205 protein-coding genes and 1 pseudogene (2 of these 206 cut by a window edge) are annotated in these 230,686 nt (G+C 61.3%); 94 read left to right on the forward strand and 112 right to left on the reverse strand.

Going from position 1 to position 230,686, the window contains the following annotated elements:
• From R8871_RS02540 to R8871_RS02555, 4 genes are all read right to left on the reverse strand, one after another.
• Positions 1-1,880 carry the 5' portion of a filamentous haemagglutinin family protein gene (locus tag R8871_RS02540; RefSeq protein ID WP_175049953.1) on the reverse strand. It extends 10,618 nt beyond the left edge of the window, so only the first 1,880 of its 12,498 coding nucleotides appear in the window; the start codon lies at positions 1,878-1,880; its stop codon lies off the left edge, out of view.
• A gap of 349 nt (positions 1,881-2,229) precedes the next feature.
• Entirely contained in the window at positions 2,230-4,455 is a 2,226-nt protein-coding gene (locus R8871_RS02545) for a tetratricopeptide repeat protein (protein WP_246287321.1), read from the reverse strand.
• 4 nt (positions 4,456-4,459) lie between these two features.
• A complete protein-coding gene (locus R8871_RS02550; RefSeq protein WP_175048900.1) occupies positions 4,460-6,685 on the reverse strand; it encodes a tetratricopeptide repeat protein in 2,226 nt (741 codons plus the stop codon).
• Positions 6,675-8,975, reverse strand: coding sequence for a tetratricopeptide repeat protein (locus tag R8871_RS02555; protein WP_175048901.1), 2,301 nt, complete (start codon positions 8,973-8,975; stop codon positions 6,675-6,677). The genes R8871_RS02550 and R8871_RS02555 overlap by 11 nt, the downstream gene beginning before the upstream one ends.
• Positions 8,976-9,387: 412 nt before the next feature.
• Here R8871_RS02555 and gspI point away from each other — a divergent pair, with 412 nt between their 5' ends.
• Together gspI and R8871_RS02565 are read left to right on the forward strand one after the other, a co-directional pair.
• Complete coding sequence (gene gspI, locus R8871_RS02560) at positions 9,388-9,771, forward strand: type II secretion system minor pseudopilin GspI (RefSeq protein ID WP_175048902.1); 384 nt, start codon at positions 9,388-9,390, stop codon at positions 9,769-9,771.
• Positions 9,758-10,444 carry a PulJ/GspJ family protein gene (locus R8871_RS02565; protein ID WP_246287322.1) on the forward strand — a complete coding sequence of 229 codons (687 nt, stop codon included), beginning with the start codon at positions 9,758-9,760 and terminating at the stop codon, positions 10,442-10,444. Before gspI ends, R8871_RS02565 begins: the two co-directional genes overlap by 14 nt.
• Before the next feature lie 95 nt (positions 10,445-10,539).
• Here R8871_RS02565 and R8871_RS02570 read toward each other — a convergent pair whose 3' ends face one another.
• Together R8871_RS02570 and R8871_RS02575 are read right to left on the reverse strand one after the other, a co-directional pair.
• Positions 10,540-11,145, reverse strand: coding sequence for a TetR/AcrR family transcriptional regulator (locus tag R8871_RS02570; RefSeq protein WP_175048903.1), 606 nt, complete (start codon positions 11,143-11,145; stop codon positions 10,540-10,542).
• 44 nt (positions 11,146-11,189) lie between these two features.
• Positions 11,190-11,492, reverse strand: a complete 303-nt coding sequence (locus R8871_RS02575; protein ID WP_175048904.1) for a type II toxin-antitoxin system Phd/YefM family antitoxin — start codon at positions 11,490-11,492, stop codon at positions 11,190-11,192.
• Between the two features lie 453 nt (positions 11,493-11,945).
• Here R8871_RS02575 and R8871_RS02580 point away from each other — a divergent pair, with 453 nt between their 5' ends.
• Entirely contained in the window at positions 11,946-14,435 is a 2,490-nt protein-coding gene (locus R8871_RS02580; protein WP_175048905.1) for a phospholipase D-like domain-containing protein, read from the forward strand.
• A 120-nt stretch (positions 14,436-14,555) separates the two neighbouring features.
• Here the strand turns inward: R8871_RS02580 and R8871_RS02585 are convergent, their stop codons facing one another.
• The 5 genes from R8871_RS02585 to R8871_RS02605 form a co-directional block, all read right to left on the reverse strand.
• Complete coding sequence (locus R8871_RS02585) at positions 14,556-15,662, reverse strand: iron-containing redox enzyme family protein (protein WP_175048906.1); 1,107 nt, start codon at positions 15,660-15,662, stop codon at positions 14,556-14,558.
• Positions 15,663-16,080: 418 nt separating this feature from the next.
• Positions 16,081-16,791 (reverse strand): hypothetical protein, encoded by a 711-nt coding sequence (locus R8871_RS02590; protein ID WP_175048907.1) that lies wholly within the window; start codon positions 16,789-16,791, stop codon positions 16,081-16,083.
• A gap of 173 nt (positions 16,792-16,964) precedes the next feature.
• Positions 16,965-17,993, reverse strand: coding sequence for an alpha/beta hydrolase (locus R8871_RS02595; protein ID WP_175048908.1), 1,029 nt, complete (start codon positions 17,991-17,993; stop codon positions 16,965-16,967).
• Positions 17,994-18,030: 37 nt separating this feature from the next.
• On the reverse strand, positions 18,031-18,456 hold the full coding sequence (locus R8871_RS02600; RefSeq protein ID WP_175048909.1) for an organic hydroperoxide resistance protein: 426 nt from the start codon (positions 18,454-18,456) through the stop codon (positions 18,031-18,033).
• A gap of 220 nt (positions 18,457-18,676) precedes the next feature.
• A complete protein-coding gene (locus R8871_RS02605; protein ID WP_175048910.1) occupies positions 18,677-19,243 on the reverse strand; it encodes a TetR/AcrR family transcriptional regulator in 567 nt (188 codons plus the stop codon).
• A 244-nt stretch (positions 19,244-19,487) separates the two neighbouring features.
• Between R8871_RS02605 and R8871_RS02610 the strand changes: the two genes are divergently transcribed.
• The 6 genes from R8871_RS02610 (at position 19,488) to R8871_RS02635 (ending at position 26,330) form a co-directional block, all read left to right on the forward strand.
• Positions 19,488-20,396, forward strand: a complete 909-nt coding sequence (locus R8871_RS02610) for a LysR family transcriptional regulator (RefSeq protein ID WP_175049956.1) — start codon at positions 19,488-19,490, stop codon at positions 20,394-20,396.
• Between the two features lie 256 nt (positions 20,397-20,652).
• On the forward strand, positions 20,653-21,087 hold the full coding sequence (locus R8871_RS02615) for a MarR family winged helix-turn-helix transcriptional regulator (protein ID WP_097395779.1): 435 nt from the start codon (positions 20,653-20,655) through the stop codon (positions 21,085-21,087).
• A 129-nt stretch (positions 21,088-21,216) separates the two neighbouring features.
• The gene (locus R8871_RS02620) at positions 21,217-22,725 is read left to right on the forward strand and encodes an efflux transporter outer membrane subunit (RefSeq protein ID WP_175048911.1); all 1,509 of its coding nucleotides are present in this window, start codon (positions 21,217-21,219) and stop codon (positions 22,723-22,725) included.
• Positions 22,726-22,791: 66 nt separating this feature from the next.
• Complete coding sequence (locus tag R8871_RS02625) at positions 22,792-23,952, forward strand: HlyD family secretion protein (protein WP_175048912.1); 1,161 nt, start codon at positions 22,792-22,794, stop codon at positions 23,950-23,952.
• A 73-nt stretch (positions 23,953-24,025) separates the two neighbouring features.
• Positions 24,026-25,582 carry a DHA2 family efflux MFS transporter permease subunit gene (locus R8871_RS02630; RefSeq protein WP_175048913.1) on the forward strand — a complete coding sequence of 519 codons (1,557 nt, stop codon included), beginning with the start codon at positions 24,026-24,028 and terminating at the stop codon, positions 25,580-25,582.
• A gap of 124 nt (positions 25,583-25,706) precedes the next feature.
• Positions 25,707-26,330, forward strand: coding sequence for a LysE family translocator (locus R8871_RS02635; RefSeq protein ID WP_175049957.1), 624 nt, complete (start codon positions 25,707-25,709; stop codon positions 26,328-26,330).
• Positions 26,331-26,341: 11 nt separating this feature from the next.
• On the opposite strand, the gene R8871_RS02640 is transcribed toward R8871_RS02635, so the two are convergent.
• Positions 26,342-27,757, reverse strand: coding sequence for an aminotransferase-like domain-containing protein (locus tag R8871_RS02640; protein WP_175048914.1), 1,416 nt, complete (start codon positions 27,755-27,757; stop codon positions 26,342-26,344).
• A 222-nt stretch (positions 27,758-27,979) separates the two neighbouring features.
• Between R8871_RS02640 and R8871_RS02645 the strand changes: the two genes are divergently transcribed.
• Positions 27,980-29,308 carry an aspartate aminotransferase family protein gene (locus tag R8871_RS02645; RefSeq protein WP_175048915.1) on the forward strand — a complete coding sequence of 443 codons (1,329 nt, stop codon included), beginning with the start codon at positions 27,980-27,982 and terminating at the stop codon, positions 29,306-29,308.
• Positions 29,309-29,386: 78 nt separating this feature from the next.
• Here R8871_RS02645 and R8871_RS02650 read toward each other — a convergent pair whose 3' ends face one another.
• Positions 29,387-29,911 carry a DUF6496 domain-containing protein gene (locus R8871_RS02650; RefSeq protein WP_175048916.1) on the reverse strand — a complete coding sequence of 175 codons (525 nt, stop codon included), beginning with the start codon at positions 29,909-29,911 and terminating at the stop codon, positions 29,387-29,389.
• Positions 29,912-30,201: 290 nt separating this feature from the next.
• Here R8871_RS02650 and R8871_RS02655 point away from each other — a divergent pair, with 290 nt between their 5' ends.
• Complete coding sequence (locus R8871_RS02655) at positions 30,202-30,453, forward strand: hypothetical protein (protein WP_175048917.1); 252 nt, start codon at positions 30,202-30,204, stop codon at positions 30,451-30,453.
• 874 nt (positions 30,454-31,327) lie between these two features.
• Here R8871_RS02655 and R8871_RS02660 read toward each other — a convergent pair.
• The 11 genes from R8871_RS02660 to R8871_RS02710 form a co-directional block, all read right to left on the reverse strand.
• Entirely contained in the window at positions 31,328-32,536 is a 1,209-nt protein-coding gene (locus R8871_RS02660) for an ABC transporter substrate-binding protein (protein WP_175048918.1), read from the reverse strand.
• A gap of 155 nt (positions 32,537-32,691) precedes the next feature.
• Positions 32,692-36,303, reverse strand: coding sequence for a molybdopterin cofactor-binding domain-containing protein (locus tag R8871_RS02665; RefSeq protein ID WP_175048919.1), 3,612 nt, complete (start codon positions 36,301-36,303; stop codon positions 32,692-32,694).
• Positions 36,300-36,806, reverse strand: coding sequence for a (2Fe-2S)-binding protein (locus R8871_RS02670; protein WP_175048920.1), 507 nt, complete (start codon positions 36,804-36,806; stop codon positions 36,300-36,302). Before R8871_RS02670 ends, R8871_RS02665 begins: the two co-directional genes overlap by 4 nt.
• 31 nt (positions 36,807-36,837) lie before the next feature.
• Positions 36,838-38,037, reverse strand: a complete 1,200-nt coding sequence (locus tag R8871_RS02675; RefSeq protein ID WP_175048921.1) for an amidohydrolase family protein — start codon at positions 38,035-38,037, stop codon at positions 36,838-36,840.
• Between the two features lie 73 nt (positions 38,038-38,110).
• Entirely contained in the window at positions 38,111-38,824 is a 714-nt protein-coding gene (locus tag R8871_RS02680; protein WP_054043304.1) for an ABC transporter ATP-binding protein, read from the reverse strand.
• A complete protein-coding gene (locus tag R8871_RS02685) occupies positions 38,821-39,630 on the reverse strand; it encodes an ABC transporter ATP-binding protein (protein WP_175048922.1) in 810 nt (269 codons plus the stop codon). The genes R8871_RS02680 and R8871_RS02685 overlap by 4 nt, the downstream gene beginning before the upstream one ends.
• Positions 39,627-41,567 carry an ABC transporter permease gene (locus tag R8871_RS02690; protein ID WP_175048923.1) on the reverse strand — a complete coding sequence of 647 codons (1,941 nt, stop codon included), beginning with the start codon at positions 41,565-41,567 and terminating at the stop codon, positions 39,627-39,629. The genes R8871_RS02685 and R8871_RS02690 overlap by 4 nt, the downstream gene beginning before the upstream one ends.
• An 18-nt stretch (positions 41,568-41,585) precedes the next feature.
• On the reverse strand, positions 41,586-42,170 hold the full coding sequence (locus tag R8871_RS02695; protein WP_175048924.1) for an amino acid synthesis family protein: 585 nt from the start codon (positions 42,168-42,170) through the stop codon (positions 41,586-41,588).
• 132 nt (positions 42,171-42,302) lie between these two features.
• Entirely contained in the window at positions 42,303-42,893 is a 591-nt protein-coding gene (locus R8871_RS02700; RefSeq protein ID WP_093647603.1) for an amino acid synthesis family protein, read from the reverse strand.
• Positions 42,869-43,810 carry a UPF0280 family protein gene (locus tag R8871_RS02705; RefSeq protein WP_175048925.1) on the reverse strand — a complete coding sequence of 314 codons (942 nt, stop codon included), beginning with the start codon at positions 43,808-43,810 and terminating at the stop codon, positions 42,869-42,871. The genes R8871_RS02700 and R8871_RS02705 overlap by 25 nt, the downstream gene beginning before the upstream one ends.
• Before the next feature lie 49 nt (positions 43,811-43,859).
• On the reverse strand, positions 43,860-45,467 hold the full coding sequence (locus R8871_RS02710) for a 6-hydroxynicotinate reductase (protein WP_175048926.1): 1,608 nt from the start codon (positions 45,465-45,467) through the stop codon (positions 43,860-43,862).
• Between the two features lie 392 nt (positions 45,468-45,859).
• On the opposite strand from R8871_RS02710, the gene R8871_RS02715 reads away from it, so the two are divergent.
• Positions 45,860-46,561, forward strand: a complete 702-nt coding sequence (locus tag R8871_RS02715; RefSeq protein WP_175048927.1) for a TetR family transcriptional regulator — start codon at positions 45,860-45,862, stop codon at positions 46,559-46,561.
• Positions 46,562-46,680: 119 nt separating this feature from the next.
• Here the strand turns inward: R8871_RS02715 and pcaC are convergent, their stop codons facing one another.
• From pcaC to R8871_RS02740, 5 genes are all read right to left on the reverse strand, one after another.
• Positions 46,681-47,076 carry a 4-carboxymuconolactone decarboxylase gene (pcaC, locus tag R8871_RS02720; protein WP_054043292.1) on the reverse strand — a complete coding sequence of 132 codons (396 nt, stop codon included), beginning with the start codon at positions 47,074-47,076 and terminating at the stop codon, positions 46,681-46,683.
• Positions 47,073-47,864 (reverse strand): 3-oxoadipate enol-lactonase, encoded by a 792-nt coding sequence (gene pcaD / locus R8871_RS02725; RefSeq protein ID WP_175048928.1) that lies wholly within the window; start codon positions 47,862-47,864, stop codon positions 47,073-47,075. The genes pcaC and pcaD overlap by 4 nt, the downstream gene beginning before the upstream one ends.
• A 5-nt stretch (positions 47,865-47,869) precedes the next feature.
• Complete coding sequence (locus R8871_RS02730) at positions 47,870-49,249, reverse strand: 3-carboxy-cis,cis-muconate cycloisomerase (protein WP_175048929.1); 1,380 nt, start codon at positions 49,247-49,249, stop codon at positions 47,870-47,872.
• A 404-nt stretch (positions 49,250-49,653) separates the two neighbouring features.
• Positions 49,654-50,313: a 3-oxoacid CoA-transferase subunit B gene (locus R8871_RS02735; protein ID WP_175048930.1), complete on the reverse strand. Its 660-nt coding sequence runs from the start codon at positions 50,311-50,313 to the stop codon at positions 49,654-49,656.
• A 10-nt stretch (positions 50,314-50,323) separates the two neighbouring features.
• Entirely contained in the window at positions 50,324-51,028 is a 705-nt protein-coding gene (locus R8871_RS02740; protein WP_154566933.1) for a 3-oxoacid CoA-transferase subunit A, read from the reverse strand.
• A 1,355-nt stretch (positions 51,029-52,383) separates the two neighbouring features.
• On the opposite strand from R8871_RS02740, the gene R8871_RS02745 reads away from it, so the two are divergent.
• Positions 52,384-53,313 carry a LysR family transcriptional regulator gene (locus tag R8871_RS02745; RefSeq protein ID WP_175048931.1) on the forward strand — a complete coding sequence of 310 codons (930 nt, stop codon included), beginning with the start codon at positions 52,384-52,386 and terminating at the stop codon, positions 53,311-53,313.
• Positions 53,314-53,437: 124 nt separating this feature from the next.
• Positions 53,438-54,076: a GTP cyclohydrolase I FolE gene (folE, locus tag R8871_RS02750; protein ID WP_054040621.1), complete on the forward strand. Its 639-nt coding sequence runs from the start codon at positions 53,438-53,440 to the stop codon at positions 54,074-54,076.
• A 50-nt stretch (positions 54,077-54,126) separates the two neighbouring features.
• Here the strand turns inward: folE and R8871_RS02755 are convergent, their stop codons facing one another.
• Positions 54,127-55,032: a DMT family transporter gene (locus tag R8871_RS02755; protein WP_175048932.1), complete on the reverse strand. Its 906-nt coding sequence runs from the start codon at positions 55,030-55,032 to the stop codon at positions 54,127-54,129.
• Positions 55,033-55,375: 343 nt separating this feature from the next.
• Here R8871_RS02755 and R8871_RS02760 point away from each other — a divergent pair, with 343 nt between their 5' ends.
• Positions 55,376-56,413 (forward strand): VTT domain-containing protein, encoded by a 1,038-nt coding sequence (locus tag R8871_RS02760; RefSeq protein ID WP_175048933.1) that lies wholly within the window; start codon positions 55,376-55,378, stop codon positions 56,411-56,413.
• Positions 56,414-56,482: 69 nt separating this feature from the next.
• Here R8871_RS02760 and R8871_RS02765 read toward each other — a convergent pair whose 3' ends face one another.
• Positions 56,483-58,057: a sensor domain-containing diguanylate cyclase gene (locus R8871_RS02765; protein WP_246287323.1), complete on the reverse strand. Its 1,575-nt coding sequence runs from the start codon at positions 58,055-58,057 to the stop codon at positions 56,483-56,485.
• A 112-nt stretch (positions 58,058-58,169) separates the two neighbouring features.
• Entirely contained in the window at positions 58,170-59,039 is an 870-nt protein-coding gene (locus R8871_RS02770; protein ID WP_175048934.1) for a CHAD domain-containing protein, read from the reverse strand.
• A gap of 412 nt (positions 59,040-59,451) precedes the next feature.
• On the opposite strand from R8871_RS02770, the gene R8871_RS02775 reads away from it, so the two are divergent.
• Complete coding sequence (locus R8871_RS02775) at positions 59,452-61,038, forward strand: inorganic phosphate transporter (protein WP_175048935.1); 1,587 nt, start codon at positions 59,452-59,454, stop codon at positions 61,036-61,038.
• Positions 61,039-61,142: 104 nt separating this feature from the next.
• Here R8871_RS02775 and ppk2 read toward each other — a convergent pair whose 3' ends face one another.
• Together ppk2 and R8871_RS02785 are read right to left on the reverse strand one after the other, a co-directional pair.
• Positions 61,143-62,069 (reverse strand): polyphosphate kinase 2, encoded by a 927-nt coding sequence (ppk2, locus tag R8871_RS02780; RefSeq protein ID WP_175048936.1) that lies wholly within the window; start codon positions 62,067-62,069, stop codon positions 61,143-61,145.
• 191 nt (positions 62,070-62,260) lie between these two features.
• Positions 62,261-62,713, reverse strand: a complete 453-nt coding sequence (locus R8871_RS02785) for a VOC family protein (protein ID WP_246287324.1) — start codon at positions 62,711-62,713, stop codon at positions 62,261-62,263.
• Positions 62,714-62,925: 212 nt separating this feature from the next.
• Between R8871_RS02785 and R8871_RS02790 the strand changes: the two genes are divergently transcribed.
• On the forward strand, positions 62,926-63,972 hold the full coding sequence (locus tag R8871_RS02790) for a S1C family serine protease (protein WP_175048937.1): 1,047 nt from the start codon (positions 62,926-62,928) through the stop codon (positions 63,970-63,972).
• Positions 63,973-64,103: 131 nt separating this feature from the next.
• On the opposite strand, the gene ggt is transcribed toward R8871_RS02790, so the two are convergent.
• From ggt to R8871_RS02820, 6 genes are all read right to left on the reverse strand, one after another.
• A complete protein-coding gene (ggt, locus tag R8871_RS02795; protein WP_175048938.1) occupies positions 64,104-65,837 on the reverse strand; it encodes a gamma-glutamyltransferase in 1,734 nt (577 codons plus the stop codon).
• A 233-nt stretch (positions 65,838-66,070) separates the two neighbouring features.
• Positions 66,071-67,474, reverse strand: a complete 1,404-nt coding sequence (locus tag R8871_RS02800; protein ID WP_175048939.1) for an MFS transporter — start codon at positions 67,472-67,474, stop codon at positions 66,071-66,073.
• Positions 67,475-67,752: 278 nt separating this feature from the next.
• Positions 67,753-68,517, reverse strand: a complete 765-nt coding sequence (locus R8871_RS02805) for a phosphocholine cytidylyltransferase family protein (protein ID WP_175048940.1) — start codon at positions 68,515-68,517, stop codon at positions 67,753-67,755.
• A 26-nt stretch (positions 68,518-68,543) separates the two neighbouring features.
• On the reverse strand, positions 68,544-69,563 hold the full coding sequence (locus R8871_RS02810) for a flippase-like domain-containing protein (protein ID WP_175048941.1): 1,020 nt from the start codon (positions 69,561-69,563) through the stop codon (positions 68,544-68,546).
• Entirely contained in the window at positions 69,560-70,396 is an 837-nt protein-coding gene (locus R8871_RS02815) for a HalD/BesD family halogenase (RefSeq protein ID WP_175048942.1), read from the reverse strand. Before R8871_RS02815 ends, R8871_RS02810 begins: the two co-directional genes overlap by 4 nt.
• Entirely contained in the window at positions 70,393-71,088 is a 696-nt protein-coding gene (locus tag R8871_RS02820) for a CDP-alcohol phosphatidyltransferase family protein (protein WP_175048943.1), read from the reverse strand. The genes R8871_RS02815 and R8871_RS02820 overlap by 4 nt, the downstream gene beginning before the upstream one ends.
• Before the next feature lie 241 nt (positions 71,089-71,329).
• Here R8871_RS02820 and R8871_RS02825 point away from each other — a divergent pair, with 241 nt between their 5' ends.
• Positions 71,330-71,764 (forward strand): hypothetical protein, encoded by a 435-nt coding sequence (locus R8871_RS02825; protein WP_175049960.1) that lies wholly within the window; start codon positions 71,330-71,332, stop codon positions 71,762-71,764.
• Between the two features lie 217 nt (positions 71,765-71,981).
• Here R8871_RS02825 and R8871_RS02830 read toward each other — a convergent pair whose 3' ends face one another.
• From R8871_RS02830 to R8871_RS02840, 3 genes are all read right to left on the reverse strand, one after another.
• Positions 71,982-72,572: a hypothetical protein gene (locus tag R8871_RS02830; protein WP_175048944.1), complete on the reverse strand. Its 591-nt coding sequence runs from the start codon at positions 72,570-72,572 to the stop codon at positions 71,982-71,984.
• A gap of 98 nt (positions 72,573-72,670) precedes the next feature.
• A complete protein-coding gene (locus R8871_RS02835; protein WP_175048945.1) occupies positions 72,671-74,629 on the reverse strand; it encodes a PhoX family protein in 1,959 nt (652 codons plus the stop codon).
• A gap of 190 nt (positions 74,630-74,819) precedes the next feature.
• Positions 74,820-75,392 carry a hypothetical protein gene (locus tag R8871_RS02840; RefSeq protein ID WP_175048946.1) on the reverse strand — a complete coding sequence of 191 codons (573 nt, stop codon included), beginning with the start codon at positions 75,390-75,392 and terminating at the stop codon, positions 74,820-74,822.
• Between the two features lie 626 nt (positions 75,393-76,018).
• Between R8871_RS02840 and R8871_RS02845 the strand changes: the two genes are divergently transcribed.
• The 3 genes from R8871_RS02845 (at position 76,019) to R8871_RS02855 (ending at position 78,489) form a co-directional block, all read left to right on the forward strand.
• Positions 76,019-77,170, forward strand: coding sequence for a porin (locus R8871_RS02845; RefSeq protein WP_175048947.1), 1,152 nt, complete (start codon positions 76,019-76,021; stop codon positions 77,168-77,170).
• A 295-nt stretch (positions 77,171-77,465) separates the two neighbouring features.
• Positions 77,466-77,816 (forward strand): sugar ABC transporter ATPase, encoded by a 351-nt coding sequence (locus R8871_RS02850; RefSeq protein ID WP_175048948.1) that lies wholly within the window; start codon positions 77,466-77,468, stop codon positions 77,814-77,816.
• A gap of 166 nt (positions 77,817-77,982) precedes the next feature.
• Positions 77,983-78,489: a metal-dependent hydrolase gene (locus R8871_RS02855; RefSeq protein WP_175048949.1), complete on the forward strand. Its 507-nt coding sequence runs from the start codon at positions 77,983-77,985 to the stop codon at positions 78,487-78,489.
• 315 nt (positions 78,490-78,804) lie between these two features.
• Here the strand turns inward: R8871_RS02855 and R8871_RS02860 are convergent, their stop codons facing one another.
• The 3 genes from R8871_RS02860 to R8871_RS02870 form a co-directional block, all read right to left on the reverse strand.
• Entirely contained in the window at positions 78,805-79,629 is an 825-nt protein-coding gene (locus R8871_RS02860) for a helix-turn-helix transcriptional regulator (protein WP_175048950.1), read from the reverse strand.
• Between the two features lie 153 nt (positions 79,630-79,782).
• Positions 79,783-80,718 (reverse strand): serine O-acetyltransferase EpsC, encoded by a 936-nt coding sequence (gene epsC, locus R8871_RS02865; protein WP_175048951.1) that lies wholly within the window; start codon positions 80,716-80,718, stop codon positions 79,783-79,785.
• A 127-nt stretch (positions 80,719-80,845) separates the two neighbouring features.
• Entirely contained in the window at positions 80,846-81,079 is a 234-nt protein-coding gene (locus tag R8871_RS02870) for a hypothetical protein (RefSeq protein ID WP_063498620.1), read from the reverse strand.
• A gap of 325 nt (positions 81,080-81,404) precedes the next feature.
• Between R8871_RS02870 and R8871_RS02875 the strand changes: the two genes are divergently transcribed.
• Together R8871_RS02875 and R8871_RS02880 are read left to right on the forward strand one after the other, a co-directional pair.
• Positions 81,405-81,857, forward strand: coding sequence for a DUF3005 domain-containing protein (locus tag R8871_RS02875; RefSeq protein WP_175049961.1), 453 nt, complete (start codon positions 81,405-81,407; stop codon positions 81,855-81,857).
• Positions 81,858-82,064: 207 nt separating this feature from the next.
• Positions 82,065-82,670 carry a short chain dehydrogenase gene (locus R8871_RS02880; protein ID WP_175048952.1) on the forward strand — a complete coding sequence of 202 codons (606 nt, stop codon included), beginning with the start codon at positions 82,065-82,067 and terminating at the stop codon, positions 82,668-82,670.
• 13 nt (positions 82,671-82,683) lie between these two features.
• Here R8871_RS02880 and araD read toward each other — a convergent pair whose 3' ends face one another.
• The 7 genes from araD to R8871_RS02915 form a co-directional block, all read right to left on the reverse strand.
• Entirely contained in the window at positions 82,684-84,423 is a 1,740-nt protein-coding gene (gene araD / locus R8871_RS02885) for an L-arabinonate dehydratase (RefSeq protein WP_175048953.1), read from the reverse strand.
• Positions 84,420-85,343: an ABC transporter permease gene (locus R8871_RS02890; RefSeq protein WP_175048954.1), complete on the reverse strand. Its 924-nt coding sequence runs from the start codon at positions 85,341-85,343 to the stop codon at positions 84,420-84,422. The genes araD and R8871_RS02890 overlap by 4 nt, the downstream gene beginning before the upstream one ends.
• Positions 85,343-86,221 (reverse strand): ABC transporter permease, encoded by an 879-nt coding sequence (locus tag R8871_RS02895; protein WP_175048955.1) that lies wholly within the window; start codon positions 86,219-86,221, stop codon positions 85,343-85,345. The genes R8871_RS02890 and R8871_RS02895 overlap by 1 nt, the downstream gene beginning before the upstream one ends.
• Positions 86,218-87,297 carry an ABC transporter ATP-binding protein gene (locus R8871_RS02900; protein ID WP_175048956.1) on the reverse strand — a complete coding sequence of 360 codons (1,080 nt, stop codon included), beginning with the start codon at positions 87,295-87,297 and terminating at the stop codon, positions 86,218-86,220. The genes R8871_RS02895 and R8871_RS02900 overlap by 4 nt, the downstream gene beginning before the upstream one ends.
• Positions 87,298-87,317: 20 nt before the next feature.
• On the reverse strand, positions 87,318-88,487 hold the full coding sequence (locus tag R8871_RS02905; protein WP_175048957.1) for an extracellular solute-binding protein: 1,170 nt from the start codon (positions 88,485-88,487) through the stop codon (positions 87,318-87,320).
• Between the two features lie 287 nt (positions 88,488-88,774).
• On the reverse strand, positions 88,775-89,719 hold the full coding sequence (locus R8871_RS02910; protein WP_175048958.1) for an SMP-30/gluconolactonase/LRE family protein: 945 nt from the start codon (positions 89,717-89,719) through the stop codon (positions 88,775-88,777).
• Positions 89,720-89,825: 106 nt separating this feature from the next.
• Positions 89,826-90,767, reverse strand: coding sequence for a dihydrodipicolinate synthase family protein (locus R8871_RS02915; protein WP_175048959.1), 942 nt, complete (start codon positions 90,765-90,767; stop codon positions 89,826-89,828).
• A 573-nt stretch (positions 90,768-91,340) separates the two neighbouring features.
• Here R8871_RS02915 and R8871_RS02920 point away from each other — a divergent pair.
• The gene (locus R8871_RS02920; RefSeq protein ID WP_175049962.1) at positions 91,341-92,045 is read left to right on the forward strand and encodes a helix-turn-helix transcriptional regulator; all 705 of its coding nucleotides are present in this window, start codon (positions 91,341-91,343) and stop codon (positions 92,043-92,045) included.
• On the opposite strand, the gene R8871_RS02925 is transcribed toward R8871_RS02920, so the two are convergent.
• A complete protein-coding gene (locus R8871_RS02925) occupies positions 92,029-92,346 on the reverse strand; it encodes a helix-turn-helix domain-containing protein (protein WP_175048960.1) in 318 nt (105 codons plus the stop codon). The genes R8871_RS02920 and R8871_RS02925 overlap by 17 nt on opposite strands.
• 154 nt (positions 92,347-92,500) lie before the next feature.
• On the opposite strand from R8871_RS02925, the gene R8871_RS02930 reads away from it, so the two are divergent.
• Positions 92,501-93,094, forward strand: coding sequence for an acyl-homoserine-lactone synthase (locus R8871_RS02930; protein ID WP_093637295.1), 594 nt, complete (start codon positions 92,501-92,503; stop codon positions 93,092-93,094).
• A gap of 195 nt (positions 93,095-93,289) precedes the next feature.
• Here R8871_RS02930 and R8871_RS02935 read toward each other — a convergent pair whose 3' ends face one another.
• A complete protein-coding gene (locus tag R8871_RS02935) occupies positions 93,290-93,979 on the reverse strand; it encodes a FadR/GntR family transcriptional regulator (RefSeq protein ID WP_175048961.1) in 690 nt (229 codons plus the stop codon).
• A 293-nt stretch (positions 93,980-94,272) separates the two neighbouring features.
• Here R8871_RS02935 and R8871_RS02940 point away from each other — a divergent pair, with 293 nt between their 5' ends.
• From R8871_RS02940 to R8871_RS02950, 3 genes are all read left to right on the forward strand, one after another.
• Positions 94,273-94,740, forward strand: a complete 468-nt coding sequence (locus tag R8871_RS02940) for a universal stress protein (protein WP_175048962.1) — start codon at positions 94,273-94,275, stop codon at positions 94,738-94,740.
• 384 nt (positions 94,741-95,124) lie between these two features.
• Positions 95,125-95,781: a helix-turn-helix domain-containing protein gene (locus R8871_RS02945; RefSeq protein WP_175048963.1), complete on the forward strand. Its 657-nt coding sequence runs from the start codon at positions 95,125-95,127 to the stop codon at positions 95,779-95,781.
• A gap of 131 nt (positions 95,782-95,912) precedes the next feature.
• The gene (locus tag R8871_RS02950) at positions 95,913-97,238 is read left to right on the forward strand and encodes an SUMF1/EgtB/PvdO family nonheme iron enzyme (protein WP_175048964.1); all 1,326 of its coding nucleotides are present in this window, start codon (positions 95,913-95,915) and stop codon (positions 97,236-97,238) included.
• A gap of 40 nt (positions 97,239-97,278) precedes the next feature.
• Here the strand turns inward: R8871_RS02950 and R8871_RS02955 are convergent, their stop codons facing one another.
• Both R8871_RS02955 and R8871_RS38795 read right to left on the reverse strand, forming a co-directional pair.
• The gene (locus R8871_RS02955) at positions 97,279-97,488 is read right to left on the reverse strand and encodes a hypothetical protein (RefSeq protein ID WP_175048965.1); all 210 of its coding nucleotides are present in this window, start codon (positions 97,486-97,488) and stop codon (positions 97,279-97,281) included.
• Entirely contained in the window at positions 97,481-97,648 is a 168-nt protein-coding gene (locus R8871_RS38795; protein ID WP_322789503.1) for a hypothetical protein, read from the reverse strand. Before R8871_RS38795 ends, R8871_RS02955 begins: the two co-directional genes overlap by 8 nt.
• A gap of 474 nt (positions 97,649-98,122) precedes the next feature.
• Between R8871_RS38795 and R8871_RS02965 the strand changes: the two genes are divergently transcribed.
• Positions 98,123-98,431 carry a hypothetical protein gene (locus R8871_RS02965; protein WP_175048967.1) on the forward strand — a complete coding sequence of 103 codons (309 nt, stop codon included), beginning with the start codon at positions 98,123-98,125 and terminating at the stop codon, positions 98,429-98,431.
• A gap of 57 nt (positions 98,432-98,488) precedes the next feature.
• On the forward strand, positions 98,489-99,331 hold the full coding sequence (locus R8871_RS02970) for a transposase (protein ID WP_175048968.1): 843 nt from the start codon (positions 98,489-98,491) through the stop codon (positions 99,329-99,331).
• 74 nt (positions 99,332-99,405) lie between these two features.
• On the opposite strand, the gene R8871_RS02975 is transcribed toward R8871_RS02970, so the two are convergent.
• The gene (locus R8871_RS02975) at positions 99,406-100,368 is read right to left on the reverse strand and encodes a substrate-binding domain-containing protein (RefSeq protein ID WP_175048969.1); all 963 of its coding nucleotides are present in this window, start codon (positions 100,366-100,368) and stop codon (positions 99,406-99,408) included.
• Between the two features lie 34 nt (positions 100,369-100,402).
• Positions 100,403-101,773 carry a leucine-rich repeat-containing protein kinase family protein gene (locus R8871_RS02980; RefSeq protein WP_175048970.1) on the reverse strand — a complete coding sequence of 457 codons (1,371 nt, stop codon included), beginning with the start codon at positions 101,771-101,773 and terminating at the stop codon, positions 100,403-100,405.
• A 212-nt stretch (positions 101,774-101,985) separates the two neighbouring features.
• Between R8871_RS02980 and R8871_RS02985 the strand changes: the two genes are divergently transcribed.
• The 6 genes from R8871_RS02985 (at position 101,986) to R8871_RS03010 (ending at position 105,785) form a co-directional block, all read left to right on the forward strand.
• Positions 101,986-102,624, forward strand: a complete 639-nt coding sequence (locus tag R8871_RS02985) for a methylated-DNA--[protein]-cysteine S-methyltransferase (protein WP_246287326.1) — start codon at positions 101,986-101,988, stop codon at positions 102,622-102,624.
• Between the two features lie 159 nt (positions 102,625-102,783).
• Positions 102,784-103,110 carry an ArsR/SmtB family transcription factor gene (locus tag R8871_RS02990; RefSeq protein WP_175048972.1) on the forward strand — a complete coding sequence of 109 codons (327 nt, stop codon included), beginning with the start codon at positions 102,784-102,786 and terminating at the stop codon, positions 103,108-103,110.
• Positions 103,107-104,177, forward strand: coding sequence for an ACR3 family arsenite efflux transporter (arsB, locus tag R8871_RS02995; protein ID WP_175048973.1), 1,071 nt, complete (start codon positions 103,107-103,109; stop codon positions 104,175-104,177). Before R8871_RS02990 ends, arsB begins: the two co-directional genes overlap by 4 nt.
• 12 nt (positions 104,178-104,189) lie before the next feature.
• Positions 104,190-104,612, forward strand: a complete 423-nt coding sequence (gene arsC / locus R8871_RS03000; RefSeq protein ID WP_175048974.1) for an arsenate reductase (glutaredoxin) — start codon at positions 104,190-104,192, stop codon at positions 104,610-104,612.
• The gene (gene arsH, locus R8871_RS03005) at positions 104,612-105,385 is read left to right on the forward strand and encodes an arsenical resistance protein ArsH (protein ID WP_175048975.1); all 774 of its coding nucleotides are present in this window, start codon (positions 104,612-104,614) and stop codon (positions 105,383-105,385) included. Before arsC ends, arsH begins: the two co-directional genes overlap by 1 nt.
• A gap of 94 nt (positions 105,386-105,479) precedes the next feature.
• Positions 105,480-105,785 (forward strand): panthothenate synthetase, encoded by a 306-nt coding sequence (locus R8871_RS03010; RefSeq protein ID WP_175048976.1) that lies wholly within the window; start codon positions 105,480-105,482, stop codon positions 105,783-105,785.
• A gap of 95 nt (positions 105,786-105,880) precedes the next feature.
• On the opposite strand, the gene R8871_RS03015 is transcribed toward R8871_RS03010, so the two are convergent.
• A complete protein-coding gene (locus R8871_RS03015; protein ID WP_175048977.1) occupies positions 105,881-106,756 on the reverse strand; it encodes a GNAT family N-acetyltransferase in 876 nt (291 codons plus the stop codon).
• A gap of 236 nt (positions 106,757-106,992) precedes the next feature.
• On the opposite strand from R8871_RS03015, the gene R8871_RS03020 reads away from it, so the two are divergent.
• Positions 106,993-107,595, forward strand: coding sequence for a phosphatase PAP2 family protein (locus tag R8871_RS03020; RefSeq protein WP_175048978.1), 603 nt, complete (start codon positions 106,993-106,995; stop codon positions 107,593-107,595).
• 63 nt (positions 107,596-107,658) lie between these two features.
• Here R8871_RS03020 and R8871_RS03025 read toward each other — a convergent pair whose 3' ends face one another.
• From R8871_RS03025 to R8871_RS03035, 3 genes are all read right to left on the reverse strand, one after another.
• Positions 107,659-108,651 carry a helix-turn-helix domain-containing protein gene (locus R8871_RS03025; RefSeq protein WP_175048979.1) on the reverse strand — a complete coding sequence of 331 codons (993 nt, stop codon included), beginning with the start codon at positions 108,649-108,651 and terminating at the stop codon, positions 107,659-107,661.
• Positions 108,652-108,706: 55 nt separating this feature from the next.
• Positions 108,707-110,293 carry an alpha/beta hydrolase family protein gene (locus R8871_RS03030; RefSeq protein ID WP_175048980.1) on the reverse strand — a complete coding sequence of 529 codons (1,587 nt, stop codon included), beginning with the start codon at positions 110,291-110,293 and terminating at the stop codon, positions 108,707-108,709.
• Between the two features lie 274 nt (positions 110,294-110,567).
• Positions 110,568-111,275 carry a dienelactone hydrolase family protein gene (locus tag R8871_RS03035; protein ID WP_175048981.1) on the reverse strand — a complete coding sequence of 236 codons (708 nt, stop codon included), beginning with the start codon at positions 111,273-111,275 and terminating at the stop codon, positions 110,568-110,570.
• 226 nt (positions 111,276-111,501) lie between these two features.
• Here R8871_RS03035 and R8871_RS03040 point away from each other — a divergent pair, with 226 nt between their 5' ends.
• The 5 genes from R8871_RS03040 (at position 111,502) to R8871_RS03060 (ending at position 117,867) form a co-directional block, all read left to right on the forward strand.
• Positions 111,502-112,467: an amino acid ABC transporter substrate-binding protein gene (locus R8871_RS03040; RefSeq protein WP_175048982.1), complete on the forward strand. Its 966-nt coding sequence runs from the start codon at positions 111,502-111,504 to the stop codon at positions 112,465-112,467.
• 137 nt (positions 112,468-112,604) lie between these two features.
• Positions 112,605-113,003, forward strand: coding sequence for a hypothetical protein (locus R8871_RS03045; protein ID WP_175048983.1), 399 nt, complete (start codon positions 112,605-112,607; stop codon positions 113,001-113,003).
• A gap of 118 nt (positions 113,004-113,121) precedes the next feature.
• A complete protein-coding gene (locus R8871_RS03050; protein WP_322789504.1) occupies positions 113,122-115,233 on the forward strand; it encodes a response regulator in 2,112 nt (703 codons plus the stop codon).
• A complete protein-coding gene (locus R8871_RS03055) occupies positions 115,226-117,238 on the forward strand; it encodes a hybrid sensor histidine kinase/response regulator (RefSeq protein ID WP_175048985.1) in 2,013 nt (670 codons plus the stop codon). Before R8871_RS03050 ends, R8871_RS03055 begins: the two co-directional genes overlap by 8 nt.
• Positions 117,235-117,867 (forward strand): response regulator, encoded by a 633-nt coding sequence (locus tag R8871_RS03060; RefSeq protein ID WP_054040705.1) that lies wholly within the window; start codon positions 117,235-117,237, stop codon positions 117,865-117,867. Before R8871_RS03055 ends, R8871_RS03060 begins: the two co-directional genes overlap by 4 nt.
• Positions 117,868-118,513: 646 nt before the next feature.
• Here R8871_RS03060 and R8871_RS03065 read toward each other — a convergent pair.
• The 3 genes and pseudogenes from R8871_RS03065 to R8871_RS03075 all read right to left on the reverse strand — a co-directional run bounded on the left by R8871_RS03065 (position 118,514) and on the right by R8871_RS03075 (position 123,678).
• Positions 118,514-119,959: a GGDEF domain-containing protein gene (locus R8871_RS03065; protein WP_175048986.1), complete on the reverse strand. Its 1,446-nt coding sequence runs from the start codon at positions 119,957-119,959 to the stop codon at positions 118,514-118,516.
• 291 nt (positions 119,960-120,250) lie between these two features.
• Positions 120,251-121,817: pseudogene (locus tag R8871_RS03070) on the reverse strand (amidase).
• A 139-nt stretch (positions 121,818-121,956) separates the two neighbouring features.
• Positions 121,957-123,678 (reverse strand): hypothetical protein, encoded by a 1,722-nt coding sequence (locus R8871_RS03075; RefSeq protein WP_246287327.1) that lies wholly within the window; start codon positions 123,676-123,678, stop codon positions 121,957-121,959.
• 62 nt (positions 123,679-123,740) lie between these two features.
• Between R8871_RS03075 and R8871_RS38375 the strand changes: the two genes are divergently transcribed.
• The 3 genes from R8871_RS38375 (at position 123,741) to R8871_RS03080 (ending at position 124,519) form a co-directional block, all read left to right on the forward strand.
• Positions 123,741-123,896: a hypothetical protein gene (locus R8871_RS38375; protein WP_246287328.1), complete on the forward strand. Its 156-nt coding sequence runs from the start codon at positions 123,741-123,743 to the stop codon at positions 123,894-123,896.
• 161 nt (positions 123,897-124,057) lie between these two features.
• Entirely contained in the window at positions 124,058-124,282 is a 225-nt protein-coding gene (locus R8871_RS38380) for a hypothetical protein (protein WP_246287330.1), read from the forward strand.
• 93 nt (positions 124,283-124,375) lie between these two features.
• Positions 124,376-124,519, forward strand: coding sequence for a hypothetical protein (locus R8871_RS03080; RefSeq protein ID WP_175048988.1), 144 nt, complete (start codon positions 124,376-124,378; stop codon positions 124,517-124,519).
• Positions 124,520-125,199: 680 nt separating this feature from the next.
• Here the strand turns inward: R8871_RS03080 and R8871_RS03085 are convergent.
• Both R8871_RS03085 and R8871_RS03090 read right to left on the reverse strand, forming a co-directional pair.
• A complete protein-coding gene (locus R8871_RS03085; RefSeq protein WP_175048989.1) occupies positions 125,200-127,116 on the reverse strand; it encodes an SMP-30/gluconolactonase/LRE family protein in 1,917 nt (638 codons plus the stop codon).
• Positions 127,117-127,365: 249 nt separating this feature from the next.
• Positions 127,366-128,247 carry a LysR family transcriptional regulator gene (locus R8871_RS03090; protein ID WP_175048990.1) on the reverse strand — a complete coding sequence of 294 codons (882 nt, stop codon included), beginning with the start codon at positions 128,245-128,247 and terminating at the stop codon, positions 127,366-127,368.
• A 115-nt stretch (positions 128,248-128,362) separates the two neighbouring features.
• Between R8871_RS03090 and R8871_RS03095 the strand changes: the two genes are divergently transcribed.
• Positions 128,363-129,241, forward strand: a complete 879-nt coding sequence (locus R8871_RS03095; protein WP_175048991.1) for an NmrA/HSCARG family protein — start codon at positions 128,363-128,365, stop codon at positions 129,239-129,241.
• Positions 129,242-129,275: 34 nt separating this feature from the next.
• Here R8871_RS03095 and R8871_RS03100 read toward each other — a convergent pair whose 3' ends face one another.
• Together R8871_RS03100 and R8871_RS03105 are read right to left on the reverse strand one after the other, a co-directional pair.
• Positions 129,276-129,422: a DUF3096 domain-containing protein gene (locus R8871_RS03100; protein WP_093637406.1), complete on the reverse strand. Its 147-nt coding sequence runs from the start codon at positions 129,420-129,422 to the stop codon at positions 129,276-129,278.
• 39 nt (positions 129,423-129,461) lie between these two features.
• Complete coding sequence (locus tag R8871_RS03105) at positions 129,462-129,887, reverse strand: hypothetical protein (RefSeq protein WP_246287332.1); 426 nt, start codon at positions 129,885-129,887, stop codon at positions 129,462-129,464.
• 459 nt (positions 129,888-130,346) lie between these two features.
• On the opposite strand from R8871_RS03105, the gene R8871_RS03110 reads away from it, so the two are divergent.
• From R8871_RS03110 to R8871_RS03135, 6 genes are all read left to right on the forward strand, one after another.
• Positions 130,347-131,261: a LysR family transcriptional regulator gene (locus R8871_RS03110; protein WP_175048992.1), complete on the forward strand. Its 915-nt coding sequence runs from the start codon at positions 130,347-130,349 to the stop codon at positions 131,259-131,261.
• A gap of 113 nt (positions 131,262-131,374) precedes the next feature.
• Positions 131,375-132,565, forward strand: coding sequence for a CaiB/BaiF CoA transferase family protein (locus R8871_RS03115; protein ID WP_175048993.1), 1,191 nt, complete (start codon positions 131,375-131,377; stop codon positions 132,563-132,565).
• A gap of 13 nt (positions 132,566-132,578) precedes the next feature.
• A complete protein-coding gene (locus R8871_RS03120) occupies positions 132,579-133,535 on the forward strand; it encodes a hydroxymethylglutaryl-CoA lyase (protein ID WP_175048994.1) in 957 nt (318 codons plus the stop codon).
• A gap of 10 nt (positions 133,536-133,545) precedes the next feature.
• Entirely contained in the window at positions 133,546-133,932 is a 387-nt protein-coding gene (locus R8871_RS03125; RefSeq protein WP_175048995.1) for a VOC family protein, read from the forward strand.
• A gap of 102 nt (positions 133,933-134,034) precedes the next feature.
• The gene (locus R8871_RS03130) at positions 134,035-134,982 is read left to right on the forward strand and encodes a D-2-hydroxyacid dehydrogenase (RefSeq protein ID WP_175048996.1); all 948 of its coding nucleotides are present in this window, start codon (positions 134,035-134,037) and stop codon (positions 134,980-134,982) included.
• A gap of 32 nt (positions 134,983-135,014) precedes the next feature.
• On the forward strand, positions 135,015-136,472 hold the full coding sequence (locus tag R8871_RS03135) for an MFS transporter (protein WP_175049964.1): 1,458 nt from the start codon (positions 135,015-135,017) through the stop codon (positions 136,470-136,472).
• Positions 136,473-136,642: 170 nt separating this feature from the next.
• On the opposite strand, the gene R8871_RS03140 is transcribed toward R8871_RS03135, so the two are convergent.
• Positions 136,643-138,445, reverse strand: coding sequence for an NAD(P)/FAD-dependent oxidoreductase (locus R8871_RS03140; protein WP_175048997.1), 1,803 nt, complete (start codon positions 138,443-138,445; stop codon positions 136,643-136,645).
• Between the two features lie 81 nt (positions 138,446-138,526).
• Positions 138,527-139,669 carry a sigma-54-dependent Fis family transcriptional regulator gene (locus R8871_RS03145; RefSeq protein WP_175048998.1) on the reverse strand — a complete coding sequence of 381 codons (1,143 nt, stop codon included), beginning with the start codon at positions 139,667-139,669 and terminating at the stop codon, positions 138,527-138,529.
• 233 nt (positions 139,670-139,902) lie between these two features.
• On the opposite strand from R8871_RS03145, the gene R8871_RS03150 reads away from it, so the two are divergent.
• Positions 139,903-140,217, forward strand: coding sequence for a helicase (locus tag R8871_RS03150; protein ID WP_175048999.1), 315 nt, complete (start codon positions 139,903-139,905; stop codon positions 140,215-140,217).
• A 31-nt stretch (positions 140,218-140,248) separates the two neighbouring features.
• Here the strand turns inward: R8871_RS03150 and R8871_RS03155 are convergent, their stop codons facing one another.
• Both R8871_RS03155 and R8871_RS03160 read right to left on the reverse strand, forming a co-directional pair.
• Positions 140,249-141,022 (reverse strand): MBL fold metallo-hydrolase, encoded by a 774-nt coding sequence (locus R8871_RS03155; RefSeq protein ID WP_175049000.1) that lies wholly within the window; start codon positions 141,020-141,022, stop codon positions 140,249-140,251.
• A gap of 46 nt (positions 141,023-141,068) precedes the next feature.
• Positions 141,069-141,476 carry a VOC family protein gene (locus R8871_RS03160; protein ID WP_175049001.1) on the reverse strand — a complete coding sequence of 136 codons (408 nt, stop codon included), beginning with the start codon at positions 141,474-141,476 and terminating at the stop codon, positions 141,069-141,071.
• Positions 141,477-141,597: 121 nt separating this feature from the next.
• Here R8871_RS03160 and R8871_RS03165 point away from each other — a divergent pair, with 121 nt between their 5' ends.
• From R8871_RS03165 to R8871_RS03185, 5 genes are all read left to right on the forward strand, one after another.
• A complete protein-coding gene (locus R8871_RS03165) occupies positions 141,598-142,080 on the forward strand; it encodes a MarR family winged helix-turn-helix transcriptional regulator (RefSeq protein ID WP_175049002.1) in 483 nt (160 codons plus the stop codon).
• A gap of 42 nt (positions 142,081-142,122) precedes the next feature.
• Complete coding sequence (locus tag R8871_RS03170; protein WP_175049965.1) at positions 142,123-143,355, forward strand: NAD(P)/FAD-dependent oxidoreductase; 1,233 nt, start codon at positions 142,123-142,125, stop codon at positions 143,353-143,355.
• Between the two features lie 124 nt (positions 143,356-143,479).
• Positions 143,480-144,055: an RNA polymerase sigma factor gene (locus R8871_RS03175; protein ID WP_175049003.1), complete on the forward strand. Its 576-nt coding sequence runs from the start codon at positions 143,480-143,482 to the stop codon at positions 144,053-144,055.
• Between the two features lie 12 nt (positions 144,056-144,067).
• A complete protein-coding gene (locus R8871_RS03180) occupies positions 144,068-144,382 on the forward strand; it encodes a hypothetical protein (protein WP_175049004.1) in 315 nt (104 codons plus the stop codon).
• Entirely contained in the window at positions 144,379-144,681 is a 303-nt protein-coding gene (locus tag R8871_RS03185) for a 4Fe-4S dicluster domain-containing protein (protein ID WP_175049005.1), read from the forward strand. Before R8871_RS03180 ends, R8871_RS03185 begins: the two co-directional genes overlap by 4 nt.
• 64 nt (positions 144,682-144,745) lie before the next feature.
• Here the strand turns inward: R8871_RS03185 and R8871_RS03190 are convergent, their stop codons facing one another.
• From R8871_RS03190 to R8871_RS03205, 4 genes are read right to left on the reverse strand one after another with little or no spacing between them, the layout of a single operon-like run.
• Positions 144,746-145,984, reverse strand: coding sequence for an MFS transporter (locus R8871_RS03190; RefSeq protein ID WP_175049006.1), 1,239 nt, complete (start codon positions 145,982-145,984; stop codon positions 144,746-144,748).
• A gap of 15 nt (positions 145,985-145,999) precedes the next feature.
• Positions 146,000-146,554, reverse strand: a complete 555-nt coding sequence (locus tag R8871_RS03195) for a GAF domain-containing protein (RefSeq protein ID WP_175049007.1) — start codon at positions 146,552-146,554, stop codon at positions 146,000-146,002.
• A gap of 33 nt (positions 146,555-146,587) precedes the next feature.
• On the reverse strand, positions 146,588-148,003 hold the full coding sequence (locus tag R8871_RS03200; RefSeq protein ID WP_175049008.1) for an MFS transporter: 1,416 nt from the start codon (positions 148,001-148,003) through the stop codon (positions 146,588-146,590).
• 47 nt (positions 148,004-148,050) lie between these two features.
• Positions 148,051-149,835 carry a gamma-glutamyltransferase family protein gene (locus R8871_RS03205; RefSeq protein ID WP_175049009.1) on the reverse strand — a complete coding sequence of 595 codons (1,785 nt, stop codon included), beginning with the start codon at positions 149,833-149,835 and terminating at the stop codon, positions 148,051-148,053.
• A gap of 237 nt (positions 149,836-150,072) precedes the next feature.
• Here R8871_RS03205 and R8871_RS03210 point away from each other — a divergent pair, with 237 nt between their 5' ends.
• On the forward strand, positions 150,073-150,750 hold the full coding sequence (locus R8871_RS03210; protein ID WP_175049010.1) for a FadR/GntR family transcriptional regulator: 678 nt from the start codon (positions 150,073-150,075) through the stop codon (positions 150,748-150,750).
• A 69-nt stretch (positions 150,751-150,819) separates the two neighbouring features.
• Here the strand turns inward: R8871_RS03210 and R8871_RS03215 are convergent, their stop codons facing one another.
• Together R8871_RS03215 and R8871_RS03220 are read right to left on the reverse strand one after the other, a co-directional pair.
• A complete protein-coding gene (locus R8871_RS03215) occupies positions 150,820-153,618 on the reverse strand; it encodes a bifunctional diguanylate cyclase/phosphodiesterase (protein WP_175049011.1) in 2,799 nt (932 codons plus the stop codon).
• Complete coding sequence (locus R8871_RS03220; protein WP_175049012.1) at positions 153,615-154,409, reverse strand: substrate-binding periplasmic protein; 795 nt, start codon at positions 154,407-154,409, stop codon at positions 153,615-153,617. The genes R8871_RS03215 and R8871_RS03220 overlap by 4 nt, the downstream gene beginning before the upstream one ends.
• 429 nt (positions 154,410-154,838) lie before the next feature.
• On the opposite strand from R8871_RS03220, the gene R8871_RS03225 reads away from it, so the two are divergent.
• Complete coding sequence (locus R8871_RS03225) at positions 154,839-156,347, forward strand: MFS transporter (protein WP_175049966.1); 1,509 nt, start codon at positions 154,839-154,841, stop codon at positions 156,345-156,347.
• A 93-nt stretch (positions 156,348-156,440) separates the two neighbouring features.
• Here R8871_RS03225 and kdgD read toward each other — a convergent pair whose 3' ends face one another.
• The 3 genes from kdgD to R8871_RS03240 form a co-directional block, all read right to left on the reverse strand.
• Positions 156,441-157,358: a 5-dehydro-4-deoxyglucarate dehydratase gene (gene kdgD, locus R8871_RS03230; RefSeq protein ID WP_175049013.1), complete on the reverse strand. Its 918-nt coding sequence runs from the start codon at positions 157,356-157,358 to the stop codon at positions 156,441-156,443.
• Positions 157,359-157,419: 61 nt separating this feature from the next.
• Positions 157,420-158,769, reverse strand: a complete 1,350-nt coding sequence (gene gudD / locus R8871_RS03235; protein WP_154559212.1) for a glucarate dehydratase — start codon at positions 158,767-158,769, stop codon at positions 157,420-157,422.
• A 53-nt stretch (positions 158,770-158,822) separates the two neighbouring features.
• The gene (locus tag R8871_RS03240; RefSeq protein WP_175049014.1) at positions 158,823-160,154 is read right to left on the reverse strand and encodes an MFS transporter; all 1,332 of its coding nucleotides are present in this window, start codon (positions 160,152-160,154) and stop codon (positions 158,823-158,825) included.
• 431 nt (positions 160,155-160,585) lie between these two features.
• Between R8871_RS03240 and R8871_RS03245 the strand changes: the two genes are divergently transcribed.
• Positions 160,586-161,296: a FadR/GntR family transcriptional regulator gene (locus R8871_RS03245; RefSeq protein ID WP_175049015.1), complete on the forward strand. Its 711-nt coding sequence runs from the start codon at positions 160,586-160,588 to the stop codon at positions 161,294-161,296.
• Between the two features lie 38 nt (positions 161,297-161,334).
• Here the strand turns inward: R8871_RS03245 and R8871_RS03250 are convergent, their stop codons facing one another.
• Genes R8871_RS03250 through R8871_RS03260 form a run of 3 tightly spaced genes read right to left on the reverse strand, consistent with a single transcriptional unit; the run spans position 161,335 to position 164,377 of the window.
• Positions 161,335-161,670: an AtuA-related protein gene (locus tag R8871_RS03250; RefSeq protein ID WP_175049016.1), complete on the reverse strand. Its 336-nt coding sequence runs from the start codon at positions 161,668-161,670 to the stop codon at positions 161,335-161,337.
• A 1-nt stretch (position 161,671) separates the two neighbouring features.
• Positions 161,672-163,039: an acyclic terpene utilization AtuA family protein gene (locus R8871_RS03255; RefSeq protein WP_175049017.1), complete on the reverse strand. Its 1,368-nt coding sequence runs from the start codon at positions 163,037-163,039 to the stop codon at positions 161,672-161,674.
• Between the two features lie 33 nt (positions 163,040-163,072).
• Positions 163,073-164,377, reverse strand: coding sequence for a CitMHS family transporter (locus tag R8871_RS03260; RefSeq protein WP_093637506.1), 1,305 nt, complete (start codon positions 164,375-164,377; stop codon positions 163,073-163,075).
• A 99-nt stretch (positions 164,378-164,476) separates the two neighbouring features.
• On the opposite strand from R8871_RS03260, the gene R8871_RS03265 reads away from it, so the two are divergent.
• From R8871_RS03265 to R8871_RS03290, 6 genes are all read left to right on the forward strand, one after another.
• The gene (locus R8871_RS03265; protein WP_175049018.1) at positions 164,477-165,388 is read left to right on the forward strand and encodes a LysR family transcriptional regulator; all 912 of its coding nucleotides are present in this window, start codon (positions 164,477-164,479) and stop codon (positions 165,386-165,388) included.
• A gap of 217 nt (positions 165,389-165,605) precedes the next feature.
• Positions 165,606-167,051, forward strand: a complete 1,446-nt coding sequence (locus tag R8871_RS03270; protein WP_246287334.1) for a sensor domain-containing diguanylate cyclase — start codon at positions 165,606-165,608, stop codon at positions 167,049-167,051.
• A gap of 202 nt (positions 167,052-167,253) precedes the next feature.
• Entirely contained in the window at positions 167,254-167,760 is a 507-nt protein-coding gene (locus R8871_RS03275) for a DUF2844 domain-containing protein (RefSeq protein ID WP_246287339.1), read from the forward strand.
• 29 nt (positions 167,761-167,789) lie between these two features.
• A complete protein-coding gene (locus R8871_RS03280; protein ID WP_175049020.1) occupies positions 167,790-169,091 on the forward strand; it encodes a DUF3443 family protein in 1,302 nt (433 codons plus the stop codon).
• A 222-nt stretch (positions 169,092-169,313) separates the two neighbouring features.
• Positions 169,314-170,120: an alpha/beta fold hydrolase gene (locus R8871_RS03285; RefSeq protein WP_175049021.1), complete on the forward strand. Its 807-nt coding sequence runs from the start codon at positions 169,314-169,316 to the stop codon at positions 170,118-170,120.
• Positions 170,121-170,516: 396 nt separating this feature from the next.
• Positions 170,517-170,744, forward strand: coding sequence for a hypothetical protein (locus R8871_RS03290; RefSeq protein WP_175049022.1), 228 nt, complete (start codon positions 170,517-170,519; stop codon positions 170,742-170,744).
• A gap of 152 nt (positions 170,745-170,896) precedes the next feature.
• On the opposite strand, the gene R8871_RS03295 is transcribed toward R8871_RS03290, so the two are convergent.
• Complete coding sequence (locus tag R8871_RS03295) at positions 170,897-173,125, reverse strand: NADP-dependent isocitrate dehydrogenase (protein WP_175049023.1); 2,229 nt, start codon at positions 173,123-173,125, stop codon at positions 170,897-170,899.
• Between the two features lie 408 nt (positions 173,126-173,533).
• On the opposite strand from R8871_RS03295, the gene R8871_RS03300 reads away from it, so the two are divergent.
• Positions 173,534-175,723 carry a TonB-dependent siderophore receptor gene (locus tag R8871_RS03300; protein ID WP_175049024.1) on the forward strand — a complete coding sequence of 730 codons (2,190 nt, stop codon included), beginning with the start codon at positions 173,534-173,536 and terminating at the stop codon, positions 175,721-175,723.
• Positions 175,724-175,778: 55 nt separating this feature from the next.
• Here the strand turns inward: R8871_RS03300 and R8871_RS03305 are convergent, their stop codons facing one another.
• Positions 175,779-176,696: a LysR family transcriptional regulator gene (locus R8871_RS03305; protein ID WP_175049025.1), complete on the reverse strand. Its 918-nt coding sequence runs from the start codon at positions 176,694-176,696 to the stop codon at positions 175,779-175,781.
• Between the two features lie 127 nt (positions 176,697-176,823).
• Here R8871_RS03305 and R8871_RS03310 point away from each other — a divergent pair, with 127 nt between their 5' ends.
• Positions 176,824-178,530, forward strand: a complete 1,707-nt coding sequence (locus tag R8871_RS03310; protein WP_175049026.1) for an MFS transporter — start codon at positions 176,824-176,826, stop codon at positions 178,528-178,530.
• Between the two features lie 35 nt (positions 178,531-178,565).
• Here the strand turns inward: R8871_RS03310 and R8871_RS03315 are convergent, their stop codons facing one another.
• From R8871_RS03315 to R8871_RS03330, 4 genes are all read right to left on the reverse strand, one after another.
• Positions 178,566-179,198, reverse strand: coding sequence for an RNA polymerase factor sigma-70 (locus tag R8871_RS03315; protein ID WP_246287343.1), 633 nt, complete (start codon positions 179,196-179,198; stop codon positions 178,566-178,568).
• Between the two features lie 134 nt (positions 179,199-179,332).
• On the reverse strand, positions 179,333-180,631 hold the full coding sequence (locus R8871_RS03320; RefSeq protein WP_175049028.1) for an MFS transporter: 1,299 nt from the start codon (positions 180,629-180,631) through the stop codon (positions 179,333-179,335).
• Positions 180,632-180,685: 54 nt separating this feature from the next.
• The gene (locus R8871_RS03325) at positions 180,686-181,135 is read right to left on the reverse strand and encodes a hypothetical protein (RefSeq protein WP_175049029.1); all 450 of its coding nucleotides are present in this window, start codon (positions 181,133-181,135) and stop codon (positions 180,686-180,688) included.
• Between the two features lie 288 nt (positions 181,136-181,423).
• Positions 181,424-183,004: a methyl-accepting chemotaxis protein gene (locus tag R8871_RS03330; RefSeq protein ID WP_175049030.1), complete on the reverse strand. Its 1,581-nt coding sequence runs from the start codon at positions 183,002-183,004 to the stop codon at positions 181,424-181,426.
• 324 nt (positions 183,005-183,328) lie between these two features.
• Between R8871_RS03330 and R8871_RS03335 the strand changes: the two genes are divergently transcribed.
• From R8871_RS03335 to R8871_RS03345, 3 genes are all read left to right on the forward strand, one after another.
• The gene (locus tag R8871_RS03335) at positions 183,329-184,489 is read left to right on the forward strand and encodes an iron-containing alcohol dehydrogenase (protein WP_175049968.1); all 1,161 of its coding nucleotides are present in this window, start codon (positions 183,329-183,331) and stop codon (positions 184,487-184,489) included.
• A gap of 269 nt (positions 184,490-184,758) precedes the next feature.
• Positions 184,759-186,729, forward strand: a complete 1,971-nt coding sequence (locus tag R8871_RS03340) for a collagen-like triple helix repeat-containing protein (protein ID WP_175049031.1) — start codon at positions 184,759-184,761, stop codon at positions 186,727-186,729.
• A gap of 77 nt (positions 186,730-186,806) precedes the next feature.
• On the forward strand, positions 186,807-188,075 hold the full coding sequence (locus R8871_RS03345) for an isoprenylcysteine carboxylmethyltransferase family protein (protein WP_175049032.1): 1,269 nt from the start codon (positions 186,807-186,809) through the stop codon (positions 188,073-188,075).
• A gap of 208 nt (positions 188,076-188,283) precedes the next feature.
• On the opposite strand, the gene R8871_RS03350 is transcribed toward R8871_RS03345, so the two are convergent.
• On the reverse strand, positions 188,284-189,165 hold the full coding sequence (locus R8871_RS03350; protein ID WP_175049033.1) for an EAL domain-containing protein: 882 nt from the start codon (positions 189,163-189,165) through the stop codon (positions 188,284-188,286).
• A gap of 435 nt (positions 189,166-189,600) precedes the next feature.
• On the opposite strand from R8871_RS03350, the gene R8871_RS38835 reads away from it, so the two are divergent.
• Positions 189,601-189,879 (forward strand): transposase, encoded by a 279-nt coding sequence (locus R8871_RS38835; RefSeq protein ID WP_175049034.1) that lies wholly within the window; start codon positions 189,601-189,603, stop codon positions 189,877-189,879.
• A gap of 95 nt (positions 189,880-189,974) precedes the next feature.
• Here R8871_RS38835 and R8871_RS03360 read toward each other — a convergent pair whose 3' ends face one another.
• The 7 genes from R8871_RS03360 to R8871_RS03390 all read right to left on the reverse strand — a co-directional run bounded on the left by R8871_RS03360 (position 189,975) and on the right by R8871_RS03390 (position 196,289).
• Complete coding sequence (locus tag R8871_RS03360) at positions 189,975-190,394, reverse strand: histidine kinase (protein WP_246287347.1); 420 nt, start codon at positions 190,392-190,394, stop codon at positions 189,975-189,977.
• Between the two features lie 73 nt (positions 190,395-190,467).
• Positions 190,468-191,223, reverse strand: a complete 756-nt coding sequence (locus tag R8871_RS03365) for a COG4705 family protein (RefSeq protein WP_175049969.1) — start codon at positions 191,221-191,223, stop codon at positions 190,468-190,470.
• A gap of 341 nt (positions 191,224-191,564) precedes the next feature.
• Positions 191,565-191,705 (reverse strand): hypothetical protein, encoded by a 141-nt coding sequence (locus tag R8871_RS03370; protein ID WP_175049035.1) that lies wholly within the window; start codon positions 191,703-191,705, stop codon positions 191,565-191,567.
• A gap of 230 nt (positions 191,706-191,935) precedes the next feature.
• The gene (locus tag R8871_RS03375; protein WP_175049036.1) at positions 191,936-192,634 is read right to left on the reverse strand and encodes a response regulator transcription factor; all 699 of its coding nucleotides are present in this window, start codon (positions 192,632-192,634) and stop codon (positions 191,936-191,938) included.
• Between the two features lie 25 nt (positions 192,635-192,659).
• Positions 192,660-194,042, reverse strand: coding sequence for a sensor histidine kinase (locus R8871_RS03380; protein WP_175049037.1), 1,383 nt, complete (start codon positions 194,040-194,042; stop codon positions 192,660-192,662).
• Positions 194,043-194,227: 185 nt separating this feature from the next.
• Positions 194,228-195,622, reverse strand: a complete 1,395-nt coding sequence (locus tag R8871_RS03385; RefSeq protein ID WP_175049038.1) for a sensor histidine kinase — start codon at positions 195,620-195,622, stop codon at positions 194,228-194,230.
• On the reverse strand, positions 195,612-196,289 hold the full coding sequence (locus R8871_RS03390) for a response regulator (protein WP_027778124.1): 678 nt from the start codon (positions 196,287-196,289) through the stop codon (positions 195,612-195,614). Before R8871_RS03390 ends, R8871_RS03385 begins: the two co-directional genes overlap by 11 nt.
• A gap of 284 nt (positions 196,290-196,573) precedes the next feature.
• Between R8871_RS03390 and R8871_RS03395 the strand changes: the two genes are divergently transcribed.
• From R8871_RS03395 to R8871_RS03415, 5 genes are all read left to right on the forward strand, one after another.
• Positions 196,574-197,593 carry an ABC transporter substrate-binding protein gene (locus R8871_RS03395; protein ID WP_175049039.1) on the forward strand — a complete coding sequence of 340 codons (1,020 nt, stop codon included), beginning with the start codon at positions 196,574-196,576 and terminating at the stop codon, positions 197,591-197,593.
• A 53-nt stretch (positions 197,594-197,646) separates the two neighbouring features.
• The gene (locus R8871_RS03400; protein WP_054035532.1) at positions 197,647-198,441 is read left to right on the forward strand and encodes an ABC transporter ATP-binding protein; all 795 of its coding nucleotides are present in this window, start codon (positions 197,647-197,649) and stop codon (positions 198,439-198,441) included.
• A gap of 17 nt (positions 198,442-198,458) precedes the next feature.
• Positions 198,459-199,322 carry an ABC transporter permease gene (locus R8871_RS03405; protein ID WP_175049040.1) on the forward strand — a complete coding sequence of 288 codons (864 nt, stop codon included), beginning with the start codon at positions 198,459-198,461 and terminating at the stop codon, positions 199,320-199,322.
• Positions 199,323-199,537: 215 nt separating this feature from the next.
• The gene (locus R8871_RS03410) at positions 199,538-201,100 is read left to right on the forward strand and encodes an alkaline phosphatase family protein (protein WP_175049041.1); all 1,563 of its coding nucleotides are present in this window, start codon (positions 199,538-199,540) and stop codon (positions 201,098-201,100) included.
• A gap of 176 nt (positions 201,101-201,276) precedes the next feature.
• Positions 201,277-201,585 carry a DUF4148 domain-containing protein gene (locus tag R8871_RS03415; RefSeq protein ID WP_175049042.1) on the forward strand — a complete coding sequence of 103 codons (309 nt, stop codon included), beginning with the start codon at positions 201,277-201,279 and terminating at the stop codon, positions 201,583-201,585.
• 287 nt (positions 201,586-201,872) lie between these two features.
• On the opposite strand, the gene R8871_RS03420 is transcribed toward R8871_RS03415, so the two are convergent.
• From R8871_RS03420 to R8871_RS03440, 5 genes are all read right to left on the reverse strand, one after another.
• Entirely contained in the window at positions 201,873-202,121 is a 249-nt protein-coding gene (locus R8871_RS03420; RefSeq protein WP_175049043.1) for a hypothetical protein, read from the reverse strand.
• A 168-nt stretch (positions 202,122-202,289) separates the two neighbouring features.
• Positions 202,290-203,336 (reverse strand): phytoene/squalene synthase family protein, encoded by a 1,047-nt coding sequence (locus tag R8871_RS03425; protein WP_175049044.1) that lies wholly within the window; start codon positions 203,334-203,336, stop codon positions 202,290-202,292.
• A gap of 109 nt (positions 203,337-203,445) precedes the next feature.
• Positions 203,446-205,359, reverse strand: coding sequence for a feruloyl-CoA synthase (locus tag R8871_RS03430; protein WP_407673082.1), 1,914 nt, complete (start codon positions 205,357-205,359; stop codon positions 203,446-203,448).
• 94 nt (positions 205,360-205,453) lie between these two features.
• Positions 205,454-206,905, reverse strand: coding sequence for an aldehyde dehydrogenase (locus R8871_RS03435; RefSeq protein ID WP_175049045.1), 1,452 nt, complete (start codon positions 206,903-206,905; stop codon positions 205,454-205,456).
• A gap of 86 nt (positions 206,906-206,991) precedes the next feature.
• Positions 206,992-207,819: a p-hydroxycinnamoyl CoA hydratase/lyase gene (locus R8871_RS03440; protein WP_175049046.1), complete on the reverse strand. Its 828-nt coding sequence runs from the start codon at positions 207,817-207,819 to the stop codon at positions 206,992-206,994.
• 166 nt (positions 207,820-207,985) lie between these two features.
• Here R8871_RS03440 and R8871_RS03445 point away from each other — a divergent pair, with 166 nt between their 5' ends.
• The 9 genes from R8871_RS03445 to R8871_RS03485 all read left to right on the forward strand — a co-directional run bounded on the left by R8871_RS03445 (position 207,986) and on the right by R8871_RS03485 (position 218,909).
• The gene (locus R8871_RS03445) at positions 207,986-208,456 is read left to right on the forward strand and encodes a MarR family winged helix-turn-helix transcriptional regulator (protein ID WP_175049047.1); all 471 of its coding nucleotides are present in this window, start codon (positions 207,986-207,988) and stop codon (positions 208,454-208,456) included.
• A 467-nt stretch (positions 208,457-208,923) separates the two neighbouring features.
• On the forward strand, positions 208,924-210,084 hold the full coding sequence (gene mhpT, locus R8871_RS03450) for a 3-(3-hydroxy-phenyl)propionate transporter MhpT (RefSeq protein ID WP_246287469.1): 1,161 nt from the start codon (positions 208,924-208,926) through the stop codon (positions 210,082-210,084).
• Positions 210,085-210,165: 81 nt separating this feature from the next.
• The gene (locus R8871_RS03455) at positions 210,166-211,305 is read left to right on the forward strand and encodes a porin (protein WP_175049049.1); all 1,140 of its coding nucleotides are present in this window, start codon (positions 210,166-210,168) and stop codon (positions 211,303-211,305) included.
• Positions 211,306-211,315: 10 nt separating this feature from the next.
• Positions 211,316-213,043, forward strand: a complete 1,728-nt coding sequence (locus R8871_RS03460) for a tannase/feruloyl esterase family alpha/beta hydrolase (protein ID WP_175049050.1) — start codon at positions 211,316-211,318, stop codon at positions 213,041-213,043.
• 417 nt (positions 213,044-213,460) lie between these two features.
• Positions 213,461-214,936 (forward strand): ATPase domain-containing protein, encoded by a 1,476-nt coding sequence (locus tag R8871_RS03465; RefSeq protein WP_175049051.1) that lies wholly within the window; start codon positions 213,461-213,463, stop codon positions 214,934-214,936.
• Positions 214,937-214,942: 6 nt separating this feature from the next.
• Entirely contained in the window at positions 214,943-215,293 is a 351-nt protein-coding gene (locus R8871_RS03470) for a response regulator (protein WP_175049052.1), read from the forward strand.
• Positions 215,294-215,414: 121 nt separating this feature from the next.
• Complete coding sequence (locus R8871_RS03475) at positions 215,415-216,848, forward strand: MFS transporter (RefSeq protein ID WP_175049053.1); 1,434 nt, start codon at positions 215,415-215,417, stop codon at positions 216,846-216,848.
• 34 nt (positions 216,849-216,882) lie between these two features.
• On the forward strand, positions 216,883-218,082 hold the full coding sequence (locus R8871_RS03480) for a CaiB/BaiF CoA transferase family protein (protein ID WP_175049054.1): 1,200 nt from the start codon (positions 216,883-216,885) through the stop codon (positions 218,080-218,082).
• Positions 218,083-218,084: 2 nt separating this feature from the next.
• Positions 218,085-218,909, forward strand: coding sequence for a citryl-CoA lyase (locus tag R8871_RS03485; RefSeq protein ID WP_175049055.1), 825 nt, complete (start codon positions 218,085-218,087; stop codon positions 218,907-218,909).
• Here the strand turns inward: R8871_RS03485 and R8871_RS03490 are convergent.
• Positions 218,897-219,661 carry an IclR family transcriptional regulator gene (locus R8871_RS03490; RefSeq protein ID WP_175049056.1) on the reverse strand — a complete coding sequence of 255 codons (765 nt, stop codon included), beginning with the start codon at positions 219,659-219,661 and terminating at the stop codon, positions 218,897-218,899. The genes R8871_RS03485 and R8871_RS03490 overlap by 13 nt on opposite strands.
• Before the next feature lie 303 nt (positions 219,662-219,964).
• On the opposite strand from R8871_RS03490, the gene tehA reads away from it, so the two are divergent.
• Positions 219,965-220,972, forward strand: coding sequence for a dicarboxylate transporter/tellurite-resistance protein TehA (tehA, locus tag R8871_RS03495; RefSeq protein WP_175049057.1), 1,008 nt, complete (start codon positions 219,965-219,967; stop codon positions 220,970-220,972).
• A 129-nt stretch (positions 220,973-221,101) separates the two neighbouring features.
• Here the strand turns inward: tehA and R8871_RS03500 are convergent, their stop codons facing one another.
• Both R8871_RS03500 and bla read right to left on the reverse strand, forming a co-directional pair.
• On the reverse strand, positions 221,102-221,566 hold the full coding sequence (locus tag R8871_RS03500; protein WP_175049058.1) for a DUF4126 family protein: 465 nt from the start codon (positions 221,564-221,566) through the stop codon (positions 221,102-221,104).
• A 177-nt stretch (positions 221,567-221,743) separates the two neighbouring features.
• Positions 221,744-222,679 (reverse strand): class A beta-lactamase, encoded by a 936-nt coding sequence (gene bla / locus R8871_RS03505; RefSeq protein WP_175049059.1) that lies wholly within the window; start codon positions 222,677-222,679, stop codon positions 221,744-221,746.
• A gap of 99 nt (positions 222,680-222,778) precedes the next feature.
• On the opposite strand from bla, the gene R8871_RS03510 reads away from it, so the two are divergent.
• Positions 222,779-223,657 (forward strand): LysR family transcriptional regulator, encoded by an 879-nt coding sequence (locus tag R8871_RS03510; RefSeq protein ID WP_175049060.1) that lies wholly within the window; start codon positions 222,779-222,781, stop codon positions 223,655-223,657.
• On the opposite strand, the gene R8871_RS03515 is transcribed toward R8871_RS03510, so the two are convergent.
• Complete coding sequence (locus R8871_RS03515) at positions 223,654-223,908, reverse strand: hypothetical protein (protein ID WP_175049061.1); 255 nt, start codon at positions 223,906-223,908, stop codon at positions 223,654-223,656. The two genes, R8871_RS03510 and R8871_RS03515, sit on opposite strands and share 4 nt — an antisense overlap.
• Before the next feature lie 79 nt (positions 223,909-223,987).
• Entirely contained in the window at positions 223,988-224,491 is a 504-nt protein-coding gene (locus tag R8871_RS03520; protein WP_175049062.1) for a lecithin retinol acyltransferase family protein, read from the reverse strand.
• A 459-nt stretch (positions 224,492-224,950) separates the two neighbouring features.
• Between R8871_RS03520 and R8871_RS03525 the strand changes: the two genes are divergently transcribed.
• The 4 genes from R8871_RS03525 to R8871_RS03540 all read left to right on the forward strand — a co-directional run bounded on the left by R8871_RS03525 (position 224,951) and on the right by R8871_RS03540 (position 227,290).
• Positions 224,951-225,247, forward strand: a complete 297-nt coding sequence (locus R8871_RS03525; protein ID WP_175049063.1) for a hypothetical protein — start codon at positions 224,951-224,953, stop codon at positions 225,245-225,247.
• Positions 225,244-226,014, forward strand: coding sequence for a PP2C family protein-serine/threonine phosphatase (locus R8871_RS03530; protein WP_175049064.1), 771 nt, complete (start codon positions 225,244-225,246; stop codon positions 226,012-226,014). The genes R8871_RS03525 and R8871_RS03530 overlap by 4 nt, the downstream gene beginning before the upstream one ends.
• A 119-nt stretch (positions 226,015-226,133) precedes the next feature.
• Positions 226,134-226,601 carry a GNAT family N-acetyltransferase gene (locus R8871_RS03535; protein ID WP_175049065.1) on the forward strand — a complete coding sequence of 156 codons (468 nt, stop codon included), beginning with the start codon at positions 226,134-226,136 and terminating at the stop codon, positions 226,599-226,601.
• Complete coding sequence (locus tag R8871_RS03540; protein WP_175049066.1) at positions 226,598-227,290, forward strand: FMN-dependent NADH-azoreductase; 693 nt, start codon at positions 226,598-226,600, stop codon at positions 227,288-227,290. The genes R8871_RS03535 and R8871_RS03540 overlap by 4 nt, the downstream gene beginning before the upstream one ends.
• A 6-nt stretch (positions 227,291-227,296) precedes the next feature.
• Here R8871_RS03540 and pdxR read toward each other — a convergent pair whose 3' ends face one another.
• Entirely contained in the window at positions 227,297-228,826 is a 1,530-nt protein-coding gene (gene pdxR / locus R8871_RS03545; RefSeq protein ID WP_175049067.1) for a MocR-like pyridoxine biosynthesis transcription factor PdxR, read from the reverse strand.
• 190 nt (positions 228,827-229,016) lie between these two features.
• Here pdxR and R8871_RS03550 point away from each other — a divergent pair, with 190 nt between their 5' ends.
• A complete protein-coding gene (locus R8871_RS03550) occupies positions 229,017-229,769 on the forward strand; it encodes an SDR family oxidoreductase (protein WP_175049068.1) in 753 nt (250 codons plus the stop codon).
• Positions 229,770-229,793: 24 nt separating this feature from the next.
• Here R8871_RS03550 and R8871_RS03555 read toward each other — a convergent pair whose 3' ends face one another.
• Positions 229,794-230,686 carry the 3' portion of a sigma-54 interaction domain-containing protein gene (locus R8871_RS03555; protein ID WP_175049069.1) on the reverse strand. The gene runs 466 nt beyond the window's last position, so only the last 893 of its 1,359 coding nucleotides appear in the window; its start codon lies off the right edge, out of view; the stop codon is at positions 229,794-229,796.

A 230,686-nucleotide genomic window follows, 5' to 3' on the forward strand; every position in this document is an offset into this window, starting at 1 on the left:
AGATTCAGGATCGGACTGCCGACCCATTGCAATCCGTCGGCATTGGTGCCGGACAGTGTGCTGTCGAACACTACGTTCTTTAAACCGAACAGGAAGCTGTTGCGCAGCAAGGGCGAATCAGCCAGCTCGTTCTGACCGATCCGCGGCACGGTGACCAGCGTGGACGAGATCGGCAATTCGACATTCGCGAGACCCGAGACGTCGATGATTGCGCCCGTGTCGAGATAGATGCGGCCCGGGACCGACGTATCTCCGGCAGGCTGTCTGTCTCCCGCCACTTTTGGCGTAAGCGCCGTGATCGACACTGTCGATCCGGGCGCTTCGATCAATGAACCGGACTGCAACCAGACCGACCCCGCCTTCATCGCGATGCTGCCCGGCGTGAAGGTCGTGCCCGGGCTGGAGGTAGCGGTCGCGCCATCGGTGTCGGGCAGGACCGTGGTGAGCGAGCCGTTACCGAATGTCAGTTGACCCGCGCGGTTCGTGGGGTCGCCATTGGGTCCCGTCTGCACCAGCAATACACCGGGACCGGTGTAAGCGGTCCCGGTGGGCGTGTTCGCACTGTATTCGTCGACGGTCGAAATGGTGATGCTGCCCGGCTGGCTGACGCTCGTCGTCGTTCCCACCACCCCGTTCTGCGCGACGCTGCTGCCAAGCAGCGTAACGTTGCCGCGCGCCGCCTGCACGATACCGGTGTTCACCAGGCTGCCTACCGGCGTGACGTCGACCGAGTTGCCGTTGGTGGTCGGTACTCGCAGCGCCCCGGTCAATTCAGGCAGCAGCACCTGGGGGTTAGTCGGGTTCGGCGTCAATCCCACGCCGACGCCTGCGGCAAGTATCACCTGCCCGCCCGTCGCCGTGATGCTGCCGGCGTTGGTCACACTGGGTGCCGCCACCAGCACGAAGCCGCCGTCGCTGGCCGTGCCGTTCGTGGCTGTTGAAATCGACGCGCCAGGCGCGATCATCACGGCGCCAGGCGTTTGATACTGACCCGCGGTGGGATCGGTAACTGTATTGCCAAGCCCCAGTACTTCGTTCGGGCTTCTAGAGCCGCTCGCCTGCGGGTTGGATTGCCCAGCCTCCAGTCCCGCCAGCCCGCCCGACTGCTGCAAAAACAACACGTTGCTCTGTGCGATATCGGCAGGCGTCTGAATCAGATGGTTGTTCGTGTTCAGAAAATCCAGCGACGACGCCATCAACGAATGCACGTTCACCTGCGAACCCGCGCCGAACAGAATGCCGTTACGGTTGATCACATACACCGAGCCTTGCGCCTTGACGTTGCCTAGAATCTGGCTCGGCAGGCCGCTCGGATCGTTAATGCGGTTCAGCACGACCCAGTTGTTCGCGCCATTGGTTTGCGCGCCACTCGACTGGTCGAAGTTGAGCGTGGTCTGTTTGCCCACGTTCATGGTCTGCCACGTCACCACCGCATTCTGGCCGGTCTGCTTCACATCGACATTGACATGACCGCTGCTGTCGACACTCTGCTGCGGCCCGTTCGCATTGATCCACAGCACCGGATTAGAGGTATCGGTGTTCTGACTGATCAGGTTGCCGTTGCCGTCCTTCACAAAGCTCACGCCCGGCGCAACCTGCAGGCCGCCGGCACCCAGACCGTTCGGCACATTGCCCGCAGCGCCAGCCGCCGCAGCCGCCTGTTGCGCGGCGACTTGCGCGGCAATCACGGACGCGGCGCGACCCAGATTCTGAATGGACGGCTTGCTTGCCTGCAGCGCCTGCTGCGGCGACACACCCAGGTTCGGCACACCCGCGCCGCCCGCCGCGGCGTTGCCGCCGGCGGCCATGCGCGCGCCCAGTTGTCCAAGATTCACCATCCCTGCCGCATGCGCATTTGCCGCCGCGCCGGTCGCGATCATGATCGCAATTGCCTGGCAGATTGGCCGCAGGGCAATACGCGATGCTTCGCGCGCGCGTGATGAACGTGAACGATGATTGGGCACGCTAGCTTTCATTGTCTATTCCTGAGCACTCTTGACTTGACGACCGTCAGTACAGCGCAACGCTCAGCGCTTGTCCCCGAAACGGCCCCCCCGCATGCGGCACGCACGGCCGCATTGATCCACGGGAGCATAGGGATGCTGCGTGGCAGCGATATTTACGATGATCAGGACAATTGACAATGGGTTAAATGTACGTACCTTCTGTCACTCTGCGTTAATCAGAGCGCGGTGCGTTCAACCCCATATCAGCGACGGGTTCCGCGCGTTACGACGCACATCGATTCGCAAGTTGGCGTGCAACACGCGCGACGACCTCTTCCCAATCACCTGGCTTCTGTTGACGAAAAAGCCGTGCCTGCGGATACCACGGACTATCTTCGCGTTCGAGCAACCAGCGCCAATCGGGCACACCGGGCAGTAAAACCCAGAACGGTTTGCCGAGCGCGCCAGCGAGATGGATGACCGATGTATCGACAGAAATCACCAGATCGAGCGCATTCACCAACGCAGCCGTATCCGAAAAGTCCTTCAACTCGGTGCCGAAATGAATCAGACCGCTGTCTTGCAGCGACTGTGCGTCGCGCTCGCGCACGAACTGATGCAGGCTGAAAAAACTCGCGTGCTGCGTATAAAGCGGCGCCAGCATCTCCAGCGGCACGGATCGGTTCTGGTCGTTGTTGTGCGCCGGGTTGCCCGACCACGCGAGTCCGATTCTGAGCGTTCCGGGTCGCGCTGCGGCATCGACCTTGTCGGCCCATATGCGGCTGTTTTCCGCATCCGCTTGCAGATAAGGCGTGGAAGAGGGAATCGTGTCGAGTTGTGTGCCGAACGCGAACGGCACGCTCAACAGCGGGCATTGCAGATCGAACGACGGCAGCGGGTCACCCATTGAAACCACTTCGCTCGGACCATGCAGCGATTCCATCAATTGCGTTAATGCGCTGGGCACCTCGAGAATGACGCGAGCACCGCGTGCGGCAACCAGGCTTGCGTAGCGGCAAAACTGCAGCGTATCGCCATAACCCTGTTCGGCATGCAGCAACACCGTCTTTCCATCCACTGACGCATCGCCGCTCCACGACGGCTGCCGCTCATGACGCCGATGACGGGCAATCGACGGATCGCGCCAGCGGTTTTCGTGCTGCCGCCACCCTTCAGCGAAATCGCCCGTCAGCAGGCGGCAGAATGCCTCGGCCGCTTGCGCCGTGAACAGCGCGGGATCCAGCTCCTGTGCGCGCTGAAAGCACGTGATCGCCTCCGCGTGCCGCTGCAACTGCTGCAACGAGAGACCGCGCATGTACCACGCATGCCCCGTGTCGGTCGGCGATACAAGCGCCTGTTCGTAGCTGTCGAGCGCGTCGTCATGGCGACCCAGTTGCTGCAGGACGTTGCCACGGCTCCAATAGAGTTCAGCGCTCGGCCCGGCAGCCAGCGCACGATCGTAGCTTTCGAGCGCGTCGGCGTGACGCGCCATCAGATGCAGCGCGACGCCACGGTTGTTGCTTGCGGCGTCGAGGCCCGGCGCGCGTGCCAGTGCGCTGTCGAAGGCAACGAGCGCATCGGCATGCCGTTTCATACCTTCAAGTGCATTGCCCCGGCCGAGCCACGCGAGCGCATGATCCGGTTCCAGCGCAAGCAAGCGATCGCAGCGCGCGAGCAATGCGTCGTAGCGGTGCAGATTGTCGAGCACCACGCAACCGTTGTAGAGCGCAGCGACGTCATGCGGATTCGCTTCAAGTATCTCGTCGTAGCATGCAAGCGCGTCTTCTTCCCGGCCCAGTAACTGCAGTACGCCGCCACACGCCAGCAATACGTCGACCGTCTTCGGGCGAATCACGAGCGCAGTGCGATAAGCCTGCAATGCGCGGTCGCATTGTCCGAGGTCGCGCCACGCGTGCGCACTGTTCAGATGCGTGGCGTATTCGTTGGGCGTCAACGCGAGCGCGCGGTCGTAGCTGATCAACGCGTCAGCCGGACGGTTCAGCGCGCGCAGCACGTTGCCGCGATTGCTCCACGCTTCCGGCAGCGCGCTCGACACGGCGAGCGCCGCGTCATACGCACTCAACGCTTCCAGATACTGCTGAAGCGCCAGTTTCACGTTGCCAAGCGCCACCAGCGCCGGCGCAAGCCGTGGTTCGAGTCGTAGCGCGCGATCGAGCACCGCCAGCGCCTCGTCATTGCGGCCGAGCCGCACCAGGACCGCGCCGTGGTTGGCCAAGGCCCATCCATAGCCCAGCCCGAGACTGAGCGAGCGCGCAATCAACGGCTCGGCCGCCTCCGCCTCGCCATTGTGTAAATGCGCGACGCCTAGCAGATGCAACGCGTAGGCGTTCGCGGGGTCGATGGCAAGCACGGCACGATACCCATGTTGCGCTTCCGCCAGTTTCCCGCGTTCGTGCTGGCCTCGTGCGAACTGCAGCATATGATCGATGACCGGTTGTCCCGGCATCGCAGCTTGCGGCGCTAGCGCTTCCGCGTGTTTGAATAGCATAGGCTCACCCGTGCGGTGATACGTTAGTCGACACCACAGATCGCAGCGCTTCGCTCACGCGCGGCAGCACGTTGCTCCAATCGCCCGGCCCCGGCTGCCGGAACAGCCGCATACGCGGATACCACGGACTGTCATCGCGATCGAACAGCCAGCGCCAATCCGGCCAGTGCGGCAGCAATACCCAGCAAGGCTTACCGAGCGCACCGGCCAGATGGGCAACCGACGTGTCGACGCTCAAAACCAAATCCGTGAGTTCGATCAGCGCCGCCGTATCGGAGAAGTCACGCACCTCGTCGCCGAAGTACGCAACGCCGAGTGAATCGAGCACTGCCCGATCATCGTCACTCAGCGGCTTTTGCAAACTGATCCATTCGTACGCATCCGTGAGTACGGGCCGCAACTGTTCCAGCGCGATCGAGCGGTTGTGGTCGTCGAGATGCTTGGGGTTGCCTGCCCAGACAATGCCGACCCGCGGACGGCTCGCGGTGCCGAGTCGTGCACGCCACTTGTCGACGAGCACCGGATCGGCCTGCAAATACGGCGGCCCCGACGGGATGGCGTCGAGCTCCGTGTGAAAGGCGCGCGGCAGACTGAGCAACGGACAGTGCAGATCGAAGATCGGCAACACGTCGCCTTGCGCGACCAGTTCGTCGACACCATCGAGCCCGCGAAGCAGCGACTTCAATGCCGGCTGAACTTCGAGAATGACATGCGCGCCCAGCGCTTTGACAAGCGGCGCATAGCGGCAAAACTGCATCGTGTCGCCGAAGCCCTGCTCCGCGTGGAGCAGGATCCGCTGACCAGCAAGCGATTGAGTACCGTCCCATGTGGGATGGGCGAAGTCGCGTTTTTGCGAGCCGACCTGCGGCTCGCGCCAGCGCCATTCATATTCCGGCCAGCCGCGTGCGAAATCACCGGTGATCAGATAAACGAAGGCCTGCGAAAAATGCGTATCGACATCGTCCGGATCGATTTCGAGTACCCGTTCGAACGCTTCCAATGCTTCGCGATGGCGCTTCATCACCCGCAGCGTATTGCCGCGCTGAAAGACCACCATCCGCTCTCGCGGCGCAAGCGCCACGGCACGATCATGCGCAACCAGCGAGTCTTCATATCGCAATAGCCGGTGCAGCACGATCGCGTAACTGGACCATGCCGGGCCATACTCCGAATCCAGTGCAAGCGCGCGTTCGCTGCTTTGCAACGCGTCCTCGATTCGACGAAGCTGACACAACACGCGCGTGCGGTTGCACAGCGTCTCGATCGAGTCCGGCTCGATCTGCAGCGCGGCGTCATAGCTCGCCAGCGCCGCATCGAACTGCAACAACTTCTGTTGCGCATTACCGCGGTTGGCGAGCGCCTTCGCGTGGTCCGGTTGCAGTGCAAGCACCCGCTCGCAGCGCACCGTCGCTTCGTCGTAGCGCCTCAGGCGCTCCAGCACGACTGAGCTGTTGTACAACGCGTCGATGTAATCGGGTTGCCACGCGATCGACTCGTTGAGGCCCGCCAGCGCCTCGGGCAATCTGCCGAGATCCGCCAGCGTCATGCCGCGCAGGAATAGCAAACGTGCGTTGCCAGGCGAGATCGCCAGCGCGCGCTCGCAGTGGTCGAGCGCTGCTTCGCTGCGTCCCATTTGCCTGAGCACATCGGCGCAATACCCCAATACCTCCAATGACGCCGGCTGCACCGCGCGCGCCCGCTCGAACGACGCCAGTGCCTCCGGCGCGCGTCCCAACGTGAGCGCGACTGCGCCGTGGCGGCATAGCGCGTCGACCAGCGTCGGCGCAACCTTCAGCACATGGTCCCACGCCGCTAGCGCCTCATCGAACCGTGTCATTTCTTCCAGCAGACTCGCGCGTTGGGCCAGTGCACGCAGATGCGCCGGGTTGAGCGTCACCGCTTCGGTCAGACAGTTCAACGCCTCGTCGCGACGTCCCAGGCTCGTCAGCACAGAAGCGCGATTGGCGAGCGCTAACGCAGTGGGAGCAAGGTCGATGGCGCGTTTCAACGACGCGTCGGCTTCTTCGGCCCTGCTCTGCTGGAACTGCAAGACGCCGAGGCCGTGCCATGCCTGTGCGTGATCGGGCGAGTCGGCTAGCACGACGCGGTAGCCGCTTTCCGCCTCCGCGAAACTCCCGCGTTCGTGAGCTGCATGTGCGGCGCTGAACAGGTCTTGTGTGGCCGCACGGTGCCCGCTGACCGGCGCGTTCGCTGCCACGTCAGCGTCCATGGCGAAGGCTCGCAGTGTCGTCAATCGTTCGCGACGTTGCTTCACGCAGCGCGTTTTTGACGGACTCGATTGCCGAAGCCCAGTCTCCCGGTTTGCCTTGGCGGAATAGACGCGCCGTTGGATACCACGGGCTGTCGGTTCTGTCGCTCAGCCAGCGCCAGTCGGAAGGCTCAGACAGCAGCAGCCATACCGGCCGGCCCAATGCACCCGCCAGATGCGCGACGCCGGTATCGACCGCAATGACGAGATCGAGAGCGCTCACCAGCGCGGCCGTGTCGGAGAAGTCACGGATTTCGTTGGCCAGGTTGCTCAACGGCAGCGTGGCAAGATCAGCCTTGTCTTCATCCCGCACCAGCTTTTGCAGACTGATCCAGTCGACGTCCGGCGCCGACTTCACGAGCGGCGCCAGACTCGCCAGACGGATCGAGCGATTCCGGTCGTTCAGATGCTGCGGATTGCCGGACCATACGACACCTACGCGCATCCGGCGATCATCGCCCAGTAGTTGTCGCCACTTTTCCACCATCTTGGGATCGGCGGCAAGATACGGCGTGTGTGCAGGCAGCGTCGTGAGATCAGTGCCGAGTGCTAGCGGCACGCTAAGCAGCGGGCAATGGAAATCGTACGGCGGCAAAGGCTCGCCTTTCGAGAAAATCTGTGAGGGACCCCGCAATGACGGCATCAGCAGCCGCAACGCAGGTTGCACCTCGAGCAATACCTTCGCTCCGCGCGCCACGATAGGCTCCACGAAACGGCAGAACTGCAACGTGTCGCCAAAACCTTGCTCCGCGTGCAGCAGGATGGTTTTTCCGTTCAGGTCCTCGGCACCCGACCAGCGCGGCGCAGTCAGGTCGTGGCGCGCGTCCTTCGAGGCTGGGTCGCGCCAGCGCCATTCGTATTCGCTCCAACCGCGCTCGAAGTCACCCTGACGCAAATAGACGAAAGCGCGCGCGCCGTGGGCATCGAAGTGTTCGGGTTCGAGCGCAAGCGCCCGCTCGTAGGCTTCTAATGCTTCGCCAGGTTTCGCTACGTTCAGCAATACGTTGCCCCGGTTCAACCACGCAATCGTCGAGCGCGGGTCGATTTCCAGCATGCGTTCATTAGCCGCCAATGCCTCGTCGAAACGCTGCAGATCCTGCAGCACGTTGCCGCGATTACCCCATGCCGCAGCGAATGAAGGCTCGATGGCGAGAACCTGGTCGAGGTTGGTGAGTGCTTCGTCGTAGCGCCCCAGGTGCCGCAGCGCTGTGCTGCGGTTGCATCGCATGCTTGTGGATTGCGGATCGAGCAAAAGTGCGGCGTCGTAGTCGGTCAGCGCCGACTTGTAGTCCTTCAATGCAAGCCGCGCGTTCGCCCGGGTTGCCAGCGCCCTCGCGTGTTGTGCTTGCAAGGCAAGCACACGGTCGCACCGCGCCACGACTTCCTGCACGTGGCCGAGATGCTCGAGCGCCACGGCGCTGTTGTAGAGCGCGTCGATGAGATCCGGCTGTCCGGCGATCGCTTCGTTGAAACTCGCCAACGCCTCCCGCGCACGCCCCATGTCGATCAGCAGCATGCCGCGCATGTTCAGAATGGCCGGGTGGTTGGGCGCGATCTCCAGCGCGCGATCATAAGCGCCCAGCGCTTCGGCATGCCGGCCCTGCAACTTGAGCACGTTGCCGCGATTGGCGTGCGATTCGAAGGAACGCGGATCGACTGTCAAGGCTGCCGCATAGGTATCCAGCGCCTCCTGATAGCGGCCAAGCACGCGCAACGCACTGCCGCGGTTGCATAAGGCATCGAGTGTCATCGGCGCGACGGCCAGGGTCTGGTCGTAGGCGGCAACGGCTTCCTCGTAACGCCCCGCTTCGATCAGCGTGTTGCCACGGCGCACCAGCGCGTGCAAATCGCGTGGATCAAGCTTGAGGGCCGCGTCGAAACATGCCAGTGCTTCGTCGATCTGTCCGCCGGCGGCGAGGATGGAGCCGAGATTGGCGAGTGCGAGCGGTTGCGGCATGAGCTGCGTCGAGCGGCGCAGCAGTGTCAGCGCGCGCTCAGGTTGTCCCTGCTGCGCGTGAAGCACGCCGTATAGATGTAAGGCTTCCGCGTCGTCCGGCTGGTCGGCGAGCAACGTTTCGTAGGCCCGTTTCGCTTCGTCGAGGCGACCGCCTTCGTGCAGAAGCGTCGCCTGCACGAGCGTCATGCGAGGTTCAGCATAACCGGTAGCCGCCGCTTCGCCCGCCGTCGTTTCGTGAATCCGCGCGTTTGCCGGCGCCGGCTGGATCGCCACGCCTTGCTGTGCGTTTTGCATTGTTTGCCTCGCTATCGCGGTGTGCCCGTGGCTGCCCTTGCGTAGCAGCTTTATACGGAGATCAGGGAGATCGGCCCACTCGACCCATTGGACCCGTTCGACCTGCAGGGCCATTGCTCGTCGACAGAGATTAGCCGAGCTCGCATAACGGGCGTGTGACGCAAGGTACGGACACCTGCGGTATTGCGGCTCAAAATGGGGCCGCACGTTGTTCAGTACATTTCGACATGCAGCAGGCACATCTCAGCGCTACATTCAAGGCGTCCTGGCGCGAGGAGGCCAATCCTTTGCGTTCACAGAAAGCAAACCGCCTCGACACGCGTCGAAACAAACGTGCTTTTTCGCACGACGTATTGCAGCAGCACGTATTGATCCAATATCACGGCCTATGTCCCTACTACGCGACGCGACAGTGAAACGAAGAGGCCGGCGCGCTTCTGGTTTTACGCTGATCGAAGTGCTGATCGCGTTGGCGATTGTGGCTATCGCGCTGGGTGCCACGCTGAGAGCGATCGGTTCGCTGAGCATCAACACCGAAGCCGCGCGCGCGCGGATGCTCGCGCTGTGGAGCGCGGACAATGCATTGAGTGAACTGGCGATCTCGCAGCAATGGCCCGACCCGGGCCGCCGCGTTTTTGCATGCCCGCAAGGCGGGCAGACGTTTATTTGCCGCGAGACGGTTGTGCAATCGGAAACGCCGTCCATTCGCGCGGTGACCGTTGCGGTGTATCGCGACACTTCGAGCAATGCGGAACTCGCCGCCATGGCGACGGCGCTTCAGCATGAATCACGTTAAGCCCATGAGCCACGCGAACCTTCGGAAGCATCGAAGCCGCCGCGCGCGGCAGTCGGCGTTCACGTTGATAGAAATGCTGGTGGCGATCGCGCTGCTCGCACTGGTCGCCGTCTTATGCTGGCGAGGTCTCGACGCCACGATTCGCACCCGCGAGGATGTCGTCGGGCACCTCGCTCGCACACGTAATCTCGCGCGTTATTTCTCCCAGCTTCAATTCGATACGCTGAACATGGCGACCCCGCAGGAAATCGGCGGCGCGCCGCTGCGAATCCGGCCGAACGAGCTGGTTATCGCGCGCCATCTCGGAGTCGGCGCCGGCCCAACACGATTGCAGATCGTGCGCTATCAACTCAAGAATCACCAGTTGATACGCAGCGCATCAGCGCCGCTCTCCACGCTTACTGAAGTGAAGGATGCGGCCCAGAACATGGACGGCTTCGCCGGGGTCGTCGCGATGGACGATGTGCGGTCAATGAACGTGTTCGTGTGGATGGCGCCAGTGTGGACCGATCAGCAGCAGGTCATCGCCAATGCTTATGCGCGATTTCTCACGCAATATGCGGTCGGGACGAACAGCACGGTCGGCATGCCGCTGCCGCGCGGCATACGATTTTCAATCTCGACGGGTAGCCCTGCGGCTGCGTTTGTCAGAACCATGCCGCTCGCGCAGTGACCGACTAGCGGAATCCATCGCGCCCGGAGCGGTGCATGCGACGCGTCATGACTGCCGCTGCCGCCGCTACCTCCGCCTGCACAATCCTGCGCGATTCAGGGCGCGACGTGCCCCGCAAGCGTGCTTTGCTGCGCGGCGATCAACTGCCGCGCGATGTCCCACGCGGTCATCGCCGAATCGGGATTCCCCGAAATCTGCGCGGTCACGGTGGCGCCGTCCACCAGGATCAGCAACTGCGCCGCGAGCCGCGCCGCCACTGCCGGCTCGAACATGTCCGCGAGCAACTCACCTAGCAACGCCGTCACGTGCTCCTTCTGGGCGGCGGACGCGCGATGGATCGCATCGCCATGATCCGGAAACTCCGAGGCGGCGTTAATGAACATGCAGCCGCAAAACGTCGCCTCCTTGAACCACGTTTCATGCCAGAGAAACACCGCCTTGATGCGTTCCAGCGGTTGTTCATAGCCGTTCACAAACGCGCGCAGGGAGTCGGCTGCACTTTCTTCACGCTGCTTGAGGACAGCCAGAACGAGTTCGGACTTCGACGCGAAGTGGTTATAGAGCGTCATCTTCGCGACGCCCGATTCCGTGATGATTCGATCGACGCCTACAGCGTGGTATCCCTCTTTCGAGAACAACTCGGTGGCTTTGTCGATCAACTGTTGCCGCTTGCCCGAAGGCGTCTTTTGCGTCAGTGACATTCTTCAATGAGTAGATACGGTGGGCCCGGGCGAGATACCTGAGTTCACTTGGCGCCCATTGCCTCAGCCATGGCCAGATGGGATTCGGACAGCAAATGTACCGCGCTGCCCATTTCACACGAGTGAATCTGTAAATCGACTTGCGCGATGCTGGTGTTCATTTCGATGTCTTTCAGCTTGCCGATCAACTCTGCCCATTGCTCGATAGATACGAGGCACGCAACGGGCCTTTGATGCCGCATCACGATCAACGGCCGCGCGCAGGCGTCGCGCAGGGCCTTCGACGGATTCTTGCTTAGATCACGTGTGGTGATGGACAGTGCACCGAGTGTCGCCAGATTTTCCATGTCAGCCCTCTCAGCAATTCACCGGCAGCAGCCAACGGATCTCGTCGCCTGCCGTGGCGTTTGCTTATGTGTGTTCTGATTTGTGCGCGGGGCGTTGCCGTCCGTTACCCGGTAAGGCGCGGTAATGAAATGGAACAACGCCGAGGCATTCTATACAGATGGGTCTGTTTAAGCGACAGGCAATGTTGAGATTTTCGTTGAATTATTTTTTGCAATTTGCTTTCTATATGCCTTCAGTTCTGGATGCCTCGTTAGAGAAAACACATAGTGGGAATCTGGCGTTCCGGCATCCCCCTGGCCTGCGTTCCAGTCCTCGGTTGTACGAACAATTTTTCATCCGGATGTCATGACAGTGGCGGCTTTGCTGGGGCTGCCACACTGCTGTCATGGCCGCGCCATAACAACGGGTCACCCTGAACATGAGCTGTTCCGTCCTCACCCAGGAGACATGCCATGTTGACCGCCCGCGTTGGAATCGTGTCGCAATCCGCCGCCGTACCTTACAGCGATGTCGTCCGTGTCGCGCAGGCCCTCAACCTGCAGATCAGCCGCGATCTCGCACCGATCTGGAATGTGTCGGGCACCGTTGTCGCGCTCGAGTCCACCGACCATCTCGATCCAGGCGTCTGGCCGGTTTACGTGGTGGACGAGGTTCAGGCGGGCGCCGCCGGATTTCACCTGACCGAGCACAACCAGCCGTTCGCGGTTGTCCTGGCCGGCAATACATGGTCGCTGTCGGCGAGTCACGAGATACTCGAAATGCTGGTCGATCCAGGCGGCAACCGCCTCACCGCGGCCAATGCGGTGACGATCATCGACAACGAAGTGCAGGACGGTGACGGCAAGGTCGAATATCTGGTCGAGATATGCGATCCGCCCGAAGACGCAACCTGCGCCTATCTGATCGACGACGTGCTGGTCTCGGACTTCTACACGCCTAACTATTTCGACCCTGCCGGCACGTCGGGCGCACGCTACAGTTTCAGCGGCAAGATCACGCGGCCTCGCCAGGTGCTGCCTAATGGCTACCTCACCTGGTTCAACCCGCAGAACAACAAGCTGCAGCAGGTCAGGCATTTCGGCGCGCCCGAAATTGTCGATCTCGCATCCGGGCAACCCGGTGGCGGATCGCTGACGGGCGGACGGTCGCTGCGCAGCTTCGTCGACGGCCTCACGCAGTTGCCTCAGCCGCTCTCGCAATTGAAAGCGAGCGCGCCGGCGGTGGAACGGCGAGACGCGCGCCGCATGATATTCGCCAGTGCGTTGCCAACCGGCGCGGCCCTTTTCTCGGCGGCGCTCGCTCGCCTCAAGACGGACCCTGCCGGCACCGCCGGTGCGAAACAGGAAACTGAGGAAACCCAGGCAATCAACATTCGGACCATGCTCGACACGCACGCCGACTCGTTCCGGCAAGCAGGTGTGCTGTCCGTGCGTAGCGGCTTGCAATGGCCGGCGCCTGGACGCGCTGTCATGCCAGCCATTGTCGTCACCGTGGCGGCGGACAAGCTCACAGCACTGCAAGCCGCGCTGCCGAAGCAGATCGACGGCGTACCCGTCGATGTACGCGCTGCCGACGCCATGGAATCGATGCAGGCGCTAGACCCCTCGCGATATTGCGCACTGGCTGAAGCTCGCCATGAACTGCGGCAACCCGATTTCGCGGACCAGGTGTTCTTCGACGGACAGGGCAACGCACTCGCAAGTCCGCCTGCGCCGCTCCAGGCGTTCGTCGCTGCCCGTGCGCGCAAGGAGCAGATTCCGTACGTACCGGCGCCGGACGCGAGTCTCGATGCAGTGACGGAACAGGTCTCGCTGGTGCTGCACGTCAGTCCCGATGCCGGATGGGCGGAGCTATCGAGTTTCATCGCCGGCGTTCGCAAAGAACTGGTGGTGGGCATGTACGACTTCACATCGGAGCACATTCTCGCTGCTGTCAAATCCGCGTTTGCCGGAGACCAGAAGCTGACGCTTACGCTCGACCATCCCGCGAAGAATCCCACGGCCGACCAGACCGATGAGCAAACCCAGGACGATCTCTCGGCCAAGCTCGGCGAGCGCTTCGCCGGCACCTGGGCGCTCACCAATGCCGATCCGAAAGCCCCTGTCTGGATCTATCCGAACGCGTATCACATCAAGGTCGCGGTGCGCGAAGACGATACCTTCTGGCTCTCTTCGGGCAACTGGAACAACAGCAATCAGCCGGAGATCGATCTGTCGGACGTGGCAGCCGCGCGCAAGCTCGCCGAGAAGAGCGATCGGGACTGGCATGTGATCGTCACGAGCAAGGCGTTGGCGAGCACGTTTCGCGCGTTCCTGGAGAATGACTATAAGGTCTCTCACGACGCGATAACTCAAGCCCGGGCAATGGGGATGGATATTCCCGGAGCCGGGACCGCCGCGCTCGACGTTCCAATCGAAGCGTTTGCAGCCGGCAAGGCCCCGCGCCAGTTCTTTGCGCCGAAGACGTTGAGCGATACCGTACAGATCCAGCCGCTACTCACGCCCGATAACTATCAACCGCATGTTCAGACGCTCATCGAGTCCACCCAGCAGCGCTTCTACATGCAGACCCAATATATCCATCCGAGCGGACGCCCGGACGATGCGCAACATGACGCGTTGATTGCGGCGGTGAAGGCGCTCATCGACCGCAAACTCGACGTGCGTCTCATCACCAGTCAGTTCCAGAACGACGCATGGGTCGAGAAGCTGGTCGCGGCGGGCGTGCCGTCGTCGGTGCTGCGCCGGCAGGCGAACGTTCACAACAAAGGAATCGTGGTCGACGGAAATGTCGTCATGGTCAGCAGTCAGAACTGGTCGGCGGACGGCACGCTGCGCAATCGCGATGCGGGCCTGATCATTCATAGCGCGGATGCCGCGGCTTACTTCGAGCAGATTTTCCTGCACGACTGGAATTATCTGGCTTCGCCGGTGGGCAGCTAAGGGGCCTTGCGAAGCGCGCGTGTGCGGTTGTGAAAACAGCATTGCAAAACGGAAGCGGCACAACGTGGCAGTAATCACGCCACGTTGTGCCGCATCGCGCGCTGAGTCCTAGCCGAGCTATCAGTCGAGCGCGAGCAGTCGCTCGTAAAGCGCGTCATAGTAAGCGGCACACGTATTCAGACGCCATTGCGCGCCCGCATAGATGTCGTCCATTTGCGAAGGGAACTTGGTGGCGAGCGGCACGATGACGTTCGACAGCCAGCCCTCCGCGTGCACCACGTCGATGGAGACGTGTTCGTCGTAGTACTCGAGCTCGCCCGCTCCACCCAGGCCGAGCCGCCGGCATCCGCGCGTGAGTTTTTCGTATTGCGTCGGATCGAGCAACTCAGTCACGGCCATCACGCCCAGCGACTTCAGACCCTGGCTGCGATTCAGGCCCGTCATCATGAACAGGTTGTAGCCGGCCAGCCCCTGCCAGCCGAGCAAAGACGCGTGATCGTCGTCGGCATGAGGAATGTCCACGGTCTGCAACAGGTGGCGGAACAGCGTGACGTGGCTTCGCTGAGGATCGCCCTTGCCCGCTTCGTCCCAGAAGTTCTGCGACAGCTCACCGCGCACGGAAGGGTCCGAGCCCAGCAATGCGAGAACGATCAGATCGAAGAAACGGATATTGAGCGCGCTGTCGCTGCGAAAGAACGCAGACAGTTGCGCTCGCGTGGCGTCTTTCTCAAGGAAATCGAATAGCGGATGCTTTGACGCGCGATGCTGCGCCGATACCGCGCGGATGGCGTCGGTCAGGTCATGTGCGGAGTGCACGTTGGCGTCGAGCCGCGTCGTGTGTAGCGCTTCGGACGCAAGCCAGCGTCGTTCGATCGCGCCACGCAGACGGGTCAGATAGGGATTGAACTGGTTCACGCACCGCTTGCTTCCGGCCGGTGCGACGTGGAGTTCATACAGCGCGAAAAGCGTGGCATGCACGTCCGCCAGCGCATCGTCCTCCCTACGCGCGAACGCGGCCTCGATCGCCTCATCGGCTCGTTGCAGCAGCGCGGCGAATTCCTGGGGATGTACGTCGAAATGCAACTCCAGCGCGGAATCTTCAAGCATCGCGCGAATTACGGACGAAAGATCTTCTGCTTCCGCCAGATGCATCGAGATGGGTAGTGACGACGAATCACGGAAAGGCGAACGGATCGCGTGTTCCGATTCGGCATGGACGCTAAACATGGGGATACCCCGGCTAGACTGTTATCTGTGCACCCGCGCGGTATCGCGATGGATGGCCTGACGCGATGTCAGGCTGACATTGGCGTGCAGTAAGCGTCAGTGCTTACAGATTGTGTCGTCGCCGCGTTGCGTTCGCGTGTCTAAATGTACTTACAACGGGATTGCGTTCCCTGTGCGCGTGCACCGGCCCGTGCGTCTCTCGTGCACGGCCCGGCCAACGTGCATGGCAGGTGCGCTGGGAAGCGGCTGGCAGGCCGGCGTAATTTGTCCGTCACCCGCCAGCAATATGGCGATGTCATGATGATGCTTCGTACCCGCCCCTGCGGCTCGAGAACTTGCAGCCGGATGCGCTGCAGTCCGACACCGCCCGGGCGGGCACGCCTCCCGCCAAAACTTGCATCGAACCACGATGCCGGGTTTAGCCCTTCGCGGGACGCCCCGTCTTTACCGTTTCAAGCGACGACACCGCGGCCAGCAGGCGCTGCGCCGAAGCCGACTCGAGCATCATCAGGCCTGCGCGCAACAGTTCGCTCTTCTTCACCGGCACGCCGGCGTCGAGGCACTTCTGCTTGAGCGACGCGATCATGTCGTAGTCCGACTTCGGCATCGTGAAGCTGTCGCGCACGACTTTTTCTTTCTTCGGCTGCTTGGCTTTCTTCGCTTCCGGAGCGCTGGCAGGCGCGGCTTCCGCAGTTGCGGAACGCTTCGGCTTGGCTGCTTTCTTCGTGGTTTGCGCCGCTTCGGCAGTGGCCGCGGGCTTGGTCTTGGGGGCTTTTTCGACGACAGGCTTGGCTTCCGCTGCTGCCGAGGACTTCGCTTTAGCGGCCTTCTTGACGACAGGGGCCGCTTCCGCAGTTGCCGAGCGCTTTGCTTTGGCTGGTTTCTTGACGGCGGCCTTCGCTTCCGCAGTCGCCGCGCGCTTCACTTTCTTGGCAGCTTTCTTGACGACAGGCTTTGCTTCCGCGGCGGCCGCGCGCTTCGCTTTGGACGCTTTTTCGACGGCAGGCGCCGCTTGCTCCGGCTGCTCCGCCGCGACTGCCGGCTCGGCGCCATCTACTGCGTGCTTCGACGAGCTCTTGGGGAAGTGGAACGCCTTCTTGGTGTGCTCTTTCGTAACGGGTGTTGTCATGTGGTCTCTCCGTGTTGATAACCGTATAAACAGTATATACCGTTTATTTTGCTATCGGACATGGAGCGCCATAGGCTGCCGTATCAGCAATCGACTTGCACATTGAAGGAAATAACGCTGATCGCCGCGGCGCGATGCTGCCATGCAACGCGCCGCGGTCAAGGCGGTACAGCTTACTTCAGACGCGCTTGCAACTCGTTGGCAAGCTGCCTCGTTGCAGCCTTGGTCGGCGCGTCGTTGGCGAGCGCGTTAAGCAAGCCAAAGTCGTGGATCGTGCCGTTGTAGCGAACTATCGTGACTTCGTCGCCCGCTGTATCGAGCTTGCGGCCATAGGCCTCGCCTTCATCGCGCAGTACGTCGAACTGCGCGACCTGAATGAGCGCCGGCGGCAGCCCCTTCAACTGCTCCACCGACGCGCGCAGCGGCGACGCGTAGATCTCATTACGCTGCTTCGGATCCTTGGTGTAGGCGTCCCAGAACCACTTCATCATCGGCCGGGTGAGGAAGTGGCCTTCCGGATAGGCGTTGTACGAGCCGTCGCTGAAATTGTTGTCCGTCACCGGCCACATCAGGCCTTGAAAGCGGATTGCGGGACCCTGCTTGTTCTTCGCCATCAGGGATACAACCGCGGCCATGTTGCCGCCGACGCTGTTGCCCACTACTGCGAGGCGGCTGCCGTCCACGCCGATTTCATTGCCGTGTTCCGCGACCCATCTGGTGGCCGCGTACGCCTGATTGATCGCCACCGGATAACGCGCTTCGGGCGACGGCGTGTAATTGACAAACACCGCCACGGCCCCGGATTGCACGACGAGGTCACGCACCAGCCGCTCGTGCGTCTGGAAATCGCCAAGGATCCAACCGCCGCCGTGGAAGAACATGAACACCGGCAACGTACCCGTTGCGCCTTGCGGCCGTACGATCGTGATCGGCACGCTGATGCCGTCCTGCTCGATGGTCTTGTTCGACACATCGATGCCGGACAGATCGACCTTCACGCTGTTCTGCGCGCTAACCAGCACCTGACGCGCCTGCGCCGGTGTCAATGTGTTGATTGCCGGTCCTGTGCCGCTGTTCAACGCATGCAGGAACTGGCTGGTCACCAGATCGGGCGAGGCGGACGTTGCCGGGCTTGCGGCGATGGCGAGGGTCGCGCTGGTTGCAAGTACGGCGGCCAGCAGCAAAGGCTTGAAGGTCTTCATGATTTTTTCCAGGTTTGTAACGGTGAGAGGCTGAGGCTTAGACGATCGTCAGGGTGACGTCGATGTTGCCGCGGGTCGCGTTCGAGTAAGGGCAAACGACGTGCGCCTTGTCGACCAGTGTTTGCGCCGCTTCGCGCGGCATGCCGGGCAGCGAGATCTTCAGTTCCACTTCAATGCCAAAACCATTCGGGATCGCGCCGATGCCGACGCTGCCGTCGATCGAGACGTCCGCGGGGATGGCGATCTTGTCGCGGGCGGCGACGAATTTCATCGCGCCGAGGAAACAGGCGCTATAGCCGGCCGCGAAGAGCTGTTCCGGATTGGCGCCCTCGCCGCCCGCGCCGCCCAGTTCTTTCGGCGTGGTCAGCTTGAAATCGAGGTTGCCTGCGGGCACCACGGCGCGGCCATCGCGGCCACCGGTGGCATGAGCTTGAGCGCGGTAGAGGACTTTTTCGAGTGACATGGTGAAGCTCCTTACAAGAGTGAGTGATCGAATTTGCTATCTACTACTAGATAGATTAATCCGTAAAATTAAACAGGCAATTCAGGCTTTTCCTGGCTACTTCCTCGCTACTTCCTATTCCCAGCTTTATTTCCCATCAATCTATCTACTCAAAGATAGATTGATGGGCCAAACAAAGAGGCGGCGCACCGCCTCTTAACTGACTACCGCGCTGCGAGCTTCACCGCGCAATCCGCACCGTCGCCTCGACGTCTTCGAGCCGGGCCTTGGTGTGGAACAGACGGCTTGCAAGCACACTGCCCTGAAAAGCCGCATACAACGCCCGCGCCGCGTTTTCCGGTTTCCCGTTCACCGCCAGCGTGCCTTCCTGCACACCTTGCGCGAGAACCTTGGCTAGCCAGTTTTCGTTCGCTTTGAAAAACGCCTGCACGGCTTGGCGGATGTTGTCAGGCAGCGATTCGATGTCTGCAGCCAGCATGCCGCACAGGCAGATCTGATTGCCGTCACCGAGTGTCCTGCCGAACAGCTTCGCGTACTTGCTCAGCTTTGTGTCCGCGGCCAATGAAGCGTTAATGCCATGGAGCGCGCCCAATACCTCATTGCTGTACGCATTCACCGCCTCCAGAACCAGATCGTCTTTCGACGGAAAGTAGTAGTGGATGCTCGAGGTTTTCACGCCGACCAGACTGGACAGATCACGGTAACTGAACCCGTTGTAACCACGCAGCATGATGAGCGTGATTGCGTGGTCGAGGATCTGTTCGCGGACTGTCGTTGTCGGTTCCATGGAGTGAACTTTATCTACTCATAGATAGACTGTCAAGCGACTTTGCAATTTTTCAGGCAACGCGACGTGGCTATCCGATATGAAGGCAGAGCCGCGGTGGCATAGACTGTTTTCTGTCGCCGGCTCGACCGTTGCCTATCCTGTGAGATACCGTGGGGAGCAGGGTTCGCAACCGGAACCTCCGGTGGCGCTAAAAACGGCATTCCGTCCATCCTTTGTTCCCGTTGGTCGACGAGATCTCATCATGGAATATATCGAAAGCCTGCGCATTTTCCGGTCGGTGGTCGAACTGAAGAGTTTCACCCGCGCGGCGGATATTCATGGCTTGGCCCGGCCGGCGGTGTCGCGGGCAATCGCGGGGTTGGAAGAGCGGATCGGATGCCGGCTGTTGAACCGGACGACCCGGCAGGTTTCACTCACCGAAGCCGCGGAACGATTCTATGAAGGCTGCGTGCGTATCCTGGACGATCTGGATGTACTCGAAGCGAACGTAGCAAACCAGACACGCGAAGCGGGTGGCGTCTTACGCCTTGTCGCCCATACGACGGCGACGGTAAGCCGGCTGGTTCCCCTGATCGCCGGATTCAAGCGGGCCCATCCGAAAGTCACGCTCGACGTGACGCTGACGGAGCGGCCCGTCGACCTCGTCGGCGACGGGTTCGACCTTGGCCTCATTCTTCCGTACATGCTGACGAGCGAAACGACGGTGGTGCGCCTGCTCGAACGCATTCCGGTTGTCATCGTCGCGACGCCGCAGTATCTGCAGGCGTCGTCAACGCCGGGAGACCCGTCGGAACTGGCCACGCATCTTTTTGTGCCGATGTCGCCGTCCATTCGGCGCCCTGTCATCGGCTTCCGGATTGGCGAGGAGGAGTTGAGCGTTCCGCTTCGCTTCGATGTTTCGTCGAACAGCCCCGCCTTCAACCTGGAAATGGTGCTGCAGGGTTTCGGAATCGGTGTCGTGCCGGCAGCGCTTGTAGAAAACGAATTGGCCTCGGGGAAGCTCGTCCAGCTGCTCAGCGGTTCGCAGCTTGTCGACGACAGCGTCGAAATCCAGCTCGCCTACAGCAACCGGACCCTGCTGCCGGCCAAGGTGCGCGCATTTATCGACTATGCGGCTGCCTTCTTCGAAACGCTGGCGACATCGCGCTAATCGGGCAAAGACAACCTGCGAAACGCGCCGGTGACAAAAAGGGCGGGATGAGTCGCCGCTTTCGGTGCTCGGTATTCGGTATTCGGTATTCGGTATTCGGTGATGAGCCCGACTGGATCCGGCCAACGCCACGCGCGCCCGGTCAGCGCCCAGCCCCATTCCTCGTTGCTCCCCGGACGATTGGTGCACGAAACGACAACAAACTGATAATCCGGCCAGCATCGCTTCCCGGCCGGGGCCGCACTACTCTGTGCGTATGCACTCAAACGATCTTCCGGACGACGACTGCTTTGCTCTCCGTCAAGCCTCCCGACATATTTCGAAGCTTTACGAGCGTCATTTGTCTGAAGCCGGCATCACGCCCACACAGTTCAGCGTCCTCAGAACACTGAGTCGTTGTACGAATCTGACGATGGCCGAGTTGGCCAAAGCCATGGTGATGGACAGAACGACCCTCGTTCGAGCGCTTAAACCCCTGCTCCGGCGTGGCCTCGTGGTTGCTCCCGCCGAACCGCAAAGCAATCGGCGGTTGCGAGTCGTGCTCACCCGCAGAGGGTTGACGAAGCTCGACGAAGCGGCCGCTCATTGGGCAACCGCGCAGGCCAGTTTCGAACGTAGTTTTGGCCAGCAACAGGCAGCGCATCTGCGAAGCGAACTGTTTCGCATGACGAGCTACCTGTCCGAAAGATAACCCCAACGCAACAGACTTATTCACCTCGTAGATCGATAAGCAAATATTTGAACGCTATTGTGTGCATATGCACTTTAAGCAATGCGAAGCCATACAACCCAGATCAGCCAAAGGAAAACGGAAACCATCATGAAGCACGATCGACCCCAGCTCCGAGCGAGCGCATGGGCTGCCACGATAGCCGCGGCGGTAGCGGCGCTTGGTCTCGCCGGATGCGTCAACTACGCCGGCATCAAGAGCGACAAGCAGATTGCCCCGCCCACCCAGTACGAGACGAAGGAGAGCTTGCCTGCCGAGGGTGGACAGTGGCCTGCCATGGATTGGTCTAAGCAATTCGGCGATCCGCAACTGTCTGCGCTGATCGACGAGGCGTTAAAGGGTAATCCAACGATCGACCAGGCACGCGCCCGGATTGAGAAAGCCTCTGCCTCTGTCGGCAACGCCCATTCCGCACTCTATCCAAACGTGACGGGAAGCTATTCATGGACGCGCGAGCGCTATAGCGAAAATGGGTCGACTCCACCGCCGGTCAACGGCACATGGCAGAGCGAGAACAACGTGCTCGCCGGTGCTTCGTTTGATCTCGACCTGTGGGGCAAGAATCGCGAGCGGCTTCGTCAGTCCGTCTCGCAGGAGAAGGTCGCTGAAGCCGAAGCCGAGGAGGTGCGCATCTCTTTGGCCGCTTCGGTGGCCAGCACCTACAACCATCTTGCGCAGCTCTATGCGTTGCGCGATATCGAAGCCCGCGAAGTGAAGAATCGCGAGGACATCGGGCGAATCACGGACGGGCGTGTGGGCGCGGGACTCGACACCAACGTGGAGCGGCAGACCGCATACGGCGAAACCGCGACGAGCCGTTCCAGCGTCAGCGACCTCGATGGACAGATCACGACCGTACGCTATCAGTTGGGCGCCCTGCTTGGTGAAGGACCGGACGGCGGCCTCAAGATCGCCAATCCATCGCTTGGAGAAGGTAACGACGTCGCGCTTCCCGACAACCTGCCCGCCGATCTGATCTCGCGCCGCCCGGACATCGTTGCGGCCTATTGGCAGGTCGATTCAGCAATCCACGATGTGAAGGAAAAGAAGGCCGAGTTCTTTCCGGACGTCAATCTTTCCGCATCAGCCGCGCTGGACGCGTTTGGCTGGGGGCGATTCCTGACAGCTGGAAGCGGCCAACTTCAGGCAGGACCCGCGATCCATCTGCCTATCTTCGACGCCGGCGCCCTGCGCTCACAACTGAAGGGCCGCTACGCGGACTTCGACTACGACGTCGCCACGTACAACCAGACGTTGATCAGCGCTTTATCCGATGTTGCCACGCAGGTCACGCAGATCCACTCGGCCGACCGTCAACTGGTCGACGCACAGCAGGCCCTGGATGCGCAGACCAAAGCCTATCAACTGGCGCTCGTTCGATACAAGGCGGGTTTGAACCAGCAACTGCAGGTGTTGAACGCGGATGACAACCGGCTCGCAGCCGAAACAGCCGTCGTGAACCTCGAAATGGATCGCCGCGGCATGCAGATCGGGCTGATCAAGGCACTCGGCGGCGGCTTCGACGCTTCGCACGCCGGCCTTGCTGCGAACACGGAGACGCCGATTCCCGCGCCGTCCGGCAGCACGGCAACTCACTGAACGACCCGATCTGCGCTCGGGCGTAACGCGCCTGAGCGCGACCATCAAACCTTATTGGAGCTACTCATGAACGCACCTCAGTCACAGTCAGATAAAGAGCCGGAAAAGAAACCCGGCAAACGCAAACTCCTGCTTTCGCTGCTTGCCGCTTCGCTCGCAATCGCAGGCGCTGCGTATGGCGCTTTCTATTTCGTCAACGCCCGTCACCACGTGGATACGGACGACGCATACGTCAACGGCAACGTCGTGCAAATTACGCCGCAGGTCACGGGAACCGTCATCGGTGTCAATGCGGATAACACGCAAATCGTCAGGAAGGGCGAACCGATCGTCCAGATCGATCCCGCGGACGCCAGGATTGCGCTGCAACAGGCCGAGGCGAATCTGGGCCAAACCGTTCGCAGAGTCCATGGCCTGTATGCCGACGACGACAGATACCGTGCAGATATCGCTGAACGCCAGTCGGATCTTTCGAAGGCACAGGACGATCTGAAGCGCCGGCTTGCCACTGGCATGACGGGGGCGGTGTCGGACGAGGAAATCTCACATGCACGTGACGCGGTCCGCTCGGCTCAGGCTTCGCTTGAGGCAGCCCGGCAACAGCTTGGCGCCAATCGCGCGTTGACGGCCAACACGTCGGTCGAGAAGCATCCGGACGTACTGGCAAGCGCCGCCCACGTTCGCGACGCCTACCTGGCTTACGCGCGCACCACGTTGCCGGCCCCCGTGACCGGATATATCGCACAGCGCTCGGTTCAGGTCGGGCAGCGCGTGTCACCCGGCGCAGCGCTGATGTCGGTGGTGCCGCTGGAGCAGGTCTGGGTCGATGCGAACTTCAAGGAGTGGCAGCTTCGTCACATCCGTGTTGGACAACCTGTTGAGCTGACAGCCGACGTCTACGGCGCCTCCGTCGTTTATCACGGCAAGGTGGTGGGCTTTACGCCGGGCACCGGATCGGCACTGGCGCTGTTGCCTGCGCAGAACGCGACCGGCAACTGGATCAAGGTGGTGCAGCGGCTCCCGGTGCGTATCGAGATTCCGCCTGCGGAACTGGAAAAGCATCCGTTGCGTGTGGGTCTGTCAATGAACGTGGATGTCAACGTCAAGGACCCTGCCGGCGCCCAGCTCGGTACGCAGTCTACGTCCGCCTATAAGACCGACGTTTTCGCAAAGTACGGCGACGAGGCCGATGCCGCGATCGCGCGAATCATCGCCGAAAACGAATGACCTCCGCTCATTGGACCGCGGCACTCGAAAGAAGCCGCGCCTTTCTTGCCAGACACAGGACAGCCGTATCACCATGAACTCCAACCATCCAAATCACCCGCCGCTTACCGGGGCGACGCTCGCCCTGGGCTCGCTGAGCGTGGGTCTCGCGGGCTTTATGACCGTGCTCGATTCGTCGATCGCCAACGTCGCCATTCCGACCATTTCCGGCAACCTCGGTGTATCGGTCGACGAAGGCACGTGGGTCATCACCGTCTTTGCCGCTGCGAATGCAATCGCGATTCCCTTGACTGGCTGGCTGACGCAGAGGCTGGGGCAGGTCCGGCTGTTCGTCGGCTCGATATTGTTGTTCGTGTTCGCATCCTGGCTGTGCGGCATCGCGCCGACGTTGCCGATCCTGTTGTTTGCGCGCGCGCTGCAGGGCGCCTTTGCCGGGCCGCTCATCCCGATGTCGCAGGCACTGCTGCTCAGTTCGTGGCCGAAGGCGAAATCCTCGCTGGCACTCGCGCTGTTCTCGATGATCGTGGTGACCGGGCCGATTGTCGGGCCGTCGCTCGGCGGCTGGGTAACGGACAGCTATAGCTGGTCGTGGATCTTCTATATCAACATCCCGGTCGGACTGTTCGCTGCCGCGATGGTCTGGCTTCTCTATCGCAAGCGCGATACGCCGGCCAGAAAGCTGCCCATCGACGTTGTCGGGCTGGTGCTGCTAATCGTCTGGGTCGCGTCGCTTCAGGTGATGCTGGACAAGGGTAAGGATCTCGACTGGTTCTCGTCGACCACGATCGTCGTGCTGGCTATCGTTGCGGCAGTGGGTCTCGCGGCATTCATTATCTGGGAGCTCACGGAAAAGAATCCGATCGTCGACCTGACGCTGTTCAAGCAGCGCAACTTTCTCGGCGGCACCGTTTCGATTGCCGTCGCGTATGGCATCTTCTTCGGAACGCTGGTGCTGCTTCCGCAGTGGATGCAGGAGTACCTGGGATATCGAGCCGTCGACGCAGGGCTTGCTACGGCGCCGCTGGGCATTTTCGCGGTGATCGGCGCGCCCCTCATGGGCAAGATTCTGCCGCGTTCCGATGCGCGCATTATCGGCACGTTCGCGTTCATCGGATTCGCGATTGTCTACTTCATGCGCACGTATTTCTATACCGACATCAGCGAGGGATACATCATCCTGCCGACCCTGTTGCAGGGTATTCCGATGGCGCTGTTCTTCGCTCCGCTCACCGTGATCATCCTCTCGGGGCAGCCGCCCGAAAAGGTGCCGGCCGCAGCCGGACTGTCCACCTTCGGACGCGTGTTCTTCGGCGGTATCGGTACGTCGCTGGCGAACGTCGTGTGGAATAACCGGACGATCATGCATCACGAGATTCTGACGCAGCAGTCGAGCCCGACCAACCCGATCTTCAATGCGCAGATGGAGTCCTACCATTCGGTGCTTGGTCTGGGACAAGGCGCTTCGTATGCGTTGTTCGACCATACAGTGCAGACGCAGGCCGCCATGTTAGGGCTGAACGACGTGTTCTACGGAGCCGCGATCATCATGATCATCATCATCCCGCTCATCTGGATCACGAAGCCAGGCAAGGCTGGCGGTTCGAGCGACGCGGCCGCGGCGGCGCATTGAAAGACGGCTGGGGATTGTCGTCCGTACCGGGCACCATCCCACAAACCGTATAGGTACTGTACCGGCGTGGTTCGCTAGAATGCTCCGAGGGTCTTATCGACCAACCTCGGAGCCACCCATGTCCATGTCCTACCTCAGTCTCAGCGCGCTCCCCGCCGGCATTCTGTTCGCGCTCGTCACCACGATCACGCCCGGTCCGAACAACACGATGTTGCTCGCCTCGGGCGTCAACTTCGGCTTTCGCCGCACGCTACCGCATCTCTCAGGGATCAGCGCCGGGGTCGTACTGTTGATGCTGTCGGTGGGGATTGGTCTGGGCGAAGCCTTCGTGCACTTCCCGGTGCTGTACACGGTGCTCGAAGTCGCGAGCGTCGCGTACCTGTTGTACCTCGCGTGGAAAATCGGCACGTCGGGTGAGTTGAAGGTGAAGAAAGGCGATCGCCGGCCCATGAAGTTTCATGAAGCCATTGCGTTTCAGTGGGTCAATCCGAAAGCGTGGATGATGGTGCTGACCGCCGCCACAACGATTCATCTCAGCGAGAGCGCCAGCGTGAATGCCATCGCGATGGCGGTGATCTTCTACGTGATCGGCTTTCCGTGTATCTGCCTGTGGGCGGGCTTCGGCACGGCGATACGCAAAGTGCTGTCGGACCCGAAGCGGCTGCGCATCTTCAACGTCGCCATGGCGCTGCTGCTGGTGCTCTCGCTGTATCCGATCGCGCTCAAACTGCTCGGCCAGTCCGTTTAGGATCGGGCCCGCTAGATCGCGCCCTGCCCGACTCGCTCGATGAAGCGCCACAACGCGTCGTCGGTCGAGTACGGCGCGTTGAAACGGAACCAGGCGCTCGGGGCGTCGTCGGGACGGAAATAGGAGCCAGGTGCGAGCCAGATGCCGTGCTGAAGCGCGGCCGTCGCGACCTCGCTCGCACGTTCTGCTTCGATCGGCAGGCGAGCCCACAGAAACAGGCCGGCTCGCGGCCGGTGAAACAGTTCCAGTCCGAGCGAATCGAGACGCTCTTCGACTGTCGCATGCGCGAGCTTGAGCCGCTCGTTCACGACTTCGACGTGACGCGCATAGCGCCCTTCGAGCAGGACCTTGTCGACGATCCGTTCGATCGCTTCCGACGAGGTCAATCCCACCGCCATCTTCGTGCGCGCCAGTTCGCGCAGGACTGCACGCTCGGCGACCACATAGCCGCAACGCAGCCCCGGCGTCACCGTCTTCGAAAAACCGCCCACGTAGAGCACGCGCTGCAAGCCTTCCATGGCGACAAACAAAGGCGCGCCGGACGGCGCCAGCTCGCGGCTGACGTCGTCTTCGATCACCCACATGCGCTGCCGCTCGGCGATCTGCAACAGACGAAACGCCGCCGACATGCCGAAGGTCGCGCCGGTCGGATTTTGCAGCGTGGTGTTGACGAAAATTGCCTTCGGCTTGTGCTGCGCGACCAGCGCTTCGAGCACGTCCGTATCGACGCCGGCCGGCGTGCGCGGCACGCCATGCACCACCAGACCCGCCAGCTTGAGAATCTGCAGCAGATTGCAGTAACCGGGATCTTCGACGATCACAGCGTCACCCGCGCGCAGCAGCGTGCGGACGATCAGATCCAGCCCTTGCGTCGCGCCCTGCGTGAGCAGCACGTTGGAAACGTCCACCGGCAAACCGCGCCGGTCGAGTTGCTCGGCGATCCGCTCGCGCAGCGGCGCGAAACCGTACGGATGCCCGTAGTCGCCGAGCCGCGCCGCCGGCACGCGGCTCATTGCACGCAGCGCATGCTGCAAACCCGTCTCGTTGATCCATTCGTTCGGCAGCCAGCCGCCGCCCGCCTTGATCGGCACCGAGTGGTCGGCGAACACGTCGGACAGCAGCCAGGTCGCGGTCAGGCTCGGCGGCTGCCAGTCGGTCGGGGCTGCGCGCGCGGACCGCGCGCGCGCAGCCACGCGATAACCGGAACCGCGCCGCGCCACCACGAGCCCCATCGAAACGAGACGGTTGTAGGCCTCCGTGACCGTGAAGGTGCTCAGTTCGTGGCTTTGCGCCAACTGCCGCACCGAGGGCAACAGCGCGCCGGCGCGCAGCGACTGCGCCTCGATGGCGCGCGCGAAGCCCTGCACGACCTGCTCAACGAGCGTGGGAGCGGCGCGTCGGTCACGCTCAAGTTGTAGTTCGATCATGGTTCGGACTGAAAGACCGGTTGCGACGGCCGGCTACGTTGCCAGAAAGATGGCGCGGAAGGCGCCAGATAAAGCGTCAAATGGAGTCACCGCGGCGTCATCGCGCGATCGACACAGTTACCGCAAATCCACCAATACAGTTAGCACCACACTGCGTCAACTGTTTATGCCGCCATTAAACCGCGGACGCTACAGTTTCGCTACCACTTCGAGGAGAAAACCATGACTTCGCGCCCCGTCATCGACGACCTGTCGTCTTTCTGGATGCCCTTCACCGCCAACCGTCAGTTCAAGGCCGCGCCGCGCCTGCTGGAATCGGCCAAGGGCATGTACTACCGCACCACGGACGGGCGTGAAGTGCTCGACGGCTGCGCGGGTCTCTGGTGCGTGAACGCCGGCCACGGCCGCGACGAAATCGTTGCCGCGATCACCGAACAACTGTCCACGCTCGACTTCGCGCCGACCTTCCAGATGGGCCACCCGCTGGCGTTCGAAGCGGCCACCAAAGTCGCCGAACTGATGCCGGACGGTCTCGACCGCATCTTCTTCACGAACTCCGGCTCGGAATCGGTCGACACCGCCCTGAAAATCGCGCTGGCGTACCACCGTTCGCGCGGCGAAGGCCAGCGCACGCGTCTGATCGGCCGCGAGCGGGGTTATCACGGCGTGGGCTTCGGCGGCATTTCGGTGGGCGGCATCGCGCCGAACCGCAAGACCTTCTCCGGCGCGCTGCTGCCGGCGGTCGATCATCTGCCGCACACGCATAACCTCGAACACAACGCGTTTTCGAAGGGCCAGCCGGCCTGGGGCGCGCATCTCGCCGACGAACTCGAGCGCATCGTCACGTTGCACGACGCATCGACGATCGCCGCAGTGATCGTCGAACCGGTGGCCGGCTCGACGGGCGTGCTGATTCCGCCGCAAGGCTATCTGCAGAAGCTGCGCGAGATCTGCACGAAGCACGGCATCCTGCTGATTTTCGACGAAGTGATTACCGCTTTCGGCCGCGTCGGCAAGGCGACGGCCAGCGAATATTTCGGCGTCACGCCCGATCTGATCACGATGGCCAAGGCAATCAACAACGCTGCGATCCCGATGGGCGCAGTGGCCGCGAGCCGCACGATCCACGACACGATCGTCAACGCCGGCGCACAGGGTGCGATCGAACTGTTCCACGGCTACACGTATTCGGCCCACCCGGCTGCGGCCGCTGCCGCCGTTGCGACACTCGACCTGTATCGCCGCGAAGGCCTGTTTGAGCGCGCCGCGACAATGGCGCCGAAGTTCGAAGCCGCCGCTCACTCGCTGCGCGGTGCCAAGCATGTGAAGGACGTTCGCAACCTCGGCTTGATCGCGGGCGTGGAACTCGAGTCGCGCGACGGCGCGCCGGGCGCGCGTGCTTACGAAGCGTTCGTGAAGTGCTTCGAGGCGGGCGTGCTGGTGCGCTTTACCGGCGATATCCTCGCGTTCTCGCCGCCGCTCATCATCGATGAAGAGCAGATCGCGCACATCTTCAAGACGGTGGGCGACGTGCTGGCGACAGTGCAGTAAGACCGAGCGATGTGGCGCGCGTGGGTGGCGCGCGCCCCGCTCACCCACGTCGCCGTCCTGGCGACGACACCAGTGATATCAGTGATGCGCGCGTGAAGCCCTCGTGTGCGCGGCCTTTTTGGCCGCCGCCGAGCGGCCTGAAGCGCCCTTGGTCGCTGCTGCCTTCTTCGCCGCGGCGGAGCGGCTGGCCGCCGGACGCCTGGCTGCTGCCGACTTCGCCTGCTTCGACATTGCGGTGTGCGACGCGCCGGCGGTGCTTTCACGCTTCAAAGCGTTGGTCGCGGCGCGTGAACGCTTAGCTGTCGACTCGCTGCTCGCGCGCTTCTTCGCCGTGCTCTTGTGCTGTCCTGCGGCATTGTCCTTTTGCGCTTTCTTGCGGGTCGCCTCGCTCGCGGCGCCCTTTTTCGGCGATTTCACGGCGACGCCTGCGCGCCGCGCTTCCGACAGGCCGATTGCAATCGCCTGCCTGGCCGACCTGACGCCGTGCTTGCCGGCGCGCACCTTATCGATCTGTTCCTTGACGAATTCCCCTGCCTGGGTACTCGGTGCCTTGCCGGCACGCTTGTCGGCTTGGGCACGCTTGATGGTTTTCTGTTCGGGCATGACAGTCCTCCGGTTCGCTGTTGGCTTTGTACGTGCAGCAACGCGTGTGCCGGGGGGCGTGCGCCGCGGCGGCCGATGCGGGTGGAGCGCTGCTTGACGGGGATGGGGGCGTTTTGCGGGGCGCGGGCGTTTTCAGAAGGAGTGCCGCTGCCGTGGTGAGACATCGGGAAAGCTCGTTGCGGCGCAGCGAAACTTCAGGAAATTGGGTGACAAGGCTCGCGCCTGGCAACTGGACGGCGTATGGTGAGAGCAAGGGTTGGCGCCGTGGTCCGACCTGCCGGGAGACGCCCATGAAGATACCTACCGTTCGCGCAGGTGCGCATATCGAAGGCGTGCATTGGGTTGCCGAGTACGCTGAGGACGTTCACGAGATTCGTGTGTTCCGCGAAGGCCAGGAAGTGGATGTGCATAATGCGCCGTCCTCGTTGTTCGGCGATGAGGAGAATGCGGGGTCGAGGAGCACCGCTGATCATCGAGCGGTGGAAGCCGCTGTGTTGGCTTATTTGCGGCGGTTTGTGATTGAGCATGATGCGGAGGAGTAGGGTTTTTTGCCTGCGCGGCGCTTGTTTTTCGGTGTTCCCGGGGCTTTGGGTTTTCGTTGTTCTGGCTTTCGTGCCTTTCCTTGCATTGTTAGTGGTCTATTAGCGTTGCCCCTGTGCGGGGCGGCACCTACTTTTCTTTGCCGGCTGCAAAGAAAAGTAGGCAAAAGAAAGCAGCTCAAACCGCTAATGCTAAGCGGGGGCCGTGGTCTGCTGCGGGTAGTGGTGCATCTGGAATCTGGGTTCGTGCCCCTGCATACGCCAGTGACAAAGGCGTCATACCTCCGGCGGCGCTGCGCGCGCCGAAGAGCTATTCATAAAACCGATCGCTGCGTTTTGGCGCTCGCGTCTCACCACCGGACCGTGGCTCGTCCTTGCACCGCCATCACCGCGATTGTGATTGGAACTGCAACTGCGACCGCCAGCCGTAGCCGTAGCCACCGCCGCAGCCGCGATTGCGATTGCGATTGCGGGGCACCGACAATTCATTTGAAGCGGGGGTTTCCGGGTGAATGCAGAAGCGCGTCGCCGAGGCGAAGCCGACGGCCCCCACAAACCCCAACCGAAGCCCGCGGTTTCCCCTGCAAACCCGTCCGCGACGCACGCAGTGCGGAGTGGGAGCTGATGAGTCCTTTGTCACTAGCGCTGAATGCGCGAGAGCACGGATTCCAGTCGCACCACTACCCGCAGCAGACCACGGTGCCCACTTAGCATTAGCGGTTTGAGCCGCTTTCTTTGCTTATCTTTCTTTGCGGCGGCAAAGAAAGTAAGTGCCGCCCCGCACAGGGGCAACGCTAATAGACCACTAACAAATCAAGGAAAGGCCAAAGCCCCAAGAACACGGCCAATGCCGCCGCAAAAGGCAAAAAAAGAACCTTCACTCCCCCGGCCGCAACTTCTTAACCTCAGCATCCGAAGGCTGCACACTCCCCCCATCGATATACCGATAAGAAGTCATCACCCCCTTACCGTCTTTAAGACCGGTAACCCCAACAAACGCCCCCATGGTCGACTGATTATCCTGCGCCCGATAAGTAATCGGCCCGAAGGGCGTCTCCACCCCCAGCCCCTTGAACGCGGCGGCGAGCTTATCCGGATCGGTAGAACCAGCCTTCTTGATCCCCGCCGCGATCGACATCAACGCCGAGTATCCAACCACCGACCCCAGTCGCGGATAATCGTGATATTTCGCCTGATACGCATCGACAAATTTCTTGTTCGCCGCCGTATCGATCGAATACCACGGATAGCCCGTCACAATCCATCCGGTCGGCGCCTCCGCTCCCAACGGATCGAGATAGTCCGGCTCGCCCGTCAGCAGCGACACCACGCTGCGATCCTTGAACAAGCCGCGCGTATTGCCCTCGCGCACAAACTTGCCGAGATCGGCGCCGAACAGCACGTTGAAAATTGCATCCGGCTTCGCGTCGGCAATTGCCTGCGACACCGCGCCCGCGTCGACATTGCCCAGCGGCGTCGCCTGTTCGGCGACGAACTCCACGTCCGGCTGCGCCGCTGTCATCAGCTTCTTGAACGTCGCCACCGCCGACTGTCCGTACTCGTAGTTCGGATACACAAGCGCCCAACGCTTCTTCTTCAGCTTCACCGCCTCGGGCACCAGCATCGCCACCTGCATATACGTCGACGGACGCAGACGGTACGTGTATTTGTTGCCGTCGGCCCAAACGATCTTGTCGGTCAACGGCTCGGCCGCGAGGAAGAAAATCTTCTTCTGCTTCGCGAAGTCGGTCAACGCAAGACCGGTGTTCGACAGGAACCCGCCGAACAACAATTGCACCTGCTCGCGTGCAATCAACTCCTGCGCGACGCGGATGGTGTCGCCCGGATTGCCGTTGTCGTCGCGCGACACCACTTCAAGCTGTTTGCCGAGTACGCCACCCGCCGCGTTCACCTGCTCGAGCGCGAGATTCCAGCCGTTCTTGTAAGGCCCGAGAAAGGCGGGCTGCGCCTTATAGCTGTTGATTTCACCAATCTTGATGGTCTGCTGTGCACTCGCGCCAACGGCCGCGAGCGATAGAACCGTTGAAACCGTGAGGCGAGAGATCCATCCTGCGCGCGTGGTCATGCGTTTCTCCGTTATCAAAAGGATTGCGGGAATGCGGTCGTTTTTATCAAGCGTTGAAGCGTTTGGCGATTCGTCCGGCGAACCGTATTGCGAATTGTGCTGCCAGTGGTGCTACGGGCGATGCTGCGAGTCATGCTGCAGTACGTTTGGCGATTTCACTCTGCCCGCGGCGTCGCGCGAATTCTCGCCACGCTCGCTGTGACGTCCTGCCATGCCGGCTTGCCGCCGGCAAATTGCTGACGCAGGTAAGTCACGAGTTCGGCGACCTGGGCGTCGTTGAAACTGTCGCGGTAAGCCGGCATCGTACCGAGTTCAGGCCGCGCAGGCGAGCCGATACCGTCGAGAATCACACGAATCAGATTATCAGGCGTCGTGCTGTGCAGATTCGTGTTAAGCGCAAGCGACGGATGCGCACCGAACAATTGCGGTCCACTGCCCGTGTGATGACAGGCTGCACACGCGCCGTCGAAGAGACGCGCACCGAGACCCGTTGCCGCGCCCGTGATCGTACTGGCCTGCTCGTATTGACGCGCCATCGCCACCGGATCCGCATTGGGCTCCAGCGGACTCAACGACGCCAGATACGTGGCCATCGCGCGAATATCGGTGTCGGGCAACACCGCCAGATCGTTGACGACCGGCGCCATCGGTCCGGCCGCGACACCATGCAGCGGCGCATGCCCGTAGCGCAGATAGCTGAACAGTTCGTCCTCGCTCCAGGGCACGGGCGCGTTGGAAAGCGTCGACAGCGCGGGTGCCTCCCACCCTTCCGCCACGCCGCCGCCCATGAAGGCGGCACCGGTTTTCTCGGCGCCGAATGCATTGCGCGGCGTATGGCATGCGCTGCAATGGCCGAGGCCGTTCACGAGATACGCCCCGCGATTCCATTGCGCACTCTGTGTCGCACTGGCGGTAAACGTATTGCGTCCGAGGAAAAGCCCGTTCCATACAGCCATCAAAGGACGCACGCTGAATGGATAGGCGAGCTTCGTTTCCGGCGGTCTGGAACGCACCGGCGTTTGCGCCATCAGATACGCGTAGAGCGCTTTCAGATCGTCGTCGGACGTGTTCCTGAACGACGTGTACGGGAACGCGGGATACAGATGATGGCCGTCTCGGCTGATGCCTTGCCGCATTGCCCGCATGAATGCGTCGAGCGACCATGTGCCGATCCCGGTTTGTCCGTCAGGCGTGATGTTGGTGCTGTAGATGGTGCCGAATGGCGTATCGAGCGGTTTGCCGCCGGCATTCGGCACGCCGTTGTGCGCGGTATGACAAACCGCGCAATTGCCCAGCGCCGCCAGCAGTTTGCCGCGCGCCACCAATTCGGGCGCAAACGCGCTCGCGAGCGGCGGCGTAATCGGCGCCATGGCTTGTGGCGTCAAAGCCAATGCACCGAGCCAGCCGGCCGCACCCGCGGCAATTGCGCCGAGAAAACCGAGCCGCCAGCGCTTCTTCTTGCGCGCCGCCGCATCTTCCGCTTGCGCATCGGCAAGTGCAGCGCGGATCGTCTCCGGGGTGAACGGCGGTCTGCGAAAACGCACACCTGTCGCGTCGTACAGCGCATTGGCGATCGCCGCGGCACCAGGCAGCGACGCTGATTCGCCTGTGCCCATCGGTGGCTCGCCGTGGCGCGGCATCATCACGACTTCGATCACCGGCACTTCGCGGAACGTCAGAATCGGATACGCGCCCCACTCCTGGCTCGTCACCGCGTTATCGCCGAACGTCACGCGTTCTTTCAACGCACGGCTGGTCGCCTGAATCACGTTGCCGTGTATCTGATGACGCACTCCGTCAGGATTCACCATAGTGCCGGTGTCCTGGCCGACCACCACGCGCGTCACTGCGAGTTCGCCGCTCTTGCGATTGACTTCGACGTCAGCGACCCACGCTGACCATGCCGCGCCAAAACCGGGGAATTTGCTGTGCACGTAGCGGGCGTAGGCGAAACCTCGGCCACGCGCAATGTCGCCCTCTTCCTGATCATCTTTCAAGGCGATGTTGCGAGGTTGCCAGCCAGCCTTCTCGGCCACGGCCTTCACGAGATCGATCGCGCGCGGATCGGTCAGATGCTTCAAACGAAACTCGACCGGGTCTGCGCCCGCCTCAGCCGCGAGTTCGTCGATAAAGGATTCATGCGCGAAGGTGTTCGGCAAGGCCGACACGCCCCGTAACCAGGACGCGCGCACAATCGGTGGCGTGTCGTCGCAGACAATGCGCATGGTCCGGTAGTCGTACGGCGGCACCGACGTGCGGTCGCCCATTTCGAATACTTGCGGCTGCGCGGAAATGGTTCCGGTGAGTAGCAACGCTAACGTGGGCGCATCGTTCGAGGGATAGCGCGTCGCGAAATCGTAGGCAGCGAGCTCGCCTTCCGCGCTCAAAGCGCCGCGCACGTCCATCAATTGCGCGGCGCCCTTCGGCTCCCATGCATGCTCGTCTTCGCGCGATAGTTGCACGCGCACCGGACTGCCGGTTGCGCGCGACAGCAGCGCGGCGTCGGCGGCGACATCGTCCGCACAATTGCGACCATAACAGCCCGCCGCGTCCATCCGCACGATTTCGATGTTCCCTTCATCCAGCGCCATCAGCAACGCGAGATCGGCGCGCAACGAATGAGGGTTCTGCGTGCCGGACCAGACTTTCAGCTTCGCATCGCGGTAGTCGGCCACCGCGCACGACGGTCCAATCGACGCATGCATCTGAAACGGCCATACGTAGGTGCGTTCCAGCGTTCGGGCAGGGTCTTGCGCGAGTGCTGCGTCAACGTCGCCTTCGATCACCAGATCGCGTCGCCTGGCCGGATTCGCTCTTAGCGCGGCTTCCACTTCCTCGCTGGTTTCGAGCGCAGGCAAACCCTCGACCGCTTTCCACTGCACATGCAGGCGCTTCACCGCCTGCTGCGCGACCTCTTCGCGCTCAGCCACGATGCCGACAAAATCGCGGATCACCACGACCTTGACGATGCCTGGCAAATCGCAGACCGAAGCTTCATCGACATGCAACAGACTGTTGCCCATGAAGTCGCCCTGCGCGACACCGGCATACGGTGGACGGACAACGCGCCCGTGCAGCATGCTAGGCACACGCACGTCATGCACGAAACTCAATTCCCCGGTCGCCTTCGCCGGAATATCGACACGTGGCGTGCTCTTGCCAACGATCTTGTACGCGTCCGGCGATTTCAAAGGCGCATCGGTGGCAAGGTCCAATTCGATGCGCCGCCCGGTGATCAATTCGCCGTAGGCAATGCTTTTTTCCGTCCCGCCATCGCGCGTGAAAACCACACCGTCTCGCACATCGAGTTGCTCTGTGCTGACATTCAGGCGCGCGGCCGCTTCCGCCAGAAGGAACTGACGTGCTTGTGCCGCTGCATGCCTGAGTGGCACCGCCGATATCTGGATCGTCGCGCTTGCAATCGTCGGCCCCTGATTCGGCGCCTCGCTGGTGTGGCCGAGTACGACCGACACACGCGTCAACGGCACATCCAGTTCTTCCGCAACGATCTGCGCGAGCGCGGTGCCGATGCCGGTACCGAGATCGACGTGACCGTTGAACGCCACCACGCTGCCGTCGTCGCGCACCACGAGAAACATGTCCGCCTCGGTCGGCACGAACGACGAGCGCGACCCCGGCTGACCGATCGCAGGCTTCACCGGCGCCTGTGGCGGCCGCGTGATGATGAGCACGCTCTGCGCGTCATAGAGCTGTCGTCGTGACAGCGGCGCGGAACGTCGATCGACGCTGAAATCCGGCCCTGTCATGCACGCACTCCTTCACGCACGGAGTTTTGCTCAGCGAGCAGTTCGGCCGCGCGCTGCACGGCGCGCACAATCTCGACATGCGTGCCGCAGCGGCAAAGGTTGCGCGACAGTTCCCGCCGGATCGTCTCGACGCTCGGATGCGGATCGCGATCGAGCAACGCTTTGGCGGTCATGATCATGCCGTTCAGGCAATAGCCGCACTGCGCGGCCTGTTCTTCGATAAACGCCTGCTGCACTGGATGCAGTGCGACACGCGTGCCCAGTCCTTCGAGCGTGGTGATCTCGCGCCCCAAGGCAACCTTCGCAGTCGTCACGCAGGAACGCGTCGGCATGCCGTCGAGCAGGACCGTACACGCGCCACACTCGCCAAGTCCGCAGCCGAATTTCGGACCGTTCAACGCGAGATCGTTACGCAGCAGATAAAGCAGCGGCGTGTCCACAGCGGCGCTGACGAGATGCGTCACGCCGTTGACGTGTAGCGCGAGAGGCGCCGGGCGGTTCATGACAATGCCGGCCACGCCGTGCGGCGCGCGTTCAAAGCACCACCGGCACTTCGGTCGCCGGTGGCGTATTACGGCTGCGCCGGCAGCGGATCAAGCCATCGATCATCACCATGCCGACACCAGGAATATCGCCGAGTTGCACACTCTCCAGCAGCGTATCGGCAGCCGTGTGCTGCGCGCGGTCCATGAAGACGAGGTCGGCGGGGCGGCCCACTTCGATCAACCCTTGCCGCAGATTGCGTTGCCGTGCGGTATTGCCGGTCGCGAAGCAGAAAGCGATTTCTGCGGGGACATCGGCGAGACTGGAGATCAGCGCGATCATCCGCAGAATGCCGAGCGGCTGCACGCCGGAACCCGCCGGACTATCGGTGCCGAGAATGATCCGATGCGGACACTTCAATTCGATCGCATGACGTGCGGTGAGCAAGGCGATCCGTTCGTTGCCGTTGTGAACGATCTCGAGCGCCCGGCTCGATTGCTCGCACAGATCGCATACGTGCCGATAGGAAAGCGACGTATGGCCGCCATTGATGTGGCCGATCACGTCCGCGTCAGCGGCGAGCACCACGTCCCGATCGATCAGACCCGAGCCCGGAATCGACGGACCGCCCGTGTGAATCGTGCTTTGGATGCCGTACTTGCGGGCCCAGGCGACCATCTGCGCCGCTTCTTCGCCGCCTTTCACGCTGCCGAGTCCCACTTCGCCGAGCAGCTTCACACCCGCTTCCGAGAGCTCCTTGAAGTCCTCCTCGACCATGCCCTTCTCGATCACCGGCGCACCAGCCATGACTTTCACGCCACCGCCGACACCTGCGCCACGCATTCCTTCGAACGAACGTTGAGCCGTAATGGCAAGTGCCTTTACGCCAATCACGTCTTTCGGACGGCCAGGCAAATGCACTTCGCCGGCGGAAATCATCGTCGTCACGCCGCCGTTCAGGTTCGATTCGATCCAGCCCATCTGATTCTGGCGCGGCGTCCAGTCGCCGAACACCGGATGCACGTGCGAATCGATCAGGCCTGGAGCGACAGTGGTGCCTTTACAGTCGACGGTGGTCCGCGCGCCTTCGAGGTCGCAATCTTTCTCTCGGCCGATGGCGACGATCACGCCGTCATCGATCACCAGCGTGTTCGCATCGAGAATCGGCTGGTCGATATCGCCGGATAACAGCAAGCCGATGTTCGTTACCGCGACCTTGCCCGACAAGCCTGTCAACGTCTCTGCTGCCATCTGCCTCTCCTTTCGCACCGACTGCCCGTCGTCGGATGCGTGCACAGCCTGCACGCATCCGACGCCAATGGAATCACACGCTCAGATAAGCGCGCCTGACTGTTTCGTTCTTTGCGAGTTCGCCGATCGTACCGCTGAAGCGGATCTGCCCTTTTTCGAGGACGTATGCGCGATCGCTGACCAGTTCGGCGAAGTGCAGATTCTGTTCCGACAATAGAATCGACAGCCCTTCGCGCTTGAGTTCGAGAATCATGTTGGCCATCTGCTCGACGATCACGGGCGCGACGCCCTCGGACGGTTCATCGAGCAGTACCAGATACGGATTGCCCATCAGCGTGCGCGAGACGGTGAGCATCTGCTGCTCGCCGCCGCTCATCTGGCCGCCGGGACGTTTCGGCATTTCGCCGAGATTGGGGAAGAGGCGGAACAGCTTTTCCGGCGTCCACTCAGGCGCACCTTCACGTGGCGGCTGACGGCCCGTATCGAGGTTCTCCATCACGGTCAGATCGGAGAACACCCGGCGATCTTCGGGGACGAATCCCATGCCCATGCGGGCGATCCGATACGGCGGCAACGCCGCGATGTTTTGCCCGCGAAAACGGACTTCTCCCTGACGCCGCGGCAGCAGACCCATCACGGCTTTCATCGTCGTCGATTTGCCGGCGCCGTTGCGACCCATTAGCGCGACGACTTCGCCGCGGCCGACTTCGAGGCCGACGTCGAACAGAATGTGCGCGCGGCCATAGAACGCGTTGAGGCCGGCGACTTTCAGCATCGGCTCGCTCATTGCAGCGCTCCTTGTCCTTGATGGCCGCCCGCCGCTTCATGCAGCGGCGCGCGTGGCTGGAAGGTCTTGCCGGTGCCGAAATAGACTTCCTGCACGCGTGCGTCGTTGCGGATCGTTTCGGCATCGCCCTCGGCGATCAACTTGCCGCGCGCGAGCACGATCATGCGATCGGCGTACGCGAATACAACGTCCATACTGTGCTCGGTAAACAGCACGCCGATTTTGTGCTCGGTGACGAGTCGCTTGGTCAACGCCATCAGCTCGTTGCGCTCCTTTGGCGCCATGCCGGCAGTAGGCTCGTCCATCAGTAATAGCTTTGGACGGTTCGCCAAAGCGATAGCGAGTTCAACGCGCTTGACGTCGCCGTATGCGAGCACACCGCAGGCGCGGCTCGCGTCGGCGCCCATGCCGACGTGTTCGAGCAGCGTCATGGCTTCATCCGCATAGCGCAAGCCTGCGGGTTTCCAGAGCCCGAATGTCTTTCGTTCACGCGAGACCAGCGCCATCTGCACATTTTCGAGCACGGTCATCGAATTGAAGGTCGCGGCAATCTGAAATGTGCGGCCGACGCCCAGGCGCCAGATATCGCGTGGCCGCATGCCGACCAGCTCATGATCGTTGAGACGAATCGAACCGGACGACGGCTGCAGTTGCCCGTTGACCATGTTGAAGCAGGTCGACTTGCCCGCTCCGTTCGGACCCAGCAGCGCCAGCAGTTGACCGGCTTCGAGATCGAAGGAAACATCGTCGACCGCTTTTAGCCCGCCGAACGATTTGGAGAGGCCGGAGACGCGCAGCAAGCTCATAGCCCCTCCTTGATCGCCGTACCCTGTGACGGCGATGGAGCACGCTCTTCCGCCTTATCCACCGTATCGTCGCCGAAACGCTCGCGAATGAAACCGACGATGCCCTGCGGAAACGCAATCACCAGCAGCAGGATCGCGAAACCCAACAACGCCTGCCAATAATCGGTTTGCCGCGCGACGGTGTCCTGCAACCACGTGAACACGGCTGCGCCGACGATCGGGCCAGTCAACGTCTGCAAGCCGCCGAGCAGCACCATCACAAGGCCATCCACTGAACGGCTGACGCTGATCACCTCCGGCGAAATCGTCCCCTTGGAGAAGGCATAAAGCGATCCGGCAAGCCCGCAAAACAGCGACGCGACAACGAACGCCGCCCACTGCACGCGTTTCACGTCGATGCCGATTGCCTCGGCGCGCAGCACCGAATCGCGCGACGCCCGCATCGCGTAGCCAAGCGGCGAGAACAGCATCTTGCGCAACAGCCACACGCCGATCACGGCACAAACGAGCGTCAGATAATAAAAAGCCACCGGCGACGACAACCAGTTCGACGGCCACAAGCCGAGAATGCCGTTACTGCCGCCCGTCACGTCGTCCCACTGAAACACGACCGACCAGACGATCTGCGCGAAAGCGAGTGTCAGCATCGCGAGGTAGACGCCTGAGAGGCGCACGCAAAACCAGCCGAACACAAGCGCGCCAGCCACGGCGAGCAAGGGGCCGAGCAGCAACGCGGCTTCCATCGGTAGATTCAACACTTTGAGAAACAGCGCGGCGCCGTATGCGCCCAAGCCGAAGTACGCGGCGTGGCCGAACGAATGCATGCCGCCAGGGCCCATGATGAAATGCAGACTCGTCGCGAACAACACGGCAATCAGGATCTCAACCAGCAGCACAGGCATGTAGGGAAACGCATTGGCTGCAAGCGGCGCGAGTACCAGCGCGAGCAACGCGATGGCCGCCAACCACTTCAGGCGCTTGCCCGCCGGCCGCAACGGCGCTTCAGGCGCGGCCATGCCACGCACTGCGGCGCTCGCCTTCCCTAGCAAGCCCCAAGGCCGCACCACCAGCACGACCGCCATCACGACGAATTCCGCAACGAGCGTAAAGCGGCTCAACGACAGATCGATGCCGAACACCGAAACATGGCCGATACCGATGCACAGCGCCTTGATCTCGGCGATCAGCAAGGCCGCGACAAACGCACCCGGAATCGACCCCATGCCCCCGACCACGACGACGACGAACGCATTGCCGATAGTCTCCAGATCCAGCGACAGATTCGCCGACATCCGCGGCCCTTGCAGCGCGCCGCCCAGGCCGGCGAGAAACGCGCCGACGAAAAACACGCCGGTAAACAGCCACGCCTGATTGATCCCTAGAGCACCAAGCATCTCGCGATCCTGCGTGGCGGCACGCACCAGCGTGCCCCAACGTGTGCGCGTCAACGCATACCAGAGCAGCAGCAACACCACCGGCCCGATCACGATCAGCGCGATATCGTAGGTCGGCAGCGGATGGCCGAGAAAATTGACTGCGCCAGCCAGATGCGGCGCACGCGGCCCGAACAGGTCTTCCGGGCCCCACAGCCAGAGCGCGGCGTCACGAAAGATCAGCACCAGCGCGAATGTCGCCAGTAGATGGAACAACTCGGGGGCCTGGTAGATGCGCCGTAACACGATCATTTCGACCAGCGCACCGAGCACCGCAACCACCAGCGCGGCCGCCAGTACCGACAACCAGAATCCACCCGCCGTATGGCCGAAGCGACTCGCGATGCTATACGCGACATAGATGCCGAACATATAGAACGAGCCGTGCGCGAAGTTGACGATACGCGTCACGCCGAAGATCAACGACAAACCGGCGGCGACGAGAAACAGCGTCGACGCGTCGGCGAGTCCGTTGACCAGCTGTACCAGCAAATTCGAAAGCATCGCGACCCTTGAAGTAACTCAGCGCAAACCGTCTTCGCCTTTGATCTCACTCACCTGCAAGCCGCCGATACGCGGTAACGGCCGGCCCGAAGCCGTCACTGCGACCGCCACGACAATTTCGTTGGCGCGCGGCGCGTCTGACACGCGCGCTTCGATTGCATCGAAATGGCTGCGCACGAAGGCCGCATCCTTGTGTCCCAGCGGCACGTCGATCGCGGTGCCAAGCGTACCCATTTTTTTCGCCGACGGCACCAGCGCCGCGCCCTTCTCGACTGCGACCCGCAGCGGAGCACCGAGCTTGGGGTGCAGAATCGCCGCCGCATGTTCGAGTTCCCCCGCTTCGCCGACGATCGCCGCCTTGCCATAGCTCTGCGCGTCGCCCGGTTTGATACCTAAGGCTTCGACGCACTTGTTGCCGAGCAAGGCACCCAGTTCCTCACCGGCTTCGATCAGCGCGTCAAGCCTGGCCTCATAGCGGCCCGCGTAAGGATTATCGATCACCGCAATCGCGACTGCACGGCGTGTCGGTGGCTCGATGGCCTGCCCCATTTCAATGCGTGTCTCATCGACCTGCACGACCAGCTTGCGAAGCTTGATTGCCATTTCGATCTCCGGGTTTCGATGCGTGTTCTGCTTAGTGTTCTACTTACTCGCCTCAGCGCATCGTTTCAGCTCAGCGCTTCGACTCATTGTTTCATTGCAATGCTTCAGCGCATTGCGTGGCTCGGGCGCCGCTCAACGCAAGCCGTCCTTGCCCACAATCGCCTCTTTCGCCAGGCCTCCAACGCGCGCATGCACGCGCTGGCCCGTGCTCATCACGAGGATATACACCAGCTCGTCCGCTGCGGGCGCGCCGGGCACACGCACTTCGATCGCATCGAAATGGCTGCGCACGTAGCTCGCGTTGACATGCGTCAGCGGCACGTCGAGCGCGGTGGAAGGCGCGCCGACTTTCTTCGTCGACGGCACGATCGCGTTGGTCGGCACGCCGTTTTTTTCCAGCAGTTCGCGCATCGCATAGCCGCCGGGGACGTGCCACAACGCGCCATGCTCGAGTTCGCCGCGCGAGCCGATGATTGCACCCTTGCCATAGCTTTCGATCGCCGCGTGCGGCACGGCCATCGCCGCCAGCAACCGTTGCGCCATGTCAAAGCCGATCGGCTTAAGCGCTTCCATGGCGTGTTCGATTCTGGCTTCGTAGCGGCCGGCGAACGGATTCGTCATCACCGCGGCAATCGCGCCGCGCCTGAGCGGCTGCGCAGGCGCGGGACCGAACTCGTGGAAAATGTCTTCGACGTGCGTCAGCACGCGGCGTATTTCGAACACGGAGCCTCCGTTGTTATCCGGGCGCGCTGCATAAATAACGCGCCATTCTGATAGGTACCACCGGTCACACGCGCCCGCCCTTGCAGGAACAGCACGGCGCCTTCGATCAAACCTTGTTCGTGCAAGCGCTGCGCCGCGTCGACACCGCGTGCCAGCGCGAAATCGATTAGTGGTTGCGGCAAGGACGGCACGTCGACAGTCACGAGCAGATCACCGAGATCGCTATCGTCCTTCAACGAGGAAGCCGGCCTGCGCACGATACCCGCATGCTCCAGATTGACGGCGTTGGCGATCATCGTGGCGGCGGCATCGGCGGTGGCGGCATTGCGGGCGAGCACCGTTACGCTGTCGGCGATCCCCAGGCTGAAGCTGCGGCCGCGCCAGCCGCTTGTCGCGACGCCGCGAATTGGCATGGCGGCGTCGAGCGTCAGGTTTGCGTCCAAAGCCCGATCGCCTGAGGCTTTCTCGCCTGAGAACGCCGCCAGATCGGCGAACACGCCCACGCGGTACTGCTGTCCTTCGGTCAAATGGAGTGCGATGTCGCCGCCGTTGTTGATGAAGGCGCGCGAGATGCCTTCGCGTGCAAACGCCGTGATCAATTCGTCCGCGACGCTGCCTGCAACGGCCGCCATCGGCGTGATATAGCGCGCGCGGTGCGGATGACATGCGTTCCACATGCGCCGCGCCACGGCGCCTTTCAACGTGCAATCCCTATGCGCCGCGTCGCCCGGCACAGGCTGCCGAAGCAGCTTCAACTCGCCGACCAACTCGGGCAATACGTCCACAAAGCGCGCCCAGCACGCCTCGTAAGCAGCCTGCACCGCGGAGGGCTCGCCGTCCGCGCTGAGGATCAGATCGATCGGGCCGTGCTGCCAATGCCAGCGGGCCGCGTCGAGCCGGGTTCGGGTGGGGTTCATCGTGTGCGTCGAGTTTGTCGTGTCGATTGTGCCGGCGGTGGCGCCGCCGTTAGCCTGGCATTGGCGGCATGGCCGGCGGCCACGGATTGTCGGGATGACGCGCGATAGTTCTGCGCGCGAGCGGCGCCCCTTCCGTATGCTCCGGTCCATTCGCCAGCACGCTTTCCAATGAACGCACTGCGTCGAGATGGCCGCCGAGATCGCGATACGCGTCATACGTCATGGTGAATTCGATCGGCGCGACGATCGCAGGCGTGGGCACAGTGCCGAACGATCGATCGGGCATGCGCGAGACATCCACCATCACGGTGATGCCGCCACCCGGCCACACGTAGGTTGGCGCGCCGCCACATGTTACGTTCACCAGCCTCTGTTTGATCGCGCGGGTGAGCAGGACCGGGTTCTCCGTTGCCCCCGCTCGCAGACTGCCGCCCGCGCCGCCGAGAAACAGCACCGTTGCAAGCGACGGCTCGCAGTTCTCGCCGATTCGTTCGACCGTGCCTCGCACGGCATCCGGCATGGCTGCGATGCGCGGCACGAGGTTCTGATCGAGTTCATACCACTGCGCGTGTTCGCCGGTGGTCGACACCATCAGCAAGCGCATACCGGGTTTCGCCACCGCCGGATCGAAGCTTTCGACAATCGCCAGCGGGTCCTGAATGTCGGTGCCGCCCCAACCAGTGCCGGGGTTCGCCACCTGGAAATAACGGCCAGGCGTCGATTTGCGTCCGCGAATCTTCAGACCTGAGGGCGTCATGCCGAGGCAACGGCCCGCCTGGTGCTCAGTCAGCACGCCGGTGATGTGATCGTCGACCACGACCACTTCGTCTGCGTGACCGAACCATTGCTTCGCAAAGATACCGATGGTGGCCGACCCACAACCCACCCGCATGCGCTGTTCTTCGACGCCATCGACAATCGGCGCCGCACCCGCGCGAATCACCAGACTCGCACCGCCGTCGATGGTCAACTCCACCGCTTCCTTGTTGCCGAGCGCGAGCATCATGTCGCACGTCACGCGGCCTTCTTTCTTGCTGCCGCCCGTCAGATGATGAACACCGCCGAGGCTCAGCATCTGCGAGCCGTACTCCGCCGTAGTCACATGGCCGACAATCTCGCCATGGCAACGTACGTTCGATTGCTCCGGCCCAAGAAAGCGGTCGGTATCGATCTTCACCTTGAAGCTGCAATAGCTGAAAATGCCCTCGGTGACGACCGTGACCATGTCGACGTCGTCGCGCTTCGAGGAAACGATGAAAGGTGCGGGCTTGTAGTCGGGATACGTGGACGATGCGCCAACGCCGGTAACAAACAGCGCCTGTTCCGCGACGGGATCGCGCACCTCCGACGATGCACCAAATTCGACCGTGGTATCCGCATTGCTTGTGATCGCTTCAGGCGAATCCGCGGCGCGTGAAAGAAACACCACAGGGTCGACCCGAATCAACCGTCCGTCCGCATTCGCATAACGATCGCACGCGCCGGTGCGGCCTTCCGAAATCTGGCACAACACCGGGCACGCATTGCATTCGATCTTGTTCGACGCCATCCGCTCGCTGCGCGGCGCCGCTTTTTCGAGCACGGTCGGACCCGGCGTCGAGGCGGTTTCGCCGTCGACGCGTTCCGCACCGAAATCGACCTTCGTATGTTCTGTCATGGTGGGGTTCCATACGACGACATTACAATCGGTCCTGCCCGGCTGACAAATAGTCCCTGTTTAAAGGCACTTTTGCGTGACCCGCACTTTTCCATGTTGCGGTCACTCACCGTTCGTGTAGCATCTACTACACCAAACTTGCTTGAAATCTACTCGATCAAAATAGACTGCGCAACGAGTTTCCCGGTAGTTTTCCAGTACCCGTCTGAATGCTGCGGCGCGGCATCCCCGCAGGGATTACGAATCAATCTACGCCGAAGCAGATGATATTGCAGGGCATTTCGTCACGCGTAATATGGGCTGTATGATGAAGGCGCGCCAAATCTGAGCGCACCAAGCGGCTACGGCGCATGCCGTTCAACCTGACGCTAACAAAGAGATCCGAGACCGCCATGAGTCCCACTGCTGCCCGCAAGCCGGGCGCTATCGGCATCCGAGCGAAGCAGGCGCAAGACACGCGCGCCAAGATTCTCAAAGCGGCAATCAAGGTCTTTGCAAAGCAAGGCTATGCAAGTGGCCGGGTCGAAAGTATTTCGAAGGCCGCGCGTTCGCACGACCGGATGATCTATTACTACTTCGGCAGCAAGGAACAATTGTTTGTCGAAGTGCTGGAGACGATCTACACGCAGTTCAACGAGGCCGAAAGCAAGCTCGCTCTCGATCTGGACGATCCCGTGCACGGCCTCGAACAGATGGTCGAATTCGTCTGGCAGTATTACCTCGATCACCCCGAGTTCGTCACCCTGCTGTCGAGCGAGAATCTGCATCAGGGCAAGCACGCGAAGAAATCGTCCAAGCTGAAAGAGATTTCGGGCTATGCGATTTCGGTCGTGCAGAAGTTGCTAGACGCGGGCAAGGCGCAAAACGTCTTTCGTGACGACGTCAAAGCGCGTGACGTGTATCTGATAATCGCGTCGCTCGGTTATTTTTATAACGCCAATCAGTACACGCTAGGGGCGTTTCTCGGTGAACCGCTGATGGACAAGGCCGCGCTCGCGCATTGGCGCGAGGTCATCAAGGATACGGTGTTGCGCACCGTGCGCGTGCAGTCGCCGGTGGACAAGATAGTGATGGATGTGAGCAGAACGGCCTGAAGCGCGTTTTGTCTGACGTGCGCTTCAGGCTCCGCATTGCGTTTTGAGCTGCTTCATTCCTGCAGAAGGCAGGACTCGCGGGACGGCTGGTTACACGCCGCCCCCGCGTTCGAACTTTGTTACGGCTTTGCCGCTGCGGCGTCGTCTTCGCGGAACAGTTTATCGGCCAGATGGAACGCCGAATTGGCCGCCGGCACGCCGCAATAGATTGCGGTTTGCAGCAGCACTTCCTTGATCTGCTCGCGCGTCACACCGTTGTTCTTCGCGGCGCGCAAGTGCAACGCGAGTTCCTCGCTGCGATTGAGCGCAACCATCATCGCGATGGTTAGCAGACTGCGCGTGTGACGCGGCAAGCCTTCACGCGTCCAGATTTCGCCCCACGCATAGCGGGTAATAAAGTTCTGGAACTCTTCCGTCAACTCGGTGCGGTTCGCGAGCGAACGGTCGACGTGCGCGCTGCCCAGCACCGCGCGGCGCACCCCCAGTCCGGCTTCGTAACGGTCTTCGTCGTTCATTTCTGCTCCGTCAGGAAGTCGAGCACAGTCTTCGTGAAGGCATCGGCCTTCTCGATGTTGGAGATATGGGAGGCGTCCAGTTCGACGTAACGCGCGCCCGGAATCGCTTGCGCCAGTTCGCGGCCTTGTGCCGGCGTTGCGGCCAGATCGTGCGTACCGCTGATCACCAGCGCGGGTACCTTGATGCCGGGTGCTTCAGGGCGCAGATCTGCTGCGTCGATCGCGTCGCAATTCGATGCGTAGCCTTCCTTATCGGTATGCACGAATACGTCGCGAATCATTGCCAGAACCACCGGCTCACGTTCGATGTAGTCGGCGGTGAACCAGCGCGGCAACACCGCGTCGGCCAGCGCGAGCATGCCTTCCGTACGGGCTTTCGCGGCGCGCGGCACCCACACTTCCGGTGAACCGATGCGTGCCGCCGTATTGCTCAGCACGACGCGTTCGAGACGATTCGCGTGACGCGCGGCCAGCGCGACGCCGGTGAGCCCGCCCATCGACACCCCGCAGAAATTCGCGCGCGCGATCTTCAGCGTATCCATCAGGCCGAGCACGTCGCCGGCCAGTTGTTCGATCGTGTACGGACCCTTCGGCGCTTCAGAGTGACCATGACCGCGCGTGTCGTAGCGCAGCACGCGGAAGTGTTTGGACAATGCCGCGACTTGCGGCGTCCACATCGACAGATCGCTGCCGAGCGAATTCGACAACACAATCCACGGTGCGTTGCCGTGACGGTCACCGTCGATTCGATAGTGCAGCTCGGTACCGTTGACTGCAGCGTAGGGCATGCCGGTTACTCCTTGGAAGTAGCGCGCCTCGCGCGCGCATGATGAAGGGCCAGCGCGGCGTCCACATAAGCGTGCGCCTGGCCGACGTATTGAGCAGGATCGAGCAGTTGCGTGAGGCGTTCGATCGAAAGATGTTCGGTCACGGCGGGGTCTGCCGAGAGCACGTCGAAGAGTGTCTTGCGTTCGGCGATGGCGGCTTTTGATGCGCGCTCAACCAGATGATGCGCATCGAGGCGGCCGATGCTGTCGCCAAGCGCAAGCATCACGGCTTCGCCGAGAATCAATCCGTGCGTGACGTTGAGATTGGCTACAAGGCGCGCGACATTAACGTTGAGACCCGTAGCGATCTGCTCGATGTTGGCGAGCGCGCCGCCTGCAAGGCGCGCGAGATCCGGCAACGCGTCCCACTCGGCTTGCCAGCCGCCGAGCGCGCGCTCGTGCTCCTGCACCATGCCGGCGAACACCGTGGCCACCAGTCCCGGCGCGCGTGTCGCTGCTGTCAGCACCGCGGCACAGCCGACCGGGTTGCGTTTGTGCGGCATCGTCGACGAACCGCCCTTGCCAGCCGCGGCGGGCTCGGCCAGTTCGTCGATTTCAGTTTGCATTTGCAGCGAGATATCGCGTGCGATTTTGCCGAGCGTGCCGATCAGCATGCCGAACAGTGCCGCTGTTTCAGCGATGCGATCGCGTTGCGTGTGCCACGGCAAGGTGGGCACCGCGAGCTTGAGCTCTTGCGCCAATGATTGCGTCACTTGCGGCGCCGCGTCACGCAGACTCGCCAGCGTGCCCGCCGCCCCGCCGAATTGCAGCACCAGCACGCGCGCGCGCAACGCATCGAGCCGCTCACGATGACGCAGCAACGCGTCGAGCCATTGCGCGAATTTCAGGCCGAGCGTAATGGGCAGCGCCTGCTGCAACCAGGTGCGGCCGATCATCGGCGTCGCGCGATGGGTGGCCGCGAGTTTCGCTACGGCATCACATGTGGCTTGCAAGCCGCTGTCGAGCAGATCGAAGGTGTCGCGCAGTTGCAGCACCGTTGCCGTATCGATGATGTCCTGGCTCGTCGCGCCCCAATGGACGTACTTCGACGCTTCAGCGTCCGCCGCTTTGACACGCGCGGTGAGCTGTTTGACGAGGGGAATCGCGAGGTTGCCGCCGAGCGCCGCGTCGCGCGCGAGGGCGTCGGCGTCAAGCTGATCGGCCTGGCAGGCGCCTTCGATCGCGGCCACCGCGCTGTGCGGAATCACGTTATGGGCAGCCGAAGCGCGCGCAAGCGCTGCTTCGACATCGAGCATCCGTTGCAGCGTGGCACGCGGCGCCCAGATGTCGTTCATCGGCTGTGTGCCGCAAAGAAGGCCGGTCAGACGGCCGCTGGAGTCGAGCATGATGGCGTCGATGAGGGTGTCGGAAGTGAAGGTTTCGCCGCGGCGATCCGGGAGTGCTGCGAGGCGCGCCCCTGGCGCTTTCTATCGAGAGCGTACCGCACACGGCGTTACGGCGCATTCTGTTCCGAATGCCGCCGCGTCGGCGCGCTGTAAGCAACGTGACGCCGTGACATCGGGTCACGCGCATGAAGCTTGCCTCATGCGTGCTCCCGACATTCGCCGCTGCACGATTTGCGCGGCGCGCGTATTGACGGTCGCGCGCTGCACGACGTGCGCAATCGGTGACAGCACGTTGCGTGCGCCCACATTGATGGCAGCACGCTGCGCGGCATACGCATTGCCATCGCCGGCCAGCGGTTTGACTTCGCCACAGGCCTTCGTGCGGACAGCGGCCTGGCCCGTGCTTAGGCCGCGCGAGCCGCCTGAGTGCCGTCGATCAGCGGCACGCCGGTCAGTTTGTGCAGCGCATCGAAGTCGATGTCCGAGAAGATCTCGCGCACCACCAGCCCCTCGTCGGTAACGTCGATCATCGCCAGGTCCGTATAGATGCGGTCGACGCAATTCACGCCCGTGACCGGATACGTGCATTCCGCCGCGATCTTGCTTTCGCCCTGTTTGGTCAGGTGTTCCATCATTACGTAGACCTGCTTCGCGCCGATTGCGAGGTCCATGGCGCCGCCGACTGCCGGAATCGCGTCGGGCGCGCCGGTGTGCCAGTTCGCCAGGTCGCCCTTCGCCGACACCTGGAACGCGCCGAGCACGCAGAAATCCAGATGGCCGCCGCGCATCATTGCGAACGAATCCGAGTGATGGAAGTAGGCGCCGCCCGTAAGCAGCGTGACGTGCTGCTTGCCGGCGTTGATCAGTTCGTCGTCTTCCTCGCCCTTCGCGGGTGCCGGGCCCATGCCGAGCAGGCCGTTTTCGCTGTGCAGGAAGATTTCCTTGTCGGCACCAAGGTGGTTGGCCACCAGCGTCGGCACGCCGATACCGAGGTTCACGTAAGCGCCTTCAGGGATATCCTGGGCAACGCGCTTGGCCATTTCATCGCGGGTCAGTTTTTTCATGTCGGTCTCCTCAGGCGGCGTTCGCGGATGCAAGTTCGGCTTGATGCGCAGCTTGCGGCACTTCGATTACGCGTTGCACGAAGATGCCCGGCGTGACGATGTTTTCCGGATCGAGCTCGCCAAGCGGCACCACTTTCGACACTTGCACGATGGCCGTTTTCGCCGCGCTCGCCATGATCGGACCGAAGTTACGCGCGGTCTTGCGATAGACCAGATTGCCCCAGCGGTCGCCCTTGAACGCCTTGATCAGCGCGAAGTCCGCGTGCAGCGGCGACTCCAGCACGTAGTGCTTGCCGTCGATCAGGCGGGTTTCCTTGCCTTCGGCGAGTTTGGTGCCGTAGCCGGTGGGCGTAAAGAACCCGCCGATGCCCGCGCCTGCTGCGCGAATACGTTCCGCGAGGTTGCCTTGCGGCACCAGTTCGAGTTCGATTTCACCGGCGCGATAGAGCGCGTCGAACACATACGAATCGCTCTGGCGCGGGAACGAGCAGATGATCTTGCGCACGCGTTTGGCGTTGAGCAGCGCCGCGAGACCGATGTCGCCGTTACCGGCGTTGTTGTTGACGATGGTGAGTTCGCGCGCGCCCTGTTCGATGAGCGCGTCGATCAGCTCGGACGGCATGCCGGCCGTGCCGAAGCCGCCGATCATGACGGTCGCGCCGTCGTGGACATCGGCGACCGCCGATTGAAGTGACTCGAAAATCTTGTTGATCATGTCGAATTTCCTTTTGGGGCGCTGCGTATCGCCAGGCTTTTTGCCTTTGCAGGCAGGGGCTTGTGCGGGACGGTCTCCGGGCCGAGGCTGACGCTTCTGGTTTGTTTGCTTCCGATTTTGTTCGATATATGAACATGGATTCGGTTAGCGAACGTTCAGGGCGATTATGGTTGCGGTTTGGGTTGGTTGTCAAGGCAGGGGATTCCCCCTTCACCCTAAGGATAGGATTTGGCCTGCCCCGGCGGGGTCGCTTTTGCTTTTTTTGGGGCTTTTTGGTGGTGTTGTTTGCCTGGTCGGCGCTTTTGGGTTGTGTTTTTAGGGTGTTGGTCCTTGTTCTGGCTTTTGTGCCTTTCCTTGTTCTGGCTTTGGTGCCTTTCCTTGTTCTGGCTTTGGTGCCTTTCCTTGCTTTGTTAGTGGTCTATTAGCGTTGCCCCTGTGCGGGGCGGCACCTACTTTTCTTTGCTTGCCGCAAAGAAAAGTAGGCAAAAGAAAGCGGCTCAAACCGCTAATGCTAAGTGGGCACCGTGGCTTGCTTGGGGTTGTGGTGCGACTAGAATCTGGGTTCGCGCACCGGCATACGCCAGTGACAAAGGCGTCATACTTCCGGCGGCGCTGCGCGCGCCGAAGAGCCGTTCATAAAACCGATCGCTGCGTTTTAACGTCCACGCCTCGCCAACGGGCCGTGGCCCGTCCTTGCACCGCTACCACCGCGATTGTGATTGGAGCTGCAACTGCAACCGCCAGTCGCCAGTCGCCAGTCGCAGTCGCAGTCGCAGTCGCAGTCGAGATTGCGATTGCGATTGCGATTGCGATTGCGATTGCGATTGCGATTGCGATTGCGATTGCGGGGCACCGACAGTTCATTTGAAGTGGGGGTTCCTGGGTAAATGCAGGAGCGCGTCGCCGAGGCGAAGCCGACGGCCCCCACAAACCCCAACCGAAGCCCGTGTTTTCCCCTGCATACCCGTCCGCGACGCACGCAGTGCGGAGTGGGAGCGGATGAGTCCTTTGTCACTAGCGCTGAATGCGCGAGAGCACGGATTCCAGTCGCACCACTACCCGCAGCAGACCACGGTGCCCACTTAGCATTAGCGGTTTGAGCCGCTTTCTTTGCTTATCTTTCTTTGCGGCGGCAAAGAAAGTAAGTGCCGCCCCGCACAGGGGCAACGCTAATAGACCACTAACAAAACAAGGAAAGGCACGAAAGCCAGAACAAGGACCAACACCCCCAAGAACACAAACAAAAAAACCCGCCGAACAGGCAAAAAACCACTATCCAAAACCAAGATTATTAAACTACCCTCTATCCACATTCCAAATACCCCCCCAAAGCGCCGCAGGCAAAAAACACCAGCATGTCCGACACAAACCTGGACCTAAACCTGATCCCCTACCTGGTAGCAATGGAAGACACCCGCAACGTCAGCCGCGCAGCGGAGCAACTAGGTGTCAGCCAACCCCGCGTCAGCACCGCGCTAGGCCGCCTGCGGGAATACTTCGACGACCCGCTCTTCGTGCGGACCTCGAAAGGCATGGAACCCACTCCCCGCGCGCTCGCCATCCTCCCCGCCGCCCGCGATGCGCTTCTACGCATCGAAAAGGGCATGCTCGACGTGCAAGACTTCGATCCAGCCACCAGCACCCACACCTTCTCCCTTGCGCTTTCCGACGTCGGCGAAATCGTCTTCCTGCCGCGGCTCCTGCAACTCTTCGCCGAACGCGCGCCGCATGCGAATCTGCGCTCGGTCTCGCTCTCGCCCTCCCACGTGGAACGTGGACTCGAATCGGGTGACGTCGATCTCGCGGTAGGCTATTTCCCCGATCTTTCAGGCAATAACTTCTTCCAGCAACGGCTCTTCACCCATCGGTTCATCTGCCTGATGCGCGCGGGGCATCCCCTTGCAAAGGCGCCCCTCACACTGGCTCAGTACGTGGCGTCGGGCCACGCCGTCGTGCGGGCCGAAGGGCGCAGCCAGGAAGTCCTCGAACATTACCTGGAAAAGAAGCGCATCAAGCGCCGCGCCGTACTCGAAACGCCGCACTTCATGAGTCTGCCGTTCATCCTCGCGCGCACCGATCTGCTCGCCACGGTGCCGCACGCTATCGGCTTCGCTTACGTGTCGGAGCATGCGTCGATCACGCTGGTCGAGCCGCCGCTGCCGTTGCCGCGCTTCGATCTGCGGCAGCATTGGCATCGCAAGTTTCATAACGATCCGCGGGCGAGCTGGCTGCGCGGTATCGTCGCCGAACTCTTCAACGACGACATGGACGAGTGGCCAAAGTAAGCACACGCCCCGACCGCGAGAGGGGGCATCGACACGATGCGACCTAAAACATGGAACAATGGCCGCACTCATTGAACCCGCGCGCTCCGTTTAGCGTCGACGCGCAATCCCAGAGGAGCGACGGATGGCCAGCAGCAAAGCGAAGAAAACCAAACCCGCGGCCGCGGTAGACCGCCCCAGCCGCGAAGAAGCTGAAGCAGCGGTCCGCGTGCTGCTGCGCTGGGCCGGCGATAATCCCGAGCGTGAAGGCCTGATCGATACGCCGTCTCGCGTAGTGCGCTCTTATGAGGAGTTCTACGCGGGTTATCAGATCGATCCGCGTGAGATCCTCGCGCGCACCTTTTCCGAAGTGGACGGCTACGACGAAATGATCGTGCTGAAAGATATCCGCTTCGAAAGCTATTGCGAGCACCACATGGTGCCGATCATCGGGCGAGCGCACGTTGCCTATCTGCCTGAGCATCGGGTGGTCGGCATTTCGAAGCTGGCGCGTCTCGTCGATGCATTCGCCAAGCGTCTGCAGATCCAGGAAAAGATGACGGTGCAGATCGCCGATACGTTGAACGAAGTGCTGCAACCGGCAGGCGTAGGCGTGATTCTCGAAGCCGCGCATCAATGCATGTCTACCCGGGGCGTGCACAAGGCCGGCGTCACGATGGTCACCTCGCGTATGCTGGGCACGTTCCGTACTGATCCGTCGACGCGTCGCGAGTTTCTGTCGATCGTGGGCAATCCAGGTGTAGTGGCCGTCGCCAATACCTGATCGCGCTTAGCTGACACACCGCGAATCAGGCTGCGGCATTGGCCGCGGCCTCACGCCGTGCCGTGCGCGGTACGCATCTGGCCGAAGGTGGCCAGCAACACCGCGCCAAGCACGCATGCAACGCCCGCCAGTTGCGCCGCACTCACCGGCTCCCGCAACACGACAGCGGCCAATGCCACCGCGCTCACCGGCACGAGCGCGGTCATGAGCCCAGCTTCCGCGCCGCTGATGCGCGCCGCCCCCGCATACCAGAGAACAAAACCAGCCACGGTCGGCACGAGCGCGTAATACAGCACACCGTTCAGGGCGCTCGCATTGAACGGCATACTCCAGGGCCGTTCGAAACATGCCGGCACGAGCGCCACCGCGAAACCGATGGCGCACATCAACGCCGACAGCGGCAGCGGCGCGACCGGCGTGTGCAACCTGCGATTGAGCAGGATAAAGAGGGCCTCGCAGACGATCGCCGCAAACACCAGCGCGTTACCTGTCAGCGAACTGGCGGCATGTGGCGTGGTGAAATCGTCGATACGCACGGTGCACACCAGCACGCCCAGGGTGGCGAGGCCAATCGCGCCGATCAACGCGGGCGCCGGGCGCTCACCCAGCGCGAGCATGGCGACCACGGCCGACACCGCCGGCAACGTGCCGGCAATCACGCCGGCATCGGCGGCCGAGGCGAGCTTCATGCCGCTGATGAGCAACACCGTATAACCGACGCTGCCCGCCCCTGCCTGGGCGATCACGAGCAACGTATCGTGTCGATCGAGACTCGGCCAGCGTACGCCACGCCAGCGCATCACCAGCACAAACAGGGGAAACGCGATGGCAAAGCGCAGTGCGGTCGCACTGAACGGCGGCAATCCGCTTGCAATCGATTTGCTGACGACCACCGTACTGCCGACGCCGATCATCGCCAGCGCGCAAAACAGGTATCCGACGTACCGTGAGCTCATGCTACTGTCCTGTTCCGTTGAACGAGCAGACACAGTAGCGGCGGCGGACATGCGCGGTCTTGAACGAAATTGCAGAGAAGGCACCCGCCAAAGAGATAAGGAGCGCGGCCAGGTCGAACAGGCGTCCAGCTCCACGACATACCTACACAAACCTGGCTTACGCTCAGGCAGAACAGCCCGGCGCTGCACCCAGTCTCATCGAGTATCCTGATCGAAATAGAATCCCGCCTGGACACGAACCGAACGCGCGCATAGACAAACGCTCTCAGGAACGCACTTTGCAACCCGGCAACACAAGCTCACGCCGCTGCGCGGCTCAACCGTCACAACAGGAGATCCGCAATTGCTAGAGTTTCCGTCGTCGGCGGTGTCAACCTGGGGCGGCGTGTTCGTTTTTGTGAACGTCCTGTTGACGCGGCTCGGCCTGCCGATCCCCGCGGTCCCCGTGCTGCTCTTCGCAGGCTCGGCGATTGCCGCCGGCACACTGTCTTTCTGGCCGATCCTGTTCGCCGCCGTGCTTGGCGCGCTCATCGGCGACGGTACGTGGTTCGCCGCCGGCCGCATCTACGGCCGCAGACTGATCGCCGCTCTGGGCCGGATTTCCCCGGCGATCGATTCCAGGGTCGACAAGGCCCGCCTACTATTCGAGCGCTTCGGCGTGGCGCTCGTGTCGATCTCGAAGTTCGTCCCCGGACTAGGACTCATCACTCCGCCGCTCATGGGCACGACCGCGGTGGACAGCCGCATTTATGCTTTGTGGGACCTCGCCGGCGCGCTGGTGTGGGCCACCTTCTGGCTACTCGGCGGCGCCGCGGCGGAAAGACAGTTGCATATGCTGCTCGCGTTCGTCAGAGCACGCGGGGGCACGGTACTCGACATCCTGCTGGCCGCAGCGTTGGCCTATCTGGTGTACCGCCTGCAGCAACGGCGCCGCGAACGACGCCGTCTCGCGGACGTGGCCTCCGCGGCTGCGTCGCAAGCGACACTCGCTGGATGGCGCCGCATCACGCCGCCCAAGGTTCTGGATGCCCGCCCAGCCGCCTCAACGGGTGAAGGGCTGCGCACCATCCCCGGCGTGCTGGCGCTCGACCCGCACTCGCCTGAGCAGATCGACGGCGCGCTGCTCGTCCATGACATGGTGATTTATTGCATTTGCCCGGACAGCGCGACCGCGGTCGAGATCACGCAACGAATGCGCCTGAACGGCTACACGCGGATCCGCGCACTGAGGGGCGGCCTCGACGCCTGGCAAAGGCGCGGGTTTCCCGTCGAACCTGTCCCGCTGACGGACGAACCGAGCGCCCGCAAACGCACGCCGGAGCCCTACGGTGAAGTTCGCGGCGCGATAACGCTGCGCGGGTTTGCCCCACGACGCGGCTGATGCGCCGGGGCGATTCACAAAGTGACAACCCGGCCGGGCGCCGGATCGGCGTCCATCACGCGCCACCTCTCACGACGACGCATCCTGCGCCACCGACTGCCCCACCCACGTCGCCGACCTGACCCGGTTGCGGCCCGCCGCCTTGGCAGCGTATAGCTGCCGGTCGGCAGCGGCCAGCAGGTCGAGCGCGCTCGCCCCTGCCGCCGGCACACTGGTCGCGCAACCGATGCTTACCGTGATAGTGATCGCTTCACCATCGCGATGCACAACGCGCAGGCTCTGCACCTTGCTACGAATCTTCTCCGCGAGGTTGAGCGCGCCCTCCGCCGTGGTGTCCGGCAAGATCACGGCAAACTCCTCACCACCGTATCGCGCCACCAGATCGACCGCGCGCAGCACCGTCGCGGAGATGCATTCGGCCACGGCGGTCAAGGCCTCGTCACCGCTCGCGTGGCCGTAGACGTCGTTGAATTGCTTGAAATGATCAATGTCGATGAACAGGGCCGACAGCGGTTGCCCGGAGCGCCGCGCGCGCCGCCACTCCTCGTCGAGCCGGTTATCGAGCACACGGCGATTGCTAAGCCCCGTAAGCGGGTCCGTCGCGGCGAGACGCATCAGTGCGGCTTGCGCGCGCAGCTTGTCGCGCAAGACGAAAGCCAGCATCCACGAGACCATGACGAATACCGCGCCGAAAGCGAGCGTCAGCGCGCCGGCAATCCTGCTGCGACGCCGCCACGGCGCGAGCACTTCATCCTCGGCAGGTGCAACCACCGCAATCAGCGGCGTACCCGGCACGCGTGCATAGGTGAACATCCGGCGCACGCCGTCGACCGCCGATCTGGCGACATACGAGCCCGAGGTGCGCGCGGCCATCACCTGAAAGGTTGGCGACTTCGCGATGCTCGTGCCGATATCTCGCGAGGAAAACGGCTTGCGGGCGAGCAAGGTGCCGTCGTCCATCACGATGAATACAGAGCCCAGTTCGCCCGTATTGATCCGATCCAGCAGATGCTGAAAGTATTCGATACGAATCGCCAGAAGCGCGACGCCGCCAAACGTGCCATCGGCTTCGTTGATGCGCCGCGTGAGGCCGATCGACAACTTCCCGTCACGCAGCCGCGAGCGGTACGGGTGGGAGAAATAAAGCCCGACAGCCGGACTGCGTTGATGCACCAGAAAGTAGTCACGGTCGGCGAGGCGAACTGCGGCATTGATCTCGCCGTTCTGCGAAGCGATCACCCGTCCGTCCGCAGCGATCACATAGGCGCCGCCCAGGTAGGCCGCCGTGGTTGCGCGATCGAATAGCACGGCTTGCTGCAAGTCCGCAGGCAGGGTCCACGTGGCGCGATCCCGCGCGCCGTCCACCATGGCCGCCAGAGACAAATCGTAGATCTCGACATTTCGTTCAAGATCGGAGGAAATGATCGAGACGAGGTTTTGCGCGGTTTCCCGCGCGTGGTTGAGCGCGTCGTCGCGGCCGCTGCTCAGCGTCAGCAGCGTCAAACCGGCCATCGCTACGGCAACCAGCGTTCCAGCGAGCCCGGCGAAGTACGGGTGGTTGCCCACATAACGCGACATGCCGATCCCACCGGCGCGCGACATGAATCGCAACCGTCGACGCAGCGAAAGCGTTTGATGTGCCACGTGCGCATCGCCTCCTTCGCAAATGCCCCGCCCGACCGATCAGGTGCGGATGCACAGCCAATGTCGTTTTCGGGCCGGTCCGCTCGAACGTGCGAGCGCCCTTCAAGCCGCCTCACAGTTTGCGCAAGAGTCCCGCCGCCGCGCGCATCCGGCGTTTGCGTTCCTTCTTCAGCCACTCAAGCGCTGCATCGGTGTCGCCGGACCCGGCCAGCAAATCCGTATTGTCGCGCAGCAGCATCTCGCTTGCGACGATATCGTTCAGCGTGCCGAAACGCTTCTGGATCTGCTTTAACCGCTTCAGGGTGCGTTTGTGGCTGCCGCTCAGAACCGGCTCGAAAAACTCGAGCAGATAGCGCACTTTCTTACCCGCCTTTCTGACGTCGTGAAACGCGGTGTAGTTGGAGCGCTTCGCTTGAGACGCGCGCTTTATGCGCTTTTTAAGCGAACGTTCGGAAGCGCTTACACGCTTGTCGGCGAATTTTTGCAGCGGCACGCGCTCACGGGCGGTGTTCAGTTCTTTATTGGCGCTGGTCAAGGCGTCTTGCAGCAAATGTTTGACGTCCGCGTTCGAAAGCGTTTCACGGCTCGTTGCCAACGCGCCGCCGCGCGCCGCCTCGAGCGTGGGCGCCATCTCATGCGCGACGCGCTCGTCCTGCGCAATCAGTTCGATCAGAATGTCCCAATCCCGCGTCTTGCCGGCGGCATTAGCCAGATACTTATACAGCGCCCGTTGGCGCGTATTTTCGCCTTTGTCCAGCAAGGGCTCGAACGCCCACCACAACGAGCGCAAGCGCCGCAGCGACACACGCAGTTTGTGCAGCGCTTCCGGCGAAGCGTCTTCGCGCACCGCATTGGCGAGTTCGATCGCGTCATCGACAAGGGGCGCCGCGTACGACGCAAAGGCTGCCTCCGCCGAAGGTTCCGCGCCGGCCGGCTTGCTGTTGGCAGCCTGTTTGTCGATTTTCCGGCTCGCCCGCTTCATCGGATGTCCTTCAAATGGCCCTTTGATGTCAGCCTAGCAAAAAAAGGTCCTGGTGGATATCCGCCAACGCGTCGCCTAAACTGCACGAGGATGGCCGCAAGACAATGCACGTTGCATGGACTGCAATCGCCGCATTTGTAGCGAACACTTAGGTCGCGCGAGTTCTTTTGCGGCCTTGGCGGAAGTTGAACCGGACAATCCGTTCCACTGCAGAGGTGCACTTCGCGCATAGTTCTTTTCGGACCGCTTATCGTTCTACCTCGCCGCGCAGGCGGCAGCCTTTCCTGTAACGCCAATCTGTATATACCTTTCCGCGAACGCCCGTCCCGCATAACGGTCACGCCATTGTCATCATTAGGACACACAGGCACCGCAGGATCGGCAGTTCCGCGACAACTTTAGGGCTCATGCCATGCCGGAACTTTCGTACCCGCAATCGGGCGCCGCAACTGGAAAAGGGCGTTATCTCAGCCTCATCGTTTTCCTGATCGTGATCGCGATCGGCGCTGCTTATTGCGCCGTGCATCTGGCAACCGATCTAGAACCGGTTCGCGAGGCCTCATTTCTGCCCTATCTCCTGCTCGGCTTCGCGCTTCTGATCGCGCTCGGCTTCGAATTCGTCAACGGCTTTCATGACACTGCCAACGCGGTCGCCACCGTGATTTACACGCATTCGCTCGCGCCGAACATTGCGGTGGTCTGGTCCGGCGGATGGAATTTCCTCGGCGTGCTGACTTCGTCGGGCGCGGTGGCATTCGGCATCCTGCAGTTGCTGCCCGTCGAACTGATTCTGCAAGTTGGCAGCAGCGCGGGCTTCGCGATGGTCTTCGCGCTGCTGATCGCGGCCATCATCTGGAATCTGGGCACGTGGTACTTCGGACTGCCGTCGTCGAGCTCGCACACGCTGATCGGCTCGATCATCGGCGTCGGTCTGATGAATCAGCTGATGCATGGCGCAAACGGCACGAGCGGCGTGGACTGGAATCAGGCGCTCGGCGTCGGCAAGTCGCTGCTGTTTTCGCCGCTGGTCGGCTTTCTCGCCGCTGGCTTGCTGCTGCTGATCCTGAAAGCGGTGGTGCGGGTCCCGGCGTTGTACACCGAACCTAAAGGCAAGGAACCGCCCCCGTTCTGGATTCGCAGCCTGCTGATTCTGACCTGCACGGGCGTTTCGTTCGCGCACGGTTCGAACGACGGGCAAAAAGGCATGGGCCTCATCATGCTGATCCTGATCGGCACGGTGCCGACGGCCTATGCACTGAACAAGGCAGTGACACCGGCGGAAACGCAAACCTATCTTGCCGTCGCACACCAGACCGCGGCCGTGCTCGGCAAGTACACCCAGGGCGCGGCGCCCTCCACCGATCCGCGTGGCGATGTCGAAGCGTATGTACGCACGCGCCAGTTGACGCCCGCCACGTTGCCCGCCTTGCAGCAACTGACCGAACTGATCGGCCAGCAGGTCAGCGAATCGGGATCGATGGCAGCGGTGCCGCAAAACATCGTCGATAACGTGCGCAACAACATGTATGTCGCGTCCGAAGCCATTCGTCTGATGGAGAAGAGCAAGCAGCCGGCTTTCTCACCGGCAGACGTCAAGGCGATCGACAACTTCAAGGCGCAAACCGATCACGCCACCAAGTTCATTCCGACGTGGGTGAAGGTCGCCGTGGCCATCGCACTGGGTCTCGGCACGATGGTCGGCTGGAAGCGCATCGTCGTCACGGTTGGCGAGAAGATCGGCAAGCAGCATCTGACCTATGGACAGGGCGCCTCGGCTGAAGTCGTGGCGATGCTGACGATTGGCGCTGCCGACATGTACGGCTTGCCGGTCTCGACGACGCACGTGCTGTCGTCAGGCGTGGCCGGCGCCATGGCTGCCAATGGTTCCGGCTTGCAATGGGGTACCGTGCGCAGCCTGATCCTCGCATGGGTACTGACGCTACCAGTCTCAATCGCGCTAGCCGGCGCCTTGTACTGGCTGTTCCGGATGGTGTTCTGAAGCTGCTGAAATCGCTGGCGCCGGGTGCAAATCCGGCACCGGCGAAGTATGAAAAAAGCGCGGTCATTGCCGCGCTTTTTTCATTTCACCGAGTCGAAGGTCGATCAATAAATTTCGGGCACGATTATCGACGAGGGCACCGGCTGGCGGCTGTATTCGTCGTGATAGACCCGCGCCGGCAATTCGATGAGCGGGTGCTCGATCTCGTGATACGGCACCTGGCTCAGCAGATGGTGAATGCAGTTCAGGCGCGCGCGTTTCTTGTCGACCGCCTGCACGACCCACCACGGCGCCTCGGGAATATTCGAGCGCTGCAGCATGACTTCTTTCGCCTGCGTATAGGCTTCCCAGCGGCGCCGGCTTTCCAGATCCATCGGACTCAGCTTCCACTGCTTCAGCGGGTCGTGGATGCGGTTCTGAAAGCGGATTTCCTGCTCTTCGTCCGTGATCGAAAACCAGTATTTGAGAATCTGCACGCCGCTGCGCGCCAGCATCTTTTCGAATTCCGGCACCGAGCGGAAAAACTCTTCGTACTCGTCGTCGGTACAGAAATTCATCACGCGTTCGACGCCTGCGCGGTTGTACCAGCTGCGGTCGAACAGCACCATCTCGCCGCCGGCCGGCAGATGCGACACGTAGCGCTGGAAATACCATTGGGTACGTTCGCGGTTGTTCGGCGCCGGCAACGCCGCCACTCGGCACACGCGCGGATTGAGCCGCTGCGTAATGCGTTTGATCGCGCCGCCCTTGCCGGCCGCGTCGCGCCCTTCGAATATCACCACCAGCCGATGGCCGGTCTGCACAATCCAGTCCTGCAGTTTGACAAGCTCGCCCTGCAACCGGAACAGCTCGCGGAAGTACACCTTGCGCGCCTCGCGATGCTCGGGCGTGAAGCCTTCCGCGCCGTCGATGATACGGTCGTCGACCTCCATTTCGAGTTCCTCGTCATAGGCATCGATGAGGTCCTCCTCGAAACGGCGTTGCCGTTCTGCCATGATTTCGGCCTCGGGTCTCGGATCCAGCTCTTTCATTGCGACTCTCCTGGCAACGGACATAGTTAGGCGCGCGGCGCATGCGCGTCGCGAACGGGTTCGATTATCGAAGCACGAAGTGTCAGCCGTGTTACCAGCGCGACCGCCGCGCTTCCGCGACCGGTGCTCACCGGCGGTTTGCGCACCCTATCGCTCAGTCATGATAGCGAGTTTAGCGCGGCCGCCCGGCGCTAACGCAACGGTTTCGCGAAGCTGAGTTCGTGGCCATCGGGATCGGTAATGTGGAAATAGCGCTCGCCCCATGGCGCATCGGACGGTTCGAGCGACGGTTTCAAACCCGCGGCCAGCGCTTTCCGGTACAAGGCGTCGACGTCCGAGACGTAAATGATCACGCGGCCCCACCAGTTGACCGGCGCGCGCGTATCGACAATCAGGTTCAGATATGAACCGCCGAATGCAAACGAGGTAAACGCTTCCTGTGAACCACCGAATTTGATCGGAAAACCGAGCGCTTCGTAAAACAGCACCGCGCGGGGCATATTGCCGGTGGCGAGCGTGATGGCACTGAGGGACTCGATGCGCGGCCCGGTTGGGTTTGTCGGGTCCGTTGAGTCTGACGGCGCGCTCGAGGCGCTCGACGCGGCAGACGCTGCGGCGGCTGCGGAACTGGCGGACGAACTCATGGTAGCTGTCTCCTTGGTGCAGCGACGCCTGACGGGCTTGCACCGCGTGTGCCTGAGCGTTGCAGGCATTCGCGTGGACATCGGCGTCGGCGCTGGCGTGGACTGACACTGGAAAGTGTCTCACACGCAGCCTCGAACGCGCCGCCTCGCCCGCACTTGAAAAACCCGCCCGCCGCCCCGCATCTGGATTCCCGTTTATCCGGAGCATCGCCATGGGAAGCCGTCCACGCTTCATCGATGACCTATCGCGCGCCGCATCCGACGCCCCCGGGTCCGATCCACTCACCGCTTTATCCGACGACGCCCTGCTCGACGCCTATTCCCGCACCGTGATCGGCGCGCTGGAACGCGTTCAGCAGGCGGTCGCCTTCATTTCCGTCGAACGCCGGCTGCCCGGCGCGCCGTCCGGGCGCGACAGCCGCGGCGCACGCGGCGGTACCGGTTCGGGTTTTCTGTTCACGCCGGACGGCTATCTGCTCACCAACAGCCACGTCGTACACGGCGCCACGCACATCACCGTAACGCTCGCGGACGGCGCGAAATTCGACGCCGATCTGGTCGGCGACGACCCCGGCAGCGATCTGGCCGTGCTGCGCATCGGCTCGCCGGAGCCATTGGCGCACGTTGAACTCGGCGAATCGTCAAAGCTGCGCGTCGGCCAGATCGCGATCGCGGTCGGCAATCCGCTTGGCCTGGCGCAAACCGTGACAACCGGCGTCGTCTCGGCGCTCGGGCGCTCGCTGCGTTCGAATTCGGGCCGCATGATCTACGACGTGATCCAGACAGACGCCGCGCTCAATCCCGGCAATTCGGGCGGCCCGCTGATCAATTCGGCCGGTCAGGTGATCGGCGTGAATACCGCGATCATTCCCGGCGCGCAGGCGATCTGCTTCGCCACCGCGATCGATACGGCCAAGTGGGTCATCATGCAGATCTTCGCGCACGGTCGCGTGCGGCGCGCGTACATCGGCGTGGCCGGCACCACGAGACCGCTGTCGCGTCGCGTGCAGCGCTATTTCGGCCTGAGCTCAGAGAGCGGCGTGCACGTCATGGAAATCGTCAAAAGCAGCCCGGCCGCGCTCGGCGGTCTGCGCACGGATGACACGATCGTCGCGATCGATGCGCTTGCGGTGCAAGACGTCGATAGCCTGCAACGCACGCTCGATGTGTCGCGTATCGACAAGCCGGTCAACGTGACGGTGTTACGTGGCGCGCAACGGCTCGAATTGACCTTGACGCCGGTTGAGCAGATAAGCTGATTCGCTCGACTGGCTGTGGTGGAAAATAGAAAAGGCCTCACGCTCAATTGAACGCGAGGCCTTTTTTCCGCCTGCGGCGCATCCACAAAGATGCGCCGCCCAGATGCCCTTAAACGACCGAAGTCGACCGCTTACTGGATCACCCGCGTCACGCCACGGCCACGCGGATCGGCTGCGGCTTCCGGCGTATCGCCATTGACCTTGATCGCCTGGATGTCGCCGCTGAAATCCTGCCCCTTCAGCACGTAGCCCTTGGCTTCGATCTGCTTGGCGAGTTCGCCGTCGATAGGCTTGTACGGCTCCCAGAAGATCGTGTTCGGCGGCAACAGTTGGTGATGGAAGCGCATCGCGCCAACGGCCTCCTGCAACGGCATGTTGAAGTCATAGACGTTGTTGATCACCTGGAAGATCGACGTGAAAATGCGCGAGCCACCCGGCGTGCCGATCACGAGCGATACCTTGCCGTCCTTCGTCAGAATCGTCGGGCTCATCGACGACAACGGGCGCTTCTTCGGATCAATCGAATTCGCGTCGCTGCCCACCACGCCAAACTGGTTCGCAACACCCGGCTTCGCGGAGAAGTCGTCCATCTCGTCGTTCAGCACGATGCCCGTGCGATCCGCCACCACGCCCGAGCCGAAATAGCCGTTGATGGTGTACGTGTTCGACACCGCGTTACCCCACTTGTCGATCACCGAGAAGTGCGTGGTTTCCGCTTTCTCCGGCATCGTCGTGCCGAGACCCGGCTGCACGCTCTTCGTATCCGACGGCGTATTCGGGTTCACTTCCGCGGCACGTTTCGCGATATACGCGTCGTCAATCAGTTGCGCGACCGGCACCTTGTAGAAGTCCGGATCGCCGAGATACTGCGCACGATCGGCAAATACGCGCTTCTCGATCTCAGCGATCAGGTGCACGTACTGCGCGGAGTTAAGCGTGACGTCCTTGAAGTCGGGCGCAATGTCGGCCTTCATCTTCAGCAACTGCACGAGACCGATACCGCCCGAGCTCGGGGGCGGCGCGGTAATCACGCGATAGCCGTTCCAGTCCGCCTGGATCGGCTGACGCCACACGGCTTTGTACTGTTGCAAATCCGCCTTCGTGATCAGACCGTGACCGCGCATGGACGCGGCGATCAGATCAGCGGTCTTGCCCGAATAGAAGTCTTTCGCACCCTGATCCGAAATGCGCTGCAGCACGGCGGCGAGATCCGGTTGCTTGAAGTTGACGCCCTGCTTCAGGTTGCCGAAGTAGGTATCGAAGTTGGTCTTGCCGGCGAAGTCTTTCGCGGCGTCGTCGCGGCGTTGCTGCAATTGCTCGCTGACTTCGAAGCCGTCGCGCGCGTAATGAATGGCCGGTGCGAGCACCTGCTTCCATTTGAGCTTGCCGAAGCGGCGCTGCGCCTGCCACATGCCGTCGACGGTGCCCGGCACGCCCACGGCCCGATAGCCGAACAGACTCATGCCCTTGATGACCTCGCCCTTGTCGTCGAGGTACATGGTCTTCGTCGCGGCCAGCGGGGCGCGCTCGCGATAGTCGAGGAAGTACGGCTTGCCGTCGACATACAGCGTCATGAAACCGCCGCCGCCGATATTGCCCGCTTCCGGATACGTCACGGCAAGCGTGAAGGCAATCGCGACTGCCGCGTCGACGGCGTTACCACCTTCCTTGAAGATCTGTTCCGCGGCGTCGGCGCTGTACTTGTCGGCGACCGCAATGGCGGACGCCGTGAGAATTGCCGGCTGCGCTTTCGCAGGCTCTTTGGCAAAGGCTGGAGTCGCTTCGAGAAAACCGCTTGAAACAGAGATCAGTGCGACCAGCGCAAGTCCGCTAACGGACGGCTTGGCGTTGTGAAACAACTTCATTGGATATATCCCCCAAGACGACTTCTTCATCTGACGATAACGAAAGCTGCCTTGGGCTTATAACACGCCGATCCGCCAATTGCGAAGCTGTTGCACGCATATGGTGCATGTTGCGGCACACAAAAAACGCCCTGTTTAACGACGCCGATTGACGCGAGTAACCGTGCTCCAATCGGCATCGAGCGCAGTCAGTGCGCCGCACCACGAAATGCAGCGCACCGTGAGTCGAACATTCAGGCGCTACCGCGGCTACCGCGCGCGATTTCGTCGCCGGCGCCTTGCGGCAAGCGCGCGGTCACCGGAATCGACAGGAACGAGAACAGACCGACCACGAGGAACGCCGGCCAGAAGTCGGAGAACACGATCGTCGAATGACCCTGCACGTTATGCGAGATTTGCAGCACGATGCCGGCAATCGTCACGCCGAGCCCCAACGAGATCTGCTGGATCACGCTCGCGACACTCGTCGCGCGGCCAACGTCGCGGCTCGGAATATCCGCATACGCCAAAGTATTCAACGAGGTGAATTGCAAGGACGGGAAGAAACCGCCGAACAGCACTACACACCAGATCAACCAATGCGGCGTACCGGGAAAGAACAGACCGTAGACGGCAATCGCGAGTCCCGCGCAACCGGCATTGAACATCAGCACCGTGCGAAAACCGAACCGTTCGAGAATGCGCGACGCAGCCGCTTTCATAAAGATCGAGCCGAATGCGGACGCGCAGGTAATCGACCCCGACTTGAACGCGGTCATGCCCAGACCTTCCTGCAACGCAAGCGGCAACAGAAACGGCACTGCGCCGAGGCCGATGCGAAACAGCGAGCCACCCACCACGCTCGCGTGAAAACTCGGAATGCGCAGCAGCCGCAAATCGAGCACCGGCAATTCGACCCGATTCGCGTACAGCACGTACACCACCAGCAGCAGCACGCCGATCACGCACATGCTGAGCGATACCGTGTTGGACACCAGTTCGCCGCCTACCAGCGAAAGCCCCAGCATGAACAGCGACGCCCCGCTCGCCGACAACACGAAACCGGTCCAGTCGAGCCGGCCGGGATGCGCTTCACGCACGTTGGCAATATGCTTGTTCGCAAGCCAGATACCCAGCAGGCCGATTGGAATGTTGATGAAGAAGATCAGGCGCCAGTGCAAATAGGTCGTGATAAACCCACCCAGCGGCGGCCCGACTACCGGCCCGAGCAACGCAGGCACTGTCAGATAGTTGACCGCGCGAATGAAGTCCGACTTCGGCACCGAACGGAAAATGATGATGCGCCCCACCGGCACCATCATCGCGCCGCCGATGCCTTGCACGAAGCGCGCAACCACGAAGGTGCCGAGTGACGTGGACGCCGCGCACATCAGCGAGCCGGCCATAAAGACGCCGATTGCCGTGCGAAAAACGGTGCGTGAACCGAAGCGGTCAGCGACCCAGCCGCAAATCGGAATGAAAACGCCGAGGCCGATGACATAAGCCGTCACGGCGAGCTTGAGGGTGATGGGATCGTGGCCGAGATCGCGCGCCAGAACGGGCAGCGACGTCACGATGACCGTGCCGTCTACGTTTTCCATGAACATCGCACACGCGACGATCAGCGGAACGATGAAAGTGCCTAAAGCGAGAGGCATTGGCATGACGACGGGTTGCAAGGCCGTCGGTGTAAAGCTGCGATTATGGCATCGCATCGACAACAGATGTTGTTAAGCGAAGGCTTTTCGTATTCTCGCGGATGACGCGTTGCTATGCGGCGCCCAATAGTTGAGCGCGCAACGAAGCTGAGTTGATTACGAAAAAACAGAAGTGGTAATGAAGAGAAAAACGACGCGATGGTGAGCCGGCATACAACCGGCTCACCATGCCATACAGCGGCAATTCAGGGGCGAGGCTTAACGGTACTTGACGAGACTTAGCGCGATGCACTGACCAGCGGTTGCAGCTGCGGCAGAATTTCGGTACTTGCACGAGCGACGTCGTTCGGGAAGTCGATCTCGATCCACGGCGCGCCGGTCACGTCGGCCGTGTCGAATACCTGGCTGCGCTCCAGCAGCAGGTCGCGTACCGCTTCTTCGTGCGGCATGTTGGCCCGGCCGCTATCCACGTAGCCCGCAACGATCTGCGCGAAACGTTGCGCGGTTTCCTGGCGGAAGCGGAAGAAGCCCACCGATTCGCCGATGGTGTCGTACTCGAGGTTGACGGCGAGCTGCTTGCGCAACTCGACCGGCACGCCGTCTTTCAGGCACAGCTTGACAGGCTCGTCGCCGGCTTCGAAATCGCGGTCGATCAACAGGCGGTTGACCGTCTCGCCCTTCACCAGCGCGCTCAGAATGCGCTCGTCGTAGAGCACGTCGGCGTCCATCAGCAGCACGTCGCCACCGCGCGTGAGCGCCTCGGCCACCGTATGCACCGTCAGCACGCTGCCCAGGTCGTAGCGCGGGTTCAGCACGGTTTCCACTTTATGCGGCCAGTTGATCCGCTCCAGTTCCGCCTGCACCGATTCCGGCTGAAAGCCGAGCGCCAGCACGACGTCGGTCACGCCGGCGGTCTCCAGCATTTGCAGATGCCGTTCGAGCAGGCTCATGCCGTCGAACTGCAACAGGCACTTCGGGAACTGTGCCTGCGGCGGTTGCTGGAGACGCAGGCCGAGGCCCGCTGCGAGGATGATGGCACGCATGCGCAGTCCTTTAAAAAATTCGGAGATTAATCGACAACCGGAACGCGCCCCGTGGCGCGCCGCCGTTGCCAGCTTCGTTCGCTGAAGTGCAAAACCAGTAGTCCAGGCAATGCGAGCAGGATTTCACGTGCGCGCTTGGCGAGCGACAGCGCCAGCGCCGCGTCCGGCGGCAAACCCACGAGCGGCGCGAGCAGCAGATAACCACCTTCCTGCACCCCGAGCGAGCCCGGGATCATGAATGCCGCGCCACGAATCGCCTGGCCGAGACTTTCGAGCAGGAGTGCGTCTACCCAGTCGACCGGATGACCGAGAAAGCGCAGCGCGAGCCACACCTCGACCGTGCCGACAATCCAGCCCACCAGACTCAGTGCGAAGCTTGCCGCGACGCGGCCACGCTCGCGGTAGATCGCCTGCACTGCGGCGTCGACGGCTTCGGCGCGCGTCATGAGCGACGACCAGTCGCGCTTGCCGAACAGCTTCGAGACCACGCCCAGCAAGCGGCCGAACAGGCCGCGCCGCTGCGCATAGTAGAAGCCCGCGATCATCACACCCAGCACGCCGGTGGCAATCAGCGTAGCGGTTCGCAAATCGTGAAGTGCACCGTGGGCGGCGTAAGCGCCGAACAGCAGCAGCCCGAGCAACGCGAAGACGATTTGCGCGACCGCCTGCGCCGTGGTGCTGACGGTGACAGCGGCGGCCGCGTCACGCATGCGCATGCCGCGCTGGGACAGTTGCCGCACCATCACCACCGGGCCGCCGATCTGCCCAGCCGGCAACAGGCTATTCACCGATTCGCCGATCCACCGTGCGAACAATGCGTCGCGCACGGTCGCGTCGTGATGCACGCCGTCACGCTGACGCTGAAACAGCACCGAAATTGCGCCGGCGTCGAGCACCAGCGGAACAAGGTGAAATGCCGCGACGAGCACAAGCCCCCAACCGGCCGCGGCCAGCGCCGAGGCCACGGAGCCGAAACCCTGCCACGCGAGCAGGCCGACAAAAAGCGCCGTCCCGATCGACAGCAGAATCAGGGCCGCGCGTGTCATGCGGGGTCCTTGCGGCGTTTCGTCATCTGACGGAAAACCTGGCGGAAACCGAAGTACGCGATCGCGTCCTTCATGTTCGAGATGAAACGGCGCCACGGCCGCATGTTCGGGTCGGTGACGTATTCGAAGGTGAGCGACACGCGCATTTCGTTTGCGCCGGCCGGCGTGATGCGATGACGCAGCTTGTCGCCATCGAAGAACACCAGGCCGCCCGGCGGAATCTGCACCGAGCCGGGTTGATCCGCCACATCAGGATTACGCGTATGCAATTCGTAATCGAGCCGGCATGACGATTCGTCGATCACGCCGAGCAGCAACGTATAGCGGCGGCCGTCATAGTACGAAGTATCGTAGTGCCAGCCGATGTGGTCGCCGGCCCGCGTGTAGTAGTACAGCGCATAGGCGTGCGGATCGTCCGCGGGCGACACTTGCAGCTTGTCGCCGCTGAGTTGCTCGAGCCAGCCGATCAGCTCCTTCGAGCGATACAGCTCGGCGATGAACGGCGCGAGACCGTCGATCGTATGACGGCTGACGCTGCCGCCCTGCTTGTGGCCCGGCAGATAGTTGCGGTTCACTTCGTCGAGGAGACCGCGCGCGCTCTGCACGAGCTGCGTGGTGACCTCGGGCGCGAGGAAATCTTCCAGATACAGGAACGCGCCCTGATCGGCGAAATCCTTTGAGAGACGGCGTGTGTCGAACGTGCGCGTGCGGCTCGCTACGGCGCGATCGGCATTCGGCGCGGGCGCCGGCACGGGCGCCGGCACGGCCGACGATGCCGGCGAGCGTTCAACTGAATTTGGTGCGATCACGTCGTCTTCGGCGTGCATACTCATTCACTGGCCCACATTTGACTGGTTTCAGACGCCTTGACGGGAGCAACCGCCGAGCGTGCGGCGCGGCGCGCGACGCGCCAGTAATCGACCACTACCCAGACGGCAAAAAGCGGCGCACCGATCGAGGCGACCACAACGAACGGCATCACGACGCTCGTCAGTGTGACGATGGGTAGCAGGTACAGCACGTCTTCGGTTTCAAAACCGCCGACTGCTGCCTGCCTGGTCCCCGCCTTGCCCGCCATCTCCTCGATGCGCATGCGCAGGAAGAAAATCAGCGCGACCGCAACGCCCGCCACGGCGCCCAGCCAGCCAGGCGAAACTTTCAATGAGCCGACATGCGTCGAACCGACACCCATGCCGACGAACAACATGACAGTCACGAGCGCGTCGCACGCCAGATCGTAAAAATGACCGATCCGGCTCGACTTTCCGCCGATGCGCGCAAGTTCGCCATCTGTGTGGTCGACAAAGTTCGACAGCACAATTAGAAAGGCGCCCGCATTGACCCAGGCAAATCCGCCGTGGGCGAGACAGAGCGCGCCGGCAAGCCCGATCAGCAGGCGCAGCGTGGTCAGATGGTTCGGCGTAACCCACGTGTTGACGAGCGGCGTGACTAGTCGGCGGGCAAGCCTCGCATCCCATGTTCTGGGGGCCGGAACGTTAATTGGAATTGATGGTCGCGAATTCATAACCCGGAAATATATACGGGATCGTAAAAGCTTGCTTCCTTCCTTAACGTTTTCTTAAGCGCTCATTGTTGCCGATACGTGTCAGGCGCCGGGCAAGATATGCCGAATCACGTTAAAGTGCGAATCCAGTTGCGCCTGTCACGCCCGATTAGTTCGATGCGCAATGTCTTTTCGAGGTCCGGCGCATGGCCGTCACCCGTTGCGAACTCACTACATCGAACGCGGGCCGCTATTCACGTATATGAAACGCTTCTTTTCGTCCGTACTCCTTGCGCTGGCCGCCGCCGCGCTGCCGCTCAGCAGTCATGCTGCCGCTCTCGACGCGCCGCTCACCTGCAATGAGAGCGGTCATCAGTTCATTGCCGATCTCGCCCAGCAGCAGTTGATCGATCCGAAGCCAATGCGGGTCGAAAGCAACTCCATCAATGCGTTTTCGCCGGCGCAGGGTGCCGACCTGACCGCATTTGGCTTTCACATTTTCGCGGTGGTTGGCTACGAAAAAGACGATCCGATGTTCCGCGTCGGCGACGGTGAACCCGTGGCCCGCTCTGCCTATGGCGTTGTCGTGTTCGGCGGCGAATCCAAGGTCCAGGCTGCGCTCACCGAGGCCGGCAGCACAGCGATCGTGCATCGGGTCGCGCCGCTCGTGACGGCGATTTTCTGCAAGCGGAGTTGAGGCGGCGGAAATGGCCGATCGGAAGGTGTGGGGCCGGCGTTTTACGCGTTATAATTTGTGCAGATGGATTTTTCGGGGCCCGCAAGGGCGTCTATCTGCCTCCTGGTCAAACAGGATCCAGCCGTGCTGGTTACGTCGGTCATACCGATCAAGCGCACCCGCGAAGTTATGAGGCCCCCACGTGGGGCCTCACCTGTTTCCGGCACGCGGTTTTCGGTTAAACCTGGCTGAGATTCGGATCGCGGATCGCCTCTCCTCTCAATATTTTTGCCGCCATCACGCGAAAGCGCACGATGCTCCGCCGGTTGCGCGGGATTCCTGCCTTTCCCTTGCTGATGTCGCGTATGTAGGCGCTCTCGATCACAAGCCGCAACGCGCTCGCCCCCGCCCGGCGCAGGCGAAAAAACACTTCATATTCGACCGGCTCGCCGTGATGCGTGATGTCTTCGATCACGAGCCAGTTCGAATGGCCCGTGAAGTAGCAATGCCGCTCACTCAACTGCGCGACGATCGCAGGTAGTCGAAGCGACCAATGGTGTCTGTCAAAGCAGAACGCACGGGCAACATGCCGATGGTCGAGAATCTTGCGTGCATTGCCGAGCGTATCGAAATCCAGCCGCTCACCAGGCACCGGCCCAAACGACACGCAATGGGACGTGTATTCGACATGAACGGTTGCCGTCGCCGCGGGAAACTTCGCAGAAGCGGGAATGGCAAGCGTGAAAGCGCTAGCGAGCAGATGCGACAAGCCATATCGGACGCTTGCCACGTCGATATAGCCTTGTCGCAAAATCGAAATCCACTTCATACGCCAGCCGAGGGGGAAACCGAAAATTATCGCGAGATTCCCCCTCTCCGGCGCCTCAGCCAGATGGCCAATGCCACCTCTTTTACCCCACTCGCCCCCTACAGCTTGATCCCTGCCGGGTCCGCCGTCAGATACCCCACGGTCGCGCCGAAGCGGTCCTTGTAGTTCGCCCGCACGAGCGGATCGAGCGTCGATTGGACCTTGTCGTGCAACGGACTTTCCCAATCGCCGACATGCTGGAAGTTGCTCATCACGTATGTCCAGCCGTTGATTTCATCGACCGCGTGCAGGCCCGTCGACTCCGCGCCCGCAGGACACGACAACACACGTGCGAGCGTCCTGGTATCGACGTTATAAGCCCACAGAAAATTGTTGACGTGCATGCCGCTGTCTTCGCCGATAAAGAGTGTGCGCAGCTTCTCCGAAAACTTGAGGTTGTCCGGATTGGCGATACGCTCCGGGTTCGCCGTGTTGCCAAGCACGTCGGCGGCCGGCAGATCCTCGCCGACCAGCGCAGCCGGTGCGGACATATCGACCGGCACCCAATCGCTGTTGATCGCGCCGCCGCTGCGGTCGCGCTGGCCGCCCTTCATGTTCAGCGCGTAGACCGCGCCGGCGTTGATGGCTTTGTCGACGGCGACATCGGTCGATGCGGCATGACCGCGCACCATCGATTTCTCGATGCGTGACATCGCCGAATACAGCACCTTGTCCTTGATATTGACTGTCGTACCTTCGAGCTTTGTGAAACCCATGCTGCCGCCCGCCAACGCTGCGTAGCGATGCGTTTCGAGGAAAGTTGCCGCCTTGGTCATGCCCGATTTGACACGCACCCAGTTGAAAGTGCCGTTGTAGTTGATCTTCGTGTAGGTCGAATCGACTGGGTCCCTGGTCGCAACGTCCATGATGTCGCTCGCGCTCAACTGGTTGGCGAGCGCCTCGATTTCGTCGCTGGTCGCGTGGCCCAGATTGATCCAGGAAAGCGTTGCCGTGCCCGCGCCGCTCGACGACACCTGCGTCCACTTTGCGACATACAGCGTGCCCGCCGACAGATCGGTCTCGCGATCGGCGATGAACATGAAGAGGCCGCCGTTGGTCGCGTCGTCGCCCATCAATACGGTGCGCTTATCCGGCATGACCTGAATCAGTTCGTGCGAGATGCGGCCGAGGCAGTAGTGTTTCCTGATCGTGCCGGTGCCGTCGGGATTGACGGTCACTTCCGGCAGATGGCCATAGTGATAGGGATTGGCGGTAGTTTCGTCACCGTAAAGGCTGCGGCTGAAGCCCTTGAACTGACTGTTGGTCGCGATCGTCGCGGCGTCCGGCTCGTACTCTTCGCTCGACAGATGCGTGTTCCACGGCGACAGGCTCGCTCCGCAGGTGATCCACAAGCCATGCGCCTTCGACGTATCGACATTGTGATAGCCCACCAGCGTGAGCTTACCGGTGGCCGGATCCTGATCGAGCGTGAGCACGGCGATCGGCGACGGCAACTGGCCATACATCGACTTCAGACTCTGATCGCGGGTCGTGTATTCGAACTGCACGACGGCGAATACCGCATTGCCCTTGAGGCCCTTCACCGTGGGCTTGTCGAGACGAATCAGCGAACTGCCGTCCGGGCAGTCCGAATAGAACTGGCGCTCTTTGCCCGCTACCGATTTATCGATGATCGGCTGATTGTTGATATCGAAGTAGCCGCCGGCCAGGATCGTGCCGCCCTTGATGTTCGGCACCATGTCGCCGGTCACGAAAAACGGCTGGTACGCGAGCTTGAACGTACGGCTGCTGCCGTCGCTCAGTTGCACCGAGAGCGTCGAGCCGACCGTGGTTTTCGCCATCGCGGCGGGGTCCGCCAGCGTCGGCGCGGCCATGCCGCTGAATGCCGCGGAGACGAAGTTGGCCACCGGCTTGACCGGCGTCGCCGCCAGCCCGTCGCCTCCGCCGCCGCACGCGGTCAGCATCGACGCCGTTGCCAGGCCGCCTAACGGCAACATCGGCGCACCGGCGAGGAGTTTCAGGGCCTTGCGGCGGGAAAGGTCGAACGGCTCTGCCATGTTGTCGTGATCCAGGGTTTGGGTAGTGTGGGTGAATGCACAGCCGGCACGCACTCAGACCCAAAACCGCATGGTTCACGCTCGCGCCGCTATGACGCGAGGATTCTATGAAGTGAATGTGAAAGTATATTGACAGGCTTTAGTAATGTTAAATTCAGCTGTTCGTTAGCTGAAACCTGTCGCCGCCGATCTAGCCCGGACGGCGAAATTCGTTTTCGACCCACGCAGCGGCGCTCGCCTTGCTCAGCTTGAAGTTCGGCGCGACCTGCACTTGCGCGAGCTGTTCGCCGAACGTATCGAGCGCCGTCAACAGCGCGTACGGTTCGTCTTCGTCGGGAACGATGTCGAGCGTGATGTCGAGTTCATCATTGCCATCCGCGCTGGCCACGCGCACTTCTTTGTGCAACTGAGCGCGCAACTGCTGCTCATGGCGGCGCAATACTTCAGATGCGGTTTTCACCAGCGTGTTGAACGCCGACGTGTCGAGCGGCTTCGGATCTTTCTTGTTGCGACCCATCGTCCACGGGCCGACGAGCGCCGGTTCCGCTTCGCCGTCTTTAATCATGGCGACGGCCCAGCCTTCGTCGTCTTCATTCTTGATTACGCGCGCGGTCCAGCCGTCATCGCGCCATAGACGCGCTTCGTGCTGGGTTTCGGGCAGCGCTTCTTCCAGATGATCGAGCGGGGTTTCGTGGATTTCGGACGCGCCTTCCGTCGGGGAGTCAGCAGCGGTGTCGGACGATGGAAGGGGGGAATTGGTCATTACAGGTTTACTCACGTTCGCGGGGCGGAAACACAACTCAAGCCTGCGATTCTACCCGCCCCACACCCGCCGAACGTGGCCCTCTGACGAACGGACAAGCCAGGCCACACTCTTCGTCAATCGAAATAGTGCATTTCGCTATTCGTGAGAACTTATAAACCGATTATAAAACGTTCGAAAAAAACGCGGCCCGAAAGCCGCGTATAAAGAGATGAAAAAGACACCCCTGGTCAGGGGGTGAAACGAATTGTAGAACTGTAATTCACCGGGATAGAACACACGAATTGGAAGAGTCCATTGCAGAAATCAGAATGATTCTAAAATCAGGCAACAACACGCTCAAATCCTTACTGAATATGACATGGCACGGCGTCGCGATCGAGCAACACCAATAATTTGACGAACAATTACAACGCCATCGCGCACGAATATTTTTTTCTTTATTTACCCGCACTTACACAACTCCTAATCCGCTATTTCGAATTAGAAAATGCATTGTTGCGCCATACACGTTTAAAGATATAAATAGCAGGCATACACTTCGCAGCGGATCGTCAGGCAGCCGGAGCAATCGGCTGCAGCACTGGAATGCGATTCTCTACGCACTGTCCCGGAGTTATCTAAACATGAAAAAAACCCTCATCGCAGCAGGCCTCATGGGCGCGTTCGCCATCACCGCTCACGCACAAAGCAGCGTTACGTTGTACGGCACGCTGGACGCCGGTCTCGTCTATTCGAACAACCAGGGCGGCCACAGCAACTGGCAACAAGGCAGCGGTTCGGTATCGAACACCTACTTCGGCCTGCGCGGCAGCGAAGACCTTGGCGGCGGTCTGCACGCCATCTTCACGTTGGAAAACGGCTTCAATCTGAACAACGGCCAGGATTCGGAAAACGGCACGATGTTCAATCGTCAGGCGTTCGTCGGTCTGAAGAGCGATCAATACGGTGCGTTGACGCTCGGCCGTCAGTACGACTCCGTGGTCGATTACCTCGCGCCGCTGTCCGAAGCGGGCGCGGGCTTCGGCAACAATCTCGCCGCTCACCCGTTCGATAACGATAACCTGGACAACTCGTTCTCTATCAAGAACGCCGTGAAGTACACGAGCGCGAACTACGCCGGCCTGAAGTTCGGCGGCCTGTACGGCTTCAGCAATTCGGCCGGCCAGTTCTCGAACAACCGCGCATGGAGCGCCGGTGCTTCGTACGACAACGGTCCGCTGAGCGTGGCTGCCGCTTACCTGCAACTGAACAACTCGGGTAGCTCGAACCTGAGCGGCGCAGTCTCGCAAGGCGACGGCACCGCCGCCGTCGCGGCGAACCTGCAACGCACGTTCGGTGCGGGCATCAACTACACGTACGGCCCGGCGACGGCTGGCTTCGTGTACACGCATACGCAACTGGACGGCATCACGGGCGTGGACGTCGGCGGCGCGACGCTGCCGGGTGTGGCAGGCACCAACCTGCATCTGGACAACTACGAGTTGAACGGCAAGTACGCACTGACGCCGGCACTGAGCCTCGCGGCTTCCTACACGTTCACCGACGGCAAGATGTCGGGTTCGAACGGCTCGGGCGATCCGAAGTGGCACACGGTATCGCTGCAAGGCGACTACTCGCTGAGCAAGCGTACCGACGTGTATGTTGAAGGCGTGTATCAGCACGCAACGGGCGAACTGGGCAACTTCGGTGCGAACGTGGCGGCGATCAACACGCTGGCGCCGTCGTCGACCGGCAACCAGGTTGCTGCGGCTGTCGGCCTGCGTCACCGCTTCTAAGTTTTCCCGCTGGCTCGTGCAGAACGGTGTACCAGGCCGCTCTGCAACTCAATCTGCGCGTGGCACGATCACGCGCAGGTTTTTTTCATAGTGCTTACGTTCTTACGTTTCGACGTAGCGATAGTGACGGCGCACGCATGCCGTGGGTATACTGAGGCCGGCTGCCTTCCTTGCCGTAACGTCGTTGCGGTTGAACGGCTGCTTCGTCGCGAAGCATGACGTTGCGTTCAATCGCGTTGCGCTTCGCCCGCGCCCCAAGTTCCCGTGCACGATCGGGGACGCCGACGATCGGACCATGAAAAGACTTCTCCTGCTTGCCCCCGCTGCTGCCCTCACTGCTTTTCTCGCTGCCTGCGGTTCCAGCGGCCCCACCCGCGACGCGTCCCAGCCGATGATTTACGTGTCTTCGCAACGCGCCCCTGCTTATATCGCCGATTGCCTCGAAAGCAAGCTGTCACGCGTGCGCATGTCGCGCGTCGGCGACGCGACCGAGATCGCTGTCGGCTCCGATTCGAACAACTCGTATTTCGTCACGCTGACGCCGAACAACGCGGGTTCGGTCATCAAGGTGATGCATCCTGCGAATGCGCCGGACGACCCGCCTGAACCGGAAATGCGCGTCGATATTGCGCGCTGTGCGACCTGAGTTTCGGGTCACCCGGCTGCGTTGTTAAGGAGCACGCTGAGGACCACACCGAAGGCCACGCCGATCCGCGATTTTTTATCTCGCGCGTCGGCTATTTTTTTATCTGCTCATCTGCGAACATAGCCGCCCCTTGGCTTTTATCCGGCGCGCTGCGCCGTGAGGTTCGATGGCATCCAACAAAGCACATCACGCGACTGGGTTTGCGGCTGGCGTTATCGCGGCGGCGGTTGTCGCGCGCGTCGGCGGCGGTGGTTCGTTTCATATCGGCGTGTTGTTGAGTTTCGTCGCCGGAGTGGCGGGGAGTACGGCGCCGGACTGGCTGGAGGTGGCGTGGTGGTCACGCGCGCGACGGCTGTGGATTACGCATCGTACGTTGACGCATTGGGGTGTGGGGTGGGTCGCGTTGCTCGTGGGTTCCTATCATTGGCTTGGGCATTCGATTTATGCGGGCGCGGTGTTTGGGTTTGCCTGCGGGGGGTTGATGCATTTGTTGGCCGATTGGCCGAATCCTTTGGGGGTGCCGTGGATCGCTGCTCGGCATTCCTTGAATCTTTGGAATAGTGGGCATTGTGATTTGATTGTTGTTGCGGCTTCGTGGGTCGCCGCGTGGTTTGTTAGTGAGCATGTCTGGTTGCATGGGGTTTCGGTTTTCAGGTTTTTTAGAGTTGGGTAGGGGGTTGGGTTTTTGTGCCTGCGCGGCGCTTTTTGTCTGTGTTCTTGGGGCTTTGGCCTTTCCTTGTTTTGTTAGTGGTCTATTAGCGTTGCCCCTGTGCGGGGCGGCACCTACTTTTCTTTGCCTGCCGCAAAGAAAAGTAGGCAAAAGAAAGCGGCTCAAACCACTCCTGCTAAGTGGGGGCCGTGGTCTGCTGCGGGTAGTGGTGCGACTGGAATCTGGGTCTGTGCACCTGCATGCGCCGGTGACAAGGGCGTCATTCTTCCGGCGGCGCTGCGCGCGGCGAAGCGTTGTTCTTAAACCCCTTGGTGTGCTCTATCGCCGCTTCGCGGCGGCGTAGTTGGCAGGGGTCATGCCCATCAATCGCACGAATGCTCGGGTCATGTGGCTCTGGTCCGCAAACCCCGCTGAGGTTGCGGCGTCTGCCAATGTCGTGCCGCGTGCGATCAGTTGTCTCGCAAGCATTACCCTGCGCTGCATCCTGTATGCGTGCGGTGGTAATCCCATCTCATGCGCAAAGCCCCGTAGCAGCTGGAAGCGGCTCATGCCGGCGTCCGTGGCAAGGTCAGTTAGTGTGAGTGGTGATGATGGGTCGTCGTCGATGCGTGCTCTCGCTCGTGCAATCGGATTCAACGTCTGTGACACCCTCGGATGCGTGTGCGTCGTCGCGTGAGTTCGAAGTAGGTACCCAAGCAACTCCAGCATCGTCTCCTCCCGGATCAAGTCGTCCGGCACGGATTGCACTTCCACCGATACTGTGAACAGGCGCTCGAATAACACCTTCAGTAACGGGTCGTGGACCACCGGTTGAGTTAGTTCGATCTCGTGTGTGGTCACGCCACCTAACTCGATCGCGGCGTCGCTTAGCATCGACGGCTCGAAATACAGCATGCGCCATGCGCGTCCGCGCTCGTCGAGTGGGCTGCCGTCGTGTACCTCCCCCGGGTTCACCATGATCGCGTCATTCGCTCGTGCTTCTACTACGCCGCGGCCGCTTGATGATCGGTGTCCGCCGGTAACGATCACGCCCACGCCGAAGCGGTCGTGTGAATGGCGCGGAAACGAATGCGCGGTTTCAGCCACCGTCGCTTCGACGCCGGCAATCGCGCAGCGAGGCATGTGAACGCGGCCGCGTGACATGGGACGCCGCTCAGAAGTTAAGGAGCGTTCCGCGCGGCACAACACGCGGCGGTGTGCACGCTGAATCACGCAGCGAGCTGTATGGAGATCGCCAGGGCGCCTCGCGCGCCAGTCCACGCGGCAAAGTGCGAGATGACGCGTGAGCCAACCCGTTCATCGACCGCCCCCCTCTTCCGTGCCCGTGCGCTCGCCCTCGCGAATCTTGCCTTGCGATACGCTGCTGCCCGGTGGCACGCTGTGCGTCAGCCACACATTGCCGCCGATCACCGAGCCGCGCCCGATCGTCACGCGGCCAAGAATCGTCGCGCCGGCGTAAATCACGACGTCGTCTTCAACGATCGGATGGCGCGCGTTGCCCTTGACGAGCGTGCCATCTACATCCGCCGCGAAGCTCTTCGCGCCGAGCGTTACGGCCTGGTAGACACGCACGCGCTCGCCGATGATCGCGGTCTCGCCGATCACAACGCCCGTGCCGTGGTCGATAAAGAAACTTGGGCCGATAGTCGCGCCCGGGTGAATGTCGATGCCGGTCGCCGAGTGCGCGATCTCGTTGATGAAGCGCGCGAGCAAGGGCACGCCAAGGCGGTGCAGCGCGTGCGCAAGACGATGGTGCGTCATTGCCCACACGCCCGGATAACACAGCAGAATTTCAGTGATGTGCTGCGCAGCCGGGTCGCCGGTGAACGCGGCCTGAATATCGCTCACCAGCAACGCGCGAATACCGGGCAACTGCGTGCCGAACTCGCGCGCGACGTTGAACGCACGCTCCTTCAGATCCGCATCGGGCGTTTCGCCGAACTCGGGCAAAAAGCGCAAGGCGCGGCGAATCTGTTCGGCTAGCAATCGCAACGTGCTTTCGAGCGTGTGGCCGACGTAGTAGTCGACGGTTTCGTCAGTTAGATCGGGGGCGCCGTAGTGCGTGGGAAACAGCGCCGCGCGCAAGCCGGTGACAATCGCGATGACCGCCTCGCGCGACGGCAGCTCGCGAATGCCGAGCGGATGCCGCGTGCGATGCAATTCTTCACGCGACGCGCGCAGGTCCGCGACGATCTGTTCGAGACCCCAGTTGTGGGCAGGCACATTAGGCATAAAAGGACAGCGCCGCGCGATAGGCGCGGTTCAGAGTGATTGTCCCAAGAGATTACCGCGTTTTGCCGCGGCTCGCGTAACGTCGCGCTGCTGCCCGGTATGCCGGTCCGCGCGTGGCGGATGCGCTTCAGATAGTCACGCTGCTCGCATCGATCCAGCGCACGGCCCAGTCGCGCGCGTGCGCGATGGCGGTGGCCTCGTCAGGGAAACGCAAGTCGGTGGGGAAAAAACGGTTGGCGACCAGTTCGCCGTCGCTCGAGCGGGAGATGACCACATAAGGTTGCCAAGTTCCATCGCCCGCGCGCGCCGGCGCGCAATTCAGCAAGTAGCCGCGATGTGTGAATGCAGCATCGAAATGCATGTGTCACCCGCCCTGACGGCCCCGTAAGATGTTTTGAGTAGCGCGCGTCTGTTCGTTGCCGGCTATGTAAAAAACGGCCGGACGCATGTCGCCGATTTAACCGCGCTTCGCTCGTCGGAGTAAGATCATACTCTGTAGAAAATAGGCGTCCATTAAAAAAAACGAAAAGAATCGCGGACGCAATCGTCACGTGAAATGCCCGCATATGTCATTGCACATAAACCGCGAGGCAACCGCGGTACAACTCACGCACACAAAGAGGTTGTGCGAGGCGGAACGGGTTTTGCTGCACTTCAACCATGTCCTCTTCAATGGAGAATGCATGATGAACAGCGATATCAACAAGCCGGCAGATGCTGGCAAGCAGCCGCGCACCACCGGCCCGAGCACAACGGAACTGCATAACGACCGCACGCACGACAGCACGGTCGACACCGACGGCAAGAATCTCGAGGCTGCCCGCATAGCCGGCCACAGCCCGATCTCGCCGGACGAAATCACCACGACTAACGCGACCTTGATCAACAGCGTGCCCGAGGCGCATGACGGCATGGCCGGCTTCGACAGCAGGGTTGGCGGCAATCATCTGCTGCTGGCGCTCGAGCCGGGCTGCACGGTCATCGACAAAGGCATGGTCGAACCGCAAGGCGTCGACTCAGAAGATGATCTGTTCGATGACCCGCGCCCGATCCGCAGCCGCCGCGAACGTGGCCGCATGCATTTCGCCCTCAATCATCTGCGTCCCACTCGTGTAATTGAATTACATCGAACGAAATAACTATTCGCGCGGCGCGTATTTGTTTGAAATATGCCGCTCACACCGATTAATCAGTCCATTCCAAAGCGCGCACCGTTTGAATGACGGTGCGCGTTTCGCTACGGATTAGAAACTCAGGGTTGCAGGACCTGCAAGCCGAACGGGCTTTTTCCGCCCGTCAAACGCCGACACAATCGACTGCACGTCCAATACCAAACGGAGCAGCAGATGAAAAAGATTGTCGTAATAGGCGCAACGGGCACGGTCGGCCACGCAGTGAGCGCAGCATTGAAAGCACGCCATGAAGTCATCGAAGTGGGGGCGACGCGCGGCCAGTATCGCGTGGACAGCACCGACCCGGCCAGCATCGCGCGGCTCTTCGGCGAGATTGGTCAAGTCGACGGCATTGTCACCACCACCGGCAAGCTGCATTTCGGCCCGCTGCCGGAAATGACCGTCGAGCAATTCTGGGTCGGCCTGCGCGACAAGCTGATGGGTCAGATCAATGTGGTGCTCGGCGCCCAGCAGTACGTGAACGACGGCGGTTCGTTCACGCTGACGAGCGGCATTGTCGGCGACGAACCGATTCGCGAAGGCGCGAATGCAACCACGGTCAATCTGGCCCTGGAAGGTTTCGTGCGCGGCGCCGCGATCGAATTGCCGCGCGGCATCCGCATCAACGTGGTGAGCCCGACCGTACTCACCGAAGCGCTCGGTGCTTATGCGCCCTACTTCCGCGGCTTCGAGCCGGTCACCGCCGAACGCGCCGCGCAGGCCTATCTGCGCAGCGTGGAAGGCGCGCAAACGGGCCGTGTGTATCGCGTGGGGTATTGAGCCTTCAGCAAGCTCAGTGAATCTCCGGCTCGCCGCTTGCATCCGCCCGCGCGCCGCCGCGCTGCAGGAAATCGAAGTCGCAGCCTTTATTCGCCTGCAGCACGTGTGCCTGATGCAAGGCGCCATAGCCGCGCGTAAAGCGCGGCTCGGGTCTGACCCAGGCAGCCCTGCGGCGCGCCAGTTCTTCCTCCGCTACGAGCATATTGAGCTTGCGCCGCGGCACGTCCAGTTCGATCACGTCGCCGCTTTGCACCAGCGCAAGCGGGCCGCCGACAAACGACTCCGGCGCGACGTGCAACACGCACGCACCGTAGCTCGTCCCGCTCATCCGCGCATCCGAGATACGCACCATATCGCGTACGCCCTTTTGCAGCAGTTTCCGCGGGATCGGCAGTTGCCCCCACTCGGGCATGCCAGGCGCGCCCACCGGTCCCGCGTGCTGCAGCACGATCACGCAGGTTTCGTCGATGTCGAGCGCTTCGTCGTCGATGCGCGCGGCCATGTCGTTGTAGTCCTTGAACACCACGGCGCGGCCGGTGTGCACGAGCAAACGCGGCTCGGCGGCGCCAGGTTTGATCACAGCGCCGTCGGGCGCGAGATTGCCGCGCAGCACCGCGAGGCCGTTATTGGGCAGGAGCGGGGCGCTGCGGCGGCGGATCACTTCGTCGTTGAAAATCGTCGCGCCTTCAAGGTTCTCGCCGAGCGTGCGGCCATTCACCGTTTTCTGCGAGCGATCGATCAGATCGCCCAGTTCGGCGAGCATGGCCGGCAAACCGCCTGCGTAGAAAAAGTCCTCCATCAGATACGCACCGGTCGGACGAATGTTCGCCAGCACCGGCGTGCGGCGCGAGATGTCGTCATAGCGATCGAGCGTCAGTTCGATACCGGCTCGACGTGCGAGCGCGATCATATGCACGATCGCGTTGGTCGAACCAGAGAGCGCGAGGCAGGTAGTCACCGCGTTATCGATCGAACCGGCGGTGATCAGGTCGGATGGCTTCAGGTCCTCCCACACCATCTCGACGATACGCATCCCGGTTTTCGCCGCCATCTGCGCGTGCCGCGAATCCACTGCGGGAATGGAGGCAAAACCTGGTAGCGTAAAGCCGAGCGCTTCAGCGGCGCTCGTCATCGTCGACGCGGTGCCCATTGTCATGCAATGCCCCGGCGAGCGCGCAATGCCGCCTTCGATTCCTTGCCAGTCCGCTTCGGTGATCGTGCCCGCGCGCAACTCGGCCCAATATTTCCAGCTGTCCGATCCGGAACCCAGCGTCACGCCATTCCAGTTGCCGCGCAGCATCGGACCGGCCGGCAGAAAGATCGCCGGCAGATCCATCGAGATCGCGCCCATTAGCAAGGCGGGCGTGGTCTTGTCGCAACCGCCCATCAGCACGACGCCATCGGCGGGATACGAGCGCAGCGTCTCCTCGGCTTCCATGGCGAGGAAGTTGCGATAGAGCATCGTGGTGGGCTTCTGGAACGGTTCGGCGAGCGTCTGCACGGGCAACTCGACCGGAAAGCCGCCTGCCTGCCAGATGCCGCGTTTCACTTCCTCGACACGTTGCTTGAAATGCGTGTGGCAGGTATTGATCTCGCTCCATGTGTTGAGGATCGCGATCACCGGCTTGCCCGCGTATTCCTCGCGGCTATAGCCCATTTGCGCGGTACGCGAGCGGTGACCGAACGAGCGCAGATCGTTTAAGCCGTACCAGCGGTGGCTGCGCAGTTCTTCGGGTTTCTTTCTCTTCGTCAACGTCTTTGCTCCTTCACGCGCGACACGATCTGCGTCGGGCTGACGAATTGCAGCGCGATCAGCACCCAGATCAATGTGATCGCCATGTAGATCATGGCCATTGCATCGATCGATTGAGGCGCACGCACGCCGGTTGAAAATACAGCGTAGTACAAGGCGACCACGAGCGTTTGCGTCGCGGGGCCCGCTGTAAAGAATGTCAGCTCAAACATGCCGATCGTGCGCACCAGCACGAGCAGCCCGGCCGCCAGCATGCCGGGCACCAGCAGGGGTAGGAGCACATAGCGGAAATAGCGAAACGTGTTCGCGCCGAAAATGCGCGCCGCCGCTTCGAGATTGGGATCGATCTGTTCGATGAACGGCGTCATCACCAGAATCACAAACGGCAGCGCCGGCACGAGGTTCGCCAGAATCACACCGCTCAACGTGCCCGCGAGGCCGACTTTGTACATCACGGTTGCCATCGGAATGCCGTATGTCACGGGCGGCACCATCAGGGGCAACAGGAAAATCAGCATCGCCATGCGCTTGCCGCGAAACTGCACGCGGGCGAGCGCGTACGCAGCGGGCACGCCGAGCACAACCGACAACACCACCACCGCGCCCACCACTTCGACGGTGACCCACAACACGCTCGCCAGCTGAAAATCGCTCCACGCCTGCGCGTACCAATGCAGCGTGAAGCCTTGCGGCAACAAGGTGCCGAACCAGCGGGTCGCCAGCGAATTCACCGCGACGGTCGCAATCAGCAACACCACGTTGACGAGAAAGAACACCATCGCGCCCCACACCAGCACCTGCCAGATGCGGCCCGGCACGCTGGCGCGCTGCTTCACGCGCTTGCTGGGTTGCTGGGCGCCGTCGTTGTTTTCCTTCGACGCGGACCACGAAGGAGGCGCGGCGTGGTGATCGCTGGCCATCAGCCTTTGCCTCCCGTCACCGGACCGCTGTAGAAGAAGCGGCGCGCGCCGAGCATCGCGGCAACCACCAGCAGTTGCACGAAACCCATCACCATCGCGATCGCCGAAGCAAGCGAATAGTCGTAGCTTTCGAACGCGGCTTCGGCCGCGGCGATCGACATTACGCGTGTCGGCCCCGCAGGCGCGCCCAGCAGCACCGCCGATGGAAACACCGAGAATGCCTGCACGAACGATAAACAGGCGGCCATCGTTAAACCAGGCACCAGAAGCGGCAAATAGATCCGCCTGAACTGCTGCCACGGGCTCGCGCCGAGCGTGGCGGCCGCGCTCGCGAGCGTCGGATCGATGCCGGTCACGTAGGAGAGCGTCAACAGAAACGCGAACGGAAAACCCGACACGATCAGCGAGATCAGCACGCCCCAGAAGTTATGCGTCAGACGCACTTCATTGGTGTAAAGATGCAAGCCTTGCAATGCCTGCGGAAACCAGCCGTTCGGGCCAAAGTACGTGAGCATGCCGTCGGCGATCAGCACGGTGCCGAGCGTGACAGGAATCACCAGCAGCGTCGTGACGAGCTTCTGATAGGGCGAATTGCGACGCAGCGCGAACGCCACCGGAACCGACACGCCGACATTAATCAGCGTCGCGGGCACGGCGAGCTTGAGCGTAACGAGAATGGTCGGCCACATCGACGTGTCGGTGAAGAACGTCAGATAGTTGGCCCACAGGCCGCCGCCGTTCATCGGCCGGAACGACAGCACTAAACCATACGCAAACGGATAGATGAACAACGCCACGATGAAAATCAAAGCCGGCGCGACCAGCCACGCCTTGGCATCGCGCGGGGCGAGCGGCGGCGACAGCGTCGGCGTGTTCAAGCAGCCTCTCCGTCATAGACGAGCGTACGTGACGGCGGCACGCGCAGCCTGATGCGCTCGCCCTCTTCAAATTCACCCGCGATACGCACCCACAAGTCGCCGAACGCGGTCTTCACCCGCAGCAGCGAATCGTGCCCACCATATTCCACGGTGCTCACCAATGCGTCGAAGGCGTTTTCCGTGCCCGGTTCTGCACGCTCCATATCCTCAGGGCGTAGCGCAACGCTCACACGCTTGCTGTTGAAACCGGCCATCGGCGTGCCTATCAGACGCACACCATTCGCGCTCACCGCGACCCCATCGCCTTGCGTGCCTTCGAGCATGAATTCGGCTACGTTCCGATAGCCCATGAAACGCGCAACGTGCAAATTCTGCGGCCGCGTGTAGACCTCTTTCGGCGTGCCAACCTGCTGCACCACGCCCTCTTTCATCACGACGATGCGATCGGCCATGGAAAGCGCTTCGTCCTGATCGTGCGTCACGTAGAGCGTTGCGCGTTCGAGCTGACTATGGATGCGACGAATCTCAGCACGCATTTCGATGCGCAGCTTCGTATCGAGATTCGACAGCGGTTCATCCATCAGAATCAGCGGCGGTTCGATCACGATCGCCCGCGCAATTGCCACGCGCTGCTGCTGACCGCCCGACAGTTGTCCGGGCAGCTTGCGCTCATGACCGACCAGTTGTACGAGCTGCAATGCCTCGCGCGCCCGGCGCATGGCCTCGCTCCTGCCGACGCCGCGCATCTTCAAGCCGAAGCCGACGTTATCCAGCACGCTCATATGCGGAAACAACGCGTAGTTCTGGAACACCATGCCAAAGCCGCGCTTTTCCGGCGGCAGCACGTCGATGCGTTTATCGTCGAGCCAGATGCCGCCGCCGCTCAAAGGCTGCAGGCCGGCAATGCAATTGAGCGCCGTCGATTTGCCGCAACCCGAAGGTCCGAGCAACGCAATGAACTCGCCACGCCGGATATTCAGATCGAGCCCTTGCAGCGCCGCGACCGCCTGGCCCTCCGCGTTCGTGAAACTGCGGCTCACCGAATCGAGCCGCAACTGCTCAAAGTGATGCTTCATGGCGGTTTCCTGATACGCGGCTACTTGGTCTTCTGCGCGCCGACGTCGCTGTCCCACTTCTTGAAAGCCGCGACCATCGCGGTGGCATTCAGCGGCAAAACATGCGGACGTTCGGCCAGCAGCTTCGCGTACTCCGGCCGCCCGTATTTCTTCAGCACGTCCTGGCTATGCGCGGGCGCCTGCTCGATGCTCACGCCCTTGATCGCCGGGCCGGGATAGAAATAGCCGTCGTCATAGGTCATGGCCTGTTGCGCGGGTTCAAGCATGAAGTTCATCAGCTTGTAGATTACGTCGAGCTTTTCCTTCGGCACGCCCTTCGGAATCACCATGTAGTGCGCGTCGTTCACCCACGTCATGTTGTCGAATGCCTGCACGCGGAATTCCGCCGGCACAATGCCGAGCGCGCGTGGGTTGATGTCCCATCCCGTCACCGTCACGGTCATGTCGCGCGTACCCTCGCCGAGTTCTTTCATCACCGCCGAGGTGCCGCCAGGATAGTAAGGAATGCAATCGTTCAGTTGCTTGAGGAAAGCCCACGTCTTGTCCCAGCCGTGAATCGGATCTTGCGGATCCTTGTCGCCGAGCACGTATGGCAGGCCCATCAGAAACGTGCGCCCCGGACCGGAGTTCGCCGGCCGCGCGTAGATCAGCTTGTCCGGATGCGCCTTGCACCATTGCAGGAGTTGCTCAGGCGTTTTAGGCGGATCGCTGACTTTCGCAGGGTTGTATTCGAGCAAAGGACCGGCCGGCATATAGGCAACCTCGAGACCGAAGCCTTGTGCAAGGTCCTGCATCTTGCGCGGACCGGGCGCGTATTTGTCGAGCACGCCGGGGAATGCCGCGGCATTGTCCGGCAATAGCTTCATCCAGAGATTCTGTTCGATGCCGGCGGCCAGTGCGTCGGTGCCCGTCAGGACGAGATCGATGTCGGAGCGGCCAGCGGCCTGCATCGCCTTGATCTTGCCGGGCAATTGCGGCGCAGGCGCGTTGGTGAACGTGAGATTAGCGACGAGATTCGGATACTTCGCCTTGAAGGCCTCGAAGCCCTTCTGCGTGAGTTGAAGATCGCCTGCTACGTCGACGATATTGAGCGTTACCGGATCGGCCGCGTGGGCGGTGGATCCCAATGCGGCGCTTGCCACGAGACATACGGACACCAGCCTGAGCGCCAACCTGCCTGAAACAGTCATTGCGTCTCCTCGCTTCTTGGTATGGAAGTCCGCCGGCCAGATGTGCTGCTGGCGGTGTCTCTCTACCAATGGAACATAGCGAAGCGGAACTGCCGATGTCAAGCAAATACTCGCCACCGGGTTTTACCCAGAAAATGGGCTATTTTTGCGGAGAATCCTTGTTGTTCAATGGTTTGCGCGCTTCATCCAAGGGCAAACCCGGAGGCGGCGAACTGGTGGCACAGCGGGTTGTCAGGCAACCTGAACTTGTACTGCACGCTCAGGCTGCCCGCACGCCCTTTGCGCACTCATCCGCCCTGGACGCCCTGTGTATTCACATACAACGAATACAAGCCGTGGCTCGCCGCCATGAACAGGCGGTTGCGATGGCGTCCGCCGAAGCACACGTTCGCGCAGCGCTCCGGCAACGCGATATGGCCGATCGGCTCGCCTTGCGGTGTGAAGACGCGCACGCCGTCGAGTTCGTCGGTGCCCATGCCCCAGCCGCACCAGAGATTGCCGTGTGTGTCGACGCGAAAGCCGTCCGGCGTGCCCGGGCCGGCGTCGATCACCACGCGATTGTTCGACAGCACCGCACGCTCGCCCCTGACGTCGACATCAAACGCGCGAATCTTGCGCGGTACGCCACGCGATTCGACGATGTACAGCACCGACTCGTCAGGCGAAAACGCGAGGCCGTTCGGGCCCAGCACGTCGTCAGCGACCATCGTCACCTCACCCGATTGGCCGTCGATTCGGTACACACACGCGGGCAATTCCGACTCCTGCCGCTCGCCCTCATAAAAGCCGTCGATGCCGAAGGTCGGATCGCTAAACCAGATCGAACCATCCGACTTCACGATCACATCATTGGGCGAGTTGAAACGCTTGCCGAGGTAACGGTCGGCGAGCACGGTAATCGAGCCGTCGTACTCGGTTCGCGTGACGCGCCGTGTCAGGTGCTCGCAGGTCACGAGGCGGCCCTGGCGATCGCGCGTGTGGCCATTCGCATTGTTCGACGATTGACGGAACGTGGTCACCGCGCCGCTGGTTTCGTCCCAGCGCAGGATACGGTCATTGGGGATGTCGCTCCACAGCAGATAACGGCCGTCGCCGAACCAGACCGGCCCTTCTGACCAGCGCGTGCCCTGATACAGACACTCGACGGAAGCAGACGCCAGGATCAGCGACGTGAAGCGCGGATCGAGAACGCGGATGGAGGGATCGGGATAGCGTCGGCTGGTGTCGGTCATGCGTAGGCTTTGGACGATGGAAGTTGAGAGGGGAAATGGGTCGAAGCGCGTTGTATCCGGCACGCCGGCGCGTCACGCACGAATCTGCAATCGGCGCCACGCGAGGTCAATGCGACGCCGGCTTCTGCGCGAACTGACGCTCCAATGCGAGCAGGCTCTGCGTCGCATGATCGATCTTCGCATGATGTGCGGGCGGCGTCGAACTGAGTAGCGGCAGGATCGGCCCCATGTCGGCAATCTTTGAGAACGTGACCGCGTCATGCAGCACGCGGATCAACGAGATTTCGTCACGCAGGGTTTCGAGCGGCAGGAAAGCGTCATAGAGATGCTGCGCTGTGTCGGTATCGCCGGTTCTGACGGCTTGGAGCAAGGCCATGACCACGTGCGGCGCAATGCATCCCGAACCCGTTGTCCATGCGGCCAGACCGAACTCGCGCAGATGGACGAGCGCAGGCCGCTCGCCCATGCCCGACACCACCTTGGCCGCAGGTATGGATTGCACAAGTCGGCGCAGATAGGGATCGTCCGCAGGATTGTCGCGGACGATCGCGTATTTGACGGCCAACAGCGTGCCGCGCTCGATCAATCGCGCGAGCGTGTCGAGTTCGACGTAGTTTTCGCTCTTGATGTACAGGGTGAGCGGTATGCCCGCCGCCTCGGCGATGCGCGTGAGCCCCGCCTCCACGCCTTCGGACGTCGTCAATCCGCTCAGCGGCAACACCATCGCCGTACGGTAGCGGGTTTGCGCAAGGATGCGGGCCTGATCAATCATTTTCCCGTAGTCTGGACCGATTGACGGAATCACGCGCGTGCCTGCACCGGCTGCGTCGGCCAGCATATCCAGCAAGTCGCGATACTCGCTGACGGCCACGTGATAGAGGTTCGCATTGCCGCCGTACAGCAAGGTGCGCACGCCCCCAGCCTCGATGTGGCGGATCAGCGCGCGGTTTTCGGCGACGTCCAGCGTGTAGTCTGCACGGCGTGCAAGCGGCGGCACCGCCATCACCGATGCGACGAACTCACTGTCGAGAATCGGGGATTCGTTCATGACGCCTCAAACGCACGGGGACTGGGCGTTCAAGTTAGCATCGGGTTCGCAATGTTGTCAAACAACCTGCTTATAGTTGTCATCACGCGATCTCGAGTCGAGGTCGATGCGAAGAAGCCGAAGCTGGAAAGTCCGGTGCGTCGCTTTCGTATGACAATAGACGGTGACAGGCCGCCGTTAGAGAATGGCGAAGGGCCAGATGGAAATTGTCAATTCGATAATTAGCGCGGTTTTGTCCGGAGTCTCGACACGCACGGTCATTCAAAGTGGTTTGACAATAATGTTGCAAATCAAAAGCCTCAAAAAGGCCACTACGAGAAAATTACCCACTTTATCGACCGGTGAATGTTAATCAGATCGAAGAAATCCGATATAAGGGAGTAATTCGTTCGCCTGCTTGCAGAACCCGCGCTGGTGGCGCTTCTTTAGAAATCGCCCTCGGCTTGCGAAATAATTTTTAGTGATAGATTGTGAAGATAAAAACAGCCGGACGGATCGCCGTACCGCAATTAACCGCAACGGGACGTTTGCGAGTCTGAGAGAACCAAATTGTCGCTACATTTTATCGAGGAAATGGCACCGCTACTGAACGCCGCAGATGAAGCGGAATGGTTCGGCGCGATCGCGGGCCTGGCCGACACATGGGGCTTTGACAGGCTTCTGATTGCCATGCTGCCGCGCCCGACCATTCGCCTTGAAGATGCCTATGTGCGGAGCACCTACGCACCTGCCTGGCGGCGCACCTACGACGAGCAGGGGCTCGTTCATATCGACCCGACTGTCTCGCATTGCGCGACACGCGCCACGCCGCTGATCTGGTCGCCGGACATTTTTACGACCGAACCGCAGCAATCGATGTATGAGGAAGCCCGCTCGCATGGCCTGCGCGCCGGTGTGACGTTGCCGATTCATGGGCCGAACCAGGAAGCCGGCATGATGTGCTTCGTCAATGACAGCAATCCGACCGAGGCGTTCTGGCGCCACGTGAACGTTGCGTTGCCGAATCTGGTGCTATTGCGCGATCTGGTGATCGATACCAGTCAACGCCATTTGAATACGCACGCTCAGACTTTATTGCCCAAGCTCACGCCACGCGAACGCGAATGCCTGAAATGGACCGCGCGCGGCAAATCCACCTGGGAAATCTCCCACATCCTGAGCTGTTCGGAAGCCGTTGTGAACTTCCACATGAAGAACATCAGGACGAAATTCGGTGTGAATTCGCGGCGCGCGGCGGCCGTGATCGCCGCGCAGCTGGGGCTTATTGACCCGGGTTGAGCAAAGCGGCGGCGTCGCGGCTGTACAACACGCGTTCGGCCCGCCCCAGATCGGCGTCGGAAACGGTTTTGGTGAAATAGAGGCCCAGCAGGATCGACACCGGCGCCGGAATTTCGGCCCCTGATTCGAACCGGCTGCCACGCGACTGCGTCACGCCAAAGCGTGCCCAGAAGCGGCGCTGGCTCTCCTTCTTCTTCTTGCGGTAGGCAATGATCAGAACACGATCCACCGCCGATGACGGCTCTGCCGGGCGGATTTGGACCGAAGGTTGCGCTTGCCAGTGGTTTTCGAGAAGTTCCATTTTTGTGTCCCGTCGGTTGAGGGCTGAGGCTTGTCTCGAATTCTGCGTTATCCGATAAGCATGCACACCTATCCAGGTAGGTAGGTGGCAGAAAGATTCAAAATGCATAAGTTTTCTTGCGTATTGGGTACCCCAACACGTTCAGGAGAACGTCATGCAAACAGCAATCCGGATTGGAATGCGGCAAGAATTCGACAACGCGGACATCAACGAGATGTACCGTCTGCGGGCTCGGGTGTTTCACGGGCGGCTCGGGTGGGACATCCCGACCATCGCGGGCATGGAAATCGACGGCTACGACGCTCTCGGGCCGCACTACATGCTGATTCAGGGCGACGATCGGCACGTACGGGGCTGCTGGCGCCTGATGCCGACGGAAGGGCCGAACATGCTGAAGGACACCTTCCCGCAATTGCTCCATGGCGCCGATGCACCGGTCGGGCGGCATATCTGGGAACTGAGCCGGTTTGCAATCGAAACCAGCGGCGAGGAACAGTCGTTCGGCTTTGCCGACCTGACGATGCAGGCGATTCACGAACTCGTGACGTTCGCCGACCGGATGGGCATCACCCGCTATGTCACCGTGACCACCACGCCGATCGAGCGGCTGCTGCGCAAGACCGGAATCGACATCAGCCGGCTCGGGTCCCCCCTGCAGATCGGCGTGGAACGGGCCGTGGCGCTGGATATCGCAGTCAGTCCAAAGACCCGCACCGCCCTGTTCGGGCCGATGGCCGCCGCCGCCTGACGCCAGGGCACGACTGGGGCCGCAGTTGCGGTGGCCCGGTTGAGGGCGCTCAGGATGCAACGGGCTAGTTGCAATGGACTGGTCACGGTGGGCTAGCCCGCAGTTGTCCGGCTAAAGAAGACCGGCAGCCCGCTTACCTCGCGATTACCTGACGATTACCTGATATTGCGACCCGCGGAGGAGACACGCGGGATATCAGGAACCGAACATCCGCTCGAGCGCATTCTCGAGATGCGCGCGCATCGCCTTCCCCGCTGCAGGGCCGTCCTTACAGCGGATCGCCTCAAGCACGGCCATATGTTCGGCCTGCACGAGCCGCTGCCGCTCCACCGTCTTCACGAGCGAAAGATTGCGCGACAGATTCATGCTGAACAGAATCTGCTCTTCGATAAACGACATGACCGTGATGAAAAACGGGTTCTTCGAAGCGCGAGCCACCGCCAGGTGGAACATGAAATCGTCCTGCGCGCCGATGCCCCGGGTTTCAATGATGCGTTCCAACTGGTCCCACGCATGCTGGATGGCGGCGATGTCGTCAGCATCGGCCTTGAGCGCCGCCTGTTCGGCCGCGCCCGCTTCGGTCACGATGCGAAATTCATAACAGCGGCGAATATCGGACAGCGTTTCGAGCGGCGCAAACCGCCGCACATCCGGGTCCGGGCGCCGCGCGACCGTAGTGCCCGAACCATGCCGCGTCATGATGATCCCGTCCGCCCGCAAGCGCGCCAAGGCCTCGCGCACGGTGGGCCGCGACGTCGCAAAACGTTCGGCCAGCGCATGCTCGGTAGGCAGCCGCTCGCCTTCCTTGTACTCGCCTTCAAGGATGCGATTGAGGATGTCGCCGTAGATCTTGTCGGGCAAGCCCGTCGTTTTGCGCTCGTTCATCAGCGGTGCTGAAGCAGCTTGTCTGAGTAGGTCCCGATTGTAAGGCAAACCTGACCCCATCTTGATCTGAAAGATGCGCTCCGGCCTGGCAGGAATGTCGCAAACGCCTACTGCGCGGTGTTTGCCGGGTAAAGCGCCGCCATCGCAAAATTTGACAAGTATTTGATTTACATCCTGTCAGGCTGCACCTTTTTCAGCGATCATTTAAGCTCGCATCGGTACTTGAAAATCGTCAATGAGCCCGGCCGGGTGCAATGGTCGCGGCATCCCAATCCTTCAGACGCGGAGTCGATATGTACACACGCATCCTCGTAGCGGTCGACGGCAGCCACACCTCGCGCCGTGCATTCGAAGCAGCGCTCGCGCTGGCGAAATCCACCGGCGCTGTCATGCAACCGCTCTACGTCGTCGAAAACACGCCGATGTATTTCGAAGCGCCCGGTTATGACCCGTCCATTCTGCGCAACCGCCTCGTCGAAGAGGGCAAGGAGCTCTGCGCGGAATTCGCCGTGGCCATGGCGGCGCAAGGCGTCAAGGGGGAGCTTATCGTGGGGGAAGCCTCCTCACTCGACGACGTTTCGGCGGTCGTGCTAAAGGCGGCAGCCGACTTCAACGCCGATCTGCTGGTGATGGGCACGCATGGCCGGCGCGGTTTTCAGCGCCTGATTCTCGGCAGCGTCGCGGAGCGCTGCGTGCGTCAGGCGACCTTGCCCGTACTGCTGATTCCCTCGGCAGCCGGCAAGGTCAGTGAAGATGCCTGAACGCGTGGCAACGCACATTGCAGCGTGTTCTTGCCGCATCAGGCGGCACTCGCAGCGCGAGCGTATATCGTCCAAATCAGAGTGGAGCATGCTTGCCACAATACATAGCAGTCCATAACCAAAAGCAGCAGCGTGCGCGCGACATCGCTCAAGATGCCTAACTGCGCGAACGCGTCATTTTGTCGCTAAACGGGGGGCATGGGCGGTGGGACAATCAGTCGTTACTCTGAAAAATGGCTGCCGAACATGCTTACCCCTACCGCTGTGACTCGCTCCGTTGGCGTCGCCGATTCCACTCCGAAGTCGTCGCCGGCGCGTAGTCGCCGTCGTGCCGCGCCGGTGAGAGCGACGGCGCGCACCGCGGCTCGTTGTTCGAGTTGCTCAATGCGGGCGCTCTGCATGCCGCAAGGCTTGTCGCCCAACGACCTGACGAAACTCGAAGCGCTCATTTGCAGCGCGCGCCCGGTACAGCGCGGCGAAGCGCTGTACCGCAGCGGCGACCGCTTCGACAACATTTACGCCGTGCGTTCCGGCTCCATGAAAACCGTCATGGCCCACCGTGACGGCCGCGAACAGGTCACCGGGTTGCGCCTCGCCGGCGAAGCGCTCGGGCTTGACGGTATCAGCGACGACATACATGCCTGCAGCGCCGTCGCGCTTGAAGACAGCACGGTGTGTATCGTTCCCTACCCCGCGCTCAAGTCCCTGTGCCGCGAAATCAGTTCGATGCAGGACCGCCTGCACAAACTGCTGGGCGAACAGATCGTCCGCGAAGCCGGGCAGATGATGGTGCTCGGCTCCCTTTCAGCAGACGAACGCGTGGCGGCATTTCTGCTCGACGTATCCGAGCGCAACGCGCAACGCGGCTATTCGTCGGCGGAATTCAATTTGCGCATGACACGCGAGGACATGGGTAGCTACCTCGGCATGACGCTCGAAACCGTGAGCCGCACCCTGTCAAGATTTCAAAAGCGCGGCCTGATCGACACACAAGGCAAACACATCCGGATCGTCGATCTGGAGGGCTTGCAGAAGGTGTAAGCCTTACGCGGAGGACCTGGCCCGCGCCGCCACGTCCCCGGCCAACTGCTTTTTAGCGCGCATTCGTCTTGGCATGGCTCCTGCGAGCGGGTACAGTCTTTAGTCCGTCCCCCGCAAGGAGACCTGGCGAAATGAATCGCGACCCCGCCCCGCACCACCCGCTCGTCCAGCGTCTGATCGACGCGCGTCAAATTACCGACGCATTGTTTTCTATCGTCAAACCCGAATTTCTGTACGAACGGCCGATCCGTGAACGCCACCGGATCGTGTTTTACGTCGGCCATCTGGAAGCTTTCGATCGTAATCTTTTCGATCAGCGTCTGTTCGATCTGCCTGCATTCGACCCACACCTCGATCAGCTCTTCGCTTTCGGCATCGATCCTGTCGACGGTGGGTTTCCGACCGACCAACCCAGCGACTGGCCCTCGCTCGACGCGGTGCGCGCCTACGGCTTGCGCGCACGCGAGCAGATCGACCGCGAACTCGACGCGCTGAGCGACTCCGCACGCGTGGGTCGCAAGGGCGCCCATGCTGACGCGTCCGAGCAACTGCTGAATGTCGCGATCGAGCATCGGCTGATGCACGCTGAAACGCTCGCGTACATGCTGCATCAGTTGCCCCTTGCGCAGAAGGTCGCCGGGTTGCGGGCGCCGGCGCCCACACGTCCTGAACCGCGGCAGGCGTTGTCGTCGATGGTCAGCGTGCCGGTTGGCGCAACGGTGCTCGGCATGTCGCGCGAGAGCGGCCAATTCGGCTGGGACAACGAGTTCGGCGAAAAGCGCGTCGACGTGCCCGCGTTCGAGATCGATCGCCACATGGTGACGAACGGCGCTTTTCTGCAGTTCATCGAGGCGGGCGGTTATCGCGAACCGAAGTGGTGGACGGACAAGGATTGGGCGTGGAAAGAAGCCGAGCATATTGAGCATCCGGCCTGCTGGTCAGAGCAAACCGGGAGCGATCAGAACAGCGCGTGGATGCTGCGCACCATGTTCGACGATGTGCCGCTGCCGCTCGACTGGCCCGCGTACGTGAGCCACGCCGAAGCCAGCGCCTACGCGCGCTGGGCAGGCAAGGCGCTGCCCAGCGAAGCGCAATGGCAACGCGCGGCACATGGCGCACCGCATGCCGCATCGGGCAATTTCGATTTTCGTAGCTGGGACCCACAGCCGGTCGACGCCTACCCGGACAACATCAGCGCGTTCGGCGTGGAAGGTCAATTCGGCAATGGCTGGGAGTGGACCTCCACGGTGTTCGACGCACTGCCGGGCTTTGAAGCGTTTCCGTTTTATCCGGGCTACTCCGCCAACTTTTTCGACGGGCAGCATTACGTGATCAAAGGCGGTTCGGCACGCACCGCGCAATGCATGTTGCGGCCGGCTTTCCGTAACTGGTTTCAACCGCATTACCAATATGTGTATGCGGGGTTTCGGTGTGTGAAGGTAACGAATCAGCCATAACCCGATGACCTGAAACGCCGCGAATATTGAAGTGCCGAAGTCAGTGCGCGACGCCGAAAAATGCTTCCGCACCTTCGGCCGGCGTGAGTCCCACTCTGAAATACCCCTCAAGCCGTTCAGCCATCATGTCGTTCATGATGAATGGCGGACAGAGGAAGCCAACCGAAACGGCATGGTCGTACCATGCCAGCATCCATGCGCGCAGACCTGCTTCGTCCGGCGAAAATCCATTCGACAGGTCTTCAGCCATGCGCTGCCTCCTTCGCCATTGTCTCGCCGTTCTGCGGCAACACGGCGGCGCTCATCGCAGGACGAGCGTCGCCGGGCGGAAACACATGCCAGATTCCGTCGCTGTGGCGAAAGAAAAACAGCGCGAGCGAACCACCCGGCCGTTGCACTTCGAGGCACACACGACGAGTCCGGCCAGATCGTGAGCGATGTATCGACAGCACGCGGACCGACTGGCGGCATTCCGTGCCAAGCAACTTTCCAACGATCCCACGCAACGATTTCTCTGCCACGATGTCTGCACTCCATAATGCAAGTGAAGTCATCGTAAGGTGCTGGAAGCGGCGGTTCCGTCGGGAGCACCGGATAGTTCATTAAGGAACGGCTGATTCGTACGTCAGGATTCCCTTAATTCAACCGCTGCGCCGACTAATACAGCTTCATTTTTTCGACGGCGAGGCGGTGTCTGATCGCGTAGCGGTCGGTTCAGACCACCGGTGCGCCGAATCGGCAGAGAAAACACAGGCAACATATAGGGATTTCCTGACACGAAGTTCAGCATCGACCGGCCCTTCTTTCTTGATGTCCTGACAGCGCTGCGATAACTATCCACATAGGATGAAGACTCGTCAATCGTCCTGTTGCTGAGCGTGGCCATGGTTCCGTATCTGTCTGAACGCGAAAATGCGGTTGAGCATATCAACGCGAAGTGCATCCACCTGTTCGATCTGTGGTGCGAAAGCAGGAGCGTCGTGCCGCTGACGTATCTGTTGAAAGGCTGGCCACTCACGAACAGCGATCCCGAGGCCATCCGGCGCCTTGGCAATGCGCTGCGCGATCTCAGACGACACCATCTGCTTGACACTAACGGCGCGTCATTTCAGGAGCTCTGCGAGTTATCCGATTGCGTCGAAGACCTGCTTGTTCTGTCGGCCATGACTACCTGGGCGATGAACAGCGGGTAGCGTGAACGCGGATATCAAACCCGCGTAACGCGACTGGTATGGGATGGGGGAAATAGCGTGCAGTTAAACGAAATCAGTGACGAAGAGTGGCTTCTGCTGGCGCCCGTTCTATCGGATGACGTCATCGTTCATGGGCAGCGTGGCCGGCCTCGCGCGCAAGTTCGTCTGGTGGCGAATGCCGTGCTGTGGGTACTGGTGACAGGCGAGCCCTGGTCCAAGTTGCCGAACATCTATCCGTCGGTGCCGACGTGCCGGTCACGCTTCGAAAAGTGGCGTAGGAGCGGCGCCCTTGCCGAAATGCACGGGCTTCTTTCGAGCCGCGGCCGCACGTTCCGTTGCGGTCCGGATGGCCTGCTGGAACCGCAGCATATCCAGCCCCGCTCCATCGACCGTCAATCCAAGGACGAGGGCCTCCGCAAGGTGTTCTGGACAAGTCAGGCGTCGTGGCAAACACCGCATGGCGCACGCCAGCCGCCCCATACCGTGGATACGTTCACGCAAGTCGCACAGCAGCTCCAGGATTCTTCGCGTGTTGTGCCTGATCGCGTCGAATCCCGCACCTCGATGAATACCCCTCAATCCATCCACCGGCCTGCCTCGCCGTGGATGGGCCTCGCCTCGCAAGGCAAGCGCGAATCCGACCCGCGCGGCTACGTCATCTACGTTGCGGCCGATCGGGTTGCGAACGCCCGGTTCCGAGGATGGGCCGAGATCGTGCGGGAAGCGCAGCGCGTCGCCCGTTCGGGGCTTATCGGTCCGAGCTTCACGAGCTTCGAGGCTGCGCAGCAGTACGCGCTCGAATGGGCCCGGAGATGGATCGACGAGGAAAGCGACGTAGAACGAGACGATAACAGCGCCGAGAATTGCGATTCATGGCAACGAAAAGTCCGTTCCGGGTGAGCAACGCCTAGGCGGCGTGTCCGTGAGATTCGCCGCACAGGCGTCACGGCGCGGTAGGCAATCGATTTTTTACCTCAGTGACTTGCACCAGTCACCAGTTGCAGCGGCGTCTCAATGGCCCGCGACAAATCGCTCTGCTTTCTATGTTCAGTGACCGCCTTCAATGCCACGTCGACGCCGAACACAGCCTGCCGGTCCGCAAACTGGTTCATCGTCGCGAGCACGCGGCCGTCGAGGAGCAGCGGTTTGATCGCGTCGCTGTCGTTGTACCCGGTGACGTAGACGCCGCCGGTTCTCCCCGCGTCGCGAATGGCATCCACCGCCCCCATCGCCATATTGTCGTTGCCGCACATCAACGCACGGATCTGCGGATAGTCTCCCAACATCTTCGACGCCGCGTCCCGTCCTCTCCCATAGTCCCAGTCGCCGGCCTGGATGGCGACGATCTTCATGCCGGCCGCGTTCATTGCTTCCTTGCTGCCGGCCGTGCGTTGCTGCGCATTGCGGTCGGCGGAAATGCCTTCGATGATCCCGACCTGATCGCCCGCCTTGAGCCGCCCCGCGAGATAATCGCCCACCTGCTTCGCGCCGTTGTGATTGTTCGGACCGACGAAGGGTACGGAAATATGGGCGGCGTCCTGCGACGCGTCGTCGAGCGGGTTATCGATCGTGACCATGATGATGCCGGCCTTGATACCCCGCGCCACGACCGCTGTCAGCGCCTTCGAATCAGTCGGCGCGATGACGATCGCGTTCATCCTCGCTTTGATCAACTCGTCCACCATCCGGATCTGCGCGGCAGTGTCGTGCTCCGTTGCCGTGCCGCGAATGGTCAGGCCGAACTGCGACGCAAAATGCTTCTGATAATTCTGCGCGGCGTTCGCCATTGCTACGGTGAACGGATCAGTCATCGACTTCAATACGAGGGCGATTTTCAGCTTGCCGCCCTGCATGGCGTCGACACGAGCCGTACCTGTCAAGCCTGCCGCAGCAAGCGTGCCGGCAACCAGCACGCGGCGGCGCATCCTCTGCGTCATTGATTGTCTCTCCTTGGGCCACATCGACGACGGATCAAACCACCGCAAACGCTGCAGTGTCCCGATCGCCGGCGCCCATTAGCTGCCGCAGAACGGCAGCGATTTCGTCGAACAGCGGCCGGCTGCCGATATCCTCGTTCAGGCAATTCTCTTTCAACGTCACCAGCTGCGCTGCGATGTCCGCTTCCGCAGCCAGCCAGTCGCATCGATCGATCAACTCCTCGAGCAGACAACCATACGCTCTGACTTCCAGCCGCTGCAGCGCCGAGCGGAAATCTCGATCATCAGACGCGTAGAAAGACGCCGCGCCAAAATCGCCCAGCAATGCGCGACCCTGCCCGCCATGCAGAATATTGTGCGCGTACAGATCACCATGCATCACACCTTGCCGATGCAGATGACACGCTGCCGACGCCATGCCGTATGCAAGGCGTAACACCGCAGCCAACTCAAAGCGCGTGTCGGCATCGTAGACGTCACGCGTGCATGATTCGAGGCTCGGCGGTCCGGCAAGGTTCGTGAATTGCGGGTCGATCAGTTCCATCACCAGACCATGCGTGCCCGCCGGATGGTCCTTCACCTTGCCTACCACCGGAATCAGATTCGGGTGATCGCCGGCACGAATGCAGGCCGCCATCTCGCAGTCCGGCAATCCATCGCTCGTCACCGCGCCCTTGAACAACTTGACGGCCACGGGCCTACTCGCATGCTCACGATGAGCGAGAAGCGCCGCGCGATAAATGACACCGGAGGCGCCCTCGCCTAACTGCTGTTCGAGTTGCAACTCATCCCATCGAATATCGGCACTCGGCGTATCGATGAGTGCCGACGTCTCCAGCGCTTCGCTGAACGGATTGCCGGCGAAAGCCAGCCAGGAAAGCCGTGGCAAGCGCAACAACCATGCAGGCAGCTCGCTGAGTTGATTCGCCGCGAGACGCAGCAGTTCAAGCCGCGAGCAGGCGGCCAATTCCTCTGGCAGTGTGCGCAACCGGTTACCGGCAAGCATCAACTTCTGAAGTTGCGAGCAGGCGCCGATTTCCGCGGGCAGTGTGTCGATCTCGTTGTCCGTGAGAATCAGCCAGCGCAGCAGCGGCGGCAGCGATCGACCCGACACCGTGCGAATGCGGTTCGCCTTGAAACCGACCATGCTCAGTTGCGAACACTGCCCAAGGACTTCCGGCAATTCAGTGAAGGGATTGTCAGACGCAAAAATGATGCGCAGCTTGCTCAACCGTGGCAAATCGTCGGGCAGCTTCGAGAGTGCATTGCCCGATAGATCGAGAATTTCCAGCGTGTCGGCCAGGTCGAAAATCTCGCGTGGAAATTCGCTCAGCCCGCACGCCAGTTTGAGTCGGCGAGTACCCGCCAGTTGTCCGGCCCGCAGTTGTTCGAGGGTGGTTGTCACAGTGGTAGAGAAGAGTTCCGGTTGCCTGTAAGCGATGCGCCGAGGGTATCAATTCTACTGAGTCGCGGGCCGCACGCGGAATTGGATAGCAAGATCCGGCGTGACCTCGGCGAGGACGAGGGTTAAGCTGTCAGGTATCGGAGCCATGGCAGAGCGGGTTCGCAGCCTCGCATGAAGCCATCTCAGTCTCCAGCCAGTCAGGAACCAGCAAAGTGACATACGCATACAAGTTGATGAAATCGCCCGTCGGCGAACTGAAGCTCGTGGCAAACGGCAACCGGCTCGCCGCCATCCTGTGGGAAAACGACAAGCCGAACCGGGTGCGCCTGCCGGAAATAATCGAGGCGGATGACCGCCCGATCCTGATCGAAACCGAGCGGCAATTGAACGAATATTTTGCCGGGACGAGAGACCGGTTCGACCTCGAACTCGACTTCCAGGGAACGGACTTTCAGAAGAAGGTTTGGGCGGCGCTCCTGACGATTCCGTTCGGCGAGACGCGCAGCTACTCGGACATCGCCACGCAAGTCGGGAACATCAATGCAGTGCGCGCGGTGGGCGCGGCGAACGGCAGAAATCCGATCTCAATCGTGGCACCGTGCCATCGCGTGATCGGCGCGTCCGGCGATCTGACAGGTTTTGCGGGCGGACTGACGAACAAGATGTTTCTTCTGTCGCTGGAAGCCGGGCAGACCTCGCTGGAAGCGGCTGCGGATTCGAATGCCGCTGAGGCCACTACACCGGCAGCGGCTTCAGGCGCGACGCCGGGAACGGTCGTCAAGGAAGCGGCTGTGAAACAGGCACGCCCGGCGCCAAGCCGTGGGACCCAGCACTCGTTGTTCGGCAACTGAGTGGATTGGATGCAAAGGTCGCGATATTGCGAGGCGGCGTTCAACGCCGCCTGACGCACCACTTCGCCAATGCCACAGGTTCTGCTCGCATAAACGCTCATCGGCCACTTCATTTCAACAATACTTGAAATGTGAAAACGATCAGCGTATCGTTCGGCCATGGACTCGAACCTTGTTGTACGCGCCTTGGGCGCGCTCGCTCATGAATCGCGGCTGGCGATCTTCCGTTTGCTGGTCGTCGCGGGGCCGGATGGTATGGCCGCGGGTGAAATCGCGCAGCAGCTCGGACTTTCCCCATCAAGCCTCTCCTTCCACCTCAAAGACCTGTCACATGCCGAGTTGGTGACACCCCGGCAGGACGGGCGCTTCATCATCTATTCGGCCAATTTCGATTCGATGACGGACCTGATCGGCTTCCTGACCGAAAACTGCTGCGCCGGCGCACCATGCGCCGCGAGCGAGCTTCCCGGCTGCTGCGAAAAATGAGCACGACCAACTCAATGGCGCGCGGCGCACCGCCGGCGATTGGATTCTTCGAGCGTTACCTGACCGTCTGGGTAGCGCTGTGCATCGTAGGCGGCATCCTGGTCGGGCAACTGCTTCCGCAACTCTTCCAGGCGATCGGCCGCATGGAAATTGCGCAGGTCAATCTTCCAGTTGGCGTGTTGATCTGGGCGATGATCATTCCGATGCTGGTCAAGATCGATTTTGCCGCGATGACGCAGGTAAAAAGCCAGTGGCGCGGTATCGGCGTGACCTTGTTTGTGAACTGGTTCGTCAAACCATTTTCGATGGCGTTGCTTGGCTGGATTTTCATTCGGCATGTATTCGCGCCTTGGCTTCCTGCGAATCAGCTCGACAGCTATATCGCCGGTCTCATTCTGCTGGCCGCCGCGCCCTGCACGGCAATGGTGTTCGTCTGGTCGCAACTCTGCAAGGGCGACCCGTATTTCACGCTGTCGCAAGTGGCGCTCAACGACGCCATCATGATCGTGGCATTCGCGCCGCTCGTCGCCCTCCTGCTGGGTTTGTCGGCGATTACGGTGCCATGGGACACACTTATCGTTTCGGTCGGCTTGTACATCGTCATCCCTGTCATCCTTGCCCAGTTTTTACGCCGCCATCTGCTAGCCAAGGGCGACGCGTATTTCCAGCAGGCAGTCGCGCATCTCGCGCCCTATTCGATCAGCGCGTTACTGGCAACCCTCGTATTGCTGTTCGCTTTCCAGGGGCAGGCAATACTCAAGCAACCCCTGGTCATCGCGATGCTCGCGGTGCCGATTCTGATTCAGGTGTTCTTTAATTCCGGCCTCGCCTATCTGCTCAATCGCCGGCTTGGCGTTGCGCATTGTGTTGCCGGTCCGTCGAGTCTGATCGGCGCAAGCAATTTCTTCGAGCTTGCTGTGGCCACGGCGATCAGCCTGTTTGGATTTCATTCGGGTGCCGCGCTTGCAACAGTCGTCGGCGTGCTGATCGAAGTGCCGGTAATGCTGTTAGTGGTCGGCGTCGTCAATCGTTCGCAGCACTGGTACGAGGCAAAAACACAGCGTTAAAGGACACCGTATATGAACGTTACGATCTATCACAACCCGGATTGCGGCACCTCACGCAATACGCTCGCCATGATTCGCAATGCCGGCATCGAGCCAGAGGTCATCGAGTATCTGAAGAACCCACCTGATCGGGCCACGCTGAAGGACCTGATCGAACGCGCCGGGCTCACCGTGCGTGCAACCCTGCGCGAGAAAGACACGCCGTATGCCGAACTCGGCCTCGCGGAGGGATCCTTGAGCGATGAGCAATTGCTCGATGCGATGCTCGCGCATCCGATCCTCATCAATCGCCCCATTGTGGTGACCCCGCTCGGCGTGCGTCTATGCAGACCGTCCGAAGTCGTTCTCGATATCCTGCCCGCACCACAACAGGGGGCGTTTATCAAAGAGGATGGCGAGCATGTGATCGACAGCGCGGGACGGAGGGTTCGTTGATGTCCGGGAATCTGCCTAACATCAGCGCCCCACATTTCCACGCGCCGGATCTGCAGAAACTCGCATTGCACGCGGTTTCGCAGCACGCCCCGCGAATTCTGCTGCTGTACGGGTCGTTGCGCCCCACTTCGTTCAGCAAGCTGCTCACGCTCGAAGCCGAACGCATCCTGCGCCAATTCGGCGCTGAAACACGTGTCTTCGATCCGCACGGCCTGCCGGTCACGGACAGCGTAGCGGCCGATCATCCGAAGGTCGTCGAACTACGCAAACTGTCGGAATGGTCGGAGGGACAGGTGTGGTGCAGCCCGGAGCGTCACGGTACGCTCACGGCGGTATTCAAGAATCAGATCGACTGGTTGCCGCTTGAAAGCGGTGGCGTGCGCCCCACGCAAGGACGCACGCTCGCGGTGATGCAGGTATGTGGCGGCTCGCAATCGTTCAACGCCGTCAACGCGTTACGCGTGCTGGGCCGGTGGATGCGGATGGTGACGATCCCCAATCAGTCGTCGGTGCCGAAGGCGTATCAGGAATTCGACGCCGACGGCAGAATGAAACCCTCCGCCTACTACGATCGCGTCGTTGACGTGATGGAGGAGTTGTACAAGTTCACGTTGCTGGTGCGCGACCGTTCGGATTACCTGACCGATCGTTACAGCGAGCGCAAGGAAGCGCATCCGGAACTGGCGAGCGCGTTGGCGGCCAACGCGATGGTTCATGAAGCAGCGAGCGCTAACGCCGACAGCAACGACAGCGACAGCAGCGAAACAGAGTGACGCCAGCAGCACTCGGCAGTGCTAACCCTGGCGCTCGCGGCGCATAAAGCTCCTATCCTTAAGATGCCCTTTGGGCGTCAACCAGGAGAATGACATGCGCATGCTACTCAATATACGTATTCCGCACGAACCGTTCAACACGCTAGTGCGCGATGGCACTGCAGGCGAAGTGATAGGGCGAATACTTGAAGATATCAAACCAGAAGCCGCCTACTTCACCGAGCAGAACGGAACACGTGGCGCGATACTTATCGTGAACCTCGACGATCCATCGGGAATTCCGGCACTCGCGGAACCATTTTTTCTGAAGTTCAACGCGGACTGCGAGATGCGCGTCGTCATGTTGCCGCAGGACCTCATGAAAGCCGGCCTGGATAATCTCGGCTCAAAATGGAAGTAACGTATACGTTCGTATCAAACGATGAACTTGCCGTCTGCGGTTCATAAGACGCACCCAGACGGCAACGCGCGCAAAGGCGCGGACGCGTGCTCCGATCACCCGAGTTCGAATGAGGTCACGCCAAATACGCGTTCGATTTGAAGATCAGGCAACTCCTGCGTATACATTCGCGCGGTTTCAAAGACGCTTGTCATGCCATGCCGTTCCGCCAGCGCGACAGCAGCGGGATTAGTCTCCGGCACATCGAGGACGATGACCTCGCCCGGCATGCGCGCCACCAACGCCTCGAATAGTTCGCTCGCGATCTCGTCGCTATCGGCGAAGAGCGGACCGATCTTGCATCCCGTTCTGCATCGACGCACTACGCCGTAGCCTGCAAGCTCGCCGTCACGAACTACGGCGAGCGCCGTGGCGTCACGTTGGCCGAGCCAGGTCGCGAGAAAGCGCTCACGCGCGGCCGGAAAGCACTTGCGATCGTAGTCTAGCAGTCGCACGAACGGCAACGCCGACGCATTCAAAATGTTCGAACGGATGTTCGAACTCATCGTGTTCTGGACGGATGCCTGAACGACACCCTGATACCGAATGTTGCGATACGCAAGCTGAAAGCCGGACTTTCTGTAATTTGCCTGCTGAGCGACGACGCCATCCAATCCGATATTGCGCTTACCCAGATAGTCCATGCCGTGCTGCCAGACGCGTATGCCGAAGCCTCTGCCGCGAAACGCCGGCTTCACGATATATAGACCGATAAAACCGAAGTGCTCGCCGTAAGCGATCGCGGAAATGCAGGCAATCGGTTCACCGCGCCACTCGCCGATGAAAAAACCGTTAGGGTCGCCGGCGCGAAAGCATTCAGCATCGTGCAGGCCGGGGTTCCATCCCTCCGCAGCGGCCCATTCGACCGACAACGCCACGTCGTCGGCCGACATGGTGCGCACGATAAAGTCACGGTGCTCGTCCTGATTCATCACGATCGCCTCGCCCACTGTGCCTGGAGCAAGGAGGCCGCCGCATGGCCGCCACCTGGCTTCCATTGATGTATGCCTACGCCGGCGCCACGTTTGCCGACATGCATCGACAGCTTACACGGCCCGGCGCCGGACGATTCCGTCAATCGCTTCCACCCTCCCCTAAGCTTCTCCTAAGCCTAGCTCGCTAAGATCGGGCACACGATCCGTCACACGTCCCTCAAAAACCTCACTGCATGAATACACTCGAAGCGTTCAATCAGGCGCTCTTTCTGATGATCAACGCCACCCCATCGACACCCGCCTGGCAAATCGACATCGCGCGAATGATTGCCGATTACGTCATTTATCTCGTGCCGCTGTCGTTGATCGCGATATGGCTCTTCGGCGATGGGAATCAGCGAGAAGTCGCCGTACGCGCATTCTCTGTAGCCATGCTCGCCCTCGGGCTCAATCAGATTATCGGTCTGGTTTGGCCGCACCCCCGGCCATTCGTGCTCGGCATCGGCCATACGTTTCTGGAGCACGCACCCGACTCGTCGTTCCCCAGCGATCACGGAACCCTCTTCGCCACCATCGCGCTGACCTTATTGCTGGGCGGCGTGAGGCGTTACGGCATGGCGATTCTGCTGTCCGGACTTGCAGTGGCTTGGGCGCGGGTGTTTGTCGGCGTCCACTTCCCGCTAGACATGGTCGGCGCCGTCATCGTGGCATGCGTGGCATTCCTGCTGATCGCGCCGCTGTGGCGGCTGTGCGGCGCCGCAGTGACAGGCAGCCTTGTCAAGGTGTACCGCAAGCTGCTGGCGCGGCCTATCGAGCGCGGCTGGTTGTCCTCATAGGGCTTTGTGAACACGCGACACGCTGCTGCGAAGCTTTATTGCCGGCCGAGGATTCCACCGCGCCTATCGGGTCATCGCCCGAAAATCACTCGGCGACATCTCGTACGCACGACGAAACGCGCGATTGAAATCCGACGCGCTATTGAAGCCCACGCCATAAGCGATCTCGACGATCGCCTTCCCCGGATAGCGGTGCAGTTCATCGGCCGCCTCGCGCAGCCGCCGATTACGAATGTACGCGACCAATCCACCTTCGGGTTCAAAGAGACGATACAAGGTGGGCCGCGAAAGTTGCGACGCAGCGAGCACGCTCTCCGGCGTGAGATCCGCCTGCCCGAGATTGGCTTCGATATAGCGGCGCGCCGTCGCAAACATAGCGGTGCGAGCGGCCGCGCGTGCGTTGCCGGTCAGACGCGCTTCCTTGCCGAAGGCCGCCGCAATCAACAACGCACAAGTGCGCATCGCACGATACGCTTCCTGCCCGTTCATCTTGTGCAGGTTCTGGCTAAGATCGGCGAGATGGCCCGGAATCATGCGCGCAAGTGGCGAATCGTATTCGATCGCGCTGCCATGAATCGACTCCGCTTCCGGCAAGACGGATTCCACCAACGCACGCGGCAGGAAAAAAGCCTGCACACGGCACGCACTACGCACCATCTGCATCGGCTGGTTCATATCCAGGGCGAGAATGCCCGGCCTCGTTTGCAGCGCTTTACGCTTCGGATACAAACCCGTTTCGGTCTCGATGCTGCCCTCGACGGCCACATGAAAAACGAACTGGCGGACCGAATCGGTGGAAATGCGCGCGACGGATCGCGCCTGCGAAACCGGGTCCGTGCGGCAATCCATGAAGGTCAGATCGGCGGCCTTATAGCTGTCGATCGTGCCGCTGAAACCATCGGCCCGCTGCCAGCGCGAGATCGGCACGTCGAGAAAGTGGCCGAGCCGGTCCCGCCACGCGGGCAGTTGCTCACTCGGCGCTGCGCGGTGCGTATTAAAGTGGCTGTGAACGCACGCCGGGGGCGCCGCATCCCCGGCCACAGAATCGGTCGTCAAAGCTTTCCCCTGCGCAGTCTCGTTGTCTGCGAATGATAGCGGCAGACGGCAGCGCTTAAAAGTTTGTGAAGAATGCCCTGGCGGCGACCATGCAGAACGACGCGACCAGTTCACCGTGATAGGCCTGGAGCACGGCCGAGGCGCCACCGTCAGTCGCACCACCCGCTACTGCCTGGTTCGCGAGCGTCGCCTTCGCACTTGCGAAGCCCTGCTTGATAGGCGCGTACGGATCGTTGGGCCCGGAGATCGGAGAGTCCACGTCCAGCACGGACGTGAGCCCTGCCGGCACCTTGGCGTTCTGCCAGTAGGCCTGCTCGATGCGTGCGTTGAAGAAGAACACGGTGGGATCCGAGCCGCCACCACACAGCAGAACCGGCGCGCGCGGCAACCAGTTACGCAAGTCATTGCGCTTGAACGCCTGGCGCAGCGGGTGCATCGGGTTCGCCGCCGGCGTCAAGGCCACCGTGCTGTTGGGGAACGCGCCATCGGGATTGGCCGCAGCATCTTCCAGAAGACTCAGGCGATAAGCGTTGCGCACGAGATTGGCGTTGCCGAATCCGGTAGCAAACACTGGCGTCAACGAGGGCGGGGTGAGGGGCGGTGAAGTCGGCGGCGTCATCGAAGCATATTGCGGCGCGGGCGGAACGTTGCTGAAGAGTTGCGTCGAGGGTAGTTTCCCTTTCGAAAATAGCGTATCGAGCGGCTGCAGGCTCGGCAGGAGATTCTCGATGCCCGGGGCATAGGCCGCTTCATAGAAATCGCCGGGCTTGCGGTAGATGTTCTCGTAGGCATGCTGGTAGCCCGTCACGATCAAGGTCGTGAACAACGTCGACCCCAGGTTCACCTCGCCTTCGATGAGCGCGTCCGCGGTGGCGGCAAGCGCATACGGACCCGATCCTGGTGCGGACGCCGTGACCTTGACACCGGCCGCCTGCAAGGCACGATGCGTCGCGAGGGCCACGAAGCCGCCTTGCGAATAACCGGTAACGAAGAGCTTGCCGTTCTCGCGCGTCTTTCTCTCCGGCTTTGCCGCACTCAGTGCGGTCCGCGCCGCCCGCAGCGAATCGATCACATCGGCGGATTGCTGGTCTGCGTTCAGGTAGGGGTGATACGTGAGGTCGGAGCCGGCATAGCCCGCGTAGTTAGTCGCCACCACGATATAGCCCTGGGCCGCGTACATGGCGGCCACGCTGATGCCTTCTCCGGCGCCGTCGCCGTTGCCCGGATCGGTTTGCGTGATATCGGCAATGTTGTAGTTGCGGTACGCGGTCGTGCCGTGCGCGTAGAGCATTAACGGACGTGGCCCGCTGCATGCCGCCGACCGTCCGCCCGGAATCATCAGTGCGCCGCTGGCGGTGGTGGGCTCGCCCGCGCCGCCGATGGTGCGGTAGCGGAAGGTCACGATCTCGACCCCGCAGGCGGGCGCGCCGGCGATCTGTGCGAGTTGCTGACCGGACGCGTTCGACGCAAGCAGTTTCGAAAACGCCGCGGCGCTGAGCCGTAGCGTGACGCGCTGTTCGAGTAGCTGGCCGCGGGCCTTGCATCCCTCATCGCAACCGGAGCCGGCTTGCGCATAAGCACTGCCGCCCAACGTGAAACATGTCAGCAGCACGAGGGCCGCGTTCCGCATCGCTACAGGCATGTGAGGCTCCGTTTTGTTGGTTCTTCTTGGCGCTTGTTGGTGCTTGTTGGTATTGCGGCGATTGGGCTGCCTTACATACAGAGTGAGAGGAGTATAGGTAAACAGATTGGCGTGCCGCCAGCCTCATCCTTCACGAATTTTGCAATGGAATGCGTCATGAGATGTCCGGCCACGAGGCCCGCTCGGCATAAGAAACGCCGACCGGGCTCGCCACTGGCTGATGGGTTCAGGTCGCAGCTTGCGTCGACCTTTCAATGTGGTCCGCGCGTGCGGCCTACTTCCAGAGCGTGCGGCCGAAGAAGGTCAGCGTGCGGTCCCAGGCCTGCTGCGACCAGACCGGATCGAACTGGGTCCTGGAGATGCGGCCCGGCCCGACCGCCGTTTCGTTCGCGAACGCGTGGTACGCAAGATAGCGATGGAACTCGACGTCGACATTGGCCGCGCTGAGCTTGGACTCCAATGCATCGACCGTTTCAGCCGGGAAGAATTCGTCCTGGGTCGCCCAGTGACCGAGAACCGGAACCTTGATTTTCGATGCGTCGATGTACTCGAGCGGAGGGAAGCCGTACCACACCACCCCGGCCGACACCTCAGGGATATTGCATAGTGCAAGCAACGTCAACGCGCCGCCCATGCAATAACCGGTCACGCCAACGTTCGCCGAGTGCTGCTTCAGATACAGGACAGCGCCACGCACGTCCTGCGTCGCGGCATCGCCGAAATCGAGTGCGCTCAGCAAATGATTCGCCTCGGCCTCTTCAACCGTCGACTTACCGCGGAAGAGGTCTGGCACCAGCACCAGATAGCCGGCCTGCGCGAGCCGGTCCGCCACGCCGCGAATCTGGTCGTTCAAGCCCCACCATTCCTGAATCACGACGATGGCAGGTGCGCCCTCCAGCTTCGTTGGCTTGGCCAGATAACCCTGAACGTCTTTGCCGTCAGGGCGATTAAACGTGATCATCGATCCTGCAGTGCGTTGCATCAGTTGCTCCTCGAAGTAGCCGAAGCCGCTAGCATAGCGCCAGAGTGGCAGTGTCTGCTGAGCCCCCGGCAAGCTGATCAATACGACCTGTACGTCACGACTTTGCGGCGATGATCTCCTTCGTCACCTCGTTGCGATCCATGGTCCGGTTCCTGATTGAATTTGGCCAAAGCCGCCCCTCGAATCCATACTGCGGCTTACCCGTCGTTTCCGGTTCAGGCTACTCATGTTCGTTCTCGATCACATTGATGGAATCCGCAGCTTCAGATTCCGCGGACGCTTCAAACCATCAGTGGTGCTGTTCCTTATTGCCGGCGTCTTATTGAATCCGACCTTCGGCAACGCCGGCTTGCCCGGCCCGCCGACCGTCCCCGTTACTCATGTGCGAATTCTTCGCCTGTCCGGGGACGTGGTGAGAGAGGGCCGCTGGGCCTTTCTTATCACCGCGCTGAATCACACCGTAGCGACCTACGGCCCGTACGTCATCGACGCCTATTTTTCACCGATGTCGGCCCAACGCGAGATCGACGAGGTGATATCGGGCCGCCTGATCAACGTCATGGCGAGCGAGCCCGGACACGCGGAACTCGACACCGCGGCGATTCCAGTGCCGATTCCCATCGACCGCGGGCTGCTCGGCTACCGCGTGGCGCTGATCAATGAGGGCGAACAGGCGAAACTCGACAGCGTCCACGACCTTCAGGGCCTTCGCACACTCAGCATTGGCCAGGGCCAGGGTTGGGGCGACGTCCCCATCTACCGCGCGGCCGGCGTTCCACTCGTCACCGCCAGCCGCTACGACCTGCTTTTTCCGATGCTGGCTGACCACCGCTTCGATATGTTCCCGCGCGGAGTCGTTGAAATCACGCGTGAAATCAAGGCCTTTCAAGCTACCTACCCTAATATGAGGATCGACTCGCATCTGCTGATCCGATACCCGTACGCGCAGTTCTTCTATGTCAGCCAAACCGAGCCGTTACTGGCGAAGCGGATTCGGGACGGCCTCGAAGCCATGCTGAAGGACGGGAGTTTTGAGGCGTTATTCCGCGAACACTTCGCGCAAGGCATCACCGATCTGCATCTGGAGCGCCGCGTGCTGATCGATTTGAAGAATCCCTTGCTCCCGTCATGGGTGCCTCTGGATCGCAAAGAACTCTGGCTCGATCCCTTCGACGGCAAGAAACGGAATTGATGTGAGGACGATAGGCGTTAAGGATTTCCTGACCCAAAAATCAGGAAACCACCAGCCTATAGTCCGGACTACCTGACGGCGACACTCAAGCGCTGAGTTTAAAGTGGTTCTTTACATACCATCGCCGGATTCCCGTTATGAACGACTACTTTTTGCCGCGCGAGAAAACAGTCGAACGCATTGACGAGTTGTGCGTACGTCTATTCGAGCTTTGGTGTGAAGAAAGAAAACTGGTACCACTCGCCTATCTTTTGCACTGCTGGCCGTTGACCGGCCACGATACGGTTGTGGTCAAGCGTCTGGCTGACGCCATGTCGGATCTGTGCCAGTTCCAGGCCACGAAGCTCAGTGCTCGTGAGTCGGCCCTGGTCCGCGAAATCATCGGCAACGCCCGCGAAATCATCGGCGAGTCGCTGCCGCGTGGCGCGAGAGCCGCGAACGGCGCAGGCATTATGTGGGCGCGCGTGCGGCTCGCGAAGGCAGCGGGTCAGGTACCGGCGTTTGCCGCAGCGGACTTCCTCGACGGCCCCTTATAGACCGCAATTCGGCGACGAGTGCAGAATACACCAACAAGAATCACAGCACTCGCGGGGAAATATGCTGGCGAATAGCGTTGGTTCACTCCTTGTCTCGCCCGGCCGATTCAGGCACAGCGTGGTTTTTCGGCTGCTGGCCACCGTGCTGCTGTTCAGTTGCGCGGTCACGTTATTGCTCACCGCACTCCAGCTTGATCGCGACTATAGCCGCGGGGTCGAGCTGATCGAAACACGTTTATCAGACATCGATCGAAGCAATCGGGACAGTCTTGGCGAGGGTCTGTGGCAGCTGAACCGCACTGAACTCCAGCTTCAACTGAACGGCATTCTGCGGCTTGCCGACATGTGCGCCGCCGAGGTGCGCGAGACCGGCGCGAGCGCGACGCCACTGGTGGTGACGGCCGGCGAGCGCAGGACAGGCGCCGTGATATCCCGCGAATTTCCGATCTTTTACCGGATCCACGGCGCCCAGCAGAAGATCGGCACCCTCTATGTGCAAGCGACGCTTGCCAATCTCTATCAGGCGCTGGCGCAAACCGCGCTGGTCATTCTGATCAGTCAGGCTACCTATACGTTCATCGTCGCGCTGTTCACCATCTACATCTTCTCGCGCCTCGTTACGCGGCATCTCGCCACGATTGCACGACTGGTCGGCGAATACGACTTCCGTGCGGCGCCCAAGCCGTTTGTCCTGCCGCGCCGCCAGCCACGCTGGCCAGACGAACTCGATCGCGTGGTCGCCGCGTTCAATAGCATGGGCGCGCGGCTGCATGACGCCTATCTCGCCGAACGCGACGCCACTGCTCAGCGCGAAGCGCGGCACCTCGCCGAAGCCGCCAACCGCGCCAAGAGCGAATTCCTCGCGAACATGAGCCACGAACTGCGCACGCCGCTGAACGGCATCCTCGGCTATACGCAGATTCTGCTGCGCGACGGCAGCCAGAGCGAGCGCCAGCGCAACGCGGTCGAAGTGATCCACCGTAGCGGCGAACATCTGCTGACGCTGATCGACGACACGCTCGATTTCGCGCGCATCGAAGCCGGCAAAATGCGCATCGAAATGGCCGACGTATCGCTGCCGGGTGTCCTCGATACGATCCACGACATCATCAGCGTGAAGGCGGAGCAAAAACGCCTGCGATTCCTATGCGAGCTCGCCCCCGACCTGGGCTGCGCCGTGCGGGCAGACGAGCGCCGCTTACGGCAGGTGCTGCTTAATCTGTTGGCGAATGCCGTCAGATTCACGGACACAGGCTGTGTCAGCCTGCAAGTCAGCCGTGCGCCCTCCGGCTTCGTGCGTTTCTGCGTGCGTGACTCGGGAATCGGCATCGCGGCCGACAAGCTCGGCGCGATTTTCGAGCCTTTCGAGCAGGCCGGCGGCCCCGACCGGCGCGCCGGTGGCGCCGGGCTCGGCCTCGCGATCAGCCAGCAGTTCGTGCGCGCAATGGGTAGCGAAATCCACGCGGAAAGCACGGTCGCGAATGGGAGCGTCTTCTGGTTCGATCTCGCGCCGGCCGCCGCCGATGCGCCCGCAGCACGCACCGCCCCGGCAACGCCGGCCGCGCCACGCGTGACGGGTTACACCGGTCCGCGCCGCAAAGTGCTGGTGATCGACGACGAACCCGTCAATCGGGCGGTCCTGGTCGAACTTCTGGATCAACTGGGTTTTGACACCATCGAGGCCGCAAGCGGGCATGAGGGGCTCGCGAAGGCGCGCAGCGAGGCTCCGTCGCTCATCATGACCGACATCCTGATGCCGGAAATGGACGGGCTCGAAACCACACGCAGACTGCGCCGGTTGCCGGGACACGGCGATATTCCGATCATCGCCGTGTCGGCAAATCCTTCCTGGAGCGATGCGAAACGGAGCACCGACGCAGGCGCGAACGCCTTCCTGCCCAAGCCGGTCGATTTCGACCGGCTGCAGGCCCATCTGGCGGATTTGCTGGCGCTCAAGTGGACTGACTCGCCGACGCCTCACTCGCCGCATCCTGACGCATCGCACACGCACGCCCCCGTGTTGCCCGATGACGAACTGGACAAGCTGCATCGTCTCGCCCGTCTAGGCGACATGCGTGCCATCGCCGGATGGGCCGACAGGATGGCGGCCCTCGACGCGCGAAATCTGCTATTCACAACAGAGTTGCGTGCACTCGTGAAGGGCTATCAGTCAAAGGCCATCCTGCTGCTCGCGGAGGAATATCTCGAGAGGAAGGCCAGCCATGAATGACATAACGATCGCGGCAGAACCGGCCACCATTCTGGTTGTGGACGACGCGCCGATCAACATCGGTGTCGTGGCCGAAAGTCTCGAGGACAAAGGCTTTCGCGTGTTCGTTGCGCTCGACGGCGAGGAGGCGCTCGAGCGGGCGCAATTTTCGCAGCCTGACCTGATCCTGCTCGACGTGAAAATGCCCGGCATAGACGGCTTTGAAACCTGTCGCCGGCTCAAGCGCAATGAGCTGACCCGCGAAATTCCGGTGATCTTCATGACGTCGCTCGCCGATCCCGACGACCTCGTCGAAGGCTTCTCGGCGGGCGGAATCGATTACGTCACCAAGCCGTTCCAGATCGCCGAAATGTTGGCGCGCATTCGCACCCACCTCGCGCTGCGCGCCATGCACAAGGCACTTCGTTCGCAAAACGAAAGTCTCTCGAGCGAGGTCGCGGTTCGCCAGCAGGCGCAGGAAGCCCTCTCCCGCGTGCGCGACGAACTCGAAGACCGCGTCGCCGAACGGACCGGCCAGCTCGCGCGCGCGAATGCGAGCCTGCTTGTCGAAATCGACGAACGCATACGGACCGAAACGAAACTCGTGTCGAGCGAAGCGCGCTTTCGCACCATCGTCGAGACGAGCCCGGTGCCGTTGTGCATTACGTCCATGGACGATGGGCAGGTCCTCTACATGAACGGGCCGTTCCGCTGGCTGTTCGGTTTCGGCGTGGAAGATCGCGCCACCACCTACATGAGCGACTTCTATGTTGACCCGACGGAGCGCGACAGAACGGTCGAACTTCTGCGCCACGAAGGCGGATTCACCAACAACGAGATCAAGTTCAAGAATTCGGCAGGTGAGCACTTCTGGGCCGTGGCGACTGCTCGGATTGCGACCTTCGCCGACGCCCCGGCAATCTATGTCGGTCTCAACGACGTCACCGCGCGCAAACAGGCAGAAGAGAAGTTACGCGCCAGCGAAGCCAGTCTTGCGAACGCCCAGCGGCTGGCCAAGCTTGGAGACTGGGAATGGACCGCGGCCGCCGGCGTCACGCACTGGTCGTATGAAATGTACCGGATCCTCGGTTTGGAGCCGAACGGCGTGCGGCCCAGCTATCGAACGCTGCGCGCGGCGATTCATCCTGAGGACCGGGCCGCTGTACGGCGCGCCGTGCGTGCGGTCATCGCCGACCGGCAGCCGCATTTTCTCGATTGCCGCCTGACCGGCGGAGACGGCGCGCCACGCATCGTACAACTTCACGTCGAAGCAGCGCACGAAGGGCCGGGCCATCCGCTCAAGCTGGTCGGCACGATTCAGGACATGACGGAACGCAAGCGGGTCGAACAGGAACTGCTCGAGTCGCGCGAACGCTTGCGCGAATTGTCCGCGTACATGGAGGCGGTTCGCGAAGAAGAACGAAAGTGGATCGCCATGGAAATTCACGACGAACTCGGGCAATTGCTGACCGCGCTGAAAATGGACGTGTCGTTACTGCGGATGCGGCTCGACAGCGATTCGGAAGCCGCCAGGAAAACCGAAGACATGCGTGAGCTGGTCGAGAAGACCATCTGGATGGTGCGCAATGTGGCCAGCCACCTCAGGCCGGCTGCGCTAAACTTTGGCATCCTGTCGGCACTCGAGTGGCTCGTGGACGACTTCGTTCGACGTAATCGCATGCCGTGCCAGTTGTTGATCCATGGCAGCGAACCGGTTCTGCCGGATGCGCATGCAACGGCCGTATTCCGTATCGCGCAGGCCTCCTTGACCAATGTTGCGCGCCACGCCGACGCGTCGCGCGTCGACGTCACGCTGGACGCAAGCAACGGCGCATTGACACTCCATATCAGCGACAACGGGTGCGGCTTTGATCTGCCCGCGGCGCGCCGGCGCTATTCCTACGGATTACTCGGCATGAGCGAACGCGCGCGGCTGATTGGCGGCACGTTGCAGATCGAAAGCACGCCCGGCGCGGGCACAACCGTCTCTATTCACATCCCGCTCAGGACCGAGAAAAGCACATGATAAAGATCCTCATTGCAGACGACCATGCGATCGTGCGAGGTGGGCTGAAGCAGATCATCGCGACCACCACCGACATGATCGTCGCCGACGAGGCCGCCGAAGGCGCCGAAGTGCTCGAGAAACTACGCGCACGGTGTCCCGACCTGTTGCTGCTCGATATGACCATGCCGGGTATTAGCGGCATTGACCTGATCCGGCGCATCAGGGCCGAATACACCGCCCTGCCCGTGCTCGTGCTGAGCATTCACAACGAGGCTCAGGTCGTCTCGCGCGCGCTGCGCGCCGGCGCAACCGGCTACCTCACGAAGGACAGCGACCCGGAGATCCTGCTTGCCGCGATTCGCAAGCTCGCCGAAGGCGGCAGATTCATCGATCCGAAGCTGGTGGACTCGATGATTTTCGGCACTCACTCCGGCGACACCCCTCCGCACGACATGCTGTCCGATCGCGAATTCCAGGTGTTGCAAGCGCTGGCCGCGGGTAAAAGCATCAACGATATCGCTGAAGCGTTCGCACTCAGCGCGAAGACCATCAGTACACATAAAATGCGCCTCATGCAAAAACTGGGGATCACTAATAATTCAGAATTGATTCGCTATGCGATCAGGCATCACATTAGTACCGAATGAATTCAACTAAGGAAATCCCTACGCGAACATCAGCATTTCCCGATGCCGAATTCGGCGGTGGCCGGTCGACAAATTTTTTTGACCTTCTTATGCTTATCAGGAGCTTTTCGTTTATGATCACTCCGCAGCGAAGTCGGCACTCTAAAAATAACCCTGTTCTGAGAAAGCACGCCGCTAAATTGTTAAATCCTGGTATGTGGCAATAATGCCCGCACCTTGCATTGTGATCTGTAAAATTGACTGATTACCGTCTCTCAGGTTCTGGCATGCAATCCTCGGACGCCAGAGTCTTTCCGGCCGACACAATGTGTCGGCTTTTTTTTCCGATCAGTTACCGCAATAGAAATGCGGCTGACTCGCAAGTCATTAATTCAATAGAGAAATTAATTCTTCCGCAAACCTTTGCCGGATTAAACCATTTGCAGACAATCGGCCTTAGGCAAACCAGATAACTGGTACTGCCATGAAAGACAGACTGCGGTGTCGGCTTGAGAGAAAGGATCATTAACTCTCCCGTATAAGATATCCGAATTATATTTGTATGAACAATAGACGGATGCAGACAGAACGGTGTGCATTGCAGCCGTCCGATACCGATGCCCAGCGGTATCTGAAAGGAACGAGCCGCACTTCGTACGGGCCGTCACTATACTGAACCGGTCCCCTGGAAATCCCATTGCCCGATCGATTCGATACGATTTCGCCCTCGTTCCTTCGCGCGATATAACGCTCGATCCGCAGCCTCAACGATCTGGTGCACGGAACCCATACCGGCCGATCCGAAAACGGCGATCCCGATACTCACCGTCACGAAGTCGCCAAGCGACGTCTCATTCCTGATACCCATCGAGCTGACGGCAGCCAGCATTTTCGCTGCCACCTGGCGTGCGCCGTCTTCGTCCGTAGCCGGCAGGATCGCGGCGAACTCTTCGCCACCGTAGCGTGCAAGCAGATCGCCACTGCGCGGCAGAGCGGTTTGCAAAGCGCTCGCCACCGCAACAAGACACCTGTCCCCCGTTGGGTGGCCGTAGCGGTCGTTTAACTTCTTGAAGTGGTCGATATCGATAAGCAGCAAGCCGAGTGGGAGCTGGTTGCGAGCCGCACGGTTCCATTCGAGCGCGAGCGTTTGATCGAAGCAACGGCGATTCGCCGCATTGGTCAACGCGTCCGTGAGTGCAATCTTTTCGAGGCGGTCTCTCGCGTCGCGCAACTCCTGCTGGGTTCGCACCAATCGGCTTTGCAAAGCTGCCGTTCGTATGGTGTGGACGACTAACGCGGTGACTATGCCAACCGTCCCGACATAAAAGTGTTCGCGCATCAGCGGAATGCTCAACGCGAGCAATGCCAGCGTATAAAAAATTGGACTACCGTTCTCGATGACAACGGCAAGGGGCCGCGTCTCCTCATCGACATCAGCTTCGCGCTCCTGCGACGGCCGCATCATGCACGCAGCGCCCAACAGAAGAAAAGGAACGTCGACTATCACGTCGATCACAGCATGACCGTCTGAAGAGGCGGCCCAATTGTTGTACACGCCGGCCACGATTGCATAGATCCACAAGTAGCCGCACAGCAGCTTGTAGAACCCGCGGTCTTTTTCTCGCGGCAAAAGACGAAGACGCAGCGTCACCGCCACAGCAAGAACAATGTTCTCGACGTTGTAGGTCAGCAATAGGACCGAAGCCGAGATTGGCTCGAGCGCAGTATCGGAAAACGGCACTACGGTAAAGATGGTGATGTACGCAAGATAGGCGGTCAATACTGCCTGAATTCCATCCATCCACACGAAGAGCGGGATTCGCTGCCTGCTTGAAACGGACGAAATGGCGAGGAGTATCGGCACGCCATAGAGAAAGAAACAGAAGTCGGAGAACCACGCAATGCCCCCCGGCATCTGTTGGAACAGATCTTCCCAGGCGCTGAAACCAATGCCGCAGACCCACAGAAACAGGCCGGCAGCGAGCAGAATCCACGGCGTGCGCGATTGTCGCTGCGCGGCGCGAGCGCGCCAGCAGGCGGCCGCAAACGCGAACGACGGAGCAAGTATGAGAAACGGATAAGTGACCAGCGTCGCCCGGGATCGAAACAGCATCAGGCAAACTGCGTGCGCGCCCAGAAAAGACAAGGCGAACCATGCGAGATGTATCGATTTTGGAGAGCGGTCCAAGATTTCACCCCGAACTTGAGGAAGCCAGGTGAAAACCATCGCGAAGCCGATGGCGATTCAGCTTCTCTTGTGTAAGCCGACAATATCGATAATCTTAGCTGATGGTATGTCAGGCGAACACCCGAAAGTGATCAGGGTTCGCCCTCTCCGCTAAACGCGGCAAGTGGGCAGCAGATTCAGGCGCCTGCTTGAGTCACAGTCGCAATGATGACCTGCTCAGTCGCGGGCCAACGGCGGCATGCTGGAGCGCGCCAGAAATTGCGGGTCCCTGCGCCATTGGGTTGCCTGCTCGAACGCATAACCCAATGCCAATAACCGCGCCTCGCTCCAGGCTGGCCCAACAAACGACAAACCCACCGGCAAACCACGCACTTGCCCGGCCGGCACTGTCAGATGCGGATAGCCGGCCACAGCGGCCGGCGTTGAAAAACCGCCATTGCTGCTGTCGCCGTTGATGAAGTCGGTCAGCCATGCGGTCCCGCCCGTCGGCGCGACGATCGCATCCAGACCATGCTGAGCGAGTACGCGGTCCAATCCTTCGTCGCGAGACTGCGTACGGCACGTGGCCAACGCACGCTTGTACGCATCGCTGTCGAGATCGCCTAGCGCTTGAGCCTGAGTGAAGAGTTCCTGGCCAAAGTAAGGTTGTTCGAGATTGTGATGCGCGTTGTTGAAAGCCATCACATCGGCAAGATTGCGAACCTGTGCATGTGGCGCGAACGTATCCAGCCACAGCGGTAGATCATGTTTGAATTCATGCAGCAATACGGAGAGCTCTTCCTTGTCGTAACTGACTCGCGGCAAATCGACGGGATCAATCACGTCGGCGCCGAGCAGCCGCAGCTGTGCGATAGCCAGTTCGATCTGCCGGTCGACTTCGTCGTGGCCCGTGAAGAACTCTCGCGCGACACCAATCCGCGCGCCTTTCAACGCGTCCTTGTTCAAGGCTCGCAAGTAGTCGTCCGGTGCAGGCGCAACCGATGTTTGCGGATCGCGCGAGTCCGCTCCGGCAATCGCCGAGAGCAACAACGCCGCGTCGCGGACCGAGCGCGTAATGGGACCAGGCGTGTCCTGTGTGTGTGAAATCGGAATGATGCCGTCACGGCTTAGTCGGCTTGAGTCCGACCACCCCGCAGATCGATGCAGGAGACACAATTGAGCCGTCTGTCTCCGTGCCGATCGCCATGGCCACCAACCCCGCGGCGACCGCCGCCGCGGAGCCGGAGCTCGATCCGCTCGTGTTCCGGTCCAACGCATAGGGGTTGCGTGTCAGGCCGCCGCGCGCGCTCCAGCCGCTAGTCGCGCGTGTGGAGCGGATGTTCGCCCACTCGCTCAAATTCGTCTTGCCGATGATGACCGCGCCCGCTTCACGCAGGCGGCGCACGAGATCGGCATCGCGGGTTGCGCGAACGCCGTCGAGGGCGAGCGAACCTGCCGTCGTTGCCATCCTGTCGCCGGTCGCGATGTTGTCCTTGATAACGACGGGCGCGCCATGCAACTGGCTGCGGCGCTTGCCCTCGCGACGCTCGGCGTCCAGGGCGGCCGCGATCTGCATGGCGTCGGGATTCAGTTCGATCATGCTGCGCAACCGCGGGCCGCCCCGGTCGATCGCTTCGATGCGGCCTAGAGCATGACGCACGGCCTGCGTGGCGCTTGTCTCGCCTTGCGCGTTGAACGGCGAGTGCCTGGCAGGCACCGATGTCGGCAATGCGGCGCTGGCGCCTTTTGACAATACCCCGGCGGCTAATAAGCCAACTGATTCAAAGAATCTGCGTCGTCGCATGGAGAGGTTTGAATTGACGTTTGTGGTAGCGGTCCGAAGCTGGCGAGATTATCCCGCCAAAATTCATCCAACCGCTACCACTTCGCGTTGATCGACGCGCCGCCGCTCTCCCCGGCGGCGCGTCGGTACGACCCGGACCTTACTGGCCCGTATACCCGACCGGAACAGTCGCATTGGCCTTGGCAACCGTTGCGTTGTTCGAGACGATGTACTGCGGCACCTCGGTGAGGGTCAGCGTGACTTTGCCGTTGGTATAGGCCAGCGTGCTGATATTGCCGTAGCCATCGATCTTCGTCACATTGCCCGATGTACCGGCGCCGTCGACCTGAAGCGAATAGCTCGTCGAGTAGGTCTGGCTATAGAGGCCACTGCTCGCAGGCCACTGCGCGTTGCTATGCGCCCATGCGGCAGTCACCACCTTGCCGTTGCCAAGCTGCTGGAACGCATACGCATAGGTTCCAGACGGCGTACCCGTAACCCGGCCCAATGTGTTCGTGCCGTCCAGCGCACGTGTCATCGTCGCGAAGGCCATCGCTTCGGGTTTCGGCGAGAGGTTCGTTGCACCGTAAGCACCTTGTGCGTCGTTCAGGTCGAAGAACGAGCCATATCCCACTTCGCCCGGATAGTCAGGACCATAGAAAAGCGTCGTCAACTGCGCGCCACCGCCAAGCACAATGATGTGCGACCGCACGCCAACCGCAGCGTGGGCGAACAACTGGTTCTGCGACGGCACCGTGGGGCCGTAGTTGAGACCCGGATCGTAGCTCGTGCCTGCTTCGGTGAAGAAGAGCTTCATGTTCGGCTTACCCGCCTGCATCACCGAACGCAATTGCGTCATCTGATTGTCGAGTGCGTTCGCCTGGTTCGCCGGATCCGGATCGGAGTCCTGCAATTCCGGCGGATGTGCCGGATAAGTGCCCGCATTCCAGTAGCCGTGCGTCGAGACTGCGTCGATGTAATTCCACAGACCAAGCGCACCGAACTTCTGCAGATAGCCGGTGGTGCAGGTGTCGCAATTTGAAGGGAACGGATTGCCGGTACCCATCACGACGGCGTTCGGATCGGTCGAGTGAATGCCCTGATACGCGGCCTTGTACATCGCGACGAAGTTCGCGTCGCTATCCGCCCAGCCGAGGCTCGGCTCCCACGTCACCTGGTAATAGTTGCTTTGCTGGTTCGGGTAGTTCGCAGCGCGAATCAGGCTCGTATCGGTACCGACCTTGGCCATGAAGCTCTGGAACTCAGGCATGTTCGACGGCGCATAGTAGCTGTCGTTGAATTGGCCCGTCTTCGAATCCCATGCAGGCAGTCCATCGAGACGCACGATACGCATCTGATCAGGATTCGCCTTATAGAACGGATCGAGGTCGTTCACGTTCGGTGTGTACGTGTTGGGGCCATTGGGTTCCATGGCCGATACCTCGCGGTCGTCGATCGTCCACGAGATGCCCAGATCATGCAGCGCGGCGATGTTGCCGTTGAAGCCCTGCATGCCGAAGCGGTGCTGATCCTGATGGGCGTACGTTACCGTGCCCAGCACCGACGTGAGGTTCGGCAACACGCCGAACGTCGCAATACCCACTGGACGCGTTCCAGTGTTGGGCAACGTGCCGCCGTTCGAGCGCAGCGTCGCGGTAAGCGCGCCATAACCTGACCATGTCGACGTACATGGAATCGAATTGGTTTGCACACCGCTGCTGACCGCAAAACTACCCTGCGCCTTGATCGCGCCGGTCGAGTCCGCCACTGACCAGACGACCGTATCCGCGCTCGGCGCGTTCGTCGTAATCGCGAGCTTGAACGCTGCGTTGTTCTGGAAAATACGCATGCCGTCGGTGGTGGGCGTGTCGGCGCTGATCACGCCATTCGCGGTTCCGCCAGCTGTGTGTGTGGGCGTGCCGCACGAGAGGGTCGAACTGGACGGTGACGGAGTTGGAGCTGGCGTCGGTGTCGGCGTTGGCGTCGGTGTCGGTGTCGGCGTTGGAGTCGGCGTTGGGGTCGGAGCTGGAGCCGGTGTCGGCGTCGGAGTTGGCGTCGGAGTTGGCGTCGGAGTTGGCGTCGGAGTTGGCGTCGGAGTAGGAGTCGGCGCCGGAGTTGGCGTGGGTGCCGGAGCCGGCGTTGGGCTCGCGGCAACCGCTCTCACCCAACATGATTTGCCGTAGCCGTACGCAGGATCTGTCTGCGAGACCGCGCCGACATAGCATCCAACGCCGTTGCTAAAGGTGGCAGGGGCAGTCAGCATGACCGACGGCGAATTGGGCGGCACTGCGCCGAACACCACCGAGCCCGTTCCGAGGAATTTGCAGGTGCCGTTCTCTTGTGCGCACAACTTGTATTGCAGTCCTGCGACGGTGATGGTGCTCGTAGCAGCCTGCGCATTCTCCGCACCAAACCATGCAAACACCGTTGCTGCCGCAACTCCTAAAAGTTTGAAGTTTCTCTTCATTGTCCGTATGTATCGCTAAGAAGCAGGTTGTCCCCGAGGATTGAGCAAGATCGATCTAGCCGTCCCGCTTTGGCGTTCTTTGAGTACTGAGAGAGTTGAAGCGGCGAACGCGATGATCGCGTTCATTGCTGATGAAACTGGCGCTTCCGATGTGCCGGCAGCCACTGGCAGATACCGTCACGCATTCGAGCGCGCACTGAGCGTCGCCTGGCGGCAGCACGCCCAGCATCTTGATCTGTCATCCATTAAGCAATAATAATTACGGCATCCTTACTATTAACCAGGAATGTCTTGCGCGAAGTTCTATCAGTGATTGACGGCGAACCCGTTGTCCTCGATGTCAGTCGAATCAAATTCCGGGCGTGACGAGGCCTGTCGGAACCTAAAACTAATTAGGTTTCGAGCCCAATTCCCGAAAAGGAAAAGCTGTGAAAATCGCTGACAGGTAGCGTTAAAGTCGCTCGACTCGTTCGCAACCCATTTGTATGAGAGACGCTGGTCCAGCGCCGCGAAACCGCCTACCCACGCAAGCTTTACTTGATCGATGCCGTAGCCGGTGCGTGCCCGGCATTACTTACAGCCAGTGTTTTGGCAGACGAATTATAAACGTTTCATTCGTGTAACGTGGGCACGATCAGGGACGATAAGTAGTAGTTCAAAGAATCTTATGGGAAACGCTCCCAGCGGTTTTCCAAAGCAGCGCAAACGGAAAATCTCTGCCTCACCGGGCGCGGAAAACGCAGGTCTTTGACTTTCTCTCGAAGAAAAATAAATCGACTGGAGCAAATGATAACGCGGCTCGTTTTTATATTATTAATATCAATACGTTCACATAGCAAATGCAGTGACAGAGAGAACTGAACGATGCGAGTTCAACGAAGCGTGGAACGCGCACCGCATCTTTTCTCGTCTGATCATAGCCTCGAAGTGAGCCGATCAGGGCGTCCAACGATAAACAACAATGCTGGAACCGTTGTAGTTATCTTTCGTGATCACATACTCGCCGGCCGCTCTCAGGTATGCCCTCAGGCCATACATCGAATCCACATCGTTGCCCACATCTACTGTGCCCGCGCTCGAGTTGATCAAGGTCGTATCGAGGTTGCCCGTGGTGAGATTGAAGGCGTCGATGTTGGGCACCGTATGCACGTAGCCGACGAAAAGATAATTCCCCACGGCCGCGATCGACTTCGGATTGGCACTGGTGAGGTTGATCACCGGATTGGGCTTCGTGGTGTTGCCCGCGCTCCAGCCGTGATACACCTCGATCCTTGATTGAATCGCCGTCCAGTCCCAGCTCCCGGCGATGCCCTGCGCGAGAATCATGGTGTCGCTCTCCGGCAGATAGATGATGCGCGTCAACGGCCGGATGCTCTGCGGGATGGCGATGGCGATGCCCGGTCCCCAAGTCGGTTTGCCGCTGCCGTCGAAGCTGACCAGCGGGTAGTGATAGATGTGATTCGTTCTGTCCAGACCAGCCCACACGTCTCCCCTGCTATCGATGCAGAATCCGCCTGTGATCTGTCGCGTCGTATTGAACGCAGTGCCTGGAATCGACGCATCCGGAATCGCGATATAGCCGCTCGCCGCATTGAAATGATAGAAATAAAAGATGGCGGGGTTCTGACCGGAAGCGACGAGAATCCGATTTCCACCCACGCTCACGAGCTGACCGAAATGCTCGTCGCGCTGCGTATCGTTCATGTTCAGACGTGGATCGGACGGATAGCTGAACGGGTCGACGGTATTCGCGACGAAGGTGCCGCCCGCAGTGCCGGTGTAAATGTTAGTGCCGCCATAGAAGTAGGCACCATCCGTAACCGGGTCGGGTGCGGCGACCGCCTCGAAGTTGAGGGACTGAAGTTTCCATTGCAGATTGCCGGCGCTGTCATACGCATGGATGTCGGTGCCGCCGTTGCGGCCGAGGTCCCAGCCGCCGCCCCATGGATTGTTGAGCACATACAGGGTGCCGGCTGCGTCTTTGCCAATGCCGACAACACGAGTGAAGCGCTTGTCGCCAACCTGGCCTTTGATGCCTGCTGTACTGTCGAGATAGCCGCCCTGAATGCCGAACGTACCGACCAGAGTCGGTGTGCCCGAGATGTTGTAGAGCTTGATATTCATGTCGGGCCCCTGGTCGCCGACCATGAGCTGTCCTGATGACGCGTCGAAATACAGCGCGGACGGTCGTGATGTCGCGGGCATCTGGATAGTGTTCAGCGGAGCGCCGGCCGGACTGAATTCAACGATCGTGGCCGCGCTTTGCTGCGCTATCCAGAGATTTCCCGCGCCATCCAGAGCAAGCGCGCCGGGACCGGAGACCGTGATGTCCTGCTGCCACACGCCGTCGGTGGTATAGACGCGGACGCGATTGCCCGGAAAATCGCTCGCATAAAGGAGAGTGCCGGTCGTGGCGAGCCCGGTGATGACATCGGCGTGTTTGACGGCGTTCCAGGCGCTCACGGAGATGAGGACATCGCGTTTCTGAGTCGCGCGGTTGTAGCGTCCTACTGCACCACTGCCGTACACGGTGCTGTACTGCAAGGCGGCAAAAATCGATGTGGCATTCCCCGTGATGGCCCCACCCTGAAACTCGCTGTTGATTCCAATAGAACCGATGCTCTTGCCGTTCTGATAGATCGCGACGCCACCCTCGTTTTCATCCCATAGGGAAGCCGTATAGATCACGCCTTCAGGCGCGACCCACATGGAACGTGCACCGTTGCCCACGTGCGCGGCAAGCGTTCCGAATGTGTTCGCCAACCAATCGGTGGTGTATTGCGCCTGGCACACCGGCGCAACTACGGTGATCAGTACGCCAAGCAGTGCAGCACGAATTCGTTTCTTGAACATGAGTGATGCTCTCCTGACGGTTGTCGCTCGATAACAAAATCACCGTAAATCATCGAGTGAAACGTGAGAAATTCAGCAAGCATATTTATCGCCGGCTGTTCGCAAATTCGCGAGTATCGCTCAAGTTTTTGTCATTAAGGATCGCATACGCATAAGACCGGCAAGCATGACTAAAACAGAAGAACAATGTGCGTGGCACCGGCGTGCTTTGTGAGCTTCTGCGCGCTTGCCCAGTTCAAGAAGCAGGCGTCAGAACCTGACTGACTCGGGTTTCAGCATGTCCATAAACGCGCGCACTTTGGCGCTCAGCAAACGGCGCGAGCTATAAAGCGCCCAGATTTCCACGGGCGGCCCTGCCTCTGTGCCCCAACAAACGAGCCTTCCTGTCGATACATCGTGTTCGACCAGCAGTCGCGGCAGGAGCGCCGCGCCCACGCCTTGCAGCACGGCTTCACGCACCATCAGCAGCGATGACATCCGCAACACCGGCATCGGCTTGATGACCCTCTCACCGCCGTCTTCCATGCGCATGTTCCAGAGCAGGTCGGAATGCGCCGTTATCGATACGACCGCCGGCACCTGAAACTCGTCGGCTTCGCCTGCGGGCATCGACGGTATCGACAAAGTCGGTGAAGCGACCACGAGGCGCTCGTCACCGAGAATGCGCCGCCCAACGAGCTGCTCGTCACGCGGTGGATTGATACGGATCACCAGGTCGTAACCGTCCTCTACCGGATCCGCGACGCGGTCTTCCGCGATGATTTCGAGCTCGACCTGCGGATAGGCCAGTGCAAAGCGCGCAGCGATCTGGCATAGCAAGACATGCGCGAAAACGACCGGCGCGCTGATGCGCAAGCGCCCGCGCGGCACAGGCGCACGCGACGCGACCGCTTCCCCCGCCTCCTGAATCTCCGTCATGAGCCCCCGCGTGCGCTCGTGGAGTGCGAGACCTTCCTCGGTCAGACGCAGCCTGCGGGCGCCCCGCTCGATGAGCCGCACGCCGAGGTCTTCTTCCAGCTCGGCCACGCGTCGCGACAGCGTGGCTTTGGGACGGTCGAGCGCGCGACTGGCCGGCCCGAAGCCGCCATGCAGTGCAACGGCGTTGAAATCCGCCAGCGACGTCAAATCCATGATCGTTCCATATACGAGACGAGATGTCTCGATTCTGGCACTTTCGGCCATTCAATGGAACGACTATTGTTCGTCTCACGGACTCACCCAGTCCATTCAACCTCTGGAGAAAATCATGGCAATCCTCGTAACTGGCAGCACAGGCGTAATCGGCAAGCAGGTTCTCGACCATCTGAACGGCAGCGGCATCGAAGTGCGGGCACTGACCCGATCGCCGGAAAAAGCGCAATTCCCCGCCGGCGTCACCGCGGTCAAAGGCGACCTGTCCGACATCGACGCAGTACGGCGCGCAATGAGCGGCGTCAGCACGGTGTTCGTGCTGGCCCCCAACGCCGCGGACGAACTGACACAGGCACTGCAGACGCTGAGCATCGCGCGGGAGGCCGGTGTGAAAGGCATTGTTTATCTATCGGTTTTCAAGGGCGCGGAGTATGTCGACGTGCCGCACTTCACCGGCAAGCACACGGTCGAGCGCATGATCGAACATTGCGATCTGCCGGCGACGGTACTGCGCCCCGCCTATTTCATCCAGAACGACGTCAGGCAGAAAGACCCGCTGCTGACGCACGGTGTCTACGGCATGCCGATTGGCGGCAAAGGGATTTCCATGGTCGATGTCCGCGACATCGGCGAAGCCGCGGCACGCGAACTCCTGCGCCGCGAGCGCGCCGCCAATCCGCTACCGCGTGAGACGTACGAACTCGTCGGCCCTGATGCGCTGACGTCGGAAAGCATCGCTGCGATCTGGGCCGAGGCGCTGGGACGGTCGGTCCGCTACGGCGGCGACGATCTTGACACGCTCGAACAACGTCTCAAGGCGGTCGCGCCAGGTTGGCTCGCCTACGATATGCGCCTGATGATGCGCCGGTATCAACAGGACGGCGCAGTCGCTTCGAAAGCGGAAGTCGATCGTCTGGCTGCGCTGCTCGGGCGGCAGCCGCGATCCTATCGGGACTTCGCTGTTGCCACGGCCGCAGCGTGGGTGAAGGGCTGATCAAACATGCTGGGGAAAAAAGGAAGACGTGCGTTCAGCGAATGTGGCTTCCGAAAAGCCCCAGCAGCCCAATCACGATCAGGTAGATCGCGACGATGTAGTTCAACAGGCGAGGCACGACAAGAATCAGAATGCCTGCGATCAATGAAACCAGCGGACCGGCATTGGTGAGCATATGCATGATCGTCTCCTCGCTCCTCGTGCGCACGCAGCACAGCCGTCAATGCCCTTTGCAGAAAACGGCTGTGAGAAAAAGTGGAACGACGTCGCGAATGGCCGCATCGCTGCCGGCCTTTCGTACGCTTGCCTCGACCGCCGCGGCAGAGCCGGTCACCACCACGCCGTACGTCGGCGGCGTAACCGGCTGGCCTGTGCCCTGTTTGAAGATGGGATCGTTTTGCTCATACCCGAAGACGGCATAGACATGAAAGCCAAATGCCGTCAGGTTGCTGCCGTTCGCGGGACGAAATGCGTTGACGGAGTTCGCTTCAATACGCATTGGCTTGGCATCGATCGACTGCTCGTCCAGCAGCGGCGCAATGAAATCATGCGGGCTCGACTGGCAGTCCAGTTTTGCATCGAGCGCATAGGCATTGCACACGGCTGCAGAGAATCCCACGCCCAGCGACGGAATGGCGATCAGCATGCGGAGAACGGACAGTTTCATCGTAGTAGCGCGATCGTTCTGCTGGATTGCCCGCAAAGCTCGAGGACATGAGGCAGCAGATCGTTGAGATCCCAGAATCGTACGGCTGACCCGGCAAGTCTGTACGGTGACGCTCAGATCGGCCAAGGCAGAAACGTACTGCACACGGTGTCCCGTATGCCCCAACGCCACGTGGCGTTCACTGGAGCAGATAATAAATCACAACGAAAATCCGCATACGCCTGCACAACATCTGTGCAAGTCGAAACTGGCGCCGGCAAAGGTTGTCGCGCCGATTGAATCCGCTGCGACGTGGCTCCGGCATCGCAACGTCCGGCACTGCCCAGACCAGCGGCGCCCCGCTCCCTGCTATGCTTCACACGAAGTCGGGCCGCCGCGCCGGGCCAGGATCCGACGCACGGGGCTATCGGCTTCCCGCGCGCTAAACGCCATACACCCATGACCAGTTCCTCTCACTACGACCTGCAATCGCTGCGCCTTTTCATCGTCGTGGCAGAACTCGGCAGCCTGACAAAAGCGGCTGAGCGCACCTGCATGACGTTGTCAGCAGTCAGCAAACGCATGGCCGACCTGGAGCGCAGCATCGATTGCACGCTCATGCTGCGGCAGCCGCGTGGCATCGAGCTGACCGCCGCCGGCAAGGGTCTGCTCGCGCACGCCCGGCAAGTCGCCGACCGCGTGAACCGCATGGCCAACGAGATGAGCGACTACGCCGCCGGGGTGCGCGGCCACGTGCGGGTCTGGGCCAACACGTCGTCGGTCATCCAGTTCCTGCCTCACGACGTGCAGGCGTTTCTCTCCGATAACCCCAGCGTGAAGATATCGCTCGAGGAGCGCTTGAGCGACGAAATCGTCGCGGCGATCCGCAGTGGCGCCGCCGACATCGGCATCTTTGCGGACAACGTGCTGGCGCCAGGTATCGAGAAGGCCGTTTATCGCCAGGACAAACTCGTGCTGCTGGTGCCGAGCGGCCATCCCCTTGCGCCCCTCGAAGAAGTCGCCTTCGCCGATACGCTCGACTTCGAGTACGTCGGCCTGAACGAAGGCAGTTCACTGCTCGCGCGGCTGCTCGATGCCGCATTCAGCGCGGACCGGGCCCTCAAGCTGCGCATCCAGGTGCACAGCTTCGACGGCATCTGCCGGATGATCGAGCACGGTCTCGGCATCGGCATATTGCCCGAGGGCGCCGTACGCACCGAAATTCTCGCGACGGGCCTGCGCGCCGTGAACCTCACCGATGCGTGGGCGCGTCGCACCTTGTGGATCGGCACGCTGTCGCGCGAAACACTGTCGCCCGAAGCGCTACGTCTCCTCGACTTCATGTCCGGCCGAACAAACAGTACCGACGGTTAAACGCGCCGACCCTTTCCAGAACGGAAAGGGTCGTTGAGAATCCATTGATTTTCAGCACGCGCGGGTTGTCGCAAAGTGAGCGTCAAGAGAACGACGTTTGCAAGGAGACAACCATGACGAAGCCGCTGGAAGGCGTTCGCGTGCTTGAAATGGGCCAGCTCATCGCCGGCCCTTTCGCTGGAAAAATGCTCGCCGAGTTCGGTGCGCATGTCATCAAGATCGAACCACCCGGCACAGGCGACCCGCTGCGCAAATGGCGCTTGCTGCATGACGGCACGTCCGTCTGGTGGGCGGCGCAATCGCGCAACAAGGAATCCGTCACGCTCGATCTTCGCTCGCCCGAAGCTCAGGACGTGGTTCGCCAACTGGTCGCGCAAAGCGATGTGCTGATCGAAAACTTTCGTCCCGGCACGCTCGAGAAATGGGGCCTCGGCTGGGAAGAACTGCATGCACTGAATCCCGGTCTCGTGATGCTGCGCGTGTCCGGCTATGGGCAGACCGGCCCCTACCGCGACCGCCCTGGCTTCGGCGTCATCGGCGAAGCGATGGGCGGCTTGCGGCATCTGAGCGGCGAAACCGACCGCACACCGGTGCGCGTGGGCATCTCCATCGGCGACTCCCTCTCCGCCTTACACGGCGTGATCGGCATCCTGCTCGCGCTGCGCCATCGCGACCAGAACGGCGGTGCGGGCCAGATGATCGACGTCGCGCTCTACGAGTCGGTCTTCAACATGATGGAAAGCCTGCTGCCCGAGTACTCGGCGTTCGGCGCCGTGCGTCAACCGGCGGGCAGCAGCTTGCCCGGGATCGCACCGTCAAATGCGTATCGCTGCAGCGACGGCAAATATGCGCTGATCGCCGGCAATGGCGACAGCATCTTCCGGCGTCTGATGGAACTGATCGGCCGTCAGGATCTGGCCGACGATCCCGCACTCGCTCAAAACGATGGCCGCGTAAAGAACGTCGAGCGGCTGGACGCCGCGATCGCCGAATGGACCCTCCGCCGCACGCTTGACGACGTGCTCACTGCACTCAACGAAGCCCGCATTCCCGCTGGAAAAATCTACGACGTCGCCGACATTGCGAGCGACCCGCACTACCACGCACGCGACATGATCCTCGACGGCCAGCTCCCTGACGGCACGCCCGTGCAACTGCCCGGCATCGTCCCGAAGCTGAGCGCGACGCCGGGTACGGTGAACACCCAGGCGCCCACGCTCGGCCAGCACACCGACGAGGTGCTGGAAAACCTCGGCATCGACACGACGACCCGCGACGCCTGGCGCGCCCGCGGCATCATCTGAACAGGAGCACGGCATGAGCAGCAAGCGTCTGTATATCCAGGAAGTCGCCACCCGCGACGGCTTCCAGAATGAGGCCAGGTTCGTCGACACCGACGCCAAGATCGAACTGATCGATCGTCTGAGCGCGTGCGGTTACGCCAAGATCGAAGTGACTTCGTTCACCTCGCCGAAAGCGATTCCCGCCTTACGTGACGCCGAAGCGGTCATGCAACGGATCGCGCGACGCGAAGACGTCGTCTATACCGTGCTCGTTCCGAATCTGCGCGGCGCCGAGCGCGCGCTGTCGTGCGGCGTCGATGAAGTCAATCTCGTGATGTCGGTCAGCGAGAGTCACAACCGCGCGAACTTGCGCATGAGCCGCGAGCAGTCGTTTGCGCAGCTGCGCGACGTGATCGGCGTGGTCAGGCAAACGAAGGTCGCGATCAACGTGTCGCTGTCCACGGCGATGGGCTGCCCCATGGAAGGCGATATTGACCGGGCTGAAGTGCTGGAGTGGATGCAGCGCTTTGCCGATCTCGGCGTGCATGGCGTGACGTTGTGCGACACCACCGGCATGGCCTACCCGTCACAGGTCGGCGCGCTATGCGCCACCGCGCGCGAGCGCTTCGCCGCGCTCGAACTCACGCTGCATTTTCATAACACGCGTGGCATGGCGCTCGCCAACACGCTCGCCGCGCTGGATGCCGGCATCGACCGCTTCGATGCGTCGCTCGGCGGTCTCGGCGGGTGTCCTTACGCGCCGGGTGCTACAGGCAATGTCTGCACTGAGGAACTGGTGCACATGCTCCAGCTCGACGGCTACGACACCGGCGTGGATCTCACCGCCGTGCTATCCGCCTCCGCCCTGCTTCCTGGACTGATCGGCCACGACGTGCCGAGCCAGTTGCTCAAGGCCGGGAGACGCCTGGACCTGCACTCGATGCCTTGCAGCGCCGCTGACGGCCTGCCGGAACAACACGCATTTTCATAAGGAGCAGGACGTGGCACTCATCGACCACCTCGATCACTTCGTACTCACCTGCGTCGACTTCGCTGCAACGAAGCGGTTCTACACCGAAGTCATGCAGATGCAACTCGAGACGTTTGGCGCAGGACGTATTGCCTTTCGCTTCGGCAATCAGAAAATCAACGTCCACGTGCGTGGCGCCGAATTCGAGCCCAAGGCCCATGTTCCCGTACCGGGTGCGCTCGACCTGTGCTTCATCGCCACCGTGCCGCTCGACGAAGTGATTGCGCATCTCGGCCGTTGCGAATGGCCAATTGTCGAAGGTCCAGTGGCGCGCACCGGCGCCACGCAGAAGATTCGCTCCGTGTATGTGCGAGATCCCGATCTGAATCTGATCGAGATTTCCGAGCTGATGGACTGATGGAATGACACCCTGCTATCAACGATCCCGCGATTTTCACGTGATGTTCGGCGAACTGAACAGCGTGGCTTTGCGGCCCACGCTACCCAAGGTGGGGGTTCAATGAACATCGTTCTGCTCGACAGCGGCACGCTGCCCACGCCGCTCACCGCGCCGGCCTGGGCGAGCGAATGGTCCGTTCGTCCGGCCACGCGCGCCGCCGACGTGGTCCATGCGCTCGAAGACGCCGCCATTGCGATCACGAACAAAGTGCCCATCTGCGCTGCCGATCTGAAACGACTGCCAAAACTGCGCTTTATCTGCGTAGCCGCAACGGGTTTCGATTGCATTGATATCGACGCCTGCCGCGAGTCAGGCGTGATCGTGTCCAATGTGCCGGGCTATTCGGCACAGAGCGTCTCCGAGTGGGCGCTCGCGTCGATCTTCGCGTTGCGGCGCAACCTGTTCGCTTATCGTGAAGCCGCTCGAGTCGCGTGGCCGGCGTCGCCGCATTTCTGCGTGCACGATGCGCCGATTCTCGACATCGCCGGTTCGACGCTCGGCATTGTCGGGCGCGGTGCAATCGGCAATGCGCTTGCACGACTGGCACGCGCGGTCGGCATGAACGTGATGTTTGCGGAGCACCGTGGGCGGCCGACGATTCGCGAAGGCTTTACACCATTCGACGACGTGGTGCGATCCGCCGACGTTCTCTCGCTTCACTGCCCGCTTACCGAATCGACTCGCAACCTTATTGACGCGCCCACGCTTCACGCCATGAAACGCGGCGCGCTGCTCGTGAACAGCGCGCGCGGAGGTCTTGTCGATTCGGCGGCGCTGGTCGAGGCGCTCATGAGCGGCCACCTCGGCGGCGCCGCGCTCGACGTACTCCCGCAGGAGCCGCCCGATCCGCATGAGCCCCTGCTCGCCTGTGCGCATCCCAACCTTATCGTCACCCCGCACATCAGTTGGGCGGCGACGCATGCCGCGAACCGGCTCAATGCAGGTATCGAAGCCAATCTCGCTGCGTTCCATACGGGCGCGCCGATCAACGTGGTGAACGGCGCATAAGCCGACCCAAAAGCAAAGAAACGGAGACAAACATGAACACCAGGAATCTGCACGTGAGCGGCAGTGCGACCGCGCATTCGCGCATTGCTTCACCCGAACCGAGCGCGTCCGACGATACGCACGCCCTTCATACCAAAGCCACGACGCTGGGCGGCTGGATGGACAACATGCCTGCAGGTTCGCTGCACCGATTTGTGGTGTGGGTCATCGGTATAGGCTTGTTCTTCGACATGTTCGAGATTTTTCTCGTCAGCTCGATCGGGACGGCGTTGCAGGGGGAATACGGCATCGACAGACACAGCACGGACTTCAAGCTGCTGCTGGCCTCGGCGTTTATTGGCATGTTCTTCGGTGCATTTTTTCTCGGCAGCATGGCCGACCGCATCGGCCGTCGCAAGGCCTTCCTGTTCAACCTGATCTGGTACAGCGGCTTTTCGCTGATCGGCGCATTCTCGGTCAACGCCGAGATGCTGGTGATCTGCCGCTTTCTCACCGGCATTGGCGTAGGTGCGATCTATCCCGTTGCCGACAGTTTTTTGTCCGAGATTTTGCCCAAAGAACGGCGCGGGCGAATGGCTGCATGGGCGTACACCACCTCGTATGTCGCCGTGCCACTGGTTGGATTTCTGGCGCTTTGGCTCAACCCTCTGCACTTCGGCGCGGTGGCTGGCTGGCGCGTTATTCTGGTGATCGGCGGCCTGGGCGCGGTGCTGGTTCTGTTCGTGCAACATAAGCTGCCCGAAAGCCCGCGCTGGCTACTGGCGCAAGGTCGCGTCGAGGAGGCTCATGCGATGCTTCGGCGCTTTGCCGCCAGTGCCGGCGTGACCGTTTCGGTCATCTCGCCTGAAACCACCGTCAAGCGCAGTCCAATGAACTTGGGCGAGCGTATTGCGTTGCTGCGCCGTGCTCCCTATAACAAGCGCTACCTGATGCTGACCATCTTCCATCTGCTTCAGGGATTTGGCTACTATGGTTTCGGCACACTCGCCAGCACGGCGGTGAAAAGCCGTGGCTTTGACGTGACGGACGGCACGCTTTTCATTGCACTGTCGTTCCTCGGCTACCCAGTCGGATCGCTGCTTTCGATTCCGCTGCTCAACTGGATAGAACGCCGCACACTGGTTATCGGCGCCATATTGTCCATTGCGATCTTTGGCCTGGGTTTTGCCTATTCCAACAGTTCGGCGCTGATTGTTGTCTTTGGCGTGTTGACAACATGTGCGTCGAACGTGTTCAGCAATGCGTATCACGTCTATCAGTCTGAGATCTTTCCGGCCAGCGTGCGCTCAACTGCCATCGGCAGTACTTATTCGTTGTCCCGCATCGTCAGCGGCATGCTGCCTTTCGTCTTGCTCCCCGTATTGAACCAGCAGGGAGCGGGCGCTATGTTCGGCATCATCGCCGCTGCGCTGATAGTCGTGGCTATCACGGTGCGAATCTTTGGACCTCGCACTACACGACGCAGCCAGGACGAAATCAATCCGGGTTAAACCGCTCGTCTCGTGTTTCGAGTGTGCTCGGCGCGTACCGCTTCATTCCGGAAGGCGGCGCGCCGATCAACGTCAGTGGCAACGGTATTGCGTCGACGCGCGTCGCTTCCCCGCCCAGCCGTCTTCACATTGGGCCGTAAGGAGCGACGCACATCGACCATACATCGACGTCAGGAAAGGTGATGCACTTCCTGCAGGCCATAAACCGGCGTCGCAATTCCCTCCATGCGCGCCTTCAATTGCAGCGATAAGTATTGGGAGTAGTGGCGCGACTGGTGCAGGTTGCCGCCATGAAACCACAAGGCAGGCTGTTGCGTGGGCTTCCACATGTTGCGTTGCTCGCCTTCCCACGGCCCCGGGTCTTTCGTCGTATTCGAACCCAGCCCCCACACCTTGCCCACTTTGTCCGCCACTTCACGCGAGATGAGATCGGCGGCCCAGCCGTTCATCGATCCGTAACCGGTTGCATAAACGACGAGGTCCGCCTCCAACTCAGTGCCGTCGCTTAGCAGGACAGAGTGCTCTTTCAGTTCGACCACATCCACGCCACTCTTCAGCTTGATCCTGCCGTCCGCCACGAGGTCGGCAGCGCCAACGTCAATGTAGTAACCGGATCCGCGCCGGAGATATTTCATGAAGAGCCCCGAGTCGTCATCCCCGAAGTCGAGCATGAAACCGCGCTTTTCCAGACGCGTGTAGAACTCCGCGTCGCGCTCTCTGATCGCATCGCATACGGGCTTTTGAAACGTGTGCAGGATCTTGTACGGGATCGATGCAAACGTCAAATCGGCCTTCGACGTCGTCATGCCAGACGCTACCGCGCGCTCGGAATAAAGATCGCCGAGAGCAAGTTCCATCAGCGAATCTGACTTCACGATATGCGTGGACGAACGCTGAACCATCGTGACGTCGACACCCGCTTCCCACAACGCCGCGCAAATATCATGCGCCGAATTGTTCGCGCCGATCACCACGACTTTCTTGCCCTTGTACGCATCGGGTCCCGGATGCTTCGACGAATGATGCTGCTCGCCCTTGAACACATCCATGCCTTTGAACGAGGGGATATTCGGCTTACCCGACATGCCGGTGGCAAGCACAAGCTGCTTTGGCCGCAGCGTCAGCGTCTCGCCGTCGTGCTCGACCTCGACCACCCACTCCGCCTTCGCTTCGTCATAGCGCGCGGACTTACAAGTAGTCGATCCCCAATAGTTCAACTCCATGACCTTGGTGTACATCTCGAGCCAGTCGCCGATCTTGTCCTTGGGCGTGAAAACCGGCCAGTTATCCGGAAACGGCAAGTAAGGCATATGGTCGTACCACACCGGATCATGCAGACACAGTGACTTGTAGCGGTTGCGCCACTGGTCGCCAGGACGGGGATTCTTATCGACGATGATCGTCGGCACACCTAGTTGCCGCAGACGCGCGCCAAGTCCAATCCCACCCTGCCCGCCGCCCACGATCAAACAGTAGGGTTGCTCCGCTCGGCCCAGCGTCTGCGCTTCGGCTTCGCGACGTTCCTTCCAGCTCGTGCGGTCCATGCGCGCGCCATGTTCCGCACCCATCGGACGACGGTTGCCCTTGGGTTCCTCATGCCCTTTCAGCTCGCCCATGGTGGTCAACAAAGTCCAGATCAGGCCATCCTTCACGCGGATAAAACCGCTGCCGCGGGCAACTTCCGTTTCGAAGGTGATCCACGCCTGGGCCAAACCGTCGGCTTCGGTCGGCACTTCATTTTCGGCGATCCGCAGCCTGGTCGGCTTGACGGCGCCGAGTTGTGCGTCGAGCATGGCGCCGATCTGGTCCCGGCCCTCCATGGTTTTGATATTCCAGGTGAACGCAACCAGATCGCGCCAATAGCACTCAGGCTGAAACAACGCGACGGCCGCAGCGGTATCACCGCGTTTAAGCGCCGATTCCAGGGATTCCAGAACATTTCCGATAATCTTGCTTGCATTATTTTCAGGCATGGTTGCTCCTCCATTCGATACGGATTGGTGAAACGTCGAAGTAATACGCGGGTTCTTTGCCCGCTGGATAAGCGTGGACCGCTAGCGCCGATGAGGCGGGACTATGCCGAACTTCGCGATCCGTCTGTAAAGCGTCGCGCGCGAGATGCCCAAGGTTTTGGCTGTCTCGTCCGGATGCCATTTCGCATCCGTCAGGGCGGCGACGATGCGGTCGCGCTCCAGGGCGTCGATATCGGTGAGTGTGGGTTGTGCCTGAGGCGCGGGATTGCGGGGCTTCGATACAGGTTGCCGTTGCGCACGAATGACGGGCGGACGAACGCGAGCATAAAGCGGTGAGCCGTTGCCCACGAATTTGATCGAAACCATGTCGCGACCAGGCCTGACATCCAGAAGACGCTCGGCACGGACATCGAATAGCTCGGAAACAGGTCGTGGCAGCCGATCGAGGCCTGGCACGCACTCTTTTGCCCGGCGATTTGCCGCGACTGCGTTTCCGTGCGCATCGAAAGCGATCAGAATTTCCGGCTGGGCCTCCACGTAATGACGATTGCGGTGCGCCAGCAAAACCCAGTAATGCGTGGTGGCGTTGAGAAAGAAGCTGTCTTCGATCAACACCGCGCTATGACGCACGATATGGTTGATCAGACGCTGGCTTTCCCGTTCGTCAGGCGAGCGAATCGCAGAGGCGTCCAGCACACCGATCAGTTCGCCTTCCAGCCCGAAGATCGGCGAAGCGCTGCAGGTCAATGTGGTGAAGGCAGCGCGAAAATGATCGGTCTTATGAACCGTGATCGGTTGCGAATCGAGCAACACGGTCGCAACGCCGCAGGTTCCCTCTTCCTGCTCGGACCAGCAGGAGCCTAGATACAATCCTGCTCGTTTGAAGTCGTGGCGCCGATCCCGGTCAACGCGATAATCGATCGTCACGCCCTGCGCATCGGTGAGCATCACGCAGTAGTCCGCTTCGCGAACCGTCTCATGCAGACGTGAGAGGCATTCGCCTGATGCGCGCAAAACCGATTCTTCCCGATGCTGTACGTCGCGCAGTTCCGGCGCGCTCAGAATCCGCGGCCCCTTTGTCAGGCCTGGATCGAGATGATATTGCTCGAGCGAGCGCCAATACGACGAAGTCAGACGCGTAGCATCGCCGCCGCGATCAGGCATCCGGCCTTCGATCAACCTGCGGATCCGATCGATGTGTCTCACTTGCGGAACATAGGGCATGAATGTCTCCGGTCGGCTCGGCGCGCATCGTCATTCAGTGGCACGCTTAGGATGACTTTTAACATGCGGGTTCCGGAACAGCACATTGCAGTGCACCATCATTCCGGATGAGACTTTTGTCTCAATCATTCTGTTGTTGTGGGGCCTGAGCGCAACTCGATTTCCTGAGCGAAGAAAACGGGAATGCGTTACGCCCACTGCTAGAATACTTGCCTTTTTCCTTGGAGACGCACATGTCCTGGTTCATCTATGAAGTGCCCGAATACAACGAAGACGGGGCGCGCATCGAACCGTTCAGCGACCTGCGTAGCCGCGTGCTGAAAGTAAGTGGTCAGGCAATGGTCGACGAACTGGAAAGCGTCCGCGAAAACGCCGCGACCACGGCGAACACGCCCGCCCACCCACTGCGCACCGCGGAAAATCCTCACGTATTTCCGATCCCGTATGCCGACTCCATGATCCTGGTCGGGTTCATCTTCGAACTGAAACGGGAGTCCCGGCAACTGGTGGTGTCGCCCGTGGAAATGCCCTGGCTGAAAGACGCGTAAGACACGCTATTGGGGTTAAAAACAGGCGCGATCAGGTGCGTTTAGCCAGATACGCGTCGACCAGTTCGAGCAGTCGTTCTCGCCCGAAGCTCCCGTCGTGCCCGGCGTGAACCACTTGCACGGGCAATTCGCGCAGCCGCTTCATGGTGCGCACATAGGTCGGAATATCCGCGCCGCCGATCTCATCCAGTAGCGGGCCGTCGTAGATCGCATCGCCCGAGAACAGCGTGCCGGATGCCGCTTCCCACAGGCCAATGCTGCCCGGTGAGTGGCCGGGCAGATGCAGCACTTCAAAATGCCGGTTACCGAGATCAACGACGTTCCCTTCCTTGACGATCTCCGTGACCGTTGCGGCTCGCACGTGATAATCGGACATCGAGTAATCGGCGCTGGGTAGCGCCGTGATCAGATCACCGTCGAACGGATAGCCTGCTTCGCGATACCGGCGAATGGCTGCATCGCCCAGTACCGATGCCAGCAAGGTGCCTCGCTCGCGTGGCGCACGCAAGTTGTCTGCCTCCAACTCATGCACCAGCGTGTGTTCGAACTCATGATGTCCGCCGATATGGTCCGAATGCGTATGCGTCGCAACGGCGGTGACGTTCTTCTGCAGCAGGTGCTTCGCGGCATCCTGAAGACTGGCGATGCCCATCCCCGTGTCGATCATCAGATCCCGGTCACGGCCGCGCACATGCCAGATATTGCAACGCATCAGCGGGACGACATGCGGTTCCCAAAGCAGCGTGATGTCGTCGCTGATGCGTTTGAGTTCGAACCATCGGTCGGCAATGGGTAATCCGGTCATGCGAGGCGCTCCGCGAGTGAGAGTCGTTACTCTGACACACTCCGCGTCAATGAGCGACGGCGTTCGCATCCATCCACATCACTTCCCAGATATGGCCGTCCGGGTCTTCAAAACTGCGGCCGTACATAACACCGAAATCTTGCGTCGGGGTCGGATCGATCACCGTGCCGAAGGCCTTTGCCTTGCCGACTATGTCGTCGACTTCAGCGCGGCTGTCAGCCGTGATGCAGATCAGCACCTCACTCGTCGTGCGTGCGTCGGGAATCGCCTTGGTCGTGAACTGCCGGTATTTATCGTGGGTCAGCAGCATCGCGTGGATGGTGTCGCTCAACACCATGCAGGCCGCCGTGTCGTCGGTGAATTGCGGATTGTTGGTGAAGCCGACCGCCTCATAGAAGCGCTTCGACGCGGCCAGATCATGCACCGGGAGGTTCACGAAAATCATCTTGCTCATCACTGTCTCCGTCAAGGAATGTGCGAGTCGCGATCTGGCTCGCCACCGTGTTAGTATCTGAAATATATCTTAGTCAAATGTATCTCGATGTCAAGATACATTTCGTCGAGAGGAATTGACGATGGACCGCGCTGAGATTGCCGTTGAACAATGGGCCCGCGAACGCCCCGATCTTCCGGCTTTGCCAATGGCCGTGTTCGGCCGGCTGTCCGATGCCGCCGAACGCGTGATGAATGATCACATGAATCCGCTGTTCGCCGAAGCGGGGTTGCAGTCGGGCGAGTTCGACGTGCTCGCAACGCTCAGACGCTCGGGCGAACCCTACATGCTCTCGCCAACCCAGCTCTACGAAGCCGCGATGATCTCGTCGGGCGGCATGACCAATCGCCTCGACCGTCTCGAACGTGCCGGGCTGGTCGAGCGTCGTCCCGATCCCAACGACCGTCGCGGCAAGCTGATCGCGCTCACCGATGCCGGCAAACAGGTGATCGACGAGACGATCGGCCGCCATGTCGCGAACGAGGAGCGACTGCTTTCCGTGCTGACTCCGGTCGAACAGGAAAAGCTCAACGCCTTGCTCAAAAAGCTGATCGCCGGGCTCTAGCGTCGCCGTGCAAGATCGGCAACAGGTGAATTCATGGCCACAATGAAATTCGATACCGTCGTGCTCGGCGCGGGCATTGTCGGCGTCTGCGTTGCCGTGCATCTCCAGAAACGCGGCCGCAGCGTCGCCCTGGTCGACCGCAAGCAACCCGGCAACGAAACGTCGTTCGGTAATGCCGGGTTGATCCAGCGCGAAGGCGTGTACCCCTATGCCTTGCCACGCGACCTCGGGACCTTGCTCCGTTACGCGCGCAACCAGTCGCCGGACGTTCGCTACCATGCCGACGCCATAATCAGGACCGCGCCATTCCTTTGGCAATACTGGCGCAATTCTCATCCGGCCAAACATGCGGCTATCGCGAAGTCGTACGCGACGCTGATCGAGCATTGCGTGGACGAGCACCGCACGCTGGCCGCCGCGGCCGGTGCGAGCGCGTTATTGCGCCCCACCGGCTGGATCAAGGTGTTTCGCACCGAAAAAGCATGGCACGCGGAAATCCGGCTCGCCGAACGGTGGCATCGTGAATATGGCGTCGAGTTCGAATCGCTGGATGCTGGCCACCTGCAACAGAAGGAGCCCGATCTCGACAAAGCGCTGTCAGGCGGCTTGCGCTACCCGGCATCCCATTCCGTGAGCGACCCCAATGCGCTTGTCACCGCCTACGCGAACTATTTCGAAGCGCTCGGCGGACAGTTTTTCATCGGCGATGCGGACTCGTTTCGTGAGGGTTGGGCGGTCGATACCCAAGCGGGAACGATCACGGCTTCATCGGCGGTAGTCGCATTGGGGCCGTGGTCGGATCGCATCAGTGCGCGGCTCGGTTATCGCTTGCCGCTCGCCGTCAAACGCGGGTACCACATGCATTACGCGCCCGAGGGCGGGGCTCGCCTGAATCATCCGGTTCTGGACGTCGAGACGGGCTACGTGCTGGCGCCCATGGCAAAAGGCATCCGCTTGACCACGGGAGCGGAGATCGCGCACTGCGATGCGCCCAAAACACCCACGCAGCTCGCCGCGGTCGAGCCGATTGCGCGCACGCTGTTTCCATTGGGCAAGCGTCTTGACCATGAACCCTGGATGGGCCGGCGCCCCTGCACGCCCGACATGATGCCGATCATCGGGCCGGCGACACGTCATAAAGACTTGTGGTTTGCTTTTGGCCATGCGCACCACGGGCTGACACTAGGCCCGGTGACGGGCCGGCTGATCGCCGAGATGATGACCCACGAGGAAACGCTCGTGGACACCCAGCCGTTCCGGGTGGAGCGGTTCTAGCGCCTGGCCGCGCAGCGAGCGGCCGATATCACCGTGTTCGGACCGAATACCCCCGCCACCGGCGTTGCAACGCTATTTTTTCCGGCGCCCACAATATTCCTGATCGTGATCCGTCTACAGACGTATGGAACCGCCGCGCACCCCGAAATCGATGATCGAACGAGACACGGACATCACTGCAACTGTGTTGCGTGAGCGTACGAAGCTCGGGAATTTCATCCGGCGTCGCGTGCACGATCAGGGCGAGGCTGAAGACATCCTGCAGGATGTCTTTCACGAGTTCGTGCAAGCCTACCGCCTCCCTGCGCCGATCGAACAGGTGAGCGCGTGGCTGTTCCGCGTGGCGCGAAACCGCATCATCGACCGCTTTCGCAAGCGCCGCGAGCAACCGCTCGCTGAAATGGCCGACGACACCGATGACGTCGAGTATCGACTGGATCTTGCGTTGCCGGCAACGGACGCCGGTCCCGAAGCCCTCTATGCAAGATCGGTGGTACTGGAAGCCCTGCAGGAGGCGCTCAACGAATTGCCGGCGGATCAGCGCGACGTGTTCGTCGCTCATGAACTGGAGGGGCGCAGCTTCAAGGAGCTCGCAGCCGAGAGCGGCGTTGGCGTGAACACGCTATTGGCACGCAAGCGTTACGCGGTTCTGTATCTGCGCGTTCGCTTGCAAGCCGTGTATGACGAACTGGATATCTAAAGGAGCAGATAGATGAGATTCAAACTGAGATGCTTCGGCAAGGCACTGCTGGTTGTGGTGGGCATTGTCGTGCTGGGATGGATGGTGATGACGCTATGGAATTGGGTTATCCCGGCGCTCTTCATCGGTGGCCGTGCGATCGATTTTCCGCACGCATTGGGCCTGCTGATTCTGAGCCGGATTCTGTTTGGCGGATTCCGGGGGCGCGGCGGTTGCCACGGACGCCGGCATTGGCGCCGGTGGGAACGGATGACGCCCGAAGAGCGCGAAAATTTTCAGAAGAACCTGTCGTCCGTTGACGACAAGCGTCCGGAGGATCGCACATGAGCACCGCGTCGACATCCACATGCAAACAGGACCCGGGCGTCATTGTTCCCGTGGTTAGTCTGAAACGGTGCGAAGGCAAAGGCGATTGCGCGGTAGTCTGTCCCGAGAACGTTTTCGAGATCCGCCGGATCGATACGGACGACTACCAGCAATTGGGCACGCTGAACAAATTCAAGCTGCGCGTGCACGGAATGAAGGTCGCGTACACGCCAAACGCCGATGCGTGCCGGGCTTGCGGCTTGTGCGTGACCGCGTGCCCCGAACGTGCCATTACGTTAGCCAGGATTGGGGCGAAATAACGTGGCGTATTGCTTCACATCGTTCAGACAGACGCACAACGTTTTCGCCCACGTTGCCCATGGGCTAACGTTGTGTGTCGTACAGCCGGTCTGGAACAAAGAACGCGGTGACGCCGCTTAGAAAGAAAACTCCACCGACCACCAGAAATCCGATACCAATAGAGAACTGGGTGGCAAGGTAACCAATAATAATCGGGGCGGCGCCCGAGCAGAAACGACCGATGTTATAGGAGCCGCCCACGGCGGTTCCACGGATGGCTGTAGCGAAACTCTCGGACATGAAGGTGCCGATCGTCCCCAGCGGCACACCATACAAAAATCCGAAGGCAAGCATCAGGTACACGATGTTGTCGCGCGTATGCCAGAAAATGATCACCGGCAGAAAGAGCGCGGCACCCACGCAGCCAAGCACATAAACACCACGCCGACTCCAGCGGTCACCCAGCCATCCCGCAAAGATCTTGCCGATGAAGGCGACCACGTACGTGCCAATCATGTATCCGGCCATTGCACCGAATTTGATGTGCAGTTCCTTTTCCAGGTAGGTCGGCAACCAGTTGTTCAGACCGTAAAAGCCGGACAGTGCGAATAACGAAGCCAGGGTCCACAGAATGAACAAGGTTCGCGACTGCCGGTTACTGAAGATCTGATAGTAGCGGTTGGTGCGATGCCCACGGTCGCCCTTGCGGCTGGCTGCGCGGCTCGCCTGCCATGCCGCCGGCTCAGGCACGGCAAATTTTATCGCCAGCGCCAGCAGCACAGGAATTGCCGACACGTAGTAGAGCGTGCGCCAGCCATAGTGCGGCAAAATCCAGTTGCTAAGCGAAATGACAACGATATAGCCTGCGGAAATGCCGGTTTGCAATACGCCCAGAATCAGTGAGCGCCGCTCAGTGGGAACGTATTCGGCAACCAGCGTGGTGACCAGCACCATGCAGCCGATGCCCAGGGAACTGATAAACCGCACAACCGCAAATTCCAGAAAGCTGTGAGTGAGACCCAGCAGCCCTGCTCCGAGCGAAAACAGCGCCAATGCCCAGACCACGACACGCACCCGCCCCAGGCGATCACTGGCCCAGCCGCCGAGAATGCCGCCAATGGCCATGCCAACCAGGGTCAAGCTGCCCAACGCCCCCGCTTCGACATTGCTCAAACCGAATTCGTCCTTGATTCGAGTGAGCGTCAAGCCGTACATCATCACGTCCGCGCCATCGGCCAGTAACGCGAGGTAGCCCAGGACGAAGACAAGCACCCAGGTGTTTTGGGACTCAGCAGATCGGGTCAGGGTTGTTCTTGTATGCATTGGATCGTAGTGACGTCAGAGACGCGTTGCGCTATCGGCGTGCATCATGTTGCATATGATTAGCGCGGGTGCAAGGAAAGCGCCAATTAGTACGCCCATTTCCTCGTGCCTGCCCGTGTACCAGCCTTCCTTGTGTGTCATGTTCATCGTGCCGACGCATACCCCGTCGTACGCAATCGGAATGTTCAATATCGATCCGAGCCCCATGCTGGTCATCACCGCGTGGTCGTCGAATGCCTCCTGGATGCCTTGCGTCGTTTGCGCGCGAAATGGCTTGAGATCCTGCAATACCTGATTCGCCCACACAGTGCCGCGTTTTTTCTTACGGCCTCCGATTGGGTACACGTCCGGCATGTTTGTATAAACGCGTTCAACCTCCTCGCGCTGCGCGTCATAAGACATGATCGTGAAAAGGCCGAAGCCTATCGCGCTCGCCGCCAGGGCGTGAACCGCACGGAAAATCTCGTCGGGCTGATTTCCCTGCCGCATGACTGTTGCCAGTCGTTCGAGGTCTGAAATATCCAGCGTTTTCTGAACTGGCGATGCGGAATCGATCGGATTGCCTGGCATTATCTGTCTGTGTAGTTGGGACATCACGCACACTCAGCCGCGCAATTCGGTCGAGCTGAGCGGGACGGGCAAATCCTGCGGATGACCCGCAGCACTCTCCTCGATATCTTCGAGCGACCGGTTGCGGGTCTCGATACCGAGGAAGAACACCACGCAGGCCCCTATCAGCAAGACCGTGGTGGTCATTGCGAAAACGCCCAAAAATCCAAGCACCGGATAGACAAGGCCGACCAGAATGGGCGCGCTCACCGAGCCGATCCGGCCGAAAGATGAGGACGATCCCGTGCCGGTTGCTCGCACGGCGGTCGGAAAAACTTCAGGGGTGTACGCATACACGCCTGCGAACGCGCCGTTCATGAAGAACGACAGGCAAATGCCCGCCGCCATGATCTGTAAGCCGGTATGTGAGAACGCCAACGTGATCGCAGCAATGCCGCCCAACAGCATGTACGACGCCACCACGCCCTTTCGGCCGAGCCGTTCATTGAGCCATGCCGCCGTGAAATATCCGGGAATCTGTGCCCCGTAAATTGCGATCGAATAACCAAAGCTTTTCGTCATGGTGAGCCCCTCCTTGAGCAGCAGGCTCGGGATCCAGGAGAAAAACGAGTAATACGCGAACGCGACCGAGAACCACATCAGCCAGCTCACTGCGGTCGTACGCGCCAGTCGCGGCGACCACAGCGTCAGCACATTCTGTAACGCGTTCCCCTTCGCAGGCGCGGACGCAGGAGACATGGCGCCGAGGGATGCCACGGGTGCCAGACTGATACCCTTGCCTGCGAACCACGACTCGATTGTGCTCACGATGCCTTCCGCCTCAGCGACCCGCCCCTGGCTCTCAAGCCAGCGCGGCGATTCGGGCAAGGTTCTCCGCCACCAAAGGAGCATGACGACCGGCAGCGAAGTCGCCACCGCCAGATATCGCCAGCCTTCGGCAAAATTACGCACGACGGTGAAGCCGAGAATCGATGAACCCAGGTAGCCAAACGACATGAAGCCGACCAGCGCACCGCAAAAAATGCCCCGGTAACGCCGTGGCACGAACTCGGCCAGAAACGGCGCGATCACCACGGTCTCCGCGCCGGATCCAAAACCCGCGACAATGCGCAACGCGAAGAAAGTGTGCCAGTCGGTAGCGGTTGCGCTCGCGAGCGACGCGCAGCAATAGATTGCAAGCGCGCTCATCATGATGCGACGACGCCCGATTACATCCGCAAGCACACCCGACAGAAAGGCCCCAAAAAAATACCCGATGTAGGTGCTGCTCGCGACGAGCCCCGTCTCGGCACTCGTCAGATGCCATAGCTTGCTCACCACAGGTAGCAGGAATGCAAGCGACGACGAATCGAGTCCGTCGAACATGTAGCCCAAGCCGCCGATCAGCAGCAGCTTGCGATGAAAACCTGATAACGGCAGTCGCTCGAGTCGGGCGGCAATAGCAGACACAGCATGTTCTCCTGATGGAAACGGATACGATTTCCAGGCCGCGAAACTTATCGCCCGATTGCGTATGCCTGCATTTGACGCGGTGTTGCTGCGCCACGCATCAAACCGTTTCTGATCCCGACCGCGCAGACGCGTCCCAGCGACCAGGGCTCGGCCACGGTCAGGTCATGTCCACGCGCACGCAATGCGGCAAGCGTGTGTTCCGGAAAATTGGACTCGGCGGACATCTTGCCCAGTTGCATCGAACGCGGATAAAACGAGCCGGGGAAATGCGCCGTCTGGAACGAGGGCGAATCCACCGCAGCCTGAAAGTTCATGCCGGCATGCACGTGCCGGAGAAACAGCTGGATCGACCACTGATCCTGCTGGTCACCACCCGGCGTGCCGAACGCCGCATAGGGCCTGCCCTCGCGGGTAACGAGCGTGGGCGAGAGCGTCGTGCGAGGGCGGCGCCCCGGGCCGAGCGAGGACGGCAGATCCTCTTCCATCCAGAACATCTGCGCGCGCGTGGTCACGTTAAAGCCAAGACCGGGCACGGCCGGCGAGGCCTGCAGCCAGCCACCCGACGGAGTTGCCGAAACCATATTGCCCCAACGATCGACCACGTCGAGATGAACCGTATCGCCGCGCAATTCAGGCAGCGGCGCAAAGGTCGGTTCGCCCTGGCCGAAGCCGCCGGACTGTTGCTTTCCCGCGTTGGCCATGATCAGCGCGGCACGCTGTTCACTGTCGCCCAACGTGCCGGGGCGGAATTCGAACGACGCATGGCCGGGATCGATCAGCCGGCGGCGTTCGTCGTTGTAGGCGTCACTCAGAAGCACATCCATAGGCACATGCGCAAACGCGGGATCACCGTAAAACACCTCGCGATCGGCGAACGCGAGCTTTGAGCATTCGATTATCGTGTGTACGAAATCGGGGCCCATTGGGTCCATCGCACTGAGATCGAAACCCTTAAGGAGCGCGAGTTGCTGCAGGAACATCGGCCCCTGACCCCAGGGACCGGTCTTGTGAACGCGGAAGCCTTCGTAGTCGTAGGAAACCGGGTCTTCATACGACGGCTCCCAGCGCGCGAGATCATCCGCGTTGAGCAGACCGTAGTTGCGCTGACCCGACGTATCGAGAACGGCAGTTGACCGGAAGTACTTATCAATCGCTTCGGCCACGAATCCGCGATAGAAAACCTTGCGGGCAACTTCGCACTGCTCCGCACGATCACCGCGGGTATTCGCCTCCGTGAGAATGCGCCTGTACGACTGCGCAATCGCCGGATTGGCGAACAGCTGGTTCGGCATCGGCGCGTCGCCGTTGCGCAGCCATTGCTCCGCCGAAGTGGGCCATTCAGCCTTGAAGAAATCCTTGATTGCGAGGATCGACGACGTCATGCGCGGGAGTACCGGATAGCCGTTCTCCGCATAACCGATCGCGTAGCTCAGGACGTCTTCGAGCGGCAGTTGGCCATAGTCACGCAGCATGGCCATCCAGGCGCCAAATGCGCCAGGTACTACAGCAGGCAGCAAGCCCGTACCGGGAACGACTTCGAGACCCAGCTCACGCATGCGCGCTATCGTCATTCCCGCCGGCGTCACGCCCTGCCCGCACAGAACGCGAACGCGTTCTTCGCGCGCGCTGTAGAACACAACCGGCAACTCGCCGCCGGGACCATTCAAATGCGGCTCAACGATCTGCAGGACAAAGCCGGCAGCGGCTGCCGCATCGAACGCATTTCCCCCTTTCTCCAGAACGGCCATCGCCGACGCGCTCGCCAGCCAATGCGTGGAGGCCACCATGCCGAATGTGCCAATCAGCTCCGGGCGGGTTGTAAACGACATGCGCGACTCCTTTTGCGATGACCAGCGATTGGTTTTTTGCGAATCTTTTTTCGAACCAATCAGTATTGGTACAAATCCTATAAGCCAAGAGATTACGGCGAACATTGCCCGGTTGCACCAAGCGTTAACCCGAAATCATACATAAAATAGCAGATCAAAATAAACGGCGGATCTCACCCCGGTTGGTTCGACTATGGTAAATTCAGAACCAATAAATATTGGTTCAGGCAAAAGGCAATGGAAAATTCGATACTGGACAGGCTGCTGGACTATATTGCCGAGCATCAACTCAAGGATGGCGACGCACTGCCTCCTGAAAGAAAGCTCGCCGACGACCTCAATGTCAGCCGGAGAGAACTGCGTTCGTCGCTTGCTTCGCTGGAGGCATCAGGACGTGTATGGCGCGGCGTCGGTCGCGGCACCTATCTGGGTGCGAGACCATTGAAGTTCGCCCCGACGCTGCGCGGACTTCGGGCGGGCGCGAGTCCAGCAGACATCGCGGAAATGCGCCTGTTGTTCGAGCCGGCGCTCGCGCAGCTAGCCGCGACAAAAGCCAGTCGGGATGATTTGCTGGAACTTGAAAAATGCGCGCGGAAGAACGCCGCGGCAAAAAATGATGAAGAGTGGCAACAATGGGATCATCGATTCCATTTGCTGATCGGACAGGCCACCCGCAATCCCGCGCTCATCTCCTTGATGGAAGTGATCAACGGGATGCGCGTCAAACCCGACGTACGCGAGAAAACGTCAGCACAGGAAACACGCAGCTATTTCGCCGCGCAGCATCAGGAGATAGTCAGCGCCATGAAGGCGCGTGATGGCGAAGCCGCGGCTCGGTGTATGCGCGAGCACCTGCTGAGCGTTCAGTGGCGCGCGTCCGCCAAAAGCGACGAAGCGGCCCTGCGCCAGGAGTGAGGGGCAGGCGCACCATGCACGTCCTGCAGGTCTTGCAGATCCTGCAGGTCTGTCATCGATACCGATTGATCAGCTTACCGTACCCGAATCGACGTTTCTCTCGTCACTTCCCGTCGACCGAACGTCCCTCCGGCTCCGGGAGCTGAACAGGTTCACAAACTGCTCAAAACCCTGAATCGGCAGCGGCTTGCAAAAGAGGAACCCTTGATAGGCATGGCATCCTGCTACTGCCAGAAAATCTCGTTGCGCTTCAGTTTCGACGCCCTCGGCGATGACACCCAGGTTAAAACTTCGGGCAAGCGCAACGATCGTTCTCGCGATGTCCGCGTCGTTGGAGTCGACCAGAATGTCGCGCACGAACGAGCGGTCGATCTTTAACTGGTCCAACGGCAATCGTTTCAGGTACGACAGCGAAGAATAGCCCGTCCCGAAGTCATCCAGCGAGAAAGTCACGCCTCGCGCGCGAAGGGCGGTCATTTTTTCAATTATGTCCTGCACGTTCTCAACGAGAACACTCTCGGTCAACTCGAGCTTCAATCGGTCCGCTCTCGCCCCAGTCCGGTTGATGACTTCGAGCACACTGTCTACGAAGTCCGGCTCGCGAAATTGCCGGGCGCTGACGTTCACGGCCATAGACAGATGCGCCATCGATGGCCGCGTCGCCCATACGGCCAGCTGGGTGCATGCGGAGGCCAATACCGTTCGGCCCATCTCGAGAATCAGCCCGGACTCCTCAGCGAGCGGGATAAACTCGCCCGGCGGAATCAGGCCCCGCTCAGGATGCTCCCAGCGCACCAGCGCTTCCGCACCGGTTATGTGATTGCCGTCAACGACCTGCGCCTGATAGTGAAGAACAAACCGGTTCTCCTCGATCGCGTTGCGCAGCCCCACTTCCAGCTCGGCTCGCTTCAGCACCGCCGTCTGCATCGCAGGGTCGAAGAAGCACATGGCATTGCGGCCGCGCTCCTTCGATTTATACATGGCGAGATCGGCCTGCTTGAAAAGCTCGTCGGTAGACGTCTGCTCTCCATTGAATACGGTGACCCCTATGCTGGCGGTGCTTCGAAACTGCACACCGTTGAGTTCGTAGGCGCACCCCAGCACGGCGAGAATTTTTTCCCCCACCGCCACGGTTTCCATGGTCGCATCAGCCAGGTCCAGACTCAGATTGCCCAGCACGACAACGAACTCGTCACCTCCGACCCGGGCAACCGTGTCTCCCTCATTGACGCTACTCGACAGGCGATACGCGACCTGTCGAAGAAGCAGATCGCCCTTGTCGTGCCCAAGCGTATCGTTCAGCGTTTTGAAGTGGTCAAGATCGATGAACATGAGGGCGGCGCAGACCTTGTTCTGCCGGCTGGCGACCATCGACTGCCTCAGCCGGTCCAGAAGAAGCGCGCGATTGGGCAGGCGCGTCAGCGTGTCATAGAAGGCAAGTTCCCGGATCCTCTCCTCCGACTTCTTGCGCTCGGTGATATCGCGGCCGCTGGTCCGAAAACCGATGAAGTCGCCCCTCTGATTGCTGATCGGCACCCAGGAGACCGACAGCCAGAGGAGCGATCCATCCTTGCGCACGCAACGAAACTCGAGATCGTCGCCGCGAGAACCCTGAAGCCCCTTTTTAAATTCCGGCGCAACGCGCGGCATGTCTTCCGGGTGGATGAGCGTGCGGGCGAAATCAGGCATTGCCATACATTCGGTAACCGTATAGCCCGTGTAGTACTCAACCGAGGGATTGATCCAGCGAGGTTGGCCGTCCGGTCCCCACCAGATTTCCAGGTTCACCGTACAGTCGGCAATGGCGCGAAACTTCTCTTCGTTCTCGCGCAACTCCCGCGTCATCGCCGAAGCGAGACGCATGGCACGCTCCCGCCCTGTCACCATGAGCCAGGTCAGAAGCGCCAGCAGGAGGCTCAAGCCCGTGCCGGTTCCTGCGATCAACGCCTCCGCGTTGCGCCCCATCCGGGATCGAAACTCGTCGGAGGCGCTCATCGAGAGCATCCAGTCGTGTCCGTCCACAACCAGATATTCGTTTGCGGAGATAAGCGCGGGCGCATGCCGGTTGTTTGCATCTGACGTGCGATGCAACAGCGCTGCCTCCAACGGCTCCACGCCATCGTAAATGGCTAGCGAAATACCGGGGGGCTGTTCGCCGTAGAGACTGGCCATCACATCGTGCATCCGGAACGATGCATAGACCCAACCGACAATGTTCTCCCGACGCTGCGCAACGTTGTCCTGCGGTTTGCCGGCAGCGTAGATGGGCAGATACAGGATGAAGCCCGGCCTGGGATCCGCATCCATGTCGACCGAAAGGCGCACCTTTCCCGAGAGCACCGCGAGGCCGGAGTCGCGGGCTTTCTCCAACGCCGAGCGCCGCACCGGTTCGTTCCAGGCGTCAAAGCCAGGCGAGCTGCGTGCAAGGCCAACAAAGGGCTCGCGCTGAACGATCGGGGCATAGTCGTCGCGCAGCCCGTCGGGATGAATCGTGTAGCCTGGAACGCCGCTCTCGCGCATGTCCGCTATATGGGCCGCTTTGCGCGCCTCGGGCACCCATTCGACCACACCCACGGCGTGGACCCCGGAAAAGTTCGCGTCAAGATTGAGCGCGCTCACGTAGCGCCGGAACCTGCCGCGATCGAACTCTCCGTTCGCGGCAAACATGCTCTGCACGCCTCGCAGCATCAGCTCGTACGTCGCCATCCGCTGTTCGATGCGGCCTACCGCATCGCTCAGGGTGTAATCGAATTGCGTCTGAAATTCCTTGCGCGTCGCCTGACGTTCGTGATCCCACACTACCCAGGTCACACCAAGCGACGCGGTTAACACCAGCAACGGCAGCAGGACGGAGCGCAGCCGGATCACGGTGACGCCTTGAAGTTGACCATGGCATCGGCCAGTTCCGGCTTGAAGTACTTTTCGAAGATCCGGCGCACCGTTCCGTCAGCACGCATTTCGTCGACCAGCGCCCGCCACTTCTCACGCTCGGCGGCCGGGAGCGCTTTCTTCGACATGATCAGACCGTGCGGCACCGAAGGATCGTTAAACTCGACGATCGTCGTCACGTCGCGGATCTTTTTCTCATCCAGCGCGGGGTAATCGAAGGGCTCGATAATCATGCCCTGAATCTGTCGAAGAATAAGCGCCTGATAGAGCGGTTCGAGCCCGCCAGCCAGGCTTACCCGGTTTTCCGACGTCAGTCTGTCGACCAGTTCGTTGGCCGAAGCGCTGTAGCGGAAACTGCGGATCACGCCGAGCTGCGCGCGTTTATTGTTTTCGAAGTCCGCGACGTTCTGGATGCCGGCATCCTTGCGCACGAGCAGATAGTATTTATTGCTGAAGTACCACGCGAACGAAGCATACTGATTGCGTTCGTCATTCGCGATTCCAGAAAGACTGAAGTCGAGCGCGCCTGACTCGATCAGTTTCCAGATCCGCGCGCGTGACATCAGACTGACCTTGATCTGGCAACCGCTACGCCGGATCAACTCGTCGGCGAAATCCTTGTCGATACCGCTATCGGTATCGAGCGAATAGAGCAGCCCGTGGTCGTGCAATCCCAGCGTAAACGGCCGGGAACAATCCGGTCCGCCTGCGAACGCATTGCTGACAAAGCACACCGCAAACAGCACCCCGGCAAGCCAGTTTCGAATCACAACGCCTCCATAGCGGAACGACGCCCAGTTAAATTCTTATCGGTGATCACAATCTGACGGCCTGTTCAGTCAGGCTTTCTTTAAATATCTGACTTTTATCACACATTCCGGGAAGTTTTCCCGCCTCAACGCGTCGCCAATGTGCTGCGAGCCTGCAAGATTTTCTTCAGCAAAGCTTCCGTAGGCATTGTCGACACTATGTGGTCGTTTTTGAAGGCTGCTCCTGCCGATTTCTTGCCGTCTCGAATAGTTTCTCTTAAGGGAAAACCCGTATAATCGCCGGTCGAGAGGTCAGACAACTATAGGACACAATAGTGGTCGAGACCCTGGCCGCGCCCTGCCGCGCAGCGCCTACCTGACAAGCCCTTCTTTCCCAGCCCCGTGAATCCGACTGCGACTGCCCTGCCTTTCCGAAACGCCCTGCTCGCGATGCTCGGCATCGGCCTCGTCAACATGCTGGTCGCGCTCGACCAGACGGTCGTCAGCACCGCATTGCCCTCGATTGTCGCCGAACTGCATGGCTTCGAGTACTACGCATGGATCGCCAGCGCGTACCTCCTGGCGTCGGTGGTGACGGTCCCCGTATTCGGCCGTCTCGGCGACTATTTCGGCCGCAAGCGTTTCGTGATCGCCGCGGTCATCACGTTCACCGTGGCGTCGGTGCTTTGCGGCGTGGCGAACGACATGCTGTTCCTCGTCATCGCGCGCGGCCTGCAAGGTGTTGGCGGCGGGATGATGGTGGGCACGGCGTTCGCGTCGATCCCGGATCTTTTCCCCGATCCGCGCGCACGGGTGCGCTGGCAAGTGGTGATGGCGGCCGCCTACGGAATCGGCACCGCGGCGGGTCCGTCGCTCGGTGGCTGGATGAGCGAGCACTGGGGCTGGCGCTCCACCTTCCTGATCAACCTGCCGGTCGGCGCCGCGGCGCTCTATTTCATCTGGGCGCATCTGCCCAATTTCCGGCGTCCGCACGAGGGCGAAGTCAAGATCGACTGGCTCGGCGCGGCGCTGGTCGCCGCCGTGCTGGGCGGTCTGCAGGCTTTAATCGAAGCCGTGCCGAAAGACGGCCTGACGCCCGGCAACCTGGCGCTGGCGGCTTTCGTGATCGTGGGCGCCATTGCGTTGCTGGTGTGCGAGAAACGCGCCACGCATCCGATCATTCCGCTCGACCTGTTCAAGGACGCGCAACTCGTCACGCTCTTCGTACTCGGCTTCCTGTCCGGCTTCGTGATGTTCTCGCTGATCTTCTTCGCGCCGCTGCTGTTGCAAGGCGGTTTCGGACTGTCGCCGCAACAGGCCGGCCTGCTCGCGACGCCGATCGCCGCCTGCATCGCGCTCGGCAGTCTGCTGAATACGCGCATCGTCATTCATCTGAAGAAGCCCACACGGATTCTGTCGATCGGTTTCGCGCTGCTGCTGTTCGCGTCGATTGCGTTGGCGTTTGCCAATCCGGAGACACCGCACGTGTGGATCGAATTGCCGATGGCGGCCGTCGGCATCGGCCTGGGTTTCATCCTGAACAATCTGAATGTGTTCGGCCAGGAGATCGCCGGTCGTGAACGCTTCGGCATCACGACGGCGCTGCTGCAGTCCACGCGGATGGTGGGTGGGATGCTCGGCACCAGCATCGTGGCAACCGTGGTGCAGCACCACTATCGCAACGTGGTCACGCGCACGATGAGCGTGCTCGGCGAACCGGCCATATCGCAATGGCAGCCGCGTTTTGTCGATCTACGCATCCTGATCGATGAAGCGGTGCGCCAGAAACTGATTGCGGATATGAAGACGTCGGGGCTCAATACGCTGGCGTTGATCGACACGGCACGCGATGCAATGGTGCAGTCGATTCATATCGGTGTGTGGCTGACGGCAGTGGCGGCACTTGCGGCCGCACTGCTCGTGCAGCGCATCTCGCACGTTGTGTTTCGGCGGAGTTGAGGACGGCGAAAGCGCCGCCTCTACCTGCGCTGCTTATTGCACCGCTTATTGTGCTGCTCATTGCGCCGCTTATTGCACCGCTTATTGCCCAACCTATTGCACGCCGAGCTTCTTGATCAGCACGTCGAGTTGCGCCATTTCTTCTTCGGTCAGGTCGGTCAACGGTGCGCGCACCGGGCCTGCGCTGTGGCCGACCAGCTTCGCGCCGGCCTTCACGATACTCACCGCGTAGCCCTGGCGGCGGTTGCGGATCGCCAGATACGGCAGGAAGAATTCATCGATCAGCTTCCCGACGGTCGCGTGATCGTCCGCGGCAATCGCGCGATAGAAATCCATCGCGGTCTTCGGGATGAAGTTGAACACGGCTGACGAATACACCGGCACGCCCAGTGCCTTATACGCCGCGGCGTAGACTTCCGCGGTCGGCAGGCCGCCGAGATACGAGAAGCGGTCGCCAAGGCGGCGGCGAATCGTCACCATCGCTTCGATTTCGCCCACGCCGTCCTTGAAGCCGATCAGGTTCGGGCAACTGTCCGCGAGACGTTCGAGCATGTCCGCATTCAGCTTCGAATTCGCGCGGTTATAAACGATCACGCCGATGTTCTTCACGGCCTTGCAGACCTGCTCGACGTGCGCGGCAATCCCTTCCTGCGAAGCCTCGGTCAGATAGTGCGGCATCAGCAGCACGCCGCTCGCGCCGAGGCGTTCGGCTTCCTGCGCGTAGTCGATCGCCACGCGCGTCGGACCACCCGCGCCGGCAAGAATCGGCACCTTGCCTCGGCAGGTTTCAGTCGCCGTGCGAACCACGTTCGTGTAGTCGCTTTTCGTCAGCGAGAAAAATTCGCCCGTGCCGCCGGCAGCAAACAACGCCGTCGCACCATAGGGCGCGAGCCATTCGAGGCGCGCAGCATAGGTATCGGCGCGGAAATCGCCTTGTTCGTCGAAGTCGGTCACCGGAAAGGACAGCAGGCCTTCAGAAACGATCGCTTTGAGTTCTTGAGGTGAGGTCATAGCGTGAATAGTCGGTAAAAGCGGGCGGCTGCACGAAGCGCCGCTCAGATCATGAAGAAACTCAGCGCACCAGACATGGGCGCTTGTTATCGAACTTCCAGTTCGGAATCAGGTACTGCATGGCCACGCCGTCGTCGCGCGCGCCAAGACCATGCTGCAGATAGAGCGCGTGCGCCTTCTCGATCTCGTCCATATCCAGCTCGACACCGAGGCCGGCGGCCTGCGGTACCTTGACCTTGCCGCCGACGATCTGCAGCGGTTCGCGCGTCAGGCGCTGGCCGTCCTGCCAGATCCAGTGCGTGTCGATCGCCGTGATCTTGCCGGGCGCCGCAGCCGCGACATGCGTAAACATCGCGAGCGAAATGTCGAAGTGATTGTTCGAATGCGAGCCCCAGGTCAGGCCCCACTCGTTGCACATCTGCGCCACACGCACCGAGCCCTGCATGGTCCAGAAGTGCGGATCGGCAAGCGGGATATCCACGGACTGCAACTGGATCGCGTGACCCATCTGACGCCAGTCGGTCGCGATCATGTTGGTCGCCGTCGGCAAACCGGTCGCACGGCGGAATTCGGCCATCACCTCGCGGCCCGAGTAGCCGTTTTCCGCACCGCACGGATCTTCCGCGTAAGCCAGCACGTCGTGTTGATCGCGGCACAGGCGCACCGCTTCCGCGAGCGACCATGCGCCGTTCGGGTCGAGCGTGACGCGTGCATTGGGGAAGCGTTCAGCGAGCGCCGTCACCGCTTCGATTTCGGCGTCGCCGGGCAGCACGCCGCCCTTGAGCTTGAAATCGTTGAAGCCATAGCGCGCTTGCGCTGCCTCTGCAAGCCGCACCACCGCTTCGGGGGTCATGGCTTCTTCGGTACGCACGCGCTCCCAGTCGTCGCGCCCTTCCGCGCCACTGTCATAGGGCAGATCGGTTTTCTTGCGGTCGCCGATATAGAACAGGTAGCCGAGCATTTCCACTTCGTCGCGCTGCTGACCTTCGCCGAGTAGTGCCGCAACGGGAACGCCCAGATGCTGCCCGAGCAGATCGAGCAGCGCGGCTTCGAGCGCGGTCACTGCGTGAATAGTGGTGCGCAGGTCGAAAGTCTGCAAGCCGCGTCCGCCGGCGTCGCGGTCGGCGAACTGCGTGCGCGCCTTGTTCAGGATCGCTTGAAGATTGCCGATCGATTGACCGACCACCAGTGGACGCGCGTCGTCGATCGTCTTGCGGATGCTCTCGCCGCCCGGCACTTCGCCGACACCGGTATGGCCGGCGCTATCGCGCAGAATGACGATATTGCGCGTGAAGAACGGGCCATGCGCGCCGCTCAGATTCATCAGCATGCTGTCACGGCCGGCGACGGGCACGACGCGCAGCTCGGTCACGATCGGCGTAGCGTTCGATTGGGATGAGTTCGTGGACATGATAGTGGGACCAGGTTAGTGAATAAGCCGACTGGCGGCGGTCGATCGACAATTCAATGCGCTTTGCTATGAAGCGGCTCAGGCAACGCGTCGCGGTTCACACGGCGATTGCGGGTCAGGAAGCCGGCCGCCGCCGCGATCAGCGAAGCCACGCCCAAGGCGTACAGACCACCGGTGATCGAGCCGGTGTGCTGCTGCAGATAACCGAAAGCAGCCGGTGCGAAGAAGCCGCCTAGGTTGCCGATCGAATTGATCAGCGCGATGACGGCGGCGGCCACGCGCGCGTCCAGATAACCCTGTGGAATCGGCCAGAAGAGCGAAGACGCAGCCTTGAAGCCGATCGCTGAGAAGCAGATTGCCACAAACGACAGTACCGGATTACCCGACGTCGAGGCGAACAGCCCGCACGCCGCGATAACGAGCGCCACCGCCAGCCACGCCTGCTGGAATCGCCATTTCGCGGACAGCACTGCGAAGCAGTACATCGCGACCATGGCGATCAGCCACGGAATGGTATTGAACATGCCGACTTCGAAGTCCGAGAGTCCGCCCATCTTGCGAATGATCGTCGGCAGCCAGAAAGTAGCCGCGTAAATGGTCAATTGAATCGCGAAGTACAGGAAGCAGAACAGCAGGATCTGCGGATCCTTCAACAGCTTCGCGGCCGGCAGACGCGCGCCGCCGTGCGCCTCGCGCTCGGCCTGCTCCGCGGCGATCGCGCCTTCGAGAACGGTTTGCTCCTCGGCCGTCAGCCAGGAGGCATCGCGAATGCGCGACTTCAGCAGCAGCCAGCTCACACCGCACAACACGATCGAGAAGCCGCCCTCAATGAGAAACATCCATTGCCAGCCGTGCAGGCCAAGACCGCGAATCGACAACAGACTGCCCGTAATCGGACCGGACAGCACCGACGCAAGCGCGGAGCCGGAGAGAAAAACCGCCACGGCCTTGCCGCGCTCTTTCTGCGGCAGCCATTGGGTGAAGTAAAACACCACACCCGGGAAGAAGCCCGCTTCGGCGATGCCGAGCAGGAATCGCAGCACGTAGAAGGACGTATCGTTCCAGACGAACGCCATGGCCGCCGCGACCAGCCCCCACGTGCCCATGATGCGCGTCAGCCAGGCGCGCGCGCCGTACTTCTGCATCAACACGTTCGACGGCACTTCGAACAGCGCGTAGCCGACAAAAAACAACCCGCTCCCGAGGCCATAGGCGGCAGCGCCGATGCCAAGGTCCGTCTGCATGTGGGAATTGACGAAGCCGATGTTCACGCGATCGATGTAGTTCGCGATGAACATGATCAGGAAAAGCGGCAGCACGTGCCGCTTGACCTTCGAGACCGCGGACTCGAGCGGGTCAAAGGCGGCGGTGAGAGCAGATGTCAAGGTTGTCTCCAGTTCCGGCCACTGCGGCGGCCCGATCGAACGCGCCGCGGCACATTCGAGCAGGCCGGGCGATTCGGTCCTAAAATGCGTGATACGTTGTCTGATGACAGTCTACCTTGTTCCAATCATCGATTCCAACGGGGTGTTTACCCTGCCATGCAAGCTCCATATAACGGGGAGAAGCCGTCACAGCGCCACAATAGTCATTGGCATTGTAGAATCGAATTAAGACGTCTGATGACATGACAAAAGGCTGACGAGCCGTACCGGCCAGCCCCGGTCAACGAGTCATCACCGCCGACATCGGGAGCACGAGATTCAAATCGGCATCTTTCGGACAGACGCTATGATGGCTATGTCGAGGCGACACGCGACGTCGCTCGCCCACGCAACGTGTGAATTTCCAGCCGATTAGTCAATAAGCAATAGAGATGAGCAGCCTAACTGAGAAGGTGGTGGCCACCCTTTCCGATGAGATTCGCCGCGGCAGCCTGCGGCCCGGAGACCGTATCCCGACTGAAGTCGCGATGATGAAGCAGCTCTCGGTGAGCCGCTCCGTGGTCCGCGAGGCCATCTCGCGCCTGCAGGCGGCCAAAGTGGTCGAGACGCGTCACGGCATTGGCACGTTCGTTCTGGAGCCGGCCACGGAACAGTCCATGCAGCTGCCCGCCGCAGACCTCTCCAGCATGCTGGACGTGATGGCGATCATCGAATTCCGCATCGACGTCGAAGCGGCCTCAGCCGCGCTCGCGGCAGCGCGCCGCACCGAGCAGAATCTCAAACAGATTCGCACCGCACTGGAGCGCTTCGAGTCCGAACTCGAGCGCGGAAGTACCGACACAGTGGCGCACGACATCGAGTTTCATCTGCAGATCGCGCGCGCCAGCGGCAATCGCTACTTCTTCGATGTGCTCAGTCAACTCGGCCGCGCGGTGAGCCCGCGCACGCGGCTCGGCACCGCCGAGATTGCGGAGCTCGACCATATCGAAATCCTGCGCAACGTGCTCAGCGAGCATCAGATGATCTATCGGGCCATCGAACGCCAGGACGCGGACGATGCGCGCGCGGCAATGCGCATGCATCTGAGCAATAGCCGCGAAAGACTTCGGCGCGCGCACGAGTTGAGCAAGGCGAGTAGCTGAGCCGGATGCCCGGCAGCGCCAGCTAACCAGGAAGCCGGCTAAGGGGCCGGCGCGTCGCCGACGGCAGCCGGATCCTCTATCTCCAACCCCATCAAGGCCGAACTCAACGATTTGCCGTGCGCGTCGAGCGCAAGCGAACGCGTCACGCCGCCGCCGAGCGCATGGCCGAGCACAAAGTTGAATGCGGCGATGCCAGGCAGTTCGTAACGAACGACTTCGCCGCGGACCACGTCGTTCAGATGCGCCTTGACCCGTTCCACTGTCAACACCGCCCGAAGATGCTGATAGTGCTTCGCGTCATAACAGATGACGGAGATATTCAGCGTATTGCCTTTATCGCCGGTCCGCGAATGAGCCAGCTCACGTAGTTTCATATCACGCCTCCACCAGCGAGAATGCCGGCTTGACATGCTCGCGCGGCAACAATACCGATTGCACCGCGACGACTTCGCGCGCTGACTTCGTCACGCCGCCGCCGCCCGCCGGGCCGTTCGTGTAAAGCGTCTCTACCTCATTGCCGATCCGCACTGCCTGCGCCAGCGATTCTGCGCGCCCCGCGACCCGTACTCGCACTTCATAGGGCTCGGCGTGACCGGCAGCCACTGTGTCGCCATGCAATGCGTTCACACCGATCAGGTCGAAGCGTAATTCACGCGTTTCGACGCCCGTCAGGGCAAGCCTTTCCCGCACGATATCGAGTGCAAGCCGGGCACGCGCCAGCGCGCCGGGACCGCCGTATGAAATCTGCCCTTCGCCGATATAGCCGTCGAAGTAAGCGACCGACACCTTCAACGTATCGGTACGCGGCGTACCGCGCCCGCCGCTCACGCGAATGCGATCCGGCGCTTCCTGCACGACACGCACCTGCGTGAAATCGGCGACCACGTCCGGTTGCAGATAACGCTGCGGATCGTGAATCTCATACATCAGTTGCTCTTTGCAGGTTGCCTCGGTTACACGGCCACCGGCCTCCGGAAGCTTGGTGATAACCACCGTGCCGTCCGGCGCAACTTCGGCGATTGGGAAGCCGAGCCTCGCGAGATTGGGCACGTCCTTGAAACCCGGATCGGCGAAATATCCGCCGGTGATTTGTCCCGCGCATTCGAGCAGATGGCCGGTCACGGTCGCCTGGCCGAGTGTCTGCCAGTCGTCCATCTGCCAGCCGAACTCGTGGATCAGTGGCGCGACGAACAACGACGGATCGGCGACACGCCCGGTCAGGACGATTTGCGCGCCCGCGGCAAGTGCCTCGACAATCGCCGCCGCGCCGAGATAGGCGTTCGCGGATACAAGGCGATCACGGTACGAAGCAACACTTTCGCCCGACTCCTCAAAACAGAAATTGCCCTGCCGCACGACGTCGAGTACATCGTCCCCGGCAACAGCGGCGATCTTCACGCCGCCGAGACCGAGCGAGCGTGCGATCCCGGCAGTCTTTCGCGCCGCCGCAAGCGGGTTGGCCGCGCCCATGTTCGAAATGATCCGCACGCTCTTGCCCGATGCACGCATGGCTGCGGGAAGCACGGCCGCCATGCGCGTCTCGAGCAACGGGTCGTAGCCGAGCTCAGGATCTTTGCTGCGCGCCTGCTGCGCGATCGCAATGGTGCGTTCGGCGAGGCACTCGAACACGAGGTAATCGAGCGCGCCGTGTTCCGCCAGTTCGACCGCGGGTTCAATACGGTCGCCGGAATATCCCGCACCCGCGCCGATTCGAACCGGCTGCCTATGTGGAGTCGCTATCATGCTGGTCGCTTCCATTCAGTCAAACAGTCAAACTCACAACGAGAATATCCCCAGCACGACGCAGGCGATCGTCATGACGATCGACGCGCCGAACAGCAGGGGGAACGTGAATTTCTGGTGATCGGCGAGATCGATACCGCACAGGCCGACCACGAGGAAAGTCGCCGGCGTCAGCGGGCTGACCGGAAAGCCAGTGGTCATCTGGCCAAGCAGCGCGGCCTGGCCGACATGCACGGCGGGCACGCCGAGTTGACCAGCCACTTCGGCAATCACCGGCAATACACCGAAGTAAAACGAGTCTGGATCGAACAACATGCTCAGCGGCATCGACACCAACCCGAGCGCGACGGGAATGTGGCCCGCCATGGCGGGCGGCACGAAGCCGACTGCTGCCTGCGCCATTGCCTTCAGCATGCCGCTGCCCTGCATCACGCCGGTGAACACACCGGCCGCCAGCAGAATGCCGGCCATCATCAACGCGGCGCGTGCGTGAGCGTCGATCCGCTTACGCTGCATGTCGACGTTCGGATAGTTCACCATCAACGCGATACAGAGTCCGACCATGAACATGATGGCCGGCGGAATCTTCTCGCCCATCACGACCATCGTGCCGAGTACAACGAGCGTCAGGACGATGTTGAACCAGAAATTTTTCGGCCGGCGCAAGGCTTGCTCTTCGGGCGTCAACTCGCGTTTTGGCATCGGCGCGGAACCGTTCGCGGCGGTGAGGCCGAGCCGCTTTTCCTCGCGCCGCCCAAGCCAGAACGCTACGCTGAAGACGAACACCAGGCCGATCAGTTGCACGGGAATCAGCGGATTGAACAACGCCGAAATCGGCAGATGCAGCGAGGCCGACGCGCGGATCATTGGTCCTGTCCACGGCAGAAAATTGATGCCGGCGGCCATCGAAACGGCTGCGGCCAGCACGCGCCGGTCCATCTTCAAACGATCGTAGAGCGGCAGCATCGCGGGAATCGTGACGAGAAAGCACACCGCGCCGGAACCGTCGAGGTGAATCAGCAGCGCAAGCAACGTGGTGCCCATCACGATCCGTGTGGGCCGCGTGCCAACCGCGCGCAGAATGCGGTCGATGATCGGATCGAGCGTGCCGGCATCGGTAATCGTGCCGAAGTAAAGAATCGCAAACACGAACATGCCGACAACGGGCGCGAGGCTCTTGAGCCCGTCGATCACGAATTTGCTTGTCTGAAAACCGAACCCGCCGATCAGCGACGCGGCGAGCGGCACGATGATGAGCGCCACCAGTGGCGACATCCGTTTCGACAGAATCGCGCCGAGTAGCACGACGATGGTGGCTAGCCCCAGCAATGGCAGCATGTCCTTGTCTCCGATGTTGTTTTTTACTGTGATCCAGCGTAAGTTCGAGGCGGCGATAAATCAATTGAAATGAATTGATCGCAGCTATTACAAACCATCATGGATCTGAACCTTCGGGACATTCGCGCATTTATCGCCGTGGCGCAAACCGGCAGTTTCACGCGCGCGGCCACGCGCCTGCATCTCTCCCAACCGGCCTTGACGGTCCAAATACGGCGCCTCGAGGAGACGGTCGGCCTGCGTCTGTTCGATCGCAACAGCCGCAACGTCGCGCTCACGCCGACCGGCCGCGAACTGCTGCCGCTGTTGCAAAAGTCCCTGCATGACATGGAGCACGTGCTGATCGACGCGCGCGCGCTCGGCGAGGGATCGAGCGGCACGGTGCGGATCGCGTGCTTGCCGACTTTCGCGGCGAGCGTATTGCCGGAACTCGTGCAGGACCTGAAGAAGACCGTTCCGCGCGTGAGCTTTCATGTGCGCGACGTGGTCGCCAGCATGGTCAACACGCTGGTGCGCAACGAGGAGGTGGACATCGGCCTGACCGGCGGCGAACTGGGCGACGCCGGCTTCGAGGTGCTGCATGCGGGCATCGACCGGCTGGTGGCGGTATTTCCGAAGCGCCATGCGCTGGCGCGCCGCAAGCGCATCACGCTGGCTGACCTGGCCAGTGTCCCGCTCGTACTCACCGCGCAGGGCACGAGCGTGCGGGCGGTAGTCGACAACGCTTTTGCCGACGCGCAGGCCATGCCGGAGATCGCGTGCGAGCCGACCTACATGATGAGCGCAGTCGCGATGGTGCGCGCGGGGCTCGGTGTGACGATCCTGCCGGCGTCGGCCCGCGAAGTCAGAGCGGAACCTGAACTGATCGTGCGCCCCATCGACGATCCGGCGTTCACCCGCCCTATCGCTCTTATCAAGAAGCGAGGCAAGACCCTGCCGCCTGTCACGGAAACCTTCGTTGCAGTGCTGATCGAAAAGCTCGGCAGGATTGCAACGGCCGGGCAGGCTTGAGATTACGCGGATTCAATGATTCAATCGACAACGCAACCGGAAAGAGAAAAAGTCTAGCGCCGCATGCCGGATAAAACGGCCACACTGGGGAGTCAGGCACGTGCCGAAAGGACAGGTTCTTACCTTGCGCTACCGGTTGGGCAGACGGTTAGCCCGGACCCGAAAATCAATTTCGTGGGCAATCGGCGAGCACCCCTTTCTGGCAGGCCTATCCGGCATGGTCGCAGCCACCGTCATGGCCGCGCTGACTTTCCTCGCGCTCTACAACAGCCGTGAAGACGAATTCCGCCATGCCGTGGAAAATTCGCGCAACCTCGTCGCGATCATCAGCGGCGACCTTGCGCGCAGTGTCACCCGCAATGACCTGTCGTTGCGCGGCGTGGTGGCGGACGCCGAGCGCCCGGAAACATGGACCCTGTCGCCCTACTTGCGCCAGCGCGTCCTGTTCGATCGCGGACTGGCCTCGCCGATCACGGGCGACGCCTACGTTCTCGATGCACAAGGCCATGTCAAAGCGTCCATGAGCGGAAGCGCTTACCCAGGCCTGTCGTTCTCGAATCGTGACTACTTCACCGTGCAGAAGAACAACCCCGCGGCGGGTCTCTACATGTCGAATCCCTATTCGTCGCAAGCCGGCAACGGCGCGTTGGCCCTGGCGCTAACAAGGCGCATCGATGCACCTGACGGCACGTTCGACGGTATCGCGATGGTCAGCATACGGATCGAATACTTCGAACATCTGCTCGACAACATCGATCTCGGGCCCAACGGCGGCGGCGTTATCGTGCTCGACAACGGTACGCTCATCGCCAGCCGGCCCACTGCGCGCCGCGGCATCGGCTCGAACTATGCGCACACGTCAAACTTTGCGAGCATTGCAAGCCATCCGTCCGGCAGCTTCGTGTCGGACGGCTCTCTGGATGGCGTCTCGCGCTTGTACACCTACGCACACGTGCCGGGCACGCCGCTGATAGTCGGCATCGCGCCGGCTGTGGAAGATGTGCTGGCCGACTGGCGCAAACGCAACATGCTCGCGGGCGCGATGACCGTGCTGTTCGGCGGCGCCTACGTGATGGTGTCGTGGCTATTCGCCTTTGCGCTGCGAGACAAGGCGCGCGCCGAAGCCGAATTGCAACGCATCGCCGCAACCGATGCGCTGACCGGCCTAAACAACCGCCGCGCGTTCGACCGGCGGCTCGCGCAGGAATGGCGGCGAGCGCAGCGCGAGCAGACACCGCTCTCGCTGCTCTTCATCGACATCGATCACTTCAAGCGCTTCAACGACACCTACGGCCATGCAACGGGCGACGAGGTGTTGACCGTGGTGGCCGAGCGCATCATGTCGGGCACGCGGCGCGCGGTGGATCTGGCGGCGCGCTATGGCGGCGAAGAGTTCGCGGTGGTGCTGCCGAATACGTCGCTTGAAGGGGCGATCAAGGTGGCCGAAAAAATCCGCAAGCGCGTCGAATCAGCCGCGCTTGCACACGAGGATACGCAGAGCGGACATGTGACGATCAGCGTGGGCTGCGCGTCATGCAAGCCGCCTGAGGGTGGTAACGCGGCCGCTCTGCTTGCCGCGGCGGATGTCCAGTTGTATGCCGCAAAAGCCGGCGGCCGCAACCGCGTGGCATGGCAGGCAAACGCCGCGCAATCCGCGGCTTAAATATCGAAGAAACCCATATCGGCGCCGCGTGATCACGCGAACCCCTGATTACCTATCGCGCATTTTCTTTCAATTTCAAATAGAACCCGATTCGCCTTGCTATTCGTCTGATTTAATCGAGGAGACGCACGCTAGTATTTACACCGCGTGGGCGCGAGGAAACGTTCGCACGTATTTTCCAAAAAACGTCGAAAACCAAAAAATGATAATCAGCCAATTTCGAATGCTCGTGGTGGCTGCGGCCTCGGTCGCCACGATTGCTCCGGCGTATGCAGGGTTAGGCGGCGCACCGACCTACCCCGTGACCGCCAGCAGCACCAGCGCAGGGGCGGCCAGCCAGGGCGGCGCTGCAGTGGCCCGCTTTGCCGCCAGCGGCAATGCGGCTTCGTCCACTTACACCGTGAGTCAGACCACGCTTGCGTCGGGCACAGTCGTGAACGAGTACATCACGGCAGGCAACACCGTGTTCGCGTTGAGCTGGGAAGGTCCGACCATGCCGCCGCTCAACACGCTGCTCGCCACTTACTTCCCCTCTTACGTGCAGGCGCTCACCGACGCGCACACAGCGCAAGGCGGCGGCTATGGCTCGGCGGTCGTGCGTCAGTCAGCTCTGGTGGTTGAAACGGGCGGGCATATGGGCGCCTTCGTGGGTCGAGCCTATCTGCCGCAAGCGTTGCCGCAAGGCGTGAGCGCTGACGACATCAAGTAAGTCTTCAAAAATCAATCGAGAGAATAAAAGTGCGCAAAATCGCATGGATCATTGCTGCAGCGCTCGGCCTGAGTCTGGCTGGCTGCGGCGGGGGCGGGGGTAGCAACAGTGGAACCAACAGCAACACATCGATAAACGCACCGGGCAGCAATTCGCCGGCGACGCCGAGCACAACGAGTTCTTCGTCCAACGTGCTCGCGGTGGACGCGTCGGCGGTGCCTACTGCGGTCGGTCCCGGTAATACGATAGCCGTGACGGTCAGCAAAACGGGCATCCACAATCAGCCCATGGTCAGCGTCACGATCTGCGCCCCGGGATCCAGCGCCGGCACCAGTTGCGCGACGATCCCGAACGTGATTGTCGATACCGAATCGTTCGGGCTGCGCCTCGTACGCTCAGCCATTCCGGCCGCCACCTTCAGCGCGCTGACAGCGGAAAACGCCGTGCCGAGCGGTCTCCCGCTCGCCGAATGCGCATTGTTCGGCAGCGGCTATGCATGGGGTTCCGTCCATCTTGCGGACATTGAGATGTCGGGTGAGATTGCCTCGAGCGTGCCGATCCACGTGATCGGCGATTCGGACCTGACCGTGGCCGCGCCGACCGAGTGCCAGGTTGGCCGCGCACTGACCACCACGGCCGATCTCGGCGCAAACGGCATTCTCGGCATCGGTGTGAGCCCGAATGACTGCGGCTCGGCCTGCGCGAATGCGGCGGTGTCGACGTTCTACTACACCAACGCCGGTGTGGCCACCTCGGTCGCCGTAACCGGACAGATCACCAATCCGGTCACAAAGTTCGCGCTGGATAACAACGGTGTGATTCTGGAAATGGCGCAGGTTTCCGACAGCGGCAGCGCAACGGCTCAGGGTACGCTGGTGTTCGGGATCGACACGCAGACCAACAATACGTTGTCTGGCACGGGCGCCACGCTGATCAGGACGGACGGGAACGGCGACTTCGCGTCGATCTACGGCGGCTCCACGCTGACGAAGACGTTCTTCGACTCCGGATCGACGGTGCTGTTCTTCCCCGACCTGACGATCCCGATTGATAGCGCGACCGGCTACTACATCCCGACGGCCACGGTGGGGCGGACGTCGACGCTGGTGGCAACCAGTCCGGCGAGTGTCTCACTCGGCTTCAATATCGCGAACGGGGCGACACTGAACGCGTCGGGGAATTCCGCGTTCAATAACCTCGGCATTTATATGTCGCGGCAGTTCGACTTCGGCATGCCGTTCTTCTACGGCCGGCACGTGTACTACGGCATTTCGGGCAAGTCGTCCACGGGTGGGGGTACGGGGCCTTATGTGGCGTATGTTTCGAGTTGAGGGGTAGTGGTTCTGCAAGCAAACCCGGCCTGAGCGCCGGGTTTATTTCTGGTGGCGTCGATCGTGTTGATGCTGCTGGTGTTTCACGCTTCGGGGGAGGAAAGTCGCACCCCCCATCCACCGCCCAGCCGCGAAAATTCGTAGCTTTGTTGATTTTCTGGTGGCGGCGCCGGCAACCTGGTGGATCCTTGCATTACGGAGCTCACCAGGAAGGCACCCCTCATGCAATCCCACGACGACGACCTCACCCATTTCGCAGCACACGGCGCGGCCCCACTGCCGGTCTCTAACGACCACAGCTATGTCGAGCACAATGGCGCGCGAATCTGGTACGCGTCATATGGAACCGGCAAACCGGTAATCCTGCTGCACGGCGGTCTGGGGCACAGCGGCAACTGGAGCTACCAGGTCCCGGCGCTAGTTGGCTCGGGGTATCGCGTGATAGTCGTCGACAGTCGCGGCCACGGTCGCAGCACCCGCGATGCGCGTCCCTATATGTACGAGCTGATGGCCTCCGACGTTGTGGCCGTAATGGACACGCTCCAACTCGAGCGCGCCGCGATAGCCGGTTGGAGCGACGGCGCGTGCGTCGCTCTGGTGCTGGGCCGCCAGGTCCCGGAGCGGGTTGCAGGCGTGTTTTTCTTCGGCTGCAACATGGACCCGAGCGGGACGAAGGAATTCGTGCCGACGCCGATTATCGATCGCTGCTTCGGACGTCACGCCAAAGACTACGCGCAACTCTCGGCAACGCCGGACGACTTCGATGCATTTGTCGGCGCGGTCAGCGAAATGATGCGAACCCAGCCGAACTACTCCGCGCACGATCTGGCCGGGATTCGAGTGCCGGTTGCGATCGTCCAGAGCGAGCACGACGAATTCATCAAGCCGGAACACGCCGACTATCTCGCGCGCACCATTCCCGGCGCGAAGTTGATTCTTTTGCCTGGCGTGAGCCATTTCGCCCCGCTGCAACGGCCGGACGAATTCAACCGCGTGTTGTTGGCGTTTCTCGGCCATATCCCTTCCTGAACAGAACGATCACGGGCGGAACCTCGCTCCGCCCCGAATACGCCCTGCCCCACTATTTGGCCGATCCGCCAAAATTTCACGATGTGGCATGAGCCCTTGCTTCGTAAAAAATCGTGGTGCGTGGCACAAATTCGCCATTTCGCAATGTCGCCCCACGTTGCACATCGTAAAATGATGACGATAAACCTTTATTTTTAAACGATATTTTTTGATCTATCGAACCGTCTAACAACCCCTTGCGCCAAGACCCGCTGACGTAGACTCTTTTACAAGAGCCGGCGCTTCATGTGGTGCAGCGAAATAGACGGGACGAAAACGCAGTGGCAGTGTGTCCCCGCTCCATGCATGAAGCCGCCGCGGCGCAGCGGTTTTTAAATGGCAATTGGGAGACTAAAAATGAAAGGCTTTCGCTTTGGATCGACCCAGGGAGCGTTCTACATTTTGCCGGGCCAAGGGGGTTGGGAGGCAACCTACGGCAACGAGACGCTCGGTGAATTTTCCAGCCCGCAACAGGCCGCCGATGAAGTCGCGCGCGGCCTGACCTGCCCGCAACTGACGGAAGTGGACACGTCGACGCTCGAGATTCCTGAAAAGCTCAGCGAGTGGGAAATCGTTCACGTGTGAGGGCAGGCATGACCGCCACTCACGTATGCCTAGAAACGACGATGGCGCTCCTCGGGAGCGCCATCATCTTGTTTGCTTCTTACTTCAGTGCCTGCTTCGGTACTTTGAGGAACGGCCTCAGTACTACCTCATTCAGCACGTCATTCCGACCATCAAGCGACCGCGTCCACAATCTTGTTCAGCGTGGCGCTCGGGCGCATGGCCTTGCTCGTCAGTTCGACATTCGGACGGTAGTAACCGCCGATATCCACCGGCTTGCCTTGCGCTGCACCCAGCTCTTCGATGATCTTCGCTTCGTTCTCGGCCATCGCCTTCGCCACGCCGGCGAACTGCGCCTGCAAGGCAGCGTCGTCGGTTTGCGCGGCCAGAGCTTCCGCCCAGTACATCGCCAGGTAGAAGTGGCTGCCGCGGTTGTCGATACCGCCGATCTTGCGCGCCGGCGACTTGTCGTTGTCGAGGAACTTGCCCGTTGCCTGATCCAGCGTCTTCGCCAGAACCTGCGCCTTCGGGTTGTGATACGCGCCGCTCAGGTGTTCGAGGGACGCCGCCAACGCCAGGAATTCGCCGAGCGAATCCCAACGCAGGAAACCTTCTTCGACCAGTTGCTGAACGTGCTTCGGCGCCGAACCGCCCGCGCCCGTTTCGAACATGCCGCCACCGGCCATCAGCGGGACGATCGAGAGCATCTTCGCGCTGGTGCCCAGTTCCATGATCGGGAACAGGTCGGTCAGGTAATCGCGCAGCACGTTGCCGGTAACCGAGATCGTGTCCTTGCCGGCGCGGATGCGCTCGATCGAGAACTTCGTCGCTTCGACCGGCGTCATGACGCGGATATCCAGACCGCTGGTGTCGTGGTCCTTCAGATATTGCTCGACCTTCTTGATGATCTGGGCGTCGTGCGCGCGCGCTGCGTCCAGCCAGAAAATAGCCGGCGTGTTGGTGGCGCGTGCGCGGTTCACCGCGAGCTTGACCCAATCCTGGACCGGTGCATCTTTGGTCTGGCACATGCGCCAGATGTCACCCGCCTCAACCGCCTGCTCGATCAGCACCGTACCGGCTGCGTCGCTCACGCGAACCACGCCGTTTGCCGGGATCTGGAACGTCTTGTCGTGTGAACCGTATTCTTCAGCAGCTTGCGCCATCAGGCCGACGTTCGGCACCGTGCCCATGGTGACCGGATCGAACGCGCCATTCTTCTTGCAGTCTTCGATCACAGCCTGGTAGACGCCGGCGTAGCAACGGTCCGGAATCACCGCTTTGGCGTCGTGCAGTGCGCCGTCCGCACCCCACATCTTGCCCGATTCGCGAATCATGGCCGGCATGGAAGCGTCGACGATCACGTCGCTCGGCACGTGCAGGCTGGTGATGCCCTTGTCCGAGTTGACCATGGCCAGTTGCGGACGTTGCGCGTATTGAGCCTTGATGTCGGCTTCAATCGATTCACGCGTTTCAGTCGGCAAATCCTTCAGGCGCGCGTACAGATCGCCGATACCGTTGTTCGGGTTGAAGCCGGCTTGCGCCAACGCGTCAGCGTGCTTGGTCAGCACATCTTTGTAGAACACCGAGACCACGTGACCGAAGATGATCGGATCCGACACCTTCATCATGGTGGCCTTCAGGTGCACCGAGAACAGCACGCCCTTGCTCTTCGCATCAGCGATTTCTGCTTCGATAAAGCTGCGCAGCGCGTTCTTGCTCAGAACCGAAGCGTCGATGATCTCGCCCGCTTGCACGGCCGTCTTTTCTTTCAGGACTTTCGCCGAACCGTCGGCGGCGATCAGTTCAATCTTCACGGCGCCGGCCGCTGCGATCAGCGCCGATTTTTCGCTGCCGTAGAAATCGCCGCCGCTCATGTGCGCCACGTGCGACTTCGAGTCCGCGCTCCACGCGCCCATCTTGTGCGGGTGCTTGCGCGCGTAGTTCTTCACCGACAACGGCGCGCGGCGGTCCGAATTGCCTTCGCGCAGCACCGGGTTCACCGCGCTGCCCTTGATCTTGTCGTAGCGGGCCTTAACGTCTTTTTCAGTGTCGGTATTCGCCACGTCCGGGTACGGCGGCAGCTTGAAACCCTGATCGCGCAACTCGGTAATCGCGGCCTTCAGCTGCGGCACCGATGCGCTGATGTTCGGCAGCTTGATGATGTTCGCTTCCGGACGCGTGGTGAGTCCACCCAGTTCCGCCAGATCGTCGGAACCCTTCTGTTCCGCGGTCAGGTAGTCCGGAAATGCAGCGATGATCCGGCCGGCGAGCGAGATATCGCGCGTTTCAACGATCACGTCGGACGAGCGCGTGAACGCCTTGACGATCGGCAGCAGCGAATAAGTCGCCAGAGCAGGTGCTTCGTCGGTCAGGGTGTAGATGATCTTCGGCGATGTGGACATGTTTGATGCTTTGCTAGGTGAAGTGTTAGACAGAGCGTTGGTGGCGCTGAGCCACAAGGTGGCGACAGAGCAGCAAGAACGCAGCGCGACCCACGGCACTACTTTTTACGGCACGGACGTGAGTATATGCGTGTTTTCCAGTACTCGCTGCTAAACAAACATGCCGCCGCCACATCCCGTACAGGGCCAAGCCCCGCCAGATAAGGCTTTTAGCCGATTGCCCTATGTCTTAAGACAGATGTCTTATAGATGACTTACCGTTTGAAATTAGAGATTGTTAATGCGAATCAGATGCATTAACATTCGTAAGCTTTGCAGGTTGAACCGTCCGCTTAATTACCACTCGCTCGATCGACGCCATCCCGCATCTTTTCGGTGCGCGGCGTCGTGCTGCCAAATTCAAACAACATGCAGAATTCATTTGTCGCGGGACGCCCAGCGCGCCCAGGCTTTTTGCGCGGCCACCGCCGTACGCCTTCACTACTCAGTGCAGGGCTCTTCGTCAGCGTCGGCTTATCGTTGTCGACTTTGTCATCCTCGGGATGGGCGCAGGTTGCGGCAAGCGACACAGCCGCCACCCTGCCTGCGGTAAGTGTGTCGGCATCGAAAGACACGACCGTCGCGCAGGCCGACACCGTCAGCGCCGGCGCGCTAGGCTCGCGCAAGCAGGTGGACACGCCGTTTTCAACGCGCGTGGTGACGAGCGACGAAGCGCAGGACCTGATGGCGGCAACCGCCAACGATCTGTTCAAGTACGACCCGGCGGTATCGGCGATCAGCGAAAACGGAATTAGCGAAAACTCCACGTTCACCGTGCGCGGCATGCCGATCGACACGCTGAACAGCATCAAGGTGGATGGCCAGACCTTCCCCTCGTGGGACACCGATCTCTCGCTCGAACCGTTCGAGCAGGTCGAATTGCTCAAGGGCCTGTCCGGCTTCATGTACGGATTTGGTTCGCCGGGCGGCATCGTCAACTACGTGCTGAAGCGCCCGACCGGCACCCCCTACCGCAGCATCTCGATCGGCTACAAATCGGCCGGCGTGTTCAGCGAGGCGGTCGATCTGGGTGGCCGTTTTGGCAATGACAATCGCTTCGGCTACCGCCTGAACCTCGTCAACGAAGACGGCAACACCGCTGAAGACCACGGCCACATCCGCCGCCAGGTCGCCTCGCTTGCGTTCGACTTCCGCATTACGCCGGACCTGACCTTTACCGCCGACGCCTTCTATCAGAAGCGCAAAACCAACGGCACGCTATTCGGACTGATGTTCGGCAGCGGACTCAGCATTCCTGACGCAAGCACCGTCACCCATGCGCTCACGCAACCGCAGAATTACTACCAGACCGAAATGGCCTCGTTCGGCACAGGTCTGGATTACCGCCTTTCCGAGAACTGGCACGCGAGCGTGAAGTACCGTTTCGCGAAGGAAAACCGCACCAATTCGGACAGCTTCCTGTATGTCACCGACAGCGCAGGCAACTACTCGAACACGCTGTATGCGGCGATGACGCGTTACTTCTACCAGAACGTCGACGCGATGGTGCAAGGCAAATTCAACACCGGCGGCATCAAGCACGACGTCGTGGTCGGCGCTGGTTTCCAGACGCAAACCAGCGAGTACAGCAACAGCGAAGGCTGGAATAACGGCTACTTCCTCGGCAACGGCAATCTGTACAACAGCACGCTGTTGACCAACGACGAAGTCAGCATCGGCTCGGACCTCTATCGTCAGCAGCGCACCACGCAGGCCGCCGTGTACGCGAGCGATACGGTGCAGCTCACGTCGCGTCTTTCCGCCCTGGTCGGCGTGCGTTACACGCAATACCGCGAGCACGTGTACAACACGAGCGGTGCCGTATCGTCGCAATACAGCGCGGACCCGGTCACGCCGACCTTCGCGCTGATGTTCAAGACCGACCCGTATTCGACGGTGTATGCAAGCTATGTCGAATCGTTGGAACAGGGCGGCGCGGCATCGAACACCAACCTCAATTACCCGGACACGTTCGGCCCGCTGAAGAGCAAGCAGTACGAAGTCGGCTTCAAGACGGACCATAGCAAGTGGGGCGCCAATCTTGCGCTGTTCCGGGTCGATCAGGGCTACAACTACACGAACTCGGCCAACATCTTCGTGCAGGATGGTACGAAGCGCTATACCGGCGTCGATGCAAGCGGCTGGCTTGCGCTGACGAGCGAATGGCGCGTGATGGGCGGCGTGATGTGGCTCGACACGAAGGCGGTGGATGTGGACGACGCCAGCGTCGAAGGCAAGCGCGTGTATGGCGCACCGAGATTCACCGTGACAGGCCGGATCGAATACAACCCGTCCTATCTGCGTCCGCTGACACTGGCGTTCGGCGGCAAGTACGTCGGCAACCAGGCGGTCGATGCGGCCAACACGCAGTTCGTGCCGGCTTATGTCACGTACGATCTGAGCGGTCGCTACGAGACGAAAATCGCCGGCAAGGATGTGACGTTCCGTGCGGGGATCAACAATCTGTTCAATCGCCGCTACTGGACCACGGCGTGGGGCTACTACGTGGCGCCTTCGCCGACACGGACTGCCGTGGCGAGCGCTACGTTGCAGTTCTAAGCATTACGTACGAACGGAGGCGCGCCCGCAGCGGCAGCGGGGGCGCGCCTCCTCGTCAGTTCGCCGGGGGCGTTCCAAGCATCGCGGGAATCTCGGCAACGAGCGCATCGATCGCGCAGCGCGTCTTCAACGCGAGATACCGGCTCTTCGGCCACACAACGTGGATCTCCTGCGAAGGTCGAAAACAATTCTCCATCACGGTCTGCAACTGACCTGTTGCCTCAAAACGCGCGAGCAGCCAGCTCGGCAGCCACGCCAGCCCGAAGCCCGCAAGCGCGGCATCCACGATCCCCTGCATATCGTCAAAGCTAAGCTGCGGCACGACATCCGCGCGGCGGATTTGCCCATCGATATCGAGCACATTCCAGGGCTCGATAACCCCGCTGCGTGAATAAGCAATGATCGTGTGCCCGTGGAACTCAGCCACACGGCCTGGCGTGCCGCAGCGCGCCAGATACGCCGGCGCGGCGCCAATACTTGCGTACTGAACACCGAGCCGCCGCGCCGCGAGACTCACGCTGTCGACCAGTGGACCAATCCGCACGACGAGATCGAAGCCCTCTTCCACGACATCCACAAAGCGGTCCGTGACCGAAATGTCGATCTTCAATTGCGGATGCCGGCGCGCAAGCCCGAGCAGCACCGGCGCAACACAATGATGGCCGAAGGCTTGCGGCACGCTTACCCGCAGACGTCCTTTCGGTTCCCGTCGCCCCGAGTCCAGATCGGCTTCGGCGGCCTCGAGTTCGGCCAGCGCGCGCACGCAACGGTCGTAATACGCTTGCCCGGCCTCGGTGAGACTCTGGCTGCGCGTGGTGCGATTGAGCAGACGCACGCCGAGACGCTTTTCGAGCCGCACGATGACCTTGCCGACCGCCGAGCGTGTCAGGTCCATGCGTTCGGCTGCCAACGCGAAACTGCCAGTCTCAACCACACGCACGAACGTTGTCACGCCGTCGAGAATGTCGCTCATATCCTCACCTTATTGGTTCCATGAAGGACGCATTTCCGGGATTTATATGCGTCAATCGGGACTTAAATTCCCTCTATATTACACAGTCCATGGTGACCAAAGCCATCGACTATCGAGGTGAATTCCTATGTCCAGGTCCAGAAACGCGCCGCCGTCCTACAACGAAGATTCCCAGGCAGTTATCGCGGAAGAACATCCATCGAGCTTGTCGGATACGCGGGCAGCAGACGCCCCTTTAAGCGACGCCGTGCAGTCGACGACTCGCCTCTCCATCAGCAAGAACACCTTGGCGTTGGGCGCCGTGTGCCTCGCTTCGCTGATGTTCGGCCTCGAGATCTCCAGCGTGCCGGTGATCCTGCCGACGCTCGAGCGCGTCCTGCACGGTGACTTCAAGGGCATGCAATGGATCATGAATGCCTACACACTCGGCGTGACGACTGTGCTGATGGCAACCGGCGCGCTGGCGGACCGATTCGGCCGCAGACGTATTTTCGTCATCGGGATCGCGTTGTTCGGCCTGACCTCGCTGATCTGCGGTTTCGCGCAGAGCGTGCCGACGTTGATCGTCGCGCGCCTGCTGCAAGGCGCGAGTGGCGGCGCGATGCTGATATGCCAGGTCGCGGTGCTCTCGCATCAATTTAGCGAGGGACCTGAGCGCGTCCGGGCCTTCAGCGCGTGGGGCATTATTCTCGGCATCGGGCTTGGTTTCGGACCGATCATCGGCGGAATGATCGTCGCGGTGTCGGGATGGCAATGGGTCTTCTGGATTCACGCGCTGCTTGCCGCCGTCACGTTGACGCTCGTTTTCGGCGGCGTCCAGGAGTCACGCGATCCGCACGCGCACACGCTCGATGTGGCCGGCATCGTCACGCTTTCGCTGGCGGTGTTCGGCCTCACGTACTACATCACACAGGGATCGGACCTTGGTTTTGCGAGTCTTCGCGCGATCCTGATTCTGGTGGCCACGGCCGTCGCCTTTGTGGCTTTTCTATGCGCTGAGCGACTCAGTGCGCGCCCGATGTTCGACTTCTCCGTATTCCGGATCCGGAAATTTTCCGGCGCGTTGATGGGTTCTGCGGGGATGAACTTCAGCTTCTGGCCGTTCATGATCTATCTGCCGATCTACTTCCAGATCGGCCTCGGCTACGACAGCGTCAACGCCGGTCTTGCGCTGCTCGCATACACGCTGCCGACGCTGTTATTTCCGCCGCTCGGCGAACGTCTTGCGCTGCGTTATGGATCGGGAATCGCGATACCTGCCGGCTTGTTTACGATCGGTCTCGGCTTCATGTTGATGAAATACGGCAGTAACGTTCCGCATCCCGGCGTGTGGACCATGTTGCCGGGGTGCATCCTCGCCGGCGCCGGTCTCGGCCTCACCAACACGCCTGTCACCAATACGACGACCGGTGCGGTGCCGGCGGAGCGGGCGGGCATGGCGTCCGGGATCGATATGAGCGCGCGCATGATTACGCTTGCGATCAACATCGCGTTGATGGGGGCGCTCCTGGTCGGCGGCATCCTCGTCAATCTGAGGGCGAGACTTCCTGCGACGCTCGACACCGCCCCACTCGGACGACTGGCGGAGAAGATCGCCGCTGGAGACGTCGAAGCGGTCAGACAGGGAATCCCTGCACTCGCCACACTCGACCCATCCGGTGCAGCCGTTCACGCAGCGCTAATAGACGGCTTTGGCTGGGTGATGCTCTATGGCGGCCTCGGAGTCTGGGTACTCGCCGCGCTGAGTTTTGTGATTTCGGGCAGTGCTTCGAGAAGGCTGAGAAAAATAGAAACGGCCCCGGCGCGGCAGTCCGTTCGATGCGACTCCTGCTAGATGCCAACGGCCAATCGACGTTCGATGCGCATTTTTTATTGCCGACGCGCGCGGCCGCTGCAGAACATGGCTTTAGCCACGCCGCGATTGCCGGCGTCCAGGCAGGCGGCGCAATGCCGCTCGGCGTCGCGCACCATGAAATGCACCTGCGTCTGCGAGACGTCGAGCGCGCGTGCTGTGCTTTGCAGCGTCTCCTCGCGCAAGCGAACCATCTCGAACGCCGCACGGCTGCGCGGCGGCAGTTGTTCGAGCGCGTTGTAGACGTGTTGCAGCGTGTCGCGGGCGAGTAATGCCGCTTCGGGCGACGGTTCCGGCGAAGGCACGTGCAGGCCGTCGTCTTCGTCGGTGTGATACGCGCTCTCCAGGCTCTGGCGGCGGAACGCATCGATCGACGCATTGCGCACCATGCGGGTCACGTAGGCTACGGGTTGCCGTACAGCATCCTGATTCGGAAAATCGACGAGCTTGATAAAGACGTCGTGAACCACGTCTTCTGCGAGACTCGCGCAACCCACGACGCCGCGCGCCAGATCGACAAGCATCGGCCGGTTGGCGATCAGCAGGTCGAGCAGCGTGCCCGTCTCCCAATCGACGCAGCGCGGCTGGTTGCGCGCGCGCCGCGAAGCGGGAGGGCGCGTAACGCCGGCGCTGAGAACGGACTTCGCCATTGTTGTGGAAGACTCGCCCCGCATGACCGCCTCAGCCATAGATTCGCTCCGCATTTCTCAAGGAAGAGCATCAATCTAACGTAAACGCGAATCATTCTCAATCATGAATTGGAGCGCTCTGCCCCTTGCAACGCTCAGCGCAACCGCAAAGCGGTTTTGCATTTCCACAAAGCCACAAGGCTCAGGGCGCCGAGAAAGGCCAGGTACAACGCAGGTGAAAGCTTGTTGCCGGTGAGTTGAATCAGCGAATCAACTATCAACGGCGCGAACCCGCCGAAGACGGTGACACCAATGTTGTAGCTGACTGCCATGCCGGTAGCGCGTGTTTCTTTCGGAAAGGCGTCTGCCATCAACGCGGGCAGCGCGCCAAAATACACTGCTTTCAGCAGACCGATCCACGCCATCATTGCCATTAACGCGCCCAGGTTCGGATGACGGATCAATGCGGCGAACACCGGATAGATCGACAACGTGAAGATCACGCCAGAGGCCGCCATCAAGCGAATTCGGCCCACCCGATCGGACAGGAGACCGATGAACGGTGGTACGAACATCAGAATTGCCCCCGTCAACACGGTCGCGGTGAATCCGAAGTTCGCCGGCATATGGAGCTGCTTGACCGCATAGGTCGGGATATAAAGAATCACGTAGCTCGTGCCGGTCGACACGGCCAACACACCGATCGAGAGCAGCATGCGCAGTTTCTGTTGCGCCAGAACAGTCCTGACAGGCGTACGCGCGACAGGCGATCTGTCCAGGTTATGAACGTTATGCTCCTCCTGCATCTGTCTGCGAAGGTACAGCCCGATCGGCCCGATCAGAATTCCAAAGAAAAACGGAACGCGCCAGCCCCATGATTCCATGGATGCCGTATCCAGCGTGCTGGTCAGCACCGCACCGAACGCTGCAGCAAGTAAATAGCTGAGTCCCTGACTCGCGAACTGGAAGCTCGCCATAAAGCCGCTTCTGTGCGGCGCCTGCTCAACCAGAAACGCGGTCGTACTGCCAAACTCGCCGCCTGCGGAAAAGCCCTGCAGCAACCGGGCAGCAAGCACGGCGATAGGTGCAGCCATGCCGATTGACGCGTATCCCGGCATGACCGCGATCGTGAGTGTGCCGACCATCATCATCATGATCGATACCAGCATCGACGCTTTCCGGCCGTGCCGGTCGGCGTAAGAACCAAGTGCGAGAGCACCAATGGGTCGCACAAGATAGGAAATACCGAAAGTGCCAAGCGTGACCAACAGCGATACCGCGGGACTGGATGCCGGAAAGAACGTTTTCGCAATGGTCGTGGCAAAGAATCCATAAATCAGGATGTCGAACCATTCCAACGCGTTTCCGATAGTCGCGACAAATATGGTGAGATAGAAGCTGGTCCTCTTCGGCTGGGAAAGAAGGCTGGCGCCCACGCTTGCGGGTGTATCCATGACATGCTCCATTAGGGCTTAGCAGCGAACCTGCTGGCCATACACCCGATGTGGTCAATAACCGGTCGCCACGTTGCACCGGACGACTGCGCGGAGAACCGCAAAGACTCGCTCGATCCCGATCCGAACTGCCGACGCCTCGTCCGTATCGATTCGATAACGCATATGCAGGACGGGCTGGCCGTGAACACCGCCGAGCCAGTCCAGCTCTTCCGGTGCACTGGACCACAGCAACAGCTGTACGGCCCGGGATAACTGTCGCATCGATTTTGCGGCCTCCCCCGTGACCGTAGCTCCGGAGAATGTCTCGTGTTCGCTGGATTCGATCCATGCTCGATGCAGAGATACCGGCTCCGGAATTCGCAGCATCGAAACCTGAGACACGGCGGCGAAACGCTCCGCCAGTGCGTGTGCAACCGAAGTCGGAATGCTCCCGTCGACGACGATGCACAGTTGCGTGAATTCCGATGCCCGCAGTATCCAGTCCCAATCCGCGCTCGACATATCGTGTGCATCCAGGCTACCCATTGCACCCTCCGGAAAGGTCAACGTCGCTTCAAAACACCTGACAAGCCAGACCCGCGCTCTGATTCAAATTCTAAAGAATTTGATCCAAAATCAAATTGCGAAGAAAATTTCCCATACTTACTTTAAGCAACATCGTCAGGATTTTTATGCGGGAGAATTTTGTATAAATGCGTACTGGCGCAATAAAAGAACCACGGATCAACCAGACCCACGCCACTCACGCATGCCGGCACACGGTTTCGCACGACTGTCGCCGCATCTCCCTCAAGCCAGCGACGTGGCCAGACCCGCGCCGCCGTCGAGTTTGAAGATCGAGACGACTTGCACCAGTTCATGGGACTGGTTGCGCAGGCTGTTGGCCGCCGCGGTCATTTGTTCTACCAGCGCGGCGTTTTGCTGGGTGGTCTCGTCCATCTGGGTGACAGCCTCGCCGACCTGGGCCACGCCCAGGGATTGTTCGTTGCTGGCGGCGCTGATCTCGCCCATGGTGTCGGTGACGCGGCGGATGGAGCGGACGACTTCGGTCATGGCGAGGCCGGCCTGCTCGACCTGGGCCGAACCCTGAGCGACGCGTTCCACGCTCGCGCTGATGAGCTTTTTGATTTCCTTGGCTGCATCGGCGGAACGCGCGGCCAGACTGCGCACTTCATTGGCCACCACCGCGAAGCCGCGACCCTGTTCACCGGCACGGGCTGATTCCACCGCAGCGTTCAAGGCGAGGATGTTGGTCTGGAAGGCAATGCCGTCGATGACGCCAATGATGTCGGCGATTTTCCTGGAACTGTCGTTGATACCTTTCATGGTTTCCACGACCTGATTGACGACTTCGCCACACTGGATGGCGACCTCGGATGTGTTCATGGCCAACTGGTTCGCCTGGCGGGCGTTGTCAGCGTTCTGGCGCACCGTGGAGCTGAGCTCTTCCATGGAGGCGGCGGTTTCTTCCAGGGCGCTGGCCTGGCTTTCTGTGCGGGCGCTGAGGTCGTCGTTGCCCTGGGCGATTTCGGCGCTGGCGGTGGCCACGTTTTCCGAGCCGGAACGCACGTTGGAGACAACACGCACGAGGCTGGTTTGCATGTCCCTCAGGCTGCTGAGCAACTGGCCAACTTCGTCGGTACTGTGGTTGTCGATACGTGCAGTCAAATCGCCTTCAGCCACCTGGCGCGCTACCCCAGTAGCTTTGACCAGCGGCCTCGTGATGCTGCCGGAGATCAGCCACGCACACACCACGCTCAGCAGCAGGCTGACCACGCCAAGAGCGATCATCAGCGTGCGGCTGAATTCATAGTTGGCCTCAATCTGCGTGGCCACCCTGTCAATTTCTTCGCGCTGATGCTTCACCAAAGCGTCGACCTTCGCCACAAAGAGCCGGGAAGCGGGGATGAACTGTTGCTCCAGCAACTGGTTCGCCTCCTCGGCTTTGCCCGACTTTTTCAGTGCATAGATCTGGTCGCGGGTAGCGATAAAAGTTTTGCGCTGTTCACCAATTGCGGCAAACAAGGATTTTTCCTCGTCAGAGGTCATCAAGGCTTCTATCGACTTTTGCAACGCGCCCGACACCTTGGACGACGCTACTGCTTCTTCCACAAAATAACTGGCAAGGCCAGGATCAGCGCTCTTGGCAATCGCAGTCGTGCGGGTAACGGCGGTATTGATGTTGCGCGACCAGTCGTTGACAAGCCGCTCGGTCTGTATTGGATTGGCGACCAGATTGCGGGTTGCCTGCGCGACCGAGGACAGGCGCGCAAGCCCTATCACAACGCTGATCATCGACATGATCAATACCAGGACAAAGCCCGCCCCCAGTCGCTTGGCGATGGGCAGATTGGAAATAAACGTTGGCATAGTCAGTTTCTTCAATAACCAAAGGGAAAATACCCGCTGACAAGTCGGACTATCAGAGTTCGCTCACTACACGTATACGGCTGCGAACGCCGACCGCTGAAGACACTATTCGGTGGGCCATTCCTGAAATGGGGGTAGGGATATCCTTATCAGTTAGTCATTGAAAACGGATAGATGCGCCTGGAGCAAAGCGATCCGAATCTGGTACAACTGACATTTGCCTATCCACCCGCGATAGCGGATGGCGGAGTCTGGACTCTGAACGTTTGAAGTACCGATCTTGCTGGAGTAATCAATGGCCAGTGCTGACCTGCAGGTGAAATGATGAACGCATTCCGGTTTCAAACCGTGCCGACGATGGTCGTCGAATTTGGCGCAGCGCGCCGTCTCGGCACTTTGCTGCGCGCACAATTTCCGTCGCTCACACGCCTGTGCGTGGTGACGGATGGGTTTCTTCACCAGAGTGGGCTGCTGAATCCGGCACTCGCCGATCTCGCGGCACACGGCTGGAATGCCACCGTGATCGACGACGTGATCGCCGATCCGCCCGAGCACATCGTGCTCGAGGCAACCTCGCGCGCGCGTGAGGCCGGCGCTGAGATCGTGCTGGGACTCGGCGGCGGTTCGTCGATGGACGTGGCGAAGTTGATCGCCGTACTGGCGCCGCAGGATCAACAGACGCTCAGCAACATGTACGGCGTGAACAAGGTGACGGTGTCGCGCCTGCCGCTTGTGCAGATGCCGACCACGGCAGGCACCGGCTCCGAAGTCACGGCCGTGTCGATCGTGACGGTGGGCGAGGCGAAGAAGATGGGCGTAGTCGCGCCGCAACTGGTCGCCGATCTGGCGATTCTCGATGCGGAACTCACGCTCGGACTGCCGGTTGCCGCGACGGCCGCAACCGGCGTCGATGCGATGGTTCACGCGATCGAGGCGTACACGTCCGCGCACTTGAAAAACCCGGTGTCCGACATGCTGGCGGTAAAGGCGCTCGAACTTCTGTCGCGCAATCTGTTGCCCGCATGCGAGAACGGCCAGAACCGCGCGGCGCGCGAAGCGATGTTGCTCGGCGCGGCGTTCGCCGGTCAGGCGTTCGCCAATTCACCGGTGGCCGCGGTGCATGCGCTCGCGTATCCGATCGGTGGCATTTATCACGTCCCGCACGGTCTTTCGAATGCGCTCGTGCTACCGCACGTGTTGCGGTTCAACGCCGAGGCGGCGGCGCATCTGTACGCGGAACTCGCGGACGTGATCGTGCCGGGTATCACGGGCAGCGCCGAAAGCCGGACGCTGGCGTTGATCGAACGGCTCGAACAGATGATTGCCGCGAGCGCGATTCCTGCCAGGTTGCGCGATGTCGGCATTGAACGTAGCGGGCTCGAACGGATGGCGAGCGACGCGATGCTGCAAACGCGGCTTCTGGTGAACAACCCCCGGCCGGTTACTGAGGCCGATGCGTTGGCGATTTATACCGCTGCGTTTTAATCGGCGAGGGGCGTCATTGAGGGCGGGAGTCGCTGCGGTGTTTGGCGGCGGCTCCGCGCCGTTACGCCCGGCGAACACGTTACGTAGCATGCTACGTGGAACACGGCATCGCGCCTTTGGGCGGAATCGTGTTTATGACGTGATAAATTCTTCATATCATAATTTCTTTAGCCATTTATGCGTCGAATCGTTGAGATGAAGCGATAAGCCCCATTTGGCGTGCAACTTGCAGTGTTGGCCCCACCAATAGTCGTTCAACGGGGACCATCATGCAAAAATTCGTCGGTCGGACAGCCATCGCTGTTGCGACATCCGCATTACTCGCGCTCTACGGTTGTGGAACCAGTAACATCGGCACGCCCAAAACCGGGCTTGGCGGCGGTGGGGCGGGCGGCACTTCGGGCTCTAGCTCGGGGAGTTCGGGGAGTTCGGGGAGTTCGGGTTCTAGCTCGGGTAGCTCCGGAACGAGCTCTGGTACGAGCTCTGGCACCAGCTCGGGTACGAGCTCCGGCACCAGCTCAGGTACAAGCTCCGGCACCAGCTCAGGTACAAGCTCCGGCACCAGCTCAGGTACAAGCTCCGGCACCAGCTCAGGTACAAGCTCCGGCACCAGCTCGGGTACAAGCTCTGGCACAAGCTCGGGTACGAGTTCCGGCACAAGCTCCGGCACTAGTTCCGGCACTAGTTCCGGCACAAGCTCCGGCACTAGTTCCGGCACTAGTTCCGGCACAAGCTCTGGTACGAGCTCCGGTACAAGCTCCGGCACGAGTTCCGGTACGAGTTCCGGTACGAGTTCCGGTACGAGTTCCGGTACGAGTTCCGGTACGAGTTCCGGTACGAGCTCAGGCACCAGCTCCGGTACCAGCTCAGGCACCAGCTCAGGCACGAGTTCCGGCACAAGCTCCGGTACGAGCTCCGGCACCAGCTCCGGTACAAGCTCCGGCACCTCGGGCACCTCCTCCACCCCTATCGGCAACGTCGTCACGCAAGGCGGGAACCTCATCACTGCCGTGGGCACGACCGTCGCTGATACGGGTTCCAAGATCACCGGCACCTCCGTCCCTGGCGTCAACGGCGCAACGACTGCGAATCTAGGCGCCGCGATCACCGATCTCGGCAACGGCGTCAAGGTACTCGGCAACGGCACGGCCGCAGGCCTCGGCACGCTGGGCAGTTCGACCAATCCGCTTGGCCCGACCCTGACCTCCACATCGGGTCTTGTAACCAATGCAGGCGCGGCCGTTACGGCGGTCGGCGGCGTGGTGACGAGTCTCGGAACCGGGCCGCTTGCGCCGCTCGCACCTGTCACGTCGACGGTGGGTACCGTTGTCGCCGGCGTAGGCGCCGGTGTCGTCAAACTGGGCTCGGGATTGAACTCCGCGCTGACCAGCTCGCCGGTTCAACAGGTCGAGACCCAACTGAGCACGGTCATCAACCCGATCACGCTCGTCGTCTCGAATACGACGCAGACCATCGGCAACACCACAGGTCTCGGCGCGCCGCTCAACGGCTTGCTGAGCACCATCGGCAACGGACTCGATTCGGCCGGCCAGAAAGTGTCCGGCGCGACGGGTGATCAGGTGGGCAAAGACATCGGCGGCGTAGTGAGCCAGCTGGGCAAGACGGTCACGAGCACCGGCGGACTGCTGACGGGCGCGACGACCAACCCGCTGGCGCCGATCGCCGGCCTGGTGGGCCCGCTCGGTGGACTGGGCGGATCGGGTGGATCGGGTGGCGGCTTCAGCATCCCGCCGCTGACCGGCCTGATCGGCAACCTCGGTTCGCTCGGTGGGACCGGTAGCAGCGGTAACCCGCTCGCGCCGATCACCGGACTCCTCGGCGGCCTGGGTTCGCTCGGCGGCACTTCCGGCGCAGGCGGCGGTCCGCTCGCACCGGTCACCGGACTTCTCGGCAACCTGGGTTCGCTCGGCGGCACTTCCAGCGCCGGCGGTCCGCTCGCACCGGTCACGGGTCTCGTCACGACGTTGACCTCGACGCTGGGCGGCACCGCAGGCCAAGGCTCACCGCTCGCGCCCGTCACCGGTCTCGTCACGGCGCTGACTTCGACGTTGGGCGGCGCATCGTCCGGTAAGGCTTCGCCGCTCGCGCCTGTCACTGGCATCGTGACCGGCCTGACCGGTAGCGCGGGTGGTGCGGGAAGCGGTTCGTCCAGCACGAATCCGCTGGCGCCGGTGACGAACCTTGTCACCGGATTGCTGGGTGGTGTCGCAGGTAAATAAGCGGTAATCAGCACAGCGGCCGGGACTTAAAAAATCAAAAGCCCGGCCGCTATCAATGTCATGACTACGAGGATGACATGAACTCCACTCTGGATAACGTGGCGCACGTGCAGGAGCAGCGGCCGCGTTCGGCGACGCCGTTTTCCGTCGGCCTGCTTGGCATCGCCGTCGGCCTTCTGACGCTCTGGCTGCTACGCGACAGCACCGCACTGGATGGCGCGCTCCGTAGCACGGCCGCCTGCCTCGCGATCATCGCGACGATCGCTCTATACGAACTGTTCGTCGCACGCGTGTATCTGCGCCCAAGCGCCGGACTCACCGGTCAAGCGGTTCGGCCGCTCAGTGTCGCGCGTGTGGGCTTGCGTCTTGCCGCGCTGGCTTCCGTGTATGTCGGCATCGGTGTGCTCTACTGGCTGTTGCCGGAGTATCACGGCACGTTCTATAACCCCTTCTGGTCTCTGATCCGCACGCTCGCGCCGTATCTGATCGTGGCCGCGCCGTTTTACTTCGCGTGGATGGACAGGCGTCAGCGCGAAGTCGACGATGCCTATATGTTGTGGGGCCGCCTCGTATTCCTCGGGCAGCGCCCAGGCAACTGGAAGCCCGTGCGTGAAATGCTCGCCGGATGGATGGTGAAAGCATTCTTCCTGCCGCTGATGATCACCTATCTTTCCACCGATGCAGATCATATCGGCGCATCGCTCGCGACCGCCATGAACGCGCCGTTCTCGCTTGCGACGTTCAGGTTCATGTACGACCTGTCCTTCACGATGGATCTAATGTTCGGCACGGTAGGTTATCTGTGCACACTGCGCATTCTCGATACCCACGTGCGCAGTGCGGAGCCGACCACACTCGGCTGGCTGGTTGCGGTTGTCTGTTATCAGCCGTTCTGGTCGCTGATCTCGGCCCAGTACATGCACTACCAGGGCGCGATGTTCTGGGACAGTTGGCTGATATCCGTGCCCATTGTTCGAATCATCTGGGGCACCGCGATTATCGCGCTGGTCTTCAGCTACGCGCTTTCCACCATCGCGTTTGGATTGCGGTTTTCGAACCTGACCAATCGCGGCATCATCACGTCGGGCCCTTATCGCTTCACAAAGCATCCCGCCTATATCACGAAGAATCTATCGTTCTGGATGGTCTCCGTGCCGTTCATCGAACCCATGGGCTGGCAAGTCGCGCTCACGCACTGCTTCGCGCTGGCGTGCGTCAATCTGCTGTATTTCCTGCGCGCTAAAACCGAGGAGCGGCATCTGATGAACGATCCCGACTATCGTGCTTACGCGGAATGGATCGCGAGGAACGGACTGTTCGCCAGGATCACACGCGCGTTTCAATGAGATGTTTATGCTACGAACGCGGTCGAGTGCATTTTTTGCAACGCACCATTCTTTGATCGCGTGAGGATGGTGATGAGCACCTTTTACCGCCCGCGAGCGATCGCTGGTGGAAGCAGACGATAGCGCCCGTTGCCAATTTTCCGCGAGCAGCGGGTGCTCGCCTCAATGACATCGCACGCAGGACGTTACGTAACGTCCTTTACTGCGCTCAAGATTCGCGGCCTGACGCCAGCACATTGGCCAGCCCGGCCTTCGGGCGAGAGAACAGAAAGCCTTGCACCAGCGCTTGCGGCCATGACGCGCTCAACCATTGCAACTGTGCCTTGGTCTCGACGCCGTTCACCACGACCTGCACGTCAAGCGCATGAAGCAGATCCAGCAACGCCGACGTCACCAGGCAGGCGCGAGGATCGCGTGGAACCGCTGCCATCAACTCAGGCGCGATCGTCACGGTGTCCACGTCGAGTGCACCGAGCAGTCCGAGCGAAGACGCACCGTTGCCCCACTTGCCCAGCGAGATGCCGGTTCCCGCAGACCGAAGGCCAGCCGTCAACGTACGCAAAGACAAAAGACGTGCTGCATCTGCGCTATCGGGCACTTCGATTTCAAGCAAATTGCCCGGTACGCCATACGATCGCGCGATGCGCGTGAGATCGTCGGCGAACGAATCGAGCACGGCCACTTGCGCGGGCACCGTGATCGCGACCGGCAGCAGCGCCATCTTCGACGAGAGACAATCGCGCAGTTCACGACACACGCCGTCGACGACGAACAAGGCCATCTCCCGCGCGACCTGCGGGTGCTCGAGCGGCATCATGAAAATACCCGGAAGCAGCAACCCGTAGTCGGGATGCGTCCATCGAACCTGCGCTTCGAGGCGCGTCAGCGCGCCGCCTGCCGCGCGATAAGCCCCCTGAAACACGAGATGAAACTCACCCGCGTGCAGACCCTGGCGGACGCGGTTTTCGAGCTCGCTCAGCGCCATGGAATCGTCGCGCGAGTCGTCCCAATTGGTTTGTTCAACGCAAGCGTTGCGCGCGCCGAACGTTGTAGCGAGCGATACAGGCTTTTCATAGTCGAGCGATAGCATGGCGTAGGCGCAATTTTTTAACCTGGCTAACGCATGCACATGTCGTGCCAAGCAGCACGTTCACCGCGCGACCTATCCGCGGCCCTGGCCAACAAGCCCTTTAGTTCAATGGTTTACGGCGATTCGATCAAACCTGTCGACGCGCAATTTCAATCGCCAAACGTTTGTATGAACGCGAGTGTTACGTAGCGTTTCGCGTCGACGTTACGGGACCATCGCACAGCGCGTTGAACGCGGCGATTACCACAAGTCCATCGCTTCAAACGGGGAAACCGCATGATGCATCGTGAATAAGATCGCTAAACAACAAGCGATGAATGAAGGCATCGCAGCGCAACAATAAAATTTGACCGAGAAAAAAAGATTTACTAGTATCGGCAGCAAACGCAGCATGCAACGACTGCGCATTCCCTACACAGTCATTCAAGGCGGCACATGCTTCAGATCCCCCTCACCGACGCCGATTGGGCGCGTGTTCAGAGTCTTTTTCCCGTGGTTTCATCAGGGCGCGGGCGCCCTCGCCGCAGTGATCGCGAGATCCTCAACGCGATACTCTGGGTGCAGCAGACGAAAGAAAAGTGGCACAGGCTACCGGCCACTTTTCCGCCGCAACAGACTTGTTATCTTCGGTATATGGCCTGGAAAAAGACGGGCGTTCTTGACCAGGTGAACGAGCGCCTGCCACTGTGCGACCACGAGCTTTCAACTTGCTGAATCAGCGGCAATAATTGTTTTGCATACCGTATCGATTCAAAGGCGAACATATGTTTCACGGATGGTCGCCGTGATCGCTCACGCCCTTCAGTGCGTCATGCTTTCCCGTTCATTCGATCCATCACCGCCAGCAGATCAGCGAGCGCCTGCTTGCATTCCGCTGCGTTCGGCGTGCCGGCGCGCAACGCGCTCAGCGCGCGGTCAATCGCTTTGTCGACGGTGTGCCAGTCGGCTGCGGCTCGAGGCTTCAGCGAAGGCTCAGCGTCGTCCCATGCAAGTTCCAGATCCTTGATGCGCGCCTTACCGCCCGCGAGATTGCCCTGGCCGACGAGCGCCGCGGTGTAGGCCGCGATCTTGCGGAACGACGCGAGGTCGCCGAGCTTTGACGCCTTGACGGGCTCGGCCGCCTCGGCCGACTGAAAGGCAAACCCACTCGCCTCGTGATGCCCGAAGCTGATGGCCGAGAGGGCAATGAAAGAAGCGATGACGGCTTTGTTGAGTGTGCGTTGGTTCATGTTTGTTCTCTTCCGTTTGATTCAACATACGATTGAAAAAGGCTGCGTCTACAACTAGTCGAGCGACGCGCGCTCAAGGCTCACGTGCGGCGATCGCGCGCGTGGACCGGTGTTCAACTGCACTCGCGAAGATGACCAGCACCACGATCGCACTCAGAAAGAGCACGCTCGTATTGATCGTGCCGAGGCCGAGACCACCATATGCGCGCGACTGCGAGAGCAGATCGCCGAATGAGGCGCCCAACGGTCGCGTCAGAATGTAGGCAAGCCAGAAAGTCAGCACCGGATTTCCGCCGACGTAGTAGATCGCGCACACCAATGCGATTAGCGCGCCGAACGCCACCACACCGATCATGAAACCGAGCCCCAATGCTTCTGTCGCCAGATCACCGGCCGCGGTGCCCAGCGCGAAGGTGAACAACACTGCGGCCCAATAGAAAAGCTCTCGCCGCGTTGTGTAGATGGTGTGAATCGACAGTGTCCGCTCACTGCGATACCAGAGCGCGAACACCACGGCCAGCGCAAGGGAAAATGCGATCGTGCTGGCATAAAGACTGATGCCGAGCTTGTCGGTCAATGCATCGGTAATTTGCGTGCCGACCACACTGACCAGCACCACGGTCAGCCAGTAAATCCACGGCACGTACTTGCGCATGCGCAGCTGCACGGCCAATGCGGCAATCAGCAACGTGAGCATCATCCCGCCGGTGAGTGCGGTGCCAAGCCCCACGTGCACGGCCAGATAATCCGCGCCGGTCTCGCCGACGGTCGTCGCCATGATCTTGATCGCCCAGAAGACAAGTGTTGCCTCGGGCACTTTGTTGCGCATCTGCGCAACACGATAAGTCGAGGTCTCTAGCAAGCGCGTTCTCCCATCAATAGGCATTCAATTCGACGTTGCGAGCAGGCGCGCTTGCGCTCGCTCGATGCGGCGAATAGTGCAATGGGGAACCTTATGGAAACCTTATGGAAAATGCCGAGAAAACCGCCCGATCGTGGCAGCGGAATGAGGGCTCAAGAGGCGTCTCGAGCGAGCCTTAAGAGACGCTTAAGGACTTCGAATAAATCAAAAAATATACTGCTCAAGCGCTCCTGATCGAGGCCGATAGACAGAACGCAGTACACACGTTTTTTCTACTGGGAGATTTGGATGTCCATTCAGGCAGTCAGTCAAAGCACCACACAAGCGCCAGCCTCATCCGCCGCGTCGACATCGAGTTCGGCGTCGAGCGCGCCGGCATCGAGCACAAGCGCTTCGTCGGCTACGGGGGCGAGCACCAGCACGTCCGCGTCGTCGTATACGGTCAACATCAGCAGCGCCGCGCGTGCTTTGTTAGCCGAAGCAAGCGAGACTTCCGTTCAAACCGCGCAGGAAGCAGGAAAGGGCGATCAGCAGGCGCAACGCCTGCTCGCCAGGGAGGCCGCAGCCAAAGTGCATTAACGCACTCAGGAACTTCCGCGTGAAGGCGAGGACCGCCGCGCCGGTCTGGCGGCGGTCCCGCAGAGTTGGAACGCGTGCCGACATGGCACGATGGGATGCGCTAAAGCGACTCGGAAAAAGTTTCGCACGACACTTCTTCGCGCAGAATGTAGCCGAGCCCGCGCAAGGTCATGATCTTCGCGCTGGAATGTGCAAGATGCTTGCGCAGGCGGTGAATGTAAATGTCGATGGCATCGGCGCTGGGTTCGTCGTCGAGCGTGAAGACCTTGTCCATCAGCGTGGACTTCGAGACGGTCTTGCCCTGCTTCAGCATCAGCGTTTCGAGGATGGTGTGTTCGCGCCGCCGTAACGGCAAGGGCTCGTTTTGCAGAACGAATTCACGGGAATCGAACAGATAGCGCAGATCGCCGCAATCGATCGATTGACCCTTGTCGCCGGCCGCCTGCCGGCGGATCAACGCCTTGATGCGTGCCACCAGCTCGCGTGCGTCGAAAGGTTTAACGACGTAATCGTCCGCGCCGGCCGAGAAGCACGCCACCTTGTCGTCAGTCGAGCCGTTGGCGGTGAGCATCAGCACAGGCACGTTGTCGCGTTTGCGACGCAGGCGCGCCAGCACATCCTTGCCGCCAATTCCGGGCAAGCGCAGATCGAGCAGCACCGCGTCGTAGCACTGCACGCCGAGCAGCGTCTCCGCACGTTCGCCGTCCTGCGCCCAGTCAACCACGAAATTCTCGACCTGCATCAGGTTCATCACCCAGCGCGCGAGGTCAGCGTCGTCTTCAACGAGCAACAGTTTCATAGGTTTCCCCTGATTTGGCGGCGCATCAAACCGCCGCCGACCATAGTCGCATCTCGACGGTGGCCACCAGGCCGACACCGCCCTCTCCCGATTCGAGCGTAACCGCGCCGCCTTGCCGGCGGGCGATCTCGCGCACGATCGGCAAACCGAGACCGGTTCCGTCAGCGTGGTTTGACGCGCGATAGAAACGCTCGAACACGCGCACCCTCGCTTCGGGTTTGATACCCGGCCCATTGTCGATCACCTGCACGATCGCCCTGTCATTACCTCGCTGCGTGTGCACGGTGACGCGGCCACCGGGTTGCGTGTAGCGCAGCGCGTTGTCGACGAGATTGGTCACCAGCGCCGCGGTTAACGCCTCGTCGCCAGTCACGTATAGACCGTCTTCCAATTCGGCGCCCAGATCGATTTCACGCGACTGCGCGAACGCTATCAACTCCTCCAGCACCCCCGCGATCAACGCGCTCAGATCGACCCGTTCGCGCGTATTGGAAGGCGCGGCGGACTCGGCCTGAGCGAGCAGCAACAGTTTGTTGGTCAAGGTGGTCAGCTTGCGGCTGCTTTTATGCATGCCGGCCAGTGCTTCGCTGAGCGGCGCGTCCCGATTCTCGCGTTGCCGCGCAAACTGGATTTGCGCCACCAGCAGCGCGAGCGGCGTACGCATCTGATGCGCCGCGTCGGAGATGAATTGCCGCTGGGTCGCGGCCTGCTGGCCCATGCGCGCAATGCACTGGTTGATCGCTTCGACGATAGGCCTTAGTTCGACATGCAAGCGCGCCACGCGGATCGGTTCAAGTTGCGACGCGTTACGATCAGCGACGTCGTCTTTCACCTTCATCAACGGCCGCAATTCGAAGGTCAGCCCAAGATAGACGAACACCATCGCGAGCACCAGAGTGAGCACCTCGCCGAACAGTTGCGGGCGGAGCAGGCGCCACACCATGGCGTCGCGCGAGCCTTCCGTCTTCGCGACTGCGACGACAACTTCTTCAGTGCGGCCCGAGTCGTATAGCTGCCGCACGTAAGTAGCGGCGCGCACGGCACGGCCGTCTTCGAGATGAGTGGAATAGAGCATCGGGACGTCGCTCACGCCGCGCGGCAACGGTAACTCGGGACTGCCGGCCAGCAGGCGGTGGCCACTCGCTTCGACGCGATAGAACACACTGTCCTGTTCCGGCGATTCGAACAGCTCGAGCGCGGCCGGCGGAATCTGAACCGACACGTTGCCGTTATCCCAGTCGATGTCCTCGCCAATGATGCGTATCGACGATAGCAACGCGTTATCCTGAACCAGGTCGGCCGTGGTCTGCGCGTTGCGATACGAAATCATGCCGGAAATGGAAACGAACGCCGCCAACGGTAGCAAGAGCCACCACAGCAAGCGTCCGCGCAGACTGCCTGAAAACACGATTCGTCGTTCCTCTCTGCCGGATCTCTCCGCTATGTCCCGCGTGTGCGGTGGGCGTTCGATGAATCGCCTGCTTCAAATTCTAGGGGTACAAATCCTTCTATAGGCTTTCGAACACGCGTTTCCTGTGCCGATTGCGGGTTTGTCCCGAGTACTTTTGAAGCCGCCGGTTTGGCGTGACCGGGTTAACCAGCCTGAGGTCCTTCCATCGACGCACGCGGAAACGAGACGGTCATGTGCACGCCTTTGCCGCCCTCACCTGGCTTAAGCACGATCTCCCCGTGATGCGCGTCTGCGATTTCGCGCACGATGGCGAGGCCCAGCCCGGTTCCTTCAGTATCTGTCGACGCCCGAAAGAACGGCTCGAACACACGGCTGCGCGATTCGGCGGGAATGCCGGGACCGTCGTCCAGCACAGCCACGGTAACTGTATCGGCTTCAGTGCTGACCGCCACCGTGACGTGGCCGCCACTGCCGGTATAGCGGATCGCGTTTTCCGCGAGGTTGGCGATCAGCGCCTGAAGCAGGCCGCGATGCCCTGCCACCGGCGCAGGGCCGTTCAGTTCCGCGCCCAGATCGATGTCCCGGGCCTGCGCGAGGAGCGCAAGATCCTCCACCACTTCCATCGCCAGTTCCGCCAGATCCACTGTTTCCACCGCTAACTGCTTGTTGTCTGCCGCCTCGGCCTGTGCGAGCAACAGTAACTTGTTAGTGAGTCCTACCATTGAGCGATTACTGCGGTGCATCGCGGCGAGCGCCTCGTCGAGCGCGGGATTCAGGCCGTCCTGCTGGCGCGCGAACTGCAACTGCGTGCCGAGCAACGTGAGCGGCGTACGCAACTGGTGCGCGGCGTCGGCGATAAAACGCCGCTGTGCAGCCACCTGCACGCCGAGGCGCGCGATACATTGATTGATCGCTTCGACGATCGGCCGCAACTCGGTATGCAGGCGCTCGACGCGAATCGGCTCGAGCTGCATGGGATCGCGGTCGGCGACCTCTTCCTTCACTTTCATCAGCGGCCGCAATTCGAAGGTGAGGCCGATGCAGGCCAGCGCGACCGCCAGCAGGATCATCTCGATCTGCCGCACGAGTTGCGGTTGCCACAATTGCTGCGCCATCGCATCGCGCGAGCGCACCGTCTTGCCCACTGTCACCCGTACACGGCGCGTCGCACCGTTGTCGTACATCAGGCGCACAAGGCCGACGGCGCGAACAGGCTGACCATGGAGTTCAGTGTCGTAGTGATCGGCCGTGTCCGGCGAAAGCGCTGCGCGCTGTGGAAAATCCGGCGTGCCCGCCAGCAGGCGGCCATCGTCGACCCGCACGCTGTAAAACACCTGATCGCGATAAGGCGACACGAACACTTCAAGCGCGGCGGGCGGCACGTCTACGCGTAAAAAACCGTCCACCCATTCCACCTCACCGGCGATCATCCGCGCCGACGAGATAAGCTGGTTGTCCTGCACCAGGTCCGCCGTGCGCCGCGCGTTGTCGTATTCCGCCTTGCCGGTGACGAACACGTACAACGCGAGCGGCACCAGCAGCCACCACAGCAGACGCATGCGCAGGCTATTGGTCATCTTCTTTCTTGCGCAGCAGATAGCCCAGTCCGCGCAACGTGACGATAGCGGCCGAGCTGCCGTCGAGTTTCTTACGCAGCCGCGAAATGTAGATTTCGACCGCGTCCTCGCTCGGCTCGTCCGCGAGCGTGAAGATTGCGTCGACCAGGGCGGGCTTGGTTACCGTCTTGCCCAAACGCAGGATCAGCGTTTCGAGCACCGAGCGCTCGCGCGGCGTAACGTTCAGCGGCGCGCCCTTCAGCGTGAACTGGCGCGTGTCGATGTCGAACGCGAGATCGCCGCACACCACCTCGCTCGCTTTCGAGGGCGACTGGCGGCGGATCGCCACCTTGATGCGCGCGATCAGCTCGCGTACTTCGAAAGGCTTGACCAGGTAGTCGTCCGCGCCCGCGCCGAGCAGTTCCACTTTTTCGTCGATCGAACCGCTCGCCGTCAGAATCAGCACAGGCGTGGCGTCACCGCGCTGACGCAAACGGCGCAGCACGTTCTTGCCCGACAGCTTCGGCAGATTCAGGTCGAGCAGGATCACGTCGTAGTGATTGGTGCGCAGCAGGCGGTCGGCGGCGTCGCCGTCCTGCACGGCGTCGAGCGCGAACGCTTCCTGCTCCAGCATCTTCGCGAGCCAGTGCGCCAGCGTGGGGTTGTCTTCGATGAGCAGCAGCTTCATGGGGAGAACGGCGAAAGAGGCAACGCAATGCGCGGCAAAAAGTCAGGACGCCGATTGTGCCGTAAAACAAGGACTTTGCGCGCGGCTTGCGTGGTTTGCGGCCCGCCTTATGGGGTTTGCCAGGGGGTGTCCACAAGATTGCAGGACATTTTCGGGTTAACACCCATGATTTGCTCGCAGCCCCGAAAGCTGCCAGAAGGTTTCAGATTTCTATAATCCCCGTCATTCATCCAGAAAGCGCCGCGTCTGCACAGGGCGGCGACTAAACCTCAGGAGACTGCTTCATGCGTACCTTGCGCCAGATTGCCGCCGTGTCAGGTGTTGCGTTTACCCTTGCCGCCGCTTCGGCCGCGGCTCATGCGGAGAAGCTGACGATCATGGTCGGCGGCGCCACCAAGATCATCTATCTGCCGGCCAAGCTCACGGAGCAGCTCGGCTACTTCAAGGACGAAGGCCTCGACGTCGAAATCCTTTCGCAACCTGCCGGCGTAGACGCGGAAAACGAACTGCTAGCAGGCGCGGTGCAAGGCGTGGTGGGCTTCTACGATCACACCATCGACTTGCAGAGCAAGGGCAAGGAAGTCCAGGCGCTGGTGATTTTCGGCCAGGTGCCGGGTGAAGTGGAAATGGTCTCCACCAAGGCGTCCGAAACGCTCAAGAGCATGGCGGACGTGAAGGGCAAGACGCTGGGCGTGACCGGCCTCGGCTCGTCGACCAGCTTCCTCACGCAATACCTCGCGCAACGTGCGGGCGTGCCGTCGACGCAGTACACGCTGCTGCCGGTTGGCGCGGACAACAGCTTTATCGCCGCCATCAAGCAGAACCGCATCGACGCGGGCATGACCACCGAGCCGACCGTCTCGCAACTGCTTAAGACCGGCGACGCCAAGGTGCTGGTCGATATGCGCACGCTTGAAGGCACCCGCGCCGCGCTCGGCGGCACGTATCCGGCTTCGAGCTTCTACGTGCAGCGCGCATGGGCCGAGTCGCACAAGGACGACGCTACGAAGCTCTCGCACGCCTTCGCGAAGACGCTGAACTTCATCGCGACCCATAGCGCGGAAGAGATCGCCGCGAAGATGCCGAAGGACTACTACGGCAACAACAAAGACCTGTACGTCGGCGCGCTGAAAGCGTCGCTGCCGATGTTCACGAAGGACGGCAAGATGCCAGCAGACGGCCCGGACACTGTCCTGAAGGTCCTGTCGGCGTTCAATCCTTCGGTGAAGGGCAAGCATATCGACCTCGCCAAGACCTACAGCAACGACTACGTGTCGGCAGCGGTCAAGACGGCGGCGAAGTAACGCCCTCCAAGCACAGCCCCATCAACATCAAGAGAACTGCGAGGCACCAGCCGATGAATCAACCTCTGTCACGCGATACGCCCGCCATCGAGATGCGCAACGTATCGTGCCGTTTCATCTCCCCGGATGGCAAAGCGACGATCGCGTTGCGCGACTTCAGCATGTCGGTGGCGCGTGGCGAATTCGTCGCGGTAGTCGGTCCGACGGGTTGCGGCAAGTCGACCACGCTCAGCATGATCACCGGCTTGCTGAAGCCCACTACCGGCGAAGTGCGCGTAATGGGCGCGCCGGTGGACGGCATCGACCCGCGCATCGGTTTCGTGTTTCAGGCGGACGCCGTGTTTCCGTGGCGCTCGGTCATCGACAACGTGGCGGCCGGCCCGCTGTATCGCGGCCGCTCGAAATCCGCCGCGTACGACGAAGCCAACGAATGGCTGCGCCGCGTGGGCCTCGACAAGTTCGGCAAGCACTATCCGCATCAACTGTCCGGCGGCATGAGAAAGCGCGTGGCGCTGGCGCAAACCTTCATCAACAAGCCGGAAATCCTGCTGATGGACGAGCCCTTCTCGGCGCTCGACATGCAGACCCGCACGCTGATGCAGGATGAACTGCTGCAACTGTGGGGTGGCGCCGGTTCAGTGGTGTTCGTCACGCACGATCTGGAAGAAGCGATTGCGCTTGCGGATCGCGTGTTCGTGCTGACTGCACGTCCGGCGACACTGAAGAAAGTGTACGAAATCGATCTGCCGCGCCCGCGCGTCACGTCGGAAGTTCGCTATGACCCACGCTTTATCGAAATCTCGCGCGACATCTGGCACGACCTGCGCGAAGAAGTGCAGATCGGCTAACCCAAGGAACGGCAAACATGTCTACTACCCCTCAACAGACGATGCCTTCGGGCATCGATCCCGCGTCGCTCGCGCAAGTCGAACGCGTCGCGCAAAAACGCATCCGCCAACGTCATGCGCTGGTGATCACGCTGCGTATTGTCGTGCTGGTGGTTGTGCTCGGCGGATGGGAATTGTCCGCCCGCCTGAAGTGGATCGATCCGTTCTTCTTCTCGATGCCGACCGCGATCTTCGATCAGATCATCGACTGGTTCGTGAACGGCACGTCGCAAGGACCGCTCCTGACGCAGGTGTGGGTCACGCTCGAAGAAACCGGGCTCGGCTTCATTATTGGTTCGGTGGCGGGCGTGTTCTGCGGCATCGTGCTTGGGCGCAACAAGCTGCTCTCCGATGTATTCAGCCTCTACATCAAGATCGCCAACTCGATTCCGCGCGTGGTGCTCGGCTCGGTATTCGTGATTGCGCTCGGTCTCGGCATGGCTTCGAAGGTGGCGCTGGCAGTCGTGATGGTGTTCTTCGTCGTGTTCGCCAATGCGTTCCAGGGTGTGCGTGAAGCTGACCGCTACATGATCGCCAATGCGCAGATTCTGGGGGCGTCGCGCCGTCAGGTGACGACCTCGGTGGTGATCCCGTCAGCGTTGAGCTGGATTCTCGCCAGCTTGCACGTGAGCTTCGGCTTTGCGCTGGTCGGCGCGGTGGTGGGCGAATTCCTCGGCTCGAAGCAAGGTATCGGCCTGCTGATCTCCACTGCGCAAGGCGCGTTCAACGCAAGCGGCGTGTTCGCGGCGATGATCGTGCTGGCTGTGGTTGCGCTGGCTGCGGACTATCTGTTGACCGCGGTCGAACAGCGGTTGTTGAAATGGCGGCCCACAGCGGTTTGAGTTGACCGTCAGGTCGTAAAAGGAAAAAGGGCGCCGTCGGCGCCCTTTTTTTGTTTCGCTTCGCTCACACACTCATTCAGCATAACGAGGCGAAGCACAACACGCTTTCGCGCCGGCGCGTTTTGCGCTACGTTTGCAACGCTGGCATCACCTGAGCGAGCTGACAAGGTAATACGCACGAAAAATCCATCCAATCCCCTGCTGGAGCGATGAATATGAGTGACGTCCAAGACGGCAAAGCAGCAAGCGAGGCAAACACGTCGAATGCAGCGAATATGCCGAAGGATCGGATCGAACACGTCGTTCTGCTGCTGATGGAAAATCATTCCTTCGATCAGATGCTCGGCTGTCTGGACGAAGTACACACCAGCCTGGATGGAATACGTAACGCCGCGTCGAAGTCTAACGACGACGGCGAAGGCCATACCTTCTTCCCTCAGGTGACCCAGGAGCGGCAGATGCGCCACGATCCGGATCACGGGTATGAGGCTGTGCTGGCCCAGATCGCGGGAGACAACGGCGGCTTTGTTCGATCGTTCGCAAAGGACTACCCGAAGAGCACCCTCGCCGCGCGGCAAGACATCATGGGCTATTACCCGCGCGGGTTTCTCCCGGCATTGCACACGCTGGGCGAGCAATTCACGGTGTGCGACAAGTGGTTTTCATCGTTACCAGGCCCAACCTGGCCGAACCGCTATTTCGCGCTGACAGGTACGTCGATGGGCGAAGTGGGAATGCCCGTTGGACTCGACGCCCTGAATCCGAGGTGGTACACCGAGCAGAACCAGGACACGATTTTCGACCGCCTCAATGACAAAGAGAAAACGTGGAAGATCTACTTCTACGATTTTCCCGCGTCCCTGCTATTGAAAAACCAGCGTCAAGCGAAAAACCTCGCCAATTACCGGCGGTTCGACACGTTTTTCGACGACGCAGCCGGCCCTGCGAACGAGTTTCCCGAGTTCGTGCTCATCGAGCCGAAATACTTTGGCGAAGCCCAGAACGACGACCATCCACCGCACAACATCATGAAGGCGGAGAAGCTGATCGCCGACACCTACAATGCGCTGCGCTCCAATCAGGCGTTGTGGGAAAGCACACTGTTAGTCATCCTGTACGACGAGCATGGCGGCTTTTTCGACCACGTGTATCCGCCTTCGAATGCGGTAGCGCCCGACGAACACACGGACAGCTTCGGCTTCACCCAACTCGGTGTACGGGTTCCCGCCATTCTCGTCTCCCCATGGTGCGACGCGCGCGTGTGCAATACGCAATTCGATCATTGCAGTCTGCTGAAATACCTCTGTGACAAGTGGGGGCTTGCGCCGCTCGGCAATCGCACACGAGTCGCGGCAAGCGTCGGACTTGCAATCCGCTCAACGGGAATTGCCCGAACCGATACACCCCGTTTTATTCGCGTGACCAATCAATCGCTGATTGCGGAGCACGTGGAACTCGAAAGGAAATCGTCGAACGGCAATCAGCACGGACTCCATCATTTCGCGGACTTTTTGCACGCAGAGTTGGATAAGTTGGCGGCGGACCTGGTGGAGTCGGCTTCGCACCTCGCGCTTACCGAAACGGGGTGGGTCCGGCTAAAGAGCGCGCTCGGCTCCGCGATGATGCGGTTTGGCCAGTGGCTCAGCAAAGACTTCTATCAGGCCCGAGATGATCGTGAAGCGCGCACCGGCCAGGCGTTCACGCGGCTCACACAATCCACGAATGTCCCTGCGCAGACTCAACAAGACAGCGCTTCAGTTTCGGCATCCCGGTCCTAGCAAGCCGCCCGCACGCGGGTCCCATCAACCCACTCGCCTTTTTTATTGCAAATCTCGCAACAAACATTACCTGAATTGATGATTACTCCGGTCAGATCGCAAAACTACAATGCAATCACTGACTACGAACAACACCGCTCGTAGCAAGATAAAGACCGAACTGGAGGTAGTTCATCATGAAATCGCTCATTCAAGCTGTTGTTGTCGCCGCTGTGCTGGCCGCTCCTGTTGCCTCGTTTGCGCAGTCCAACCAGCCCGTGACCCGCGCCGAAGTCCGCGCGCAACTGGTTCAACTCGAAAAGGCCGGCTACCAGCCGGGTCGTGCCGACCCGTACTATCCGACTGACATCCAGGCTGCGCAAGCCCGTGTCGCCCAGCAAAACGGTACCGCAGAAAGCAGCTACGGCGGTGTGGCGACTGGCTCGTCGCAGTCGGGCCACCCGGTTCCGGTGAACGGTCCGAAGTCGGTTTATTTCGGTAACTAAGCTGCCAACTCAGTTGGCAACCCGGCCGGCGGCCGAGCCGCCCAGCGGAACGAAGCAGAGGCCACGACGTTTGCCCTGATCGACCGCGAGGCAACATAGATAGCCGCACGCTCTGATTCAAACGAACTGGCCCGCGACCGAGTATCCCCGATCGCGGGCCAGTTCTGTATTCGATACCTCCGTCATCGGGCTCCCGATGACTTCGCCTGGACCTTCACGGTCTGGGCGCTTTTTGTTTATGTCGTGCTACGTCTGGCCTGAGCCTCTGCGGCGCCAGGCTGCTTACGTTATTCGCGGGCGATCAGATCACCCACCTGGCCTCGCCCCGTGACGAGACAGCTCGACAGGAAATTTTCACCCTGGCTGCTGGCTCCGGCGTCACCGAAACCCTTTTTCAACGCATTCGACTTAACCAGCTCCGCGCCCCGGTGGCACGTAATTGTCCCCATCTCTCCGGCTTGCGCACGCATCAGCGCTCTATCCGCCATCAAATAGCCAAGCAACAACACCACTGCAATATTGAACGCTTGTCTCATGAATCGTCTCCTCTTTTGAAGAGACTAACGCGAACCACCGATGCAGGATGCTAGGGGTTTCCCGATTGGTGGCTATTCAATGATGCAGATTAAGTTGAAAGGCAATGCTGCATGAATCGGCTACGCGGCGTGGCTGAATCCACATTATCTATACAGCGCAACCCACGTTCAGAGTCGAGCTTCGATTAGCTTGATCCGCTTTTCAACCGATGCGCGCACCAGACCATTCGAAGGCACCAGCAGCAGTGAAGACGCAATGATCTGATACACCTGATTGCGCCGGACTTTAGAAACCTTGGCCGGGTCGAGCCAGTCATTGTTATCCACCAGCAACAGCAGCGTGTCCAGGCCAATCAGAATCGGCCACAAGCAGGCGAGTCGCAAACGCACGGAAAACGCGGGGATGGCCAGCGTGTAATCCAACGCCTCGCGAAAATGATCCAGCGACTTGCGCACAAGTTCGATCATGAGCGGCCGGGCGCGAACAGAATTTGCCGGCTGCAGGAGGTCTTGCGCGCTCAGACCATATTGATCGAGCATCGTCTGCGGAAGGTAGCAGCGGCCGATCCGCAGATCCTTGCCGCAATCGCGCAGCACGTTGGTCATCTGCAGCGCTTTGCCGAAACGCACGCCGCGGCGCGCCATGATCTCTGGCCGCTCTTTCAGCGTGCCGGGCATGTGCGCGTAGGTCATGGTGGTCCAGAATTCGCCGACGCAGCCGGCCACCAGGTAGGTATAGCGGTCGAGTTCGTCGTATTCGCGCAGCGCGGCGAGCTGGCCGGAACGTTCGTCGGGGAACGTGCGAAGGTCGAATTCCATGCCTTCGGTCAGCGTCGACACAATCCCGCGTACGGCTTTGCGATCGGACTCGCTCAGTTGCGACAGCACCTCGAGTGCAGGTCCAAGCGATTCGAGCAGGACCTTTTCATCGGACTGGACCTGTTGGCCCGCCACTTCCGTGGCCATGCGCTGGAACAACGCGCCATCGTTCGGGGCGCCGTTGACCTGGTCGCGCAGCGACAGCAGCATTGCAAGGCGTTGCTCGGGTGAGATCAGCGAGGTGTCCGCAATCGTATCGGCCGCGCGCGCAAGCAGATACGCGAGGCCGATGGGATCGCGCATCCCGGCGGGCAGCACGCGCAGGGTGAGATAGAAGGAGCGTGAAACGCCTTTCAGGAGCGGGCCAAGAAGAAAGGCCCGGGTCGGATTCGGCATGGATGGGATCAGGTCGGTATTGGGCAAAAATCAGGCGCTGCCGAATTGTATACGGCGAAGCGCCTTTGCCGTGCGACGAGGGACCCAGAGTCAACGAACGATGCGCGCCTTACGTCGCGCCGCAAGCAGCCGCGTAAATCACGGCGGGATCGCGCTGTGCCGCGTCGTACATCGCGTCGACGAGCGCTGCCCGATGCGTGAGCACCGCGCGCTGATTGATCGACCCCTTATCGGTGATCTCGCCGAGATCGAGCGAAGGGGCGGCGTCCATCAGCCGGATTCGGGCGATCGTCGTTGCACCGCCGGTCGCACCGCGATTGAGCGTTGCCAACAAGGCCGCAAAATGCGCACGCACGACGGGTGCTTCGATCACCTCACGCGCGCTGGCCGACGAAGGCAATCCCGCCAGCCGGCGGCAATCGTCGAGCCGCGGAAACACCAGCAGACCTACGTCGTCCCGATTCATTCCCGCGACCACCACGTCCTGCACATACGGCGCGCCTTCGGAGATCACGCGAGCCCGCATCGGGCCGACGCTAACAAAGGTGCCCGAACTCAGCTTGAAGTCCTCGGCGATTCGCCCGTCGAACAGCAGCCCGAGCTCCGGCCGTTCGACATCGACGAAGCGCAACGCGTCGCCGCTGCAAAAGTAACCTTCGTCGTCGAAGGCGTTGTCCAACTCCGCGGAATTCGCGCGCCAATAGCCGGCCATCACATGCGGTCCGCGATAACGCGCTTCGAGTTTGTCGCCGACCGGTGCGAGTTTGACTTCGCAGCCAGGCGCCGGTGAGCCGACGTAGCCGGCGCGCATGATCGGACCCGTGGTGAACAGGCAGGACGGCGAGGTCTCGGTCATGCCGAGTCCGGCCATGATGCGAATGCGCTCGCCGCAATATTGCTCGGTGACGCGTTCGAGCCGGTCCCACGCCGCTTGCGAGAGCCCCGCTCCCGCGAAGAAATACACCTTCACGCGCGAGAAAAACGTCGCGCGCAATTGAGCGTCCTGCTCCAGCGCGATGGCCAGTTCTTCCCAGCCCTTCGGCACGTTGAAATAGATCGTCGGCGCGATTTCGCGCAGGTTGCGCAGCGTTTCTTCGAACTTGCCGTTGACCGGTTTGCCGTCGTCGATATAGAGCGTGCCGCCGTTGTAGAGCGCGATGCCCGCGTTATGGCTGCCGCCGAAGGTGTGATTCCATGGCAACCAGTCGACCAGCACCGGAGGCACGTTCGCGAACTCAGGAAACGTTTCGAGCAGCATCTGCTGATTGCTGCACAGCATGCGGTGCGTGGTCGGCACGGCCTTGGGCAGTTTGGTCGAGCCCGACGTGAACAGAAACTTGGCGATGGCGTCCGGGCTCACCGCCGCCTGAACGGAATCGACCGTGCCGGGCGTTGTATTCAGCAGGTCGCTGAATGAAGTCACACTGCGCGCCGCCTGCGGCTCCTTGGGCCCGGTTGCAGCGACGACTTCGACGTCGGCTGGCACCACGGCATCGATCGCCCTGGCAAAGGCGTCGTAGCCCGTTGCGAAGACCAGCCCTGGCGTCAGCAGATCGATCGTATGACGCAGCTTGCCGAAGTCGCCGGAGGCGAGCGCGTATGCCGGGGAAATTGCCGCATACGGAATGCCGGCCCACATCGCGCCGAGCGCCAGTTGCAGGTGCTCGAGATCGTTGCCCGAGAGAATCACGACCGGACGTTCAACGGAGAGATCGCGCGCCAGCAGTGCTTGTCCAATCGCGCGAGCACTTTGCAGCGCTTTCGCGTAGCTCAGGCCGATCCATTGACCGTCACGGCCGCGTCGCGCCGCCAGCCAGCGCTCCGGATGTTCGCGCGCGCCGCTCGCGAGCCGGTCGGTCATACGTTGTGGGTGTTCGCCGAGCGGCTCGGCAGCGCGCAAATACCACGTGTCGCCGCGCCGTTGCGCATGCAACGATGACGCGCCGATCGTCGTCGCGCGGTAATGCGTCGGCGCGTTGTCACGCGCGGCGGGGGTGTTCGGTTGTCTCGGCTCGGAATGCAACGCCTGTCTCCATGGAAAGCAGTCTGCGCCCCGTTCTCTGCGGCGGGCGCGACCTTCCTTTAATGCTTCAACGCGGCTATTCGACCGCGGACAATCAAATCGGATAGTGCCGCGGGCCGGTCTGAATCGTGATCCAGCGCAGATCGGTGAACTCGGCGATCGATGCCTTGCTGCCAAACCGCCCATAACCACTCTTCTTCACGCCGCCGAACGGCATCTGCGCTTCGTCGTGCACGGTCGGCCCGTTGATATGGCAGATACCTGACTCGATACGTTTCGCCACATTCAGCGCGCGCGATATATCGCGACCGAATACCGCTGCGGAGAGACCGTAGTCGCTATCGTTCGCAATCTGAATCGCTTCTTCGTCACTGTCCACACGCTGCACCGTCACCACCGGGCCGAAGGATTCCTCGGCATAGAGCAACATGTCCCGCGTTACGCCGTCGACAATCACCGGTTGCATCACTGCGCCTTCAACCGAACAGCCGACCGGCAGCTTCGCGCCCTTCTCATGCGCGTCTTCAACGAGCGCCTTGATGCGCCGCGCGGCCGCCACGCTTTCGAGCACGCCGAGCACGGAATCGGCCGCAGCGGGATCGCCCGCCTTCAGGGTTCGCGCTTTGGCAGCTAGCTTCTCGACCGTCACGTCGGCGATTTTGCGATCGACGATCAGCCGCTCCGTCGACATGCAAATCTGCCCCTGGTTGAAGAATGCACCGAACGCGATGCCGTCCACCGCCGCATCCAGATCGGCGTCGTCGAGCACCACCACAGGCGCCTTGCCACCGAGCTCGAGCAAGGCCGGTTTCAGATGCTGCGCGGCATGTTGCGCGACGATGCGTCCAACCCGCGTCGAGCCCGTGAAATTGACCCGCCGGACCGCCGGATGAGCGATCAACCTCTCGACGATCGCCGGCGCATCTTCAGCCGAATGCGTGATGACGTTCACCACGCCATCGCCGAGACCGGCCTCCTGCAACACGCTGCCAATCAGCCGATGCACACCGGGACATCCTTCCGATGCCTTGAGCACGACCGTATTGCCGCACGCGAGGGGCATGGCAATTGCCCGGGTGCCGAGAATCACCGGCGCATTCCACGGCGCCATGCCGAGCACCACACCGCACGGTTGGCGCACGGCCATCGCGAGACTGCCCGGCACGTCCGACGGAATCACGTCGCCGTCGATCTGCGTGGTCATTGCGGCGGCTTCGCGCAACATGTTGGCGGCCAGCATCACATTGAAGCCGTACCAGTTCGGCATGGCGCCCGTTTCGGCCACGCCGGTTTCGATGAACTGCGCGGTGCGCGCATCCATCAGTTCGGCTGCGGCCAATAGACGTTTTCGACGCTCAGTCGGCGCCAATGCGGACCATGTGGGGAACGCGCGCGCCGCGGATTCGACTGCCGCGTCGGCGTCGGCCAACGTGGCGGCAGCGGCGCGCGAGGCCGCCACGCCGGTCGCGGGATTGATCCGCTCGAAGGTTCTGCCGTCCGATGCGCCGCGGCTCTTGCCGTCGATCAACAATGTCACTTCATGCATGTGTCTCGTCTCCTCGCTGTGTCTCTCGTCCCGCCGGTCTTCCTACGCGTGTAGCTGTCTGACGCTACCTCAACGCCTGCAATAGCTCAGCGCTTATAGGTTTGCAGACCCGGCTTGATCGCCTTCTCGTCGAGGAACTGCTTCAGGCCCTGCTCGCGGCCGCCTTCGGGATCGCGCAGTTGCGCCTGATCCAGCTTGGCGTACAGGTAATCCTCGTTCTGGTCCCACGTCAGTTCGCGGCAACGCTTGAAGCCGTGCTTGGCTGCGCGCAGCACCACCGGATTCTTCTGCAACAGCTTGCCTGCGAGAACACGCGTCGCCTCACGCAGTTCGGCACGCGGCACGCTGTTGTTGACGAGACCCATTTGCGCTGCTTGCTGCCCCGTGAACGTCTCGCCGGTCATGATGTAGTAAAGCGCCTGACGATGCCCGACGGTGTCCGCCATCGCCTTGCTCACCAGGTTGCCCGGCGGAATGCCCCAATTGATTTCGGAGAGGCCGAACACGGCTTCGTCCGCTGCGATCGCGAGGTCGCACGCCACCAGCGGTGAGAAGCCGCCACCGAAGCACCAGCCGTTGACCATCGCGATGGTCGGCTTCGCGTACATGCGCAGCAACTGCCACTGCCAGCGACATGCATCACGGCGGATTTTTTCCTGCAGGATTTCCGGGCCGGCGTCGACTTCACGGAAATATTCCTTCAGGTCCATGCCGGCGGTCCACGCATCTCCCTCACCCGTCAGCACGAGAACCTGTGCTTCGGCGTCCAGTTCGACTGCCTCCAGGACCTCGATCATTTCCTTGTTCAACGTCGGGCTCATCGCGTTGCGCTTCTCGGGACGATTGAACGTGACCCATGCGATGCCCTCTGCCACATCGACCTTGACGGTTTCCCAACGACCTTCGTAATTCATCTGCTTTCTCCGTGAATGTTGACCGCAGCAGCGGCCCGTTGACTGCATTTAATATCAGGCTACCTGATATGTAAAGCGGAATTTCGCAGACTCGGTGCAAACCCCTATCGGTCGATTTAACGCTGAGGCGCGCTAAGATGCAGGCTAGACCGGACCCCAGCCCACCATGAGCAAAAATCCAGATTCGCCCGCCGAACCCACCACCACGCGTACCCGTCGCCCGCACCTGCGGTTGGCCTATGTGATCGGAAGTCTCGACCGCATCCTGCGGCGCCGCATGACCGAAGCACTTGCGCCGCTCGGCCTGACGCTTTCGCAATTCACCGCGCTTTCGGTGCTCGACGCAAAGGGGCAGGCGTCCAATGCGCAAGTGGCCGAACGCTCCTTCATCACGCCGCAATCGGCTAATGAAGTGATGAACGCCATGGCGAGCCGGAACTGGGTCAGCCGCGAGCCGGACCCGACGCACGGCCGCATCGTGCTGCTGCAACTGACCGATGAAGGGCGGGCCGTGCTGCGCGAATGCGAGCAGGCGGTGAAGACGATCGAGAAACAGATGATGGAAGGCCTCGAGCTCGACACGGCCGGCGTCGTACAAACTCACCTCGAAACTTTCGTGCGCAACCTGCGCGACTAACTCTCCCGTCTCGGCAAATCGCTAGGTGTTTTCACCGAAGCATTTGCACTTGTGTTATCAGTCTACCTGATATTAAATCCTATCCACGATGCAGCGTGTGGAGACGCGTTGTATCGCGTCGAATCGAATGGACAGCAACGCAGACATCGAACCGATGTGCTGTGCGCTGCGACTTTCGCCGGGCGGTTCTTAAGCATTCTTCGGTGACCTCGACGGCGGTCTGAGTCCCGTTTCATCGAGCCGGTCTGGAACACCGGCCCGCCCCGACATTGAGCAAACGCAACGGTCTTTGCGTCTGGCCGCCACGCCAGTCGGCGACTGCGCATCTGCCGCTCTTCATCGACACCGGAAAACCACGCATTTTAATAAGGATCACTAACGTGAAAAGAGCCGGAATCTTACCCTCGACAGAAAGCCTTGCTGGACCGGCGACGTCCAGCCGGACAAACACCTTTGTCACACTCGGATTGTGTTTTGCCATCGCGCTGCTCGAAGGGCTCGACTTGCAGTCGGTCGGTGTCGCCGCGCCACGGATGGCGCGCGAGTTCGGTCTGTCGGTCGGACAAATGGGCCTCGCGTTCAGCGCCGGGACCTTCGGCTTGCTGCCGGGTGCGATGTTCGGCGGACGGCTTGCCGACCGGATCGGCCGCAAGCGCGTGCTGGTGATTTCCGCATGCCTGTTCGGCTTGTTGTCGATCGCGACCGCGCTAGTGAGCGACTTTCACACGCTGGTGATCGTGCGAGTGCTGACAGGCATTGGTCTTGGCGGTGCATTGCCTAACCTGATCGCGTTGTCGTCGGAAGCGGTCGAGCCGCGCTCGCGCAGCACCGCGGTGAGCGTGATGTATTGCGGCATTCCGTTCGGCGGCGTAATCGCTTCGGTGATCGGCGTGTTGAGCGCGGGCGACACCGAGTGGCGGCACATCTTCTACGTGGGCGGCGCAGGGCCGCTGGTGCTGGTGCCGCTGTTGCTCGTGTTTCTCGCGGATTCGAAGGCATTCACCCAAGCCTCGCGAGACGGTCACGCGAAGCCCGCGCCGGTCGGCGAAATCCTGTTCGGCGGCACACGTGGCCTCTCGACCGTGCAGATCTGGGTCAGCTATTTCTGCACGCTGATCGTCCTCTATTTCCTGCTCAACTGGCTGCCTTCGCTGATGGCCGCAAGCGGCCTGTCGCGCGCGCAAGTGGGCTACGTGCAGATTTTCTTCAACATCGGCGGCGGCATCGGCGCGTTGTGCATCGGCATATTGATGGACCGGATGCGCTCAGGCGTAGTGGTGGCGGGCATGTATATCGGGATCATCGCGTCGCTCGCGGCGCTCTCGATGGCGCCCGGCTTCGGCGCGCTCGCAACCTCAGCGTTCTTCGCGGGGATGTTCGTGATTGGTGGGCAATCGGTGCTGTACGCGCTCTCAGCCGCTTTCTATCCGACTGCCATGCGCGGCACCGGCGTCGGCGCGGCAGTGGCGGTAGGCCGTATCGGCTCGGTGGTCGGCCCGCTGGCAGCAGGTCAATTGCTGGCGATGGGACGCAGTTCGTCGACGGTGATCGGCGCGAGCATTCCCGTCACGCTGATCGCCGCCGCGGCTGCGCTGCTGTTGCTGCGCCGTCCGCGCGCCAACGACTGACTGACCAGACAGGAAGATTCAAGAAAACTCAAGAAGACCCCACAACAAACACATTCGATCAACGGTTTGGAGACATCCTGCATGCAAGCATCCACACGCATTCTTCTTTGTGGCGCATTGTGCGCCGTCAGCGGCGCCGCGGCGGCTCAATCGAGCGTAACGCTCTACGGCATCATCGACACCGGCATCGAATACGTATCGCACGCAAACGCCGCGGGCAAAAGCGTGTTTCGCATGCCGTCGGTTACCGGTGAACTGCCCTCGCGTTGGGGCCTGCGCGGCAATGAAGATCTGGGCGGCGGTTATAGCGCGGTATTCACGCTGGAAAGCGGCTTCAACGTGCGCGCCGGCGATCTCGGCCAGGGCGGCCGGCTATTCGGGCGTCAGGCATTCGTCGGCATCAAGAGTCCGTACGGCACCGTGTCGTTCGGACGACAGTACACGATGACGTATCTCGCGCTGATGGGTGCGGACCTGATCGGCCCGGACATCTATGGCCTGGGCTCGCTCGACGCCTACGTGCCGAACGCCCGCGCCGATAACTCGGTGACCTACCTCGGCACTTACGCTGGCGTGACGCTCGGCGCGAACTATTCATTCGGCCGCGACGCGGCGGGCACTGGCAACTCGCCGGGACAAGGCACCTGCACCGGCTCGGTAGCCGGGCATGCAACGGAATGCCGCGAGTGGTCGGTGATGTTGAAATACGACGCGCCGCTCTTCGGCGTTGCGGCGTCGTACGAGGAACAGCGCGGCGGGAGCACTGCTGCGGCGAACTTCTTCGATGGCGTTGCACCCATTCCGCTCACCAATGCCACCGACAAAGACATCCGCACCCACGTCAGCGCGTACGCCAACATCGGCAAGGCAAAGATCGGCGCGGGCTGGCTCAATCGCCGGGTCGAACCGTCGGCTGTCACGATTGCGGCCGTGCGCTCGAATCTGTTCTTCGTCGGCGCTTCGTACTTCGTGACGCCGGCTTTCATCGTCGACGGCGAGGTCTATCACATCACCAATAGCGAGCACGACACGCGCGCCACGATGGGCACGCTGCGCACCACCTATCTGCTGTCGAAACGCACCGCGGTCTATGCGCAGGGCTCGTATCTCGCCAACAGCGCGAAGGCACGCTACTCGGTCAGCGCCGGTGGCGGCGGCACGACACCCACGGCAGGCACCGGCCAGACCGGCGTGATGCTCGGCATTCGTCATTCGTTCTAGGGGACACCGCATGAAGCACACATCCATCGCGCTGGCTGCAGCGGCGGCACTGACTCTCGCAGCGTGTGGCGGCAACGATGTCAGCGACCCGGCCACCACAAGCACGAATGCCCTGCCGCAACTGAATGCTGCCACTCCCGGCACACTCGCCGGCAATTGCGCCGCGCTCGCCGCGAAACTTACGTTCGCCAACACCGTCTTCACCTCCGTGTCGGACGTCGCGGCCGGCACGCTCAAGGTGGCCGGCAAACCGATCGCCGAACACTGCCTGATCCAGGGCAGCATGAATCAGCGCGTGAGCAGCGTCGATGGCAAGACGTACGCCATCGGCTTCGAAATGCGTCTGCCGCTGGCATGGAACGGGCGCTTCTTCTATCAGGCCAATGGCGGACTTGACGGGAATGTAGTGACCGCTACCGGTGAAATCGGCGGCGGCGGCCCGACCAACGACGCGCTCAACATGGGCTTCGCTGTCATCAGTTCGGACGCGGGCCACAGCGCGTCGCAAAATCCGCTGTTCGGCCTCGACCCGCAAGCACGCCTCGACTACGGCTACAACGCGGTCGCCACGCTCACGCCAATGGCCAAGCAGGTGATCAAACTCGCCTACGGCAAGGGGCCGGACCGCAGTTACTTCGACGGTTGCTCCAATGGCGGCCGTCATGCCCTGGTCGCGGCGGCACGTTCTTCTGCGCAATACGACGGAATCATTGCCGGCGACCCGGGTTTCCACTTGCCGAAGGCGGCGATCGGCGAAATGTGGAGCGCGCAGCAATTGGCCAAGGTGGCGACCGCTACGACTGCGAACGGCCTGCCCGACATCACGACCGGCTTTACCGCGGCGGAACGTCAGATGGTGGCCTCGAAGATACTGGCCAAATGCGATGCACTCGACGGCGCCACCGACGGCCTCATTCAGGATATCAAGGCATGCCAGGCAAATTTCAGTCTGGCGGCAGACGTACCCACCTGCACAAACAACGTGCGCGACGGAACCTGTCTGACGAGCGCGCAGAAGGACGCGATCGGCAACGTCTTCTCTGGCGCACGCAACAGCGCCGGCACGGCCTTGTATTCGAGCTTTCCATACGACGCCGGCCTCGGCCCGGGCTGGTCGGCATGGAAGCAGGCGAACTCGATCACCCTCGATCCCGCCGCAGCGGCATTCACGTTCACCACGCCGCCGCAGAGCGCATCGGTGTTGACCCAGTTGTCGGCCTATGCGCTGAACTTCAGCATGGATGCCGACGCGCCGAAGATCTTCGCCACGAGCGGCGTGTATAGCGAATCAGCCTGGTCGTTCATGACGCCGCCCGACGAGACCAACCTCAGTGCCTTGAAGCAACGCGGTGCGAAACTGATGGTCTATCACGGCACGAGCGACCCGGTGTTTTCGTCGAACGATACGACCGACTGGTACCAGCGGCTCACGGCAGCCAATGGCGGTGACGCCTCGAACTTCGCCCGTCTCTACACGATCGCCGGCATGAATCACTGCTCCGGCGGTCCGAGCACCGACCAGTTCGACATGCTCACGCCGATGATCGCGTGGGTTGAACAGGGCAAGGCGCCGGACAGCGTGGTCGCCACCGCACGCGATGCGAGCAATGTCGCGCCGAACACGGACGTGCCGGCCAATTGGGGGACGGGACGCACGCGGCCGCTCTGTGCGTATCCGAAAGTCGCCCGTTATCAAGGCGGCGACATTAATGCCGCGAGCAGTTTCGCGTGTAGCTAAGGCGCAACTGGCTCATTGCCGAGTCCTCGTTGCCATGTCATTACCGAGCCAGCATAAAACGCCTCCTCCTCGCGCATGACGGGTACTTTGCATGCGCGAGGGACATGCCCGTCGCATCCCCTGCCGTACCCCCTTCGTTGCATCGATTTGAAAAAAACGCCGCCGCTCTCTCCCCGCGCCGCGTTGTAAGCCTTCGTCTTCCGCTCCTCTTGCGCACGCCATACGCCGGCCTCTCCCCTGCTGCTCACCAAGCGGGAGGCGGCCCCAGCCCGAATCCCCCTCATCGAATGCTAAAACGCATAGCGCCGCCGACGAGCGGGAATGCGAATTGCTGGCGCGGTTAGGTTGAGCGATGCACCTCCGCTTGATTTCATTTGCAAGCTGTCGCTCCTTCGTACCTTGAACGACATATCGACAATGACTATCCACGAATCTCAGACATCTTCCCGCTCCAACATGGAAACAGGTGTCCCCGGTTTCGACGAGATCCTGGGCGGAGGGCTGGTCAGCGGCGGCGTCTATCTGCTGGAAGGCATGGCCGGTGCGGGCAAAACGATTCTGTCGAGCCAGATCGGCTTTCATCGTGTCAGCAAGGGTGAAAAGGTGCTCTACGTGACCCTGATCGCCGAGTCGCACGACAAGCTGCTGGCGCACCTCAAAGCCCTGAGCTTCTTCGACGAAACCGCCGTCGCACAGCAAATGCTGTTCGTGTCCGGCTATCACGAGCTGATGCAGGACGGGCTCGATGGCTTCCTCAAGCTGATTGCGTCGAGCATTTACGACCATCGGCCGAGCCTCATGATCATCGACGGTTTTCGCAGCGCACGCGAATTCAGCGAAACCGAATTGTCGCTGTCTAAGTTCATCCACGAACTGAACGCGCTGGCCGCCGCGATGGATTGCACCACGCTGTTGCTCGCGCCGCTCTCCGGCAACGAACCTCACCCCGAGCACACGCTGGTCGACGGCCTGATCGAACTGAACCGCTACAACGACGGCATGCGCCGTGGGCGCGAAATCGAAGTGCACAAGATGCGGGCGCGCAACCATCTGATGGGCAAGCATTTCTTTCGCATCGCCGAAAGCGGGCTTCTGATGTTCCCGCGTCTGGAATCGCAATGCGCCGCGCAACCAGGCCCAGTCGATCTGAAAACACGGCTCGGTTTCGGTCTCCCGCATCTCGACAATCTGCTCGGCGGCGGTTTCGCTCAAGGTTCTACGACCACGCTGATCGGGCCGTCAGGTGTCGGCAAGACCCTGCTCTGTCTGCAGTTTCTCGCGGCCGGCGTGGCGCGCGGCGAACGCTGCGTGTATCTGGGCTTTTACGAAGGGCCGCAACGGCTGGTCGGCAAAGCCGAGGCCGTCTCGATCGATCTCGCCGACGCGTACGACGACGGGCGCCTGATGATTCAATGGCAGCCCGCCATAGAACTGGCGATCGACGAGCTCGCCTCGGTTGCGCTTGCAACGGTCAAGCAGAGCGGTGCGAAGCGGATCGTGATCGACGGCGTGGAAGGCTTTCGCGATTCCGCATTGCGAACCGAACGCTTCGGCCTTTTCCTGAATGCCCTGCTTCATCAACTGAGGGAAGCCTGCGTCACCACGATACTGACTGAGGAATTGCCGCTTTACGCCGACCCCGGCCACGCGAAGAGCGTGCGGGTCTCCGCGTTGACCGAAAACCTTGTGCTGCTGCGCTACGCCGAAACGGACACGGGTCTGCGACGCATGATTTCGGTGGTCAAGCAGCGCGAAAGCGCGCACGACACGTCGCTGCGCGAGCTCCTCATTTCGCCTCAGGGCCTCGACGTGCTCGAAAGCCCGCTCAGCCCCGCCAACGTGGTTTCAGCGCAAGGCCTGTCAGCCACGCTGACGCCGCGACGAAAAACGTAGCCGCCCATGAAAACCATTCTGGTCGTGGACGACGAATTCGACATCCTCACGGTCTGGCGACTGTTGCTGGAGCGGCATGGCTATGCCGTACTGACGGCCTCCAACGGCGCGGCCGCGCTTGAACAGATCAGCAAGACCCGGCCCGACATCATCGTGTCGGACTGCATGATGCCGGTCATGTCGGGGCTGCAACTGTGCGCCGCGCTGTACAACGACCCCAATCTGCGCGCGATTCCAATCATTCTGTGCAGCGCGGCCGCGGATATTCCCGCACAACCGAATCCCACCATCGCATACGCGCGCAAGCCGCTTTCATTCGACGCCCTTCTTGCGATGCTGCAGCGCATGGGGGTTTGACGGCTAGGTAAAACCCCGAATTCCTGGCAGACGCCACACGGACTAATCTCGGCACACCCATTAAATAGAACGTCGTTCTGTTAGACAGAACGACGTCGTAAGAGCGTCCAAGGAGGATTCCATGGCAAGCCTGCCGATCGACACACCCGGCGCGTCGCCCGATTCAAGCGCCGGTGCGCAGGGACTCACGACCGGCATCAACGCGCGCATCGACCGTCTGCCGGCGACGCGCACGGTATGGATGCTGGTGTTCCTGCTGTCGATCGGCGGCTGGTTCGAGTTCTACGATCTGTTTTTTACGGCCTATGTCGGCCCGGGCCTCGTCAAAAGCGGGCTCTACGCAACGACCACCGCGTCGTTCTTCGGCGTGTCCGGGCTGGGCGCATTTGTAGCGGCGTCGTTCGCGGGACTCTTCATCGGCACGTTCTTTTTCGCGGGCATGGCGGATCGCTATGGCCGCAGAACCGTGTTTACTGTTTCGCTCCTGTGGTATTCCGCGGCCACACTGATCATGGCGCTGCAAACCACTGCGCCGGCTATCAACCTGTGGCGCCTGATCGCGGGCATCGGCGTGGGCGTCGAACTGGTGACGATCGACACTTACGTCAGTGAACTCGTGCCGAAACATCTGCGCGGCCGCGCGTTTGCTTTCGTGCATCTGGTGCAGTACACCGCTGTGCCGTCGGTCGCCCTGCTTGCATGGTGGCTGGTGCCACAAGCGCCATACGGCGTCGACGGCTGGCGCTGGGTGGTGATCATCGGCGCGCTCGGCGCGGTGGTGGTGTGGGCCATTCGGCGGCGTGTGCCGGAAAGCCCGCGCTGGCTCGCACAGCAAGGCCGCGCCGCCGAAGCGGAACAGGTCCTGCAGGCGATCGAAGCGAAGGTCGCGAAGCAATACGGCAAGCCCTTGCCCGCCCCTGTCCCGACAGTCGAGCCGGCCACCACCAAGGCGGCCTTCCGCGAAATCTGGCAGCCGCCGTATCGCAAACGTGCGATCACGATGCTCGTGTTCAATCTGTTCCAGGCGATCGGCTTCTATGGTTTCGCGTCATGGGTGCCGACCTTGCTGGTTTCGAAAGGCATCACGATCACGCACAGCCTGATGTACTCGTTCGTGATTGCGGCCTCGAATCCGTTCGGACCGCTGATCGGCATGGCGATCGCGGACCGCATCGAACGTAAGACCTTGATCGTGTTGTCCGCACTTGGCATCGCCGTGTTCGGCAGTCTGTTCGCGACGCAAACCTCGCCCGCCATGCTGATGACGCTCGGTGTGCTGATCACCCTTAGCGGTACGCTGCTCTCGGTCGGTTATCACGCGTACCAGACCGAACTGTTCCCCACGCGCTTGCGTGCACGCGCGGTTGGCTTCGTCTACTCGATGTCACGTTTATCCGCGATGTTTTCCGGCTTCATGATCGCCTTCGCGCTGCGCCACTTCCAGGTGCCTGGCGTGTTCGCGTTGATTACCGTGTCGATGGTGATGGTGATGGGCGCGATCGGCATCTTCGGGCCGCGCACCAACAATCGCAATCTCGACGAAATTTCGCATTGAACGCATTGAGCACACTGAACAAGAGGCTTCAAAGATGACACTGCCGTTGGCTGGAGTGCGGGTACTGGATTTATCGAACGTGTTGGCGGGGCCGTTTTGCGCATATCAACTCGCGCTGCTCGGCGCCGACGTGATCAAGGTCGAACATCCCGAAGGCGGTGATCTTGCGCGGCGTTTAGGCGCCGACAAGGAAGCGTCCATGCGCAACATGGGCGCCTCGTTCGTCGCCGTGAATGCGGGCAAGCAGTCCATCACGCTCAATCTGAAAGACCCGCGCGGCAAGGCCATTTTGCGGGAGCTCGTCAAAACCGCGGACGTGCTGGTCGAAAACTTCCGGCCGGGTGTGATGACGCGGCTCGGCCTCGATTTCGATGCCCTGCGTGAAGTGAATCCCAGGCTCGTGTATTGCGCGATCTCCGGCTTCGGCATGGACGGCGAGTTTTCGAAACGCCCCGCCTACGATCAGATCATTCAGGGCATCTCGGGCGTGATGAGCGTGACCGGCGATGCCGACAGCGCGCCGTTGCGCGTCGGCTATCCCGTATCGGATACCGTAGGCGGTCTTACGGCGGCGTTCGGCATCTGCGCCGCGCTGGTCGATGCCCGCGCGAGCGGGCACGGCCGCATGCTCGATGTCTCGATGCTGGAAGCCACGCTGGCAACGATGGGCTGGGTCGTCTCGAACTATCTGAACGCCGGTGTCACACCCGAGCCGATGGGCAACGAGAACTTCACCGCCGCGCCTTCGGGCACCTTCAAAACCGGCGATGGCCCCCTGAATATTGCCGCGAACGAGAACAAACAGTTCGCGAGCCTCTGTCATCTGATCGGCCGCGCGGACCTGCTCGACGACGTGCGCTTCTCCGAGCGCAACGCACGCAAAGCGAATCGCGCGGCATTGAAAGCCGAAATCGAAGCGGCGCTGGCAAGCGATAGCGCGACGAACTGGGAAGCCAAATTCTTCGAAGCAGGCGTGCCGGCCGGACGCGTGATGTCGGTGCCGGAGATTCTTGCGCACCCGCATCTGGAATCGCGCGAGTTCATCCGCGAATTTGCCGGCGACGGCGCCACTGAGCGGCAACGCGTCACCCGTGCAGGTTTTAGGCTATCCGACGCCGACACAGCGCCTACCGCACCCGCACCGGTGCTATCCGCTCACACGCGTGAGCATCTCGCCTCGCTCGGTTACGACGACGCGCAAATCGACCACCTACGCTCCGAAGGAGTGATCTGAAAATGACGCAAGCATTCGACGCTGCCAAGCTCGCCGCCGAGTACTGGAGCACCTCGATCATCGACATCCATCCCGGCTCGATCAAGGTGCGCGGTTTCCCGATTCAGGAGTTGATCGGCAACGTCAGCTTTCCGCAGATGATCTGGCTGATGCTACGCGGCGAATTGCCCGACGCCGCGCAAGCGCGTTTGTTCGAAGCGGCGTTGGTGGCCTCGGTCGATCATGGCCCGCATGCACCGTCGATTGCCATTTCGCGGATGGCGACCAGTTGCGGTTTGCCGTTGAACGGCGCAATGGCCTCGGCGATCAATGCGCTGGATGATGTGCATGGCGGCGCCGGTCAGCAGGCGGTCGAACTATACGATTCCATCGCCGGACGCATGCAAGCAGGCGCCACGTTGGAAGAGGCGGTCGAGCAAGGTGTCGATGCTTTTACTCTCGAACATGGCAAGTATTTGCCTGGCTTCGGGCACCGCTTTCATCCAGTCGATCCGCGCGCAATCCGGCTTCTTTCGCTCGTGGACGAAAGCGTCGAACAGCAAAGTATCAGCGGACAATACGCCGCTATCGCGCGCGGCATTGAGGCCTTGCTCAAGCAGCGCAAGAACAGACCCGTACCGATGAATATCGACGGCGCCACCGCCGTGATCTACGCGGAGCTCGGCTTTGCGCCGGAGTTGGCACGCGGGGTGTTCTGCCTGTCACGCGCGGTCGGCATTCTGTCGCATGCCTGGGAACAACGCGGACGCAACGAGCGCAACAAAGGCCCGATGCCGCGCCAGATGAGCTACACCTACACGGGCAAGCCCGAGCGTCACCTGTCCTGAACTTCGGCCGCGCGCCGCTGCGCATTGCGCATTGCGCGCGAGTCGCCGCCTAACGCATCCGTTGCGCGTGCGGCGCAATCGAACAGCGCGCCGAGATTGCTCTCGAGGAACGCCTGATCGATGCGCGAACTCGGGCCTGCGAGCGTCAGCACGCCACGCAAACTCTGGCGCACACCGAATACCGGCATCGACACCCCCGCCGTCTCGCGATCGCGCTCGCCGATCGACACGCAGTAGAAGTCCTCGCGAATTTTCTCGTACGGCTCGCCCGGCTTGCCGCCGAACGCCAGCAACGCGAGACCGCCCGAGCCGCTTTCCAGCGGCAGCACGTCGCCTTCGCGCACGTGAAATCGCACCGCATGCGTCGAATCCACACGATGCAGGCACACACGCACCGCCTCGTCGCGCACATAGAAGGACACGCTTTCGCCGCTCGTTTCCGCGAGTTCGCGCATCAGTGGCACGAGAATGTCGCCGACGTTCAGGCTGCGCTGATACAGCGCGCCGAGCATGAAGGTGGCAGCGCCGAGTTGATAGCGGCCGTCGTCCAGACGCAGCAGCAGGCGGTGCTGGATCAGCGAGCCCGCGAGCCGCAACAGCGTGCTCTTGTAGAGCCCCGTGCGCGCCGCAAGTTCGGCGAGCGTGAGCGCGACGTCGTCCGGCCTGAAGGCGAACAGAATCGCGCAAGCACGATCGATGACGGCAACGCCTTCGCTTTCCTTTGAGTTTGATTTGTCCGCAGGCGTTGGCATGAGTTGGCGTAAATGACGTTACTTCATATCGAAGTGGAAATTTTACGCCATGACGCGGGGCTGTCATACCAGACAGTGGTTCTTCGGGGCCGAAACAGCCAGAAATCGGCGGCTTGACGGCGAAAACCCGCGGGACGTGGCGCAACTGGGGCAAAGCGCGCGCTGTGAGTGCACGTTGAGACGATCGCGCCATTTGTTGAGCCGCCCCAGCATTCAGCGTTTTGCCGCCGGCCTCTACAGTACCTTATCGAACGCGCAACGCCGGAGCACCGGAGCGCGTCGCAACGTTTCGGAGGATCAGAGATGAACAGCAATCGTGGCGCGATTCCAGTTTCTTTCTTCGGGATTGCGGTGGGCGCGCTGGCGTTCGCCAATTTGTGGCGTGTGGCTATCGGGGTGTGGCATCTGCCCACCATCGCTGGAGACGTGTTGAGCGTTGCAGCGCTTGCGGTGTGGCTCGTTGTTCTGCTCGCATACGGCCATAAATGGCTGACGCACGCAGCGGAGGCTCGCGCGGAAATGCAGCATCCAGTGCAATCGTCGTTTGCGGCGCTAGTGCCGGTTTCGAGTTTGCTTGCCGCGCAGCTTTTGCAGACCTATGCGCATTCCGTTGCGCTTGCACTGTTCGGCGTGGCCGTGGTCGCTCAATTGATACTCGGCGTGTACCTGCATGGACGGCTCTGGCAGGGTGGCCGCAAGCCTGAATTGATCACGGCGGCCATTTATCTGCCGACCGTCGCGTCGAGTTTTGTCGCGGGGACGGCTGCAGCTGCATTCGGTTTTCATCAACTGGGCGGGCTGTTCTTCGGCGCCGGCGTGCTGTCCTGGCTCGCGATCGAATCGATGATTCTGCACCGCGCCGCCGTGCATGAAGCGCTGCCCGAAGCATTGCGTCCGATCCTCGGCATTCAGCTCGCGCCGCCGGTGGTGGGTGGTGTGACGTATCTGAGCTTAAGCAGCGGTACGCCTGATCTGATCGCACTGATGCTGCTCGGCTATGGGCTCTACCAGGCGTTGATGCTGTTGCGTCTGCTGCCGTGGATTCGTCAGCAAGCATTTGTGCCGGGATATTGGGCATTCAGCTTCGGTGTAGCCGCATTGCCGACGATGGCGATTCGCATGGTTGAACGAGGCGCAACCGGTCCGCTCGAATGGATCGCCCCAGTTTTGTTCATCGCGGCAAATGTGGTGATTGGAATTCTGGTGGTAAAGACACTTGGATTGCTGGTGCAAGGGAGGTTGATTCCGGCTGCAGGTGCCGCTCAGCCTGTGGCACAAATTGCAACCGGCTCACGTGTTGCGCGGGCCTAGCCTGGGAATGAATGCGCCCAAGTCCACAGATAGCCGACCGTCTGTTGCTGGTCAGGTATTTGCCGTGGGGCTTGGGCGAAACAACTTGTACGCGAAGGCGCCTAGCTTGCCAATTGCGCAAGTCTCATGTCAACGCAACGCCATCACAATCACCACAGCACCAACAATCGCCACTGCGTCTTCAATCAACGCGGCCGGCAAGTCGCGGCCGAATGTGCGCGCCAACGCGCCTCGCACTTTCGCGCCACCCAAGGTGCCAATCACTGCGCCCACCACCCCGGCAATCAAACCACCCGCCAAGCCGCCATGTGCGGCCCCAATCGCCGCGCCACTCAACCCACCCAGGACGATGCGCGCACCGAATTGCATCGGCACGGTACGGCTAGGCGTTTTCGGCAATTGATCGGTAATCAGTTCGACGATCGCCAGCACCGTGAAGATGTACGGTGTGACGGTGAAACCAAGAAATGCCAGTGGCGTGTCCTGTAGCGGCAGCCATCCAAGATGCGCCGCCCAACTGACAGCCGCAGGCGCAGTCATCGCGCGAAGGCCGGCCACCACGCCGATTAGCAATGCCAGGATATAGACAGACATAGGGGCCCCCTTTGGTGTGGCCCTAGTGTCGCACGATTCGACTTTCAATCGTAAGCGAAAGACGTAGTCCTGCCGCTCCCATAGTTGGCTCGTTGTTCCCGCGGCCGGTCCGCCTTTTTTCAGCGGTCAGCGCGTTTGCACCACGAGCCGGTTCATGCGCTGAACGTACTCACACCATCAAACCGACGCCGCCACCAACGCCCCAACATTGGCAATCGCCGCATTGCTGCGCGCCGCATCACCGCTCGTCCCGGTGAGGTAAACCGTCACGAGAATCGGCCCGCGTCCTGGCGGCCACAGAATCGCGATGTCGTTTGCCGTGCCGTGATCGCCGGTGCCGGTTTTATCGCCGACGCCCCAATCCTTCGGCAGCTTCGCGCGAATCCGTTCGCCGCCGGTCTGATTGGCGGCAAGCCAGGCCAGCAGCTGTGCACGCGACGATGAAGACAAACGTTCGCCCAACAGCAGCTCACGCAGATTGCCGAGCATGGCATTGGGCGTGGTGGTGTCGCGCGGATCGCCCGGCGTCGCTTCGTTCAACGTCGGCTCATTGCGGTCCAGACGCGTGATGCCATCGCCGATACTGCGCGCGAACGCGGTCAAAGCTGCGGGGCCGCCAAAGCTCGCCAGCAGCAGATTCGCCGCGGTGTTGTCGCTGAGCGTAATGGCCGCCTTGCACACGTCGGCGACGCTCATCCCCGCATCGCCGGTGCGCTCGCGGGTGTGCTGGCTGGTGGCGGGCGAGTACGGCACAAGATCGCTTCTGGAAAACACGATGCGCCGCTCCAGGTCCTCCTCTCCGCGATCCACGCGCGTCAGCACGAAACCCGCCGCCAGCAGTTTGAACGTGCTGCACATCGGAAACCGCTCGTCCGTCCGCAAACCGGCGTGCAATCCGGATGTCGTGTCGACGATCGAAACGCCCAGCCGCTCACCGCTTTCCGCTTCGATCTGCGCGAGCCGTTGACGAATGGCGTCCGCCTTGGCCACGCTGCCGCCCTGCTTGGGGGCGGCCGCCTTCACCGCTTTCCCGAACGCGCCGCCACTGCCAACCGCAATCCCAGCTATCGAAACGCCGAGCATCGCGCCCGCGAATTTCCGTCTTGTGATCATCGCCGCTCCTTATGTGAAGCCGCAACTATCGGTTTTTCGGCGCTTGCTGGCAAACGATGATAAGTTAGTCGATCCCCTAGAAAATCTTATGCCTCTGCCATGAGACCGTATCTTCCGTTGAATGCGCTGCGCGCCTTCGAATCGTCCGCGCGGCATCTGAGCTTCACGCGCGCCGCGCTCGAATTGAACGTCACCCAGGCGGCCGTGAGCCAGCAGGTGAGAACGCTGGAAGAGCGGCTGGGCACCGCGCTCTTCAAACGTCTCCCCCGCGGGCTGGCCATGACCGACGAAGGTCTCGCGCTGCGCCCGGTCCTGACGGATGCGTTCGATCGCATTGAAGCGGTGCTTAAACAGTTCGACGGCGGTCACTTCCACGAGGTGTTGACGGTCGGCGTGGTGGGCACTTTCGCGGTGGGCTGGCTGATGTCGCGGCTCAAGTCGTTTCGCGACGCGCATCCGTTTGTCGAGTTGCGGCTGCTCACGAACAACAATCTGGTCGATCTCGCCACCGAGGGTCTCGACTTCGCGATTCGTTTCGGCGACGGTACCTGGCCAGGCTCGCTCGCCACCCGGCTGCTCGACGCACCGCTCGCCATTCTGTGTGCGCCCGAGATCGCCGAGCGTCTGTCCGAGCCAACGGATCTCGCCAACGAAACCTTGCTTCGTTCCTATCGCGTCGACGACTGGATGAGCTGGTTCACGGCCGCCGGCATCCCGCCGCGGCCAATTCGCGGCCCGGTGTTCGATTCATCGCGGCTCATGGTGGAAGCGGCCATGCAGGGTGCGGGTATCGCGCTGGCGCCGGCGCTGATGTTCGATCACGAGATCAACACGGGCCGGCTGGTGCGGCCGTTCGAAGTGGAAGTTCACGCCGGCAGCTACTGGCTGACGTGGTTGAAGGGCAAACCGATGACATCGGCGATGCTGCTGTTCAGTCAGTGGATCGTCAAGGAAGCGGCCTCGCACACACAAAGCTAGCAAGCTGCCGGGCGTCGATGGCCGTTCATCGCGGGCCGCTCGGCTTGCGGCGGGAACACGTTCCACGAGCCGTCGTCATGGCGGAAGAAGAAGATCGACAGCAAACCACCCGGCCGCAGGGCTTCGACGCAAACGTAGCGCTGATGCTGCGACGCACGGTGGCAAAACCGCACGACACGCGCGGGCATCGAGGGGGTCGGTGCGAGCCATTTATCGACGGCCCAGTGCAAGGTTTTTTCTGCGGCAACCATGATGCTCTCCTCGATCCTTGAAACCTTGAATCCCTGAATCCCTGAATTGCTCAACTCGTTCCTGCTCATTGCTGCCCGCTCAGGCGAGTTGGGCGGCAACCTGACCGTTCTTCGCGGTGCGTTCGACAAACGCCTTCACCAGACACACCAGCGTGAGCACGCCGGCACGGGGATGCGTCAGGCAGCAATGCACCTGTTCGCTGCGGCTTTCGCCAAGCAGGCACCACGCGCAGAAGTGCTCGCAGTTATTCGTCAGCAGGCGGTAATGGTTTTCGCCGAGGCGGGAGCGCGCACGGCGGACAGCTTCATCGCCGACATAGCGGGCGCTCGGGGTCGAGCGGATCTTTAATGGATGACCGGCGGCGAAGCGGGTTAATTCCACTTCTTCCACCGGACCGCGATGCGCCGAACTCGCAAAACCCGCGTAATGAACCACGCGGCCATTGCCGACATAAATGCCGTGATGTTCGTAGCCGCGCCGTTGCGTAACGAGATGCGCGCCGATCGGCAGATCGATGGTCGACGTTTCATTGCAGCGCTCGTCCTGGTCTTCGCTGCTCGTCGGGAGATGGTTCGTGTTCATGGCCGGTCTCGCTTCAATATCCAACACTGTTGCGAGATCTTTCGCATCATCCGGGCCATGTGGCGAAAAGCCTTTATTTAAAGGGCTGGCGGGAATTGGGCGGCATTTTGAGCGCAGCATGTGTGCGTCTTGAGCCGACACAAATCAATCCGATCTGTTGGCAGACGTCGATCATCTGGCGTGTTGGTTGAGCCTCAGCGAGTGGGTTCGCCGGGGTCCGGGGGGCTGGTGAATGTGTTGGGTCCTGCACCGGTCTGAGCACCCGGATGTTGGCTGCATCCCGACCTCTTCGGCGCGACACGAACAAGCGTTACCTGCGCAACCGCGCGGAATCGCCCACCAATCAACGCGTTACGAGAAAGCGCCCGCTCGAGCCGCAAATTGGCATGCCACTTGCACCATCCCGTTCAATTCCTTTTCAACCGCGCGCCCGACGCACGCGGCCAACCGGAGAACGATATGGCTTCCATCACAGTAAACGACCTCTCGCTGAACCTCGCGCTCGACCGTAAAGCGATGGCGGCAATCCGTGGCGGCGGCGGTGCGCCTTGGGTGTACGGCTGGATTCAGCCCTATGTGCGGGAAACGCCGAGCATCGGTCCGGTTGTGAACCTGTACGACATCTCGAACAACTTCTATGCTAACCAGATGATCAACACGTTCCAGTCGGTCGATGTACGCAACACCGGCGCGAACTCGAACATCAGCGTCTCCCCGGACGCACGCAGTAGAAACGATACGGTGCAGCCCTTGTGACCTGTCCGAGCCAATTTCGATGGACGTCGTCCGCGCGGTCCGACGCCGGACGCGTCCGTGAAATCAACGAAGATGCCTGCCTCGCCCAGCCCGAACCCGGACGCTGGGCCGTCGCCGATGGCATGGGCGGGCACGCGGTCGGCGATCTGGCGAGCCGGCTGGTGATCGATGCGCTGAGCCGCCTCGCGCCGCCGCTCGCCATGAAAACCTGTATCGCCGACGCGCGAGCACGGCTGCAAAAAGCCAACCGCCAACTAAGGGACGAAGCCGCTCGCCGCCAGGTGCAACGGATCGGCAGCACCGTCATCGTGCTGCTCGCGTGCGACCGCTTCTGCGGTTACCTATGGGCCGGCGACAGTCGTCTCTATCTGTATCGCGAAGGGCAATTGCGGCAACTCACTCGCGATCACAGTCAAGTGGAAGAACTCAAGTCGCTCGGCGTGATTACCGACGAAGAAGCGCGGCATCATCCGGCGCAGCACATGATCACGCGCGCAGTGGGCGCCACGGACGTGCTCGAACTCGACGACGATGCGATCGAAGTCGCGGACGGCGACGTCTTTCTGCTGTGCAGCGACGGATTGAGCAACGAAATCAGCGACGAGGAAATACTGGGCGTGCTGACCACGGTGACGTGCGAGCGTGCATCTGATGAACTGGTCGACCTGGCCATTGCGCGCGGCGGACGCGACAACGTCACCGCCGTGGTGGTGCACGCTGAAGATCCGTATGCGTCCGATAAAACCTTGCTGAACCCGGCGCCTTAAAAACACAGGTTTGATTGCCACCGCGTCCGCTGAATGGCCTGGTCGAATTGCAGATTCTTGGCTCTATCGACCAGGCCGCCCGCCAGGTATCGTGAGCGTCGTTCCTTATGGAGACGCGCATGCAAACCTCGCTTCGCTTCGTTCACCTCGACACGCCCGATTCGCTGCTCTCCGCATTCGACGTCATGCGTCAGTTGCGCCCGCATCTGACGGACGCGCACTCGTTCGCTGCGCAGGTGGCCAGGCAGCGTGCTGAAGGCTATCGCCTGCTCGCTGCGTCCGACGCGGGCGGCGTGGTCGGCCTCGCCGGTTATCGCACGCTGACTAATCTGCTGTATGGCCGCTTCGTCTATGTCGACGATCTGGTGGTAGACGGCAGACAGCAGCGTGGCGGCATCGGCGCGCAACTGCTCGACGCGGTGCGGCAGATTGCGCGCGAAACCGGCTGCGCGCACTTCATACTCGACACCGGCCTGCACATGCCGCTTGCGCAACGCTTCTATTTCCGCAATGGGCTGCTGGCTCGAGGCATGCACTTCGTCGAACCCCTCGCTCCTCTTTGCCATCCCGCGACGTTCACGTCATGAAGATTTTATTGATCAACGCCAGCCCGCACGGCGAGGCGAGCCACGGTTATCGTTTTGCCGGCGAGATCATCGGCGTGCTGCGCGAGTACACCGCACCCAACGCACCCGACGCACCCGCCGCATCGGCTATCAAAGTGATCGAACGCGATCTGGCAGCCACGCCGCTGCCGCCGGTTGCCCGCGACTATGCGCGCGCCGTCACATCGCGCACGCCGGACAAGACGCAGTTCGATGTCTCCGAACAACTGATCGATGAAATCGAAACGACGGATGCGCTCATCATCAACACGCCGATGCACAACTTCACGGTCCCGGCAGCGCTCAAACTGTGGATCGATTACACGCTGCGCATTCATCGGACGTTTGCCTCGACGCCGGAAGGCAAGGTTGGACTGATGCGCGACCGGCCGACTCTCGTGATCGTCGGTTCAGGCGGCGTCCATAGCGGCGAACGCGCGCGGCAGCCGGATTTCCTGACACCGTATCTGCGCTATGCACTCGGATCGATTGGCATCCACAGCGTGCAGTTTCTTCTCCTGCAAGGGCTTGTGATGGGCGAAGCGGCCGTAGCCGAGGCGCTCGATGCGGCACGTGCACAACTTACCGGCGACGCGGTGTTCGCTTCGCTCGCCGCGCAGGCGGCCCGCGGCGCGAGCATGGCAGCAGTGATGGCCGCGCGAACCGCATAAAGCGCGTCAACCGTCCAGGCACGCGCGCAACGTTCGCGCGAGACGGCCTGCCTCACGCGCATCGGCGACGTTCGCGAAGCCCATCACGAGGCCGCGCGGTGTACGCCGCGCGCGGCCATTCGCGTACCAGATCGAAAGCGGCAGCACGCCCAGCCCCGCTTCGCGGGCGCGCGCGGCGACGGCGACGTCGTCGACCGGACCATCGGGGCCTTCGGCGAACTGCACCGCGAACTGAATTCCACCCGGCGGCAAATTGACAATCAACCGTTCGCCAAACGCCTGCTCCAGCGCGTTCACGATCAGCACGCGCCGCTCACCGTACAACGCACGCATCCGCTTCAGATGCCGCGCAAAATGCCCCTGCCCGATGAAATCCGCCACGGCCGCCTGCAATAGAGTCGGCGATCCGGCGTTCATGCTGTGCACCACTCGCCCGACGCGCTCCACAGCCCGCTCCGGCATCACCGCATACGCGAGCCGTAACCCGGGAAACATCACCTTGCTGAACGTACCGGAATAGATCACGCGATCGCGCCGATCAAGGCTCTTTAAAGCTGGCAATGGCCGGCCCAGATAGCGGAACTCGCTGTCGTAGTCGTCCTCGATGATCCAGCGCGACGCTTTCTCTGCCGAGTCCAGCAGCGCCATGCGCCGTGCGAGCGACAGCGTCTGCCCGAGCGGACTCTGATGCGACGGCGTGACCACGGCGAAGCGCGCTTCTGCATCCAGCACTGTGCCGCGCTCGACGTCGATTCCTTCACTATCCACCGGCACCGGCACGAGCTGCACGCCGGTTTCGGCCAGATAGCCTCGCGCGAGCAGATAGCCGGGATCCTCGAACCACATGCGATCGTTCGGGCGCGCGAGACTGCGCAATACAAGTTCGAGCGTCGCACGATAGCCGCCGGTCACGAACACCTGTTCCGGCGTGCAGGTCACACCGCGCGACAACCCGAGATACGTGGCGATATGTTCGCGCAGCGGCCGGTAACCGGCCGGATCCGGGTACGCGAGTATCGCGCGGTCGCCGCTGCGCGCGCGACGCGATACGAGCCGGTTCCATAGCTTGCCCGGAAATGCGTCGAGCGCGGGGAGCCCCGGTTGCAACGGCCGCGGCGCGCCGCTCATGGCGACGGCGATGGCCTGCTGGCGCGGCGCTGCCTGACCACTGCGCGACTCGCCCGGCGTCTGCGGCCTGCCCGCTGCTTCAGTGCCCTGCCTGGCGCGCGCGTCCTGAACGCCTTGCGCACGCGACGAGCGCATCACCGATGCCGGCAGCGACGACGATACGAACGTGCCCGCTGCACCGCGCATCTGCAGATAGCCCTCGTCGACGAGGATCGTGTAGGCGAGCTCGACCGTGCCACGCGCCGTGCTCAGTTGCGTAGCAAGGCCGCGTAGCGCAGGCACGCGATCTCCGGGACGTAAATGCCCCGCGGCGATCGCGGTCCTGAAGCGTTCGCAGATCTGCAGATAAATCGGCAACTGTTGCTGCCGGTCGATTTCGATGGTTAATGCGGGCGTTGCTACGGTCATGACGGTCTCGCGGGCAAGGGGAGCGGCAACTGACATGGACTAGTCAAATCGACAATTCTTGTCACTTTTCGATAGAGCATGATTCTTCCACAATGGCCTCACGCAATGCGACGGCGGCAAACACTTTTACGCAATACAACACCCGCCCGGCGCCCCACGCGTCCATTTACTCTCATCTGGAGAATCTGCCATGAAAATCGTCGTAATCGGTGGTTCCGGCCTGATCGGATCGCGTCTTGTCACGCTGCTCAGAGAGGCGGGGCATGAGGCGCTTGCGGCGTCGCCGCGCACCGGCGTCAACGCCGTGACAGGCGAAGGTCTGAGCGACGCACTCGCGGGCGCGGACGTCGTCGTGGATGTGACGAACGCGCCATCATGGGAGCCGCAGGCGGTGCTCGATTTTTTCCGCACCTCGGCGCGTAACCTCGGCAAAGCCGAAGTGGCTGCGGGCGTGCGCCATCATGTTGCGCTATCGATCGTCGGCTGTGATCGCACGCCGGAGAACGCTTATTTCGTTGCCAAAGTTGCGCAGGAAGAGGTGATCGAAGCGGCGGGCGTGCCGTACACGATCGTGCGCGCGACTCAGTTCATGGAGTTCATCGGCGGGATCGCGGATTACAGCACGGTCGACGGCGCGGTGCGCATCAGCGACGGCCTGTTTCAGCCGATCGCCGCCGACGACGTCGCGGCGAGCCTCGCGCAGATCGCACTCGCAGCACCATTGAATGGCACGGTCGATATCGCCGGACCCGACCGTGCGCCCTTCGCGGAGATCGTTACCCGCTATCTGAAATCGGTAGGCGACGCACGCCCGGTGGTGACGGATCGCGATGCGCCGTACTACGGCGGCCGTGTCGAGGAACAATCACTCGTGCCGCTGGGCGATGCGCGGATCGGCCGCATCGGTCTCGATGCGTGGCTGGCGCAGGCTAAAAAGGGGTGATCGCAATACGAACTGCGCCCAGCCTCAACTATCGCTGTCTTCTTCGTCGTGCTCGTCGGCGCCGTTTCTGCCCGCCGACGGCACATTGCGATTGCGAAAATCCTTCGAATGCAGGCCGTGCTTCTTGAGCAGCATTTGCAGATGTGAGCGGTTCATATCGATGCGCCGCGCCAGTTCCGCAACGGTGCCGCTCACTTCACGCAGGCCACGTTCGAGGAAGGCCTTTTCTGCATCGTCGCTCGCGGCGCGCTTCGCGTCGCTCAGCGACATCAGATTCGCCACGCTGATGGGCTCCTGTCCCGTCGCAGTGGTCACATTAGACGAAGCCGCGGCTGATCCGGGCGCGGCAGGCCGCATATCCACCGGCAGATGATCGACATCCGCCATGTCGCCTGCGAGGCAAGACACGCGATACATCACGTTGCGCAGTTCACGAATATTGCCCGGGTATGCATAGTTCAGCAGAAAGTCTCGCAGACGCGGCGTCAATCTGACAGGCCTGCGCTTTAGCGTCCCGGCGGCTTCATCGCCGAACCACGCAATCAGCAGCGGTATCTCATCGCGCCTCTCGCGCAGCGGCGGCAACGTCACATGAATTACGCTGAGACGGTAGAACAGGTCCTCGCGGAACTTGCCCTCTTCGCTGAGCTGCCGCAGATTGCGATTGGTCGCCGCGACAATGCGCGTATCGACAGCAATCGTTTCATCCGAGCCCACGCGCTGGATCTCGTGCGCTTCCAGCACGCGCAGCAGCTTCACCTGACCGGCCAGCGGCAACTCGCCGATTTCGTCGAGAAAGATCGTGCCGGTATGCGCGCTTTCGAATTTGCCCTTGCGGTCATTCGAAGCGCCCGTGAACGCGCCTTTGCGATGACCGAACAATTCCGACTCCAGCAGATTGTCCGGAATCGCGCCGC

Source organism: Paraburkholderia sediminicola (genome assembly GCF_902859805.1).
GTDB lineage: Bacteria > Pseudomonadota > Gammaproteobacteria > Burkholderiales > Burkholderiaceae > Paraburkholderia > Paraburkholderia sediminicola.

Excerpts from the sequence above, each read along its gene's own strand:
- R8871_RS02545 (WP_246287321.1), bottom strand. The coding sequence starts at position 4,455 with ATGCTATTCAAACACGCGGAAGCGCTAGCGCCGCAAGCTGCGATGCCG.
- R8871_RS02550 (WP_175048900.1), bottom strand. The coding sequence starts at position 6,685 with ATGGACGCTGACGTGGCAGCGAACGCGCCGGTCAGCGGGCACCGTGCG.
- R8871_RS02555 (WP_175048901.1), bottom strand. The coding sequence starts at position 8,975 with ATGCAAAACGCACAGCAAGGCGTGGCGATCCAGCCGGCGCCGGCAAAC.
- R8871_RS02565 (WP_246287322.1), top strand. The coding sequence starts at position 9,758 with ATGAATCACGTTAAGCCCATGAGCCACGCGAACCTTCGGAAGCATCGA.
- R8871_RS02570 (WP_175048903.1), bottom strand. The coding sequence starts at position 11,145 with ATGTCACTGACGCAAAAGACGCCTTCGGGCAAGCGGCAACAGTTGATC.
- R8871_RS02575 (WP_175048904.1), bottom strand. The coding sequence starts at position 11,492 with ATGGAAAATCTGGCGACACTCGGTGCACTGTCCATCACCACACGTGAT.
- R8871_RS02580 (WP_175048905.1), top strand. The coding sequence starts at position 11,946 with ATGTTGACCGCCCGCGTTGGAATCGTGTCGCAATCCGCCGCCGTACCT.
- R8871_RS02585 (WP_175048906.1), bottom strand. The coding sequence starts at position 15,662 with ATGTTTAGCGTCCATGCCGAATCGGAACACGCGATCCGTTCGCCTTTC.
- R8871_RS02590 (WP_175048907.1), bottom strand. The coding sequence starts at position 16,791 with ATGACAACACCCGTTACGAAAGAGCACACCAAGAAGGCGTTCCACTTC.
- R8871_RS02595 (WP_175048908.1), bottom strand. The coding sequence starts at position 17,993 with ATGAAGACCTTCAAGCCTTTGCTGCTGGCCGCCGTACTTGCAACCAGC.
- R8871_RS02600 (WP_175048909.1), bottom strand. The coding sequence starts at position 18,456 with ATGTCACTCGAAAAAGTCCTCTACCGCGCTCAAGCTCATGCCACCGGT.
- R8871_RS02605 (WP_175048910.1), bottom strand. The coding sequence starts at position 19,243 with ATGGAACCGACAACGACAGTCCGCGAACAGATCCTCGACCACGCAATC.
- R8871_RS02610 (WP_175049956.1), top strand. The coding sequence starts at position 19,488 with ATGGAATATATCGAAAGCCTGCGCATTTTCCGGTCGGTGGTCGAACTG.
- R8871_RS02615 (WP_097395779.1), top strand. The coding sequence starts at position 20,653 with ATGCACTCAAACGATCTTCCGGACGACGACTGCTTTGCTCTCCGTCAA.
- R8871_RS02620 (WP_175048911.1), top strand. The coding sequence starts at position 21,217 with ATGAAGCACGATCGACCCCAGCTCCGAGCGAGCGCATGGGCTGCCACG.
- R8871_RS02625 (WP_175048912.1), top strand. The coding sequence starts at position 22,792 with ATGAACGCACCTCAGTCACAGTCAGATAAAGAGCCGGAAAAGAAACCC.
- R8871_RS02630 (WP_175048913.1), top strand. The coding sequence starts at position 24,026 with ATGAACTCCAACCATCCAAATCACCCGCCGCTTACCGGGGCGACGCTC.
- R8871_RS02635 (WP_175049957.1), top strand. The coding sequence starts at position 25,707 with ATGTCCTACCTCAGTCTCAGCGCGCTCCCCGCCGGCATTCTGTTCGCG.
- R8871_RS02640 (WP_175048914.1), bottom strand. The coding sequence starts at position 27,757 with ATGATCGAACTACAACTTGAGCGTGACCGACGCGCCGCTCCCACGCTC.
- R8871_RS02645 (WP_175048915.1), top strand. The coding sequence starts at position 27,980 with ATGACTTCGCGCCCCGTCATCGACGACCTGTCGTCTTTCTGGATGCCC.
- R8871_RS02650 (WP_175048916.1), bottom strand. The coding sequence starts at position 29,911 with ATGCCCGAACAGAAAACCATCAAGCGTGCCCAAGCCGACAAGCGTGCC.
- R8871_RS02655 (WP_175048917.1), top strand. The coding sequence starts at position 30,202 with ATGAAGATACCTACCGTTCGCGCAGGTGCGCATATCGAAGGCGTGCAT.
- R8871_RS02660 (WP_175048918.1), bottom strand. The coding sequence starts at position 32,536 with ATGACCACGCGCGCAGGATGGATCTCTCGCCTCACGGTTTCAACGGTT.
- R8871_RS02665 (WP_175048919.1), bottom strand. The coding sequence starts at position 36,303 with ATGACAGGGCCGGATTTCAGCGTCGATCGACGTTCCGCGCCGCTGTCA.
- R8871_RS02670 (WP_175048920.1), bottom strand. The coding sequence starts at position 36,806 with ATGAACCGCCCGGCGCCTCTCGCGCTACACGTCAACGGCGTGACGCAT.
- R8871_RS02675 (WP_175048921.1), bottom strand. The coding sequence starts at position 38,037 with ATGGCAGCAGAGACGTTGACAGGCTTGTCGGGCAAGGTCGCGGTAACG.
- R8871_RS02680 (WP_054043304.1), bottom strand. The coding sequence starts at position 38,824 with ATGAGCGAGCCGATGCTGAAAGTCGCCGGCCTCAACGCGTTCTATGGC.
- R8871_RS02685 (WP_175048922.1), bottom strand. The coding sequence starts at position 39,630 with ATGAGCTTGCTGCGCGTCTCCGGCCTCTCCAAATCGTTCGGCGGGCTA.
- R8871_RS02690 (WP_175048923.1), bottom strand. The coding sequence starts at position 41,567 with ATGCTTTCGAATTTGCTGGTACAGCTGGTCAACGGACTCGCCGACGCG.
- R8871_RS02695 (WP_175048924.1), bottom strand. The coding sequence starts at position 42,170 with ATGGCAATCAAGCTTCGCAAGCTGGTCGTGCAGGTCGATGAGACACGC.
- R8871_RS02705 (WP_175048925.1), bottom strand. The coding sequence starts at position 43,810 with ATGAACCCCACCCGAACCCGGCTCGACGCGGCCCGCTGGCATTGGCAG.
- R8871_RS02710 (WP_175048926.1), bottom strand. The coding sequence starts at position 45,467 with ATGACAGAACATACGAAGGTCGATTTCGGTGCGGAACGCGTCGACGGC.
- R8871_RS02715 (WP_175048927.1), top strand. The coding sequence starts at position 45,860 with ATGAGTCCCACTGCTGCCCGCAAGCCGGGCGCTATCGGCATCCGAGCG.
- pcaC (WP_054043292.1), bottom strand. The coding sequence starts at position 47,076 with ATGAACGACGAAGACCGTTACGAAGCCGGACTGGGGGTGCGCCGCGCG.
- pcaD (WP_175048928.1), bottom strand. The coding sequence starts at position 47,864 with ATGCCCTACGCTGCAGTCAACGGTACCGAGCTGCACTATCGAATCGAC.
- R8871_RS02730 (WP_175048929.1), bottom strand. The coding sequence starts at position 49,249 with ATGCTCGACTCCAGCGGCCGTCTGACCGGCCTTCTTTGCGGCACACAG.
- R8871_RS02735 (WP_175048930.1), bottom strand. The coding sequence starts at position 50,313 with ATGAAAAAACTGACCCGCGATGAAATGGCCAAGCGCGTTGCCCAGGAT.
- R8871_RS02740 (WP_154566933.1), bottom strand. The coding sequence starts at position 51,028 with ATGATCAACAAGATTTTCGAGTCACTTCAATCGGCGGTCGCCGATGTC.
- R8871_RS02745 (WP_175048931.1), top strand. The coding sequence starts at position 52,384 with ATGTCCGACACAAACCTGGACCTAAACCTGATCCCCTACCTGGTAGCA.
- folE (WP_054040621.1), top strand. The coding sequence starts at position 53,438 with ATGGCCAGCAGCAAAGCGAAGAAAACCAAACCCGCGGCCGCGGTAGAC.
- R8871_RS02755 (WP_175048932.1), bottom strand. The coding sequence starts at position 55,032 with ATGAGCTCACGGTACGTCGGATACCTGTTTTGCGCGCTGGCGATGATC.
- R8871_RS02770 (WP_175048934.1), bottom strand. The coding sequence starts at position 59,039 with ATGAAGCGGGCGAGCCGGAAAATCGACAAACAGGCTGCCAACAGCAAG.
- R8871_RS02775 (WP_175048935.1), top strand. The coding sequence starts at position 59,452 with ATGCCGGAACTTTCGTACCCGCAATCGGGCGCCGCAACTGGAAAAGGG.
- ppk2 (WP_175048936.1), bottom strand. The coding sequence starts at position 62,069 with ATGAAAGAGCTGGATCCGAGACCCGAGGCCGAAATCATGGCAGAACGG.
- R8871_RS02785 (WP_246287324.1), bottom strand. The coding sequence starts at position 62,713 with ATGAGTTCGTCCGCCAGTTCCGCAGCCGCCGCAGCGTCTGCCGCGTCG.
- R8871_RS02790 (WP_175048937.1), top strand. The coding sequence starts at position 62,926 with ATGGGAAGCCGTCCACGCTTCATCGATGACCTATCGCGCGCCGCATCC.
- ggt (WP_175048938.1), bottom strand. The coding sequence starts at position 65,837 with ATGAAGTTGTTTCACAACGCCAAGCCGTCCGTTAGCGGACTTGCGCTG.
- R8871_RS02800 (WP_175048939.1), bottom strand. The coding sequence starts at position 67,474 with ATGCCTCTCGCTTTAGGCACTTTCATCGTTCCGCTGATCGTCGCGTGT.
- R8871_RS02805 (WP_175048940.1), bottom strand. The coding sequence starts at position 68,517 with ATGCGTGCCATCATCCTCGCAGCGGGCCTCGGCCTGCGTCTCCAGCAA.
- R8871_RS02810 (WP_175048941.1), bottom strand. The coding sequence starts at position 69,563 with ATGACACGCGCGGCCCTGATTCTGCTGTCGATCGGGACGGCGCTTTTT.
- R8871_RS02815 (WP_175048942.1), bottom strand. The coding sequence starts at position 70,396 with ATGAGTATGCACGCCGAAGACGACGTGATCGCACCAAATTCAGTTGAA.
- R8871_RS02820 (WP_175048943.1), bottom strand. The coding sequence starts at position 71,088 with ATGAATTCGCGACCATCAATTCCAATTAACGTTCCGGCCCCCAGAACA.
- R8871_RS02825 (WP_175049960.1), top strand. The coding sequence starts at position 71,330 with ATGAAACGCTTCTTTTCGTCCGTACTCCTTGCGCTGGCCGCCGCCGCG.
- R8871_RS02830 (WP_175048944.1), bottom strand. The coding sequence starts at position 72,572 with ATGAAGTGGATTTCGATTTTGCGACAAGGCTATATCGACGTGGCAAGC.
- R8871_RS02835 (WP_175048945.1), bottom strand. The coding sequence starts at position 74,629 with ATGGCAGAGCCGTTCGACCTTTCCCGCCGCAAGGCCCTGAAACTCCTC.
- R8871_RS02840 (WP_175048946.1), bottom strand. The coding sequence starts at position 75,392 with ATGACCAATTCCCCCCTTCCATCGTCCGACACCGCTGCTGACTCCCCG.
- R8871_RS02845 (WP_175048947.1), top strand. The coding sequence starts at position 76,019 with ATGAAAAAAACCCTCATCGCAGCAGGCCTCATGGGCGCGTTCGCCATC.
- R8871_RS02850 (WP_175048948.1), top strand. The coding sequence starts at position 77,466 with ATGAAAAGACTTCTCCTGCTTGCCCCCGCTGCTGCCCTCACTGCTTTT.
- R8871_RS02855 (WP_175048949.1), top strand. The coding sequence starts at position 77,983 with ATGGCATCCAACAAAGCACATCACGCGACTGGGTTTGCGGCTGGCGTT.
- R8871_RS02860 (WP_175048950.1), bottom strand. The coding sequence starts at position 79,629 with ATGTCACGCGGCCGCGTTCACATGCCTCGCTGCGCGATTGCCGGCGTC.
- epsC (WP_175048951.1), bottom strand. The coding sequence starts at position 80,718 with ATGCCTAATGTGCCTGCCCACAACTGGGGTCTCGAACAGATCGTCGCG.
- R8871_RS02870 (WP_063498620.1), bottom strand. The coding sequence starts at position 81,079 with ATGCATTTCGATGCTGCATTCACACATCGCGGCTACTTGCTGAATTGC.
- R8871_RS02875 (WP_175049961.1), top strand. The coding sequence starts at position 81,405 with ATGAACAGCGATATCAACAAGCCGGCAGATGCTGGCAAGCAGCCGCGC.
- R8871_RS02880 (WP_175048952.1), top strand. The coding sequence starts at position 82,065 with ATGAAAAAGATTGTCGTAATAGGCGCAACGGGCACGGTCGGCCACGCA.
- R8871_RS02890 (WP_175048954.1), bottom strand. The coding sequence starts at position 85,343 with ATGGCCAGCGATCACCACGCCGCGCCTCCTTCGTGGTCCGCGTCGAAG.
- R8871_RS02900 (WP_175048956.1), bottom strand. The coding sequence starts at position 87,297 with ATGAAGCATCACTTTGAGCAGTTGCGGCTCGATTCGGTGAGCCGCAGT.
- R8871_RS02905 (WP_175048957.1), bottom strand. The coding sequence starts at position 88,487 with ATGACTGTTTCAGGCAGGTTGGCGCTCAGGCTGGTGTCCGTATGTCTC.
- R8871_RS02910 (WP_175048958.1), bottom strand. The coding sequence starts at position 89,719 with ATGACCGACACCAGCCGACGCTATCCCGATCCCTCCATCCGCGTTCTC.
- R8871_RS02915 (WP_175048959.1), bottom strand. The coding sequence starts at position 90,767 with ATGAACGAATCCCCGATTCTCGACAGTGAGTTCGTCGCATCGGTGATG.
- R8871_RS02920 (WP_175049962.1), top strand. The coding sequence starts at position 91,341 with ATGGCACCGCTACTGAACGCCGCAGATGAAGCGGAATGGTTCGGCGCG.
- R8871_RS02925 (WP_175048960.1), bottom strand. The coding sequence starts at position 92,346 with ATGGAACTTCTCGAAAACCACTGGCAAGCGCAACCTTCGGTCCAAATC.
- R8871_RS02930 (WP_093637295.1), top strand. The coding sequence starts at position 92,501 with ATGCAAACAGCAATCCGGATTGGAATGCGGCAAGAATTCGACAACGCG.
- R8871_RS02935 (WP_175048961.1), bottom strand. The coding sequence starts at position 93,979 with ATGAACGAGCGCAAAACGACGGGCTTGCCCGACAAGATCTACGGCGAC.
- R8871_RS02940 (WP_175048962.1), top strand. The coding sequence starts at position 94,273 with ATGTACACACGCATCCTCGTAGCGGTCGACGGCAGCCACACCTCGCGC.
- R8871_RS02945 (WP_175048963.1), top strand. The coding sequence starts at position 95,125 with ATGCGGGCGCTCTGCATGCCGCAAGGCTTGTCGCCCAACGACCTGACG.
- R8871_RS02950 (WP_175048964.1), top strand. The coding sequence starts at position 95,913 with ATGAATCGCGACCCCGCCCCGCACCACCCGCTCGTCCAGCGTCTGATC.
- R8871_RS02955 (WP_175048965.1), bottom strand. The coding sequence starts at position 97,488 with ATGGCTGAAGACCTGTCGAATGGATTTTCGCCGGACGAAGCAGGTCTG.
- R8871_RS02965 (WP_175048967.1), top strand. The coding sequence starts at position 98,123 with ATGGTTCCGTATCTGTCTGAACGCGAAAATGCGGTTGAGCATATCAAC.
- R8871_RS02975 (WP_175048969.1), bottom strand. The coding sequence starts at position 100,368 with ATGACGCAGAGGATGCGCCGCCGCGTGCTGGTTGCCGGCACGCTTGCT.
- R8871_RS02990 (WP_175048972.1), top strand. The coding sequence starts at position 102,784 with ATGGACTCGAACCTTGTTGTACGCGCCTTGGGCGCGCTCGCTCATGAA.
- arsB (WP_175048973.1), top strand. The coding sequence starts at position 103,107 with ATGAGCACGACCAACTCAATGGCGCGCGGCGCACCGCCGGCGATTGGA.
- arsC (WP_175048974.1), top strand. The coding sequence starts at position 104,190 with ATGAACGTTACGATCTATCACAACCCGGATTGCGGCACCTCACGCAAT.
- arsH (WP_175048975.1), top strand. The coding sequence starts at position 104,612 with ATGTCCGGGAATCTGCCTAACATCAGCGCCCCACATTTCCACGCGCCG.
- R8871_RS03010 (WP_175048976.1), top strand. The coding sequence starts at position 105,480 with ATGCGCATGCTACTCAATATACGTATTCCGCACGAACCGTTCAACACG.
- R8871_RS03015 (WP_175048977.1), bottom strand. The coding sequence starts at position 106,756 with ATGAATCAGGACGAGCACCGTGACTTTATCGTGCGCACCATGTCGGCC.
- R8871_RS03020 (WP_175048978.1), top strand. The coding sequence starts at position 106,993 with ATGAATACACTCGAAGCGTTCAATCAGGCGCTCTTTCTGATGATCAAC.
- R8871_RS03030 (WP_175048980.1), bottom strand. The coding sequence starts at position 110,293 with ATGCCTGTAGCGATGCGGAACGCGGCCCTCGTGCTGCTGACATGTTTC.
- R8871_RS03035 (WP_175048981.1), bottom strand. The coding sequence starts at position 111,275 with ATGCAACGCACTGCAGGATCGATGATCACGTTTAATCGCCCTGACGGC.
- R8871_RS03040 (WP_175048982.1), top strand. The coding sequence starts at position 111,502 with ATGTTCGTTCTCGATCACATTGATGGAATCCGCAGCTTCAGATTCCGC.
- R8871_RS03045 (WP_175048983.1), top strand. The coding sequence starts at position 112,605 with ATGAACGACTACTTTTTGCCGCGCGAGAAAACAGTCGAACGCATTGAC.
- R8871_RS03055 (WP_175048985.1), top strand. The coding sequence starts at position 115,226 with ATGAATGACATAACGATCGCGGCAGAACCGGCCACCATTCTGGTTGTG.
- R8871_RS03060 (WP_054040705.1), top strand. The coding sequence starts at position 117,235 with ATGATAAAGATCCTCATTGCAGACGACCATGCGATCGTGCGAGGTGGG.
- R8871_RS03065 (WP_175048986.1), bottom strand. The coding sequence starts at position 119,959 with ATGCTGTTTCGATCCCGGGCGACGCTGGTCACTTATCCGTTTCTCATA.
- R8871_RS38380 (WP_246287330.1), top strand. The coding sequence starts at position 124,058 with ATGACCGACGGCGAATTGGGCGGCACTGCGCCGAACACCACCGAGCCC.
- R8871_RS03080 (WP_175048988.1), top strand. The coding sequence starts at position 124,376 with ATGATCGCGTTCATTGCTGATGAAACTGGCGCTTCCGATGTGCCGGCA.
- R8871_RS03085 (WP_175048989.1), bottom strand. The coding sequence starts at position 127,116 with ATGTTCAAGAAACGAATTCGTGCTGCACTGCTTGGCGTACTGATCACC.
- R8871_RS03090 (WP_175048990.1), bottom strand. The coding sequence starts at position 128,247 with ATGGATTTGACGTCGCTGGCGGATTTCAACGCCGTTGCACTGCATGGC.
- R8871_RS03095 (WP_175048991.1), top strand. The coding sequence starts at position 128,363 with ATGGCAATCCTCGTAACTGGCAGCACAGGCGTAATCGGCAAGCAGGTT.
- R8871_RS03100 (WP_093637406.1), bottom strand. The coding sequence starts at position 129,422 with ATGCATATGCTCACCAATGCCGGTCCGCTGGTTTCATTGATCGCAGGC.
- R8871_RS03105 (WP_246287332.1), bottom strand. The coding sequence starts at position 129,887 with ATGCTGATCGCCATTCCGTCGCTGGGCGTGGGATTCTCTGCAGCCGTG.
- R8871_RS03110 (WP_175048992.1), top strand. The coding sequence starts at position 130,347 with ATGACCAGTTCCTCTCACTACGACCTGCAATCGCTGCGCCTTTTCATC.
- R8871_RS03115 (WP_175048993.1), top strand. The coding sequence starts at position 131,375 with ATGACGAAGCCGCTGGAAGGCGTTCGCGTGCTTGAAATGGGCCAGCTC.
- R8871_RS03120 (WP_175048994.1), top strand. The coding sequence starts at position 132,579 with ATGAGCAGCAAGCGTCTGTATATCCAGGAAGTCGCCACCCGCGACGGC.
- R8871_RS03130 (WP_175048996.1), top strand. The coding sequence starts at position 134,035 with ATGAACATCGTTCTGCTCGACAGCGGCACGCTGCCCACGCCGCTCACC.
- R8871_RS03135 (WP_175049964.1), top strand. The coding sequence starts at position 135,015 with ATGAACACCAGGAATCTGCACGTGAGCGGCAGTGCGACCGCGCATTCG.
- R8871_RS03140 (WP_175048997.1), bottom strand. The coding sequence starts at position 138,445 with ATGCCTGAAAATAATGCAAGCAAGATTATCGGAAATGTTCTGGAATCC.
- R8871_RS03145 (WP_175048998.1), bottom strand. The coding sequence starts at position 139,669 with ATGCCCTATGTTCCGCAAGTGAGACACATCGATCGGATCCGCAGGTTG.
- R8871_RS03150 (WP_175048999.1), top strand. The coding sequence starts at position 139,903 with ATGTCCTGGTTCATCTATGAAGTGCCCGAATACAACGAAGACGGGGCG.
- R8871_RS03155 (WP_175049000.1), bottom strand. The coding sequence starts at position 141,022 with ATGACCGGATTACCCATTGCCGACCGATGGTTCGAACTCAAACGCATC.
- R8871_RS03160 (WP_175049001.1), bottom strand. The coding sequence starts at position 141,476 with ATGAGCAAGATGATTTTCGTGAACCTCCCGGTGCATGATCTGGCCGCG.
- R8871_RS03165 (WP_175049002.1), top strand. The coding sequence starts at position 141,598 with ATGGACCGCGCTGAGATTGCCGTTGAACAATGGGCCCGCGAACGCCCC.
- R8871_RS03170 (WP_175049965.1), top strand. The coding sequence starts at position 142,123 with ATGAAATTCGATACCGTCGTGCTCGGCGCGGGCATTGTCGGCGTCTGC.
- R8871_RS03175 (WP_175049003.1), top strand. The coding sequence starts at position 143,480 with ATGGAACCGCCGCGCACCCCGAAATCGATGATCGAACGAGACACGGAC.
- R8871_RS03180 (WP_175049004.1), top strand. The coding sequence starts at position 144,068 with ATGAGATTCAAACTGAGATGCTTCGGCAAGGCACTGCTGGTTGTGGTG.
- R8871_RS03185 (WP_175049005.1), top strand. The coding sequence starts at position 144,379 with ATGAGCACCGCGTCGACATCCACATGCAAACAGGACCCGGGCGTCATT.
- R8871_RS03190 (WP_175049006.1), bottom strand. The coding sequence starts at position 145,984 with ATGCATACAAGAACAACCCTGACCCGATCTGCTGAGTCCCAAAACACC.
- R8871_RS03195 (WP_175049007.1), bottom strand. The coding sequence starts at position 146,554 with ATGCCAGGCAATCCGATCGATTCCGCATCGCCAGTTCAGAAAACGCTG.
- R8871_RS03205 (WP_175049009.1), bottom strand. The coding sequence starts at position 149,835 with ATGTCGTTTACAACCCGCCCGGAGCTGATTGGCACATTCGGCATGGTG.
- R8871_RS03210 (WP_175049010.1), top strand. The coding sequence starts at position 150,073 with ATGGAAAATTCGATACTGGACAGGCTGCTGGACTATATTGCCGAGCAT.
- R8871_RS03225 (WP_175049966.1), top strand. The coding sequence starts at position 154,839 with ATGCTCGGCATCGGCCTCGTCAACATGCTGGTCGCGCTCGACCAGACG.
- kdgD (WP_175049013.1), bottom strand. The coding sequence starts at position 157,358 with ATGACCTCACCTCAAGAACTCAAAGCGATCGTTTCTGAAGGCCTGCTG.
- gudD (WP_154559212.1), bottom strand. The coding sequence starts at position 158,769 with ATGTCCACGAACTCATCCCAATCGAACGCTACGCCGATCGTGACCGAG.
- R8871_RS03245 (WP_175049015.1), top strand. The coding sequence starts at position 160,586 with ATGAGCAGCCTAACTGAGAAGGTGGTGGCCACCCTTTCCGATGAGATT.
- R8871_RS03250 (WP_175049016.1), bottom strand. The coding sequence starts at position 161,670 with ATGAAACTACGTGAGCTGGCTCATTCGCGGACCGGCGATAAAGGCAAT.
- R8871_RS03255 (WP_175049017.1), bottom strand. The coding sequence starts at position 163,039 with ATGATAGCGACTCCACATAGGCAGCCGGTTCGAATCGGCGCGGGTGCG.
- R8871_RS03260 (WP_093637506.1), bottom strand. The coding sequence starts at position 164,377 with ATGCTGCCATTGCTGGGGCTAGCCACCATCGTCGTGCTACTCGGCGCG.
- R8871_RS03265 (WP_175049018.1), top strand. The coding sequence starts at position 164,477 with ATGGATCTGAACCTTCGGGACATTCGCGCATTTATCGCCGTGGCGCAA.
- R8871_RS03270 (WP_246287334.1), top strand. The coding sequence starts at position 165,606 with ATGGTCGCAGCCACCGTCATGGCCGCGCTGACTTTCCTCGCGCTCTAC.
- R8871_RS03275 (WP_246287339.1), top strand. The coding sequence starts at position 167,254 with ATGATAATCAGCCAATTTCGAATGCTCGTGGTGGCTGCGGCCTCGGTC.
- R8871_RS03285 (WP_175049021.1), top strand. The coding sequence starts at position 169,314 with ATGCAATCCCACGACGACGACCTCACCCATTTCGCAGCACACGGCGCG.
- R8871_RS03290 (WP_175049022.1), top strand. The coding sequence starts at position 170,517 with ATGAAAGGCTTTCGCTTTGGATCGACCCAGGGAGCGTTCTACATTTTG.
- R8871_RS03295 (WP_175049023.1), bottom strand. The coding sequence starts at position 173,125 with ATGTCCACATCGCCGAAGATCATCTACACCCTGACCGACGAAGCACCT.
- R8871_RS03300 (WP_175049024.1), top strand. The coding sequence starts at position 173,534 with ATGCAGAATTCATTTGTCGCGGGACGCCCAGCGCGCCCAGGCTTTTTG.
- R8871_RS03305 (WP_175049025.1), bottom strand. The coding sequence starts at position 176,696 with ATGAGCGACATTCTCGACGGCGTGACAACGTTCGTGCGTGTGGTTGAG.
- R8871_RS03310 (WP_175049026.1), top strand. The coding sequence starts at position 176,824 with ATGTCCAGGTCCAGAAACGCGCCGCCGTCCTACAACGAAGATTCCCAG.
- R8871_RS03315 (WP_246287343.1), bottom strand. The coding sequence starts at position 179,198 with ATGGCGAAGTCCGTTCTCAGCGCCGGCGTTACGCGCCCTCCCGCTTCG.
- R8871_RS03320 (WP_175049028.1), bottom strand. The coding sequence starts at position 180,631 with ATGGATACACCCGCAAGCGTGGGCGCCAGCCTTCTTTCCCAGCCGAAG.
- R8871_RS03325 (WP_175049029.1), bottom strand. The coding sequence starts at position 181,135 with ATGTCGAGCGCGGATTGGGACTGGATACTGCGGGCATCGGAATTCACG.
- R8871_RS03330 (WP_175049030.1), bottom strand. The coding sequence starts at position 183,004 with ATGCCAACGTTTATTTCCAATCTGCCCATCGCCAAGCGACTGGGGGCG.
- R8871_RS03335 (WP_175049968.1), top strand. The coding sequence starts at position 183,329 with ATGAACGCATTCCGGTTTCAAACCGTGCCGACGATGGTCGTCGAATTT.
- R8871_RS03340 (WP_175049031.1), top strand. The coding sequence starts at position 184,759 with ATGCAAAAATTCGTCGGTCGGACAGCCATCGCTGTTGCGACATCCGCA.
- R8871_RS03345 (WP_175049032.1), top strand. The coding sequence starts at position 186,807 with ATGAACTCCACTCTGGATAACGTGGCGCACGTGCAGGAGCAGCGGCCG.
- R8871_RS03350 (WP_175049033.1), bottom strand. The coding sequence starts at position 189,165 with ATGCTATCGCTCGACTATGAAAAGCCTGTATCGCTCGCTACAACGTTC.
- R8871_RS38835 (WP_175049034.1), top strand. The coding sequence starts at position 189,601 with ATGCTTCAGATCCCCCTCACCGACGCCGATTGGGCGCGTGTTCAGAGT.
- R8871_RS03360 (WP_246287347.1), bottom strand. The coding sequence starts at position 190,394 with ATGAACCAACGCACACTCAACAAAGCCGTCATCGCTTCTTTCATTGCC.
- R8871_RS03365 (WP_175049969.1), bottom strand. The coding sequence starts at position 191,223 with ATGCGCAACAAAGTGCCCGAGGCAACACTTGTCTTCTGGGCGATCAAG.
- R8871_RS03370 (WP_175049035.1), bottom strand. The coding sequence starts at position 191,705 with ATGTTGACCGTATACGACGACGCGGACGTGCTGGTGCTCGCCCCCGTA.
- R8871_RS03375 (WP_175049036.1), bottom strand. The coding sequence starts at position 192,634 with ATGAAACTGTTGCTCGTTGAAGACGACGCTGACCTCGCGCGCTGGGTG.
- R8871_RS03385 (WP_175049038.1), bottom strand. The coding sequence starts at position 195,622 with ATGACCAATAGCCTGCGCATGCGTCTGCTGTGGTGGCTGCTGGTGCCG.
- R8871_RS03390 (WP_027778124.1), bottom strand. The coding sequence starts at position 196,289 with ATGAAGCTGCTGCTCATCGAAGACAACCCCACGCTGGCGCACTGGCTC.
- R8871_RS03395 (WP_175049039.1), top strand. The coding sequence starts at position 196,574 with ATGCGTACCTTGCGCCAGATTGCCGCCGTGTCAGGTGTTGCGTTTACC.
- R8871_RS03400 (WP_054035532.1), top strand. The coding sequence starts at position 197,647 with ATGAATCAACCTCTGTCACGCGATACGCCCGCCATCGAGATGCGCAAC.
- R8871_RS03405 (WP_175049040.1), top strand. The coding sequence starts at position 198,459 with ATGTCTACTACCCCTCAACAGACGATGCCTTCGGGCATCGATCCCGCG.
- R8871_RS03410 (WP_175049041.1), top strand. The coding sequence starts at position 199,538 with ATGAGTGACGTCCAAGACGGCAAAGCAGCAAGCGAGGCAAACACGTCG.
- R8871_RS03415 (WP_175049042.1), top strand. The coding sequence starts at position 201,277 with ATGAAATCGCTCATTCAAGCTGTTGTTGTCGCCGCTGTGCTGGCCGCT.
- R8871_RS03420 (WP_175049043.1), bottom strand. The coding sequence starts at position 202,121 with ATGAGACAAGCGTTCAATATTGCAGTGGTGTTGTTGCTTGGCTATTTG.
- R8871_RS03425 (WP_175049044.1), bottom strand. The coding sequence starts at position 203,336 with ATGCCGAATCCGACCCGGGCCTTTCTTCTTGGCCCGCTCCTGAAAGGC.
- R8871_RS03435 (WP_175049045.1), bottom strand. The coding sequence starts at position 206,905 with ATGCATGAAGTGACATTGTTGATCGACGGCAAGAGCCGCGGCGCATCG.
- R8871_RS03440 (WP_175049046.1), bottom strand. The coding sequence starts at position 207,819 with ATGAATTACGAAGGTCGTTGGGAAACCGTCAAGGTCGATGTGGCAGAG.
- R8871_RS03445 (WP_175049047.1), top strand. The coding sequence starts at position 207,986 with ATGAGCAAAAATCCAGATTCGCCCGCCGAACCCACCACCACGCGTACC.
- R8871_RS03455 (WP_175049049.1), top strand. The coding sequence starts at position 210,166 with ATGCAAGCATCCACACGCATTCTTCTTTGTGGCGCATTGTGCGCCGTC.
- R8871_RS03460 (WP_175049050.1), top strand. The coding sequence starts at position 211,316 with ATGAAGCACACATCCATCGCGCTGGCTGCAGCGGCGGCACTGACTCTC.
- R8871_RS03465 (WP_175049051.1), top strand. The coding sequence starts at position 213,461 with ATGACTATCCACGAATCTCAGACATCTTCCCGCTCCAACATGGAAACA.
- R8871_RS03470 (WP_175049052.1), top strand. The coding sequence starts at position 214,943 with ATGAAAACCATTCTGGTCGTGGACGACGAATTCGACATCCTCACGGTC.
- R8871_RS03475 (WP_175049053.1), top strand. The coding sequence starts at position 215,415 with ATGGCAAGCCTGCCGATCGACACACCCGGCGCGTCGCCCGATTCAAGC.
- R8871_RS03480 (WP_175049054.1), top strand. The coding sequence starts at position 216,883 with ATGACACTGCCGTTGGCTGGAGTGCGGGTACTGGATTTATCGAACGTG.
- R8871_RS03485 (WP_175049055.1), top strand. The coding sequence starts at position 218,085 with ATGACGCAAGCATTCGACGCTGCCAAGCTCGCCGCCGAGTACTGGAGC.
- R8871_RS03490 (WP_175049056.1), bottom strand. The coding sequence starts at position 219,661 with ATGCCAACGCCTGCGGACAAATCAAACTCAAAGGAAAGCGAAGGCGTT.
- tehA (WP_175049057.1), top strand. The coding sequence starts at position 219,965 with ATGAACAGCAATCGTGGCGCGATTCCAGTTTCTTTCTTCGGGATTGCG.
- R8871_RS03500 (WP_175049058.1), bottom strand. The coding sequence starts at position 221,566 with ATGTCTGTCTATATCCTGGCATTGCTAATCGGCGTGGTGGCCGGCCTT.
- bla (WP_175049059.1), bottom strand. The coding sequence starts at position 222,679 with ATGATCACAAGACGGAAATTCGCGGGCGCGATGCTCGGCGTTTCGATA.
- R8871_RS03510 (WP_175049060.1), top strand. The coding sequence starts at position 222,779 with ATGAGACCGTATCTTCCGTTGAATGCGCTGCGCGCCTTCGAATCGTCC.
- R8871_RS03515 (WP_175049061.1), bottom strand. The coding sequence starts at position 223,908 with ATGGTTGCCGCAGAAAAAACCTTGCACTGGGCCGTCGATAAATGGCTC.
- R8871_RS03520 (WP_175049062.1), bottom strand. The coding sequence starts at position 224,491 with ATGAACACGAACCATCTCCCGACGAGCAGCGAAGACCAGGACGAGCGC.
- R8871_RS03525 (WP_175049063.1), top strand. The coding sequence starts at position 224,951 with ATGGCTTCCATCACAGTAAACGACCTCTCGCTGAACCTCGCGCTCGAC.
- R8871_RS03535 (WP_175049065.1), top strand. The coding sequence starts at position 226,134 with ATGCAAACCTCGCTTCGCTTCGTTCACCTCGACACGCCCGATTCGCTG.
- R8871_RS03540 (WP_175049066.1), top strand. The coding sequence starts at position 226,598 with ATGAAGATTTTATTGATCAACGCCAGCCCGCACGGCGAGGCGAGCCAC.
- pdxR (WP_175049067.1), bottom strand. The coding sequence starts at position 228,826 with ATGACCGTAGCAACGCCCGCATTAACCATCGAAATCGACCGGCAGCAA.
- R8871_RS03550 (WP_175049068.1), top strand. The coding sequence starts at position 229,017 with ATGAAAATCGTCGTAATCGGTGGTTCCGGCCTGATCGGATCGCGTCTT.